Annotated in this window: 175 protein-coding genes, 2 pseudogenes and 1 riboswitch (1 of these 178 only partly in view); of the genes and pseudogenes, 84 read left to right on the top strand and 93 right to left on the bottom strand. The window is 56.3% G+C overall.

What is annotated here, in order from left to right; genetic code table 11:
• The 6 genes from dmsA to lrp form a co-directional block, all read right to left on the bottom strand.
• Positions 1-2,441: dimethylsulfoxide reductase subunit A (dmsA, locus tag EKN38_RS06095; RefSeq protein ID WP_014831276.1), on the bottom strand; the 2,441-nt coding region annotated here is incomplete at its 3' end.
• A 210-nt stretch (positions 2,442-2,651) separates the two neighbouring features.
• Positions 2,652-3,944, bottom strand: a complete 1,293-nt coding sequence (gene serS / locus EKN38_RS06090; RefSeq protein WP_008499983.1) for a serine--tRNA ligase — start codon at positions 3,942-3,944, stop codon at positions 2,652-2,654.
• 92 nt (positions 3,945-4,036) lie between these two features.
• Entirely contained in the window at positions 4,037-5,380 is a 1,344-nt protein-coding gene (gene rarA / locus EKN38_RS06085) for a replication-associated recombination protein RarA (protein ID WP_014831275.1), read from the bottom strand.
• 9 nt (positions 5,381-5,389) lie between these two features.
• Entirely contained in the window at positions 5,390-6,001 is a 612-nt protein-coding gene (lolA, locus tag EKN38_RS06080; protein ID WP_014831274.1) for an outer membrane lipoprotein chaperone LolA, read from the bottom strand.
• Positions 6,002-6,129: 128 nt separating this feature from the next.
• Complete coding sequence (locus tag EKN38_RS06075; protein WP_126521807.1) at positions 6,130-9,834, bottom strand: DNA translocase FtsK; 3,705 nt, start codon at positions 9,832-9,834, stop codon at positions 6,130-6,132.
• A 135-nt stretch (positions 9,835-9,969) separates the two neighbouring features.
• On the bottom strand, positions 9,970-10,464 hold the full coding sequence (gene lrp / locus EKN38_RS06070) for a leucine-responsive transcriptional regulator Lrp (protein ID WP_000228469.1): 495 nt from the start codon (positions 10,462-10,464) through the stop codon (positions 9,970-9,972).
• A gap of 544 nt (positions 10,465-11,008) precedes the next feature.
• Here lrp and trxB point away from each other — a divergent pair.
• The 5 genes from trxB to infA all read left to right on the top strand — a co-directional run bounded on the left by trxB (position 11,009) and on the right by infA (position 16,832).
• A complete protein-coding gene (gene trxB / locus EKN38_RS06060) occupies positions 11,009-11,977 on the top strand; it encodes a thioredoxin-disulfide reductase (RefSeq protein ID WP_013097321.1) in 969 nt (322 codons plus the stop codon).
• Positions 11,978-12,091: 114 nt separating this feature from the next.
• Positions 12,092-13,858 carry a heme ABC transporter permease/ATP-binding protein CydD gene (cydD, locus tag EKN38_RS06055; protein ID WP_014831272.1) on the top strand — a complete coding sequence of 589 codons (1,767 nt, stop codon included), beginning with the start codon at positions 12,092-12,094 and terminating at the stop codon, positions 13,856-13,858.
• Positions 13,858-15,579: a heme ABC transporter ATP-binding protein/permease CydC gene (gene cydC, locus EKN38_RS06050; RefSeq protein WP_014831271.1), complete on the top strand. Its 1,722-nt coding sequence runs from the start codon at positions 13,858-13,860 to the stop codon at positions 15,577-15,579. Before cydD ends, cydC begins: the two co-directional genes overlap by 1 nt.
• Positions 15,580-15,624: 45 nt before the next feature.
• The gene (gene aat / locus EKN38_RS06045; protein WP_014831270.1) at positions 15,625-16,329 is read left to right on the top strand and encodes a leucyl/phenylalanyl-tRNA--protein transferase; all 705 of its coding nucleotides are present in this window, start codon (positions 15,625-15,627) and stop codon (positions 16,327-16,329) included.
• Between the two features lie 284 nt (positions 16,330-16,613).
• Entirely contained in the window at positions 16,614-16,832 is a 219-nt protein-coding gene (infA, locus tag EKN38_RS06040; protein WP_002211347.1) for a translation initiation factor IF-1, read from the top strand.
• Positions 16,833-17,119: 287 nt separating this feature from the next.
• On the opposite strand, the gene clpA is transcribed toward infA, so the two are convergent.
• Positions 17,120-19,399 carry an ATP-dependent Clp protease ATP-binding subunit ClpA gene (gene clpA, locus EKN38_RS06035; RefSeq protein ID WP_014831269.1) on the bottom strand — a complete coding sequence of 760 codons (2,280 nt, stop codon included), beginning with the start codon at positions 19,397-19,399 and terminating at the stop codon, positions 17,120-17,122.
• A 27-nt stretch (positions 19,400-19,426) separates the two neighbouring features.
• A complete protein-coding gene (gene clpS / locus EKN38_RS06030; RefSeq protein ID WP_006174393.1) occupies positions 19,427-19,747 on the bottom strand; it encodes an ATP-dependent Clp protease adapter ClpS in 321 nt (106 codons plus the stop codon).
• A gap of 267 nt (positions 19,748-20,014) precedes the next feature.
• Here clpS and cspD point away from each other — a divergent pair, with 267 nt between their 5' ends.
• Positions 20,015-20,236: a cold shock-like protein CspD gene (gene cspD / locus EKN38_RS06025; RefSeq protein ID WP_008499993.1), complete on the top strand. Its 222-nt coding sequence runs from the start codon at positions 20,015-20,017 to the stop codon at positions 20,234-20,236.
• Between the two features lie 70 nt (positions 20,237-20,306).
• Here cspD and macB read toward each other — a convergent pair whose 3' ends face one another.
• Complete coding sequence (macB, locus tag EKN38_RS06020) at positions 20,307-22,247, bottom strand: macrolide ABC transporter ATP-binding protein/permease MacB (RefSeq protein ID WP_014831268.1); 1,941 nt, start codon at positions 22,245-22,247, stop codon at positions 20,307-20,309.
• Positions 22,244-23,359 carry a macrolide transporter subunit MacA gene (gene macA, locus EKN38_RS06015; protein WP_014831267.1) on the bottom strand — a complete coding sequence of 372 codons (1,116 nt, stop codon included), beginning with the start codon at positions 23,357-23,359 and terminating at the stop codon, positions 22,244-22,246. The genes macB and macA overlap by 4 nt, the downstream gene beginning before the upstream one ends.
• 159 nt (positions 23,360-23,518) lie before the next feature.
• On the opposite strand from macA, the gene EKN38_RS06010 reads away from it, so the two are divergent.
• Entirely contained in the window at positions 23,519-24,475 is a 957-nt protein-coding gene (locus EKN38_RS06010; protein WP_014831266.1) for a VirK/YbjX family protein, read from the top strand.
• On the opposite strand, the gene EKN38_RS06005 is transcribed toward EKN38_RS06010, so the two are convergent.
• Positions 24,472-26,130 carry an ATP-dependent endonuclease gene (locus tag EKN38_RS06005; protein ID WP_014831265.1) on the bottom strand — a complete coding sequence of 553 codons (1,659 nt, stop codon included), beginning with the start codon at positions 26,128-26,130 and terminating at the stop codon, positions 24,472-24,474. The two genes, EKN38_RS06010 and EKN38_RS06005, sit on opposite strands and share 4 nt — an antisense overlap.
• A 372-nt stretch (positions 26,131-26,502) precedes the next feature.
• Between EKN38_RS06005 and aqpZ the strand changes: the two genes are divergently transcribed.
• The 4 genes from aqpZ (at position 26,503) to hcr (ending at position 31,032) form a co-directional block, all read left to right on the top strand.
• Positions 26,503-27,198 carry an aquaporin Z gene (gene aqpZ, locus EKN38_RS06000; RefSeq protein WP_014831264.1) on the top strand — a complete coding sequence of 232 codons (696 nt, stop codon included), beginning with the start codon at positions 26,503-26,505 and terminating at the stop codon, positions 27,196-27,198.
• A gap of 158 nt (positions 27,199-27,356) precedes the next feature.
• Positions 27,357-28,256 (top strand): lysine exporter LysO family protein, encoded by a 900-nt coding sequence (locus EKN38_RS05995; RefSeq protein WP_014831263.1) that lies wholly within the window; start codon positions 27,357-27,359, stop codon positions 28,254-28,256.
• Positions 28,257-28,400: 144 nt separating this feature from the next.
• On the top strand, positions 28,401-30,053 hold the full coding sequence (gene hcp / locus EKN38_RS05990) for a hydroxylamine reductase (protein WP_014831262.1): 1,653 nt from the start codon (positions 28,401-28,403) through the stop codon (positions 30,051-30,053).
• Between the two features lie 10 nt (positions 30,054-30,063).
• Positions 30,064-31,032: an NADH oxidoreductase gene (gene hcr, locus EKN38_RS05985; RefSeq protein WP_014831261.1), complete on the top strand. Its 969-nt coding sequence runs from the start codon at positions 30,064-30,066 to the stop codon at positions 31,030-31,032.
• 59 nt (positions 31,033-31,091) lie between these two features.
• Here hcr and EKN38_RS05980 read toward each other — a convergent pair whose 3' ends face one another.
• Positions 31,092-31,526, bottom strand: a complete 435-nt coding sequence (locus tag EKN38_RS05980) for a DoxX family protein (protein WP_014831260.1) — start codon at positions 31,524-31,526, stop codon at positions 31,092-31,094.
• Between the two features lie 152 nt (positions 31,527-31,678).
• Between EKN38_RS05980 and poxB the strand changes: the two genes are divergently transcribed.
• The 4 genes from poxB to EKN38_RS05960 all read left to right on the top strand — a co-directional run bounded on the left by poxB (position 31,679) and on the right by EKN38_RS05960 (position 36,990).
• Positions 31,679-33,397 (top strand): ubiquinone-dependent pyruvate dehydrogenase, encoded by a 1,719-nt coding sequence (poxB, locus tag EKN38_RS05975; RefSeq protein WP_014831259.1) that lies wholly within the window; start codon positions 31,679-31,681, stop codon positions 33,395-33,397.
• 38 nt (positions 33,398-33,435) lie between these two features.
• Positions 33,436-34,437 carry a low-specificity L-threonine aldolase gene (ltaE, locus tag EKN38_RS05970; RefSeq protein WP_014831258.1) on the top strand — a complete coding sequence of 334 codons (1,002 nt, stop codon included), beginning with the start codon at positions 33,436-33,438 and terminating at the stop codon, positions 34,435-34,437.
• A 10-nt stretch (positions 34,438-34,447) separates the two neighbouring features.
• On the top strand, positions 34,448-35,884 hold the full coding sequence (locus EKN38_RS05965; RefSeq protein WP_126521803.1) for an SDR family oxidoreductase: 1,437 nt from the start codon (positions 34,448-34,450) through the stop codon (positions 35,882-35,884).
• A gap of 92 nt (positions 35,885-35,976) precedes the next feature.
• The gene (locus EKN38_RS05960) at positions 35,977-36,990 is read left to right on the top strand and encodes an NAD-dependent epimerase/dehydratase family protein (RefSeq protein ID WP_014831256.1); all 1,014 of its coding nucleotides are present in this window, start codon (positions 35,977-35,979) and stop codon (positions 36,988-36,990) included.
• Positions 36,991-37,086: 96 nt separating this feature from the next.
• Here the strand turns inward: EKN38_RS05960 and EKN38_RS05955 are convergent, their stop codons facing one another.
• The 15 genes from EKN38_RS05955 to gspC form a co-directional block, all read right to left on the bottom strand.
• A complete protein-coding gene (locus EKN38_RS05955; protein WP_126521801.1) occupies positions 37,087-38,919 on the bottom strand; it encodes a glycoside hydrolase family 19 protein in 1,833 nt (610 codons plus the stop codon).
• A 136-nt stretch (positions 38,920-39,055) separates the two neighbouring features.
• Positions 39,056-39,508: a type III secretion system invasion protein IagB gene (gene iagB / locus EKN38_RS05950; RefSeq protein WP_014831254.1), complete on the bottom strand. Its 453-nt coding sequence runs from the start codon at positions 39,506-39,508 to the stop codon at positions 39,056-39,058.
• A 137-nt stretch (positions 39,509-39,645) separates the two neighbouring features.
• Positions 39,646-42,348 carry a glycosyl hydrolase family 18 protein gene (locus tag EKN38_RS05945; protein ID WP_014831253.1) on the bottom strand — a complete coding sequence of 901 codons (2,703 nt, stop codon included), beginning with the start codon at positions 42,346-42,348 and terminating at the stop codon, positions 39,646-39,648.
• 263 nt (positions 42,349-42,611) lie between these two features.
• The gene (locus EKN38_RS05940) at positions 42,612-43,409 is read right to left on the bottom strand and encodes a prepilin peptidase (protein ID WP_014831252.1); all 798 of its coding nucleotides are present in this window, start codon (positions 43,407-43,409) and stop codon (positions 42,612-42,614) included.
• Positions 43,406-43,891, bottom strand: a complete 486-nt coding sequence (locus EKN38_RS05935) for a type II secretion system protein M (protein ID WP_014831251.1) — start codon at positions 43,889-43,891, stop codon at positions 43,406-43,408. Before EKN38_RS05935 ends, EKN38_RS05940 begins: the two co-directional genes overlap by 4 nt.
• A complete protein-coding gene (gene gspL, locus EKN38_RS05930) occupies positions 43,888-45,018 on the bottom strand; it encodes a type II secretion system protein GspL (RefSeq protein ID WP_014831250.1) in 1,131 nt (376 codons plus the stop codon). Before gspL ends, EKN38_RS05935 begins: the two co-directional genes overlap by 4 nt.
• A gap of 15 nt (positions 45,019-45,033) precedes the next feature.
• Positions 45,034-46,050: a type II secretion system minor pseudopilin GspK gene (gene gspK / locus EKN38_RS05925; protein WP_014831249.1), complete on the bottom strand. Its 1,017-nt coding sequence runs from the start codon at positions 46,048-46,050 to the stop codon at positions 45,034-45,036.
• On the bottom strand, positions 46,047-46,748 hold the full coding sequence (gene gspJ, locus EKN38_RS05920) for a type II secretion system minor pseudopilin GspJ (protein WP_126521799.1): 702 nt from the start codon (positions 46,746-46,748) through the stop codon (positions 46,047-46,049). Before gspJ ends, gspK begins: the two co-directional genes overlap by 4 nt.
• Positions 46,745-47,119 (bottom strand): type II secretion system minor pseudopilin GspI, encoded by a 375-nt coding sequence (gspI, locus tag EKN38_RS05915; RefSeq protein ID WP_014831247.1) that lies wholly within the window; start codon positions 47,117-47,119, stop codon positions 46,745-46,747. The genes gspJ and gspI overlap by 4 nt, the downstream gene beginning before the upstream one ends.
• Entirely contained in the window at positions 47,112-47,597 is a 486-nt protein-coding gene (gene gspH / locus EKN38_RS05910) for a type II secretion system minor pseudopilin GspH (RefSeq protein ID WP_014831246.1), read from the bottom strand. The genes gspI and gspH overlap by 8 nt, the downstream gene beginning before the upstream one ends.
• Positions 47,597-48,046 (bottom strand): type II secretion system major pseudopilin GspG, encoded by a 450-nt coding sequence (gspG, locus tag EKN38_RS05905; protein ID WP_013097349.1) that lies wholly within the window; start codon positions 48,044-48,046, stop codon positions 47,597-47,599. Before gspG ends, gspH begins: the two co-directional genes overlap by 1 nt.
• A gap of 2 nt (positions 48,047-48,048) precedes the next feature.
• Positions 48,049-49,257: a type II secretion system inner membrane protein GspF gene (gspF, locus tag EKN38_RS05900; RefSeq protein WP_014831245.1), complete on the bottom strand. Its 1,209-nt coding sequence runs from the start codon at positions 49,255-49,257 to the stop codon at positions 48,049-48,051.
• Positions 49,257-50,735 carry a type II secretion system ATPase GspE gene (gene gspE / locus EKN38_RS05895; protein ID WP_014831244.1) on the bottom strand — a complete coding sequence of 493 codons (1,479 nt, stop codon included), beginning with the start codon at positions 50,733-50,735 and terminating at the stop codon, positions 49,257-49,259. The genes gspF and gspE overlap by 1 nt, the downstream gene beginning before the upstream one ends.
• A 13-nt stretch (positions 50,736-50,748) precedes the next feature.
• Positions 50,749-52,677: a type II secretion system secretin GspD gene (gspD, locus tag EKN38_RS05890; RefSeq protein ID WP_126521797.1), complete on the bottom strand. Its 1,929-nt coding sequence runs from the start codon at positions 52,675-52,677 to the stop codon at positions 50,749-50,751.
• Between the two features lie 12 nt (positions 52,678-52,689).
• Entirely contained in the window at positions 52,690-53,421 is a 732-nt protein-coding gene (gene gspC, locus EKN38_RS05885; RefSeq protein WP_043951590.1) for a type II secretion system protein GspC, read from the bottom strand.
• A gap of 299 nt (positions 53,422-53,720) precedes the next feature.
• Here gspC and EKN38_RS05880 point away from each other — a divergent pair, with 299 nt between their 5' ends.
• Positions 53,721-55,274, top strand: coding sequence for a peptidoglycan-binding protein (locus EKN38_RS05880; protein ID WP_014831241.1), 1,554 nt, complete (start codon positions 53,721-53,723; stop codon positions 55,272-55,274).
• Positions 55,274-55,882, top strand: coding sequence for a hypothetical protein (locus EKN38_RS05875; RefSeq protein ID WP_014831240.1), 609 nt, complete (start codon positions 55,274-55,276; stop codon positions 55,880-55,882). The genes EKN38_RS05880 and EKN38_RS05875 overlap by 1 nt, the downstream gene beginning before the upstream one ends.
• Here the strand turns inward: EKN38_RS05875 and EKN38_RS05870 are convergent.
• From EKN38_RS05870 to EKN38_RS05860, 3 genes are all read right to left on the bottom strand, one after another.
• Positions 55,879-56,502 (bottom strand): helix-turn-helix domain-containing protein, encoded by a 624-nt coding sequence (locus EKN38_RS05870; protein ID WP_014831239.1) that lies wholly within the window; start codon positions 56,500-56,502, stop codon positions 55,879-55,881. The genes EKN38_RS05875 and EKN38_RS05870 overlap by 4 nt on opposite strands.
• 262 nt (positions 56,503-56,764) lie before the next feature.
• Entirely contained in the window at positions 56,765-57,595 is an 831-nt protein-coding gene (locus tag EKN38_RS05865; RefSeq protein ID WP_014831238.1) for an N-acetylmuramoyl-L-alanine amidase, read from the bottom strand.
• On the bottom strand, positions 57,592-57,915 hold the full coding sequence (locus EKN38_RS05860) for a heavy metal-binding domain-containing protein (protein WP_006174327.1): 324 nt from the start codon (positions 57,913-57,915) through the stop codon (positions 57,592-57,594). Before EKN38_RS05860 ends, EKN38_RS05865 begins: the two co-directional genes overlap by 4 nt.
• A gap of 107 nt (positions 57,916-58,022) precedes the next feature.
• Between EKN38_RS05860 and EKN38_RS05855 the strand changes: the two genes are divergently transcribed.
• The 6 genes from EKN38_RS05855 (at position 58,023) to artJ (ending at position 62,527) form a co-directional block, all read left to right on the top strand.
• Positions 58,023-58,541 carry a lipoprotein gene (locus EKN38_RS05855; RefSeq protein WP_014831237.1) on the top strand — a complete coding sequence of 173 codons (519 nt, stop codon included), beginning with the start codon at positions 58,023-58,025 and terminating at the stop codon, positions 58,539-58,541.
• Positions 58,542-58,767: 226 nt separating this feature from the next.
• On the top strand, positions 58,768-59,496 hold the full coding sequence (gene artP / locus EKN38_RS05850) for an arginine ABC transporter ATP-binding protein ArtP (RefSeq protein WP_013097360.1): 729 nt from the start codon (positions 58,768-58,770) through the stop codon (positions 59,494-59,496).
• Positions 59,497-59,516: 20 nt separating this feature from the next.
• Positions 59,517-60,248 carry an arginine ABC transporter substrate-binding protein ArtI gene (gene artI, locus EKN38_RS05845; protein ID WP_014831236.1) on the top strand — a complete coding sequence of 244 codons (732 nt, stop codon included), beginning with the start codon at positions 59,517-59,519 and terminating at the stop codon, positions 60,246-60,248.
• Positions 60,249-60,254: 6 nt separating this feature from the next.
• Complete coding sequence (gene artQ / locus EKN38_RS05840) at positions 60,255-60,971, top strand: arginine ABC transporter permease ArtQ (RefSeq protein WP_013097362.1); 717 nt, start codon at positions 60,255-60,257, stop codon at positions 60,969-60,971.
• The gene (gene artM, locus EKN38_RS05835; RefSeq protein WP_013097363.1) at positions 60,971-61,639 is read left to right on the top strand and encodes an arginine ABC transporter permease ArtM; all 669 of its coding nucleotides are present in this window, start codon (positions 60,971-60,973) and stop codon (positions 61,637-61,639) included. The genes artQ and artM overlap by 1 nt, the downstream gene beginning before the upstream one ends.
• Positions 61,640-61,795: 156 nt before the next feature.
• Positions 61,796-62,527, top strand: coding sequence for an arginine ABC transporter substrate-binding protein ArtJ (gene artJ, locus EKN38_RS05830; RefSeq protein ID WP_014831235.1), 732 nt, complete (start codon positions 61,796-61,798; stop codon positions 62,525-62,527).
• Between the two features lie 84 nt (positions 62,528-62,611).
• Here artJ and EKN38_RS05825 read toward each other — a convergent pair whose 3' ends face one another.
• From EKN38_RS05825 to nfsA, 11 genes are all read right to left on the bottom strand, one after another.
• Complete coding sequence (locus EKN38_RS05825) at positions 62,612-64,078, bottom strand: ATP-binding protein (protein ID WP_014831234.1); 1,467 nt, start codon at positions 64,076-64,078, stop codon at positions 62,612-62,614.
• Positions 64,065-64,772, bottom strand: a complete 708-nt coding sequence (locus tag EKN38_RS05820; RefSeq protein ID WP_014831233.1) for a response regulator transcription factor — start codon at positions 64,770-64,772, stop codon at positions 64,065-64,067. Before EKN38_RS05820 ends, EKN38_RS05825 begins: the two co-directional genes overlap by 14 nt.
• Before the next feature lie 105 nt (positions 64,773-64,877).
• A complete protein-coding gene (rlmC, locus tag EKN38_RS05815; RefSeq protein ID WP_014831232.1) occupies positions 64,878-66,017 on the bottom strand; it encodes a 23S rRNA (uracil(747)-C(5))-methyltransferase RlmC in 1,140 nt (379 codons plus the stop codon).
• A gap of 40 nt (positions 66,018-66,057) precedes the next feature.
• Positions 66,058-66,531 carry a YbjO family protein gene (locus EKN38_RS05810; protein ID WP_014831231.1) on the bottom strand — a complete coding sequence of 158 codons (474 nt, stop codon included), beginning with the start codon at positions 66,529-66,531 and terminating at the stop codon, positions 66,058-66,060.
• Positions 66,532-66,596: 65 nt separating this feature from the next.
• Positions 66,597-67,442, bottom strand: a complete 846-nt coding sequence (gene potI / locus EKN38_RS05805; protein WP_014831230.1) for a putrescine ABC transporter permease PotI — start codon at positions 67,440-67,442, stop codon at positions 66,597-66,599.
• On the bottom strand, positions 67,439-68,392 hold the full coding sequence (gene potH, locus EKN38_RS05800) for a putrescine ABC transporter permease PotH (RefSeq protein ID WP_014831229.1): 954 nt from the start codon (positions 68,390-68,392) through the stop codon (positions 67,439-67,441). The genes potI and potH overlap by 4 nt, the downstream gene beginning before the upstream one ends.
• 10 nt (positions 68,393-68,402) lie before the next feature.
• On the bottom strand, positions 68,403-69,536 hold the full coding sequence (potG, locus tag EKN38_RS05795) for a putrescine ABC transporter ATP-binding subunit PotG (protein WP_014831228.1): 1,134 nt from the start codon (positions 69,534-69,536) through the stop codon (positions 68,403-68,405).
• Positions 69,537-69,679: 143 nt separating this feature from the next.
• A complete protein-coding gene (gene potF / locus EKN38_RS05790; RefSeq protein WP_014831227.1) occupies positions 69,680-70,792 on the bottom strand; it encodes a spermidine/putrescine ABC transporter substrate-binding protein PotF in 1,113 nt (370 codons plus the stop codon).
• A 351-nt stretch (positions 70,793-71,143) separates the two neighbouring features.
• Positions 71,144-71,620: a YbjN domain-containing protein gene (locus EKN38_RS05785; protein ID WP_003858385.1), complete on the bottom strand. Its 477-nt coding sequence runs from the start codon at positions 71,618-71,620 to the stop codon at positions 71,144-71,146.
• Between the two features lie 63 nt (positions 71,621-71,683).
• A complete protein-coding gene (gene rimK / locus EKN38_RS05780) occupies positions 71,684-72,586 on the bottom strand; it encodes a 30S ribosomal protein S6--L-glutamate ligase (protein ID WP_014831225.1) in 903 nt (300 codons plus the stop codon).
• Positions 72,587-72,637: 51 nt separating this feature from the next.
• Positions 72,638-73,360, bottom strand: coding sequence for a nitroreductase NfsA (nfsA, locus tag EKN38_RS05775; RefSeq protein WP_014831224.1), 723 nt, complete (start codon positions 73,358-73,360; stop codon positions 72,638-72,640).
• Between the two features lie 184 nt (positions 73,361-73,544).
• On the opposite strand from nfsA, the gene EKN38_RS05770 reads away from it, so the two are divergent.
• The gene (locus EKN38_RS05770) at positions 73,545-73,814 is read left to right on the top strand and encodes a GrxA family glutaredoxin (protein WP_006809455.1); all 270 of its coding nucleotides are present in this window, start codon (positions 73,545-73,547) and stop codon (positions 73,812-73,814) included.
• A 35-nt stretch (positions 73,815-73,849) separates the two neighbouring features.
• On the opposite strand, the gene EKN38_RS05765 is transcribed toward EKN38_RS05770, so the two are convergent.
• Positions 73,850-74,224, bottom strand: a complete 375-nt coding sequence (locus tag EKN38_RS05765) for an inner membrane protein YbjM (RefSeq protein ID WP_014831223.1) — start codon at positions 74,222-74,224, stop codon at positions 73,850-73,852.
• Positions 74,225-74,498: 274 nt separating this feature from the next.
• On the opposite strand from EKN38_RS05765, the gene EKN38_RS05760 reads away from it, so the two are divergent.
• The 6 genes from EKN38_RS05760 to arsC all read left to right on the top strand — a co-directional run bounded on the left by EKN38_RS05760 (position 74,499) and on the right by arsC (position 80,570).
• Positions 74,499-76,184: an aspartate:alanine antiporter gene (locus EKN38_RS05760; RefSeq protein ID WP_014831222.1), complete on the top strand. Its 1,686-nt coding sequence runs from the start codon at positions 74,499-74,501 to the stop codon at positions 76,182-76,184.
• Positions 76,185-76,530: 346 nt separating this feature from the next.
• Positions 76,531-77,133 (top strand): GIY-YIG nuclease family protein, encoded by a 603-nt coding sequence (locus EKN38_RS25945; RefSeq protein ID WP_014831221.1) that lies wholly within the window; start codon positions 76,531-76,533, stop codon positions 77,131-77,133.
• Positions 77,134-77,471: 338 nt separating this feature from the next.
• The gene (locus tag EKN38_RS05750; protein WP_014831220.1) at positions 77,472-78,167 is read left to right on the top strand and encodes a DUF6216 family protein; all 696 of its coding nucleotides are present in this window, start codon (positions 77,472-77,474) and stop codon (positions 78,165-78,167) included.
• Between the two features lie 313 nt (positions 78,168-78,480).
• The gene (locus EKN38_RS05745; protein WP_014831219.1) at positions 78,481-78,801 is read left to right on the top strand and encodes a metalloregulator ArsR/SmtB family transcription factor; all 321 of its coding nucleotides are present in this window, start codon (positions 78,481-78,483) and stop codon (positions 78,799-78,801) included.
• Positions 78,802-78,836: 35 nt separating this feature from the next.
• A complete protein-coding gene (locus EKN38_RS05740; RefSeq protein WP_014831218.1) occupies positions 78,837-80,126 on the top strand; it encodes an arsenic transporter in 1,290 nt (429 codons plus the stop codon).
• 12 nt (positions 80,127-80,138) lie between these two features.
• Positions 80,139-80,570 carry a glutaredoxin-dependent arsenate reductase gene (gene arsC / locus EKN38_RS05735; RefSeq protein ID WP_014831217.1) on the top strand — a complete coding sequence of 144 codons (432 nt, stop codon included), beginning with the start codon at positions 80,139-80,141 and terminating at the stop codon, positions 80,568-80,570.
• Between the two features lie 15 nt (positions 80,571-80,585).
• Here the strand turns inward: arsC and EKN38_RS05730 are convergent, their stop codons facing one another.
• Positions 80,586-81,137 carry a TetR/AcrR family transcriptional regulator gene (locus EKN38_RS05730; RefSeq protein ID WP_126521795.1) on the bottom strand — a complete coding sequence of 184 codons (552 nt, stop codon included), beginning with the start codon at positions 81,135-81,137 and terminating at the stop codon, positions 80,586-80,588.
• 82 nt (positions 81,138-81,219) lie between these two features.
• Here EKN38_RS05730 and EKN38_RS05725 point away from each other — a divergent pair, with 82 nt between their 5' ends.
• Complete coding sequence (locus EKN38_RS05725) at positions 81,220-82,434, top strand: MFS transporter (protein ID WP_014831215.1); 1,215 nt, start codon at positions 81,220-81,222, stop codon at positions 82,432-82,434.
• Entirely contained in the window at positions 82,424-83,236 is an 813-nt protein-coding gene (locus EKN38_RS05720; protein WP_014831214.1) for a Cof-type HAD-IIB family hydrolase, read from the top strand. The genes EKN38_RS05725 and EKN38_RS05720 overlap by 11 nt, the downstream gene beginning before the upstream one ends.
• Positions 83,237-83,293: 57 nt before the next feature.
• Here the strand turns inward: EKN38_RS05720 and EKN38_RS05715 are convergent, their stop codons facing one another.
• Positions 83,294-84,526, bottom strand: coding sequence for an MFS transporter (locus EKN38_RS05715; RefSeq protein ID WP_014831213.1), 1,233 nt, complete (start codon positions 84,524-84,526; stop codon positions 83,294-83,296).
• Between the two features lie 167 nt (positions 84,527-84,693).
• Between EKN38_RS05715 and EKN38_RS05710 the strand changes: the two genes are divergently transcribed.
• The 3 genes from EKN38_RS05710 to deoR all read left to right on the top strand — a co-directional run bounded on the left by EKN38_RS05710 (position 84,694) and on the right by deoR (position 86,864).
• The gene (locus EKN38_RS05710) at positions 84,694-85,422 is read left to right on the top strand and encodes a phosphatase PAP2 family protein (protein WP_043951588.1); all 729 of its coding nucleotides are present in this window, start codon (positions 84,694-84,696) and stop codon (positions 85,420-85,422) included.
• Between the two features lie 7 nt (positions 85,423-85,429).
• Positions 85,430-86,038 carry an undecaprenyl-diphosphate phosphatase gene (gene ybjG, locus EKN38_RS05705; RefSeq protein ID WP_014831211.1) on the top strand — a complete coding sequence of 203 codons (609 nt, stop codon included), beginning with the start codon at positions 85,430-85,432 and terminating at the stop codon, positions 86,036-86,038.
• Between the two features lie 67 nt (positions 86,039-86,105).
• A complete protein-coding gene (deoR, locus tag EKN38_RS05700; RefSeq protein ID WP_013097425.1) occupies positions 86,106-86,864 on the top strand; it encodes a DNA-binding transcriptional repressor DeoR in 759 nt (252 codons plus the stop codon).
• Positions 86,865-86,930: 66 nt separating this feature from the next.
• Here the strand turns inward: deoR and dacC are convergent, their stop codons facing one another.
• Entirely contained in the window at positions 86,931-88,136 is a 1,206-nt protein-coding gene (dacC, locus tag EKN38_RS05695) for a serine-type D-Ala-D-Ala carboxypeptidase (RefSeq protein ID WP_014831210.1), read from the bottom strand.
• Positions 88,137-88,376: 240 nt separating this feature from the next.
• Here dacC and EKN38_RS05690 point away from each other — a divergent pair, with 240 nt between their 5' ends.
• Positions 88,377-89,003: a glutathione S-transferase family protein gene (locus EKN38_RS05690; protein ID WP_014831209.1), complete on the top strand. Its 627-nt coding sequence runs from the start codon at positions 88,377-88,379 to the stop codon at positions 89,001-89,003.
• Here EKN38_RS05690 and EKN38_RS05685 read toward each other — a convergent pair whose 3' ends face one another.
• Positions 89,004-90,122 carry a PQQ-dependent sugar dehydrogenase gene (locus EKN38_RS05685; RefSeq protein WP_014831208.1) on the bottom strand — a complete coding sequence of 373 codons (1,119 nt, stop codon included), beginning with the start codon at positions 90,120-90,122 and terminating at the stop codon, positions 89,004-89,006. It lies immediately after the preceding gene.
• A 106-nt stretch (positions 90,123-90,228) separates the two neighbouring features.
• The gene (gene bssR / locus EKN38_RS05680) at positions 90,229-90,612 is read right to left on the bottom strand and encodes a biofilm formation regulator BssR (RefSeq protein WP_013097430.1); all 384 of its coding nucleotides are present in this window, start codon (positions 90,610-90,612) and stop codon (positions 90,229-90,231) included.
• A gap of 216 nt (positions 90,613-90,828) precedes the next feature.
• On the opposite strand from bssR, the gene rimO reads away from it, so the two are divergent.
• On the top strand, positions 90,829-92,154 hold the full coding sequence (rimO, locus tag EKN38_RS05675; protein WP_126521793.1) for a 30S ribosomal protein S12 methylthiotransferase RimO: 1,326 nt from the start codon (positions 90,829-90,831) through the stop codon (positions 92,152-92,154).
• 63 nt (positions 92,155-92,217) lie between these two features.
• Here rimO and gsiD read toward each other — a convergent pair whose 3' ends face one another.
• The 5 genes and pseudogenes from gsiD to iaaA form a co-directional block, all read right to left on the bottom strand.
• Complete coding sequence (gene gsiD, locus EKN38_RS05670; protein ID WP_014831206.1) at positions 92,218-93,129, bottom strand: glutathione ABC transporter permease GsiD; 912 nt, start codon at positions 93,127-93,129, stop codon at positions 92,218-92,220.
• Position 93,130: 1 nt separating this feature from the next.
• Entirely contained in the window at positions 93,131-94,051 is a 921-nt protein-coding gene (gene gsiC, locus EKN38_RS05665; protein ID WP_014831205.1) for a glutathione ABC transporter permease GsiC, read from the bottom strand.
• Between the two features lie 5 nt (positions 94,052-94,056).
• Positions 94,057-95,595: a glutathione ABC transporter substrate-binding protein GsiB gene (gsiB, locus tag EKN38_RS05660; protein ID WP_014831204.1), complete on the bottom strand. Its 1,539-nt coding sequence runs from the start codon at positions 95,593-95,595 to the stop codon at positions 94,057-94,059.
• Between the two features lie 23 nt (positions 95,596-95,618).
• Positions 95,619-97,490: a glutathione ABC transporter ATP-binding protein GsiA gene (gene gsiA, locus EKN38_RS05655; RefSeq protein ID WP_014831203.1), complete on the bottom strand. Its 1,872-nt coding sequence runs from the start codon at positions 97,488-97,490 to the stop codon at positions 95,619-95,621.
• Positions 97,477-98,440: pseudogene (iaaA, locus tag EKN38_RS05650) on the bottom strand (beta-aspartyl-peptidase). Before iaaA ends, gsiA begins: the two are co-directional and overlap by 14 nt.
• Positions 98,441-98,629: 189 nt before the next feature.
• On the opposite strand from iaaA, the gene moeA reads away from it, so the two are divergent.
• Both moeA and moeB read left to right on the top strand, forming a co-directional pair.
• A complete protein-coding gene (gene moeA / locus EKN38_RS05645) occupies positions 98,630-99,862 on the top strand; it encodes a molybdopterin molybdotransferase MoeA (RefSeq protein WP_014831201.1) in 1,233 nt (410 codons plus the stop codon).
• A gap of 1 nt (position 99,863) precedes the next feature.
• Complete coding sequence (gene moeB, locus EKN38_RS05640) at positions 99,864-100,616, top strand: molybdopterin-synthase adenylyltransferase MoeB (RefSeq protein ID WP_014831200.1); 753 nt, start codon at positions 99,864-99,866, stop codon at positions 100,614-100,616.
• A 62-nt stretch (positions 100,617-100,678) separates the two neighbouring features.
• Here the strand turns inward: moeB and fsa are convergent, their stop codons facing one another.
• Positions 100,679-101,341: a fructose-6-phosphate aldolase gene (gene fsa / locus EKN38_RS05635; RefSeq protein WP_014831199.1), complete on the bottom strand. Its 663-nt coding sequence runs from the start codon at positions 101,339-101,341 to the stop codon at positions 100,679-100,681.
• A 128-nt stretch (positions 101,342-101,469) separates the two neighbouring features.
• Between fsa and EKN38_RS05630 the strand changes: the two genes are divergently transcribed.
• The 4 genes from EKN38_RS05630 to EKN38_RS05615 all read left to right on the top strand — a co-directional run bounded on the left by EKN38_RS05630 (position 101,470) and on the right by EKN38_RS05615 (position 107,184).
• A complete protein-coding gene (locus tag EKN38_RS05630; RefSeq protein WP_014831198.1) occupies positions 101,470-102,369 on the top strand; it encodes a glycyl-radical enzyme activating protein in 900 nt (299 codons plus the stop codon).
• Positions 102,370-102,373: 4 nt separating this feature from the next.
• Positions 102,374-104,806: a formate C-acetyltransferase/glycerol dehydratase family glycyl radical enzyme gene (locus tag EKN38_RS05625; RefSeq protein ID WP_014831197.1), complete on the top strand. Its 2,433-nt coding sequence runs from the start codon at positions 102,374-102,376 to the stop codon at positions 104,804-104,806.
• 154 nt (positions 104,807-104,960) lie between these two features.
• On the top strand, positions 104,961-105,776 hold the full coding sequence (locus EKN38_RS05620) for a Cof-type HAD-IIB family hydrolase (protein WP_126521791.1): 816 nt from the start codon (positions 104,961-104,963) through the stop codon (positions 105,774-105,776).
• Positions 105,777-105,927: 151 nt separating this feature from the next.
• Positions 105,928-107,184, top strand: coding sequence for a DUF1479 domain-containing protein (locus tag EKN38_RS05615; RefSeq protein WP_014831195.1), 1,257 nt, complete (start codon positions 105,928-105,930; stop codon positions 107,182-107,184).
• On the opposite strand, the gene EKN38_RS05610 is transcribed toward EKN38_RS05615, so the two are convergent.
• The gene (locus EKN38_RS05610) at positions 107,181-108,254 is read right to left on the bottom strand and encodes a LacI family DNA-binding transcriptional regulator (protein WP_014831194.1); all 1,074 of its coding nucleotides are present in this window, start codon (positions 108,252-108,254) and stop codon (positions 107,181-107,183) included. The genes EKN38_RS05615 and EKN38_RS05610 overlap by 4 nt on opposite strands.
• 288 nt (positions 108,255-108,542) lie before the next feature.
• Here EKN38_RS05610 and EKN38_RS05605 point away from each other — a divergent pair, with 288 nt between their 5' ends.
• A complete protein-coding gene (locus EKN38_RS05605) occupies positions 108,543-109,844 on the top strand; it encodes an MFS transporter (RefSeq protein ID WP_014831193.1) in 1,302 nt (433 codons plus the stop codon).
• 17 nt (positions 109,845-109,861) lie between these two features.
• Positions 109,862-112,225: a TIM-barrel domain-containing protein gene (locus tag EKN38_RS05600; protein ID WP_126521789.1), complete on the top strand. Its 2,364-nt coding sequence runs from the start codon at positions 109,862-109,864 to the stop codon at positions 112,223-112,225.
• 181 nt (positions 112,226-112,406) lie between these two features.
• Here EKN38_RS05600 and EKN38_RS05595 read toward each other — a convergent pair whose 3' ends face one another.
• The gene (locus tag EKN38_RS05595; RefSeq protein WP_014831191.1) at positions 112,407-114,002 is read right to left on the bottom strand and encodes an ABC-F family ATPase; all 1,596 of its coding nucleotides are present in this window, start codon (positions 114,000-114,002) and stop codon (positions 112,407-112,409) included.
• A 221-nt stretch (positions 114,003-114,223) separates the two neighbouring features.
• On the opposite strand from EKN38_RS05595, the gene ldtB reads away from it, so the two are divergent.
• Positions 114,224-115,144: a L,D-transpeptidase gene (gene ldtB / locus EKN38_RS05590; protein ID WP_014831190.1), complete on the top strand. Its 921-nt coding sequence runs from the start codon at positions 114,224-114,226 to the stop codon at positions 115,142-115,144.
• 43 nt (positions 115,145-115,187) lie between these two features.
• Here the strand turns inward: ldtB and EKN38_RS05585 are convergent, their stop codons facing one another.
• From EKN38_RS05585 to mntR, 9 genes are all read right to left on the bottom strand, one after another.
• Positions 115,188-115,904 (bottom strand): GntR family transcriptional regulator, encoded by a 717-nt coding sequence (locus tag EKN38_RS05585; RefSeq protein WP_046888100.1) that lies wholly within the window; start codon positions 115,902-115,904, stop codon positions 115,188-115,190.
• A 15-nt stretch (positions 115,905-115,919) separates the two neighbouring features.
• A complete protein-coding gene (locus EKN38_RS05580; RefSeq protein WP_014831188.1) occupies positions 115,920-117,242 on the bottom strand; it encodes a PTS sugar transporter subunit IIC in 1,323 nt (440 codons plus the stop codon).
• A 51-nt stretch (positions 117,243-117,293) separates the two neighbouring features.
• Positions 117,294-118,670 carry a glycoside hydrolase family 1 protein gene (locus EKN38_RS05575; protein WP_014831187.1) on the bottom strand — a complete coding sequence of 459 codons (1,377 nt, stop codon included), beginning with the start codon at positions 118,668-118,670 and terminating at the stop codon, positions 117,294-117,296.
• 147 nt (positions 118,671-118,817) lie between these two features.
• Positions 118,818-119,858, bottom strand: a complete 1,041-nt coding sequence (locus EKN38_RS05570; protein WP_014831186.1) for an aldo/keto reductase — start codon at positions 119,856-119,858, stop codon at positions 118,818-118,820.
• A 106-nt stretch (positions 119,859-119,964) separates the two neighbouring features.
• Entirely contained in the window at positions 119,965-121,488 is a 1,524-nt protein-coding gene (locus EKN38_RS05565; RefSeq protein ID WP_014831185.1) for an efflux transporter outer membrane subunit, read from the bottom strand.
• Positions 121,488-123,059 (bottom strand): DHA2 family efflux MFS transporter permease subunit, encoded by a 1,572-nt coding sequence (locus EKN38_RS05560; protein WP_014831184.1) that lies wholly within the window; start codon positions 123,057-123,059, stop codon positions 121,488-121,490. Before EKN38_RS05560 ends, EKN38_RS05565 begins: the two co-directional genes overlap by 1 nt.
• Entirely contained in the window at positions 123,056-124,150 is a 1,095-nt protein-coding gene (locus tag EKN38_RS05555) for an HlyD family secretion protein (RefSeq protein ID WP_014831183.1), read from the bottom strand. The genes EKN38_RS05560 and EKN38_RS05555 overlap by 4 nt, the downstream gene beginning before the upstream one ends.
• A 101-nt stretch (positions 124,151-124,251) precedes the next feature.
• Positions 124,252-125,361, bottom strand: a complete 1,110-nt coding sequence (locus EKN38_RS05550) for an anion transporter (protein ID WP_014831182.1) — start codon at positions 125,359-125,361, stop codon at positions 124,252-124,254.
• Positions 125,358-125,831, bottom strand: a complete 474-nt coding sequence (gene mntR, locus EKN38_RS05545; protein WP_014169260.1) for a manganese-binding transcriptional regulator MntR — start codon at positions 125,829-125,831, stop codon at positions 125,358-125,360. The genes EKN38_RS05550 and mntR overlap by 4 nt, the downstream gene beginning before the upstream one ends.
• Positions 125,832-126,014: 183 nt before the next feature.
• Between mntR and mntS the strand changes: the two genes are divergently transcribed.
• Both mntS and EKN38_RS05535 read left to right on the top strand, forming a co-directional pair.
• The gene (gene mntS / locus EKN38_RS05540) at positions 126,015-126,143 is read left to right on the top strand and encodes a manganase accumulation protein MntS (protein WP_014831181.1); all 129 of its coding nucleotides are present in this window, start codon (positions 126,015-126,017) and stop codon (positions 126,141-126,143) included.
• Positions 126,144-126,426: 283 nt separating this feature from the next.
• Entirely contained in the window at positions 126,427-128,010 is a 1,584-nt protein-coding gene (locus EKN38_RS05535; protein ID WP_014831180.1) for a phosphoethanolamine transferase, read from the top strand.
• Between the two features lie 539 nt (positions 128,011-128,549).
• On the opposite strand, the gene ompX is transcribed toward EKN38_RS05535, so the two are convergent.
• Positions 128,550-129,068 carry an outer membrane protein OmpX gene (gene ompX, locus EKN38_RS05530; protein WP_014831179.1) on the bottom strand — a complete coding sequence of 173 codons (519 nt, stop codon included), beginning with the start codon at positions 129,066-129,068 and terminating at the stop codon, positions 128,550-128,552.
• Positions 129,069-129,422: 354 nt separating this feature from the next.
• Between ompX and rhtA the strand changes: the two genes are divergently transcribed.
• From rhtA to ybiO, 6 genes are all read left to right on the top strand, one after another.
• Entirely contained in the window at positions 129,423-130,310 is an 888-nt protein-coding gene (gene rhtA / locus EKN38_RS05525) for a threonine/homoserine exporter RhtA (RefSeq protein ID WP_014831178.1), read from the top strand.
• A gap of 299 nt (positions 130,311-130,609) precedes the next feature.
• Entirely contained in the window at positions 130,610-131,113 is a 504-nt protein-coding gene (gene dps, locus EKN38_RS05520; protein WP_013097463.1) for a DNA starvation/stationary phase protection protein Dps, read from the top strand.
• Between the two features lie 361 nt (positions 131,114-131,474).
• Entirely contained in the window at positions 131,475-132,218 is a 744-nt protein-coding gene (gene glnH, locus EKN38_RS05515; protein WP_014831177.1) for a glutamine ABC transporter substrate-binding protein GlnH, read from the top strand.
• A gap of 93 nt (positions 132,219-132,311) precedes the next feature.
• Complete coding sequence (glnP, locus tag EKN38_RS05510) at positions 132,312-132,971, top strand: glutamine ABC transporter permease GlnP (RefSeq protein WP_003858462.1); 660 nt, start codon at positions 132,312-132,314, stop codon at positions 132,969-132,971.
• Positions 132,968-133,690 (top strand): glutamine ABC transporter ATP-binding protein GlnQ, encoded by a 723-nt coding sequence (glnQ, locus tag EKN38_RS05505; protein ID WP_014831176.1) that lies wholly within the window; start codon positions 132,968-132,970, stop codon positions 133,688-133,690. Before glnP ends, glnQ begins: the two co-directional genes overlap by 4 nt.
• A gap of 131 nt (positions 133,691-133,821) precedes the next feature.
• A complete protein-coding gene (gene ybiO / locus EKN38_RS05500) occupies positions 133,822-136,035 on the top strand; it encodes a mechanosensitive channel protein (RefSeq protein WP_014831175.1) in 2,214 nt (737 codons plus the stop codon).
• Between the two features lie 45 nt (positions 136,036-136,080).
• On the opposite strand, the gene rlmF is transcribed toward ybiO, so the two are convergent.
• A complete protein-coding gene (gene rlmF, locus EKN38_RS05495) occupies positions 136,081-136,992 on the bottom strand; it encodes a 23S rRNA (adenine(1618)-N(6))-methyltransferase RlmF (RefSeq protein WP_014831174.1) in 912 nt (303 codons plus the stop codon).
• A gap of 243 nt (positions 136,993-137,235) precedes the next feature.
• Between rlmF and mcbA the strand changes: the two genes are divergently transcribed.
• From mcbA to ybiJ, 3 genes are all read left to right on the top strand, one after another.
• Complete coding sequence (gene mcbA, locus EKN38_RS05490) at positions 137,236-137,502, top strand: DUF1471 family periplasmic protein McbA (protein ID WP_014831172.1); 267 nt, start codon at positions 137,236-137,238, stop codon at positions 137,500-137,502.
• 118 nt (positions 137,503-137,620) lie between these two features.
• On the top strand, positions 137,621-137,887 hold the full coding sequence (locus EKN38_RS05485; protein WP_014831171.1) for a DksA/TraR family C4-type zinc finger protein: 267 nt from the start codon (positions 137,621-137,623) through the stop codon (positions 137,885-137,887).
• 285 nt (positions 137,888-138,172) lie between these two features.
• Entirely contained in the window at positions 138,173-138,433 is a 261-nt protein-coding gene (gene ybiJ / locus EKN38_RS05480) for a DUF1471 family protein YbiJ (RefSeq protein ID WP_013097471.1), read from the top strand.
• 114 nt (positions 138,434-138,547) lie between these two features.
• Here ybiJ and ybiB read toward each other — a convergent pair whose 3' ends face one another.
• Positions 138,548-139,510, bottom strand: a complete 963-nt coding sequence (ybiB, locus tag EKN38_RS05475; RefSeq protein ID WP_014831170.1) for a DNA-binding protein YbiB — start codon at positions 139,508-139,510, stop codon at positions 138,548-138,550.
• 225 nt (positions 139,511-139,735) lie between these two features.
• On the opposite strand from ybiB, the gene EKN38_RS05470 reads away from it, so the two are divergent.
• The 5 genes from EKN38_RS05470 to EKN38_RS05450 all read left to right on the top strand — a co-directional run bounded on the left by EKN38_RS05470 (position 139,736) and on the right by EKN38_RS05450 (position 145,082).
• Positions 139,736-140,269, top strand: coding sequence for a fimbrial protein (locus EKN38_RS05470; protein WP_014831169.1), 534 nt, complete (start codon positions 139,736-139,738; stop codon positions 140,267-140,269).
• A 61-nt stretch (positions 140,270-140,330) separates the two neighbouring features.
• Entirely contained in the window at positions 140,331-140,996 is a 666-nt protein-coding gene (locus tag EKN38_RS05465) for a molecular chaperone (RefSeq protein ID WP_126521787.1), read from the top strand.
• A 72-nt stretch (positions 140,997-141,068) separates the two neighbouring features.
• Positions 141,069-143,564: a fimbria/pilus outer membrane usher protein gene (locus EKN38_RS05460; RefSeq protein WP_126521785.1), complete on the top strand. Its 2,496-nt coding sequence runs from the start codon at positions 141,069-141,071 to the stop codon at positions 143,562-143,564.
• Positions 143,565-143,581: 17 nt separating this feature from the next.
• The gene (locus tag EKN38_RS05455; protein ID WP_043951748.1) at positions 143,582-144,571 is read left to right on the top strand and encodes a fimbrial protein; all 990 of its coding nucleotides are present in this window, start codon (positions 143,582-143,584) and stop codon (positions 144,569-144,571) included.
• Between the two features lie 10 nt (positions 144,572-144,581).
• A complete protein-coding gene (locus EKN38_RS05450) occupies positions 144,582-145,082 on the top strand; it encodes a fimbrial protein (RefSeq protein WP_043951587.1) in 501 nt (166 codons plus the stop codon).
• Here EKN38_RS05450 and dinG read toward each other — a convergent pair.
• Both dinG and EKN38_RS05440 read right to left on the bottom strand, forming a co-directional pair.
• Positions 145,069-147,246 carry an ATP-dependent DNA helicase DinG gene (gene dinG / locus EKN38_RS05445; RefSeq protein ID WP_014831164.1) on the bottom strand — a complete coding sequence of 726 codons (2,178 nt, stop codon included), beginning with the start codon at positions 147,244-147,246 and terminating at the stop codon, positions 145,069-145,071. The genes EKN38_RS05450 and dinG overlap by 14 nt on opposite strands.
• 642 nt (positions 147,247-147,888) lie before the next feature.
• Positions 147,889-149,004 (bottom strand): PAAR domain-containing protein, encoded by a 1,116-nt coding sequence (locus EKN38_RS05440; RefSeq protein WP_043951586.1) that lies wholly within the window; start codon positions 149,002-149,004, stop codon positions 147,889-147,891.
• A gap of 203 nt (positions 149,005-149,207) precedes the next feature.
• Here EKN38_RS05440 and EKN38_RS05435 point away from each other — a divergent pair.
• Positions 149,208-149,519, top strand: a pseudogene (locus EKN38_RS05435) (hypothetical protein); the annotation flags it as partial.
• Positions 149,520-149,729: 210 nt separating this feature from the next.
• Here the strand turns inward: EKN38_RS05435 and rhlE are convergent.
• On the bottom strand, positions 149,730-151,082 hold the full coding sequence (rhlE, locus tag EKN38_RS05425) for an ATP-dependent RNA helicase RhlE (protein ID WP_014831161.1): 1,353 nt from the start codon (positions 151,080-151,082) through the stop codon (positions 149,730-149,732).
• Positions 151,083-151,287: 205 nt separating this feature from the next.
• Here rhlE and cecR point away from each other — a divergent pair, with 205 nt between their 5' ends.
• Genes cecR through EKN38_RS05400 form a run of 5 tightly spaced genes read left to right on the top strand, consistent with a single transcriptional unit; the run spans position 151,288 to position 156,928 of the window.
• On the top strand, positions 151,288-151,965 hold the full coding sequence (gene cecR / locus EKN38_RS05420) for a transcriptional regulator CecR (protein ID WP_014831160.1): 678 nt from the start codon (positions 151,288-151,290) through the stop codon (positions 151,963-151,965).
• Complete coding sequence (hlyD, locus tag EKN38_RS05415; RefSeq protein WP_014831159.1) at positions 151,962-152,957, top strand: secretion protein HlyD; 996 nt, start codon at positions 151,962-151,964, stop codon at positions 152,955-152,957. Before cecR ends, hlyD begins: the two co-directional genes overlap by 4 nt.
• Positions 152,950-154,689 (top strand): ATP-binding cassette domain-containing protein, encoded by a 1,740-nt coding sequence (locus EKN38_RS05410; RefSeq protein WP_014831158.1) that lies wholly within the window; start codon positions 152,950-152,952, stop codon positions 154,687-154,689. The genes hlyD and EKN38_RS05410 overlap by 8 nt, the downstream gene beginning before the upstream one ends.
• Positions 154,679-155,812 carry an ABC transporter permease gene (locus EKN38_RS05405; RefSeq protein ID WP_014831157.1) on the top strand — a complete coding sequence of 378 codons (1,134 nt, stop codon included), beginning with the start codon at positions 154,679-154,681 and terminating at the stop codon, positions 155,810-155,812. The genes EKN38_RS05410 and EKN38_RS05405 overlap by 11 nt, the downstream gene beginning before the upstream one ends.
• A 9-nt stretch (positions 155,813-155,821) precedes the next feature.
• On the top strand, positions 155,822-156,928 hold the full coding sequence (locus tag EKN38_RS05400; RefSeq protein WP_014831156.1) for an ABC transporter permease: 1,107 nt from the start codon (positions 155,822-155,824) through the stop codon (positions 156,926-156,928).
• Here EKN38_RS05400 and EKN38_RS05395 read toward each other — a convergent pair.
• A complete protein-coding gene (locus EKN38_RS05395) occupies positions 156,890-157,300 on the bottom strand; it encodes a YbhQ family protein (RefSeq protein WP_014831155.1) in 411 nt (136 codons plus the stop codon). The two genes, EKN38_RS05400 and EKN38_RS05395, sit on opposite strands and share 39 nt — an antisense overlap.
• A 133-nt stretch (positions 157,301-157,433) precedes the next feature.
• Here EKN38_RS05395 and EKN38_RS05390 point away from each other — a divergent pair, with 133 nt between their 5' ends.
• Genes EKN38_RS05390 through EKN38_RS05380 form a run of 3 tightly spaced genes read left to right on the top strand, consistent with a single transcriptional unit; the run spans position 157,434 to position 160,392 of the window.
• A complete protein-coding gene (locus EKN38_RS05390; protein ID WP_014831154.1) occupies positions 157,434-158,195 on the top strand; it encodes an endonuclease/exonuclease/phosphatase family protein in 762 nt (253 codons plus the stop codon).
• Entirely contained in the window at positions 158,192-159,430 is a 1,239-nt protein-coding gene (gene clsB / locus EKN38_RS05385) for a cardiolipin synthase ClsB (RefSeq protein ID WP_014831153.1), read from the top strand. The genes EKN38_RS05390 and clsB overlap by 4 nt, the downstream gene beginning before the upstream one ends.
• Positions 159,430-160,392 (top strand): YbhN family protein, encoded by a 963-nt coding sequence (locus EKN38_RS05380; protein WP_014831152.1) that lies wholly within the window; start codon positions 159,430-159,432, stop codon positions 160,390-160,392. The genes clsB and EKN38_RS05380 overlap by 1 nt, the downstream gene beginning before the upstream one ends.
• 105 nt (positions 160,393-160,497) lie before the next feature.
• Here EKN38_RS05380 and EKN38_RS05375 read toward each other — a convergent pair whose 3' ends face one another.
• From EKN38_RS05375 to moaA, 6 genes are all read right to left on the bottom strand, one after another.
• Positions 160,498-161,205: a Bax inhibitor-1 family protein gene (locus tag EKN38_RS05375; RefSeq protein WP_014831151.1), complete on the bottom strand. Its 708-nt coding sequence runs from the start codon at positions 161,203-161,205 to the stop codon at positions 160,498-160,500.
• 58 nt (positions 161,206-161,263) lie between these two features.
• The gene (gene moaE / locus EKN38_RS05370; RefSeq protein WP_014831150.1) at positions 161,264-161,716 is read right to left on the bottom strand and encodes a molybdopterin synthase catalytic subunit MoaE; all 453 of its coding nucleotides are present in this window, start codon (positions 161,714-161,716) and stop codon (positions 161,264-161,266) included.
• Between the two features lies 1 nt (position 161,717).
• Positions 161,718-161,963 (bottom strand): molybdopterin synthase sulfur carrier subunit, encoded by a 246-nt coding sequence (moaD, locus tag EKN38_RS05365; protein ID WP_014831149.1) that lies wholly within the window; start codon positions 161,961-161,963, stop codon positions 161,718-161,720.
• On the bottom strand, positions 161,956-162,441 hold the full coding sequence (gene moaC, locus EKN38_RS05360; RefSeq protein WP_014831148.1) for a cyclic pyranopterin monophosphate synthase MoaC: 486 nt from the start codon (positions 162,439-162,441) through the stop codon (positions 161,956-161,958). Before moaC ends, moaD begins: the two co-directional genes overlap by 8 nt.
• 3 nt (positions 162,442-162,444) lie before the next feature.
• Complete coding sequence (gene moaB, locus EKN38_RS05355; RefSeq protein ID WP_013097493.1) at positions 162,445-162,957, bottom strand: molybdenum cofactor biosynthesis protein B; 513 nt, start codon at positions 162,955-162,957, stop codon at positions 162,445-162,447.
• A gap of 24 nt (positions 162,958-162,981) precedes the next feature.
• Complete coding sequence (gene moaA / locus EKN38_RS05350; RefSeq protein WP_126521783.1) at positions 162,982-163,971, bottom strand: GTP 3',8-cyclase MoaA; 990 nt, start codon at positions 163,969-163,971, stop codon at positions 162,982-162,984.
• Positions 163,959-164,093: riboswitch (molybdenum cofactor riboswitch) on the bottom strand. (Overlaps the previous gene by 13 nt.)
• Before the next feature lie 226 nt (positions 164,094-164,319).
• On the opposite strand from moaA, the gene yvcK reads away from it, so the two are divergent.
• A complete protein-coding gene (yvcK, locus tag EKN38_RS05340; RefSeq protein WP_014831146.1) occupies positions 164,320-165,228 on the top strand; it encodes a uridine diphosphate-N-acetylglucosamine-binding protein YvcK in 909 nt (302 codons plus the stop codon).
• A 62-nt stretch (positions 165,229-165,290) separates the two neighbouring features.
• Here the strand turns inward: yvcK and uvrB are convergent, their stop codons facing one another.
• On the bottom strand, positions 165,291-167,306 hold the full coding sequence (gene uvrB / locus EKN38_RS05335; protein WP_013097496.1) for an excinuclease ABC subunit UvrB: 2,016 nt from the start codon (positions 167,304-167,306) through the stop codon (positions 165,291-165,293).
• Between the two features lie 751 nt (positions 167,307-168,057).
• On the opposite strand from uvrB, the gene EKN38_RS05330 reads away from it, so the two are divergent.
• Positions 168,058-168,780 (top strand): ABC transporter ATP-binding protein, encoded by a 723-nt coding sequence (locus EKN38_RS05330; RefSeq protein ID WP_014831145.1) that lies wholly within the window; start codon positions 168,058-168,060, stop codon positions 168,778-168,780.
• On the opposite strand, the gene bioD is transcribed toward EKN38_RS05330, so the two are convergent.
• From bioD to bioB, 4 genes are read right to left on the bottom strand one after another with little or no spacing between them, the layout of a single operon-like run.
• Entirely contained in the window at positions 168,743-169,444 is a 702-nt protein-coding gene (gene bioD / locus EKN38_RS05325) for a dethiobiotin synthase (protein WP_014831144.1), read from the bottom strand. The two genes, EKN38_RS05330 and bioD, sit on opposite strands and share 38 nt — an antisense overlap.
• Positions 169,437-170,192, bottom strand: a complete 756-nt coding sequence (bioC, locus tag EKN38_RS05320) for a malonyl-ACP O-methyltransferase BioC (RefSeq protein WP_014831143.1) — start codon at positions 170,190-170,192, stop codon at positions 169,437-169,439. Before bioC ends, bioD begins: the two co-directional genes overlap by 8 nt.
• Positions 170,176-171,333 (bottom strand): 8-amino-7-oxononanoate synthase, encoded by a 1,158-nt coding sequence (gene bioF, locus EKN38_RS05315; RefSeq protein ID WP_014831142.1) that lies wholly within the window; start codon positions 171,331-171,333, stop codon positions 170,176-170,178. Before bioF ends, bioC begins: the two co-directional genes overlap by 17 nt.
• A complete protein-coding gene (gene bioB / locus EKN38_RS05310) occupies positions 171,330-172,370 on the bottom strand; it encodes a biotin synthase BioB (protein WP_014831141.1) in 1,041 nt (346 codons plus the stop codon). Before bioB ends, bioF begins: the two co-directional genes overlap by 4 nt.
• Positions 172,371-172,438: 68 nt before the next feature.
• On the opposite strand from bioB, the gene bioA reads away from it, so the two are divergent.
• Together bioA and EKN38_RS05300 are read left to right on the top strand one after the other, a co-directional pair.
• A complete protein-coding gene (gene bioA, locus EKN38_RS05305; protein ID WP_096928650.1) occupies positions 172,439-173,746 on the top strand; it encodes an adenosylmethionine--8-amino-7-oxononanoate transaminase in 1,308 nt (435 codons plus the stop codon).
• Positions 173,747-173,794: 48 nt separating this feature from the next.
• The gene (locus EKN38_RS05300) at positions 173,795-174,271 is read left to right on the top strand and encodes a kinase inhibitor (RefSeq protein WP_014831139.1); all 477 of its coding nucleotides are present in this window, start codon (positions 173,795-173,797) and stop codon (positions 174,269-174,271) included.
• Positions 174,272-174,375: 104 nt separating this feature from the next.
• Here the strand turns inward: EKN38_RS05300 and hutH are convergent, their stop codons facing one another.
• The 5 genes from hutH to hutI form a co-directional block, all read right to left on the bottom strand.
• Entirely contained in the window at positions 174,376-175,896 is a 1,521-nt protein-coding gene (gene hutH / locus EKN38_RS05295) for a histidine ammonia-lyase (protein ID WP_014831138.1), read from the bottom strand.
• The gene (hutU, locus tag EKN38_RS05290; RefSeq protein ID WP_014831137.1) at positions 175,893-177,581 is read right to left on the bottom strand and encodes a urocanate hydratase; all 1,689 of its coding nucleotides are present in this window, start codon (positions 177,579-177,581) and stop codon (positions 175,893-175,895) included. The genes hutH and hutU overlap by 4 nt, the downstream gene beginning before the upstream one ends.
• A 127-nt stretch (positions 177,582-177,708) precedes the next feature.
• Positions 177,709-178,443 (bottom strand): histidine utilization repressor, encoded by a 735-nt coding sequence (locus EKN38_RS05285; RefSeq protein WP_014831136.1) that lies wholly within the window; start codon positions 178,441-178,443, stop codon positions 177,709-177,711.
• A gap of 19 nt (positions 178,444-178,462) precedes the next feature.
• On the bottom strand, positions 178,463-179,401 hold the full coding sequence (gene hutG / locus EKN38_RS05280) for a formimidoylglutamase (RefSeq protein ID WP_014831135.1): 939 nt from the start codon (positions 179,399-179,401) through the stop codon (positions 178,463-178,465).
• Positions 179,398-180,618 carry an imidazolonepropionase gene (hutI, locus tag EKN38_RS05275; protein WP_043951584.1) on the bottom strand — a complete coding sequence of 407 codons (1,221 nt, stop codon included), beginning with the start codon at positions 180,616-180,618 and terminating at the stop codon, positions 179,398-179,400. Before hutI ends, hutG begins: the two co-directional genes overlap by 4 nt.
• Before the next feature lie 224 nt (positions 180,619-180,842).
• Here hutI and EKN38_RS05270 point away from each other — a divergent pair, with 224 nt between their 5' ends.
• Positions 180,843-182,126 (top strand): putative acyl-CoA thioester hydrolase, encoded by a 1,284-nt coding sequence (locus tag EKN38_RS05270; RefSeq protein WP_014831133.1) that lies wholly within the window; start codon positions 180,843-180,845, stop codon positions 182,124-182,126.
• Positions 182,127-182,234: 108 nt separating this feature from the next.
• Here the strand turns inward: EKN38_RS05270 and pgl are convergent, their stop codons facing one another.
• Positions 182,235-183,230 carry a 6-phosphogluconolactonase gene (gene pgl, locus EKN38_RS05265; protein ID WP_038986076.1) on the bottom strand — a complete coding sequence of 332 codons (996 nt, stop codon included), beginning with the start codon at positions 183,228-183,230 and terminating at the stop codon, positions 182,235-182,237.
• Positions 183,231-183,370: 140 nt separating this feature from the next.
• On the opposite strand from pgl, the gene EKN38_RS05260 reads away from it, so the two are divergent.
• Complete coding sequence (locus tag EKN38_RS05260) at positions 183,371-184,189, top strand: pyridoxal phosphatase (RefSeq protein ID WP_014831131.1); 819 nt, start codon at positions 183,371-183,373, stop codon at positions 184,187-184,189.
• On the opposite strand, the gene modC is transcribed toward EKN38_RS05260, so the two are convergent.
• From modC to EKN38_RS05240, 4 genes are all read right to left on the bottom strand, one after another.
• Positions 184,190-185,248, bottom strand: a complete 1,059-nt coding sequence (gene modC / locus EKN38_RS05255; protein ID WP_014831130.1) for a molybdenum ABC transporter ATP-binding protein ModC — start codon at positions 185,246-185,248, stop codon at positions 184,190-184,192.
• 2 nt (positions 185,249-185,250) lie between these two features.
• Positions 185,251-185,940, bottom strand: a complete 690-nt coding sequence (gene modB / locus EKN38_RS05250; protein ID WP_013097514.1) for a molybdate ABC transporter permease subunit — start codon at positions 185,938-185,940, stop codon at positions 185,251-185,253.
• Complete coding sequence (gene modA, locus EKN38_RS05245; protein ID WP_014831129.1) at positions 185,937-186,713, bottom strand: molybdate ABC transporter substrate-binding protein; 777 nt, start codon at positions 186,711-186,713, stop codon at positions 185,937-185,939. The genes modB and modA overlap by 4 nt, the downstream gene beginning before the upstream one ends.
• A 178-nt stretch (positions 186,714-186,891) precedes the next feature.
• Positions 186,892-187,041, bottom strand: a complete 150-nt coding sequence (locus EKN38_RS05240; protein ID WP_013097516.1) for an AcrZ family multidrug efflux pump-associated protein — start codon at positions 187,039-187,041, stop codon at positions 186,892-186,894.
• Positions 187,042-187,170: 129 nt separating this feature from the next.
• Between EKN38_RS05240 and modE the strand changes: the two genes are divergently transcribed.
• From modE to gpmA, 7 genes are all read left to right on the top strand, one after another.
• Positions 187,171-187,959 (top strand): molybdenum-dependent transcriptional regulator, encoded by a 789-nt coding sequence (gene modE, locus EKN38_RS05235; RefSeq protein WP_014831128.1) that lies wholly within the window; start codon positions 187,171-187,173, stop codon positions 187,957-187,959.
• Between the two features lie 67 nt (positions 187,960-188,026).
• Positions 188,027-189,499, top strand: a complete 1,473-nt coding sequence (gene modF / locus EKN38_RS05230; protein WP_014831127.1) for a molybdate ABC transporter ATP-binding protein ModF — start codon at positions 188,027-188,029, stop codon at positions 189,497-189,499.
• 201 nt (positions 189,500-189,700) lie between these two features.
• A complete protein-coding gene (galE, locus tag EKN38_RS05225; protein WP_014831126.1) occupies positions 189,701-190,717 on the top strand; it encodes a UDP-glucose 4-epimerase GalE in 1,017 nt (338 codons plus the stop codon).
• Positions 190,718-190,726: 9 nt separating this feature from the next.
• Positions 190,727-191,773 (top strand): galactose-1-phosphate uridylyltransferase, encoded by a 1,047-nt coding sequence (gene galT, locus EKN38_RS05220; RefSeq protein ID WP_013097520.1) that lies wholly within the window; start codon positions 190,727-190,729, stop codon positions 191,771-191,773.
• A gap of 3 nt (positions 191,774-191,776) precedes the next feature.
• A complete protein-coding gene (galK, locus tag EKN38_RS05215) occupies positions 191,777-192,925 on the top strand; it encodes a galactokinase (protein ID WP_014831125.1) in 1,149 nt (382 codons plus the stop codon).
• On the top strand, positions 192,919-193,962 hold the full coding sequence (gene galM / locus EKN38_RS05210) for a galactose-1-epimerase (RefSeq protein WP_014831124.1): 1,044 nt from the start codon (positions 192,919-192,921) through the stop codon (positions 193,960-193,962). Before galK ends, galM begins: the two co-directional genes overlap by 7 nt.
• Before the next feature lie 220 nt (positions 193,963-194,182).
• Positions 194,183-194,935 carry a 2,3-diphosphoglycerate-dependent phosphoglycerate mutase gene (gpmA, locus tag EKN38_RS05205; RefSeq protein ID WP_008501111.1) on the top strand — a complete coding sequence of 251 codons (753 nt, stop codon included), beginning with the start codon at positions 194,183-194,185 and terminating at the stop codon, positions 194,933-194,935.
• Between the two features lie 61 nt (positions 194,936-194,996).
• Here the strand turns inward: gpmA and aroG are convergent, their stop codons facing one another.
• A protein-coding gene (gene aroG, locus EKN38_RS05200) for a 3-deoxy-7-phosphoheptulonate synthase AroG (protein ID WP_126521781.1) crosses the window boundary here: on the bottom strand, positions 194,997-195,002 show its 3' portion. 1,047 nt of this gene lie beyond the right edge of the window; only the last 6 of its 1,053 coding nucleotides appear in the window; its start codon lies beyond the right edge, outside the window — the gene reads right to left on this strand; it ends in the stop codon at positions 194,997-194,999.

The following is a 195,002-nucleotide window of genomic DNA, read 5'->3' as shown; positions in this document are numbered from 1 at the left end:
ACCTTCTCAACCTGAACAAGGTTTGTGTGGGACGGGTTGCCTTTCGCCAGTGGCGACGGGCGCTGCGTGGTCAGTACGTTAATACTGCCCGCCTGGTCGATGCGGTTTGCATCCGGGCTGTACCAGGCGCCCTCTCCCAGCGCGACAACGCCAGGCATCATGCGCGGCGTCACTTTGGCTTCAATATGCACCTCCCCACGACCGTTAAAGATACGCACGCGATCGCCATTGCTAATGCCGCGCGCTTTCGCATCCATCGGGTTTATCCACATCTCCTGGCGGCAGGCGGCTTTCAGCACATCAACGTTGCCGTAGGTGGAGTGAACACGCGCTTTATAGTGGAAACCGGTCAGTTGCAGCGGGAATTTCGCGGTCAGCGGATCGTTATAGTTTTCAAACCCTGGCGTGTAGATCGGCAGTGGATCGATAACATCCCCTTCCGGCAATTCCCAGGTCGCGGCAATGTTCGCCAGCGCTTCGGAGTAAATCTCGATTTTGCCCGATGGCGTGGTCAGCGGATTCGCCTGCGGATCGTCGCGGAAGGCTTTGTACGCCACGTGGTGCCCTTGCGGATCGCGCTGTTTATAGATGCCCTGCTTGCGGAAGGTATCGAAGTCCGGCAGGTCAGGGATCGCTTTACGGGAAAGTTCATGCAAATGACGCATCCACTCTTCCTGAGTACGGCCCTCGGTGAACTGTTGTTCGACGCCAAGACGTTTCGCCAGCTCAGAGGTCATCTCATAGATAGTTTTGCACTCGAAACGCGGTTTGATGGCCCGATCGGTGAAGATCACGTAGGACATGTTGCCGCAGGAGGCATCCAGCGCGAAATCCATCTGCTCAGAGGCGGTGCAATCCGGCAGCAGAATATCCGCATATTTCGCCGATGAGGTCATGTGGCAGTCGATCACCACAATCATCTCGCACTTCTTGTCATCCTGCAGGATTTCATGGGTGCGGTTGATTTCTGAGTGCTGGTTAATAAGACAGTTACCGGCGTAGTTCCAGATCATCTTGATCGGCACATCCAGCTTGTCTTTACCCCGTACGCCATCGCGCAGGGCGGTCATCTCCGGGCCACGCTCAATGGCGTCGGTCCACATAAACATGGAGATGCTGGTCTGAACCGGGTTTTCCAGGGTTGGCATCCGTTCAAACGGCAGCGAATACGAACCTTCACGCGCGCCGGTATTCCCACCGTGAATACCCACGTTACCGGTCAGAATGGAGAGCATGGAAATAGCACGGGTGGCGATTTCGCCATTCGCGTGGCGCTGCGGCCCCCAGCCCTGGCTGATATAGGCCGGTTTCGCTGAACCGATTTCACGCGCCAGCTGGACAATACGTTCCGCCGGTATCCCGGTGATGGTGGATGCCCACTCCGGGGTCTTCGCCACGCCGTCACTGCCCTGGCCCAGAATATACGCCTTGTAATGCCCGTTGGCAGGTGCACTGGCGGGCAGGGTTTTCTCGTCATAGCCGACACAGTATTTATCGAGGAACGGCTGATCGACAAGGTTCTCGGTAATCATGACCCACGCCAGCGCGCTGACCAGTGCCGCATCGGTACCCGGACGAATAGGGATCCACTCATCTTCCCGGCCTGCGCCTGTATCGGTATAACGCGGATCGATAATGATCATACGGGCGTTAGATTTGGCACGAGCCTGCTCGAGGTAATAGGTTACCCCACCGCCGCTCATGCGCGTTTCACCGGGGTTGTTTCCGAAAAGCACCACCAGTTTACTGTTTTCGATATCGGAGGGACTGTTACCGTCTGCCCAGCCACCGTAGGTGTAGTTCAGGCCTGCAGCAATCTGCGCAGAAGAGTAATCGCCGTAGTGATTGAGATAACCGCCGCAGCAGTTCATCAGACGCGCCACCAGCGTTTTGCCTGGTGGCCATGAGCGGGTCAGCGTTCCCCCGAGCGTTCCGGTGCCGTAGTTCAGGTAGATGGATTCGTTGCCGTACTCTTTTATCAGACGCTGCATATTGCTGGCGATGATCTCGTAGGCTTCATCCCAGCTGATGCGCTCGAACTTCCCTTCTCCGCGTTTACCGACGCGTTTCATCGGGTACTTCAGACGGTCCGGATTATAGACCCGGCGTCGCATTGAGCGGCCACGCAGACAGGCGCGAACCTGGTGCAGCCCGTCGTAGTTATCGTCACCGGTGTTGTCTGTTTCGACGTATTTAATTTCGCCATCCACCACATGCATCCGTAATGGACAACGGCTACCACAGTTTACGGTACAGGCACTCCACACCACATTTTCCGGGGCTGTAGCCGGGGACAATGCATCCGCCGCCGACGCCAGTCGGGTAAAAGGGAGAGTGAAGGCACTGCTGGCAACGGCGAGACCGCCAATTGCCGTGGTTTTCATCAACCCACGGCGAGTGACCTCGGCAGCCATTAACGCTTCAGGCGCTTTGATTTTCATAAAGACTCACTTTGGTTGCTCACAAAGAAAAAGGGGCGGAATTAACCGCGATATCGTTTTATAGATAACGAGCAAATGCGTTATGCGTGTTTTATGCTGGCTTTCATTCGGAGGAGTATTACTACTTTAGAGGGAGGGGGTATTGCGTCTTATCAAACCCAGGGTATAAAAAAAGCGCCAAAAGGCGCTTTTTTGTTGTAAGGCAAAGAATTAGCCGATGTACTGCTGGCCTTTCATGTACGGGCGCAGCACTTCAGGGATCTCAATACGTCCGTCTGCCTGCTGGTAGTTTTCCAGCACGGCAACCAGCGTACGGCCGACAGCCAGACCAGAGCCGTTCAGGGTATGCACCAGACGGGTTTTCTTGTCGGACTTGCTGCGGCAGCGTGCCTGCATGCGACGCGCCTGGAAATCCCAGACGTTAGAGCAGGAGGAGATTTCACGGTAGGTGTTCTGCGCAGGTACCCACACTTCCAGATCGAAGGTTTTGCAGGCGCCAAAGCCCATATCACCGGTGCACAGCGCCATACGACGGTAAGGCAGACCCAGCAGCTCCAGCACTTTCTCCGCGTGGCCAGTCATCTCTTCCAGTGCGTCCATGGACTCTTCCGGACGAACGATCTGAACCATCTCAACTTTATCGAACTGGTGCATACGGATCAGACCACGCGTGTCACGGCCGTAAGAGCCTGCTTCAGAGCGGAAGCACGGAGAGTGCGCCGTCAGTTTGATTGGCAGGTCGTCTTCGTCGATGATCTCATCACGCACGAGGTTGGTCAGCGGCACTTCCGCGGTTGGGATCAGCGCGTAGTTGCTGCTGTCGGCTTCCTCGTCCAGCGGACGGGTGTGGAACAGATCGCCGGCAAATTTCGGCAGTTGTCCGGTACCGTACAGGGTATCGTGGTTAACCAGATACGGAACGTAGGTTTCGCTGTAACCGTGCTGCTCAGTGTGCAGATCCAGCATGAACTGTGCCAGCGCACGGTGCAGATGGGCAATCTGACCTTTCATCACCACGAAGCGAGAACCAGTCAGCTTCACGGCTGCCGCAAAGTCCAGGCCCGCGTGCATTTCGCCCAGAGTAACGTGATCGCGAACCTCGAAGTCGAATTCGCGGGGTGTCCCCCAGCGTTTCACTTCAACGTTGTCATTTTCGTCTTTACCGACAGGAACGCTGTCGTCAGGAATGTTCGGGATAGCCAGGGCGATATCACGAATTTCGGCCTGAAGAACATCCAGCTCAGCTTTCGCCTGGTCCAGCTCTTCACCCAGTTTGTTCACTTCCAGGCGTAATGGCTCAATGTCTTCCCCGCGCGCTTTCGCCTGGCCGATGGACTTCGATCGAGAGTTACGCTCTGCCTGCAGATTTTCAGTTTGTACCTGCAGAACTTTACGACGCTCTTCAAGAGCGCGCAGCTTATCTACATCCAGCTTAAAGCCCCGGCGTGCCAGTTTTTCAGCGACTGCGTCTGGCTCATTACGCAGCAGATTGGGATCGAGCATGCTTATCCTGTGCTTATCGAATTAAAATAGGAAAAAGTGGCCACAGCCTGCGGCCACAGGGATACAATGCCAACATTACCGCAACGACTGAACTAACGGTAGCGTTTTATAGGGCTATTTTGATCCTGTCCGGCGAGCCAGGCGAGCTTTTCGCCAATCTTGCCTTCAAGACCTCTGTTTGTGGGGTGATAATAGCGGGTTTGTGCCATTTCCTGCGGGAAATACTCCTCCCCGGCCGCGTATGCATTGGGTTCATCGTGGGCGTAACGATACTCCTGCCCGTACCCCATCTCTTTCATCAGCTTCGTTGGTGCATTACGCAGATGCACCGGCACATCGTAGTCCGGTCGTTCACGTGCATCCGACAGAGCCGCTTTGAACGCGGTATAGACGGCATTGCTTTTCGGCGCGCAGGCCAGATAGACAATCGCCTGAGCAATGGCACGCTCACCTTCTGCTGGCCCGACGCGGGTAAAGCAGTCCCAGGCCGAAAGCGCCACCTGCATGGCGCGCGGATCGGCATTGCCAACATCTTCTGAGGCAATCGCCAGACAGCGACGCGCCACGTACAACGGATCGCCACCGGCAGTGATAATGCGTGCGTACCAGTAAAGCGCGGCATCCGGCGCGCTGCCACGTACCGACTTATGCAGCGCCGAAATCAGATCGTAAAAGCGATCGCCTTTGTTATCAAAACGCGCGCTACGCTCACCAGCAATTTCGGTCAACAGTTCCGGTTTTAACACCCGTTTGCCGGCGTCGTCGACTTCGGCCATATCGGCCATCATTTCCAGCGTATTCAGCGCCCGCCGCGCATCGCCGTTGACCAGCTCAGCAATGGCCCGACGCGTGTCGTCTGGCAGGATAATATCCTGCCCGCCATAGCCGCGCGCTTTATCCTCCATCGCCTGAATGAGGACTTTTTCAATATCCTCGGTGGTCAGCGATTTGAGCAGGTACACGCGCGCCCGGGAAAGCAGTGCCGAGTTGAGTTCAAACGACGGGTTTTCGGTGGTGGCACCGATGAAGAAGATGGTGCCGTCTTCGATGTGCGGCAGGAACGCATCCTGCTGACTTTTATTGAAGCGGTGGACTTCGTCCACAAAGAGGATGGTTCGTCGACCGGCGTTACGGTTCTGCCGCGCGCGCTCGATCGCCTCACGGATCTCCTTCACACCGGATGTGACGGCCGAGATGCGCTCAACGTCCGCGTTAGCGTAGCGGGCAATCACTTCAGCAAGCGTGGTTTTACCGGTACCGGGTGGTCCCCAGAGGATCATCGAGTGCAGATGCCCGGCCTCTATGGCTCGCGGCAACGGCTTCCCCGCAGCCAGCAGGTGCTGCTGGCCAATATACTGAGCTAAATTTTCTGGCCGCATACGCGCGGCCAGAGGTTGAAACGCATTATCCGAAAAATCGAGCGACAGGTTGCCCACTCATGCCTCTTACTTACGTTGGTCGTCCACCGTTACGCCCTGCGGCGGGGTAAAGGTGAATTTTGATGCATCGACAGCGCCATTTTGCTGGGATTTGAGCTGATAGCTGCTGCGCTGATCGTCCTGCTCAACAGCGCCGAACTGATTGATGGTACCGTTGGAGCTCACATTAATAGTGAACTGCTTCAGGTTGCCGTTACTGCCTTTCGGCGTCAGGACAAACTCATCACCGTTCTGCTTAATATTATATTGCTGCCAGTCGCTGGCCTGGTTGCGGGCAATCAGCATAAAAGGCGTATTGCTGGTCGCATCTTTCAGCCAGGTGGCGGTTGCCTGCTCAACAAACGGGTTGAAGAACCACAGGGTTTTACCGTCAGACACCAGGATGCTCTCATCCGGCTGAGTCATATGCCAGTTGAAAAGATTTGGGCGTTTTACCCACAGATCGCCCTGACCTTCCTGCACCGCATTACCGCTGCCGTCAGTCACTTTTTGCGTGAAGCTGGCGTGGAAGCTGCTCACTTTATCCAGGCGGCTTTTAAGGTCGCTGGCCGCATCAGCCCAGACGCTGCTGGCGACAAAACTGGTGAGTAATGCACAGGCGATTGCGATTTTTTTCATTGTTAATCCTTAAAATACGTCATCCCGAAATGGGGTTTCCGTTTTCTATTCTGGACCTGCCCGCAGGCAGGTGACAGAAGAAAATGCTTAAATTTGGCTGATTTACCCTTCTTTGCACACGCTGAAGATCAATCAAACGGCGGCGGAGCCAGCACCTCACGGTTACCATTATGCCCCTGCTCGCTGACAATGCCCTGGGCTTCCATCTGCTCGATGATGCGCGCCGCGCGGTTGTAGCCAATACGGAACTGACGCTGAACGCCGGAGATAGACGCTTTGCGTTTTTCGGTAACAAAATTAACCGCCTGGTCGAATAACGGATCCAGCTCTTCGCCGCCGTCAAAGCCACCGCCGCCGCCTTCGCTTTCGCTATCGGAGGTAATGCCGTCAACGTATTGTGGACGACCGCGCGCTTTCCAGTCCTGCACCACGGCATGCACTTCCTGGTCGCGAACAAATGCGCCGTGAACGCGCACCGGAGAGGTGGAGTTCGGGCCAGAGTACAGCATGTCCCCCATCCCCAGCAGCGATTCTGCACCGCCCTGATCAAGGATGGTACGCGAGTCAATTTTACTCGAGACGGTAAAGGCGATTCGGGTTGGAATGTTGGCTTTGATCAGACCCGTAATGACGTCCACGGAAGGACGCTGCGTCGCCAGTACAAGGTGAATACCGGCCGCACGCGCTTTCTGCGCCAGACGAGCAATCAACTCTTCCACTTTCTTACCGATGGTCATCATCAGGTCGGCGAACTCATCCACCAGCACGACGATGTAAGGCAGTTTTTCCAGCACCGGATGCTGGGCATCCATGCTATCACCCGGTTTCCAGTACGGATCCGGAATCGGGCGCCCCATCCGTGCCGCCTCGGCGATTTTCTCGTTATAACCGGCAAGGTTACGCACACCCAGAGCCGACATCAGCTTATAACGGCGCTCCATCTCGTTGACGCTCCAGCGCAGGGCGTTGGCTGCGTCTTTCATGTCGGTCACGACTTCCGTCAGCAGATGCGGGATCCCCTCATAGACCGACAGTTCCAGCATTTTCGGGTCGATCATGATGAAACGCACATCTTCTGGCTGCGCTTTGTAGAGCATGCTGAGGATCATGGCGTTCACACCGACCGATTTACCGGAACCGGTCGTACCCGCCACCAGCAGGTGAGGCATTTTAGCCAGATCGGCAACCACCGGCTCACCCGCGATATCTTTACCCAGTACCACGGTGAGTGGTGAAGGGTTGTCGCGGAATTTGGTGTTATCCAGCACTTCACGCAGGTAAACGGTCTGACGTTTTTTGTTCGGCAGCTCAAGGCCGACATAAGGTTTACCAGGAATAACTTCAACCACACGTACCGCAACGGTCGACAGGGAACGCGCCAGATCACGTGACAGGTTTGAAATACGCGCGGCTTTAACGCCAGGCGCCAGGTTGAGTTCGAAACGGGTAATCACAGGCCCTGGGGAGTAGTTGACCACGTCCGCTTTAATGCGGAAGTCAGCCAGACGCGCTTCTACCAGACGGGCCATCTGCTCCAGCGCGAAGGTATCGACCGGCTCAACTTCTGCTGGCGGTGGCGTTAACAGATCCAGCGACGGCAGAGGCGTGCTCGGGCGTTGCAACGGACGACTGTCACCGTTACGCATCAGCAGCGGATGAATGAGACTTTCCTGCGGCTGTGCCGGAGGCTGCTGGAACTGCGGCTGTTGTAGCTGCTGTGGCTGCTGTGGCTGCGCATAAGGTTGCGGTGCAGGCTGCTGCGGCTGGGCGTACGCCTGTGGCGCAGGGGTCTGCTGCTGACGCACCGGCTCGGCTTCCGGCATGACGCTCGGCGTGAACAGCGGTTCGCTCGGACCCTCATCCACCAGATCTTTCATCGGTGAGAATTCAAAATCCGACAGCGAGAACGGATTCGCGCCAGCAGGCTGCTCGCCCGAATAGCGTTGCTGCTGAGTGGCCGCAAACTGGCGTGCTAATTCTGCCTCTGCGGCATCATCGTCGTCCGCCTGAGCAGGATGATCGTGCTGATACTCCTCGCCATAACGCTGGTGTTGCTGCGCGGCGAACTGACGCGCCAGTTCGTCCTGCTGCATTTCGTCAGCATCATCGTCGTAATCAGATTCACGGGCTTTCTCCTCAGCCATACGCTGAGAAGGCAGCTTAATGCCATAGGAGGCCAGCTCACGGCGGGTTGGCACACGCACGCGGTTAGGGCGCGGCAACTGCGGGCCAATTCCCTCTTTTACCTGAGGACGTGGCGTTCCACCTGCCGCCAGGCTAAAGACCGGTGCCGCAACGGATGCGGCGGTAGCGGCTTGCTTCACGCTCTCTGCCACCGGCGCAACCGCAGGCGTTGGATCAACTGGCGGTACGGAAACAGACGGCGTACTCACAACAGGCTCCTGCACCGGCTCGGGAACCGGCTGATACCATGCCGCCAGCTGCTCGCGCTCACGGGCACGGCGCTCTTCAACCTCTTCGAAATAGTACATTGGCGGACGAGACGGTTTCACCTCTTCCACCACCTCAGGTTCTGGTTGTGGCGCGACGTACGGCTCGGCAGGTTGAACTGGCTCAGGCACATACTCCTGATACGGTTGCGCGACGGGCTGCTCGTAGTGCGGATACCCCTGAGGCTCATGTACGGGCTCAGGCTGATAAGGCTGCTGCCACGGTTCCTGCTGGACCGGTGTATAGCTTTCTGGCTCTGGCGCGATAACCGGCTCTGGCGTATGAACGCCCGGCGCCGTTTGCCACTCTACCTGAGGCTGTTGAATCACGGACTCGGGAGCGGGAACCGGCGCAGACGGCATCACGGCTTCTGCCGGTGCTGCATAAGCCTGCGCGGCCGTGGTCGCGGCTGCCGCGGCAGCAACCGGTGCGGTAACAGAGTGACCGTTTAACAGCGGGTCGTATTCGTCAAAATCGCCCGGCGTGGCACGGCTTCCGGAGAAGAGCACATCATCAGGATCGACGGCGGCACCGGCTGAACGGTACTCAACATGATCGTCCTCGTCCATACGTTTACCGGAGAAGAGCGCCGCATCGGTTTTACGACCCAGCGGGTTGGCAAATTTCTCGGCGACGCGCTGGCGACGCGCAAGCGCTCCGCGCAATATGCGTGCACGACGAGATTCACGACGCTGTACAGGCGCATCGTCTTCCTCTTCGTACTCGTCTTCATACTCATCTTCATCGACCCAGGTATCATCACGACGGGTGCGATTGCTGGCAAAGGTCAGAATGGTGAGGATAAAACTGCCGATCTTCTCGGCAATGCTCACCCACGACCAGCCGGTGAACAGCGTTAATCCTGCCGCCCAGATGCACAGCAATGCCAGGGTACCGCCGCTGCTGTGAAGCATAGGCTGCAGCGCAGAACTCAACAGACTGCCAATCACCCCGCCCGAGGCGAAATACCAGATATCATCAGCGTTGATGGCCGCCAGCCCGCAGGAGGTGAGGATCAGCGCCAGCGCGCCAATCAGGCGCAGCGAAACCGCGAAATAGTCGATGTAGTCGTCATTCTGACGATGGCGCCAGGCAAACCAGCATCCGCCAATAATAATGACGGGAATGGTATAGGCCATCACACCGAAAATGAAAAACAGGGTGTCCGCAAGCCAGGCACCGGGAACGCCGCCTAAGTTATGGATAGGCTCATGCCATGCAGTTTGTGACCAGCTGGGATCTGAGGGGTTGAAACTGAGTAAGGCTGCCATCAGCCAGACGGCAAAAAGGGCAATAACGATCAGCAACGCCTCAAGGAGCCGACGTCCGCTGCTTAGCTTCGATAATGTGACTTCTTTGTCTTCAGTGTATTCCTGGCTCAAGAAAGGCTCTCCAGGTATCAGGCATATCCTGCCTGTTTGCTAAAACGGACAACAGCGCCGGGACTCCCCGGCACTGTTGCTGTATGGATTAACAGGAGTGTAATCAAACTACGCTGATTTTGCACCTGTTCCGTGTTAGCGCGTCTTAATAACCAGACGATTGCTCTGTTTGACCTCTTCCATCACCACATAGGTACGGGTGTCGTTCACGCCTGGCAGACGCAGCAGGGTTTCACCCAGCAGCTTACGGTAGGCGGACATATCTGGTACGCGGGTTTTCAACAAGTAGTCGAAATCGCCAGAAACCAGATGACACTCTTGAATTTCTTCAAGTTTTTGTACAGCGGCGTTAAATTGCTCAAACACATCCGGTGCACCACGATTCAGAGTAATCTCAACAAATACCAGAAGTGAGGCATCCAGATAATGCGGGTTCAGCAGAGCCGTATAGCCCTGAATAAAACCCTGTCTTTCCAGTCGGCGCACACGCTCAAGGCACGGCGTCGGGGAAAGTCCCACACGTTTTGAAAGCTCGACGTTGGAAATACGCCCATCCTTTTGCAATTCATTAAGAATGTTACGATCGATACGGTCGAGATCTTTGCCAGGGCGCTTCTTGCTATCTACCATTATTATTGTCTCTCTGTATTCCTTCCCTACTCCTGCCTGGACCCTGTGCACATCACTGTTCAGAGCCTGTACCCGTTAGTCATCACATCGCCTGGTTATCTATTAGACGCGATGCGGATTCGGGTTCTGTTGGTAAGAAGACCGTTGCCCGAAAGCAGTCACCGACATCACGTATGGCGTCTGTCCACGCCATGCGTAGATTTCATTGACCCGGTAAAAATGGCATTTACGTGCATGCCTATGCGGCACACGGTTAACGCGGTTTTTTTTCTTCCTTGAATGTTTTCGCAAAAGCGCAGGGGATTGTCAAAGCAAAACATCGATTTTTAGTACAACATGCCGGATATTCATTTCGGTGGGGTATTAATCCTCATTTTATTGCCTCATAAACAAGCGAATTTGAGAAGAAAGCGTGACGTTATAGCGCTCAATTTATCGTCATCACCTATCGTACAGATTGAGATCAACATTGCTGCGCTCTTTTTTTACGGCAACAAATTCCCTACAATCCTGCCAACTGTCTGCCAACAACAATGGGGATCTCATGGGCACGGCCAAACACAGTAAGCTGCTAATTCTTGGTTCTGGACCTGCGGGATATACCGCGGCGGTCTATGCTGCACGCGCTAACCTGCAACCGGTTTTGATTACCGGCATGGAAAAAGGCGGTCAGCTGACCACCACCACAGAAGTGGAAAACTGGCCAGGCGACCCTAATGACCTGACCGGGCCGCTGCTGATGGAACGTATGCACGAGCATGCGGCTAAATTCGAAACCGAAATTCTGTTCGACCACATTAACAAGGTCGATTTGCAGAACCGTCCGTTCCGCCTGACGGGCGACAGCGGTGAGTACACCTGCGACGCGCTGATCATCGCCACGGGTGCCTCTGCCCGTTACCTTGGCCTGCCATCAGAAGAAGCGTTCAAAGGCCGCGGCGTTTCTGCCTGCGCAACCTGCGACGGTTTCTTCTATCGCAACCAGAAAGTCGCGGTCATCGGCGGCGGCAACACGGCCGTAGAAGAGGCGCTCTATCTGGCGAACATCGCTTCTGAAGTGCACCTGATCCACCGTCGCGACACCTTCCGCGCCGAGAAGATCCTGATCAAACGTCTGATGGATAAAGTGGCGAGCGGCAACATTGTGCTGCACACCAACCGTACGCTGGAAGAAGTGACGGGCGATCAGATGGGCGTTGCCGGTCTGCGTATTCGTGATACCCAGAACACCGATAACGTCGAAACGCTGGAAGTGGCGGGCCTGTTTGTGGCTATCGGCCACAGCCCGAACACGGCGATCTTCGAGGGACAACTGGAACTGGAAAACGGCTACATTAAAGTACAGTCCGGTATTCACGGCAACGCGACCCAGACCAGCATCCCGGGCGTGTTCGCTGCCGGTGACGTAATGGACCACATTTACCGTCAGGCGATCACCTCTGCAGGCACCGGTTGTATGGCCGCGCTGGATGCTGAACGCTACCTTGATGGTCTGGCTGAACAAGGTAAATAATCTTTACAAGTCAGTAACAAACGTAAATAAAGGCGGCGATAAGTCGCCTTTATTGTCTCCCCGTTGTAACATTGCGCTGCCCACTTTCTAATAACATCACCTGCAAAGCACGCAATGGAAAAAACCCGTCAACAAGAGTTAACACGCTGGCTAAAACAGCAGAGCGTTCTTTCCCGCCGCTGGCTCATGATTTCCCGTCTTCTGGGACTGATCAGTGGTCTGTTGATTGTTGCCCAGGCATGGCTGCTGGCCCGCATTCTTAATCATATGATCATGGAGAACATTCCGCGTGAAGCGCTTCTGTTGCCCTTCATCGTCCTGATCCTGGTTTTTATTCTGCGTGCCTGGGTCGTCTGGCTGCGCGAACGCGTTGGGTTTCACGCGGGGCAGCATATTCGCTACGAAATTCGCCGGCAGGTGCTTGACCGTCTTCAGGAAGCCGGACCCGCGTGGATCCAGGGAAAACCTGCCGGAAGCTGGGCAACGTTAATCCTTGAACAGATTGACGATATGCATGACTACTATGCCCGCTATCTTCCACAGATGGCGCTGGCCGTGTTCGTTCCGCTACTGATTGTGATAACCATTTTCCCAATCAACTGGGTGGCGGCGCTGATCCTGCTGGGTACCGCCCCGCTGATCCCGCTGTTTATGGCGATGGTCGGGATGGGAGCGGCCGATGCTAACCGGCGTAACTTCCTTGCGTTGGGCCGCCTGAGCGGCCATTTCCTTGACCGTCTGCGCGGCATGGAAACGTTACGCATTTTTGGCCGGGGTGAAGCGGAAACCGAAAATATTCGCCAGGCGTCGCAGGATTTCCGTCAGCGTACGATGGAAGTGTTGCGTCTGGCGTTTCTGTCATCAGGGGTACTGGAATTCTTTACCTCTCTGTCGATTGCCCTCGTGGCGGTCTATTTTGGCTTCTCCTATCTTGGCGCCCTGGATTTTGGCCACTACGGCACCGCGGTGACCCTGTCGGCCGGTTTCCTGGCGCTGATCCTGGCTCCGGAATTTTTCCAGCCGCTTCGCGATCTTGGTACTTTTTACCATGCCAAAGCGCAGGCGGTTGGCGCGGCTGACAGCCTGAAAACGTTTATGGAGACGCCACTCGCGCATCCGGAACGTGGAGAGGTTACGCTGAACGCCAAAGAACCGGTAACCCTTGAAGCCCGTGATTTCTCTATCCTGTCACCTGAAGGGAAAGTGCTGGCAGGCCCACTGAACTTCACTCTGCCTGCCGGGCAACGTGCGGTACTGGTGGGTACCAGCGGTTCAGGAAAAAGCTCGCTGATCAATGCGTTATCCGGTTTTATGGCCTATACCGGCTCACTGCGAATCAACAAAACCGAACTGCGCGATCTCGATCCGGACGCCTGGCGTAAACAGCTCAGTTGGGTGGGGCAAAATCCCCAGCTTCCTGCTCCGACGCTACGGGAAAATGTCCTGCTGGCTCGTCCGGATGCACGTGAAGATGAGTTGCAATCTGTTCTCGACCGCGCCTGGGTCAGCGAGTTTCTGCCGCTGCTTCCTCAGGGTGTCGATACCGTTGTCGGCGATCAGTCTGCCGGGTTGTCCGTGGGCCAGGCGCAGCGCGTGGCGGTCGCCCGCGCACTGCTTAATCCATGTCAGTTGATGCTGCTGGACGAGCCCGCAGCCAGCCTGGATGCACACAGTGAGCAGCGCGTGATGGCTGCCCTGAACGCCGCCTCATTGCTGCAAACCACCCTGATGGTAACCCATCAACTGGAAGGCATTGCCGACTGGGACCAGATCTGGGTCATGGAAAACGGTCGTATTGTTGAGCAAGGCGATTACGCCTCTCTCGTTACCGCGCAGGGCCCCTTCGCGGCCCTGCTGGCGAATCGTCAGGAGGACATCTGATGCGTGCCCTGCTTCCATATCTCGCGCTCTATAAACGCCACAAGTGGATGCTGACATTGGGCATCGTGCTGGCGATCGTGACCCTGCTTGCCAGCATCGGCCTGCTCACGCTTTCCGGCTGGTTCTTGTCCGCCTCTGCCGTCGCGGGCGTTGCCGGGCTGTACAGCTTCAACTATATGCTTCCGGCGGCGGGCGTACGCGGCACCGCCATTACCCGCACGGCAGGACGGTATTTCGAGCGACTGGTCAGCCATGACGCGACGTTCCGCGTGCTGCAACACCTGCGTATCTACACCTTCAGTAAATTGCTGCCCCTCTCCCCTGCCGGACTGGCGCGTTTTCGTCAGGGGGAATTGCTCAACCGTGTGGTTGCGGATGTCGACACCCTGGATCACCTCTACCTGCGCGTGATTTCCCCGATAGCCGGCGCGTTTGTGGTGATTGTGGTGGTCACGCTGGGCCTGTCGGTGCTGGATGTCTCTGTTGCGCTGACGCTGGGCGGGATCATGCTTTTGACGCTCATTATCCTGCCGCCGCTGTTTTACCGCGCGGGTAAATCCACCGGAGAGAACCTGACGCGTCTGCGCGGGGAGTACCGCCAGCAGCTCACCGCCTGGTTACAGGGGCAGGCCGAACTGACGATATTTGGCGCCAGCGAGCGCTATCGTGCGCGTATGGAGAACACGGAGCTCAACTGGCATGAAGCCCAGCGCCGTCAGTCTGAGCTCACTGCCTTCTCCCAGGCCCTCATGATGCTAATCGGCGGTATCGCGGTCATTGCGATGCTGTGGATGGCGTCGGGCGGCGTGGGTAATAACGCACAGCCCGGTCCCCTGATTGCCCTATTCGTTTTCTGCGCCCTGGCGGCCTTTGAAGCCCTGGCACCGGTGACAGGCGCGTTCCAGCATCTCGGCCAGGTGATCGCCTCTGCCCTGCGCATCACGGAGATTGCGGAGCAGGATCCGGAGGTGAAGTTCACCGCAGAGCAAACGGCCACGCCTGAGCAGGTTGCCCTGACGCTCAATAACGTCACCTTCGCCTATGACAAGCAGGCACAGAATGCGCTGGAAGGCATCAGCCTCGCTGTGGATGCGGGTCAGCGGATTGCGATCCTCGGCCGTACCGGCTGCGGCAAATCCACGCTTTTGCAGCTGTTAACGCGAGCCTGGGATCCGCAGCAGGGTCAGATCCAGTTTAACGGTACACCGCTGACCGACTTCAGCGAACAGGCGCTGCGCAAAACTGTCAGCGTGGTTCCGCAGCGCGTACACCTCTTTAGCGCCACGCTGCGTGATAACCTGCTGCTGGCCGCGCCGGACGCCTCTGATGATGCTCTTCGCGCCATGCTGGAGCAGGTCGGGCTGCATAAGCTGCTTGAAGACGATGGCCTGAACAGCTGGCTGGGTGAAGGCGGTCGTCAACTGTCTGGCGGTGAACTGCGTCGTCTGGCGATTGCGCGCGCGCTGCTGCATGATACGCCGCTGATGTTGCTCGACGAGCCCACAGAAGGGCTTGATGCGACAACTGAAAGCCAGATCCTTGATTTACTTGCGAATGTTATGGCCGGTAAAACCGTGCTGATGGTGACACACCGTCTGCGCGGACTGGCGAGTTTCGATCAGATAATTGTGATGGACAACGGACACATTATTGAGCAAGGTAGTCACGCAGAGCTGTTGACGAAACAGGGTCGCTACTACCAGTTTAAACAGCGTCTGTAGACTATATTTGTAGCGTCCTCACTCGCGTACTGGAGTTTTGCTGTCATGCGCCTGGTCCAGCTTTCTCGTCATAACATTGCGTTCCCGTCGCCAGAGGGAGCGCTGCGTGAACCCAATGGGCTGCTGGCGCTTGGCGGCGACCTCAGCCCTGCCCGGCTCCTGATGGCCTACCAGCGCGGCATATTCCCGTGGTTTTCACCTGGCGACCCTATTTTATGGTGGTCTCCCGATCCGCGTGCTGTGCTGTGGCCAGCAGAGTTTCACCTGAGCCGCAGCATGAAACGTTTCCACGCTAAGTCACCGTACCGGGTCACGCTGAATCATGCCTTTGGCGAGGTGATTGAGGGGTGCGCAGAAGATCGTCATGAAGGAACATGGATCACCCGCGATATCATCACCGCCTATCATCAACTGCACGAGCTTGGCTATGCCCACTCCATTGAGGTGTGGGAAGGTGGCGAACTTGTTGGCGGTATGTACGGCGTCGCGCAGGGGACGTTGTTCTGCGGTGAGTCGATGTTCTCCCGTGCGGTAAACGCCTCGAAAACGGCCCTGCTGGTTTTCTGCCAGGAGTTTGCTCAACGCGGCGGGCAGTTGCTGGATTGTCAGGTTCTGAACGAGCATACCGCCTCCCTCGGTGCTGTTGAAATCTCCCGCCGCCACTACATTGAGCACCTGGATAACTGCCGTCAGGAGAAGCTGCCGCGCGATTTTTGGGTACCGCGGACACTCTTTCTGCCCAATGCCTAAATGTTTTCCGCATATTTTTTATGAGGGTGTTATAATTATGCCGCAGAGTAGCTTCTGCCTGTTGCCCCGCCGCCGTTTGGGACCTTCGCTTCAGATAACGTCCTGACGTTTATCCTGTTGTATCCCCTTTACGAATGCGCTTTCCGTTCGGTTGTACCGTGACGCTTGGGCAATGCGCCGAAACTGTTTTGCTGCGTTTTAAACGCGCAATTCTTTACTTAATTGATGAATTTCGGCATTATCTTGCCGGTTCAAAACTTGGTAGTGATACCCCAGAGGATTAGATGGCCAAAGAAGACAATATTGAAATGCAGGGTACCGTACTTGATACGTTGCCTAACACCATGTTTCGCGTAGAGCTGGAAAACGGTCACGTGGTAACTGCGCACATCTCCGGTAAAATGCGCAAAAACTATATCCGCATTTTGACGGGCGACAAAGTGACTGTTGAACTGACCCCGTACGACCTGAGCAAAGGCCGCATTGTCTTCCGTAGTCGCTAATTGTTTTCGCCTGTAATGGCAGATGAATATTAAAAAAGGCCGGGATAATCCCGGCCTTTTTTTATTCATGGCTTTAATGTTGATGTAGTGTCATCCAGGGTCGTACAGAAGCGCCAATTTATGGCTGTGGATTAATCCAGAACCAACATCGAACGAAACTGGAAAGCGTCTCGCAAAATTGCTCTGCGGGCTGTTGCCCTCACCCCGCCCCTCTCCCACTGGGAGAGGGAGAAAGGCAGGCATAAAAAAACCGGGCTGATGCCCGGTTTTTAACACACATATTACACTCAGTGAGCCGCTTCCGGCTTGTGCTTCGCCGCACTCTGGAAATCGTACGTCAGTTCGTTCTTCGCCTGATCCAGCGCCACCGTTACCTGGCCGCCGTCCACCAGCGAGCCAAACAGCAGTTCGTTCGCCAGCGGTTTCTTCAGGTTGTCCTGAATCACACGCGCCATCGGACGAGCCCCCATCGCACGGTCGTAGCCTTTCTCAGCCAGCCAGTTGCGGGCCTCCTGGCTCACTTCCAGCGACACGCCTTTCTGATCAAGCTGAACCTGCAGTTCGACAATGAACTTGTCTACCACCTGATGGATCACCTCGGTAGACAGGTGATCGAACCAGATAATATTGTCCAGACGGTTGCGGAACTCCGGCGTAAAGATCTTCTTGATCTCTTCCATCGCATCGGTGCTGTTATCCTGGTGGATCAGGCCGATGGATTTACGCTCGGTTTCACGCACACCGGCGTTGGTGGTCATCACCAGCACCACGTTGCGGAAGTCCGCCTTGCGCCCGTTGTTATCGGTCAGCGTCCCGTTGTCCATCACCTGCAGCAGGATATTGAACACGTCCGGGTGCGCTTTCTCAATTTCATCGAGCAGCAGTACCGCGTGTGGATGCTTGATCACCGCGTCGGTAAGCAGGCCACCCTGGTCAAAGCCCACGTATCCCGGAGGTGCACCAATCAGACGGCTGACGGTGTGACGCTCCATATACTCGGACATATCAAAGCGCAGCAGTTCAATACCCAGCGCTTTGGAAAGTTGCACCGTTACTTCGGTTTTCCCGACACCGGTTGGACCGGCGAAGAGGAACGAACCGACAGGCTTATGCTCATGCCCCAGTCCGGCACGGGCCATCTTGATCGCTTCGGTTAAGGCCTCGATGGCTTTATCCTGACCAAAGACCAGCATCTTCAGACGATTGCCAAGGGTACGCAGCGTGTCGCGATCGCTCTGAGAAACGCTCTTCTCAGGAATGCGCGCGATACGAGCCACTACGGACTCAATATCCGCCACGTTGACGGTTTTCTTACGCTTGCTGGCTGGCATCAGACGCGCACGCGCCCCTGCCTCGTCAATCACGTCAATCGCCTTATCCGGCAGATGACGATCGTTGATATATTTCACCGCCAGCTCCACCGCCGCACGTACCGCTTTCGCGGTGTAACGCACGTCATGGTGCGCTTCGTACTTCGGTTTCAGGCCGTTGATGATCTGTACCGTTTCCTCGACGGACGGTTCAGTGACATCGATTTTCTGGAAGCGACGCGCCAGGGCACGATCCTTCTCAAAGATGTTGCTGAACTCCTGGTATGTGGTCGAGCCAATTACCCGGATCTTGCCGCTGGAGAGCAGCGGTTTGATCAGGTTAGCGGCGTCCACCTGGCCACCCGAAGCAGCACCGGCACCGATGATGGTATGGATCTCATCGATAAACAGGATGCTGTTGGTATCCTGCTCCAGCTGTTTTAACAGCGCCTTGAAGCGTTTTTCAAAATCACCACGATATTTGGTGCCCGCCAGCAAAGAGCCGATATCCAGCGAGTAGATGGTGCAATCGGCAATCACTTCCGGTACGTCGCCCTGCACAATACGCCAGGCGAGACCTTCGGCAATCGCGGTTTTACCCACGCCCGATTCCCCCACCAGCAGCGGGTTGTTTTTACGGCGACGGCACAGCACCTGGATCGCACGCTCCAGCTCTTTATCGCGACCAATCAGCGGGTCGATACCGCCAACGCGAGCAAGCTGATTAAGGTTGGTGGTGAAGTTTTCCATACGATCCTCCCCGCCTGCTTGCTCTTCATTGTTATTGACCTGATTGCTGGAATCTGAAGCCTGGTTAGGCTCGTCTTTGCGCGTTCCGTGAGAAATAAAGTTAACCACGTCGAGTCGGCTGACTTCGTGTTTGCGCAGCAGATAGGCAGCCTGTGACTCCTGCTCGCTGAAGATGGCGACTAAGACGTTTGCGCCAGTCACTTCGCTACGTCCGGAAGACTGGACGTGGAAAACCGCGCGCTGCAGCACACGCTGGAAGCTGAGCGTCGGCTGCGTGTCGCGCTCTTCTTCACTGGCTGGCAGCACCGGTGTGGTTTGTTCGATGAAGGCTTCGAGTTCCTGACGTAGCGCCACCAGATCCACGGAGCAGGCTTCCAGCGCTTCGCGGGCAGATGGGTTGCTAAGCAGTGCGAGCAGTAAATGCTCGACGGTCATAAACTCATGTCGGTGCTCACGCGCTCTGGCGAAAGCCATGTTTAAACTGAGTTCCAGTTCTTGATTGAGCATAGGCACCTCCCCCAATTTTATGCCTTATCAGGCCTTTTCCAGCGTACACAGCAACGGATGCTCGTTCTCCCTCGCATAGTCGTTCACCATCGCCACTTTGGTTTCCGCCACCTCGGCGGTAAAGATGCCGCAGATAGCTTTGCCACGATAATGAACGGTAAGCATCAGTTGCGTTGCACGTTCTACATCATAAGAAAAGAACTTTTGTAGCACGTCAATAACAAATTCCATCGGCGTGTAATCATCGTTCATTAACATAACTTTATACATAGATGGCGGTTTTAGCGCGTCACGCACTTTGTCTTCCGCCAGCTGGTCAAAATCCAGCCAGTCGTTGGTCTTACCCATTTTGCATAACCACTTTGAATCTACCTCAGATGTTAGATAACAATCATCTATTACTGTCATCCGCGATGTCTGTCACAAACTGTTGCAATAGCGTTAACTGCTTCAAACTTTGGTTGATTATTGTCCCATCTCCAGCGCCAAACGCTTGACGGTTTCTTTCGATTCTCTAAATTGTACAAGCGTGAGATGGCGAGGTTTTGAACAGCCCCCACTCCACCACCGGTTCATTCCATCTTAACTTATAAGATTTACGAAGGATGTCGAAGCATGGAAATGGGTACTGTTAAGTGGTTCAACAACGCCAAAGGGTTTGGCTTCATCTGCCCCGAAGGCGGCGGCGAGGATATCTTCGCTCACTATTCCACCATTCAGATGGATGGTTACAGAACGCTCAAAGCCGGGCAGTCCGTCCGGTTCGATGTACATCAGGGACCTAAAGGCAATCACGCAAGCCTTATCGTACCGATTGAAGCAGAAACGGTTGCATAGCTCTCTGTTTTATTGTGTACATCCCGCCGTCAAAATGCCAGCCCGATCGGCTGGCATTTTTATTTTCGGGTTATTCCCGAGCCAGCGCATCCACCGGATCCAGCCGCGCCGCGTTACGGGCCGGCAGCCAGCCAAACAAGATGCCGGTAAAGGTCGAGCATAAAAATGCGGTAAGAATGGCTACCGGTGAAAACCCAATCTCCCAGCCGGGTAAAAAGAGCTGCAGGGCAAAGGCGATCATCATCGACAGCGCAATCCCCATCGCGCCGCCCACCAGACATACCAGCACCGCTTCAATTAAAAATTGCTGCAGCACATCGCTGGCCCTGGCCCCAACCGCCATGCGGATACCAATCTCACGAGTACGCTCCGTTACCGAGACCAGCATGATATTCATCACCCCGATACCGCCAACGACCAGCGAGATCACCGCCACCAGCGTCAGGAACAACTGAAGAGTACGTGTGGTCTTTTCCGCCGTTTTCAAGAGGCCATCCATGTTCCAGGTGAAGAAATCCTTCTTCCCGTGGCGCAAGGTTAACAGTCGCTCAAGCTGCTGTTCGGCCAGGGCGCTGTCGTAGCCCTCTTTCACGCGCACGGTGATGGAGTTCAGCCATGACTGCCCCATAATCCGCCCGGAAATGGTGCTGTACGGTAGCCAGACGCGCAGGATCTTGCTGCTGCCAAACATGGACTGCTTCTCTTCCGCCACGCCAATCACCGTCGCAGGCATGTTCCCGACCAGGATCACTTCCCCCACCACGTTGGTTTTATTGGGGAAGAGTTGTCTGCGCGAGTTCGCGTCCAGCACCACCACCTGCGCCCTGCCTGCCAGCTGTTCGGCGTTGAAGGTGGCCCCTTCGCTGAAGGTCATGCCGTAGACGTTGAAATAATCCCCGCTGACGCCGTTCGCGCTGGCGGCAACATCCACGTTACCCACCCGCAGGCGGAGGTTTTGCGACACGGCAGGCGTCGCCGAATTGACCCACGGCTGTTTCTGAATGGCCGCCAGGTCGTCGTATTTCAATGCCTGCTGATATTGCGGCTCGTCGTCACCAAAGTCTTTCCCGGGATAAACGTCAATGGTGTTGGTCCCGATAGCGCGGATATCCGCCAGCACCAGCTGTTTGGCGGCATCGCCCACCACCACAATCGACACCACCGATGCGATACCGATGATGATCCCAAGCATGGTCAGCAACGTGCGCATTTTATTCGCCGCCATCGCCAGCCAGGCCATGGTCAGCGCCTCACGAAAACCGCTGGAAAACTGTCCCCAGCCGGTTGCAGCAGGCAAGGCTTCTTTTTGCGCGGCCGCTCTGGACGCACGAGGCGGCGGGTTGCTCACCAGCTCGCCGTCGTGGATCTCGATAATGCGTTCAGCCTGCGCCGCCACCTGCGGATCGTGAGTCACGATGATGACCGTGTGCCCCTGATCGCGAAGCTGATGGAGGATCGCCATCACCTCTTCGCCGGAATGGCTGTCGAGCGCTCCGGTGGGTTCATCGGCCAGGATCACCTGCCCGCCGTTCATCAGCGCACGGGCAATACTCACGCGCTGCTGCTGACCGCCAGAAAGCTGTGAGGGCTGATAATCTACCCGCTCCGCCAGGCCAAGACGCGTTAACAGTGCCTGCGCCCGCGCGAGGCGTTTCTTGCGCTCCACGCCCGCGTACACCGCCGGCACTTCCACGTTCTGCGCCGCACTCAGGTGAGAGAGCAGATGGTAACGCTGAAAGATAAAACCGAAGTGCTCCCGGCGCAGCTTCGCCAGCGCGTCGCCGTCCAGAGTGGAAACGTCCGTTCCGGCCACGCGATAGGTGCCGCTGGTCGGTTTGTCCAGACAGCCAAGAATGTTCATCAGCGTCGATTTGCCGGAGCCGGACGCACCGACAATCGCCACCATCTCGCCCGCTTCCACGCGCAGGGAGATGCCCTTCAGCACCTCCACCGGACCATCGCCCGACGGATAGCTGCGACGAATGTCAGTCAGCTCAAGCAACGCCGTCATTTCGCAGCTCCGGGCAGGGTTTCGCTGGTGACTACCTCGTCACCCTCTTCCAGCCCTTTCACCACCACCACGTCGGTATCGTTGCGTGCGCCAATCACCACTTCACGCTCGCGCGTTTCGCCGTTGCGTAGCACCTTCACCTTATAGCGGTTGTCCCCGGCAGATTCTCCCAGCGCAGAGAGCGGGACGGTCAGCACGTTTTTAACGCCCGTAAGCTGAATATGGACCTGCGCGGTCATATCCAGACGCAGCACGCCCTGCGGGTTAGGGACTTCAAAACGGGCATAGTAGAAGATCGCATCGTTCACTTTTTCCGGCGTGGGTAGAATGTCCTTCAGCACGCCTTCATAGCGCGTCTGCGGATCGCCCAGCACGGTAAACCAGGCGTTCTGCCCCGGCTTCAGATGGATAACATCCGCCTCGGAAACCTGCGCTTTCACCAGCATTGTGCTCATATCCGCCAGCGTCAGAATGTTCGGCGCCTGTTGGGCGGCAATCACCGTCTGACCCTGAAGCGTGGTGATCTGGGTCACTTCCCCGGCCATGGGCGCCACGATCTTCGTATAGTCGAGGTTGGTTTTCGCCGTATCCAGCGAAGCCTGATTGCGCTTGATTTGCGCGTCAATAGTGCCAATCTGCGCCTGTTTCACCGCCAGTTCGGTGGCGGCCGTGTCGAGATCCTGTTTCGAGATCGCCTGCGTTTTGGCCAGCGCCTGCTGGCGCGTCAGGGTCACCTGGGCGAGGTTTCGCTCCGCCAGCGCCTGCGCACGCTGCGCGCGCAGCTCCATCAGCGTAGCTTCCACTTCCCGGATCTGGTTCTCGGCCTGCTCAGGATCGATAACGCCGAGCAGCTGCCCCTTTTTCACCTTATCGCCAATCTCAACGGACAGCGTTTTTAACTGTCCGCTCACCTGCGCCCCCACGTCCACCTTGCGCAGGGCATCGAGTTTGCCTGTGGCGAGCACGTTTTGCTGCAGTTCGCCCGGACGGACGATCAGTGTTTGATACTGCGGAACAGGCGCGTTGAGCACTTGCCACAACCAGTACCCACCCGCTACCACCACTATCGCCAGCAGCAGAAACCACTTTCTGCGTTTTCCCTTAAGGTTCATAAATATTCCAAATAATTGTTCTGGCTTTCATCAACGTTGATTCTATCTAAACCACTCCTCAACGAAACCCCTGATTTCGGGAAATGCCTGGATTTGTTGACACGACGTTGACAAAGGGCCTGCTGAAATATCGTTATTCCATAAGAAGCAGGATCTCACATGTCTTCCATCGTCGATACACCGTATTCCACTCCGTCACAGCCAAAATCCGGCTGGCAGCTGTTTAAAAACCTGGTCACCGGTGCCATTACGCCGGGTCTGGCATGGCAAAACCCTGCTTATCGACGTAAGTTTGCGCTTCGCACCCTGGCGACGCCCCTCAGCACCGCGCGCCTGCTCTCAAGCCTGGCAAAGCAGCCTCGTCTGATGCAAATACTGCAGGTTCAGCCCGGTCTGCCGTGCCGCCTGCACCGCCCGTGGCTGACCGTGAATATGGATCGCCCGCATGCGCTGGAAGCCCTGAACTGGCACTACCAGACCATGAGCAACCACCTGCCGGCCGCGCTGCTCAAAGGCTATCTTTCTAAACAGGGCGTGACGCTCCTGACTTTAACCGGTAAGGATGAACAGCAATTTACCGTTCGGTTATGCGCCGATGCGTTCCTGGATAAAGAAGGAGAAGCGACCCTCGTCTTCTGTGATCATCAGGATACCGTGCTGGCGGAAATAACGTTTACGCTGTGCCCGTTTGAAGGCAAAAGCACACTCTTTATCGGCGGCCTGCAGGGGGCGAAAGCCCACGTTCCGCATGAGCTGATCCAGAAAGCAACCAAGGCGTGCCATGGCCTGTTCCCGAAACGTCTGCTGGTTGAAACCGCGATGACGCTTGGCGGAGCTTTCCCGGTGGAACAGATTGTGGCGGTGAGTAATGCCACCCACATCTATCGCAGCTGGCGTTACCGGAAGAAAAAAGAGGGGAAACTGCTGGCGGATTACGACAGCTTCTGGATCTCCCTCGGCGGACACAAACAGGATAACGGTAACTTCGTGCTACCGCTTGCCATGCCGCGTAAGTCCATGGAAGAGATTGCCAGTAAAAAACGGGCTGAATACCGCCGCCGCTATGAGCTGCTGGATAGCCTGATGGAGCAGGTCACCCAGGCCACCCGGCGTTAATCGGCTTTCCCGCGTGCCAGCCACAGGACGCGGGAGAACATTTTGCGCAGCAGCGTCGGCACTGACTCCACCCCCCGCCTTCCCGCTTCTGTCGCCACTTCAATGGCTAAATCCGGCTTTGAAGAGCGGTGGATCGCTTTGGCAATCACGCGCCGCATGTTCATCGGCACATCGACCGGCACCATCGCTATCCGGTGGAACACATCGTCGAACCCCTGGCGATACATAAAGTGCTCCATGTCCATCGCCGGCAGCATGGTTAAATGGTCGCGCTCCTCTTCTCGCTCATCGTTTAACAGGCTACGCACGGTAGACGCATATTTTTTCCCCGCCTCATCGCCGTCGACCAGCACGTGCCATTCAATGCCCATCCGCCGGGCGAATTTGATCAGCGGTTTTAATCCTGACTGCGCAAACTCGATGACCTTAATCCCTTCCGCATCAAAATGGTGACCACACTGGCGCGCCAGCTCGTTGATGACCCAGGTCTCGGTTTCCCCCTCCACCAGGAGCCAGCAGCGGGCAAACAGCGACGAGGCACGATTAAAGCGGATATGAAACGCGATACGGCGTCCATCCTCCGCATTCATCCCTCCCGGCCCCAACCGGTAAGCAGAGACGCGCGATGATTCACGCACCAGGCGGCAAACATACTCGACCGGCGTCAGAGACAACAGTTCGCCGGAATTGGTGGTGGTAATGCGCTGAAGCGGCAGCAGATTCAGCAGGTGCCAGGCAACGGAGAGCATGATCGGGTGCAGACGTGTTTCCGGGTCTTCCACCAGCAGCAGCGGACGCGCATCGCGATCCAGACGAACGGTTCCTTTGGCCTGCAGAAGCGTGGAAAATAGCCCCAGTAAAATCACCCGATGGGTGCGCCCACCGGGCCGGTCGATCATCCGGTTAATGATGTCGAGATAACGCCAGCTTCGCTGCTCATCGTGGGAACGGCGGCGCATCAGACGATGGCGCGATTGTGACGTCCCCTGCTCGGAAAAATAGTGCTCCAGCAGTTGCACCATGGCAGAGAGCCCCTGGCGGATTTGCCCATCGGTGAGATTTTGCGGACGCGAAACCAGCTCGCGTGCCAGGAAATCAAGCTCGCGGGCGGTGACTTCCACTTCCGGCATATTTGGCACGGTACCGTTACGGATACGCCGCATAAAACGCGCGTCGCGCAAGCGTAACACCGGGGAGAGACGGATCAGATGGCGGGCCAGGTCGTCGATATTGTCCAGCGGGATGGGGTTGCCCTTTTCGTCAAGAAAATCACGCAGGGTCAGTACCCCGTCGTTCTCTGACATCTCGCCTTCCAGGCGATAAAAAATACGGTGGAAGCCATCGTCGCTCTGAACCCAGCACGGTGACATGGGGCGGAAACGACGCACGCGGTGACGCCCTGGCTCGGATTCACGGAAGGTCAGAATAATATGGAGATGCTTCTCGCGGCCGTTGACATCGCCGGGCGGAAACCAGAAATCGTCATGCACGAAGTGGTACAAATCGCCTTCGGGCGACAGCAGCAGCGTCAGCGCATCCAGCAGGCTGGACTTACCCCAGGCGTTCTCACCGATCAGGACGTTGTTCTGCTCCAGATGCAGTGACAGGCGGTTTATACCGCGAAACCCGACAATATCCACACGTTCGAGAAGCATACATCCCCCGAGAAATGACCACTTTTTCCTTTAAGTTATCAGCAGTATAGCGGGAGGATGCCGTGCAGAACACTGCCATACGTCCCGATTATTCTTTGCAGGCGCGAAAAAATTAAGAATTTACGTGGCAAGTTTCATTTGAAATAGTTTCAACAGCACAACAAACTATTGCCCGCAAATTGGACTATGCTCTATTCACCTCCAGTTTGAACAAGGATCGACATCACATTGCCTTAAATCAAATTAACCGAATTTATTTAAGTGGCGAAGGGGTGTTATTGGTTTTTAAAATACGGGCTCTTTGAGTCGTCATCCCTTTATGGCGATATATCCCGCGCGCGGGAAAGCGTGCGGAAGTTTATTGAGGTGGTTATGTTCAGAAAATTAGCAGCAGAATGCTTTGGTACATTCTGGCTGGTGTTTGGTGGCTGCGGTAGTGCCGTTCTGGCAGCAGCATTTCCGGAACTCGGCATTGGTTTTGTCGGCGTCGCGCTGGCATTTGGTTTAACGGTATTAACCATGGCCTTCGCCGTGGGACATATTTCCGGTGGTCATTTTAACCCGGCTGTGACATTAGGCTTATGGGCCGGTGGTCGTTTCCCGGCCAAAGAGGTCATTGGTTATATTGTCGCTCAGGTCGTGGGCGGTATTATTGCCGCAGGCGTTCTGTACGTGATTGCCAGCGGTAAAGCCGGCTTTGACGCCGCAGCCAGCGGTTTTGCGTCGAACGGCTTCGGTGAGCATTCGCCTGGCGGCTACTCCATGCTCTCCGCCATTGTGATTGAAATTGTGCTGACCGCCGGCTTCCTGCTGGTGATCCACGGCGCGACCGACAAATACGCCCCTGCGGGCTTCGCGCCCATCGCCATTGGTCTGGCACTGACCCTGATCCACCTGATCTCCATTCCGGTGACCAACACTTCTGTGAACCCGGCGCGCAGTACCGCTGTCGCCATCTTCCAGGGCGGTTGGGCACTTGAGCAGCTGTGGCTGTTCTGGGTTATGCCGATCGTCGGCGGTATTCTGGGCGGCGTGCTGTATCGCACCCTGCTGGAAAAACGCGATTAATCTTTCCCTCCCTCTCCCTGTGGGAGAGGGCCGGGGTGAGGACAACAGGCCGGGTAAGGCGCAGCCGCCACCCGGCTTTCTTTTTGCCGCTTTACTGAACAGCCTTTATTGGGTAGTGTCTCTGGCGCTTAACAGATACTCACAAGGACCGGTTGTTCATGTTTTCAGGACTCCTCATTATTCTCCTGCCCTTAATCGTGGGCTACCTGATTCCGCTGCGTCGTGAATCCGCATTACGGCTCATCAACCGTTTTCTCAGCTGGATTGTTTACGTCATTCTTTTCTTTATGGGGATTAGCCTGGCCTTTCTGGATAACCTGGCGACAAATCTGCTGGCGATCCTGCATTATTCTGCCGTGACTGTTGTGGTTATTTTGTTCTGCAATATCGCCGCGCTATTCTGGCTTGAGCGTACTATTCCGTGGAAAAACCACCACCATCAGGAAAAACTGCCCTCCCGAATTGCGATGGCGCTGGAATCATTAAAACTGTGCGGCGTCGTGGTGCTCGGTTTTGTGCTTGGGCTCACCGGATGGTCTTTTTTACAGCACGCCACCGAAGCCAGCGAATATACCCTGATCTTCCTGCTGTTCCTTATTGGTATCCAGTTACGCAATAATGGCATGACGCTGAAACAGATTGTCCTGAATCGTCGGGGAATGATTGTTGCCGTTATCGTGGTCGCCAGCTCCATGGTCGCCGGGGTGATTAACGCCTTTCTTCTCGACCTGCCGTTGAAAACCGGGCTGGCCATGGCCTCCGGATTCGGCTGGTATTCCCTTTCCGGTATCCTGCTGACCGAATCATTCGGTCCGGTGATTGGCAGCGCAGCCTTCTTTAACGACCTGGCGCGGGAGTTAATCGCCATCATGCTGATCCCGGGTCTGGTTCGCCGCAGCCGCTCTACCGCGCTGGGTCTGTGCGGTGCCACGTCGATGGACTTTACCCTGCCAGTATTACAACGTTCAGGGGGTCTGGAGATGGTGCCCGCCGCCATTGTGCACGGCTTTATTCTGAGCCTGCTGGTGCCTGTTCTGATGGCCTTTTTCTCCGCCTGATACCTCTCTGGCGGTAGGGCTCCTGCCGCCAAAATTGCGCTAAATCAATCTCCCTCCACTTAGTACAAGAAAGCCCTTTTCAGCGTTGTGGCACAGGCATAATCTTAAACATGTATATCAAATATAACTTTAACAGGTGTGATTATGTTTTGTGTGCAATGTGAACAAACTATCCGTACCCCGGCAGGCAATGGCTGTTCTTACGCGCAGGGTATGTGCGGTAAAACCGCAGAGACATCAGACCTGCAGGATTTGCTGATTGCTGCCCTGCAGGGGCTTTCCGCCTGGGCATTCAAAGCCCGCGAGTACGGTATTGTCGACCACTACGTAGACAGCTTTGCGCCGCGCGCCTTTTTCTCCACGCTGACTAACGTTAACTTTGATTCGCCGCGCATTGTCGGGTACGCCCGTGAAGCCATTGCCCTGCGTGAAGCGCTGAAAGCGCAGTGCCTGAACGCCGATGCCAGCGCCCGCGTGGACAACCCGATGTCAGAACTGCAGCTGGTGAGTGACGACCTGGGCGAATTACAGCGTCAGGCCGCAGAATTTACCCCGAACAAAGACAAAGCGGCGATTGGCGAGAACATTCTCGGCCTGCGCCTGCTGTGCCTGTACGGCCTGAAAGGTGCCGCAGCCTATATGGAGCACGCACACGTGCTTGGCCAGTACGATAACGACATCTACGCGCAGTACCACAAAATCATGGCGTGGCTGGGCACCTGGCCTGCCGATATGAATGCGCTGCTTGAGTGCTCCATGGAAATCGGCCAGATGAACTTCAAAGTGATGAGCATTCTGGATGCCGGTGAAACCAGCACCTACGGTCATCCAACACCAACGCAGGTCAACGTGAAAGCGACCGAAGGCAAATGTATTCTCATCTCCGGCCACGACCTGAAAGATCTCCACAACCTGCTGAAGCAGACCGAAGGCACCGGCGTTAACGTTTATACCCACGGCGAAATGCTGCCCGCACACGGCTACCCGGAACTGCGTAAATTCAAACACCTGATCGGGAACTACGGCAGCGGCTGGCAGAATCAGCAGGTCGAGTTTGCCCGCTTCCCGGGGCCAATTGTGATGACCTCTAACTGCATCATCGACCCGACCGTCGGCGCGTATGATGACCGCATCTGGACCCGCAGCATCGTCGGCTGGCCGGGCGTGAGCCACCTTGAAGGTGACGATTTCGGTCCGGTGATCGCCCAGGCGCAGCAGATGGCGGGCTTCCCGTACAGTGAAATTCCGCACCTCATTACCGTCGGTTTTGGCCGCGAAACGCTGCTCGGCGCCGCAGACTCGCTGATTGACCTTGTCAGCCGTGAAAAGCTGCGCCACATCTTCCTGATTGGCGGCTGTGACGGCGCGCGCGGTGAGCGTAACTACTTCACCGATTTCGCCACCCGCGTGCCGGAAGATTGCCTGATCCTGACGCTGGCCTGCGGTAAATACCGTTTCAACAAGCTGGACTTCGGCAACATTGAAGGGCTGCCGCGTCTGGTGGATGCTGGTCAGTGTAACGATGCCTATTCAGCCATCATTCTGGCGGTCACGCTGGCGGAGAAACTGGGCTGCAGCGTGAACGATCTGCCGCTGTCGCTGGTGCTCTCCTGGTTCGAGCAGAAAGCGATTGTGATCCTGCTGACCCTGCTCTCTCTGGGCGTAACCAATATCGTCACCGGCCCGACCGCGCCAGGTTTCCTGACGCCGGACCTGCTGGCCGTGCTGAACGAGAAATTCGGTCTGCGTTCCGTGACCACCGTTGAAGAAGATATGCAGCAACTGCTGAGCGCGTAAGGAGTATTTCATGACCATGCCAACCTCTCAGTGCCCGTGGCGGATGCAGGTTCATCACATCCATCAGGAGACGCCGGATGTGTGGACGCTGTCGCTGCTGTGCCATGACTACTACCCGTACCGTGCCGGTCAGTATGCGCTGGTCAGTGTCCGCAACGCGGCGGACACATTGCGCGCCTATACGATCTCCTCGACGCCGGGCGTCAGCGAATACATTACGCTCACTATCCGCCGCATCGATGACGGTGCAGGCTCGCAGTGGCTCACGCGTGACGTCAAGCGCGGGGATTACATATGGCTGTCTGACGCTCAGGGGGAATTTACCTGTGACGACAAAAGCGAAGATAAATTCCTGCTGCTGGCCGCGGGCTGTGGCGTCACGCCGATCATGTCAATGCGTCGCTGGCTGGCCAAAAACCGCCCGCAGGCCGACGTGCAGGTGATCTACAGCGTGCGCTCGCCGGACGATGTGATCTTTGCCGATGAGTGGCGCAACTACCCGGTGACGCTGGTGGCGGAGCACAACGCGACGCACGGTTTTGTCGAGGGACGTCTGAGCCGCGAGCTGCTGCAACGCGTGCCCGATATAGCGAACCGTACCGTGATGACCTGCGGCCCGGCACCGTATATGGAGATTGTGGAACAGGAAGTGAAAGCCCTGGGCGTAACCCGCTTCTGCAAAGAGCAGTTCTTCACGCCGGTGGCGGAGGCGGCAACCAGCGGGATTCAGTTCACCAAACTGCAACCGGCACAAACCTTCTTTGGCCGCGTCGGCACCACGCTGCTGGAGGCGCTGGAAAGCAATAAGGTGCCGGTGGTGGCTGCCTGTCGCGCGGGCGTATGCGGATGCTGTAAAACGAAGGTAGTCTCCGGGGAGTACAGCGTGACCAGCACCATGACGCTGACCGATGCAGAAATTGCTGAAGGTTATGTGCTGGCGTGTTCCTGCCATCCGCAGGGCGATCTTGTGCTCGCGTAATCGTTAAACGTGTCATCGTAGGCCCGGTAAGCGCCAGCGCCACCGGGCTTTTTTTTGCCCTACCGCCACGCGGGCGCTTTCCCTACCGCGTACCGCCCTGCCCCTAAAAACACCACCGCCAGCGAACCGATAAAGAAATACACCAGGCTCTCAATGGCCCACGCACCGACGGCGTCCAGCGCAAAGGTTTTGCCCGTGCCCACCATCAGCCACGCCACAATCATGGTAAACGCCAGCACCAGCGCAGCCGGACGCGTGAAGAGACCGACAATGATCAGGATCGGTGCCACCACTTCGCCAATCAATACGCCGTAAGCAATAAATCCCGGCAGCCCTTTTTCCACCAGCAGGCCGCTGATGAAGCCCACACCGCCAAATAACTTGTGTAATCCGTGAAACAGCATCAGCCCACCGACGGCAAGTCGTAACAAGAGTTTGCCGAGATCGTCGCACGTTAGCTTTTCGTTTACAGCAATTAACAATGATTTAACCATCTGAAATGATTCCCGTTTTCACCCAATCTGTCGCCAGAGTATGCCGAATCATTGCCGGTGAAAACCACCCTGAAATGAGGGGTATTGTGCAGGCAATACAGTGACTTTCTTCTAAGCTTGTAAGCGATATCACAAAAAGGAGACGGACAACCATGAAACAAACCGTGGCTGCATACATAGCGAAGACCCTCGAACAGGCAGGTGTAAAACGTATCTGGGGCGTAACCGGCGATTCACTGAACGGGCTGAGCGACAGCCTGAATAAGATGAAGACCATCGAATGGATGCCGACCCGTCATGAGGAGGTGGCCGCCTTTGCCGCCGGGGCCGAAGCGCAGCTCACCGGGGAGCTGGCCGTCTGTGCCGGGTCGTGTGGGCCGGGCAACCTGCATCTGATTAACGGGCTGTTTGACTGTCATCGCAATCACGTGCCGGTGCTGGCGATTGCCGCCCATATTCCCTCATCTGAAATCGGCAGTGGCTATTTTCAGGAGACGCATCCGCAGGAGCTGTTCCGTGAATGCAGCCACTATTGCGAGCTGGTGTCGTCGCCGGAGCAGATCCCGCAGGTTCTGGCGATCGCCATGCGCAAAGCCGTGCTGAACCGTGGCGTTTCCGTTGTCGTCATCCCGGGAGATGTGGCACTCAAGGCCGCGCCGGAAGGGGCGAGCACCCACTGGTACCACGCCCCGCAGCCGGTGGTGACGCCAGCCGAAGAGGAGCTAAAAAAGCTGGCGCAACTGCTGCGTTACGCCAGCAATATTGCCCTGATGTGCGGCAGCGGCTGTGCGGGCGCGCACAAAGAGCTCCTTGAATTTGCGGGTAAGCTAAAAGCCCCAATTGTTCATGCCCTGCGCGGCAAAGAGCACGTCGAGTACGATAACCCTTACGACGTGGGCATGACCGGGCTGATCGGTTTTTCGTCCGGCTTCCATACCATGATGAATGCCGACACGCTGATTCTGCTCGGTACCCAGTTCCCCTATCGCGCGTTCTACCCGACGGATGCCAAAATCATTCAGATCGATATCAACCCGGCCAGCATCGGTGCACACAGCAAGGTCGATATGGCGCTGGTGGGCGACATCAAATCCACCCTTGCCGCCCTGCTGCCGCTGCTGGAAGAGAAAACGGATCGCAAATTCCTCGACAAAGCCCTGAGCGATTACCGCGATGCGCGTAAGAGTCTGGACGATCTCGCCAAACCGAGCGACAAAGCCATCCACCCGCAGTATCTCGCGCAGCAGATCAGCCACTTCGCGGACGACGATGCCATCTTCACCTGCGACGTCGGCACGCCCACCGTCTGGGCGGCACGTTACCTGAAGATGAACGGCAAACGCCGCTTGCTCGGCTCGTTCAACCACGGCTCGATGGCCAACGCCATGCCGCAGGCGCTGGGCGCCAAAGCCACCGCCCCGGAGCGTCAGGTGGTGGCGATGTGCGGTGACGGCGGGTTCAGCATGCTGATGGGCGATTTCCTGTCGGTGGTACAGATGAAGCTGCCGCTGAAAATCGTGGTCTTCAATAACAGCGTGCTGGGCTTTGTGGCGATGGAGATGAAGGCCGGGGGCTATCTGACGGACGGCACCGAGCTGCACGACACCAACTTCGCCCGCATTGCCGAAGCCTGCGGCATAACCGGTATCCGCGTGGAAAAAGCCTCCGATGTGGATGAAGCCCTGCAACGGGCGTTTTCCATCGACGGCCCGGTGCTGGTGGATGTCGTCGTCGCCAAAGAGGAGCTGGCGATCCCACCGCAGATCAAGCTGGAGCAGGCCAAGGGCTTTAGCCTCTACATGCTGCGGGCCATAATCAGCGGCCGTGGTGATGAGGTGATCGAACTGGCAAAAACCAACTGGCTCAGGTAAAACATTTCGCATGACCTCTTAAAATAAAGGGATGTGAAATGATTGATTTACGCAGCGATACCGTTACCCGACCGAGTCGCGCCATGCTCGAAGAGATGATGGCCGCCCCGGTCGGGGACGACGTCTACGGTGACGATCCAACGGTGAACGAACTGCAGCGCTATGCCGCAGAACTCAGCGGTAAAGAGGCCGCCCTGTTCCTGCCCACCGGTACACAGGCCAACCTGGTGGCGCTGCTCAGCCACTGCGAACGCGGCGAAGAGTATATTGTCGGCCAGGGCGCGCATAACTACCTGTACGAAGCGGGCGGTGCCGCAGTGCTCGGCAGCATTCAGCCGCAGCCTATCGACGCCGCGCCGGACGGATCCCTGCCGCTGGATAAAGTCGCCGCAAAAATCAAAGCCGACGATATCCATTTCGCCCGCACCAGATTGCTCAGCCTTGAAAACACCCACAACGGTAAAGTCCTGCCACGCGAGTACCTGAAAGCAGCGTGGGAGTTTACCCGCGAGCGCAAGCTGGGGCTGCACGTGGACGGCGCGCGGATCTTTAACGCCGTGGTGGCGTACGGCTGCGAGCTAAAAGAGATTACGCAATATTGTGACTCGTTCACCATCTGCCTCTCTAAAGGGCTGGGCACCCCGGTGGGATCCCTGCTGGTCGGCAATGCGGGCTACATCAAGCGCGCCAACCGCTGGCGTAAAATGACCGGCGGCGGCATGCGTCAGGCCGGTATTCTGGCCGCGGCCGGACTGTATGCGCTCAAAAACAACGTGGCGCGTCTCAAGGACGATCACGACAACGCCGCGTGGATGGCAGCGCAGCTGCGTGAAGTGGGTGCCGATGTGATGCGTCACGACACCAACATGCTGTTTGTTCGCGTGGGCGATGACCACGCCGCTGCGTTTGGTGAATTTATGAAAGCGCGTGGCGTCCTGATCAACGCGTCACCTGTTGTGCGTCTGGTGATGCACCTCGACGTCAATCGCGAGCAGTTAATGGACGTCGTAAAACACTGGCAGGCGTTTTTACAGCGTTAAGGAGCAGAACGTGCCGCAACGTATTCTGGTGCTTGGTGCCAGCGGGTATATCGGTCAGCATCTGACCACGGCGTTAAGTCAGCAGGGGCATCAGGTGCTGGCGGCGGCACGCAACACGGAACGCCTGCAAAAACTAAACCTGCCTGGCGTCACCTGCCACAACGTCGACCTTAACTGGCCTGAGTCGCTGCCCGCGCTGCTGGAAGAGGTCGACACGCTGTATTACCTGGTGCACAGCATGGGCGAAGGCGGCGATTTTATCGCCCATGAACGTCAGGTGGCCCTGAACGTCCGCGATGCCCTGCGGCAAACGCCGGTTAAGCAGGTGATTTTTTTAAGCTCGCTCCAGGCGCCCGAAAATGAGCAGTCCGACCACCTGCGCGCCCGCCAGCTTACCGCGGACACCTTGCGCAGTGCGGATATCCCCGTCACCGAACTGCGGGCGGGGATCATCGTCGGCGCGGGCTCTGCTGCCTTCGAAGTGATGCGTGATATGGTCTACAACCTGCCAGTGCTCACCCCACCGCGCTGGGTACGCTCGCGCACCACGCCGATTGCCCTGGAAAACCTGCTGCATTACCTGGTGGCGCTGCTGGACCATCCCGCCGAACAGCACCGCGTGCTTGAGGCCGCCGGGCCGGAGGTGTTGAGCTATCAGGAACAGTTCGAGCATTTTATGCGCGTCAGCGGCCGCCGACGCTGGCTGATCCCCATCCCCTTCCCGACCCGCTGGATCTCCGTGTGGTTTTTAAATGTCATCACCTCGGTGCCGCCGACCACTGCAAAAGCGCTGATCCAGGGGCTGAAACACGATCTGCTGGCAGACGACCGCGAACTGCGCGCGCTGATCCCGCAGACGCTGATCCGTTTTGATGACGCGGTACGCCATACCCTGAAAGAAGAAGAGAAGCTGGTGAACTCCAGCGACTGGGGCTACGACGCGCAAGCGTTTGCCCGCTGGCGGCCGGAGTACGGTTATTACCCGAAACAGGCGGGCTGCACGGTGAAAACCTCGGCCAGCCTGACATCGCTGTGGGAGGTGGTGAACCAGATCGGCGGCAAAGAGCGATATTTCTTCGGCAAAATTCTCTGGCAAACCCGCGGAGCGATGGATCTGCTGGTGGGCCACCGGCTGGCGAAAGGCCGCCCTGCTCGCCCGTATCTTGAGGTGGGTGATACGGTCGACAGCTGGAAAGTCATCATCGTCGAGCCGGAAAAACAACTGGCGCTGCTGTTCGGCATGAAAGCACCGGGTCTGGGACGGCTCTGCTTCACCCTGAAAGACAAAGGCGATTACCGTGAACTGGACGTCCGCGCCTGGTGGCATCCGCACGGGATGCCGGGTCTGTTCTACTGGTTGTTTATGATCCCGGCGCACCTGTTTATCTTCCGTGGGATGGCGAAACGCATTGCACACCTCGCAGAACAAAAGACGGAAAAGATCTAAATAAAACTCTCTTTCTTTCACCTTTCCCATTGCATAGCGCCGTAATTCACGAAAGAATGCGCACGAAATTCTTTTCAACACAGTGGATTGATATGAAGGTACTGGTTACCGGGGCGACCAGCGGCTTAGGCCGAAATGCGGTCGAATTTCTGCGCAACAAGGGCATCAGCGTCAGGGCTACCGGTCGCAACGAAGCGATGGGAAAACTGCTGCAAAAAATGGGCGCAGAGTTTGTCCATGCCGATCTGACGGAGCTGGTCTCCTCTCAGGCGAAAGTGATGCTCGCCGGAATCGACACCCTGTGGCACTGCTCCAGCTTTACCTCACCGTGGGGTACCCAGGAAGCCTTCGATCTCGCCAACGTGCGCGCCACGCGCCGTCTGGGCGAATGGGCCGTCGCCTGGGGCGTGCGTAACTTTATTCATATCTCCTCCCCGTCGCTCTACTTCGACTATCACCACCACCGGGATATCCAGGAAGAGTTCCGTCCGGCCCGTTTTGCCTGTGAGTTTGCCCGCAGCAAGGCGGCCAGCGAAGAGGTGATCGACCTGCTGGCGCAGTCGAACCCGCATACGCGCTTTACGATACTGCGTCCACAAAGCCTGTTCGGGCCGCATGACAAAGTGTTTATCCCGCGTCTGGCGCAGATGATGCACCACTACGGCAGCGTGCTGCTGCCCCGCGGCGGCGATGCGCTGGTGGATATGACTTACTACGAAAATGCCGTGCACGCCATGTGGCTGGCGAGCCAGCCGGACAGCGATAATCTGGTGTCTGGCCGCGCCTATAACATTACCAACGGCGAACCCTGCACCCTGCGCAGCATTGTGCAGCGTCTGATCGACGAACTGCAGATAGACTGTCGTATTCGCTCGGTGCCTTACCCCATGCTGGATATGATTGCCCGCAGCATGGAGCGTTTTGGCAGCAAGTCCGCCAAAGAGCCGGCACTGACGCATTACGGCGTATCAAAGCTGAATTTTGATTTTACGCTGGATATTTCGCGTGCGGAGAATGAGCTGGGGTATAAGCCGATTGTGACGCTGGATGAAGGGATTGTGCGCACCGCGGCGTGGCTGCGGGACCACGGGAAGTTGCATCGGTAGTTAATTGGGTGCGGCCTGATGCCCTCACCCCGGCCCTCTCCCACAGGGAGAGGGAGTAAAGACTAAAACGGCAACCTTTCGGTTGCCGTTTGCTGTTTATAATGCCGTCCAGGCCTCAGACCATGCCAGACCTGCGCCTGGTTCATAGTACATTGGTGCGTTGTTACACCAGCCGCTGTACGGGAACGGTTTGCACTGGAACAGTTTACCGTGGTTGTTCACGATATCGCCCGCGCTGTACTTACTGTTCGCGCTCCACGCCGGGTAAGTGCCAGACGTGCCTTCGTCCTGAGACGGTGTGGCGGCCTTAGCTTTTACGTTCAGCAGGTACGAGGTGGTACTGCTCAGCTCGCCGTCGCTGACGGTCAGGCTGATTTCATACTGCTGCGCCGTCGCGGCTTCCGGTGCGTTGAAGGTCACCACCGCTTTATCGTCGCCGGTAACGGTCTGGCCGTCCTGGGAACGCCAGGTGTAGGTCAGCTTATTGCCGTCTTCATCGGTAGAACCTTCTGCACTCAGGGAGACCTGCGCACCCGCTTCAACCGCACCAATCGGCCCTGCAATCTGCGCCACCGGGGCGTGGTTTGCCGGCACAGGAACGGTATCTTCATCCGGCGTTGGGGTGACGTTTTCGTCAGGCGTTGGGGTCACATTTTCGTCTGGCGTCGGCGTAACCTTATCTTCGTCAGGCGTCACGGCTGAGCCATCATCGTTCACGATATTCACGTTGAAGAACTTCTGTACACATTTAGTGTAGTCGCCGTCTTTAAACGCGCTGAATGGCGTCTGATAACCCACCAGCTGGCAAGCATAGGTCTTACCATCAGGGGTATCTGCGCTCCATCCCCAGTCCTGTTCCCAGTAGATCTTCAGGGCGCCTGCGCCACCTTCATCGAACTGCTTCATGTTGGCACAGCCAAGCACTTCGTCAGCCGGTACAGGGACTTTCAGGTAGTTAGCGAACTCTTTGTAGTATTTGATACGGTTCTGAGACTGGGCAATTTCAGTCGGGCCACCGCACTCTACGCCGCCGTTAATGATCTGGGTGGTCACGCCGAAGCCAGGGACAAGGCCGTTGGCTTTATCGTGATCGTTCGGCTGCCAGGTGCCGTCAATAACCTGCAGCATGCTTGGTTTTGGCGGCTGCGGATAGGCAAAGAAGAAGATCGCACTGGCCAGGTTCAGCCAGGTGTCGGCCACCAGCTCAGGTTTATCGAGCAGCGTGCGGACATCGCCGTACATCGCTTCGGAGAATGGACCGTAGTTGTAGTTGTAGGACAACTGTTTAGCACCGCGACCAAAGTAGCTCAGGAAGTTGCCATCTTTGTCTTTACCGCATGGCCAGGTCTGACCCTGCCAGACATCCGGGTTACATTCCCCGTTATAGCCGCCCTTCTGGCCTTCGCTCCAGCCCATCTCACGCACATAGACCAGCGCCTGACGCCATTCGGCTTCCGGACGCCAGCTTTCGTGACCACCGGTTTCCTGTGCGAAGTGGGCAAACATGGTTGCCAGCTCTTTACGGCAAATGGCTTCGCTGTCGCGACCATCATTGTAGGTATCACACAGCGCCGGGAATTTACCTACGGCTTTCAGGAAGTTGCTGTAGCTGTAATCCTTCGCGCGCAGCGGGAACAGATATTCCCAGTCGCTCTCTTTGAGGATCCCTTCAACGCGTTTCACGTTTGCCGGGTTTGCTGCACGGCCTGGCTCAATCTGCTCTACCTGAGCATTGTCCAGCGTACGGATAGTATCTTTCACGGATTTCATCAGCGGGAAATCGGTGAGCTCTTTTTCCTTTCTGGCCAGATCGCTGGCTTTGATGGTATAAGGCTGGCTGCTTTCCGCCTTCAGCATGGTAGCCTGAGCAATAACCGGTGCTACGCAGGCACCGGCAATAAGCACGCTCAGTAATGTCCTTTTATTCATCTCGGTTATTCCTGTTAATGTCGATAACGTTAAATAAATCCAGGTTTATTTATTAATCCGTTAATAAATAAACGCCAGACAGCTGCTTTTCATTTTCTGAAGAATACGGGTGGGTACTCTTCAAAAAAGAAAAAACTCACCAGTTGGTTCTGTCACGGGCGGCTAATTTTAACTGCTGATACTTTCGCCAGACTTTACGGGCATACACCATTCGTTGGGGATAGTTTTCCTTTTTAAGCCCGGCGTTATAGGCGCCAACGGCTTCCCAGTTGTATCCATAAACCTTAATCATGCCCGACAAAATAGAGGCGCCGACCATAATGGAGGTGCAGGGTTCTGTCATCAGGCGGTTTTCGTCAATACCTTTGCGCCTGAGTTCAGGAAAGTGCGAGCTGTTAATTTGCATTAAACCGACATCGCGCGTTCCGTCATGATTAATGCCAATGGCGTACGGGTTCATCCCCGATTCCACATTCGCGATGGCATAGAGTAAAAACGGATCAATATGATAATAATGCGCCGCTTTATTCCAGCAATTCGCAAATGCGCTTTGGCTTAATATCAATAACAGAAACAAAAACCTTTTCATGATTCACCTGCGTGGCCGTTTATTATTCTCCTCAAACACGTCCTGTTAAAGTATTCGAATTTACTGACCACACCCGAAGCGGGGTGTGGTCAATGATTGTGGATGGATATCACACCCACAATTTCAGGTTCAGAAGATTATTTACACTCTGAGGATGCGCCTTCTTTCACCCATACATCGCTGTTGCCTGGTTTGTCACCTTTTGTCCACCATTTCGCGCGGTACTCGAAACCTTGATAGGTTGTCTTGTCACCACCGAGGTAAACCATATCGGCACGCCAGTTCATTTTCACCTGGCTGACCAGTTCCCATGCGTCGGCGTTGAAGCCAGGTTTGTTGCCCTGAGTCCAGTACTTCGCTTTCCATACCAGATTATCGGAGCTGACCATATCGCCGTTGTTGTAGATTTTGCTGGATTCCCATGCCGCGTATTTGCTGGCGTTGGCGTCAACCGGGTTATCACAGCTGCCGGTTGCAGTGCCTTCATCAGACGGAGTATTACCTTCATCAGATGGCGTGTTACCTTCGTCAGACGGGGTATTGTCTTCATCAGGCACAACCGGGGTGGCTTTCGGCGTTACGGTAACCTGTACGTTAGACTGTACGCTGGTTTTGCCGTCGCTCACGACAACGCTCACGGTGTAGGTAGAGTCCGTTGTCACCTCCGGCGCGGTGATCTGTACGCTGGCGGTATCAGTACCGGTCGCGTGCATATCCGATGGCACGCTCCAGGCGTAGGTCAGTGCATCACCGTCTGGATCCGCCGCCTGCACGTTCAGAGCGTAGGTCTGACCGGCTTCCAGAGTGACGTTCTGCATCGGGTTAACCACCGGGGCCTGGTTCGCTTTCGGTGCTTTGTTCACAACCTGCACGTCAGCGGTGCTGCTCAGGCCTTTCGCATCGGTCACGGTCAGACGGAATGCCAGGGTCTGGTTGCTGCTAACCGCGCCGACGGAGAAGGTCGCTTTCGCTTTGGTGCTGTTGGTCAGCGTGACGGTTGGGCCAGAGATTTGGGTCCATTTGTAGGTCAGCGCATCGCCATCAGGGTCGGTGGAGGCAGAGCCATCCAGGGTCACGGTCGCCGGGCCGGTCACGGTTTGATCCGCTGCGGAAGCAACCGGCGCATGGTTGGTCACCACCGGCTCTGGCGTGGAGCCACCCAGCAGGCTTTCGTTCATCGCATTGAGGATGTCGCCGTTATCGGAGTCGATAGACCATGCGAACAGGCCGCCCAGGTTTTTTGCCAGAACGTATTTACCTTTTGCGGTTGCAGAACGGGCATCTTCATAGGAGATCAGCTCGCCGGTAGATTTGTTGAAGACATATGGCGCTTCAGCGTCTGCATCATAGCCATATTCCCAGCCCGGTTTGCCTTTGTACTCGTTCACAATCTGACGATAGTCAACAACGCCGGGTTCCCAGGTACCTTTCACCCCGTCGGTCGCCGTACCGGTGAACGGGTTGTCGCCGGTATAGCCGTGAACGCCAGTCCAGCCACGACCGTACATGCCGGTACCCACCACGATTTTGCCTGGCTGTACGCCCTGCTCCAGCAGCGCGTTAACGCCATTTTCCGTGGTGTAGTTGGTGTCCGGACGCCATGCTGGCGCACGCAGCGCCGCCTGGTGACCCAGATCGGTCATGCTCCACGCGCCGTAGAAGTCGTAGCTCATCAGGAAGATGTGATCGAGATACTGCTGCGCCGTGGTGTAATCCACGTCTTCAATCTTATCTTTACCTGCACCGATGGCGCTGGTCAGTTCATAGGTGCGCCCGGTTTCAGCTGACAGTTCATTCAGCATGGTACGCAGATCGTGCATCAGCGCGGTGTAGGTTGCTTTATCCACCTGCGGGTTGCCCAGCGATTCATTCACACCGCCGCCGCCCGGGAATTCCCAGTCGATATCCACGCCGTCGAAGAATTTCCAGGTTTTCAGGAAGTCTTTAACAGAAGAGACAAAACGGGCGCGGATTGCGGTATCGTTCATGTGATGGAACGGATCGGACATGGTCCAGCCGCCAATGGATGGCAGGATCTTCAGGTCAGGATGGGCTTTTTTCAGCGCCATCAGCTGGCCGAAGTTACCTTTGTACGGGTCGTCCCAGTTAGAGACGCCGGACTGTGGTTTTTGCAGCGCAGCCCATGGGTCGTGGATCGCCACGGTGTAGTCAGGGCGGCCAGCACAGGCCTTTTGCAGGTTGGCGAAGCTGTTGCCGTTTTCCACGGTTTTCAGACCGTCGTTGATGCCGTCGCCGCCACAGATTGGAATGAAGCCGTACAGGATATGGTTCAGGTTAGCGGCTGGGATTTTGTCTACCGGGAAGTTACGGCCGTAAACGCCCCACTCAGGGAAGTAGGCGGCAACCACTTTATCGGTATGTTTTGCGAAGGTTTTGTTGTTTTCCTGCAGAGGCGCATTCAGCGGCAGCAGGTGGCTACCGTCAGTATCCGCCACGATGATCAGCTTGCTTGCGCTTTTGGTACAGCCGCTAGTGTTACAGAGTTCAACCTGCTCCTGGTAGCGACCGCCTTTTTTCACTTTAAAGGTGGCAGAACCGGATGCACCGGCAGCACCGGACCAGACGGTCTTGCCGTCCAGCAGCACTTTACCGGAAGTCGGCGCGTCGCCGCTCCAGACGTTCCACTCGACTTTTACGTCGACACCGTCGTTGTGAACCTTAACAAGATTACCGTAGTCCACTACGGCCTGGTCCACTTCAACGATGGCAAATTTATCGTTACCGCTGCTGATTGAAGGCGTACCTGGCGCTGCGGCGAACGCGGAGCCGGAAACGGCTGCGACAAAGAGTGCCAGATAAGTTGGCTTCATAAATTTCATTATTAATTCCTGATAATCTTATTTGTGACAAATGAAAAGAACCATGTATTCCATATAACATGGGCGAGTACTGAATACGTTATTTAACTAAAACCACGAACCATATTTAATTTTACTAAACATGTATTTTGCTAAAACACCCTCCATAAATAGACATGAGCAGTAATTTTTACAGCTTATGTTTATTACAATACTCCGGAAATGTATTTACGTCCTTTCATTCCCTCAGCGAAAAAATTTCAAAAAAAACTTGACCGCAAAAATCAAAATATGAATTGAAAGGTCTGAAGGATAAAAATAACCAAACCTGCCAGTGACAACAGCGGGCCAAAAGGAATAACGCTATTTTCTTTAACCGCTTTATAAAAAACAAAATACAACGCGATACCGCTTAACGCAGCCGCCAGTAATAATGATGGCAAAGCCTGCCAGCCGCACCACGCGCCCAGCGCAGCCAGCAGCTTAAAGTCACCGTAGCCCAGTCCCTCGCGACCCGTCGTCAGGCGAAACGCCCAGTAGAGAAGCCACAGCGACAGGTAGCCCGCCGCCGCGCCATACAGGGCGTCCGACAGAGGTAAGGAATGAAAAAACGCATGATTCAGCAGGCCCGCCCACAGCAGCGGTTGCGTCAGACAGTCCGGCAGCAGCAGGTGTTTTGCGTCTATCGCCGCCAGCGGCAGCAGCCCGCACCAGAGGATCCACAGCGACATCAATGCGGCCGCAGACGGGGCATACGCCGCCGTCAGGGCAAAAAACAGGGCACTGGAAAGCTCAAGTAGCAGCAGACGTAGCGGGATCGCGCTTTGACAGCAGCGGCAGCGTCCACGCAGGCAACACCAGCTCAGAACAGGGATATTTTCCCACCAGGAGAGCGTGTGGGAGCACGCCGGACAGTGAGAGGCCGGAAACAGCAGATTTCCGGCCCCCGCCTCCTCTTTAATGAGCGGGGGAATGCGTTCGACCACCACGCCCAGAAAGCTGCCGATAATGCCGCCAAGCGCACCGCTCAGCAGGCAAAGGGCGGGCATCTGGCTGCCCTGAAGCAGCGTCAGCGAGTTCATGCCACTTTCGCCCAGGAGAGTTTAATCTGGGCCTTTACATCGCTAAGGTGATCGACCGGCGTGAGATCCATTTTCTCCAGACGAACCCCGGTGGTTAAATTGACCTCCCGAAGCCAGTTTTTAAGCTCATAGACGTTGACCCGATCAATATTAAACGTCAGGGTTTGCCCGTCCTGCTGAATATTACTCAGCGCAACGTGGATCTCTTTGGCGCTCTCTTCCACCACGCTTCTCGGGTTACTGGTTTTTAATACTTTGGCCTGAAGGTGATTTTTATTAATTTCCGCCCGCATCCAGTTCAGAGTTTGCTTCTGTTTTTGCAGCGTGCTTTTCTCATTCTTAATTATATTGTCCAGTGGGGTCATCACCCCGTACCAGATAATGGCGCAGCAGAGCGCCGAGCCACATAATTTAATCAGCGCACGCTCGCGCGGGCTGTAACCCAGATAGCGTGCTTTTAATTGCCCTATTTTTTCTTTCATTTATATTTCCCTGTGATGATAGCGGTATAAGGCGCTTCACTGGAGACCGGCTGCAGCGTAAAGTCGAAGGTATCACTCGCCTTATTAACGAACGCCTGCAACGCCGTGGGATCCATTGAACGGATGTTCAGCGTAAGCTGATTCCGGCTGTCGTCGTATCCCACTTCGCTGAGTTCGACCGCCGGGAGCGATTGCCTGATCTGCTCCAGTGCGTCCAGTTGAAGAAAGATCCCTTTCTTCTCTTTCCTGATGTTCTGCCCGAAGTGGTACTTCAGGTTGGTGGTCTGGCGCAGCGTGGGGAAATAGTGCCGGGCCAGCTCCACCATCTGCTGCTGGGCCAGGTTTTCCTGGTTAGAGAGCATCCAGGCCATGCCGATGCGAGGGCCAATCAGCAGCCCGAGGCTCAGCATCGCCATGGCGGCAATGGCCGGTTTTGCATAACGGAACTCGGAGTGGGCGCCACGGGCAGCAAAAACGCCGTGCAGCAGGTTCGCTTTGCAGCTTTTCCACTGGGGCTGGATCAGCACCAGCGGATGCTGCCAGACCCGTTGCTCATCCACCTGCACGCCTGCGGGCGCCTCGCCGTAGCAGACGAGGTTACTGGCGCACTGCTGGCTCAGCAGCAGCGGCAACAGCGCGGCGTCGGTTTCACAGGCACCAGACGGCGAATAGCGCATCCAGTAGCCGCTGTCGGTGGAGACCAGCGTGCTGCCGCCCTCAGTCACCGGCAGAAGAATGGCATCGGGCAGCACCTGCACCACCTTCAGCCCGGCATCGGCACAGCGGTCCAGCCAGTACTGCAGACGCGCCGCCTCAATGGCCACCGCGTCCACTTCCCGCCCTTTCCTGTTGAGCACCGTCCAGTGCAGCGTGTCCACGTCGCCAATCAGCGTCTCCTCTGCCAGCCAGGAGAATTCAACGCCGCCTTTTTTGGGCAACGTGAAGTGACGGAAGATCATTTCGCTGGCCGGCAGGAGCAGGCAGACGCGGGCGGCTAACGCGTGACCGGCAAGCGCCGCCAGTGACGTCCCACCCTGCCGTTGCTCCACCTGGTCGCTACCGGACTCACACCACATTATGTTCCCGTCCTCATGCGTGTCGGGACGAATAAAAAGCACCTGTTTCATAGAGTTCGTCTTGTGTTATTCAACCATTCGGTAGCGACGTTGCCAGGTAATCACCTTCCCGGCTTCATCATCAACATGAAGCTGGCTGACGACGCGCAGCGTTAAATCATCGGTATTGCCGGTACTGTTGACCCGGAAATAGTGACTGTTGACCGCAAGAAACGCCTGTACCTGCTTCAGCGCGTCTTTGGTCTGCGGATAATTTGTCTCAAGCGCTTTCTGGAACGCCTCCATCGACTCCCAGCCCTCTTCCGGGCGGGAGGCGATCAGGCGGGCGGCCTCGTCCTCGCTCAGCGAGCCGATAAACAGGGCTGCCAGTAGCGGTGCCTGTTCTTCAGTCAGGGTGTTTACATCCACCTTGCTGGCGGTGTCGGGTAAGGCGCAGAGCACTTTACTGACCCTGCCGTAAGCCGCCACCGGAAACGCGGACAGCAGCTTCAGCTCGGCCGGGGTGCGCATCATCTGATTCGCAGGCAGCCGTGCGGGCTCAACGCCGGCCCAGGCATCTGTCTCCATCCCCTCTTTGGCCGTTGTGGTATCGCCGTCGAGATAGTCCATCAGCTGCTGGTAAATCTCTTCTGCGTCACCGGCGGAAATACCGCTGTCGGTCAGGAGCTGTTCGACGATGCGCGCTTTGACCGGTTTTTCCGGCAACGCCCCTGCGGTCTGTACCGCGGGGGTCGGATCGGCCGCCAGCAGGTTATTGACGTTAAAGCAGGTCTGGGCATCCTCAATCTGGCTTACCACGGTGTAGTGTTCCCCCTCTGTCTCCACCGGCTCTGTCCACTCCCCTTTCGGCGACAGGCCTTTGCTCTCGCCGCTGGCGTAGGTCTGAAGCAGACCTTCAATGGTTTTTTGCTGGCTCTGAATGGCCCAGCGCAGCTGCTGCTGACTCACCTGATAGCGGGTTTTCTGCAGATTGCGGCAGAACTGCTGGCTGATTTTGGCCGCCAGCGCCGACATCATGACCAGCAAAATTAGCACCACCAGCAGCGCGACACCGCGCTGTTTTCGAACCGATTTTCCGCTCATTTGTTCTCTCCTGACGGAGCGGGCACCGGCTGCGCTGGCGCGACCGTATCGCCAGGTGGCGCTGGCGTGTGTTCGGTAGGTGCCGCCGGGGCGACTGGCATATCACCCGGCGTGGTAAATACCCAGCGCCAGGTCTCGCCATTCTCCATGGTCAGCAGAAGCTCTACGCCGTCCGGCTGATGCGTCGTGTCGGTCCATTTGGTCTGCCAGCTCGCTTTCCAGAAGCGCCACGTCATCTCTTTTACATCGCTGAGGATCGGCACCTCTTCCGGCTTCACATCGGCAGGGCTGTCGATAACCGGCCAGATATCGCGCCACAGTTTTTTGTCCTCAAGCCGCCAGCGCACGCGCTCCAGCTGGATCTGACCGCTCACGCCGTTCAGCGTGGTCAGCTCCAGCTGGATCTGACCGCTCACGCCGTTCAGCGTGGTCAGCTCCAGCGCATCGTCGTGCTGGACAAAGACATCAGGCTCGTTGCGTGGCGCGCGTGCCTGAAGCTGAAAGAAATCCCGCTCCAGCAGGTTATAGGCGCGCTGAAGCTGGTTGAGTTGCTTCGCCGCCACGTCGGTGGCGTTCGAGGTGCGCATCGCCCCGTCCAGGATTTGCCAGGCAAGCGTGCTGATAACCGCGAAGATGGTCAGCGCAATCATGATCTCCAGCAGCGTAAAGCCCTGCTGACGCTGAATGTGCTTACTCATTTCACCTCTCCGGGTTCTGGTATCTGCAGGGTCAACACCGGTTTGTCTTCATCATCCTCGGCGTACACCTGCACTTCATCGGCAAAGCGATTTTCGGCGGTTTTCACCCGCTGCTTGCGCCAGATCCAGCTTCGCCCCCCCATGATTTCTGTGCCCGTCTGCAGGGCATCCGGGAACGGCGTGTTGCTCAGCTTTGCTTCTGCCAGCTGGTTTTCCGCCACCCAACTCGCCTGCAGCGAATCGCCCAGGCCATGGGTAAAGCGCACGTTCAGCGAGACGGAATTCATCAGCGCCAGCGCGGCGGTGGAGAAGATGACCAGTGCGACCATCACTTCCAGCAGGGTCATCCCCTGTTCTTTGCGTTTAGTCATCGTTCTCTACCGAAACCGGTGATGCCCCCTGCGACACCACGCGAAAGCGCTGTTTTTTATCGACACTCTGCAGGGACAGCGTGAAGCGGCTTATCTCCCCGTCCGGCAAAAAGACAATCTGCGGCGTGGCGTCGGTTGTGGCAGCAATGCGCTGCGGTGAGAGCGACACGTGCATCTCTTCCGGGAACTGGCCGTGGGTGACAATGCGCCCGGCGGTTAAAGGTTCCCAGTGTCGTTCGCCCTCTTTTTCGGCCCAGGTCACCAGCTGATATTCTGAGGTGGTGATCACCAGCCCAACGATATTGCCGTCCATTACCGCACGGTCTGAACCATATTCAACGAGGGCTTTTAACTGCTGACCGAAAATATCCGCGCCGCTGCGCGAGGGGATTGTCGACACCACCATCATGGCGCAGGAGGCAAATATCACCAGCGCCAGAATAATTTCCAGTAAGGTAAACCCACGTTGCTTATTCATTACTTCTCTTTTTTATCTAAAGACCAGTTGGTAATATCATCCGCGGTATTCGCTTCGGCATCCGGGCCCGCAGAGAAAACATCCACTGCGCCATGTTCACCCGGGCTGACCAGAATATAATCATTGCCCCACGGATCTTCCGGCAGGCGGCGGATATAGCCATCATCACGGTAGTTTTTCGGGATTGGCGCGATATCAGGTTTGGTGACCAGCGCCTGCAAACCCTGCTCCGTCGTGGGGTAACGGTGGTTATCCAGCTTGTACATATCCAGCGAACCTTCCAGCGCCACAATATCGCTGGTTGCTTTCTGGGCATCGGCTTTTTCTTTATTCCCCATTAAATTGGGTACTACCATACTGGCGAGCACACCGAGAATAACGATCACCACCATTAATTCGAGCAAGGTAAAGCCGGCCTGACCTTTCAGGCTATTTCGTTTTAAAGACATATTTAACCCACCATATTATTGAGCTGAAGAAGCGGTTGTAATATTGACAGCACGATAAATAAAACCACTGTCGCCATTGTCACCACCAGTGCCGGTTCAAATACCGACAGCGTTAACGTAATGCGATGCTGTAATGCCGATTCCTGGTTTTCCGCGGCGCGATCCATCAATGAACCTAATTCCCCGCTCTCTTCGCCGGAGGCAATCATGTACAGCATGGTCGGCGGAAAGAGCTTCGCCTGGTCCAGCGCGTTATACAGAGAAGCGCCCTGACGTACAGTATCCGCCGCCTGCTCCAGCACCTGCCGGGCATAGAGGTTTTCGATCCCGTCCATCGCGATATACATCCCCTCCAGCAGCGGGACGCTACTGGCCTGCAGGATGCTGAGCGTGCGGATATAGCGAGCGCTGTTGATGGCGCAGACCAGCTTTTTAATCGGCGAGCCATTCACCAGCCATCTGTGCCAGCGAAAGCGGTTTGTGGTTTTCTTCACCCACGTCTTAAAGCCGACGATTGCGCCGAACAGCCCCCCGGCAATGTAGATCCCGTACGCCTGCAGAAAATCGCTCACCGCAATCAGCGTGCGGGTGGTGATCGGCAGCTGCTGTTTCATGTGCACGAACTGCTCGATCACCTGCGGCACCACCGCCACCAGCAGGATGCTGATCACCGCCGCGGCGACCACCGTCAGGGTGATCGGGTAGACCATCGCCTGCGTCAGCTTGCTTTTCATCTTCTGGCGCTGCTCGTTGTACTCCGCCAGCTTCTCCAGCACATCGCCGAGATGGCCGGTCTTTTCCCCGGCCATCACCAGCGTGCAGTACAGCTTGTCGAAGGTGCGCGGGAACTGGCTGAAGGCATCAAACAGCGTATGGCCTTCCACCACTTTCTCGCGGATCTCCGTCACCATCGCCGCCAGCTTTTTGTCTTCCGTCTGCTTTGAAATGGCCTTGAGGGCGCTTTCCAGCGGCAGCGACGCGTTAACCAGCGTTGACAGCTGACGGGTGAACATCGACAGCACCGGCACAGAGAGTCGGGCGCCGGTTCTGGCTTTAGCGCTGGCCGCATTTTCACGGGATTCGGTGATGGTGAGCGGCATCAGCTTCTGCTCACGCAGCGACTGGCGCACCTGCTTAGGTCCTTCCGCCTGCAGCGTGCCGCGCCGGTTTTTTCCGGCGGCATCGGTTGCGGTCCACGCGTAGAAAGCCATTACTCATCGCCCCCACGCTCGGCGGTCACGCGCATCACCTCTTCAAGGGAGGTGATGCCGCTGATAACCTTCATCAGCCCGTTTTCGCGCAGGCTGTAGGCCTGCCTGAACAGCTCGGTCTCAATGGACATCTCATCTTTATCTTCATGAATGGCCCGACGCATGGCGCTATCGACCACCAGAAACTCGTGAATGCCCGCGCGTCCCTGATACCCGCTCTGGCGGCACTGGTCGCAGCCGACGGCGCGATAGATGGCCTTTGGTGGCTTATCCATAAAGCTAAACAGCGCTTTTTCATTGTCATCCAGCGGACTGGTGGTACGGCAGTGCGGACACAGCCGACGCACCAGACGCTGGGCAATGACGCCGAGTAGCGACGAACCGATCAAAAAGGATTCCAGCCCCATATCCCGCAGACGGGTGATGGCCCCCGCCGCACTGTTGGTGTGCAGCGTCGACATGACCAGGTGACCGGTGAGCGACGCCTGCACCGCGATTTGCGCGGTTTCGCCGTCACGAATTTCTCCGATCATCACCACGTCCGGATCCTGACGCAAAATGGCGCGCAGGCCGCGGGCAAAGGTCATGTCCACGCGCGGGTTGACCTGCGTCTGCCCCACCCCTTCCAGTTCGTACTCAATCGGATCTTCGACGGTCAGAATGTTGCGTTCATGTCCGTTCAGGGCCGACAGAATGGCATACAGGGTGGTACTTTTACCGGAGCCTGTCGGCCCGGTGACCAGGATGATGCCGTGCGGGCGGTTAATCAGCCCTTTCAGTTTTTCCAGCTCTTCATCAATGAGTCCGAGCTTGTTGATATCCGGTTTCAGGTTGCTCTTGTCGAGCAGACGCATCACCACGCGCTCGCCGTACTGCGACGGAATGGTCGAGACACGCACATCAATCGCCTTGCGGCCAATGCGCAGGGAGATACGGCCATCCTGCGGCAGACGTTTTTCGGCAATGTCGAGTTTTGACATCACCTTAATACGGGAGACCAGCAGCGGAGCCAGTTTACGCGCGGGCTGGAGCACCGGGCGCAGCACGCCGTCAACGCGAAAACGGATGCTCAGCGTGCGCTCAAAGGTTTCGATATGGATATCCGATGCGCCGTCTTTCACCGCCTCGCCGAGAATGGCGTTAATCAGGCGGATCACCGGCGAGTTTTCGTCGTTATCCAGCAGATCTTCGTTGTCCGGGATCTCCTCGGTTAACGCCATCAGATCGATATCCGCATCCATATCGTCCACCAGCTGCTGCGACACGCCGCTGTTCTGCTGCCAGATTTTGGCCAGCATCTCATCAAACGCTTCCGCGCTCAGCGTCTGGGGCACAAAGGTGCGCCCCAGTACCCGGCGCATCTCCAGTAGCGCAAACGCGGGGACGTCGTCACGGATATAGACCGTGTCGTTCCAGAAAAGGATGCCGTTCTCCTTCGCAAAGCCGCTGGTACACAGCTGTTTTGTCAGTTCATCCACGCGTCACCTCCCGTTACTCTTTGAAGGGGTTGCGCGTGGCGGCAGGTGCGCTCACGCCGACCGGCATGGAATGGTCCTGCTTTGGATAGGCAGGCAGGACGGCGTTATCGGTGTTCTCAACGATGCCGAGTTTTTTCTCCTCCAGACGCTGCTGTTGACGGGCGCGGATCTGGTCGTATTTCTCCTTCGTCGCCGCGCTGTAGTTGTCGTCATCACGCAGGACGGTGGTATGGATAAAGACCATCAGGTTGCGCTTCGACGTGTCCTCCGAGGTATAGCGGAACAGCTGTCCCACCAGCGGCAGATCGCCGAGCAGCGGCACTTTCGACACGTTCTGTTTGCTGACGTTTTCCATCAGACCGCCCAGCACCACCGTCTGGCCACTGTGGACCATCACTTCGTTGTTGATGGTACGGGTGTTGAAGGTTGGGCCGAGGCTGGCATCTTCGGTGGCGCTGGCATCGACGCTGGAGACCTCCTGTTCAATCTTCAGGTGGATCATGTCCCCGTCGTTGATCTGCGGAACAATCTTCAGCTTGGTACCAACGGTTTTACGCTCAACCGAGTTAAACACGTTGTCGCCGCTGGTGGTCTGAGAACCCGACAGCACCGGCACATCCTGACCCACGTTGAATGACGCCTCTTTGTTATCCAGCGTCACCACGCTTGGCGTGGAGAGAATATCGTTCTTGCCGCTGGTAGAGAGCGCAGTCAGCAGTGCGCCATAGTCACCGTTGAAGAAACCGGTCGCGAGGCCAGTAAAGGAGGCTCCTTTGATCGTGCCGTTTTTGATCTGGCTAATGGGCAGACCGGTCGAGCCGAACTGCACGCCGCCGTGTTTGCCGGTCCACTGCACGCCGAGATCCATGCCGTTACCGTCCTGCACTTCCGCGATGATGGCTTCCACCAGCACCTGCGGACGACGAATATCCAGCTTGTCGATCACCTTCTCCAGCGAGTTCATGACGTTTGGCTGGGCGGTGATCACCAGCGAGTTGGTTGACTCATCGGCGGTGATATTCAGTTCGCTGTTGGTTGTCGCAGTTTTGCTTTTCGCCGCACCGGCTTTGTCTTTCAGCTGTTCACCGATACCGGTCAGCACCGGCACCACTTTCGAGGCGTTGGCATATTTCAGGTAAAAGACGCGGGTATTACCCTCGTTGTTCTGCTCGCGATCGAGCTGGCCTATCAGTGAACGGGTGCGCGCGCGCGCATCCTCGGTCCCGCTGATCACCAGGCTGTTGGTTTCATCATCGGCCACCACTTTGGTCGCCAGCTGCGGGGCGTTCTGCCCTTTCTGCTCTTCATTGTTGAGGTTGTTCAACATATCGGAGAGCTCTATCGCCGAGGCATAGCGCAACGGTACGATTTCACGACGCTGCATACCGGAACGGTCCACGCGCTCAACCAGATCCACCAGGCGGTTCACCACCGAGGCTTTACCGGTTAACAGCAGCACGTTAGAGGGTTCAAAATGGACCACGTTGCCGATCCCCGAGGCATCGTTCAGCTGGCGCAGCAGCGGGGCCAGTTCGCGTACCGGCACGTTCTCCATGCGCACCACGCGGGTAATGATCTCATCCCCTTTGCCCGGGTTTTTGCTGTCGGCCACCGGCACGCCAGCGGTACGCGCCACGCTGGAACGCACCACTTTGATCATGCCGTTATCCATTGGGATCACCGACAGACCGTAGAGATCCAGCACGCTCAGGAAGAACTGATAATATTCATCTTCCGACAGCACGTTATAAGTTCTCACCGATACCGTGCCCTGAACGGAGGGATCGACGAGAATCGTTTTATTCAGATTGCGACTTACCGTATCGATAAATTCGCGAATATCGGTATTTTTAAAACTGGCGCTAAAGTTGGCTGCAAACAGCGAACCGGAATATAACGACAATGCGGTCAGCGCCACGCACGCCCATGGAAATTTCTTCATGATGTACACTTGTTAATTGTTTAAAACATTAACCCGAATATTTTCAAGGTGAGCGTGCCGCCTGACGACGACGTCCGCCTCTTTCATTTTCGACCAGTTGGCGATGATATTTTTCGCCTGCGCTTCTTTCGTCATATCGACGTCATTGACTCTCACCACCACATCGCCTTTTTCCAGGCCTGCGTCACGGTAAAAAGGAGACATATTCCGTGGATTAATATTAAAGCCTTCCAGTTGGCCATTATCGATTAACGGTTTTAACACCAGATAATCATCGAGATGCAGACTGTCAGCGCCGGCATCATTTTTCGATTTCGTCACCGGGCTATTGCCTGCATCGCCCTTAAAATAAGGCGGCTGTTTGAGGGCGAGCGTTTGCTTCGTGCCTTCATACTGAACAACCACGTTATCTTTATTAATTTCATCCACATAGGCATCGTCGAACCCCACCAGCGGTTCCCCTTCCCGGTAGCTCTGCTGCCCGGCGGGGGTCTTAATCACGGCGAACGACAACCACGACTCATCGCTGCGGATGATGCCTTCAATTTCTGCAGACAGTGGCGCTTTTACCGCCGCCGGAACGTCGGCCTGACGGACCGCAGCCGTAAAAAGACCAAACGTTTTGTCACTGTTACGCGGTTTTAGCGGCGTCTTATCAGCATTCGCTAACTTATTCGTAACCTTTTTATAATCTTTAAAAACGACATAACCCTGCTGGCTGCAAAATATCAGCATGAGAAGCATGATGCAGGGCGTCATTAGCCTGGAAAGGAATGCGTTCCTCATTATTATCGGGCCTTTTAGCAAAGCAGGAATTCGCAGCGGTATGCTGCATAACTGAGTGAGCAAATAGTAATAAGCGTGACCAGTGCAAACCACCGGCTTCGCTATTAACTTTAATGAAGAAAATGATTGACCGGAAAAAAAGGGAATGTTAGATGCAGCCAGACAGGTTATTTTTACTCTGGTGTTAAATTGACCATGACAGGGGCTTACCGTACTTTTCGCCCATTGCTATTAAAGAGAAGAGACGGTAAGTCGTTATGTATCAGAGCCATTTTAAATTCAGTACCCCGCCGTTCAGAAATATCACCCGCAAGTCGGGCGATTTTCTGGTGCCTTATCATCAGGATGTATTTAATCTTCTGAAAGAGAAAAGCCAGCAGGCAGGGATCACCGGGCTCTTTTACCACGACAGCGAACTGCTGGGGCAGTTCAGCGATGCCCTCAAAGCCCACAGCAAATCGGTGCTCTGTATTAATGCCTTTCCAAAGCTGAGCGCCAGTAGCCTGCTCTTCAAGCTCAACCCTGCGGCGAAAGAGAAGAACAAACTCCAGGCGGTCGACGCCATTATTCGCCAGTGGCGCGATACAAAGCCGACCCACAAGGTGCTGGTGATCTCTCAGGCGCAGGCGATGAAAGCCAGCGGCTATGACGTGCTGGGTATACTGCTTACCCGTGCGCAGGAGCTGGATGTTCGCCTGTCGATTGTGCTGATGGGTACGGCCGACCAGGAAGTGATGCTGAAAGCCTCTGCCCTGCAGGAATATGTGCTGACCTGCCATACCCTGCGCAACCTGACCTGCCGTGAGTGCCTGAGCTACGTTGACGCCCAGTGCGAAGAGCACGGCGCGGACGTCTCTCCGTTGACGCCCGCTCGCGTGAAAAAAATCCACGCCCTGACCAAAGGCAACATCAGCAAGCTGAACGAACTGGCCCATCTTTCCCTGCTGGCCGCCTGGACCGAACGCGCGCCCAACGTTGGACCGCGTCATTTGCGTCTCGCGAGCGGTGAAGCCCTTCCAGCGGCAAAACGTGGTAAAACGCTGGCCTCCATCGGGTTATTGGCCTCTGTCCTGTTCGCCGCCTGCGGCTGGATGATGACGTCCTCTATTACGGCAAAACTGCCTGTGGCGCTGCCGGTACCGGCCAGCTGGAAACAGCAGGTTAAAACGCCAGACGCACCGGTATTACCGGTAATCGACAACGAGGTGGTAAATCAGCCCGATGCCATGCACCAGCTTTACGCCATGTGGGGGTATGACGCTTCTGCCGACGATGCGCTGTGCCAGAATGCCGCAAAAGTGAATTTGATGTGTAAACAGGGCAATGCCCCCCTGGACACGCTGGCAAATGACGGTTACCCGTGGGTGAGCGAGATTAAGACCGGCGATCACATCAATTACGCCGTCGTGGCGCGTGCCGGGAAAAATTCCCTCGATCTACTGATGAACAACCGCACCTGGCAGGTGAGCCGCACGTGGTATAACCAGCATGCGACGGGCAATTACACCCTCCTGCACCGCCTGACACCGTCAGGAAAAGACGAAATCACCGCCGCCAGCGACCCTAAAGATCTTGCGTGGCTGGATCAGCAGCTGAGCGTGGCGCTGGGCGAAAGCGAAACGCACGATAAAAACTGGACGGCGGAGCTGATGAAACGCACCCGCGAATTCCAGGAAAAAATGCACCTTCATGTTGACGGTATTGCGGGTGAAGACACCCTGATGCAGTTGATGCGCGAAACCCATACGACGCCGAGCGTGCTGATCCAGACCACCCAGGCTACCCCGACTACGCAAGAGAAACACGCATAATGTCTACCATCTGCCTCGCTGCCCAGCGCAGCTATACCACCGGCGAACCGGTCTGGTTTTCATGGCGTTTGCCGTCATTCAGTAAAATACTCAGCGTGGTGACGCTCTGGTGTCTGGGGCTGTGCGCGCTGATCGTCGCCGGGCTTTATGCCCATGTGTACTGGAATTTACACCATCCGGCACCGGTGGTGAAAAAAGTGAGTGTCGTAAAAGCACAAACCAGTCTGTCGGATATGCACTATGTGTATGTGACAAAACCATTCCCCCATCCGCAGCCTAAACCGCAGCAGGTGAAAGTGCAGGACGATTTACCGCCGATGGAGAATATGCCGATCAACAATGATGAAAATGACTGGCAGCAGGCCCCGGAGGGTGCATTACCGGATAACCCCGTCCCCCATGATACCTCGCGCGATACTTTGCCCGGCACCGGGGCTCACGAACAGGCGATGAAATCTGACGATGAGGGTTCGTTAAAAGCCCTGTTTATGCAGGCGCTAAAACAGCAGCAGGATGATATGGCGAAGGGAAAAATGCCTGCGCCACCGGTTGATGAAACGCCGAATGCGTCTCCTTCCATAATAAAAGGAGACGCCGGAGGAGATTAATATTTTTCCGGTAAATTGGTCAGGCTAATCAGTCGTCCTTTTTCGACCACTATGTATTGCCCTTTTTTCAGATCGGAGAGGATTTTAATAATGGTGCTGCGTGCCAGGTTGGTGTATTCCTGAATGTAATCATAAATATTAATATCGCGCTGGTGCTGAACAATCAGTTCGTTAATTTCAATCAGGAATTCACGTACAACGGAATAGGCACTGCGGGCAACTAAAACATCATCGCGTTTGCTGAGCAAACAGATATACCATGCCAGCACTTTGGTAAGCTCAGGCCACAGCCCGAGCCGGGACATTAACTGCTGGAATTCATCTTTATGGATGGTACGCACTACGGTGTTACTGCGCACCACACCCTGCATATGTGCGGAATTGTAGAATATGGCGGAGAGACCGAAGATGCATTGTCCCTGCAGCGTAAACATACATAAATCATCAGAACTTCGGCGGAACTCCACTTCACCGCTGACAATAATGTGAATATTATCTGAGTTGCAGGTGGATATTTTTTGCCATTTTCTCAACGTTTTTTCTTCATAACCAACCGTTGCAGAAATAATGGCTTCCATTTCATGATGGGGACGTGTTTTTTTACCAAAGATGCTTAACATTATTATACCCAATTAAGATGTTTAAATAAGAAGTGATCCGGCACAGTGTTACATTGCCGTAAAAATGGATTCTGTATTTTTTTAAATTAATTAAATCGGCCCGGAACGGGAGATTTATATTTGATTCATGCTGTGAATCGATGAAGCAATCTTAATTGAGGACGATTTTAAATCAATTTACTTAAAATGAATTGAGAATGTACTTAAGATTAATCTTACGACAGATTCCGTTAAAGTGAGGCGTTCGGGGGTATCCGAAGGATTACCCCTGCCCGTATTTCTCTAAAAGTGCTTCGGCAATGGCCATCGTTTCCACATCCGCGACACCGTTCCACAGCTGCGGCCTGAAGTGCATCTGGAACACCATAATGATGCGCTTCTGCTGGGCGGGAGTGCTATTGGCCGGTACGTCGTAACCGTAACGCGCGAGCAAATCGAGTAACGCTGCGGTGTCCACGGCCTGATACCGTGGCCGTCCGTTCATATAGAACGCCACGCGGGACGCGTCTGGCCAGGCACCAATCCCCTGCTCTGCAAGCTCGCGCCACGGGAACAGCGGGCCGGGATCGTCCTTACGCTGGGGCGCAATATCCGAATGGGCCACCACATTCTCGGGTTTAATGTTGTAGCGGGCGATAATGTCTTTTGCGAGCGGCACCAGGGCCGCAATTTGCGCAGTCTCAAACGGCGTAAAGTGTTTCACCCCGGCCGTTTTTTGCCAGCCACGGTTCTCCAGCTCTATGCCGACCGACGTATCATTAATACGGTTGGTGCCGCGCCAGAAGCTGATACCCGCATGCCAGGCCAGTTCGTTCTCGGGTACCAGCTGCCAGATGCGCGGCTTGCCGTCCGGTGCGGGCGGGTTGGCGGGGATCAAATAGTGGGAGCTGACGTTTTTGTCCGTTAGCGTGGCCAGCGAGCTATCAAAATCATCGGCAGTGTAGTGGATAACCAGCACCTTAATACGCGGGTACGCCGCCTGCGCCTGATGACGGGTATCGAGCTCATAGGCGCCTTTATCGACAATGCCTTTTTCCGTGGCGCACCCTGCCAGCAACAGCGCCAGCAGGAGTGTTGAAAACGCGCGTTTCATCGACGGGTTTTCACCGCCGTACCGCTTACGCTCACCATCAGCATGCTGGCATCTTTACCGACGGTTTCGTAGTCGATATCAATCCCCACGACCGCATCGGCCCCCAGCGCTTTGGCCTGCTCGCCCAGCTCTTTAAAGGCAATTTCACGGGCTTTACGCAGCTCTTTTTCATAGGCCCCAGAGCGGCCGCCGACAATATCGCGGATACCGGCAAAGAAGTCGCGAAAAATGTTGGCCCCCAGGATGGCTTCACCCGTGACCACACCGCAATATTCGGTAATCGGCTGCCCTTCCAGGGTTGGCGTTGTTGAAAACTGCATGGTTTCTCTCCTTCTTTAGCGTTCAATGCCTTAGCCCATAACTTCACCAGCATTATCGGTCCGTTACGCTATGATTGAAAGGATAGTTAATAAATAAGGAAATCAACATGCGCTACTCTGCTTTAACGCTTTTGGTGCCCTGCGCGCTGGTGCTCAGCGCGTGTACCACCACGGTCACGCCAGCCTTTAAGGATATCGGTACCCGCAGCGGCCCCTGTACAGAGGGCGGCCCGGATACCGTGGCGCAACAGTTCTATGATTATCGCATTCAACACCGCAGCAACGATCTCACCGGCCTGCGTCCGTACCTGAGCGATGGGCTGGCAAAACTGCTGAACGATGCCTCGCGCGATCCGCAGCATAACGCGCTGCTGAAATCCGATCCGTTCTCCAGCCGCGCCACGCTGCCGGACAGCGCCGAGGTGGCCAGCGCCTCGACCATCCCGAACACCGATGCGCGAAACATTCCTCTGCGCGTTAAGCTGACCCAGGGAACCCAGACCTGGCAGGATGAAGTGCTGATGATCCGCGAAGGTCAGTGCTGGGCGGTGGACGACGTACGCTATGTCGGCGGCAGCGTTCATGCCCCGGCAGGCACGCTGCGCCAGTCGATTGAGAATCGCTAAACCCACTGTTTCAGAATTGTAAACCCCGAAAAATGTGCGGCATTTCATGCGGAATGCCGACATTTATACTCGCCGCCCCTGGCCTTCGCTATTTTGTGCTATGTTTAAGGGGTATTACGGGTTATATTTAACTTTTAACGCAGAAATATTGCATAACTATTCTGTCAACGGTACTATCTGCGGCCTCAATTGCTATAGATTGCCTGGATGAGTAAAGACTGCCCCGATGAGTATTAAACTAAACGGCATTAACTGCTTCTACGGCGCACACCAGGCGCTGTTCGACATCACGCTCGAGTGCCCCGAAGGCGAAACGCTGGTTTTGCTTGGCCCAAGCGGCGCGGGTAAAAGCTCCCTTCTGCGTGTTCTTAATCTGCTTGAAATGCCCCGTTCGGGTACGCTGGCAATTGCCGGTAACCATTTTGATTTTGCGAAAACGCCGTCCGATAAAGCGATTCGTGAACTGCGTCAAAACGTTGGCATGGTCTTCCAGCAATACAACCTCTGGCCGCACCTGACCGTCCTGCAAAACCTGATTGAAGCGCCGTGCCGCGTTCTCGGTTTGAGCAAGGATCAGGCGATGGCGCGGGCTGAAAAGCTGCTGGAGCGTCTGCGCCTTAAGCCCTACAGCGATCGTTATCCGCTGCACCTCTCCGGGGGTCAGCAGCAGCGTGTGGCCATTGCCCGTGCGCTGATGATGGAGCCTGCGGTGCTGCTGTTTGATGAACCCACCGCCGCGCTGGACCCGGAAATCACCGCCCAGATCGTGAGCATCATTCGTGAGCTGGCGGAAACCAACATTACTCAGGTCATCGTTACCCATGAAGTGGAAGTGGCGCGTAAAACCGCCAGCCGTGTGGTCTACATGGAAAACGGGTATATCGTTGAGCAAGGTGATGCGAGTTGCTTTACCAACCCGCAAACTGATGCCTTCAAAAACTACTTATCTCACTGATTGTGCCAGGGAAAATGATAATGAAAAAAGTATTGATTGCCGCGCTGCTCGCTAGCGTCAGCCTTTCCGCTACCGCAGCCCAGACCATCCGTTTCGCCACCGAAGCGTCCTATCCTCCGTTTGAATCTATCGACGCCAACAACAAGATTGTGGGCTTCGATGTCGATCTGGCTAACGCGCTGTGTAAAGAGATCGACGCGACCTGTACCTTCAGCAACCAGGCGTTTGACAGCCTGATCCCAAGCCTGAAGTTCCGCCGTATCGACGCCGTGATGGCCGGTATGGACATCACGCCAGAGCGTGAAAAGCAGGTGCTGTTCACCACGCCGTACTATGACAACTCCGCCCTGTTCATTGGTCAGAAAGGGAAATATACCTCTGTTGACCAGCTGAAAGGCAAGAAAGTCGGCGTGCAGAACGGCACCACCCACCAGAAATTCATCATGGATAAACATCCGGAAATCACCACCGTGCCTTACGACAGCTACCAGAACGCGAAGCTGGATCTGCAGAACGGCCGTATCGATGGCGTGTTTGGTGACACCGCGGTGGTGACCGAATGGCTGAAAGCCAACGATAAACTCGCGCCAGTGGGCGACAAAGTGACCGATAAGGACTACTTCGGCACAGGTCTGGGGATTGCCGTACGTCAGGGCAACACTGAGCTGCAGCAGAAATTCAATGCTGCGCTGGAAAAAGTGAAGAAAGACGGCACCTACGAAACCATCTATAAAAAATGGTTCCAGAAGTAATTCCTGATGAATGAAATTCTTCCTTTAGCAAGCGCCGCCGGGATGACCGTCGGCCTTGCCGTTTGCGCACTGATTATCGGCCTGGTGCTGGCGATGTTCTTTGCGGTATGGGAATCTGCAAAATGGTTCCCTGTCGCCTGGACCGGCTCCGCACTGGTCACCGTGCTGCGTGGGCTACCGGAGATTCTGGTGGTCCTGTTTATCTATTTTGGTTCCTCACAGCTGCTGTTAACGCTGTCGGACGGCTTTACCCTCAATCTTGGCGTCGTGCAGATCCCGGTGCAGATGCAGATTGAAAACTTCGACGTCAGCCCGTTCCTCTGCGGCGTCATTGCCCTTTCCCTGCTCTATTCTGCGTATGCGTCGCAAACCCTGCGCGGTGCGCTGAAAGCGGTACCGCAGGGACAATGGGAGTCCGGCCAGGCGCTGGGGATGTCGAAAGCGGCCATCTTCTTCCGTCTGGTGATGCCTCAGATGTGGCGTCATGCCCTGCCGGGTTTAGGTAACCAGTGGCTGGTGCTGCTGAAAGATACCGCGCTGGTGAGCCTGATAAGCGTTAACGATTTAATGCTGCAAACCAAAAGCATCGCCACCCGCACCCAGGAGCCGTTTACCTGGTACATTGTGGCGGCGGCTATCTACCTGGTGATCACGTTGCTGAGTCAGTACATCCTTAAGCGTATTGACCTGCGTGCGACGCGCTTTGAACGGAGACCAGGCTGATGCTGGACTATTTACCCGAGCTGATGAAAGGGCTGCACACCAGCCTGACGTTGACCGTGGCGTCCATCATCGTGGCGCTGATCCTGGCACTGATCTTTACCATCATCCTGACGCTGAAAACGCCGGTGCTGGTGTGGATTGTGCGCGGCTATATCACCCTCTTTACCGGTACGCCGCTGCTGGTGCAGATCTTCCTGATTTACTACGGCCCGGGTCAGTTCCCGTCGCTGCAGGAGTATCCGGTTATCTGGCACCTGCTCTCTGAGCCGTGGCTGTGTGCCCTGATTGCCCTCTCACTGAACAGCGCGGCGTACACCACCCAGCTGTTCTACGGGGCGATCCGCGCCATTCCGGAAGGGCAATGGCAGTCCTGCGGGGCGCTGGGGATGAGCAAGAAAGACACGCTGGCCATTTTGCTGCCGTACGCCTTTAAGCGCGCCCTCTCCTCTTACTCCAACGAAGTGGTGCTGGTGTTCAAGAGTACCTCGCTGGCCTACACCATCACCCTGATGGAAGTCATGGGCCACGGGCAGTTGCTGTACGGGCGCACCTACGACGTGATGGTGTTCGGCGCCGCAGGCGTGGTCTATCTGGTGGTTAACGGACTGTTGACGCTGATGATGCGCCTTATCGAGCGTAAAGCGCTGGCGTTTGAGCGCAGAAATTAATCACGCGAATGCATAAAACGCAATTAAGGGAGCGGGTAACCTGATGGGTTATCCGCTTTTTTTTTATTACTGAATAAATATTTAATCATTTATATTGAATATAAATTCATTAAATGGCATTGTACCTTCATAAGACCTACAGACGGGAGTATGATAATGAAAAAGTTAGTTCTGGCCGCATTACTGGCAACCTTTGCCGCAGGCGCAACAGCAGCAGATAAAATCAATTTCGGCGTTTCTGCCACTTACCCGCCATTTGAATCGCTGGATGCCAGCAATCAGATCGTGGGGTTTGATATCGATCTGGCGAAAGCGCTGTGCAAACAGATGCAGGCCGACTGCACGTTTACCAACCACGCCTTCGACAGCCTGATCCCGTCCCTGAAATTCAAAAAATACGACGCGGTGATCTCCGGTATGGACATCACGCCAGAGCGTAGCAAGCAGGTAGCCTTCACCGACCCGTACTACGCCAACTCGGCGGTGGTGATTGCGAAGAAAGGGGCTTTTAAATCCTTTGATGAGCTGAAAGGCAAACGCATCGGGATGGAAAACGGCACCACGCACCAGAAATACCTGCAGGACAAACATCCTGAAGTGAAAACCGTGGCCTATGACAGCTATCAGAACGCAATCATCGACCTGAAAAATGGCCGTATCGATGGCGTCTTTGGTGACACCGCCGTGGTGAACGAGTGGCTGAAAACCAACCCGCAGCTGGGTACGGCGACCGAGAAAGTAACCGATCCGCAGTACTTCGGTACGGGTCTGGGCATCGCGGTACGTCCGGATAATAAAGCATTGCTGGCAAAACTGAATGGCGCGCTGAAGGCGATTAAAGCTGACGGTACGTATCAGAAAATCAGCGACCAGTGGTTCCCGCAGTAACTTTTTTTGCCGGGTGACGGCTACGCCTTAGCCTGCCTACGGGGGGAGTTGTAGGCAGGCTAAGCGACGCGTCATCCGGCAATTCTACAGTGGTACAAAGAAGCGAAAACGCGCCCCGCTCACCGACTCCATCAGCCTGATCCCGCCCCCGTGCAGCTCCAGCATTCGCTTCACAATAAGCAGCCCTAACCCGCCGCGATTTTCCCGCGACGCCTGCGGATTTAACGCCGAAGGCCGCTGGAACAGATCGTCACGCAACGCGGCATCCACCCCTGTTCCTGAGTCAGCCACCTCAACCTGCAGCTTTTCATTCTCCTGCCACACGGCGAGACGGATCCTGCCACCGGTTGGCGTGTGGCGGATCGCGTTATCCAGCAGATTAGTCACCACGCGCTCAATCATTGAGACATCGGCGTACACCAGCGGCAGCGGCCCGGGAACGTCAATCTGGAGCTGTAGCTCGCGCGTGCGCGCCGTGAGCTCAAACTTCTGCGCCACGTCGGAGATCAGCTCTCCCATTGCGAAGCGTTCACGCTGCGGTTTAATGCCGCCGTGCTCAAGGCGCGCCAGCTCAAACAACTGTTGCGACAGATGACGCACCTTCTGCCCCTGACGCAACGCCGTGGCGAGATATTGCTGATGCTCCTGCGGCGTCAGCGTGGCGGATTTCAGTGAGAGCGTTTCCAGATAGCCCAGCAGCGAGGTCAGCGGCGTGCGTAAATCGTGCGAGATGTTGGCGATAAACTCCCGGCGCTGACGATCGCTGTCGGCCAGCTGATCCCACTGGGAGGTGATTTTGCGCGCCAGCTCAATAAAGCTGTTACGCAGCAGCGCCACTTCATCCTGTGCCGCGACCTCCAGCGGCTGTGCCGCCAGCTGTTTGATCGTGCTGATGCTGTCCTGGTCCAGCCCGGCGACCTCCTCAGTGAGACGTTTAACCGGACGTGTCACCCAGTACCAGACCAGCAGCCCCGCCAGCAGGCCAAAGAGTGCCACCCACAGCAATGACCAGAGCAGCGTACTCCACAGCGCCTTGTGCCACGCCATCTGGGCCAGCGCGTTCGACTCTTCGCCCTGCAGAACAATATACAGATAGCCTTTAAGCTCGCCGTCCTGACGTAACGGCGTCGCGCTGAACACTTTTTTGTTCTGGCTGCGCGGATCGTCGCCAAAAACTGGCATCGCCGCCCCGCTGAGGAACTCCTGTACCGGCGCAAGATCGATGCTTTGTCGCTGGATATGGCCCGGCGGTGCGGCATCGGCGAGGATATCGCCATCCGGGGAGACGACGTACAGCTCAACGCTCGGATTGAAGGTCATCAGCCTGTCAAACAGCGGTTTCAGCGCGGTGCGATCAACCCTGCCCTGCGCGTTCAGAATCGCTTCGCGCTGCACGATCTGTTGCGCCAGGCCACCAGAGAGACGCTGCACCATGGCGTTGCCATACTGCATGCTGCTGTAGAGCTGTACCGCGCAGGCGACCGTGGCACACAGCATCATCAATAAGATGAACAGCAGCGTCAGGCGCTGGCTCAGACTAAAGCGGCGCATCTGGGTTCAGCTCCGCGAATTTGTAGCCTTTGCCCCACACGGTGCGAATGATCTCCGGCTCGGCTGCGTCTTTTTCAATCTTGATGCGCAGGCGATTGATATGGGTGTTAACGGTATGCTCGTAACCTTCGTGCTGATAGCCCCACACCTGCTCCAGCAGCGCCAGGCGCGAGAAAACCTCGCCAGGATGGCGGGCAAAGAAGTACAGCAGTTCAAACTCGCGCGGGGTGAGATCCACCATCTGGCCGTGAAGCAGCACGCTGCGGGCCAGCGGATCGATCGTCAGGCCATGCGCCTGAATATTCCCGGTACTCTGCGCCTGCCCCATCGCCTGCTGGCGGCGGAACAGCGCCTTAATGCGGGCAATCAGCTCCTGCACCGAGAACGGTTTTGCCAGATAATCATCCGCGCCGGTTTCCAGTCCGGTAATTCGATCGGTTTCGCTGCTGCGGGCGCTGATAATGATCACCGGCAGGTAGCGGGTCATCTGGCGAATACGACGGCAAATCTCCAGGCCGTCGACGTTAGGGAGCATGAGATCGAGGATCACCGCGTCCCACGGCTGTTTTTCAAGGCACTGTAACGCGTTGCCGCCGTCGGGCTCGTGGGTGATGGTGTAGCCTTCATCTTCTAAATTGAGTCGCAGAAGTGCCGCGATATCGTGGTCATCTTCCACCAGCAGGATCTGCTTCATGGGTAAGCCTTATTTCATCTCTTATGACGTAAGCTTACCTGATTTCGCAGGGTTGAAGAGTTCACATTTTGTTGAAGATTTTGCGGATGTCATGCCGGGTGGCGGCTACGCCTTACCCGGGATGCGGATCAGCAACGTCAACACTTCATAATGCGCAGTATGCGGGAACATATCGAAAAGCTGAACGCGTTCAACGCGGTAGCCCGGCAGGTGAGCGATATCTGTCGCCATGGTGCGGGCGTTGCAGCTGGAGTAAATAATGTAATCCGGCGCCATCTGGCTCAGATAATCGCACAGCGCCTTGCCAATACCCCGGCGCGGCGGATTGACCAGCACCAGCTCCGGCACGTTGCCCTGCCCGGTCGCGAACTGCGTGGAGTCCAGCGCCTGGAAGTGCAGATTGGTTAACCCGAGCTCAGCGGCAGACTGTTTCGCGCAGGCAATCGCTTCGGCGGAGATCTCAATCCCGGTCAGCTGCATCTCCGGCGTGGCGCAGTGCAGACCAAAGCCCCCAACACCGCAGAACAGATCCCACATATGATGGATGTTTAACACCCGAACCCAGTCGCGGGCAGTGGCATATAACGCACTCGCCACCGTCGGGTTGGTCTGGAAGAAACTTTGCGGGCGGATCCACAGCGGCACGTCGTTGAAGGTTTCCGCCAGTGCATGCTGCCCGGTGAAGAAGATCTCTGTCTCCCCCTCCATGATCGCCATATGCACCGGCTGGATGTTGGCGGTAATGACCTTCAGCTGCGGAAGCTGCTCCTGCAGCCATGGCAGCGCCGCGCGAAGCTGCTCCAATTTAGCGTCCGAGCGCAGCACGAAGCGCAGCATCATACCGCCGTCGATCTGGCTTTCGGTCAGCAGGAGGTATTTCAGCTCGCCGCGCTTGCGGGCAACGTTATAAGGGGTTAATCCTGCCCGGGCAATAAACGGTTTTAACGCCGCAAAGACCGGCTCAAACGAGGCAGGATACAGCGGGCAGCCGGTGAGATCTTCCGGCGTGCCGTCGCGATGCAGCATGCCCAGCAGCGGTTTTTCAACGCTGCCGCTGACCACCATTTTGGCTTTATTACGAAAACCCTGCTCCGGGCCGCTGACGGGTGCGCACCACTCGCCCACCGCGTATTCAGCCAGCAGCTGTTGCAGGTCGGCCATTTTGGCGGTGAGTTGTTGAGAGACCGGCTGTTCTATCCACTGACAGGAGCGACAGCGTCCGGCGTCATAGAGTGCGCACTGCATAGGAAAACCTTAAGAATAACGAGGGCTGCGATTATACACATTATTGCAGGCGGAAGAACCGTCGGCTGGACGCAGGAACAAAGAGCAGGCAGAGCACCAGCAGATCTGGCAGTTTTTGCATAAACAGCGAGCGCAGGATCTCGCGTTTCGATTCGCCCGCGATGCTGAACAGCTCAGGGTAGCCGTAGCCCAGCGAGGCGGCCCACAGATAACCCGCCGCAATCACCTGCGTCAGCAGATAGATCCAGCGCGCCCAGTTGCGCCCTTTAACAAGCGAAAACGCGCAGTAGATTTCGATAAACACCAGCACAAGGCTGCTGAGGAAAACCAGCGTCAGGTTCCAGGTTTGCACGCTGCGGTGAATGAACTCACCGATGCCGCGCGCCCCCAGGGTGTTGAGGATCATCAGAACATCAAGACAGCGGATCATAATAATAGCGAGCGCCGCCACCTGCACCAGCGCAGGAACGTTTGGACGAGCGTGCGTAAGACGTGATTTTTTTAATAATCCCAATGTTTTACTTCCCTGAAAAACAGTGCCGCGTCATGCGCGGCACATCACTGGAAATAATAATTCCTTCAGCCGCGTCTTGCACGCTGGATATCGCGCACGCGCTGCTTTTCCGCGCGCGCCATCAAATACCAGGCGATAAATCCGACAATTCCGACCACGCCGAGGATAATCGACGCCAGGGCATTGATCTCCGGGTTCACCCCCATGCGCACGCTGGAGAAAACCAGCATTGGCAGCGTCGTCGCCCCTGGCCCGGAGACAAAGCTGGCGATCACCAGATCGTCGAGCGACAGGGTAAAGGCCAGCAGCCAGCCGGAGATCACCGCCGGCATAATCATCGGCAGCGTAATGATGAAAAAGACCTTCACCGGCGTCGCACCGAGATCCATCGCCGCCTCTTCAATGGAGCGATCCAGCTCGCGCAGACGCGAGGAGATGACCACCGCCACGTACGCGGTACAGAAGGTCACATGCGCCAGCCAGATGGTGAGCATGCCGCGATCCGCCGGCCAGCCAATGGCATGCGCCAGTGCCACAAACAGCAGCAGCAGCGACAGACCGGTGATCACGTCCGGCATCACCAGCGGCGCGGTGATCATAAAGGCAAAGCCGTTCGAACCACGAAAACGTCCAAAGCGCACCATCACCAGCGCGGCGATGGTCCCCAGCACTACGGCCATTGTGGCCGCCAGCGCTGCGATGGTCAGGCTCAGCCCCACCGCGCTCATCATCGCATCGTCGTGGAACAGCTCGCTGTACCAGCGCGTCGACCAGCCAGCCCATACGGTGACCAGTTTGGAGCTGTTGAAGGAGTAGATCACCAGCATCAGCATCGGCGCATACAGGAAGGTAAAGCCGATCACCAGGATCGCAATTCGCCACGGAGAGCGCACTACCGGTAAGTTGTTCATCCGTGATCTCCCATCTGTTTCTGCTGATGCTTGTGGAACCACATGATCGGCACGATCAGCAGCAGCAACATCACGATCGCCACTGCAGAGGCCACCGGCCAGTCGCGGTTATTAAAGAACTCCTGCCACAACACGCGGCCAATCATGATGCTGTCCGGACCGCCGAGCAGTTCCGGGATCACAAACTCCCCCACCGCCGGAATAAACACCAGCATCGACCCGGCGATAATCCCGCCTTTGGTCAGCGGCACAATCACGCTGAAGAAGGTCTTCAGCGGACGGGCGCCCAGATCCAGCGAGGCTTCCACCAGCGAGTAGTCGATACGCGTCAGCGCCGTATAGATCGGCAGTACCATAAACGGCAGATAGGCGTACACAATCCCGATATAGACCGCGAGATTGGTATGCAGGATCGTCAGCGGCTGATCGATAACCCCTAACCACATCAGGAAGTTATTCAGCACCCCGTTATTTTTCAGGATCCCCATCCACGCGTAGACGCGGATCAGGAACGAGGTCCACGACGGCAGGATCACCAGCAGCAGCAGAATGTTGCGCGTCGAGGGCTTACTGTGCGCCACCGCCCATGCCAGCGGGTAGCCCATCAGCAGACAGCAGAGCGTGGAGATCGCCGCCACCTGCAGCGACTGCAGATAGGCCTCGAAATAGAGCGGATCCTCCGTCAGCTGCAGGAAGTTGCCAACATTTAGCGTCAGCGTCAGCTGACCGTCGGCCCAGTCCAGCAGGTTGGTATACGGTGGGATGGCCCGCGCCATTTCCGCCAGGCTTATCTTGAAAACGATCAGGAACGGCAGCAGGAACAGCAGGATCAGCCAGATATACGGCATGGCGATCACCAGCTTACGGCCGTGGTTCATCTGCATGCGCGCCAGCCAGTGGGCAAAACCGCCCGGTTTTTTGACGCGGGCTGGCGGTTCAAGTGTACTCATTGGCCGCTCCTTAAACCGTCAGCACAACACAACTGTCCGCATCCCAGCACAGACGCACTTCGTCGCCCCAGGTCGGCAGTCCTTTACGGTAGCGATGTTCGTTTTGCAGCTGGGCGCTGAGCATCTGCCCGCTCTTCAGACGGACATGGTAGATAGAGAGATCGCCCAGGTAGGCAATGTGCACCACTTCGCCCACGGCAAAGTTAAAGCCATCGGTCGGAGGGTCTTCACAGAGCATGATCTTCTCCGGACGCAGGGCGATATAGACCGGCACGTTGTCCACCACGGAGTTATCCGGATCGACCTTCAGCGGATGCTGCAGCCCTGGCGATTCAATGATCAGCCCGTCTTCTTCACGCGCTTTCAGCAGCCCTTCGAAGACATTCACCGAGCCGATGAACTCCGCGCTGTAACGGGTGGTCGGGTGTTCATAAATCTCTTCCGGCTCGCCAATCTGCACGAACTTACCGCGGTTCATGATCGCGATACGCCCGGCCATGGTCATGGCCTCTTCCTGGTCGTGGGTGACCATCACGCAGGTCACGCCCACGCGCTCGAGGATATCCACCACTTCGAGCTGCATACGATCGCGCAGTTTTTTATCCAGGGCACCCATCGGCTCATCAAGCAGCAGCAGTTTCGGGCGCTTCGCCAGGCTTCGGGCCAGCGCCACGCGCTGACGCTGGCCGCCGGAAAGCTGGTGCGGTTTACGCTTCGCGAACTCCTGCATATGGACCAGATTTAGCATCTCGGCCACGCGCGCGGTGATTTCGGCTTTTGGCAGCTTGTCCTGCTTCAGGCCAAACGCGATGTTCTGCTCCACCGTCATGTGGGGGAACAGCGCGTAAGACTGGAACATCATGTTAATCGGACGCTGATACGGCGGTACACTGGAGAGATCCACACCATCCAGCACAATCTGCCCGGCGGTCGGTTGTTCAAACCCGGCCAGCATGCGCAGCAAGGTTGATTTACCGCAGCCAGACGCCCCCAGAAGGGCAAATATTTCGCCTTTATAGATAGTCAGGCTGACGTCGTCCACGGCATGCTGGCCATCGAAAGATTTGGTGAGGTTACGAATTTCAAGTAGCGGGGTCAGCGCTTTACGGACTTTCGCCTGCGGGCGGGGGATCGCGTCATTCACGGGGTGTTCTCCGGCATAGATCAAAACTGGTGCAAACGCACCGTCAGGGTGCGCATCGCCGGGCGGCGCGAACGCTTGCCCGGCCTACGGGTTGCGTAGGCCCGGTAGGCGATAGCGCCACCGGGCAACGTTACCAAACGCCGTTATTTACCGCTTTTCACCTTGGTCCACGCACGGGTGCGTACACGGTCAATTTTTGGATCCTGAACTTTCAGGGTGAACAGTTTGGCAAACACATCCGCTGGCGGATAGATAGCCGGATTTTTACGGATCTCTTCGCTGATAAGTGGCAAAGAGGCCTTGTTACCGTTGGCGTAGTAGACATGGTCGCTGATATGGGCAATCACTTCCGGACGCATCAGGTAGTTAAGGAACTGATACGCTTCGTCTTTGTTTTTCGCATCGGCAGGCATGGCGAAGACATCAAAGAAGGCCAGCGCCCCCTCTTTAGGAATGAAGTAGGAGACATTCACGCCGTTTTTCGCCTCTTTCGCACGGTTAGCCGCCTGCCAGACGTCCCCTGCCCAGCCAATTGCCACGCAGATGTCGCCGTTAGCCAGGTCGTTAATGTACTGTGAAGAGTGGAAGTAACGGATATTCGGACGCAGCTTCAGCAGCAGGTCGGTCGCCGGGCCAGTGTAGTCATCCGCCTTGTTGCTGTTCGGATCTTTGCCGAGATAGTTCAGCACGGTGGCAAAAATCTCTTCCGGGGCATCCAGGAAGGAGACGCCGCAGCTTTTCAGCTTCGCGAGGTTTTCCGGCTTCAGCACCACGTCCCAGCTGTCCAGCTTGACGTCCGGGCCCAGCGCCGCTTTGACTTTATCCACGTTGAAGCCAATACCGGTGGTCGCCCACAGATACGGCATAGCGTATTTGTTCTCCGGGTCATGCTTGGCCACCAGCTTCAGCACTTCCGGGTCGAGGTTTTTCCAGTTTGGTAATTTGCTCTTGTCCAGCGGCTGGAAAACGCCTGCGGTCAGCTGACGCTCAAGGAAACTTGCGGACGGTACCACCAGGTCAAAACCGGTGCTGCCTGCCATCAGTTTGCCTTCCAGCACTTCGTTGGAATCGAACACGTCATAGACCACTTTAATACCGGTCTCTTTTTCAAAATTAGCCACCGTGTCCGGTGCAATATAGTCAGACCAGTTATAGACATGCAGCGTTTTTTGTTCCGCAGCGAGCGTGCCGGCAGAGACGGCCATCAGAGCACCCGCAACCAGACCCGATAACCATTTTTTATTCAAGGCGATCATAGTGTTATTCCTTCTGAAAGCTCGTTAACAAACGAACTAAAACTGTGCAATCTGGATATATGCAAAAATCATGCATAGTTTGTCGCTCTGCTCAAAATAAAAAGAAACCTCTTTACCCGGCAGGATCCGCTCGCTTTTTTAAGCATCGCAAGAATAACTGTAGCCCGTGTCTCCGGCTATAGCCCAGACGAAAAAACGCCTTTTATCAATTTTTTATGCAGGTTATGTCTACGTGATAAGCCGAAATGGCCTTTGAGGAGGTGAAAAATTCTTTAAAGAAAGGTTAAAAGCAGCAGAAAAAATGGCGTTATGCAGCCGCTCTGGCAGCGACTGCGCAAAAGTCAGACAGGCTTAGTGAAGAAAATTGGGAGATGCATCATTATTCTCTGCATCGTCTTCCGCGCTGTACAGCAAATGATGTGCATTGGCTTCCATCATTACCATCGAAATTTGCTCTTCACTCAAACGCATAAACCAGGCGAACTGCTTGAAGGAGAGGCCAGCGCCGGAGAACAAAGACTGGCAAACGACCAGTTTTGGCAGATTATCATCCTGTATATCGAGGAATGCTTTCACCGTCAAAGAACTGGCGTTGATAGCAGAGAGGTCAGAGGCCAGCGCCAGCAGCGCAGACGGCTTAACTTCTGCCAGCGCAGAGAAGAGGATCACGTCGTTAATGAGATCGATTTTGGCATCAAAAATACCATCGAAATTCTGCATGTGAGGCAGATGCAGCGCCTGGCAGGAATCACATTCAAAGAAGGTGATCCCGGCATCATCAAGCCATTGACGTAACGTATCCAGTGTAGGAACGACCTGTAAATCCATCGCGGTGGAGCCTCTTTAGTAAAAACTTCGCATAGGGTACTCAAAAAGTGCGCGGTAATCCATTTAACCACCCGTTTTAAGACAGTAGCCCGGGGTGGCATGACGCTCAATCCATGCGATCATTTTACCTGCAATATCGACACCGGTGGTTTTTTCTACGCCTTCCAGCCCGGGCGAGGCATTCACTTCCATCACCAGCGGCCCGCGTGTCGCACGCAGAAGATCCACACCCGCCACATCCAGCCCCAGCGTTTGCGCGGCCTTTACCGCTATTTCCCGCTCGCGATCGCTGATCGTCGCGACCCGTGCAACGCCCCCACGGTGGAGGTTGGAGCGGAAGTCACCCTCTTTCGCCTGGCGTTCAATCGCGGCCACCACCTCATTGCCCACGACAAAACAGCGGATGTCGCGCCCTTTGGCTTCTTCGATATACTCCTGGACCAGGATATGCGCATTCAGGCCGCGAAAGGCGTCAATCACGCTCTCCGCCGCCTGTCGCGTCTCTGCCAATACCACGCCAATGCCCTGCGTGCCTTCCACCAGTTTGATGACCAGCGGCGCGCCGCCGACCATGTCGATCAGATCGCTGGTGTCGTCCGGGGAGTGGGCTATTCCGGTGACCGGGAGATCGATACCCTGGCGGGCAAGCAGTTGCAGCGAACGCAGCTTATCCCGGGCGCGGGAAATGGCGACAGATTCGTTGAGAGGATAGCTGCCCAGCATTTCAAACTGGCGCAGCGCGGCCGTACCGTAATAGGTGATCTGCGAGCCGATGCGGGGGATCACCGCATCAAAATGCGGCAGCTTGCGGCCTTTGTAATGAATCGAGGAAGCCGCGGGGTCAATGTTCATATAGCAGGACATCGGGTCGAGGATTTCAACCTGATGTCCGCGTTTTGCCGCCGCTTCTCGCAGGCGTTTGCATGAATAGAGCGTTCCATCCCGGGACAAAATGGCAATTTTCACCCTGCACCTCTCTAAAGACATGGGAAAAGCCTGCGTATCATACCGAATGGACTATCGCGTCGCCCAGCCCTGTTTATGCAGATAATCGAGAATAAACGGGCGATTTTCTTTAATGATGGTGCGGCGGATGTGGTCGCTCCAGGTATCGCGGCGGTTATTGCTACCGCGCGTCATGTAGTAATGCGCCAGCTCTTCATCGTATTGATTCAGAACCTCCTGGTCGACCGGCTGATAGTGGTTTTCATGGACCAGCATCGCCGCAGGCAGACGCGGCTTGAGATCCGGGTTGTCAGCCGGCCAGCCGAGGCAGAGGCCGAACAGAGGCAGAACGTGTTTCGGCAGCTTCAGCAGTTCGGTTACGCTTTCAATATTGTTACGCAACCCGCCGATATACACGCCGCCTAATCCCAGTGATTCCGCCGCCGTAAAGGCATTTTGCGCCATCAGCGCGGTATCGACCACGCCCAGCAGCAGCTGTTCCGCCAGCCCCAGCTCGGCTTCAGGGCAAATTTGCAGGTGGCGGTTAAAGTCAGCGCAGAAGACCCAGAACTCGGCGGCCTGCGCCACATGCTTCTGGCCGCCCGTGAGCGTCACCAGCTGCTCGCGCATGGCCTTGTCGGTAATGCGAATAATTGAACTGCACTGCAGGAAGCTGGAACTGGAGGTGGCTCTGGCGCTGTCGATAATGGCTTCACGCTGCGCCTCGGTGATGGGCTCATCGGTGAAGTGGCGGATGGAACGGTGGGAACGGAGCAGGTCAATAGTTGGCGTCATCGTCTCTCTCTTTGTCTTGCTTAACACATGTGGCAGCCAGTATAGGCAATGATGCACGGCATGTAATTGGCGAAACATAGCTCAAGGGTATTAAAGCGACAGGCGAAACCTACTTTTATGACGGCAGGTTATGGTGCACTATACCTGTCATTCGCCGTCAGGCTTGTTTTTTGAGGAGAGAGAAATGTTTGCAGTAATTTTTGGTCGTCCAGGATGCCCTTACTGTGTGCGCGCAAAAGAGCTGGCAGAGAAACTGACTGAAGAGCGTGATGACTTTAACTTCCGCTATGTGGATATCCACGCCGAAGGCATCACCAAAGCCGATCTGGAAAAAACCGTGGGTAAACCGGTTGAAACCGTACCGCAGATTTTCCTCGATCAGAAACACATTGGCGGCTGCACTGATTTTGAAGCCTACGCCAAAGAACATCTGGGCCTGTTTGCCGCTCAGTAATGTGACGTTAAGACGCCCTCAGCACGAGGGCGTTTTTATTTGTGGTGCCTGCGGTGGTTTATCACGCTTTGCACAAATAAAAAGCACAGCGCGCCAAGCGCGCACCAGAACACGGCACTCAACAGCCACGCCAGTTCCTGCCAGAAACTTCTCGTCGATACGTACAGTAACCGCATCAGCAGCAGACATAGCGGCGCCGCCAGCATTGCGCCGATAAGCGGCTTGACCACCTCCCCTTTACGGGAGAGAAAACTGGCTGCCGCTCCCGGCAGGGTAAAAAAGAGCAGCCCCAGCTCCGGGTGACCGGCAGCTCTGAACGCTCCTTTCACATTAAAAGCGAGCGACATGCACACGACGATAAACAGCAAAAAGCAGCTGATCACCCCCGCCCAGTTCCGTTTAATGTTCAAACTATCCTCCTGACTTCATCTCTATCAAATACAGCTTCGTCCAGTGGACGCCCGGTCAGATAAAGCAATGCGGCAATCCTTGCCAAAGCCCGCACAGGGTTATGCGATAATAGGTAGCTGTCAGTAGCTAATACGATTAAACTATCGGCCAGCTAATGTTTTAGGGAATAAATCAGGAAACAGGGAGTGTTAGACGCGTTCCCTGACCCAGAAAACAGTAGCCCAAAATGTCCTTTCATTCAACAACTTACTGGTAAACAAGAAGTTAGCCTCCGTGAATATAAACGTCGCAGACTTGTTAAATGGGAATTACATCCTGTTATTATTTGTGGTACTGGCGCTGGGCCTTTGCCTGGGTAAATTGCGCCTGGGTTCGGTTCAACTTGGTAATTCCATTGGCGTTTTAGTCGTCTCCTTATTATTAGGTCAGCAGCATTTCAGCATTAACACGGACGCGCTTAACTTAGGTTTTATGCTGTTTATTTTTTGTGTTGGTGTGGAAGCGGGTCCTAACTTTTTTTCCATTTTCTTCCGCGACGGCAAAAATTATCTGATGCTGGCGCTGGTGATGGTCGGCAGTGCGCTGCTGATCGCGTTAGGGCTGGGTAAACTGTTTGGCTGGGATATTGGATTAACGGCCGGTATGCTGGCTGGCTCCATGACCTCGACGCCGGTTCTGGTGGGTGCGGGCGATACCCTGCGCCATTCCGGCATGGCCGGGTCACAGCTTTCTACCGCACTCGATCACCTGAGCCTGGGCTATGCCCTGACCTATTTGATTGGTCTGGTGAGCCTGATTGTGGGCGCACGCTATCTGCCGAAACTTCAGCATCAGGATCTGCAGACCAGCGCCCAGCAAATCGCCCGCGAGCGCGGTCTGGACACGGACTCCAAACGAAAAGTCTATCTGCCGGTGATCCGCGCTTATCGCGTCGGGCCAGAGCTGGTTGCGTGGGCGGACGGCAAAAATCTGCGCGAGCTGGGGATTTACCGCCAGACGGGTTGCTATATCGAACGTATCCGCCGTAACGGCATCCTGGCGAACCCGGACGGCGACGCGGTACTGCAGATGGGCGACGACATCGCCCTGGTGGGTTACCCGGATGCCCACGCGCGGCTCGACCCAAGCTTCCGTAACGGTAAAGAGGTCTTCGACCGCGACCTGCTCGACATGCGTATCGTTACCGAAGAGATTGTGGTGAAAAACCATAACGCCGTCGGCCGCCGTCTGGCGCAACTGAAGCTTACCGACCACGGTTGCTTCCTGAACCGCGTGATCCGCAGCCAGATTGAGATGCCTATCGACGACAACGTCGTCCTGAATAAAGGTGACGTGTTACAGGTCAGCGGCGACGCTCGCCGCGTGAAAACCGTCGCCGACCGTATCGGCTTTATCTCCATTCACAGCCAAGTCACCGACCTGCTGGCCTTCTGTGCCTTCTTTATTGTTGGCCTGATGATTGGGATGATCACCTTCCAGTTCAGCAACTTTAGCTTTGGCATCGGTAACGCCGCCGGGCTGCTGTTTGCCGGGATCATGCTGGGCTTCCTGCGAGCGAACCACCCAACCTTCGGCTACATTCCGCAGGGCGCGCTGAACATGGTGAAAGAGTTCGGTCTGATGGTCTTTATGGCGGGTGTCGGCTTAAGCGCCGGTAGCGGCATTGGCCACAGCCTGGGCGCCGTTGGCTGGCAAATGTTGGTTTCCGGACTTATCGTCAGCCTGGTACCGGTGGTGATCTGTTTCTTGTTCGGTGCCTATGTGCTGCGCATGAACCGCGCCCTGCTCTTCGGAGCCATGATGGGTGCGCGTACCTGTGCGCCGGCAATGGAAATCATCAGCGATACTGCCCGCAGCAACATCCCGGCGCTGGGTTATGCGGGCACCTACGCTATCGCGAACGTACTGCTTACGCTGGCAGGTACGCTGATTATTATCATCTGGCCTGGACTCGGATAACTCTTAACTTTGCGCGTAACGAAAAAATTTTTGTTACGCGCAGAACTTTTTTATCAGGGGGCAGTCATAACTAGTGCCACTGCTTTTCTTTGATGTCCCCAATTTGTGGAGCCCATCAACCCCGCCGTTTTGGTTCAAGGTTGATGGGTTTTTTGTTGTCTGAAATTCTATGACTCTTAAAAACAGCTACTTACAATCACGTTTTCTGATATCAGAAGATTTCGGAAAATCCGTCTGATCAAAATCAGCATCCCATTTAATTTTTTTTGTCCCTTCCTCATGAAAAATCATCGTCCCCTGCCAGCAAAAGAATAAAATCAGTAAAAAGATCAGCAAGGAAAGCCGCATGTTCGTTTTTTATCCCGAGAGAATCTACAGCAGAACGGAAGTGATGAGCAAACCATCACCAGTTCCGCCAGTAAATGGCATCTACTTCTGGTGGTTTAAGGAAATTCCTCCAGGTGTACCGACAGAGGGGTGCGTTACCTCTGACGGCTACACACTGCTGTATGTGGGTATCTCACCCGACCAGCGAGGGAAACCTAACAGCCGTTCGAACTTAAGGAAACGTATCAAAACGCACTATAGCGGCAATGCTGCTGGCTCAACGCTCAGGCGCACGCTGGGTGTGTTATTGAGTAGTTCTAGTGGCTTTCCGCTGCGCCGTGTGGGCTCTGGATCCAGAATGACATTTACTCATCCTGGCGAGCAGTGGCTTGATGTCTGGATGGAAAAGAATGCCAGGGTTCACTGGATACCTGTCGAAGCGCCCTGGGAGATTGAGGATAAACTGATCGCATCTATTCCCCTTCCATTAAACATTCAGGGGAATGCTCATGAATTTAAAATTACGCTTTCGGAAATGCGGAGGCTGGCTGCTGCCGAGGCAAGATTGATGGAGATTGCTGATGAAAGGGGGTTGAGAAGAAGATTAATGGCACCGACGTAAGTGGGACAGAATCAGTAAGCTAATCGTTCCTGCATTCCCTTCGGATAAGATGGTGCGACATTTTTGCCAACGAAATAACAAACTTATGCCCTAACTTAACATTAGTGCACTGTCTGTATCATTCTTTGGCTTCACAGAAACCCTGACAGCTAATGTTAATGTGCGACCTAGTTGCTTACAGTGGATACAGGTGCGGAACAGGTCGGTGATAAGGCGAATGATTTCTATTAATTGCACTTTTTTTTCGCTACATTATCGTAATTTTATGCCAAATGATGCGTTATTGTGTAATCTCTGATTATTGCATCCATCAAAATTTAAGTAAGAAGGATATCTGAATGGAATTCGATAAAATAAATGCATTCTTAGCCACAGCAATTGGCGGAATAATATTTAAATGGCTTGCGGGTGGGGTTTCTTCTTTTTGGTTGTGGTTAAATAAATCTCATCCTGATGAAGATTTTTTAGTATCTAAAATCAGCATAGCGAAACCCTTAATCAGACTAAGCCTCTGCAAGTACAAACAAAGTACTAAGCCCTATACTAAACACAACAAAATTTTCCTCGCAATATTTGGCTCTGTAGTTATAGTGATATCGATTATCGGTTTATACCAATTCACCAATATTGTTCAACAAGGGCCAATACAATGGATTGATTATAAACACAAAGAAACGAATGATTCGTTTTGGATAAAGGTGAATGAAGCCAAGAATAAACCAAATAAACCTGAATGGAACATATCCCCTGATACATGTCTTGATAGTAAGTCTTTAGCAAAAATAACTTTTATAAAGCAAGCCACTAAAGATTTTATCTGTAGCTACATGCTTGACCCCAAAAAGAAAGAAGCATTAAATAAAGCCGCCAATAAAAATGCACTCGGGTTGATGGTTTTAATTCCGATTGCTTACCTAACATTACTATTTTTCTTTATGCTAGGTTCTGCCATGTTTATTGATTTGTATATAAATAAAAAAATTACTAAATTTAACAATTCAGAAATAGAAAGAAGTTATCAGTACTTAACATAAATTAGGTTATAGGTAACTATTATTGCATAAAACATTGTTAAGAATATCTACTAACTTTCTGTCCGGCATAACCTCATAACCGCATGAACATACAAAGGGTAAATCTTTCGCCTGATGTAGCCAGATATAAACCAGGACAGGTATTACAGCTAAATGTAATACCTGTCCGTCGTTACTTGCGTACAACTGAACTAAGCATCAGCAAAAAGTATCCCAACTATTGAATTCCCGTTTAGTAATCCCCCTCTTCCCTCCCCCGCCTCAAACATATATGATTAAACAAATATGTATCAACTATCCACAGGGTTCGACCATGCTCCACCCGCTCCAGCTTTTCAAAACCCTCTCCGACGAAACGCGGCTCTCCATCGTCATGCTTCTGCGTGAAGCGGGCGAGCTATGCGTCTGCGATCTCTGCTCCGCGACCACAGAGTCACAGCCGAAAGTCTCGCGCCATATGGCCTTACTTCGTGAGTCCGGGCTGGTTATCGACCGTCGTGAGGGGAAGTGGGTCTATTACCGTTTGTCTCCGAACATGCCTGCGTGGGCAGCTACCGTCATCGATAACAGCTGGAACTGCCTGCGGGAAGAAACGCGTGCAAGGCTAAAAAACAGCCTTCCAGGGTTGTGTTAAACACATTCACAAAAACAGATATAACGGAGTAGAAGATGTTTCTGGCAGGGGCAATTTTTCTGTTTACGCTGGTACTGGTCATCTGGCAGCCCAAAGGGCTCAGTATCGGCTGGAGCGCGACAATTGGCGCCGGGCTGGCGCTGGCCAGCGGCGTCATCCACCTTAACGATATTCCGGTGGTATGGAATATCGTCTGGAATGCCACGGCGACGTTTATCGCCGTTATTATCATCAGCCTGCTGCTGGATGAGTCCGGCTTTTTCGAGTGGGCGGCGCTGCATGTCGCCCGCTGGGGAAACGGTCGGGGGCGTTTGCTGTTTACTTATATCGTGCTGCTGGGTGCGGCCGTCGCGGCGCTGTTTGCCAATGACGGTGCAGCGTTGATCCTGACACCTATCGTCATCGCCATGCTGCTGGCGCTGGGGTTCAGCAAGCAGGCCACACTGGCGTTTGTGATGGCGGCAGGTTTTATCGCCGATACCGCCAGCCTGCCGCTGATTGTGTCGAACCTGGTCAACATTGTGTCGGCAGACTTCTTTAAACTGGGCTTCGGCGAATACGCCTCGGTGATGATCCCGGTTGATATCGCCGCGATTGCTGCCACGCTGGTGATGCTGCATCTGTTCTTTCGCAAGGAAATTCCGCCGGAATATGATCTTGCGAAACTCCGTGAGCCTGCCCGGGCCATTCACGACCTCCCGACGTTCAGAACGGGCTGGATAGTGCTACTGCTTCTTCTCGTCGGCTTCTTTGTGCTTGAGCCTCTCGGCATTCCGGTCAGCGCCATTGCAACAGCTGGCGCGCTGATTTTATTCGCCGTTGCAAAACGCGGACACGCGATTAATACCGGAAAAGTGCTGCGCGGCGCACCGTGGCAGATCGTCATCTTCTCACTGGGGATGTATCTGGTGGTCTACGGTTTGCGTAACGCCGGGTTAACCGAATACCTTTCAGGCGTGCTGAATGCTCTCTCCACCCACGGTTTATGGGTGACTACCCTGGGAACCGGGTTCATCACCGCTTTCCTGTCATCCATAATGAACAATATGCCCACGGTGCTGATTGGCGCGCTCTCTATTGATGGCAGTACGGCAACAGGATTGATCAAGGAAGCGATGATTTATGCCAACGTGATTGGCTGCGATCTGGGGCCGAAAATCACGCCTATCGGTAGTCTCGCCACCCTGCTCTGGCTCCACGTGCTGGCGCAGAAAAACATGACCATTACCTGGGGTTACTATTTCCGGACGGGCATCATCATGACGCTGCCGGTTCTGTTTGTGACGCTCGCCGTGCTGGCGTTACGTCTCTCCTTCACACTGTAATGAGCCACTGATATGACCAACATCACCATTTACCACAATCCCGCCTGCGGCACCTCGCGCAACACGCTGGAGATGATCCGCAACAGCGGCACCGAGCCAGAGATCATTCTGTATCTGGACAATCCGCCGTCACGCGATGAACTGATCAAACTGATTTCCGACATGGGCATTTCGGTGCGGGCGCTGCTGCGCACAAACGTGGAGCCCTATGAACAGCTGGGCCTGGCAGAAGAGACATTCACTGACGACCAGCTTATCGGTTTCATGCTGCAATACCCGATCCTGATTAACCGTCCGATTGTGGTGACGCCGCTGGGCACCCGCCTGTGCCGCCCGTCTGAAGTGGTCCTCGATATTCTGCCAGATGTGCAGAAAGGGGCTTTTACGAAAGAGGACGGTGAAGCCGTCGTGGATGCCAGCGGGAAAAAAATCACTCAGAAATAGAGGCGGGCCTGCAGGCTAGCGGTCCCCCTCGCCTGCAATCCTTCCCACCATCGCCCGGATCTCCTCGCGCGTTAGCGGCGCTCTGTCGGTGACAAAGTGCAGCGTCATCCCTTCGATAAAGGCGTCCAGCGCGCGGGTGGTGACCGGGTCGAACCACTGCTCAAGCGTCGTCTGGCTCATCTGCATCCAGTCCTGCATCACCGTTTTCAGCGCTGCGCTGCGGTGCATAAAAGTGTAGAGCTGATACATCAGCGCCATGTTGTGCGGCGTCGTCACCTGCGAGCTGTGGATCAGCGTGTTGATAGATTCACACGCCATCTCCGGGCTGGTTACCCCCGCGAAGAAATCACGGTACTGCTGCGACATCTGCCGGGTAAACCACGTGAAAGCCTCTTCCAGCAGCGACTCCATGCCGTCAAAATAGTAGGTCATCGACCCCAGCGGAACCCCGGCACAGCTGGCGATTTTACGGTGCGTCACGGCATGGATCCCGTGCTCAGCAATGGTGTCCAGCGTCGCCTGCAGGATCTTCTCCCGGCGATGCGGGTCGTTTGGTGGTCTGCTCATACATGCCTCATCTGATTTGTGTACAAATGTACACAAACTTGCTAGTGTTGTCGCTATTGTTGTGCTTCTGGTGCTTATCTCAATGACTCTGACCTCATCCCGTAAGGCCCTGCGGTTGCGCATGTGGGCGCTTTTCATGTTCTTCTTTATTCCGGGTCTGCTGATGGCGTCCTGGGCCACGCGTACCCCGGCGATCCGCGACATTTTGTCGGTCTCCACCGCTGAGATGGGCATTGTGCTGTTTGGCCTGTCGATAGGATCAATGAGCGGTATTCTCTGCTCGGCGTGGCTGGTGAAACGCTTTGGTACCCGGGCAGTGATCCGCACCACCATGTGCTGCGCAATACTGGGGATGCTGGTGCTCAGCGTGGCGCTGTGGTATGCCTCGCCGGTCCTGTTTGCCCTGGGTCTGTTGATCTTTGGCGGCAGCTTTGGCGCGGCGGAAGTGGCCATTAACGTTGAAGGGGCTGCGGTCGAGCGCGAGATGAATAAAACCGTGCTGCCCATGATGCATGGCTTTTACAGCCTGGGCACGCTGGCTGGTGCGGGCGTGGGCATGGCCCTGACGGCCTCCGGCGTGAGCGCGAATCTGCATATCCTGCTGGCCGCGCTGATCTCAGTTGTGCCGGTGCTGACCGGCATCCGGGCGATCCCGGACGGCACAGGTAAGAACACCTCTGATGAACACAAAACGGCGGAAAAAGGGCTGCCGTTCTACCGCGATTTCCAGCTGATGCTGATCGGCGTGGTGGTGCTGGCGATGGCGTTTGCCGAAGGCTCCGCCAACGACTGGCTGCCACTGCTGATGGTGGACGGACACGGGTTTAGCCCGACCTCTGGCTCGCTGATCTACGCCGGGTTTACGCTGGGGATGACCGTCGGACGCTTTACCGGCGGCTGGTTTATCGACCGCTACAGCCGCGTGGCGGTGGTGCGCGCCAGCGCCCTGCTCGGCGGGCTGGGCATTGCGATGATCATCTTCGTGGATGTGGACTGGATTGCCGGCGTATCAGTGATCCTCTGGGGCCTGGGTGCCTCACTTGGCTTCCCGTTGACCATCTCCGCCGCCAGCGATACCGGACCGGATGCCCCGACGCGCGTCAGCGTGGTGGCGACCACAGGCTATCTGGCCTTCCTCGTCGGGCCGCCGCTGCTGGGCTTCCTGGGTGAGCACTACGGGCTGCGCAGGGCCATGCTGGTGGTGTTAGGGTTGGTCATGATTGCCGCACTGGTGGCGCGCGCCGTGGCGAAGCCGGAAAAAGAACAAACGACACTGGAGAAGGGATATGAGCGTTAAACTGATTGCAGTCGACATGGATGGCACCTTCCTGAGCGACGCGAAAACCTACAATCGCGAACGTTTTCTGGCGCAGTATGCGCGTATGAAGGAGCAAGGCATTCGCTTTGTGGTGGCCAGCGGTAACCAGTATTACCAGCTGATCTCCTTCTTCCCGGAGATTGCGCATGAGATTGCGTTTGTCGCCGAAAACGGTGGCTGGGTGGTCAGCGCCGGGGAAGATGTCTTTAACGGTGAACTGTCGAAAACGCACTTCGACACCGTTGCTGCCGTGCTAAACGACGTTCCCGGCATTGAGATTATCGCCTGCGGCAAAGGCAGCGCCTATACGCTCAAAGCCTATGACGATGAGTTCAAAGCTATCGCCGCGAAGTACTATCATCGCCTCGAAATGGTAAGTGATTTCGACAACCTGAACGATATTTTCTTCAAGTTCGGGCTCAACGTTTCTGATGATGAAATCCCGCGCATTCAGGCCATGCTGCACGAAAAACTCAACGACATTATGGTGCCCGTCACGACCGGCCACGGCAGTATCGACCTGATTATCCCCGGCGTGCATAAAGCCAACGGCCTGCGGATCCTGCAACAGCGCTGGGGCATTGACGACAGCGAGGTGGTCGCTTTCGGTGACAGCGGGAACGATGTGGAGATGCTGCGCCAGTCAGGCTTCAGCTTTGCGATGGCGAATGCCAGACCGCATATTAAAGCGGCCGCCCGCTTTGAAGCGCCGCATAATAACCAGGAAGGCGTACTGGATGTGATTGATAAGGTGCTCAACAGAGAAGCACCGTTTAATTGACACGTGCTGTCTGGTGCCCTCACCCTGACCCTCTCCCACCGGGAGAGGGAATAAGAATTATGGCTGCAGGGCGTTCCCGACGCGTTTGTCTTTCAGGAACATCACCATCAGCACAACCCACAGCACGCCGTTGGCGAGGTTAAACAGACTGAACAGACCGTTGCCGCCTAGCGCATAAGCGTGCTTGCTCACCTCGATCCCGACGGTAAAAATCAGCATCTGCAGCATACCCATCGCCGCCGAAACGGTGCCTTTACTCATTTCGCTGGCGAAGAGCGTCAGACGCACCAGCCCCGCATTCGCCACGCCAATACCGAAGGCGTAAATACTCAACCCCGCCGTCATCCACAGATAGGCATGAGATGATACCACCGTCGCCACCGCGGCCACGGTAAGGCCCGCCGCAATCGGCCAGCCGCCCATGATGATGAGCGAGCGCACCGTGCGTCGTGACGTCAGACGCGCCAGCACCAGATTACCGATAATCAGTGCGCCAAAAATCGGCACCTGCAGCAGCCCGTACTCGTAACTGCTGAGCTGTTCACCGCTGATGATAATGACCGGTGACTGGGCGATCCACGCCAGCAGCGGCAGGCTAACAAAGCCCGTCGCCAGCGCGCCTGCCACAAAGCGGCCGTTTTTCAGCACCGCTTTATAATCCCGTCCCAGCTCTTTCAGCGACAGCGTCTCACCCAGTCGGGTGGCCGTTTCCGGCATTGCGCGGTGCAGGCCAAAGAACGCGATGGCGGCCAGCACGGCGAAGAGCACAAACATGCCTTCCCACGGTGCCACATGCACCCACGCGGCGCCCACCAGCGGCCCCAGCAACGGAGCAATCAGCGCCACGTTCGCCATCAGCGCGGTGATTTTGATACACACCGCCTCCTCAAAGGACTCCTGAATGGCGGCATACCCCACGGCACCGATAAAGCACAGACTGACCCCCTGCAGGAAACGCAGCAGGGTGAACTGTTCAATGTTTTGCGCCAACAGCGTGGCGAGACAGGTCACGATAAACCACACCACGCCCGTCAGCATCACCGGACGGCGGCCAATACGATCCGAAAGCGGCCCTAACAGCCACTGTAAAAACATGCCGCCAGCCAGATAGGCGGTCATGGAGGTCGGCACCCATTCAATACCTGCGTTGTATTGCGCCACCACGGCCAGCATGCCGGGCTGGATCATATCGTTGCCGATATAGGTAGAGAACTCGTAAAGCACCAGACACAGAGGGAAAAGTAACGCCTGACGACCCAGACGCGTACCCGAAGAAGAACGGTTTAACATGCAATCTCTTTATGATGAAAAAATCGCGATGAGTGTAATGAATTGCCGCTGTCTGAGATAGCAAATTATCCAGAAGAAACAGAAATAAAGCATTTATCGTCGTTGTTTAAGGTTTCCTTAAGTTGACACCAATATGATAGCCATATTTCACGCTGCTAACCAACTCTATGACCCGCATATCCCCTCGTTCAGAATTGTCTAAGTTACCGACAAATAAGACAAAACAACTTTACCGCTTGCCTGTGCGCTTTTATGGTTATCAGCTTTTAGTGCTAATTGCCCTTGCCGTGGTGTTTACCTGGCTCTCTCGCGGCGAAACGCTTGATAAATGGATCACTGGCTTTTGGTATGACGCGGCAACACACCGTTTTCCGCTGCAGAAAAACCCGCTGCTGGATCTGCTGAATCACCGGCTGGCGAAGTACCTCGCCATCGCCATGGCGGTTGGGGCGCTGTTTTACGGTGCCTGGAAGCGCAATGCGAGACTGGTTACAGCCGCACTGCTGATGGGGCTTGGCACGCTGGTGGTTGGCGTGCTGAAAAGCCTGAGCCATCACAGCTGCCCGTGGGATCTGGTGGAGTATGGCGGTAAGGCCGTCTCTTACCCCCTGTTCAGTTCCGCTCCGGCAGACAGCGGTCCGGGCCGTTGCTTCCCCGGCGGCCATGCGTCCAGCGGCTTTATGGTGATGGGTCTGTTCTTTGCCTTCTGGCGCGAACGTCCGCGTCTCGCCTGGGGCTTTGTGGCCTTCGGTGTGGTGTTAGGTCTGGCGATGGGCTTTGGTCAGGTCATGCGCGGGGCGCATTTTTTCTCTCACAACCTGTGGGCTGGGTGGTGGGTCTGGTTTTCCCAGGTAGCGGTCTACGGCCTCGTTTCTGCCTGGTTTGCTAAAGAGTAAAAACGCTATGTTAGAGAATCTGAATTACCAGCTGTTTTATCTGATCAACGCCACCCCGGCCTCGCCTGAGTGGATGATCGATCTGGCCACTTTCCTGGCAAAAGATCTGATCAGTATTGTGCCGGTGCTGGCGGCCATCCTCTGGCTGTGGGGACCGCGCAACCAGGTCAACGCGCAGCGTCAGCTGGTGATCAAAGTGGCGATGACGCTCGGGGTCAGCGTGCTGGTCAGCTATGTTCTGGGTCTCGCCTTCCCGCACGATCGTCCTTTTGTCGAACACGTCGGCTATACCTTCCTGCACCACGCGCCGGATGACTCGTTCCCAAGCGATCACGGTACGGTGATCTTTGCTTTTGCGCTGGCCTTCCTGTTCTGGCATCGCCTGTGGTCAGGTGCACTGCTGATGGCCATTGCGGTCGCCATTGCCTGGTCTCGCGTGTATCTGGGTGTACACTGGCCGCTGGATATGGTTGGCGGCTTCCTGGTGGGGCTGATCGGCTGCGTCAGCGCGGCGATCCTGTGGAACCTCTTCGGGCTGGCGCTGTACCGCGGACTCTCGTCTCTCTATCGCACCCTTTTCGCTATCCCGATCCGCAAAGGCTGGATACGTGACTAACCCCGGTATGACAGGTTACACTTGAGCCCCCGCCCTGCGGGGGCTCACTTTTTCATCCTGAGGATCTATGGAAACACGCCGCGATGACCGCATAGCTCAGCTGATACAGGCGCTGAAGCGCAGTGATAAGCTTCATCTTAAGGAAGCCGCTACCCTCCTCGGCGTTTCAGAGATGACCATTCGCCGTGACCTGAACAGCGAGAGCGCGCCCGTCGTGCTGCTGGGCGGCTATATCGTGCTGGAGCCGCGTAGCGCCAGTCATTATCTGATCAGCGATCAAAAGACGCGCCTGGTTGAAGAGAAACGCAAAGCCGCACGCCTGGCGGCCTCTCTGGTACAACCCCACCAGACGCTGTTTTTTGACTGCGGCACCACCACGCCGTGGATAATCGAAGCCATCGACAGCAGTATCCCCTTTACCGCCGTGTGCTACTCGCTGAACACCTTCCTGGCCCTTCAGGAGAAACCCGAGTGCCGGGTGATCCTCTGTGGCGGTGAATTCCACGCCAGTAACGCCATTTTTAAGCCGCTCAATCTTCAGGATACGCTCAGCAATCTGTGCCCGGATATTGCCTTTTACTCCGCGGCGGGCGTCAGTACCCGTCAGGGGGCAACCTGTTTTAACCTGGAAGAGTTGCCGGTAAAACACTGGGCATTAAGCGCCGCGCAGTACCATGTGCTGGTGGTGGATCACAGCAAGTTCGGCAAGGTGCGTCCGGCACGGATGGGCGAGCTGGCACAGTTCAATGCCATCGTCAGCGATTGCCGCCCGGATGAAGAATACGTGACCTACGCGAAGGCGCAGCAGGTGAAGTTGATGTATTGAGAGGGGTGCGGTCTGATGCCTCACCCCGGCCCTCTCCCACTGGGAGAGGGTGAAAAGCGGGAAGACTTAACTAAACCAGCTGCCAAACCAGCTATGGAATTTCATCATCACGAAGTCCCACATCCGGCTGAAGAAGCCGCCCTCTTCGACCGCTTCCATTACAATCAGCGGACGCTGTTCAATCGACTTGCCGTTTAACTGGAAATCAATCGTCCCGACCACCTGGCCTTTTTTCAGCGGCGCGGTGAGCTGCGGATCGGTCAGGGTATAGCTCGCTTTCAGGTTTTTCAGCTGACCACGTGGAATGGTCACCGACCCGGCTTCACCGGCCCCCAGGTTCACCTCACTCTTGTCACCAAACCAGACGCGCTGGCTGACGAACGTGGCATCCGGTTTAATCGGCGTCACGGTTTCAAAGAAGCGGAAGCCCCAGGTCAGCAGTTTTTCTGACTCGTTAAAACGAATACGGTCGGTTTTGGTGCCCAGCACCACCGAGATCAGACGCATGTCACCCTGGGTCGCGGAGGCCACCAGGTTATAACCCGCCCCGGCCGTGGTGCCGGTTTTCATCCCGTCAACGTTGACGTTGCTGCTCCACAGCAGACGGTTGCGGTTCGGCTGGCGGATTTTATTAAAGGTAAACTCTTTCTCTTTGTGGATGGCATATTCGTCCGGCACATCGTGGATGAGCGCCTTGCCGAGCAGCGCCATATCGCGCGCAGTACTGAACTGGCCCGGCGCATCCAGGCCGTGGACGGTTTTAAAGGTGGTATTGGTCAGACCCAGCTTTTGCGCATAGCCGTTCATCAGGCCAATAAACGAGTCCTGGCTTCCCGCGACATAATCTGCCAGGGCGATACAGGCATCGTTGCCGGACTGGATAATCACCCCTTTATTCAGATCGGAAACGGAAACCTGATCGCCGGGTTTCAGGAACATGACCGATGACCCGCGCAGCGCCGGGTTACCGGTCGCCCAGGCGTCTTTCCCGATAGTGACCATATCGTCCAGCTTGATCTTACCTGCCTTCAAGGCCTGGCCCACCACGTAGCTGGTCATGATTTTGGTCAGGCTGGCCGGGTCGAGTTTCTCATCCGCATTGCCTTCCGCCAGCACTTTACCGCTGGAGTAATCCATCAGGATCCAGGCACGCGCATCTACCGGCGGCGCTTCGGGCGCAGCCTGCTCAGCCGCATAGAGAGTTGGTGCAAACAGGAAAAGGAGCGCAGAGCCTGCCGCCAGGCTGCGCAGAGAAGTCATTTTTCGCGTCATAAATGCCACCCGAGTGTCCATTCAAAAATTACGTCACATCACCGTGTCGCAAGAAGCGATGAGTAATAGCGCACTAAAACGGTTAATGAAACCCAACGAGGGTAAAGTTATTAAAGTTTATGCAATAACATTCAGATACGCTTTGATTAAGGCGATTTTTTTCTCTTCTGTTGCGTAATTGTTAGGTTTATCTCACCATGGCGAAAAGCTGACTCGGATTCACATCTATCGGGAGTAATTATGATTACGCTGTGGGGCAGGAATAATTCGACCAACGTCAAAAAAGTGCTCTGGACGCTGGAGGAGCTGGATTTACCGTTTAACCAGATAATGGCGGGTTTGCAGTATGGGGTTAATAAAGACGCCGACTACCTGGCGATGAACCCGAACGGCCTGGTGCCGCTGCTGCGCGATGATGAGACGGACGCCACACTGTGGGAATCCAACACCATTGTCCGCTATCTGGCCGCCCAGTATGGGCAAGGCCGTCTGTGGGTAGAAAATCCGGCCCGCCGCGCGCAGGGGGAAAAATGGATGGACTGGGCCAACCAGACGCTTTCCCCCACGCACCGCGTGCTCCTGATGGGGCTGGTCAGAACCCCGGAAGCCGAGCGCGACTATCCCGCCATTCATGCGGCGCAGGACGCCTGTGAACATCTGTTTGCGATGATGGACGATGAGCTGGCGAAGCACGCCTGGTTCTCGGGTGCGGACTTCGGCGTGGGCGATATTGCCGTTGCGCCATTTGTCTGGAACCTGACCAACATCGGTCTGACGTGGATGCCGCGCCCACACCTGGATCGCTGGCGTAAACAGCTGAGCGAACGCCCGGCGTACCGTAACGTGGTGATGATCCCGGTAAGCTGATCACCTCCCGGACGGGCTGACTTTCAGCAACTGCCCGTCCGTTTCATCGGTCAGAACATACAGATAGCCGTCCGGCCCGACGCGCACATCGCGGATACGCTGATCCCGGTCGCCCAGGATCCGCCCGTCCTCGGTCACCGTGTTGCCGTTCACGCTCAGGACGATCACGTCCTTCTCCTTCAGCGCCCCGATAAACAGCTTGTTTTTCCACTGCGGGAACACGTCACTGTCATAAAACGCCATCCCGCTCACGGCGGGTGAGACTTTCCAGACAAACAGCGGTTTTTCGGTTCCTTCAACGTGTTCACCTTTCGCCTCAGGAATTTTTAATCCGCTATAGTTGATACCGTGGGTCGCCAGCGGCCAGCCATAGTTTTTCCCTTTCTCCGGGATGTTGATCTCATCCCCGCCCCGCGGGCCGTGTTCGTTAAGCCACAGCGTGTCGCTCCACGGGTTCATCGCCATCCCTTGCGGGTTACGAATGCCATAAGACCAGATTTCCGGCCGCGCACCGGCGGTGTTTACAAAGGGGTTATCCGGCGGGACTTTGCCATCCTCCGTCAGGCGCACCACTTTCCCCTGGAGTTTATCCAGATCCTGCGCCGTCGGGCGCTTGTTGTTTTCGCCCAGCGCAATAAACAGATAGCCTTTGCCATCAAATACCAGCCTTCCGCCAAAGTGGTTACCGGTGGAGAGTTTCGGCATCTGACGGAACACCACCTGGAACGCCTCAAGGCGGGAAAGATCGTCGCTTAAGCGCCCGTAACCCACCGCCGTTCCGGCTTTGCCGTCAGCGCCTGCCTCGGCGTAACTCAGCCAGACGCGGCGCGAGGTGGCAAAATCCGGCGCCAGCACCACGTCCAGCAGCCCTCCCTGTCCGTTGGCCCAGACTTTGGGCACCCCTGTTATCGGGTCTGACAGCCCTTTCCCGGCCTGCCAGTGTTTCAACTGGCCGCCCTTCAACGTCACGAGCAGCCCTTTATTATCCGGCAGGAACGCCAGCGACCAGGGGTGTTCGAGTTTGTTCTGCAATACTTCAACCTTAACCGCATCAGGCGCAGCAAGGAGCGAAAACGGAAATAACAACGCAGGCAGGAAAATCAGCGAGGATCGGTGCATAACGCGCTCCTTTATCGGCATATGGCATAAAGATTAGCCACTACGTCCGGGCGCGTTATCACTTTTACAAAAGCTTAATCAGAAGGGGGAGTTGCCTCCCCCGGAATCAGTGCTGTTCAAGCTTCGCGTGCTCGTTCAGACACATGATGCATAGAGAGAGCGTTGTCAGGCAGTTTTCAAGCTTCTCCGCGTTTACAGCGATAAAAGTCGGGCAGTCATGGCGTCCGTTCATCAGACAAACCCCGGCAATGGAGAGCACCTCGGCGGCGCGGCGCAGCGCAATACATTCGCTTTCTGCGTATTCCGCTTTCAGGATGGGTGCTTTTTCACGCATGAAATTGCAAAGTTCAAAGAAATTATCACGCAGATGTTCGCTTTCGCTGACTGACATATACCCTTTCGCCTTCCTCAGTTGCAGATATGCGGCAAGGTCGATTCGGGCGTTGATCAGCTTGTTCAGCAGATCGCGTTTCAGTCTGTCAACGGACATGCTCATTCCTCCTCTGTCAGCCCCTGTGCACAGTCAGAATAAGGTTATTTTTTGTACAGTTTAATGCCTGAGATCAATTATTCTTAACTGATTAACATTCTTTACAATGTTACAACCTTCGCGGGCACCATCTGCACTGCAAAGAGTGTATAAATCCCCCGCGATACGCTGTAAAATCCCGCCCTGATAACTCCATAATTGATGAATTTTTAACCTATGAGCAATGATACGCACCCGCCGAAAATCGGCTTTGTCTCCCTGGGCTACCCGAAAAACCTGGTGGATTCTGAACGCATCCTGACCGAACTTCGCACCGAGGGCTACGACGTGGTGCCAAGCTACGACAACGCCGACATGGTGATCGTGAACACCTGCGGGTTTATCGACAGCGCGGTTCAGGAATCCCTGGAAGCCATTGGTGAAGCCCTGACGGAAAACGGCAAAGTGATTGTGACCGGCTGCCTGGGCGCAAAAGAAGACCAGATCCGTGAAGTGCACCCGAAGGTGCTGGAGATCACCGGTCCACACAGCTACGAGCAGGTGCTGGAACATGTTCATCACTACGTACCCAAGCCTAAGCACAACCCGTTCCTGAGCCTGGTGCCGGAACAGGGCGTGAAGCTGACACCGCGTCACTACGCTTACCTGAAAATTTCCGAAGGCTGCAACCATCGCTGCACCTTCTGCATTATCCCGTCCATGCGTGGCGATCTGGTGAGCCGCCCAATTGGCGACGTGCTGGCAGAAGCCAAACGTCTGGCGGACGCGGGCGTGAAGGAGCTGCTGGTGATCTCCCAGGACACCTCTGCCTACGGCGTGGATGTGAAGCACCGTTCCGGTTTCCACAACGGCGAGCCGGTGAAAACCAGCATGGTCGGCCTGTGCGAACAGCTCGCTAAACTGGGCATCTGGACGCGTCTGCACTACGTCTACCCTTATCCGCACGTTGATGACGTGATCCCGCTGATGGCCGAAGGCAAAATCCTGCCGTACCTGGATATCCCGCTGCAGCACGCCAGCCCGCGTATCCTGAAGCTGATGAAACGCCCAGGCTCCGTTGACCGCCAGCTGGCGCGCATCAAGCAGTGGCGTGAAATCTGCCCGGATCTGACCCTGCGTTCGACCTTCATCGTTGGCTTCCCGGGTGAAACCGAAGAAGACTTCCAGATGCTGCTCGACTTCCTGAAAGAGGCCCGTCTGGACCGCGTGGGCTGCTTCAAGTACAGCCCGGTTGAAGGCGCGACCGCTAACGAACTGGCGGATCAGGTGCCGGAAGAGGTGAAAGAAGAGCGCTGGAACCGCTTCATGCAGCTGCAACAGCAGATCTCTGCTGAACGTCTGCAGGAGAAAGTGGGCCGCGAAATTATGGTCATCATCGACGAAGTTGACGAAGAAGGCGCGATTGGCCGCAGCATGGCGGATGCCCCTGAAATCGACGGCGCGGTGTACCTGAACGGCGAAACCAGCGTCAAGCCGGGTGACATCATTCGCGTGAAAGTGGAAAACGCCGACGAGTACGATCTGTGGGGTAGCCGGGTTTAATCTCGCTGCACCTCATTTTCAGGCCGGGTAAGGCGTAGCCGCCACCCGGCACATTCCACTGCCCTACCCCTTAATCCGCGGATCCAGCGCATCGCGCAGCCCATCCCCCAGCAGGTTGAACGCCAGCACGGTCAGGAAAATCGCCAGACTCGGGAATATCGCCACATGCGGCGCAATCACCATATCTGCCCTCGCCTCGTTGAGCATCGCGCCCCACTCCGGCGTCGGTGGCTGTGCGCCTAGTCCCAGAAACGACAGGCTGGCGGCCGAGATAATCGACACGCCGATACGCATGGTGAAATAGACCACAATCGACGACACCGTCCCCGGCAGAATATGGCTGAAGAGGATGTTGGCGTCGCTGGCCCCCATACTGCGGGCGGATTCAATAAAGGTCTGCTGCTTCAGTACCAGCGTATTGCCGCGCACCAGGCGGGCAAACGCCGGGATCGAAAAGACCGCGACGGCGATGATGACGTTCGCCATTCCGCTGCCCATAATGGCGACAACCGCAATCGCCAGCAAAATGCCGGGAAAGGCAAACAGCACGTCGCAAATGCGCATAATGATCCGGTCCCACCAGCCTTCGTAATACCCCGCCACCAGGCCCAGGACGGTGCCAATCACCGCACCGATAAGCACCGCAAACACCCCGGCGGCGAGCGATATCTGCGCGCCCATCAGCACGCGGCTAAAAATATCGCGCCCCAGAGAGTCCACGCCGAACCAGTGCATCATCGACGGTCCGTCATTCAGGCGGTCGTAATCAAAGTAGTTTTCCGCATCATACGGTGCCACCCACGGCGCAATGGCCGCCACCACAATCAGCAGCAGTACAAACAGCCCCGCCGTCATGGCGACAGGCTGGCGACGAAAGCGCCGCCAGAATTCAGACCACGGGGTGCGGATATGGTCCGGCTTCAGCCCCGGCATAGCGTTTACAATGGCCTGACGACGCCAGTTCAACAATCGCATCTTACTTATACCTGATGGCCGGATTAATGGCGGCGTACAGCACATCCACCACTAAATTGATAAGAATAAACTCCAGCGAGAAGAGCAGGACTTCCGCCTGAATGACCGGATAGTCGCGCATCTCGACCGAATCCACCAGCAGGCGCCCCAGCCCCGGCCAGTTGAAGACCTTTTCCACCACGATAGAGCCACCCAGCAGGAAACCAAATTGCAGCCCCATCATGGTCACCACCGGGATCATCGCGTTGCGAAAACCGTGCTTGAGAATGACCCACTTCTCGCTCACCCCTTTCGCCCGTGCGGTGCGGATGTAGTCCTCACTCAACACGTCAACGAACGAGGCGCGGGTAAAACGTGCCATCACCGCCGAAACGGCCGCGCCCAGCGTCATGGACGGCAGGATGTAGTGCTTCCAGGTGTCGGCCCCGACGGTGGGCAACCAGCCCAGCTCCACGGAGAAAATCTGCATCAGGAGCATCCCCAGCGCAAAGGCCGGGAAAGAGATCCCGGTCACCGCCAGCGCCATGCCAAGCTTATCCGGCCAGCGGTTGCGCCAGACGGCAGCGACAATCCCGGCGCCAAGCCCAAACACCACCGCCCAGCTCATGCTGGCTATCGTTAACCAGAACGTGGGCATAAAGCGGCTGGCAATCTCTTCCGACACCGGACGACGCGACACCATTGAGATACCAAAATCGCCCTGCAGAACGTTGCACATATAATGGATGAACTGGATATACAGCGGCTGGTCGAGGCCAAGCTGCTTACGCACCAGCTCAATGACGGTGGCATCCGCTTCGGGCCCGGCTACCAGACGCGCCGGATCGCCCGGCAGCATATGGACAAACAGAAACACCAGCACCGCCACAATCAGCAGCGTCGGGATAAGCCCGAGCAGGCGTTTACAAACATAATTGAGCATGAGTGTTATTTTAAATCCGCATCGTCAAAGCTAAAGCCCGTATCCGGCATGATGTAGAACCCGGTCAACGCTTTGTTATGCGCAGAAACCAGTTTTTCCACCACCAGCGGTACCCACGGCGACTCTTTCCAGATGATATCCTGAGCGTCTTTGTAGAGGCGCGCTTTCTCGTCTGGTTTCGTGGTTTTCAGCGCATCGGCAAGATCTTTGTCCACCTGCGGATTGCTGTAGAATGCCGTGTTGAACAGGGTCGGCGGCCAGTTCTGCGAGGCGAACAGCGGCGACAGCGCCCAGTCGGCCTCACCGGTAGAGGCCGACCAGCCGGTGTAGAACATCCGCACGCCGCTCTCTTTCTGGCCTTTACCTTCCACTTCAGCCGCACGCTGTCCGGCATCCATTGCGGTAACCTGCACCTTAATACCGACCTGCGCCAGCTGCTGCTGGGTGAACTGCAGCACCTTCTGCGCGGTACTGTGATTATGTGACGACCACAGCGTGGTGCTAAAGCCGTTCGGGAAACCCGCCTCTTTTAACAGTTCACGGGCTTTCGCCGGATCGTATGGCCACGGCTGATAGCTTTGCGCATAGGCAATAGCCGGCGGCAGGACGCCGGAGGCCGGGGTGGCGAAGCCAGCGAAGGCCACTTTTACCAGCGCCTGACGGTTAATGGCGTAGTTAATGGCCTCGCGCACTTTGGGATTATCAAACGGTTTTTGCGTTACGTTCATACTGATGTAACGCTGCATAATGGACGGACTGGCCACCAGCTCCAGCTTGCTGTTCTTCTGCAGGATCGCCGCCTGCTCGTACGGGATCGGGAAGGCAAACTGTGCCTCGCCGGTTTGCAGCATCGCCGCGCGGGTGTTGTTGTCCACCACCGGACGCCAGGTGATGGTGTCGAGCTTCGGCAGCCCCTGCTGCCAGTAGCCGGCGAATTTCTTCACCTTCACAAAGTCCGTCTGGTTCCAGGTAACCAGCTCATACGGGCCGGTCCCGACCGGATGGAACCCAATCTCACTGCCGTATTTTTTCAGCGCAGCAGGCGAGATCATCGCCGTCGCCGGATGCGCCAGAATATTGATAAAGGCTGAGAACGGCTCTTTGAGGGTGATTTTCACCGTTGTCGGGTCAACCACTTCAGTGCTGGCGATATTTTTATAAAGGTTGTAGCGCTTGAGGCTGTTTTGCGGGTTGCTGGCGCGATCGAGGTTGATCTTCACCGCCTCCGCGTTGAAATCGGTGCCATCCTGGAACTTCACGCCGGTTCTGAGCTTGATGGTATACACCAGCCCGTTATCCGATACGGTGTACCCTTCCGCCAGCACATTTTTCAGCTTCATCTCTCTGTCCAGGCCAAACAGCCCCTGGTAGAACGATTTGGCGACCGCCTGCGACAGCGTATCGTTGGCGTCATAGGGATCGAGGGTAGTGAAATTGGAGCCAACGGCAACCACCACATCTTTGGCAGCGAACGCGGGGGACACGGCCAGGGCTGCCGTCACGCTCGCGGCTAACAGCCATGTACGAGCAACAAATTTAACCATTGTGTTCTCCTGCCTGTTATAGGTTATAACCGCGAAAATGCATTGTCCTGACGCGGTGGGGCAACAAAATGACCGGGGCCCACCTCACGCAGCGTGACCCGCTCCATGATCTCGCCCCGTTTACGAATATTGCTCGGCATCTCATCCTGCAGCAGCACGCGCTGGCCGTGACGATGCGCGGGATCGGCAACCGGTACCGCTGCCATCAGCTTACGGGTGTACGGGTGCTGCGGGTTCTCAAACACCGCCCGCCGCGGACCAATCTCGACGATTTGCCCCAGATACATCACCGCCACACGATGGCTGATGCGTTCAACCACCGCCATGTCATGGGAAATAAAGAGGAAGGCAATCCCCATATCCCGCTGTAAGTCGAGCAATAAATTGATGATTTGCGCGCGGATAGAGACATCCAGCGCCGAGACGGACTCGTCCGCAATCACCACTTTTGGATTAAGGGCCAGCGCGCGGGCAATACAGATACGCTGTCGCTGGCCACCGGAAAACTCATGCGGGTAACGCCAGGCATGTTCCGGCTTCAGGCCCACGCGTTCCAGCAGCCACGCCACCCGACGCTGTGCGGCGTCGCCGTCGAGCAGGTTATGCACCCGCAGCGGCTCCATAATCGAATACCCCACCGTATGGCGCGGATCCAGAGAGGCATAAGGGTCCTGAAAAATAAACTGGATATCCCGCCTCACCGCCTGAAGTTTGCTGTCCGCAAGGGTATCGATCCGCTCACCGTTAAAGGTAATGGTCCCTTCCTGCGACGCCACCAGCCGGAGTAACGCGCGCCCGGTGGTGGATTTGCCGCAGCCCGACTCTCCCACCAGCGCCAGCGTTTCGCCTGGCCACAGATCAAAACTGACGTTTTCCACCGCATGGACTTCACGCTTCACACGGTTGAAAATGCCGCTGCGCAGAGGAAAACGGGTCACCAGACCCCGCACTTCCAGTATGGGCTTGCCGGGCACCACGGTGTCCTGCTCGGTTTCGTCTTCCTGACGGCCCGCCGCCTCAAGGGAAATCAGCGGGAAACGGCGCGGCAGCTCGCTGCCGTTCATCGCTCCCAGACGCGGAACCGCCGCCAGCAGCGCTTTGGTATAGGGATGCGCGGGCGCATGGAAAATCTGCTCGACCGTGCCGGTTTCTACCGCCCTGCCCTGGTGCATCACCAGCACGCGATCGGCAATATCGGCGACTACGCCCATATCGTGGGTGATAAAAATCACCCCCATCTCCATCTCCTGCTGCAGCACTTTGATAAGCTGCAGGATCTGCGCCTGGATGGTGACATCCAGCGCTGTCGTCGGTTCGTCGGCAATCAATACCGCCGGACGGCAGGAGAGCGCCATGGCAATCATTACCCGCTGACGCATCCCGCCGGAGAGCTGATGCGGATAGCGCCCGAGGATCGCCTGCGCCTCCGGAATGCGAACCAGCTCCAGCATCCGTTTGGCTTCCAGGAGCGCTTCATCGCCGCTCAGCCCCTGATGCAGACGGATGGACTCAGCAATTTGTTCCCCGACCGGGAAGACCGGGTTCAGCGAGGTCATCGGCTCCTGGAAGATCATCGCGATATCCGCCCCGCGCACGCCCTGCATCTGTGCTGCGCTCAGCTCGTTTACATCAATGACCTGACGATTGCGACGGCGCAGGAGCATCTTCTCGCTGCTGATTTGCCCGCCCGTCTGTTCCAGCAGGCGCATCAGCGCCAGCGCGGTGACCGATTTCCCGGAACCGGACTCACCCACAATCGCCAGCGTTTCGCCGCGGTTGAGCGAGAACGATAAATTCTCAACTGCGGGGATGAACTGCCGCTCTTCCTGAAACGCAATATTCAGCTGATGGACAGCCAGCACTTCGCGGTTATCCAGCTCTTCACTGTGCGGCACGCGTTGCCCCCTTATTCACGATAGATCCCGGTACTGGGTTCGTCACCAGCATAGCCCCAGGCGCGGTACATCCCTTCGCTGTTGAACGGCAGGGCCACGTTGCCTTCACGATCCACCGCGATGAGTCCACCCTCACCGCCCAGCGCGGGCAACTTTTCCATCACCACACGCTCGCAGGCCTCACTCAGGCTGAGCCCGCCGTAATCCATCAGGGCGGTAATGTCGTACGCCGCAAGGGTGCGAATAAACACTTCGCCGGTCCCGGTGCAGGAGACCGCCGCCGTGGCATTATTGGCATAGCACCCGGCGCCCGGCAACGGACTGTCGCCCACCCGCCCCGGTAACTTGTTGGTCATACCGCCGGTTGAGGTGGCCGCCGCCAGATTACCGGCTTTATCCAGTGCCACCGCGCCAACCGTGCCCATTTTGGTGGTTTCATCGAGCGGTGCAGAATGATCCAGCTGCGTCATGCCCGCCGTACGGGCTGCCAGCAGCTGCTGGTAGCGCTCGTCAGTGGAAAAAAGATCCGGTGATACCCGCTCCATCCCGTGTTCGAAGGCAAAGTTTTCCGCCCCGACGCCCGTCAGTAGCACATGAGGACTCTCCTCCATCACCCGTCGCGCCGCCAGAATCGGGTTGCGCAGATGACTCACGCCCGCCACGGCCCCTGCTTTCAGGGTGACGCCATCCATCACGCAGGCATCCAGCTCGTGCGTCTCGTCACGCGTATACACGGACCCTATCCCCGCATTGAACAGCGGACACTCTTCCAGCAGACGCACCGCTTCGGTCACCACATCCAGCGCGCTTTCGCCCGCCTCCAGCATTCGCTGGCCCGTTTCAACAATGGCGTAGAGCGCATCAATGTAGCGCTTCTCCTGCTCAGGAGTGAGCTGTGCACGGGTAATAGCCCCGGCGCCGCCATGAATTGCGATTACCGCATTAACCATTTCGCCTCACCTGTCAGCCTGCATGGCGGCTTTTTCTATAAATATCATTATCGTTGATGATTCTTCAGATAATTTTTGAATATAGAAAGACGCAACTGCGATGTAAAGGGTACTCATGGTGGGTCATACAGTTAGCCGCACTTTTCTGCCATAATGAGCGCTTTCGTTGTTACTGTGCTGGAGCCCACCATGGATTTTACCGCCGGACTGATGCCGCTTGAGACGGCACTCACGCAGATGCTTGACCGACTTTCCCCGCTGCACGACGTTGAGACGCTGCCGTTAGCGCACTGCTTTGGCCGTATTGCCGCGCGCGATATTGTCTCTCCGCTTAACGTGCCGGGGTTTGATAACTCCGCGATGGACGGTTACGCGGTGCGCCTGGCGGATATCCAGACGGGTCAGGCGCTGCCTGTCGCGGGTAAAGCCTTTGCCGGTCAACCATTTGCCGGTGAATGGCCTGCGGGCACCTGCGTGCGCATCATGACCGGCGCGCCAGTCCCCGCAGGCTGCGATGCGGTGGTGATGCAGGAAGAGACCGAACAGACCGTTGACGGCGTGCGCTTTACCGCCAGCGTCAAAGCAGGCCAGAACATCCGCCGTACCGGCGAAGATATTGCTCTTGACGCAACGGTATTCGCTGCGGGGCAGAAGCTGACGGTGGGTGAACTGCCGGTACTGGCCTCGCTCGGTATCGCGGACATTGAGGTGATCCGTAAGGTGCGCGTGGCGCTCTTTTCTACCGGTGACGAACTGCAGCTTCCGGGCCAGCCGCTGCAGGACGGGCAGATTTACGACACCAACCGTCTGGCGGTACACCTGATGCTGGAGCAGCTGGGGTGTGAGGTGATTAACCTTGGCATCATTCCTGATGACCCGGAAAAACTGCGCGCCGCCTTTATTGAGGCAGACAACGCGGCCGACGTGGTGATCAGCTCCGGCGGTGTTTCGGTGGGTGAAGCGGATTACACCAAAACCATCCTGGAAGAGCTGGGTGAAATCGCCTTCTGGAAGCTGGCCATCAAGCCGGGCAAACCGTTCGCTTTTGGCAAGCTTAAGCACAGCTGGTTCTGCGGCCTGCCGGGTAACCCGGTCTCTGCCGCCCTGACCTTCTACCAGCTGGTGATCCCACTGCTGGCGAAGCTTTCGGGTAACCGTGCCAGTCCGCTGCCGGTACGCCAGCGCGTGCGTGCCGCTACGCGCCTTAAGAAATCCCCCGGTCGTCTTGATTTCCAGCGCGGTATTCTGACGCGCAACGCGGAGGGCGAGCTGGAAGTGAGCACCACCGGCCATCAGGGCTCGCACATTTTCAGCTCCTTCAGCCAGGGCAACTGCTTTATCGTGCTGGAGCGCGAGCGTGGCAACGTGGAAGCTGGCGAATGGGTTGAGGTGGAGCGCTTTAACCACCTGTTCGGAGGCTGAGATGGCGGCGGAACTGAGCGATGAAGAGATGATGCGCTATAACCGCCAGATTGTTCTGCGCGGTTTTGATTTTGATGGCCAGGAAGCGCTCAAGGCGGCCAGCGTGCTGGTCGTCGGCCTGGGCGGTCTGGGCTGCGCCGCCGCGCAATACCTCGCCGCGGCGGGCGTGGGCAAGATGACGCTGCTGGACTTTGATACCGTGTCGGTGTCAAACCTGCAGCGCCAGACGCTGCACAGCGATGCGACACTCGGCCAGCCGAAGGTGGACTCTGCCCGCGCAGCGTTAACGCGCATCAACCCCCACGTTCAGTTCACCCCGATTAACGCGATGCTGGATGACGAGGCGTTATACGCGCAGATCGCAAAGCACGATCTGGTGCTGGACTGTACCGATAACGTTGCCATCCGCAACCAGCTAAACGCCGGCTGTTTTACCCACAAAACGCCGCTGGTTTCTGGCGCGGCAATCCGCATGGAAGGACAGATCAGCGTCTTTACCTATGCTGAAGGCGAACCGTGCTATCGCTGTCTGAGCCGCCTGTTTGGTGAGAATGCGCTCACCTGCGTCGAGGCAGGCGTGATGGCGCCGTTAGTCGGCGTGATCGGGTCACTGCAGGCGATGGAAGCGATCAAAGTGCTGACCCGTTACGGTACGCCAGCGGCGGGGAAAATTGTGATGTATGACGCAATGACCTGCCAGTTCCGCGAGATGAAGCTGATGCGTAATCCGGGGTGTGAGGTGTGCAGCGGTTAAACCTCGTTGCGGCCTGATGCCCTCACCCCGGCCCTCTCCCACAGGGAGAGGGAGATAACGCGTCAGAGAGCCGTCTGTCCAAACGCCCCCTGCCAGTCCTGCTCAAACTTCACGATCGCCGCATCCACCGCCGGAGAGGTAATAAACTGCTGCGCCACGTCCAGCGGCAGCGTAATGGACTCACAGCCGGCCAGCAGGCAATCCAGCGCCTGACGCGGGGTTTTGAAGCTCGCCGCCAGCACTTTTGATTGCGGGGCATGCAGCGTCAGCAACTGCTGTAATTCCACAACGGTCTGGATCCCGTCTCCGCCCTGCGAATCCACGCGGTTAACGTAAGGCGCGACATACTCTGCCCCCGCCAGCGCGGACAACATCCCCTGTGCAGCACCATATACCGCGGTCCCCAGCGTCGGGATCCCTTCTGCTTTCAGCATTTTGATCGCCGCCAGCCCTTCCGCTGTCACCGGCACTTTCACCACCAGGTCGTTAATGATGGTACGCAGCTTACGCGCATCGTCCACCATGCCTTCGGCGGTGGTGGCCATCACCTGCGCGAACAGACGGCCTTTGCCACCCAGCGCGTCGTGCAGTTCTGGCAGCAGAACCTCAAGCGGCGTTTTGCCTGCCGCCACAATGCTGGGGTTGGTGGTTACGCCCGCCAGCGGGAAGATGCGTGCGAGCTTTTTCACTGCCGCAACGTCAGAAGTGTCGAGATAAAGTTCCATGATGTCGCCCTCAATTTTAGCCTGCACTTACCCTATCACGACAAAACCTGCTCAGGAGTTGACCTGCATCAAGATAACTTTCATTCGAAAGTAATTTAATCTTCATATGCAAGATGAGAGGCAAAATCATGATCTTCAATATTCAGCGTTACTCTACCCACGATGGCCCCGGGATCCGTACCGTGGTGTTCCTGAAAGGCTGCTCGCTGGGCTGTCGCTGGTGCCAGAACCCGGAAAGCCGGGCCCGCACGCGGGACGTGCTGTTTGATGCACGTCTTTGCCTGGACGGCTGCGATCTGTGCCAGCAGGCGGCACCGGCCTGTATCGAACGTGCGCTGAACGGGCTGGTCATCCACCGTGAGAAACTAGACGAACAGACGCTCACGGTCCTTACCGACTGCTGCCCGACGCAGGCGCTCACCGTATGTGGTGAAGTACGTCAGGTGGAGGAGATCATGGCGACCGTCCTGCGCGATAAGCCGTTTTACGACCGAAGCGGCGGCGGAATCACCCTCTCCGGCGGCGAGCCGTTTATGAACCCCGATCTGGCACTGGCGCTGTTTAAAGCCAGCCATGAACAGGGTATTCATACCGCCGTCGAAACCTGCCTTCACGTGCCGTGGCACTATATTGCACCTTCACTACCGTATGTCGATCTGTTCCTCGCCGACCTGAAGCATGTGGATGCAGAGGTGTTCAAACAGTGGACGGACGGCTCGGCAAAACGCATCCAGGACAACCTGAAACGCCTGGCGGCCGCCGGGAAAAAAATCATCATCCGCGTGCCGCTGATCCCGGGCTTTAACGCCGATGAAGCCTCTGTTACCGCCATTACCAATTTCGCCGCCGACGAACTGAACGTTCGCGACATTCACTTTCTGCCGTATCACACGCTGGGCATGAACAAATACACCCTGCTCGGCCAATCCTACTCTGCCCCTGACAAACCGCTGGATAACCCTGCGCTACTGGACTTTGCACAGCAGTATGCCTGCCAGAAAGGGTTAACCGCGACCTTACGAGGATAAAACGATGACTACCCTGAATCTCAACACCCTCAGCGAGCGCATTAAAGCGCACAAAATGGCTCTGGTGCATATCGTGAAGCCGCCAGTCTGTACCGAGCGCGCGCAGCACTACACTGAAATGTACCAGCAACATATGGATAAACCGATCCCGGTGCGTCGCGCGCTGGCGCTGGCGCATCATCTCGCGCAGCGCACCATCTGGATCCAACACGATGAGCTGATCGTCGGTAACCAGGCAAGTGAAGTGCGCGCCGCGCCGATCTTCCCGGAATATACCGTCTCCTGGATTGAGAAAGAGATTGACGATCTGGCGGACCGCCCCGGCGCAGGCTTTGCGGTCAGCGAAGAGAATAAGCGCGTCCTGCATGAGATCTGCCCGTGGTGGCGCGGCCAGACGGTGCAGGATCGCTGTTATGGCATGTTCACCGACGAGCAGAAAAGCCTGCTGGAAACCGGCATTATTAAAGCCGAAGGTAACATGACCTCCGGCGACGCGCACCTGGCGGTGAACTTCCCGCTGGTGCTGGAAAAAGGGCTCGACGGCCTGCGCGCTAAAGTGGCCGAGCGCCGCTCGCGCATCAACCTGACGGTGCTGGACGACCTGCACGGCGATCAGTTCCTGAAAGCAATTGATATCATGCTGGAGGCGGTAAGTCTGCATATCGAACGTTTCGCAGCCCTGGCGCGTGAGATGGCAGCTACCGAATCCCGCGTCAGCCGCCGCGACGAGCTGCTGGCGATAGCGGAAAACTGTGACGCGATTGCCCATGAACCGCCAAAAACCTTCTGGCAGGCGCTGCAGCTGTGCTACTTCATTCAGCTGATCCTGCAGATTGAGTCCAACGGCCACTCCGTGTCGTTCGCCCGTATGGACCAGTATCTCTACCCGTACTACCGTCGCGACGTAGAGCTGAACCACTGCCTCGACCGCGAGCACGCCATCGAGCTTCTGCACAGCTGCTGGCTGAAGCTGCTGGAAGTGAACAAGATCCGCTCCGGCTCTCACTCCAAAGCCTCCGCAGGCAGCCCGCTGTACCAGAACGTTACCATCGGCGGCCAGAAGCTGGTCAACGGTGAGCCGATGGACGCGGTCAACCCGCTCTCTTACGCGATTCTGGAGTCCTGCGGTCGTCTGCGCTCCACCCAGCCAAACCTGAGCGTGCGTTATCACGCAGGGATGAGCAACGACTTCCTCGACGCCTGCGTGCAGGTGATCCGCTGCGGCTTCGGCATGCCGGCGTTCAACAACGATGAAATCGTGATCCCGGAATTCATCAAGCTCGGCGTGGAAAAAGAAGATGCGTACGACTATGCCGCCATCGGCTGCATCGAAACCGCCGTAGGCGGCAAGTGGGGCTACCGCTGCACCGGCATGAGCTTTATTAACTTCGCCCGCGTGATGCTCGCCGCGCTGGAAGGCGGCCGCGATGCCACCAGCGGAAAAGTGTTCCTGCCGCAGGAAAAAGCGCTCTCTGCCGGTAACTTCAGCAATTTCGACGAGGTGATGACGGCCTGGGATACCCAGATCCGCTATTACACCCGTAAATCCATCGAGATTGAGTATGTCGTGGACACCATGCTGGAAGAGAACGTCCACGATATCCTCTGCTCGGCGCTGGTGGATGACTGCATCGAACGGGCGAAAAGCATCAAGCAGGGCGGCGCGAAGTATGACTGGGTCTCCGGCCTGCAGGTGGGGATTGCCAACCTCGGTAACAGCCTGGCGGCGGTGAAGAAACTGGTGTTCGAGCAGGGCGTCATCGGTCAGCGACAGCTGGCGGCGGCGCTGGCGGACGATTTCGACGGATTGACCCACGAGCAGCTGCGTCAGCGTCTTATCAACGGCGCGCCGAAGTACGGCAACGACGACGACAGTGTGGACATGCTGCTGACCCGTGCTTATCAGACCTACATTGACGAGCTGAAGCAGTATCACAACCCGCGTTACGGCCGTGGCCCCATTGGCGGTAACTACTATGCGGGCACGTCATCCATCTCCGCAAACGTGCCGTTTGGTGCAGCGACAATGGCGACGCCGGACGGACGCAAAGCGCACACCCCGCTGGCGGAAGGCGCCAGTCCGGCCTCCGGTACCGATCACCTCGGTCCAACGGCGGTGATCGGCTCCGTGGGTAAACTGCCGACCGAAGCCATTCTTGGCGGCGTGCTGTTAAACCAGAAGCTGAACCCGTCGACGCTGGAAAACGACAGTGACCGTCAGAAGCTGATGGTGCTGCTGCGTACCTTCTTCGAGGTGCATAAAGGCTGGCATATTCAGTACAACATCGTCTCACGCGAAACGCTGCTGGACGCGAAGAAACACCCGGACCAGTATCGTGACCTGGTGGTACGCGTCGCAGGCTACTCGGCGTTCTTCACCGCCCTGTCGCCGGATGCGCAGGACGATATCATTGCGCGTACGGAGCATACGCTGTAACGAAGTATCCCCTCTCCCACCGGGAGAGGGAGAAAAGACTAAAAACGGCAACGTCGGTTGCCGTTTTGCTTTTACTTTCGAATGAAATTAAATTTGTGCTCTCCGTCACCTTGTTATTAGAATGTTTCAAAACGCAGTGACCCAGGAGCACAGTATGACCGTTAAAGTTATCGTCACCGATATGGACGGAACTTTCCTTGATGATGCCAAGCAGTACGATCGTGACCGCTTTCAGGCACAGTTTGAGCAGCTTAAAGCCCGTAATATTGAATTTGTTGTCGCCAGCGGTAACCAGTATTACCAGCTCATCTCCTTCTTCCCGGAACTGAAAGATCAGATCTCCTTTGTGGCGGAAAACGGTGCGCTGGTCTTCGATCACGGTGAACAAATTTTCCACGGCGAGCTGACGCGTCATGAGTCGCAAATCGTTATTGGCGAACTGCTGAAAGACAAAGGGCTGAACTTTGTGGCCTGCGGTCTCGACAGCGCTTACGTCAGCGACCAGGCCCCGGAGGCGTTCGTGGCACTGATGTCAAAGCACTATCACCGCTTAAAGCGTATCAGCGACTATCGCGACATTGACGACGTGCTGTTCAAGTTCTCCCTGAACCTGCCGGACAGCGATATCCCGAATCTGGTCGATAAACTGCATGTCTCCCTGGACGGCATTATGAAGCCGGTCACCAGCGGCTTTGGTTTTGTCGATTTGATTATCCCCGGCCTGCACAAAGCCAATGGCATCAGCCGTCTGCTGAAACGCTGGAAAGTCTCCCCGCAGGAGTGCGTGGGTATTGGCGACAGCGGCAACGACGCGGAGATGCTGAAGCTGGTGAAATACGCCTTTGCGATGGGCAACGCGGCCGAAAGCATTAAAGCGGTGAGCCGCTACAGCACCGACGACAACAACCACCAGGGCGCGCTGAACGTTATTCAGGCGGTGCTTGATCACCACTCTCCGTTCGACGCCTGATTCCCTTCCTGCCGGAGCCGCGCTCCGGCCCCCCTCACTCTTTTTCCATCCTGTGCTACCCGTCAAGTTTTTAAACTTGCATTAACCAATTTTTAACTTAAAGTATCACTTGTAGACATTTTTACTTTCGAATGAAAGATGCGAGGCAATTATGACGTTTACCAGTGAAACTTTGCCGGCGGATCACAAAGCCGCAATCCGTGAGATGAAGCGCGAGCTACGGGCGCAAATCGGCGATGTGCAGGCGGTGTTCGATAAGCTCAGCGATACCATCGCGACCCGCGTGGCGGAAATTAACGCCCTGAAAAACAAAGGCGAGCCCGTCTGGCCGGTGATCCCGTTTGCGAATGTGAAAAATGGCACCATCACATCCGCGCAGCGCGAGGCGATCAAACGCCGGGGTTGCGCGGTGATCAAAGGTCATTTTCCGCGCGAGCAGGCGCTGGCATGGGATCAGTCAATGCTCGACTACCTCGATCTCAACCAGTTTGATGAAGTCTATAAAGGGCCCGGCGATAACTTCTTTGGTACCTTAACGGCGTCTCGCCCGGAGATTTACCCTATCTACTGGTCACAGGCGCAAATGCAGGCGCGCCAGAGTGAAGAGATGGCGCAGGTGCAGTCGTTCCTGAACCGTTTATGGACATTCGAGAGCAACGGCAAGCAGTGGTTCGACCCGGACGTCAGCGTGATTTACCCGGATCGCATCCGCCGCCGTCCGCCGGGAACCACCTCGAAAGGGCTGGGCGCGCATACCGACTCCGGCGCGCTGGAGCGCTGGCTGCTTCCGGCTTATCAACAGGTCTTCGCCCGCGTCTTTGACGGCAACGTCGATAAGTACGATCCGTGGAACGCCGCGCACCGTACCGAAGTGGAAGAGTACACCGTGGATAACACCACCAAATGTTCGGTGTTCCGCACCTTCCAGGGCTGGACGGCGCTGTCGGACATGATCCCGGGCCAGGGGCTGCTGCACGTGGTGCCAATCCCGGAAGCGATGGCTTATATTCTGCTGCGTCCATTGCTGGATGACGTGCCGGAGGACGAACTGTGCGGCGTCGCGCCGGGGCGCGTTCTGCCGGTGTCAGAGAAATGGCACCCGCTGCTTATCGAAGCGCTCACCAGCATTCCGGCGCTGGAGGCGGGTGATTCGGTGTGGTGGCACTGCGATGTGATCCACTCCGTCGCGCCGGTTGAGGATCAGCAGGGCTGGGGCAACGTGATGTACATTCCTGCCGCGCCAATGTGTGAGAAGAACCTCGCCTACGCGAAGAAGGTGAAAGCGGCGCTGGAAACCGGGGCATCACCGGGTGATTTCCCACGCGAGGATTATGAAAAAACCTGGCAGGATCGCTTTACCGTGGCCGATCTCAATATCCACGGCAAGCGTGCGCTGGGCATGGCTTAACTGTCGTACAGCCCTTCCCGCTCAACGGCGGTGCGTCGTTTGCCCTGACGTATCCGCCGGACCGATTCCCGCACGGTCAGGGCGCCGTTAAGCAACAATGTTCCCACCGGCGCCTCCGGGCGCATCAGCCGCTGCTGGAGCATATGCACCGCTTCGGTGCCCAGCTCATCGCGTGGAACATGCACCGCGGTTAACGGTACATCCTGAATCGCCGCCAGATTAAAGCCGTCAATGCTCATCACCGAAATATCCTGCGGTACGCGCAACCCCTGTTTTTGCAGGGCGCTGATGGTGCCCGCCGCCATAAAGTCGCCCCCCACCAGAAACGCGGTAGGCAAATCTTTTCCCTGCATGTGGATCAGCCAGTCGGTGACCAGTTGCTCCGTTTCGCGTGCGCTGAAGCTCGGCGCCACCAGCAAATCGCGTTTATCGTTGAACGTCAGATTGTGTGACTGCCACGCATCGCGGATCCCGGCGAGGCGCAGCTCCATGGTGTAACGCCGCAGGCAAAGCACGTTCATCACCTCACGGTGCCCCATTTCAAACAGATAGTCCGCCGCCCGCTCGCCAATGGCCCGATGGTCCGGTGCGACGGCAGGCAGGCGCATATGCCGGTCACGGCAGTTAATCAGCATGCAGGGTTTACCCACATCTACCGCCAGATCGTGGATATGCGGATCGTCAATGCCGAGGAGGATGGCGGCCTGGGTGTCCGGCTCATTCATTCGCGCCAGAAACAGCTGGGCGTCGCTGTCGTTCTCCTCCAGCGCGCAGTAGCGCAGACGCACATCGTACGAGGCCAGACCTTTGCTTACGCTCTGGATCACACGGTAGTAAAAGATGTCAGACCGCTCGTCAAACGCGCGCTGTGGGGCGAACACAACAAGACTGTTGAGCAGCAAACGGCCCGCAGCCATTCCGTCCAGCACCCCCAGCTCGCGCGCGCATGCCAGCACCTTCGCACGTGCTTTTTCACTGGTGTTCGCCTTCCCGGCCAGGACCCGCGAAACGGTGCTGATGGAGAGCTGGGTCCGGGCGGCGATTTCGGTGATTTTTAGCCTTTTGTCCATTTTGTGATCTGGCTCCATTTGCGAAATGACAAAATTTTCATAGCGTGAATATCAGGCAATAGCTGATGTCAAAGCCATGATGCCAAATGATGATGTTCAGTTATGAGAAATTTTGCACAAAATCCACTATTGCCCACTCATTTTCTCCCTTAAGGTGAACTTGTCACACAACTTCCATACTAGTTGTATAGCAACTTAAGCATTCTAAACGGATAGAAATCAAAGGCATAACAAACTGTGTGACACCTGAACCTCCGTCCCCTTACCGTCCGTCTTGTGGAGAGTAAAATGAGTCAGGACATTAATAACACCGTTGCGGCAAGCAAAACCCGTCGCGTCATTAAAAACCTGCGCTGGTATGTACTGGTGCTGTTCTTACTTGGCGTCACCGTTAACTACATCACCCGAAACTCACTTGGGATCCTCGCCCCGGAACTGAAAGAGAGCCTCGGGATCACCACCGAGCAGTACTCCTGGATTGTCGGGGCATTCCAGATCGCCTACACCATTTTCCAGCCCCTGTGCGGCTGGCTGATCGACGTGATCGGCCTGAAAATTGGCTTTATGGTCTGCGCCGGGATTTGGGCGCTGATGTGTATCTTCCACGCGGGTGCCGGAAGCTGGCTGCACCTGGCGATCCTGCGCTTCTTTATGGGCGCCTCTGAAGCCGCCGCCACGCCCGCAAACGCCAAAACCATTGGTGAATGGTTCCCGAAATCGGAACGTCCTGTGGCCGCCGGCTGGGCCGGCGTGGGCTTCTCCATCGGCGCGATGCTGGCCCCGCCTATCATCTACTTCGCGCACGCCTCGTTTGGCTGGCAGGGTGCGTTTATGTTTACCGGCGTGCTGGCGCTGCTGTGGGTGATCCTGTGGTGGGCGTTCTACCACAACCCGGAGCAGCACCCGAACCTGAGCAAGGACGAACTGGCGTTTATCAAGCAGGATAACGAGCCGCCTGCGGTAAAACTGCCCTTCCTGACCGCGCTGAAAACCGTCTCAAAAAATAAACGCTTCTACGGTATCGCCATCCCGGCCTTTATGGCTGAACCGGCCTGGGCGGTACTGAGTTTCTGGGTGCCGCTGTATCTCGCCAAGGAGCACGGCATGGACCTGAAGCAGATCGCGATGTTTGCCTGGCTGCCGTTCCTGGCCGCCGATCTCGGCAGCGTGGCGAGCGGTTACCTCACCCGTCTGTATACCCGCCTGTTTGGCTGCTCCCGCGTCAACTCCGTGGTGGCAAGCTCCGTCACCGGCGCGTTCCTGATGATCTCTCTGGCCGTCGTCGCCATTACCCGCGACCCGTACATCACCATCGTGCTGATCTCCATCGGCGGTTTCGGGCATCAGATCATCTCCTGCATGCTCAGCGCGCTGGTGGTGGAGTCGTTCGATAAAGGCCAGATGGCGACCGTTAACGGTATGCGCGGCTCGGCGGCGTGGATCGCCAGCTTCCTGTTCTCGCTGTTGATTGGTGTGACCGCCGACAAAATCGGCTTCAACCCGCTCTTTATTGCCATGGGTTTCTTTGACCTGATTGGCGCTGTTTTCCTGGTGGCATTTATTGCTGAACGTCGCGCCAAGCGCGCCTGATAGTGGATGTATTGCATATGAAAACCCTGAAAAACTGGACCGTCGATAAGCAGTCGGCCAACCATCTGGAACTGCTGGTGGATAACCAGCACCGCCTGTGCCTGTATGTGCTGGAAGAGAACCTGTTCCGCGTACTGATCAAACGTAAAGGTGAACTGGCGCTGGACCGCACCTGGAGCATTGCGCCGGAAGAAGATGTGCCGTGGGAAGGCCGTCGTCGCGACGATCTGAGCGGCTTCACCTGCCCTGCCTGGATCCTAAGCCAGCAGGATGAGGGGCTGACAATTGCCACCGAACAGCTGCGCGTGACCGTTCATCAGCCGCTGTGGCTGGAGTGGCACTATCGCAATGACGCCGGTGAATGGCAGCCGCTGGTCAATGACCGCCCGACCAGTGCCTATCTGTTGAACGCTCACGGCGACGGGGTGGCGCATTACCTGAGCCGTCGCAAGGACGAGCGTTTTTACGGCCTGGGTGAGAAAGCAGGCGACCTGCAGCGCAACGGTAAGCGCTTCGAGATGCGCAACCTCGACGCCATGGGCTACAACGCGGCCAGCACCGACCCGCTGTACAAACACATCCCGTTTACCCTTACCCGCCGCGATGATGTGAGTTACGGCCTGTTCTACGACAACCTGAGCAGCTGCTGGCTGGATCTGGGCAACGAGATTGATAACTACCACACCGCCTATCGTCGCTGGCAGGCGGAAGCGGGTGATATCGATTATTACCTCTTTACCGGCAAACGGGTGCTGGACGTCACCAAAGCCTTTGTGCGCCTGACCGGGAAAACGCTGTTCGGGCCAAAGTGGAGTCTGGGCTACAGCGGGTCGACCATGCACTACACCGACGCGCCGGACGCACAGAACCAGCTGATGAACTTTATTCGCCTGTGCGAAGAGCATGCGATCCCGTGCGACTCGTTCCAGCTCTCGTCGGGTTATACCTCGATCAACGGCAAGCGCTACGTCTTTAACTGGAACCACGACAAAGTGCCGCAACCGAAGGTAATGACCCAGGCATTCCACGACGCGGGGCTGCGGCTGGCGGCAAACATCAAGCCGTGCCTGCTGCAGGACCACCCGCGCTACAGCGAAGTGGCGGAAAACGGCCTGTTCATTCGTGATTCAGAAACCGACGCGCCAGAACGCTCCAGCTTCTGGGATGACGAAGGTTCCCACCTCGACTTTACCAACCCGCAGACGGTGAAATGGTGGCAGGAAGGGGTCACCACGCAGCTGCTGGAGATGGGGATCGACTCCACCTGGAACGATAACAATGAGTACGAAGTGTGGGACGGCGAAGCGCGCTGTCATGGTTTTGGCAAGGAAATCGCCATCAAACACATCCGCCCGGTGATGCCGCTGCTGATGATGCGCGCCTCGCTGGAAGCGCAGCAGGGGTTTGCCCCGGAAAAGCGCCCGTATCTGATCTCCCGTTCCGGCTGCGCCGGGATGCAACGTTACGTTCAGACCTGGAGCGGCGATAACCGCACCAACTGGGACACCCTGCGCTATAACATCCGCATGGGGCTGGGTATGAGCCTGTCCGGGCTGTTTAACGTTGGCCATGACGTCGGCGGTTTTTCTGGCGACAAACCCGACGCCGAGCTGTTTGTCCGCTGGGTGCAGAACGGCGTGATGCACCCGCGCTTTACCATTCACTCCTGGAATGACGATCACACGGTAAACGAGCCGTGGATGTATCCGGGCGTCACCCCCGCTATTCGCGGTGCCATTGAGCTGCGCTATCGTCTGCTGCCGTATCTCTACACCCTGCTCTGGCAGGCACATGCTGACGACGAACCGATGCTGCGCCCAACCTTCCTCGACCACGAACACGATGCGCAGACCTTTGAAGAGTGCGACGAGTTCCTGCTGGGCCGTGACCTGCTGGTGGCAAGCGTGGTGGAGGCCGGACAGCGCGAGCGCCGTCTCTGGCTGCCGGATAACGAAACCGGCTGGTACGATTTTTACACCCACGCGTGGTACGCGGGCGGGCAGTGGATCGCCCTGGATGCGCCGCTGGAAAAACTGCCGCTGCTGGTGCGCGCCGGGGCCGGTCTGCCGCTCAGCGAACGCATCACTCACGTCAGCGCGGAAAAAGACGACACCCGCGAGCTGAAGCTGTTCCCGGTCAAAGGCGTGGGCACCAGCACCGGTCTGCTGTTTGAAGATGACGGTGAAAGCTGGGGCTATCAGAACGGCAATGCGCTGTGGGTGGAGTGGGAAATGGTGTGCGATGGGGCGACCATCGACCTGAAGGTCAATCCGCGCGGGGATTATCGTCCGGCGTGGAAAGCACTGAAGGTGTCATTACCGGCGGGGGAAAAACGTACGCTGCGGGTGAATGGTGTTGAAGGGAGTGAGTGGGTGGTGTAGTGCGGCCTGATGCCCTCACCCTCTCCCACCGGGAGAGGGAATAAAAGCACTACATCTTTCCCTGAGTATTTCGCGCTGCAGGAAGGCGGCAAACCAGTGAATCCCCGGGAGCTTACATAAGTAAGTGACCGGGGTGAACAGGTGAAGCCAACGCATCTGCAGCGTGAAAGACGACGGGAAATTAGCTTTCGATACCTTTACTGCGCAGATAATCTTCATAGTTACCGGTGAAGTCCACCACGCGCTCTGGCGTAATTTCAATCACGCGGGTCGCCAGCGAGCTGACGAACTCACGGTCGTGAGAAACGAAGATCAGGGTGCCCTGATACATCTCCAGCGCCATGTTCAGCGATTCGATAGATTCCATATCCAGGTGGTTGGTGGGTTCGTCCATCACCAGAATGTTCGGTTTTTCCATCATCAGCTTGCCGAACAGCATACGGCCCTTCTCTCCACCGGAGAGCACTTTGGCAGGCTTCTTGATGTCGTCCTGGCTGAACAGCAGACGCCCCAGAATACTGCGCACCGCCTGCTCATCGTCCCCTTCCTGCTTCCACTGGCTCATCCAGTCGAAGACGGTCAGGTCGTTTTCAAATTCATACTCGTGATCCTGCGCGTAATAACCAATTTGCGCGTTTTCGGACCATTTCACGCTCCCGTTGTCCGGCTGCAGTTCGCCGACCAGGGTTTTCAGCATGGTGGATTTACCCACGCCGTTGGCACCCAGAATGGCGATCTTCTCACCCACTTCCAGCAGCAGGTTGAAGTTTTTAAACAGCGGGCCTTCATCAAAACCTTTGGTAAGGGCTTCCACTTCCAGCGCGTTACGGAACAGTTTCTTGTCCTGCTCGAAACGGATGAACGGGTTCTGACGGCTTGAAGCTTTAACCTCTTCCAGCTTGATTTTGTCAATCTGGCGGGCACGCGATGTTGCCTGACGGGATTTAGAGGCGTTGGCGCTAAAGCGGCTGACGAAGGACTGCAGGTCCGCAATCTGCGCTTTCTTCTTGGCGTTATCCGCCAACAGACGTTCACGCGCCTGGGTGGCCGCCGTCATGTATTCGTCGTAGTTGCCCGGGTAAACGCGTAGCTCACCGTAGTCCAGATCCGCCATGTGCGTACACACCATGTTCAGGAAGTGACGGTCGTGCGAGATGATGATCATGGTGCTGTCACGGTCGTTGAGCGTCTGCTCCAGCCAGCGGATGGTGTCGATGTCCAGGTTGTTCGTCGGTTCATCGAGCAGCAGAATGTCCGGGTTAGAGAACAGCGCCTGCGCCAGCAACACACGCAGCTTCCAGCCGGGTGCCACTTCGCTCATCGGGCCGTAATGCTGTTCGACCGGAATGCCCACGCCCAGCAGCAGCTCGCCCGCACGCGCTTCTGCAGAGTAACCGTCCATTTCGCCGTATTGCGTCTCCAGATCGGCCACTTTGTAACCATCTTCTTCGCTCATTTCGGCCAGCGCGTAAATACGATCGCGCTCCTGCTTCACTTCCCACAGCTCCGCGTGCCCCATGATCACGGTGTCGAGCACGGTGAACTCTTCGAAGGCGAACTGATCCTGACGCAGCTTACCGATACGCTCGTTAGGGTCGAGCGACACGTTGCCAAGCGTCGGCTCCAGATCACCGCCGAGGATCTTCATAAAGGTGGATTTACCGCTACCGTTGGCACCAATCAGGCCGTAACGGTTGCCGCCGCCAAATTTGACGGAAATGTTTTCGAACAGCGGCTTACTGCCAAACTGCATAGTGACGTTGCTGGTAACTAACACGGGGAGATTCCTGCGAAAAGTGTGATAAACACGGCATTATGCCACAATTCCGAATTGAGATCCCGTGTTGCGACGCTCCGCTAAACTTTAACAAAATCGAAAAAAATGTGATTTCGTACACATCTGAATTCCCTGTTAGCGGGAATGCACATATAATGCGCTCCCATCACAGATTCAGACTTATCAACTCACGCCTGAATGGCTTAGATACCTCGCACAACATGAACATGAAATTAACAACGCTTTTTGCGGCGGCGTTAGCCGTAGTAGGTTTTTGCAAAACCGCTTCTGCGGTGACTTATCCGCTGCCGACAGACGGTAGCCGTCTGGTGGGTCAAAACCAGGTGGTGACGGTGCCTGAGGGTAACACCCAGCCGCTGGAGTATTTCGCAGCACAGTACCAGCTGGGCCTGTCTAACATGCTGGAAGCGAACCCGGGCGTTGACCCGTATCTGCCAAAAGCGGGTACCGTTCTCAACATCCCTCAGCAGCTGATCCTGCCGGATACCGTTCATGAAGGTATCGTCATCAACAGCGCGGAGATGCGTCTCTATTACTACCCGAAAGGCACCAACACGGTAATCGTGCTGCCAATCGGTATCGGTCAGCTGGGTAAAGATACCCCGCTGAACTGGACCACCAAAGTTGAACGTAAGAAAGCAGGCCCAACCTGGACCCCAACGGCGAAAATGCACGCGGAATACATCGCGGCAGGTGAACCGCTGCCAGCCGTGGTTCCGGCAGGCCCGGATAACCCAATGGGTCTGTACGCCCTGTACATCGGCCGCCTGTACGCCATCCACGGTACCAACGCTAACTTCGGTATCGGCCTGCGCGTCAGCCACGGCTGCGTGCGTCTGCGTAACGACGACATCAAATTCCTGTTCGAAAACGTGCCGGTCGGTACCCGCGTCCAGTTCATCAACGAACCGGTTAAAGCGACCTCTGAGCCGGATGGCAGCCGTTACATTGAAGTGCACAACCCGTTGTCCACCAGCGAAGACCAGATCAACAATAACGAAATCGTTCCGATCACCCTGAACAGCGCGGTGCAGTCCGTGACCTCTCAGCCGGACGTGGAAACGACTATCGTTGACCAGGCTGTGCAGAACCGTTCCGGTATGCCGGTGCGTCTGAACTAATCGCGACGCAGCGAAAAAAGCGGGCTTCGATGCCCGCTTTTTTTTATCCATTATTCACGATCACAATCCCGCCGTGGTCGTAACGATAATGACAGTGCGCATACTCCAGCGGCGTGCCGTCTTCCAGATAGATCACCTGCTCCACCTCCAGCACCGGGTCGCTCTCCTCGCAGACCAGATGCTGCATATCCAGCGCATTCGGCTTTAGCGCCCGCACCACGCGGTACGATCCCATAATTTTCAGCCCCAGCGTCTCCTGCACATAGCGAAACACCGAGCTTTCAAGATGGCTTTTGTTCAGGCCGGGCACCAGATTAAGCGGCATTACGGTCGCGTCCAGCGACATGGGTTCACCGTTAAGCAAACGCAGACGAATGAAGTCATAGACCGGCGTATCGGCATTGATCATCAGCGAGGCTTGCTCTTTGTCGTTCGGGAAGCGCAGTTCAAAATGCACCACCTGGCTCGTTACCGTGCCCAGATGCTCCCAGGTTTTGGTCGCGCCAAAGTAGTCGCTGCCGGAGAGATCCCACTGCGACAGCTGAAGAAAGTTTTTGCGGATGAACGTCCCCTGCCCCTGACGGGTATACACCAGCCCTTCGACGATCAGCTGACGCATGGCCTGCTGAATGGTCATCCGGCTGGTATTGAACTCCGCCGCCAGCGCGAACTGGTCCGGCAGCGGTTCATTGGCGGCATACTGCTGGCTGATGATGCGTTTTTTAATTTCACGCGCTATGGTGATGTACTTCGCCGCCATCGTCCTTCCTTCTGTTTAATGTTCTATCCCGCTGTTTTTCAACGCCACTCGCTCGGCAATTTTGAGGAAAGGCAGGTAGAAGAATACACCAAATACGATGATTGCCAACTGCACCACCACCGCCCGCCAGTCCCCCGCCGTTGCCAGCCAGGCGCTCAGAATTGGCGGCGTAGTCCACGGGATCATCACCACGCAGCGCGACATTAATCCCAGCGTGGTACAGATCCAGGCGAAGTAAATGCCGATGGCGGGCAACAGGACAAACGGGATCATTAAAGGCAGGTTAAACACAATCGGCAGGCCGAAAATCACCGGCTCGTTGATGTTGAACAGACCCGGTGCCAGCGACAGACGTGCCACCTGTTTCGCCGATTGTTGCCGCGAGAAGATAAAGATGGCGATCAGCAGCGATATCGTGCTGCCCGTGCCGCCCACCATGCCGAACGTCGGCACGAAGATGTTATTGATGATATGCGGGATGGGCTGACCGTTGGCGAAGGCCAGCATGTTCTCGTTGGTGTTAATCAACAGGAACGGCTCCAGCACCACGCTGTTGACTACCGACTGATGAATACCCAGCGTGAAGAGGAAGTTACCGAAGCTGTAGATAAAAATTGTCCCCGGCAGGCTGGTATTGATGAGCCGCAGCGGCTGCTGAATAAAGGTGGTGATCAGGTGAATCAGATCCGTGTGCAATACGTTCGCCAGCAGCGCGGCGAGAACGGCAAACAGTGAGAGCGTCAGGATGGTCGGGATCAGGGCGGTAAAAGATTTACTGACCGCCGGCGGCACGTTTTCCCCCAGTGATATTTGCAGCGCCTTGAGCCGCGAAATGGCGATAAACAGCTCCGTCGAGAGCAAGCCAATCAGCACCCCGGCGAAAATCCCGGTCGAACCAATGTTGGCGAAGGTCAGCACCTGAGTGACATTCACCGTGGTGTCGCTGCCGACGGGCGTGAGCTGCAGACGCATCGGCATCATGATAATAAAGCTGCTGACAGCGATAACCACTGCCGAGACCGGATTGTCGAAATCCTTGTTGCGCGCCAGCGACCAGGCAATCATCGGCGCCAGCAGCAGCGCGGCGATATTCAGCGTGCCATTGATGATCGCCTCGCCCCATACCTTGAAGTGCGTGAGCGTGTCGCCGTCAAAAATCCATGGGAACACCACATTGTTCACCAGCACCGCCAGTCCGGCGAGGATGAAAATCGGCATCACCGTGGCGAAGGCATCGCGCAGGGAGCGAAGATGCACCTGGTTTGCCAGGCGCGCCGAGAACTCAACAAATTTATCGACAAAGGACTGCATATGCGGTGTGATTTTTGTTTCAGACATAGCGGATAGTTCCCATCAATCAGTCACAAAAACGGCCCGGCAGCGTACGGCTTACATCTCGCGTCCGTTGGTATGGATAACCTGTTTTAACCACGCGTAGCTCTTCTTCGGCACGCGTTTCAGGTCCTTCAGGTCGTGGTTTTCACGGTTGACATAGACCACGCCGTAGCGCTTACGCATGTCGCCCTGGGAGCTCAGAATGTCGATCAGCCCCCAGCCGAGATACCCCATCACCTCTGCGCCATCCTCGAATATGGCGGCTTTCATGGCCTCGATATGCGCCCGGTGATAGTCGATGCGGTAGGTATCCTCAATCGGGTTCACGCCATCCCAGGATTCAATTACGCCAATGCCGTTTTCAATCGGGAACACCGGCATGCGCCAGTCGTTGGCGTAGCGGGTGATGATGGTGCGAAAACCGAGCGGATCGATCTGCCAGTTCCATTCGGTGGCTTTCAGGTACGGGTTATTTTTATCGCCGTGCAGCAGGTAATTGTTCACCGGGGTTCCCTGCGGAATGGCATCGCTGTCCAGCGTTTTACTGGCGTAGTAGCTGAAGGCCATAAAGTCGTTTTGGGTTCTTGCGAACAGGGCCAGATCCTCGGCACGGTAGATATCGCCAAATCCTTCCTGCTCCACCACCGCCATCACTGCCGGGCTATAGCCCTGGCCGGCAAAGACGCGCAGCAGGTTCTGGTTGAGGAATTCGTCATACTGCTGGGCACAGAAGATATCGCGTGGTTTGCAGGTGGCCGGATAAACCAGCTGGTGCGCCAGCATACCGCCCATCAGCTGACCTGGCCGGGTCTGATGCAGGTACTCGGTCAGCGTCATATGCGCCACCATGGTGTGATGCTGCAACTCGTACAGCTCGCGCAGGGTTTTCTCGCCTTTCATGTAGCCGGAAATGCGGAATGCTTCCGGCATATGGAAGATGTTCTGCTCGTTGAAGGTCAGCCAGTATTTCACCCGGTCGCCGAAGCAGTCGATCATTTTTTTGCCATAGCGGATAAAGGCCTCCATGACGCGACGATCGTTAAAACCGTTGTACTCCTGCGCCAGCGCCAGCGGCATATCGAAGTGATAGAGGCAGATCATCGGCTCGATACCGCGGGCGATGAGATCGTTAATAAAGCGGTCGTAAAAGGCGATGCCCTCATCGTTGAACTCGCCGTCGCCCTGCGGACAGACCCGGCTCCAGGAGATTTGAAAGCGGTAGCAGTTCATGCCCAGATCCTGCATCAGGTCGAAATCATCCCGGTAGCGGTGGTAGGAATCGGTCGCCACTTTCCAGTCGGAGATGTTTTCCCCCGCTTCGCGAATGTCGTACACCGACATCCCCTTCCCGCCCTCATTCCATGCCCCTTCCGTCTGCATGCTGGATACCGAGTTGCCCCATAAAAAGTTGGCTGGCAGTGATTGATTCATGGTCTCTCCCTATATGACTAGTCATTTAAATTTCATGACTAGTCATATAGGCGAAGATGTAAAAGCGATCAAAGAGGAGGATGGAATTTTGTGAGCAGAGCGGAAAAAAAAGCCCCGGCAAGCGGTGCGCCACCGGGGAAAGGAGGGTTATTGCTGTGCGAGCTGATTACGACGATATTCCCCCTGCCGCTCCAGCATCCAGCCCGGATATTCGCGCGGCAGTGCGCTGACGGCATCAAGCTGTTTAAGCTCGTCTTCGCTTAAACGGATCCCGGTTGCGGCGATGTTGTCATCCAGTTGATCGACCCGTTTGGCACCAATAATGACGCTGGTCACCACCTTCTGATGCAGCAGCCACGCCAGGGCGATCTGCGCGACGGAGACGCCTTTGCTTTCGGCAATAGTGCGCATCACATCCACACAGTCGAAGGCGCGCTCTTTTTCCACTGGCGGGAAGTCAAATTCCAGACGACGGCCACCGGCTTCACTCTGCCCGTCGCGGCCATATTTCCCGCTCAACAGGCCACCCGCCAGCGGGCTCCAGACCATCAGCCCGACGCCTTCGCTCTGCATCATTGGCACCAGTTCGCGCTCCAGATCGCGCCCGGCGATGGTGTAATAGGCCTGCAGCGACGCGAAACGGGCCAGACCCAGCCGCTCGGAAATGCCCAGCGCTTTAGCAATCTGCCATGCGGCCCAGTTAGAGACACCGATGTAGCGCACGTGGCCGTGCTGCACCAGGTTATCCAGAGCATAAAGCGTCTCTTCCATCGGCGTTGCGGGGTCGAAACCGTGAAGCTGGTAGAGATCGATATGGTCGAGCTGCATGCGGCGCAGGCTCTCTTTCACGCTGCTGATAATGTGATAGCGTGAGCTGCCGCGTGAGTTCACCCCCGCCGTGCCCGTTTCGCCAAACACTTTGGTGGCAACCACCACGTTTTCGCGCGGGATTTTCAGGTTCTTGAGCGCCTGGCCGGTGATCTCCTCCGAGCGGCCTTCGGAATAGACGTTCGCGGTGTCGATGAAGTTGATCCCGGCATCCAGCGCACGGCCCACCAGCTGCTCGGCTTCACTCTGCTGCAGCTGGCCAATCTTGCCCCACATGCCACCTTCACCGCCGAAGGTCATGGTGCCAAGGCACAGTTCAGAAACAAACAGACCGGTATTGCCCAGTTTTTGATAACGCATAAGATAGTCCTCACATGTCGTTTGATGGGTGCCTGATAGTTATACCCGCCCCGCAGCCAACGCGAATGTGGCGTTCCTGTCCGTTTCTTGCCCAATCCTCTGAATTTTATCCGCGCGGGGCCTCGCCAAAGACGGCGTAATCCGGTAACTGCACCTGCTGATACGGCTCCCAGCCGCCGCCAAGCGCCTTATAGAGCGCCACCAGATCAAGCGCGCTCTGCACCTGCGCCTGGGCACGTTGCTGCTCGGCCTGCGCCAGCTGTCGCTGGGCGTCGAGTACGTCGATAAAGCTGGCAATCCCCTGCCTATAGCTGTCGCTGGCCAGATCAAAGGCGTTTTGCAGCGCATCGATGGTCTTCGCGAGACCCGCTTCACGCTGCTGATCGGTGCGGTAACTGACCAGCGCATTCTCCACATCCCCCAGCGCGGTCAGTACCGTCTGGCGATAGTCCAGCACTGCCGCCCCCTGTTGCGCGCGCGCCACTTTCACGCTGGAGACCAGCCGTCCGCCCTGGAAGATGGGAATCGAAACCTGTGGACCAAAACTGTAGAAGTGGCTGCTCCAGTCGGTGAGCCAGTTGGATTCGCTGTTGCGCAGGCCAAACTGCCCGGAAAGGGTAAAGCTCGGGAACAGCTCGGCCACCGACACGCCAATTTGCGCGGTGGCGGCATGGAGATTCGCTTCCGCTTCTCGCACGTCCGGACGACGTCGCGCCAGCGTGGATGGAATACCCGTTTGCACGATATCCGGCAGCGCGGGCATCGGCTGAACGCTTTGTAGTTCCGCATCCAGCGCCCCCGGCGGCTTGCCGAGCAGGATCGCCAGGCCGTTCATCGCCTGCCGCTCCTGCGCCTGATATTGCGGCAGTTGTGCTTCAAGGTTGCCCAGCTGCGCCCGCGCATTTTCTACGTCCATCTGCGGAGACAGCCCACCCCGCTGGCGACTTTCGGTCAGATCCAGCGTTTGCTGCGCGCTTTTAATCTGGGTGTTCAGCGTGGCAATAATGCTCTGCGCCCCACGCAGCTGGAGCCAGGCGCGCGCCACTTCGGCTTCAAGGGAGACCAGCGCGTCGTTACGCTGCTCAATAGCGGCTTTCTGCTGCGCTTCAGCAGTTTCAACCTGACGACGAACTTTGCCCCAGAGATCAATTTCCCACTGGGCGTCGAAGCTGCCCTGGTAGAGGTTGATCGGCTGCGTCAGCGGCCCTAACGCACCCCTGAGTTCCGGATCGACGTTATCAAGCTGGTCGTAGACCCCGTGAGACTTCAGCTCACCTTCCAGGCCGAGCTGCTGGCGCGTCGCCTGCAGATTACCGTTGACCGACGGATAAAACGCCCCGCCCGCCTGGTTAATCTGTTCGCGCGCGCCAGCGATGCGCAGCACCGTTTGTTGCAGGGACAAATTCCCGGCGATGGCGCGTTCAATCAGACTGTCGAGCTGCGGCGAGCCAAACGTTTTCCACCAGCGCGGGTTAGTCGCAGCGGAGGTGGTGTGTGATTTCACCGTGCGGTCGCCTTTATCGTTCCAGTGCGTGACGGCAGGCGGTGCAGGCGGCTGGTAATCCGGCCCCACGGCGCAGCCTGCCAGCAGCATCATTATCATCAGGGGGTGTAAACGTCTGTGTATCATCAATGTGCTCCTGCACTCCCCTCGCTCTTAACCGGCGAGAGCAACAAACAAAACGGAATCAGGACCAGCGCCACCCCGCTCAGAATGGTGAACACGTCGATATAGGCCAGGAAGCGCGACTGCTCAATCATGGTCTGGTACATGCGGCCGGTGGCGATGCCGGTCGGGTCACCGACCTGAGTGGTAAAGTTCTGGATCGCCTGCGCGCTTTCGCGGATGGCCTGCTGGAACTGCTCGTTAAACGGCGAGGCGTGGTACGCAAGGTGCGCGCTGTGGGCCTGCGCGCGTTCGGTGATGGCCGCCGTCGAGAGCGATATGCCAATCGAGCCCGCAACGTTACGGAACATGGTGAACAGCGCCGCGGCATCCGCGTTCAGCCGCCTCGGGATAGAAATAAACGCAATGGTGGTCAGCGGGACAAACAGGAACCCCAGGCCAATCGACTGGGCGCTGCGGAACAACACCAGCGTTTCGAAGTCGATATCCGGGGTGAGCGTGCGCGACCAGAAGAACGACACCGCCAGACAGGTAAAGCCAAAGGCGATGATCCAGCGCGTCTGCACCACCGGCATCAGCTTCAGGACCAGCGGGATGGTTAACACTATCAACACTGCGCCGGGCGACAGCACCAGCCCGGACCAGGTGGCGGTATAGCCCAGATCCTGCTGCGCCAGCTGCGGGATCACCACCGAACTGCCGTAGAGGATCATCGCCATCCCCGCCATCAGCAGGCTGGAGATGGTAAAGTTGCGGTCCTTCATGCAGTGCAGATCGACAACCGGTTTTTTGGCATACATCAGCCAGTAAATGGCGCCAATGATGCCGACCAGCGTTAACACCGCAAAGGTGCGAATAAAGTTCGAGTAGAACCAGTCATCATCCTCGCCCCGGTCGAGCATCACCTGCAGACAGCCGAGGCCAAGCGCGATCAGGCCGATCCCCGTCCAGTCGATCGTCAGCTTCTCTTTTGATTTGCTCTCCCAGGGTGGATCTTCCAGCAGCTGGTAGATCGCCAGCACCGTCACAATCCCCACCGGGATGTTGATAAAGAACACCCAGCGCCAGGAGTAGTTGTCGGTGATCCAGCCCCCCAGCGTCGGGCCAAGCACCGGCGCAACGATAATCGCAATGGAGGAAAGGCCAAACGCTTTGCCCCTGTCTTCCGGTTTAAAGTAGTCAAGCAGCACCGACTGCTGCGTGGGCTGCAGGCCGCCGCCAAAAAAACCCTGCATCACACGGAACAAGATGATTTGCCACAGCTCGGTGGCAATCCCGCACAGGAACGAGCAGACGGTGAACATCACGATGCAAATCAGGAAGAACTGCTTGCGGCCAAACACCCGGCTCAGAAACGCCGAGATGGGCAGGACGATGCCGTTAGCCACCAGGTAGCTGGTTAATACCCAGGTGGACTCGTCATAGCTGGACGAGAGCGAGCCCGCCACGTGCGGCAGCGCCACGTTGACGATGGTGGTGTCGAGGATCTCCATAAACACCGCCAGCGTGACGACAATCGCCACCGCCCACGGATTGCTGGCGGGCTTCCAGTTGTCGTGGCTGTGATCCGTCATTCCACCGTGACCTTCGGCTCTACCGACAGCCCCAGCGGCAGCGGTTTGTTCGGATCCAGCCCTTTATCAATCACGATTTTCACCGGCACGCGCTGGACAATTTTAACAAAGTTGCCGGTGGCGTTTTCTGACGGGAACGCCGAGAAACGCGAACCGCTGCCCTGCTGGATACTGTCGACATGGCCTTCAAGCGCCATATCTGGCCAGGCATCGACGGAGACGTTCACCTTATCGCCCGGCTTCATGCGCTCAAGCTGAGACTCTTTAAAGTTGGCCACCACCCAGACGTTGGGTGAGACCAGCGAGAACAGCGCCGTGCCTGCCTGCACCAGCGTACCGGGCTGCACGTTACGCTTAGTGACAAACCCGTCGAACGGGGCGCGAACTTCGGTGTAAGAGAGGTTGAGGTTAGCGGTTTCCAGCTGCGCTTTAGCCTGATCGACCTGGCGCTCACGCGCTTCGACGTTGGTCTCCTGCTGGCGGATCTGCAGCTGTACCTGCTCCGCCACTTCCAGCTGGGCCTGCGCACTTGCCAGAGCGGCCTGTGCGCTTCGCAGCTGGGCGTTGGCGGAATCAATGCTTTGTTGGGTAGTGGCACGCGGATCGACCCCGCGCTGGCGGCGATACTCCGCCTGCGCGTTGGCGAGGTCTGCCTGCGCTTTCAGCACCTGCGCTTTGGCTTCGTCGCGCTGGGCAGGGTACTGCACTTTCGAGAGCGCCAGCTGTGCCTGGGCCTGATGCAGCTGCGCAATAGCCAGGCCAAGCTGGGCCTGAGCCTGATCGCGCTGGGCGGTGGTATCACGCGGATCGATAACCACCAGCAGATCGCCCTTTTTCACGCGCTGGTTATCACGCACGTGCAGCGCCGTGACATACCCCGCCGTTTTAGGGGCAATCGTCACCACATCGCCGTCGGTAAAGGCGTCGTCAGTTGTCTCTTCGTTACGGGTTAAAAACCACCAGATCAGCGCCACAACGACCATAACCACCACGACAATGCCGAGGATAATTAACGGTTTTTTGCCCGGTCGCTTACGCTCATTATTGTTTTTGTCCTGCTCGTCAGCAGGCGTGTTTTGTTCTTCAGCCATAGTTCAGCAACGGTCCTGTCAGTGAGCGGCATCACACTATGCCGTTCACTAAAGCTAGGACGTTGCTATACGTTTGCCAGGAAAAACTGACAAATTGCGCACTATATGAGAAGGAATAATCCGAAACCGATCGCCGCAGCCCAGAGCAGCATGGGGATCGACCAGAGATGGAAGCGCCACCAGATGCGGCGATCGTTCGCCATCCGCAGGGCAATCAGGTTGGCCAGTGAGCCGGGCAGCAGACCAAACCCACCGATGTTAACCGCCCAGGCCAGCAGCGTGTCCGGCGGAACATAGTTGAGCAGTAAAATGGTAGAAGGCACGTTGCTGATGAACTGCGACAGGCCAATCGCTGTCAGCCACAATCCGGGCTGCGACAGACCGCTGACGCTGTGCAGTACGTTTTGCAGCACCGGGAGCTGGATAAGCAGATGCACGTCGATGAACATCACCATAAAGACCAGCAGCAGCGTCCAGTCCACGCTCACCAGCACGCGTCGCGCCAGCACGACAAAACCAGCCGCCACGAGCAGCACGCCCGCCAGTTCATACTTCAGCTCCAGCGCAAACAGGAAGACGATATACAGCCCCAGGCAGCTCCAGACCAGACGAGGCTGCCACTGCGGGCCGGTTGTGCCGCTGTGGTATTGCAGTTTTTTATCCGGGAAGGCAAACCAGCAGACCACCAGCAGCGACGCCATCATCACCAGCGCCAGCGGCGCCATCTGCCAGGTAAAGGCGGCGAACGATAACCCTGAACGTCCCCAGAGGAGAATGTTTTGCGGGTTGCCGATAGGGGTTAACAGCGAGCCCGCGTTAACGGCCAGCGCTTCAAAGATAATCAGCCGACTCACCGGGATCTCGCAAAGCTTACGCAGGGTGAGCGTCAGCGGCACGATGATAAACAGCGCCACATCGTTGGTCAGAAAGGTCGACAGCACTGCGGCGGAGAACACCATAAACAGCGACAACCTGCGTTCGGTGGCAAACCGGCGCACCATTTTGCGCCCCAGCACGTCAAAGTAGCCGCTCAGCTCCACCCCTTTGGTGAGCATCATTAATCCGCTCAGGGTAATGATGGTGCGCCAGTCAATCGCCGCAGGCCAGATCTTGGGCGCAAACGGCACAAAAAGGCTAAGTCCTGCGCCAATAATCAATAAGAGATGAAAGAAGCGATCGCGTGCCAGGGCCTGCAGTCCAGGGATTTTCATTCAGCGGAGGGACCATATTTAAGCGTAAATTCACGAAACTTCACCAGCGTCTCTTCGCTGACGTGGTGTTCCATACCTTCCGCATCCCGGCGGGCAATCTCCGGGCTTACGCCCAGCACCAGCAAAAAGTTTTCCACGAGCTGATGGCGCTCGCGACTCTCCTGCGCCAGTTTCTCCCCTTCAGGCGTCAAAAAAACGCCGCGCCAGGGGATCATTTCAATTAAGCCGACGGACGCCAGACGTTTCAACATCTTCGCCACGGTTGGCTGCGAAACCCCCAGCCTGGCCGCCATATCAACCTGGCGTGCTTCGCCAACCTCGCGGATCAAGTCGGAAATCAGCTCAACATAATCATCAATCAGTTCACGTCGGTGGGCTTCACGTACCTGACGAAAACCTTCGACATGCTCTTCCACATTCACCAGTTGCGTCGTTTTTCTGATTGTTGGCTTACCTGCGCGACGGTTCATTGTACTTCCTCAGTGGGGTGACGCTTCCAGCGCCCGGTATCGAGAGCGCACATTGTAAACCATAGCTCTACAAGCACAAAAAATTAACGAAATAGCCATAGCTATACAATATAGCCTGTGCTATATCTGTATGTAATGCAGTCACCCTTCACGGATCGAAGGGATCAAAACTCAGGAGGTCTTATGAACGAATTCAAGAGGTGTATGACCGTGTTTACTCACTCTCCTTTTAAAGTGCGCTTAATGCTGTTGAACATGCTGTGCGATATGTTTAACAACAAACCGCATCAGGACGACAAACCTTCCCACTAAGCGGCGTTGCGGTACGCCGCTTCATTTTTCCGTCATATTCCCGCTGTATACTGGCCTTAAGCCGCCCTATTCCTGATTTTTTTTACGGATTTGCAATCCCCTTCGCAAAACATCTGCTTAGCAACTGTTGATATTATTTAGCGCTCGCACTATCTTCTTGCAGCCCTGCACAATTTGCGGCTCGCTGAAGCGGACCCTCATTCCCTCTCCACGCACTGTCAGGCAGGTTATGACCCTTGACGCCAGGGTGAGCACATGGCGTTTTTATGCATGATAGTGACCTATGAATTTAACCCTGATAGACACCGTTGTTACCCGCAGTCGGGCCTTAAGTCCGTGGACGGGATTCTACTTTTTACAATCATTACTGATTAACTTTGCGCTGGGTTATCCTTTCAGCCTGCTTTATGCCGTTGCGTTCACCTGCATTTTGCATCTGCTGTGGCGTACCGCGCCGCGCGCGCAAAAAACGTTAATCGGTATCTGCTCCCTGATTGCCGCCCTCTATTTCCCGTTTGGTCAGGCCTATGGTTCGCCAAACTTTAATACGCTGCTGGCGCTGCACTCGACCAATATGGAAGAGTCGACCGAGATCCTGACGATCTTCCCGTGGTACAGCTACGTGGTCGGCCTCTTTATTTTTGCGCTTGGCGTAATCGCAGTGCGCCGAAAACCAGAAGAGAAAAAAGCGTGGGGAAAAATGGAGACGCTGTGCCTGGCATTCAGCGTGGTGACCTTCTTTGTCACCCCCGTGCAAAACCTGGCCTGGGGCGGCGTGTTCAAGCTGAAGGATACCGGCTATCCGGTGTTCCGCTTCGTAAAAGACGTTGTCGTCAATAACCAGGAAGTTCTCGACGAGCAGGCGCGCATGGCTGAGCTCTCCAATATGAAAGACACCTGGAACGTGCTGGCGGTGAAGCCGAAGTACCATACCTATGTGGTTGTCATCGGTGAAAGTGCACGCCGCGACGCGATGGGCGCGTTCGGCGGACACTGGGATAACACGCCGTTCGCCAGCTCCGTCAACGGTACCCTGTTTACCGATTATATTGCGGCCAGCGGCTCGACGCAGAAATCCCTCGGCCTGACGCTGAACCGCGTTGTCGACGGGAAACCGCAATATCAGGATAACTTTGTCACGCTGGCAAACCGTGCCGGTTTTCAGACGTGGTGGTTTTCCAATCAGGGGCAAATTGGCGAATACGATACCGCGATTGCCAGTATCGCTAAGCGTGCTGACGAAGTGCAGTTCCTGAAAAGCGGTGATTTTGAAGCCGATAAAAATACCAAAGACGAAGCATTGCTCAAGATGACGGCCCAGGTCTTTGCCACGCAGCGTACGCAGCCTCAGCTGATCGTCCTGCACCTGATGGGTTCCCACCCGCAGGCCTGCGACCGTACCCAGGGGAAATACGCAGAGTTTGTGCAATCCAAAGAGACCTCTTGCTATCTGTACACCATGACGCAAACCGATGAGCTGCTCAGCAAACTGTACGATCAGCTCCGCAATACAGGCGACAGTTTCTCACTGGTCTATTTCTCGGATCATGGGCTGGCGTTCAAAGAGCGCGGTAAAGAGGTGCAGTATCTGGCGCACGACGACCAGTTCCAGCAGAACTTCCAGGTGCCGTTTATGGTGCTGTCGAGTGATGACAAGAAGCATCGTATTATCAAAGCGCGTCGTTCGGCGAATGATTTCCTGACGTTCTTCTCGCAGTGGACAGGGATTTCTGCAGAGCAGATAAAAAATACTTACCCGTTTATCTCAAACAAGAAAGCGCCCCCAGCGTACGTTACCAACTTCAAGTTACAGAAAGTTGACTATAACCATCTGGGGACGGATATTTTCGATATTAAGAGTAAGTAAGCTGTGCGGTCTGATGCCCTCACCCTGGCCCTCTCCCACGGGAGAGGGATCCCCACACAAAAAGCGTCTACGGACGGCCCCCTCTCCTCTTAGGGGAGAGGGCTGGGGTGAGGGGGAACATACAGCTCTGGTGGTCATTCCGTTCACTTTATGTTCCTTGCTACTCTGTAACAACATGACCCGTGAACGTGCCAGGGTGGCTCAATCGCCACCACCCTGGCGACCCGGGCTCCCGGCGGTAAATCGCCGCTTCGCGGTACCTTCGGCTTATTCCTTCCGGCTTATCGGGGACGGGCGGATGTAACGCCCCTGTAAAGCCGCCCTCTCGGCGCATCCATGCGCCTCGCCCCGGCCTGCAGGAAACGCCTCAGCGATTTACAGCCGGACCAGGGCATCGCTGAATGCCCTCAGTCATTCTGAAGGCAGCGTTATTGCTTCTGTTTGTGAATGACTGGGGAACCGTCAGCCCACAGGGATAGAGAAAAAGGTTAAAAAAAATCCGCCACATGGGCGGATTTTTTACTGGCTCACCGAAGTGATTAGAAGCGGTAACCTACGCCCGCGATCCAGGTGCCAACGTCAACGTTGCGGATACGGCTCTGCTCATAGGAGAAGTCCAGAGCAACGTCTTCGATTGGGTTGAACTGCAGACCCGCGCCATAGGAGAAGCCGTAGTCGCTGTTGCTTGCAGTGCGGTTCAGACCCTGGTTTTCGGTCTGCTGGAATTTACCGTAGCCAACACCTACAACACCGTAGATGCTTGCCCAGTCGTTCAGACGGTATGCTGGACCAGCGGTGATGCCGTAGTACTGGCCTTTGTTGTATGCGCCGTTTTCAGAACGATCTTTCTCGGTGTAGGTGAAAGAACCGATCACGCCCAGTGGGTTGTTATCCTGCTCGTAACGATACTTCAGGTTGAAACCGTTAGCTTTGTTCATTACGCCCTGCATATCGCTCTGAGCGTAACCACCGGTAACAGTGGAAGTAGCAGCTACAGCGGTACCTGCGGAAACAGCCAGTACAGCGGCCAGTGCTGAAAGACATGCAATTTTTTTCATAACCACCTCAAATGTGCTTCAAGTAAATCCGTAAGTTTTAAATATATCAAAAAAATTTGCGAAACTCTTTGAGATTCGTGATGTCTAATGAAACCTTTCCTGTAACAGAACGTTTCCAGCATCAGTTATCTTATTCAAATCACAGAGAATTTCTGTTGCAAAACACCCATACTGCGCGCCAATGCCTCTACATTCATCCAGATTATTCCTAATCTGACAGGCGATAAAACCAGCAACGCTAATCCATTTTACGGATTTTCCCTGGTTTTTTTTCAACAGTAGCTCAACCGTGACGCCATATTTCCATTACACTGCGGCTTTTACCCTATTTGACAAAAATTGACAGGAGAAAGGATGCCAGGGTTATCCCGCAGGTCGTCGGTCTGGATGCCGGTTGCTGTAATTCTGATCGCGATGTTGTCCATACAGAGCGGAGCGTCGCTCGCGAAATCACTCTTTCCGCTGGTGGGCGCACCGGGCGTCACTGCCCTGCGTATCGCGTTAGGGACCCTGATCCTGGTGGTCATCTTTAAACCCTGGCGGTTGCGGGTTAAAAAAGAGCAGCGACTCCCGCTGCTTTTCTACGGACTGGCGCTGGGCGCCATGAACTATATGTTCTATCTCTCTATCCAGACCATTCCTCTGGGTATTGCCGTCGCACTGGAATTTACTGGCCCGCTGGCCGTGGCGCTTTTCGCGTCCCGACGGCCTGTCGATTTTATCTGGGTAATCTTAGCGGTGCTTGGATTATGGTTCTTGTTACCGCTGGGTCAGAGCGTCTCTGAAATTGACCTGACGGGGGCCGCGCTGGCTCTGGGCGCAGGAGCCTGCTGGGCGGTCTATATCCTCACGGGCCAGCGTGCCGGAGAAGAGCACGGCCCGGCAACTGTCGCGCTGGGCTCGTTAATTGCCGCCATCATCTTTGTGCCACTCGGAATGGCTCAGGCCACGGAATCCATCTGGCAATGGTCAGTGATGCCGATTGGGCTTGCTGTCGCCATCCTCTCCACCGCCCTGCCCTATTCGCTGGAGATGATTGCCCTGACGCGGCTGCCGACGCGCATTTTCGGCACGCTGATGAGCATGGAACCCGCACTGGCCGCCATCTCCGGTATGGTATTCCTCGGTGAAACCCTCACGTTTACCCAGACGCTGGCGCTGTGCTCAATCATTGCAGCGTCTATGGGGTCAACGCTCACCATGCGCCCCGAGTCAAAAGTTGAGAAAGTCGACATCAGCTAACGCCGTATATTCTGCATGGCTTCATTGCCATGCAGAATAAAGGCCAGCTCTGAGATTTTTATAATTTCTTACATTCTTCGTCATCGAAAAGTCATATTTCTCTCGCCCTTAATGGGAAATAGAGAATTAAGATTGATCTGTGTCAATTTTAAAAAATACCATCTAATTCAATCAATTAATAATTCAACTCCCTTCTTGCTATTAAACCAATAGGCACAGCCAAACCGCAGGGAAAAAATCCGGTGCTATACTTAGTTCCGTAATTACCTGGGACATAAACATCAAGAGGATATGAGATTTTGAGTACCGCTAAACTGGTGAAAACGAAAGCGTCTAATCTGCTTTATACCCGTAACGATGTATCGGACAGCGACAAAAAAGCAACGATTGAGTTGCTCAATCGCCAGGTGATCCAGTTCATCGATCTTTCGCTGATCACCAAACAGGCCCACTGGAATATGCGCGGTGCAAACTTTATTGCCGTTCATGAAATGCTGGATGGCTTCCGCACAGCACTGGTCACCCACCTGGACACCATGGCCGAACGCGCCGTGCAGTTAGGCGGTGTGGCGCTGGGTACCACGCAGGTGATTAACAGCAAAACGCCACTGAAAAGCTATCCGCTGGATATTCACACCGTTCAGGATCACCTGAAAGAGCTGGCAGACCGTTATGCGATTGTGGCTAACGACGTGCGTAAAGCGATTAGCCAGGCAAAAGACGAAGATACTGCGGATATCTTCACCGCCGCATCTCGCGACCTCGATCAGTTCCTGTGGTTTATCGAATCTAACATCGAATAATCCATATGAATTTTCTATCAAACCCTCGCCTCCGGTGAGGGTTTTGCACATTTGTGGTGCACACTTTTCCCCTGAGACGCTGCAAAAGTGAAGAAAATGTAATAATCACCTCACACAACCGTTAATGGAAGATTGTTTTTTCGTCATTATTTGCGCTAAATATCTCCCCGTCAGTTGAGCCAAACGACACGCACCAAAACGGTGCTTCATCTTGGTGCAATCAGACATCATTGCCACGTTTATTGTGCAATGCATGACATCCTCCCCTTTGCAAAACAACAGCTTGTAAAGTTGGCACGATTTTTTCATTGTGCCAGTCGTTCTCGCAGGGGATCGCCCCGTGGATATAAAAGGAAATGCTATGAAGTCTGTATTAAAAGTTTCACTGGCTGCACTTACCCTGGCTTTTGCGGTCTCTTCTCAGGCCGCCGACAAACTGGTTGTGGCAACCGACACGGCGTTCGTTCCGTTTGAATTCAAGCAGGGTGATAAATACGTTGGTTTTGATGTGGATCTGTGGGCCGCTATCGCAAAAGAACTTAAACTGGATTACACCCTGAAGCCAATGGACTTCAGCGGTATTATCCCGGCACTGCAAACCAAAAACGTTGACCTGGCACTGGCAGGCATCACCATTACTGAAGAGCGTAAAAAAGCGATCGACTTCTCTGACGGCTACTACAAAAGCGGCCTGCTGGTGATGGTGAAAGCTGACAATAACGATGTAAAAAGCGTGAAAGATCTCGACGGTAAAGTGGTGGCGGTGAAGAGCGGCACTGGCTCCGTAGATTACGCGAAAGCGAATATCAAAACGAAAGATCTGCGCCAGTTCCCGAATATCGATAACGCCTATATGGAACTCGGCACCAACCGTGCTGACGCCGTTCTGCACGATACCCCGAACATCCTGTACTTCATCAAAACCGCGGGCAACGGCAAGTTCAAAGCGGTCGGTGATTCTCTGGAAGCACAGCAGTACGGTATTGCCTTCCCGAAAGGCAGCGACGACCTGCGTACGAAAGTTAACGGCGCGCTGAAAACCCTGAAAGAGAACGGCACGTACAACGAAATCTACAAAAAATGGTTCGGTACCGAGCCTAAATAATTTTACCTGAACTCAGGTTTGTAACGCCCGGTGGCGCTCACGCTTACCGGGCCTACGTTTTTCGTTTTTCACCACGGTATACAGGAATACATCATGCAGTTTGACTGGAGCGCCATCTGGCCTGCCATTCCTCTCTTGCTTGAAGGCGCTAAAATGACCCTGTGGATTTCGGTCCTCGGTCTGGTTGGCGGGTTGATTATCGGTCTTGTCGCCGGTTTCGCCCGCACCTACGGTGGCTGGATTGCAAACCACATCGCACTGGTATTCATCGAAGTGATCCGCGGCACCCCGATTGTCGTGCAGGTCATGTTCATCTACTTCGCCCTGCCAATGGCCTTCACCGACCTGCGCATTGACCCGTTCAGCGCCGCCGTCGTGACCATTATGATCAACTCCGGTGCCTACATCGCAGAAATTACGCGCGGTGCGGTGCTGTCGATTCATAAAGGCTTCAGTGAAGCGGGTCTGGCGTTAGGCCTTTCGCGTCGCGAAACCATCCGTCACGTGATTCTGCCTCTGGCACTGCGCCGCATGCTGCCGCCGCTGGGCAACCAGTGGATCATCAGTATCAAAGACACGTCACTGTTCATCGTTATCGGCGTTGCTGAACTGACCCGCCAGGGCCAGGAGATCATTGCTGGCAACTTCCGTGCGCTGGAAATCTGGAGTGCAGTAGCCGTGGTCTACCTGATTATCACTCTGGTTCTGAGCTTCGTTCTGCGTCGTCTTGAAAGAAGGATGAAAATCCTGTGATTGAATTTAAAAACGTATCCAAGCACTTTGGCCCAACCCAGGTGCTGCACAATATCGATCTGAGCATCAAACAGGGTGAAGTGGTCGTCATTATCGGCCCATCCGGCTCCGGTAAATCGACGCTGCTGCGCTGCATCAACAAGCTGGAAGAGATCACCAGCGGCGATCTGATCGTCGATGGTCTGAAAGTGAATGACCCGAAAGTGGACGACCGGCTGATTCGTCAGGAAGCAGGCATGGTGTTCCAGCAGTTTTACCTGTTCCCGCACCTGACGGCGCTGGAAAACGTGATGTTTGGCCCACTGCGCGTGCGCGGTGCCAACAAAGCGGCGGCGGAAGCGCTGGCCAAAGATCTGCTGGCGAAAGTGGGCCTTGCAGAACGTGCGCATCACTACCCTTCTGAGCTCTCCGGTGGACAACAGCAGCGTGTGGCGATTGCCCGCGCCCTGGCGGTTAAACCGAAAATGATGCTGTTTGATGAGCCAACCTCCGCACTCGACCCGGAGCTGCGCCACGAGGTGTTGAAAGTCATGCAGGATCTGGCAGAAGAAGGGATGACGATGGTTATCGTGACCCACGAAATCGGCTTTGCTGAGAAAGTGGCGTCCCGCCTGATCTTCATCGATAAAGGCCGTATCGCGGAAGACGGTAACCCGCAGGAATTGATTGCGAATCCGCCGAGCCAGCGTTTGCAGGAGTTCCTGCAGCACGTCTCCTGATCGGCGTTCATCCGCTACACACAGAGCCGGGCATGCCCGGCTTTTTTACGCCAGATTGTTCCCAAAAATCCCTCTCCGCGCCCCGACTTCTATACTTATCATTTTGTTCGACATTTTCACCGGAGGACGCCGTGCCGTGGATCCTGCTGTTGTTGTTTAGCCTGTTTAGTGCGCCATCATTCGCCGTCGCGATCCCCGGCGTCACCACCGGAACCACCGCGACGAAGGAGAGTACGCCACCACCAGAGCCCGATGTCGAACAGAAAAAAGCCGCCTACAGCGCCCTGGCCGATGTACTGGAAAACGACACCTCCCGGCAGGAGCTCATCGATCAACTGCGAAAAGTGGCCGCCACGCCGCCGCAGGAGCCCGTTCCGACCATCACCCCGCCGCAGGTAGAGGAGCAAAAAACGGTGCTGGAAAACGTGACCGACGTTAGCCGCCACTATGCTGATGCCCTCTCCTCGCGCTTTGCCCAGCTCTATCGCAACCTGATTGGCTCTCCACATAAGCCCTTTAACCCCCAGACGTTTACCACTGCCGCCACGCAGTTTTTAATGCTGGCGGCGGCGGTATTCATTTTTTACTGGCTGGTGCGCCTGTGCGCGTGGCCGCTGTACCGGAAGATGGGACAATGGGGTCGCAAGAAGAATCAGCAGAAAAGCAGCTGGTTACACCTGCCGCTGATGATAGCCGCCGCGTTTATCATCGATTTACTGCTGCTGGCGCTGACGCTGTTCACAGGACAAGTGCTGGCTGACAAACTGAATACCGGCAACAAAACCATCGCCTTCCAGCAGGCACTTTTCCTGAATGCTTTTGCGGTCATTGAGTTCTTTAAGGCCCTGCTGCGACTGATATTTTGCCCGCACGTACCGGCACTTCGTCCTTTCTCCATACAGGATGCCAGCGCCAGATACTGGGCGCTGCGTCTGAGCGTACTCAGCGGGTTGATTGGCTATGGTCTGCTGGTTGCCGTGCCGATCATCTCCAACCAGGTGAACGTCCAGTTTGGTGCTCTGGCAAACGTGCTGATTATGATCTGCATTACCGTCTGGGCGCTGTACCTTATCTTCCATAACAAGAAGACCATTACGGAGAGCCTGCTGCACCTGGCCGATCGTTCCCTCTCGTTCTTTAGCCTCTTTATTCGCGCTTTTGCCCTGGTGTGGCACTGGCTGGCCAGCGCCTATTTCATTGTGCTGTGCTTCTTCTCGCTGTTCGATCCCGGTAATAGCCTGAAGTTTATGATGGGGGCAACATTTAAGAGCCTGGCGATTATTGGCGTGGCAGCTTTTGTCTCCGGCCTGCTCTCCCGCTGGATATCCAAAACCATTACCCTGTCGCCACAGGTACAGCGCAGTTACCCGGAGCTGCAAAAACGGGTGAACGGCTGGCTCTCGGTCTCGCTGAAGGTGGCGCGTATTCTGACCGTCTGTGTGGCGATTATGCTGCTGCTCAATGCCTGGGGGCTGTTCGATTTCTGGAACTGGCTGCACAACGGCGCAGGGGAAAAGACTGTCGATATTTTGATCCGTATCGCGCTGATCCTGTTCTTCTCTGCCGTGGGCTGGACGCTGCTGGCCAGCCTGATTGAGAACCGCCTGGTCTCTGACATTCACGGCAGGCCGCTGCCGAGCGCACGGGCCCGCACGTTGCTGACTCTGTTCCGCAACGCGCTGGCGGTCATCATCAGCACCATCACGATTATGATTGTGCTCTCGGAAATCGGCGTGAATATCGCGCCGCTGCTGGCGGGGGCGGGGGCACTGGGTCTGGCTATCTCCTTCGGCTCGCAGACGCTGGTGAAGGACATTATCACCGGTATCTTTATTCAGTTTGAAAATGGCATGAACACCGGGGATCTGGTGACGATTGGGCCACTCACCGGCACGGTTGAGCGAATGTCGATTCGATCCGTCGGTGTGCGCCAGGACACCGGGGCGTACCACATTATTCCGTGGTCATCGATTACCACCTTCGCCAACTTCGTCCGGGGTATTGGCTCGGTGGTGGCGAATTACGATGTCGATCGTCATGAAGATGCTGATAAAGCCAAACAGGCGCTGCGGGATGCAGTCGATGAGATGATGGCCATGGAGGATATACGCGGGCTGGTAATTGGCGAGCCATCGTTTGCCGGTATTGTCGGGCTGACCAACACGGCGTTTACCCTCCGCGTGTCCTTCACCACCCAGCCGCTTAAACAGTGGACGGTGCGCTTTGCCCTCGACAGCATGGTGAAAAAACACTTTGATCTCGCGGATGTGCGCATGCCGGTGCAGACATATCAGGTATTGCCGCCACCCGCCTCGCCGCTCCCGCCGCAGGAGCCGACGCTGTAACCGAGCCGGGTGGCGGCTTCGCCTTACCCGGACTACAACGGCGTGCTATTTGCGACGTTTGTTATCGTCCATAAACGACCAGGCGATAAAGCGGCTCTGTTTCTGGCCTTGCGCCATCTCTTTTTTCACCACCTTCACGGCGCCAGCTTCGGTCAACGCGCGGTAAAGCGGCGGCAGGTTATCGCCGCGGGAAACCAGCGTCGTGAACCATTTTACCTGGCGGGCAAACTGTTTGCTTTCCGCGATCATGCGCAGAATGAACGCCACCTCGCCCCCTTCGCACCACAGCTCCTGCTGCTGGCCGCCGAAGTTCAGCGCGGCGTCTTCAGCCTGACCCAGATTACGGCGCTTACGCTCACTGCCTGCACGGGCGGCGGCGGCCGAATCATGGAACGGCGGATTACACATCGTCGCGTCATAGCTTTCGTTTTTGTGAATAATGCCGTTGAAGATCGACGTCACCTCTTTCTGACGACGTAAGCGAATCGACCGGCTTAAGCCTGGATTGGCGTTAATGATCGCCTGCGCGCTGGCAAACGCCTCCGCACCAATTTCACTCCCGGTAAAGCGCCAGTGATATTCATGTACGCCGATCAACGGATAAATCAGGTTCGCCCCGGTACCGATATCCAGAACAGTGGCCTGCTGAGGAATAAGGCCGTCACGATCGTCAGCCAGAAGATCGGCAAGATAGTGAAGATAATCGGCACGCCCCGGTACGGGTGGGCAGAGAAAGCCTTCCGGAATATCCCAGTGCGCGACACCGTAAAAATGCGCCAGCAGGGCTTTGTTCAGCATTTTTACCGCCTGCGGATCAGCAAAGTTGACCGAAGGTTCACCGGCAGGCGTCTGCACAATGTAATCCTGCAGCGGAGGACAGCTCTGGCATAACGCATTCATGTCGTAGCGGCTGCGGTGGCGATTTCGTGGGTGCAATCCCGGCTTGTGGGAAGTCATGGCATTCTCCTTTAAACAGCGGCGTAAGATACCCTGTGCGGGCGCAACGGTAAATATCTCTCTACTGCGCGCAAAAAATCGCCAAAAATCAGGGACCTTTATGTCTATGATCTGTCAGCAAATTGTCAATTTATATCGTTCAAAAAATAAGCAGATCATCATCAAATTTTTGCGCTAAATCACACTCGTCAGGCTTCTAAACTTAAAGGGAATCACCTGTTGTTTCCCCTTGAGGATGTGATTATGAAAAAATACCTGACCCTTATTGTTATTGCTGGCGCACTGGCCAGTGCATCATTTTCTGCCATGGCCGTTCAGTCCCTGACCGAAAGTACCGATACCAGCCAGCTACGGCCTGCGGGAACCGTCTCGGTGAGCCGTGCAAGTAACCTTGATGACCTGCAGAACAAACTGGCCGAAAAAGCCCGCCAGGAAGGTGCGAAAGGTTTCGTGGTGAATTCCGCCGGTGGCGATAACCATATGTATGGCACAGCAACCATCTATAAATAAGTTCCTCTTCTGAGAATCACTGCATCTGGCTGACAGATGCAGTTCTCACCTCTTCTCTTGACTGTTCGTTTTTTGACCCCATCTTTATAAGAGACACACCCCACGTGAGGACAAGGCCATGGCTTCCGGATGGGCGAATGACGACGCCGTGAACGAACAGATCAACAGTACCATTGAAGATGCAGTTGCCCGCGCTCGCGGTGAAATTCCGCGCGGAGAAAGTTTGACGGAATGCGAAGAGTGTGGAGAAACGATCCCGGAGGCGCGCCGTAAAGCCATTCAAGGTGTACGGTTATGCATCCACTGCCAGCAGAATAAAGATTCGAAAAACAGTTCACATTCGGGATATAATCGCAGAGGATCGAAAGACAGCCAGTTACGTTGACTTTCCTTTACCTAAGTTAACCGCGCAAGCGCTTTCCTTTACGCTCACGATTTTTTGCCAGGCGCGTAGCAAAATGTGCCCTTCATCACACGTCTGTAAACCGCAGCGACAAGAAATGTAAATCGCCCTTCTGAATTTATTAATATTCAATAAGTTATTTGTCATTCAATTTTTTTGAGCAACCACGTCAATTCTCTTCGATTTTATCTGCCGAAAAAAAACGTGATACTTATCACATCGACGGAACATCGTCCCTTTAACAGAAAAACCTGCGAGAGATTAATTATGAAAACCATCAAATATGCTGTTGCTGCTGTTGCCCTGTCCGCTCTGTCTTTTGGCGCTTTCGCTGTAGAGCCAGTGTCTTCTGCTCAGGCACAGAACATGAATAAAGTAGGTGTGGTGAGTGCTGATGGCGCAACCACGCTGGACGGTCTGGAAGCCAAACTGGCTGAGAAAGCGGCAGCGGCTGGCGCAAGCGGATACACCATCACCTCCGCTAACGGCAATAACAAGCTGAGCGGCACTGCGGTTATCTACAAATAATCGACTGAATTAATGCTCCACCCTCACCGTACCCTCTGGTGAGATGCTCCAACCCTCATTGACCCTGTTGTTACCCTTGCTTGCCCGTCCGCCACTGGACGGGCTTTTTTTTGCCTAAAACATCTCTTCCACGCGGGCTAACCCTGCCTGGACGGAATCCACTTCCCCGGTTGCCAGCAGGCAGCAGGCCATCTGCAGTTTAATGGCGTGCGGAACCGGAACATTACCGGCAAGACACTGTTCAATCCAGTGCGCGGTGGTATGCGGATCTTTTGCTTCCGGCACTATCACATCAGCAGTCTCGTCCTGACGCTCCAGCACAGGTCGCGTGCCGGCAGGATCAATCAGCACTAACTGCGGACAGCGCTGCGGATTGGCGTAAACTTCACCTTCGGTGCCGTGCATCAGCAGCGCCCGGCCGCCGATATCTTCAAAGAACTTGCCCACCCGCGCCACGTACTCCGGATGCGACACGCTGGAGAGACGCAGGGCATCCGCTTCGCCAAACGGCGTCGCCAGTTTCGCAAGCGTGTGCGCACTGTTGCGCACCCCCATGCGCCAGCGCATATCCAGCTGTTTTTCCAGCGGCGGGCAGAGCGCCTTAACCGGAATATAGACCGGCTGGTGACCATCCAGCTTCGCCTGCGCCTGCCCGGCGTGCAGGGTCGGTTCGATACCTAACATGCCGAAGATGGTCTCCGTCAGTACCCGGGTTGGATCTTCGCTGACACCATGGACCACCACCGGGAACCCCAGCTTATGCAGCAGAATAGCCAGCAGTGGCGTCAGATTCGCCTGTTTACGCGCGCCGTTATAAGTGGGAATGACAATTGGCATTGGCTTCGCCACCGGGGGCGTTAAGCGCAGCGTTTGCGCCTGCATCGCTTCATAGAAGCCACGCATCTCCGCTTCGCCTTCACCTTTGATACGTAGCGCAATCAGGATACCGCCCATCTCCAGATCGGGTACGTCGCCATTGAGCATATGGGTGTACAGCGCACGGGCAGTTTCCTGATCCAGGTCGCGGGCATGGTTTTTCCCACGCCCTACCTCTTTGATAATTTTACGATAATCCACGACATCTCTCCTTGCGGCTCTTTGCAGATACTATAGCCCTGATAAATGCCTGGCGGGTAATCATTTTCCTTTCTCTCCCGACACCCGGACAAACGCCCTTCGAGGGTAAAAATGGTCTGAAGATAAATTGAACGAAAAATAATTCTCAGCGATAGTTCCTGCCGAATTAATCAGCCAGGTGATGATTAATACCTGAAGTACCAAACTTTCATTCAGAGGATTAAAATGAAAAAATTAATTATTGCGGGGATCGTCGCCGGGATGGCGTGTGCTTCCGTTTCTGTATTTGCATCCAGTGGTGAAGGTCAAATTAATTTCACAGGCGAAATTATTGACTCTGCATGTACTGTGGTGAACGGTTTAAGTAATCCACTTAATGTGTCATTAGGTAAGGTTTCTAAATCTGCATTTACCGGAAGTGGTTCGACGACGTCGACAACCCGTTTTAGTATTCAACTTAAAGATTGTCCTGACACGGTGACCAGCGCCTCGGTAACGTTCGGCGGAACGCCTGACAGTAACAATAAGGATATCCTTGCTGTGACATCAGGAACCGGTACGGCGTCGGGAGTCGGTGTTCAGTTGCTTGATAAAACTGAAAACCCACTGAGTTTATATACGGCCTCTGCGGCGTATACGCTCACACCAGGCACCACAACGAACGATTTGCAGTTTGGTGCACGCTATATCCAGACCGGACCTGCTATTTCTGCCGGACTGGCGAATGCCGCCTCGACCTTCACTATCGTTTACAACTAATAAAACGGATATTAGCTACCCCAGTGGCTAATATCTGTTATTGCTTTATTACGGTATTACTATGCGAAAATATCTTCTGGCCTCCTCCTTTTTATTTATTGCTTCTGTCGCCCATGCCGGCGGCGGCACACGCGTGGTCTATCCCGAAAATAAAAAAGAATCTTCCATTGGGATCACCAACCCGGACAACCTCGACTACCTTGTGCAGTCATGGGTCGAAACGGAAGATAATGCCCGCGAGAAAGCACCGTTTCTGATTACACCGCCTCTGTTCCGCCTTGATGCGAAGCAAGAAAACGTTCTGCGCATCATCAGAACCGGGGGGAATTTACCAGCGGATCGCGAATCACTGTTCTGGTTGAATATTAAATCCATTCCCTCTTCTGCGCGCAATGAGAGCGTTAATACGTTGCAGATCGCGATTAAAACCCGCATTAAACTGCTTTATCGTCCGTCGGGTATTACGGGCAAACCGGAAGATGTCACCACGCAATTAGTCTGGCACACGCGGGGTAATCAACTTATTGTCGACAACCCCACGCCGTTTTATATGAATTTCCAGGAAATAAAACTCGACGGTAAAAAAGTGGATAAAGCCACCTATGCCGGACCTAAAAGCGAAACGCATTTCGCGATGCCAGCCAATATCTCAGCACACACCGTGTCCTGGAAAATCATCAATGACTTTGGCGGCATTAGTCAGTCATATACCGCACAGATTAAATAACTTCCGGAATTTCTGAATATCATTATGCGCTGGGAATACACCACCAAACCACCGAAACAGCACGGACGATCAATGCTTATCGCATTAGGTTGTGCCCTGTTGGGTGTTTGCGTGCAAAAAGTTCTCGCCGATGATTATTTCAATCCGGCGCTGCTGGATATCGACAACCCGGGTCAGGGTAAAACCGACCTCAGTATTTATGAGATTGGTCCCGGTCAGGCTCCCGGTAAATATCACGTTGACGTCTACGTCAACAATAATAAAGTGGCAAGCAAAGAGATTGAGTTTACGCTGAAGAAAGACGCCAGCGGAAAATCAACCCTGCAGCCGTGCCTGAGCACGGCCCAGCTAAAAAGCTTTGGTATTAATATCGATAAATTCAGGATAGATGATAAGGCTCAGTGCGTTGACCTGAGCGTTATCCCTGCCGCCAGCGCAACGTTTCATGTTAATCCGCAGCAGCTGCTGTTAAGCATTCCGCAGAGCGCGATTACCCAGGTACCGCGTGATTACGTCGACCCGCAGGAGTATGACGAGGGAATTAACGCCCTGCTGCTCAATTACAGCTTCACCGCCGGGGACAACCGCGGCAAAGGTGAAAACGGTACCGATCAGCGCAGCGAGTTTCTTAACCTGCGTCCGGGTCTTAATCTCGGGGCATGGCGTTTTCGTAACTACTCCACCTGGAGCAAAACCAGCGGTGACGGTGACGCAGAGAGCCAGTTTTCGTCGGTCTATACCTATGCCCAGCGGGATATTATCGCCCTTGGCGGGAACCTCAAAGTAGGGCAAAGCTCTTCCCCTTCCGACGTGTTTGACAGCGTCTCTTTCACCGGGGCGCAGATCGCCTCGGATGACGATATGCTCCCGGACAGCATGAAGGGCTTTGCGCCGGTGATCCGCGGGACGGCGCACAGTAACGCCCAGGTGATCGTCCGCCAGAACGGTTACGTCATTTACCAGAACTATGTCGCCCCCGGCGCGTTTGAGATCAACGACCTCTACCCCACCGGCGGAAGCGGCGATTTAAACGTCACCGTCAAAGAGACGGACGGCAGCGAACAGCACTTTGTGGTGCCTTATGCATCAGTGCCGGTGTTGCAGCGTGAAGGCCGCTTCAAATACAGCCTCACCGCGGGACGCTATCGCAGCTATGACAACGACGTCGAGAAAACCCCGTTTATGCAGGGTACGGCAATCTACGGATTGCCTTACGGCTTTACCGCCTACGGCGGCGTACAGGCAAGCCAGTATTATGATGCACTGGCGCTGGGAGTCGGCAAGAATATCGGCGATCTCGGGGCCTTCTCGGTGGATGTCACCGACGCCAAATCAGAGATGCAGGACCAGGCCCCCACTGACGGACGCTCCTGGCGCATCCGCTACAGCAAAGATTTCGCCACCACCGGCACCCATTTTTCCATTGCTGGCTATCGCTATAACAGCAAGGGGTTCTACACCCTTCAGGACACCCTGGATTCCCATACCCGCAATGATGACTGGGAAACGCCGGACACCCGACGCAGCCGCGAAGAGGCCACTGTCGATCAGTCCCTGGGCGGCTCGTTGGGTTCGCTGACGTTAAGCCTGGTCAAAGAGAGCTACTGGAATTCAAACGAGGGGATGACCTCGATGAACCTCGGGTACAACAACACCTGGCACGGGATCAGCTACGGTCTGAGTTACGGACTGGATAAAAACACGCGTGACAGCGGGGATGATAATAATGAGAAAACCAGCGAGCAGACGATCGCGTTTAACGTCTCCGTTCCGCTCGATCGCTGGCTCAGCAACACCTGGGTGAACTACAACCTGAACAGCACGAAGCACGAAACCACCCAAAGCGTGGGCCTGAACGGCACCGCGCTGGCCGGCAATAACCTCAGCTGGGGTGTTCAGCAGGGCCACAGTCAGAGCAGCGGCGACAGCACCAGTCTGAATGCCGATTACAAAGGCACCTACGGTGAAGTGAGCGCCGGGTATTCGCAGGATAACCAGCAGCAACAGCTCAACGTCGGTCTTCAGGGCAGCATGATCGCCCATGCTCACGGCATCACCCTTGGTCAGCCAATGGGTGAGACCGTCGCACTGATCGAAGCGCCGGGCGCTGACGACACGAACATCACTAATCAGACAGGCGTGAACACCGATTTTCGTGGCTACGCCATTGTGCCGTACGTTTCGCCTTACCGTCATAACACCCTCGCACTGAATACCGAGACGTTGCCAGGAAATGCTGATATTGACCATGCAGCCAGAACGGTGACACCGACGCGCGGCGCCATCGTGCGAGCACATTATGAAACGCATGTCGGCAGCCGGGTGCTGATGACCTTAAAACGTGCGGATGGTCGTCCGATACCGTTTGGGGCAACGGCCTCTCAGGCCCGTCAGGAGGGTGAATTTATCGTTGGGGATGGCGGCCAGGTGTATCTGACCGGTATGCAGGAGACAGGCACGATTAACGTCAGCTGGGGGAAAACCGCCGACAGCCACTGCACCGCAGCGTATCACCTGCCGGTAGAAGACCAGAATCCGGTCCTTAACATTACGGCGCAATGTGTATGAACCTTTCCGAGGAAAAAATGAACATGTTGAGATATGCCTTTGCGTTGCTGGTTTTGCTCACGAGCGTGGGTCTGGTACCGCATGCCCATGCAGCGACAACCTGTAACAGCAACGATCTGCCTTATACCCTGGATGCCGGCACGCTTTCTGTACCCACGACCCTCAATATTGGCAGCGTTATCCCGGGTTCAGCAAAAACACATACTGTTAACGGCAGCTGTACCGGAACGCTCACCAGTCACACCATTATTTCCTGCTATTACGGAACGGGAACGGAAGTGCCGGGCATGCCGGGTGTTTACACGACCAATATTGACGGCATCGGCATTGAGCTCCTGAACAGCAACGGGCAGATCATTCGCGGAACCGGTTACTCATGCGACAGCACCGCAACCCCCATAGGAACAGTCAGCAGCGACAGCGGACAAACGTTTTCTTTCAGCTATACCCAGCAGTTAATCAAAACGGCGACACATATCGGGACCGGAACCCTTTCGGTTTCGCAGGATCCCTACGGATTCGGTGTTTTTAATTCGGTTGGGATTTCTGGCGAAGGCAATAAAAGCCGCTATTCCGCCACCGTCAGCGAAAGAACGGCGACCTGTTCTGTCGATCCCTTAAATCTGACGGTCACGCTCGGCGATTTCCCGGTGTCACAATTTACCCACGTGGGCAGCTATACACCCTGGAAGTATTTCAATATCACCGCCACCTGCACGGAAGAGGTCAACCTCACGGCCTCGGTGACCAGCGCGAATGGCATCAATAGCCAGTATGCGGATGTACTGAACCTCACGCCTGGCAGCGACAGCGCCACGGGCGTCGGGGTGAGAATGCTGCTTGACGGTGTCGATCTGAGATATGACTACCCTATCCCGGTCGGTGGAAGAGCCGAACCTGACGTTCCGGATGTGATCCCCTTCGCCGTGCAGTATTACCAGACGGATGCCACCGTCACTGCGGGAAAAGCCAACACGATTGCCACAATCGATTTTGAATATCAGTAACGGAGCGATGATGAAAACATTCCCCCTTTTACTCGCGCTGACGAGCCTCTCTGCGGGCGCGACCGACGTCACGCTCAATATCGAAGGGAATATTTACGAGAGCACCTGCCAGGTAGACAGCGCCAGCCAGAATACGGTGGTGGATCTGGGACAGGCCGTCGCCACTGATTTCAAAAATATCGGCGATACCGGCCCCTGGAAAAATTTCGATTTAACACTCACGAACTGTCCTTCCACGCTGACGGTTGCCACCATTTCCGTTGACGGCCCGCGCGATACGGACCACCCCTTTAAATTCGCCAATAGCGGTACCGCCAAAGGCGTGGCGTTAGAGCTGGCCGATCGTCTGGATTATATCGTGCTTGCCCCCCAGGCCCGATTCAGCGTGGTGATTGATGCCGGCACCCACACCGCGGACTTCCCCATGGCGGCACGCTATTACGCGACCGCCATGCCCGTGACGGCGGGCACGTTCAGCAGCGTTGTTCAGGCCACCTTTACTTACCAGTAGGACCGCGCCCCTTAGCACGGATGCTTTTTTTACGCCCGGCGGCCAGTTTTGCCGGGCGTTTTTTCACTTCCGGTACCTCTGGCTGTTCTATCGGGAATACCGGCAACGCATTCAGCAAGCGCTGCCCGTAGTTTTTGGTGAGCAGACGTTTGTCATAGATCACCACTTCCCCCCAGCAGCCGTGGCTACGGATAAGACGCCCCACCTGCTGAATGAGGTTAAACGAGGCTGCCGGTAAACTTTGCACTTCAAACGGATAGCGGTTGAGGCTTTTGAGCCACTCGCCTTCGGTGATCACCACCGGGCTGTCGATGGGCGGGAAGGCAATTTTATGAATGTGCACCTGCGTCAGGTAATCGCCTTTTAAATCGAGTCCTTCAGCAAAAGACTGCAGACCCACCAGCACGCTGCGCTCACCGTTATCGATGCGCTGGCGGTGGAGTTCCACCAGCCGGTAGCGCGGCTGATCGCCCTGCACCAGCAGCAGTAACCGCAGCTCGGTAACATGTTCCAGAAAGCGCTGCATGGCGCGTCCGCTGGCAAACAGCACCAGCATGCCGGGGTATTTTTTACTCTCGACCTGTTCGCGGAAATAGGCGGCCATTTCGGCTATATGCTGCTCTTCGTTATCGATAAGCGGCTCATAATTCATGCGCGGGATCACCAGCTTGCCCTGCTCGCAGTGGTTAAACGGCGAGTCCAGCGCCACGAAACGGTCACCCGCTTTTTCTTTCAGGCCGCTCATCTCCTGCAGCCGCGAGAAGCTGTTGAGGGAACGCAGGGTCGCAGAGGTCACCACCACGTGCGGTACGCTGCGCCAGATCAGCTTTTCCAGCTGATCGGCCACGCGGATCCCCACGCAGTGGAAAAAGAGATGCACCTGCCCGTCTCTCACTTCCCGGGTGGCCCACTTGGTGACCGGCGCGCCGGACGCCTGCGCCATCGAAGCCAGCCGCCAGAGTTTGCTCTGTGCTTCAAACATGCCCAGCGCACGGTTCATCTGCAGCAGAATACGGTGCAAACGCACCACATCATGAGTGCCGGTCTTTTCACTGAGATCGTTTAAGAACATCTCTGCCAGGCCGCGCAGCTTTTCCAGATGCTTCGCCAGCTGCTGGCAAATCTCCATCACCTCGTCCGGCAGCTCCCCCATGGCAAAACGGTGCTCGGCCTCCTGGGTCGCCGGAAGATACAGATTAAGGATGTTGTTCAGCGACGAGATAAGGCTGTAGACCTCTTCGCAATGTTCGCTCAGACGCTCGGGCACCGCCAGCGGCGGCGTGGTTTTCGGGCGGAACTGCTCCATGCAGGTGGCCACCAGCTTGCAGAACAAATCGAGCTGCAGGCGGAACCACGGCGCCGTGATTTCAGCGCTCATCTCCAGCGCATCCCGCGCCACGTCGGGCAGATGGTGGCCTTCATCAAGCACCAGCAACAGGTTTTTCGGCTCCGGCAGCACCGCTTCGCTCTCCAGCGCCGCCATCACCAGCGCATGGTTGGCGACCACCACTTCCGCTTCCTGGATCTCCCGCCGGGCGACAAAAAACGGGCACTCACGGTAATAGTGACAGTTACGGTTAAGACAGCTGGCTTTATCGGTGCTGAGCCTGCGCCATAAGTCATCGCCGATGGCCTGGCTGGTGTGATCGCGCAAACCGTCCCACCTGTAGCTGTCGAGATCGGCTTTCAGCTTCGCGCACTGTTCCTGCTCCGCCTTGTTGTTTGGCGTCAGTTCGTCATCAAGAAACGCCAGCAGATCCTGCTGGGTGGGCTCACTGCTGGCGAGCGCCGCCAGGTTACGCGGGCAGACATAACGTCCGCGGCCAAAGGCGGCGGTAAAACGCAGCTCGGGGATAATTTTGCGCAGCAGCGGCAGGTCTTTGCTGAAGATCTGATCCTGTAGCGCCACGTTAGCGGTGCTGACCACCAGCGTCTTTTGTTCTTCCCGCGCAATAGCGATGCCCGGGATTAAATAAGAGAGGGTTTTACCGACCCCGGTTGGCGCTTCAATGGCCAGATGTCGCCCGTCGTCACCGGCAAGCGTTTTTGCCACATCGGCAATCATCTGCCGCTGTGGTGCCCGGGGGATAAAGTCGGGGATCTGCTGCTGGAGTGCCTTATACCAGGCACCAATCTGCGCTTTCAGCGCCGCGGTTAAAGCCATCGGAAAACCTGAAATACTGTATAAACAGCCACTATTGTGGCACTTTATTTTCGTCGCCGCAAAAAGAAAAGCCCGGCTTTACGGCCTAATGCCGATCGTTTAAGAGTATTTGAACGATCCTGCCAGTAAGAGACAGTCCAGGTTCATTCCCTCTAAACCCGGATTTTTTATGTCTGAATACGATATGCAGGCTCTGTCTCCGTCTGGCTCACGGTTCCTGTTGAGGATGCACGAGCGCCCTGATAAGCCACATTGTAATGACATAACCCCGGATGATGTCTCGCCACTTCGCTTGATCGTGAATCACCAATCGGGCATTAGGTTTGTTATGCCTAAAATCAGGGATAAGGGGGGCAAGGCTAGATCACTCCAGCCTTTGGCGGTTATCTCACTTTCTTGAAAATGAGCAGAATCAACACGGTAGTAACAACGTAACCGAAGAGCGAAACATGAATCAGTCTGTCGTAATACTGATCAAATTCAGCAACCACAGCATTACAGGCTACAATCGTGATCGTCTTTTCGTTGAGTATGTCTGTGTATTTTCTCGTTATCCCATAATCTAAAACAATGACCAAAATGGATGCTATGTAAATGAAAGAAATCGTGATTATGCTTCCCCATCGAATGATAAATTTTGTTCTACTCGTCAAGGTCATATGACCCCCCCAAGACGCCACCAACCGTACCGCCAGAATAACCAGAAGCTGAACCTAATTTTGAGGCTCCCGCTGCAAGGTTTTTCTGCATAGCGTTTTCTTCACCAGCAGTGTAATTGTCTATGTTTGGATACTGTTCTTTGAATTCGTTGGTAACTTCAGTTACTTGCATCGAACTTAGGCTACTGCTTTTGCGAATAAGATAATTTTGTAGAGACAAAGGCACTGCAAAGTCTTCCTCGCTTTCAATCGGTAATTGCGTTGTAGTCGATGTGTAGCTTGTTTCGAAAACGTTTGAGCCTGATTTACGAATTACCTGAACAGTATGCGTTGTACAGTTGCTACCAGTCAGATCATAGACGTCAATTACTCTCCCCCTGAGTTTGGTTCTTTCACCCATTTTCTCTGTAGGGATTGGCTTTGCTCCTGAGTTCCAAAGGTTTTCAAACAATGAGCGTGTCTCAGCTACGGATGCATCCTCAATCTTGAATACCCGAGCATTAACTTTATAAAGTTCTTCTCGGTAGTAGCTACGAGCATCCTCTCCGGTAAAGAAGTTGAGTATTCCATCGCCTGTAAAGTTAGCTGGACCTCTTCGACCAAATCGCCCATAGGTGTATACGTAGATCGAGTTATTCTGATGTACGGATACAAAGGCGTGTCCTGCGTCAGTGGTTTCAGTCCAGATGTAAACACCATTCAATAACGGGTTATCTTCTGGCTCGCAGGTGTCAGCAAAGCTATGAATTTTAGGATCTGCAATCGGGCCAGGGAGAACGGGAAACTCAACGATGTGAGATTGGGCGGTGTTGGCTTTCGCTGGCTCTGTAGAAAATTCGTAAGTATCGAAGATAGAAGGGATAAAACGTGATTTACAGGGGCAAGAGCTACGGCTGTGCAGTGTTCCGGCAATCCTTTTACCATGTATTTCATCGTTTTCAAGCCCTCCGACTATGCGGAATCTGCCTGCATGTTTCCCACATGTCACTTGATGCCCTTCACAAGCCATGTCTCTAGAGAAAGACTGATGATCGATACATCCTTCAATAATCCGGCCACCGCAAACCGTTTTATCACCCCTGAATAAGTAGTGACCAATAGCCCTTTATTTTTATCCCTGTGTTGGTTTGAAATCCTTAAGAAAAGTGTAGGCTTTTGCCGGTGGTGAGTAAATGAGCAGTTGTAACAAAGTGATAGGTAATTAGAGGGGCTGTATATCGATTTGCCTTCCTCTGTGGCATTTATTCCCCTGTTTCGCGTTTTGACAGTGAGGCTGTGGGTGATCTGGAGTATCTCGGCAACATGCCGTTGGCTGAACGGATTACAAATGCTGCTGTATTCGAAGATGTGTATCGCTTCCTGATGAATGGTTCGGGGCGACTGGATCTGCGCCGCGCTGACGTGGCAGCTGTCCGTGTCTTCTTATGGAATTATCAATACCGCCGCAGTGCGGTGACAGGTAAGCTGCTGCGCCTTGCATCAGCCGTGCTGGATCACTGCCATAGCACCGGGCGCGTGCGTACTGTGGGGCATCGTTCTGCTAATACTGCTGAGGGAGGCCGCTTCGTTGGGCCAACATGCGGTGTTAGCGTTACGAATCTAAGGGCTAAGGTTGCTCGGATCTGCGGTAAAGGTACAGCAGTAAATATACCTAAGCATCTGAAAGGAATGAGGGAAAATGTAAAATCCTTCTTTTGGCCGGAAAAAAGAAAGCACCGAAGACATGATCGTTCGGTGCTTTATGTTCCGCCTAAATATCCGTTCAGCTTTAAGTCACGTGAGGCTTAAGTGAACGGCATTAGGCTTTACGGCCGGGCTTCCAGATTACTGTGGGTTAGCCGGTTTACGCGGACGGCGACGGCGCTGCCCTTCCCCTGACGGTTTCCCTTCGCTGTCGCGGCGAGGCGGTTTATTGCCCGACTTCGGCGCACCGCCTTCGGCACGGCGTGGCTGCTGCTGACCACGGCCGCCGCCCTGACCGCGTCCACCGCCGCCACGCTGCTGGCGACCGTTCTGAATTGGCTCCGCTTTAATGGACGGATCCACTTCGTACCCCGGCGTTTCAATGCGCGGGATCTCTTTCTTCAGCAGACGTTCGATATCGCGCAGCAGTTTGTGTTCATCCACGCAGACCAGCGAGAGCGCCTCACCGGTGGCGGCCGCACGACCGGTACGGCCGATACGGTGAACATAGTCTTCCGGCACGTTTGGCAGCTCGTAGTTCACCACGTGCGGCAGCTCTTCAATGTCCAGACCACGGGCAGCGATGTCGGTTGCCACCAGCACGCGGATATCACCGGATTTAAAGTCCGCCAGCGCACGGGTACGCGCCCCCTGGCTCTTGTTACCGTGGATAGCCGCACTGCGAATACCGTCTTTGTTCAGCTGTTCCGCCAGGTGGTTTGCACCGTGCTTGGTACGGGTAAAGACCAGCACCTGCTGCCAGTTGCCCTGACCAATCATCTGGGAGAGCAGTTCCCGCTTACGCTTTTTATCAACGAAGTGCACGTGCTGGGTCACCTGCTCAGAGGCGGTGTTGCGGCGCGCCACTTCCACTTCCAGCGGGTTATGCAGCAGCTTTTCAGCCAGCGCCTTGATCTCGTCGGAGAAGGTCGCGGAGAACAGCAGGTTCTGACGGCGCGGCGGGAGCTTAGCCAGTACGCGGCGAATATCGTGGATAAAGCCCATGTCCAGCATGCGGTCGGCTTCGTCCAGCACCAGAATTTCGACGTTATCGAGCTTCACGGCGTTCTGGTGTTCCAGATCCAGCAGACGGCCCGGCGTTGCCACCAGCACGTCCACGCCGCCGCGCAGTTTCATCATTTGCGGGTTAATGCTGACACCACCGAAAACCACCAGCGAACGAATGTTGAGATAGCGGCTGTAGTCACGCACGTTCTCGCCAATCTGCGCCGCCAGCTCGCGGGTTGGGGTGAGGATCAGCGCACGAACCGGACGACGTCCCTTCGCGTGCGGCTGATTTTTTACCAGCAGCTCTAACAGTGGCAGGGTGAAGCCTGCGGTTTTACCGGTCCCGGTCTGGGCACTGGCCATCAGGTCACGGCCCTGCAGAACGGCAGGGATCGCCTGCTGCTGGATTGGGGTTGGCTCAACGTAGCCCTGCTCTGCGATCGCGCGCAGAATTTCCGGGTTCAGGCCAAGGGAATCAAAAGACATAAAAACTCCGAACCGCCCCGACCATCACAGGTGTAGTTTTCAGGGAGATATAACAATTAGGAGGACAAAAACCACAATGTCGCGAAGGGGCGGAGTGTAGCAGCTTTTGTGACGTGGCGCATAAAATATCCCTCCACCTTCCCTCGACGATTTCGCTAATCAGGCATAATCTTAATCAATCGATTGATTAATTTTTAATGCCGCTATGAATACAACCCCGACAACCTCTAAAGGCGAACAGGCCAAAAGCCAGCTTATTGCTGCCGCGCTGGCGCAGTTTGGTGAGTATGGCTTGCATGCCACCACCCGGGATATCGCGGCGCAGGCCGGGCAAAACATTGCGGCTATCCCCTACTATTTTGGCTCAAAAGAGGATTTATACCTCGCCTGTGCGCAGTGGATCGCCGATTTTATTGGCACGCAGTTTCACCCGCACGTGGAGGAAGCCACCGCGCTGCTCAGCCAGCCGTCGCCCGATCGTAAGGCCATCCGCCAGCTGATCCTCAACGCCTGCCATAACATGATCCGCCTGCTGACGCACGACGACACGCTGAACCTGAGTCGATTTATCTCCCGTGAACAGCTCTCCCCTACCGCCGCCTACCAGCTGGTGCACGACCAGGTGATTGCCCCGATGCACACGCACCTGACCCGGCTGATCGCGGCCTATACCGGGCAAGACGCCAACGATACCGCAACGATTTTGCATACCCACGCCCTGCTGGGTGAGATTCTGGCCTTCCGTCTGGGGCGAGAAACGATTCTGTTACGCACCGGCTGGACACAATTTGATGAGGATAAAGCCGCGCAGATTAGCCAGGTTATCACCTGTCATCTCGATCTGATCCTGCAAGGCTTAACGCAAAGGAGCCTGAAGTCATGAAAAAACCTGTCGCCATCATTCTGGTGGTTGTTGTTTTGCTTGCCGCCGGCGTCGGTGGCTGGCTGTGGTATCAAAGCCATCAGGATCGCGGCCTGACGCTGTACGGTAACGTTGATATTCGCACCGTGAATATGAGCTTCCGCGTCGGGGGGCGGCTGGCGTCGCTTAACGTGGATGAGGGCGACACCATCAAAACCGGGCAGACGCTGGGGATGCTGGATAAAGCGCCCTACGAGAACGCGCTAATTCAGGCAAAAGCCGGGGTTTCCGTCGCCCAGGCGCAATATGATCTGATGCTGGCCGGTTATCGTGACGAAGAAATTGCCCAGGCTGCTGCCGCAGTTAAACAGGCGCAGGCGGCCTATGACTATGCGCAGAATTTCTATGCCCGCCAGCAGGGGCTGTGGAAAAGCCGCACCATTTCGGCCAACGATCTGGAAAACGCCCGTTCATCACGCGATCAGGCTCAGGCAACGCTGAAATCCGCGCAGGACAAACTGAGTCAGTACCACACCGGTAACCGCCCGCAGGATATCGCCCAGGCCAAAGCCAGCCTTGAACAGGCGCAGGCCCAGCTGGCCCAAGCGGAGCTCGATCTGCACGACACCACGCTGGTGGCACCGTCAGACGGCACGCTGATGACCCGCGCCGTGGAGCCCGGCAGCATGCTCAACGCCGGCAGCACCGTTTTAACCCTGTCGCTCACCCGTCCTGTGTGGGTGCGCGCCTACATTGATGAGCCAAACCTCGGCCAGATGCAGCCGGGTCGCGAGCTGTTGCTCTATACCGATGGCCGTCCGGATAAGCCGTATCACGGCAAAGTGGGCTTTGTTTCGCCCACCGCTGAATTCACGCCAAAAACGGTGGAAACGCCGGATCTGCGTACCGACCTGGTGTATCGCCTGCGCATCATCGTCACTGATGCGGACGACGCGCTGCGTCAGGGCATGCCTGTCACCGTAAAAGTGAACAACGGGGAACGACATGAATGACGCGGTTATCCGGCTCGACAATCTGGTCAAACGCTTCGCGGGCATGGAAAAACCGGCCGTCGCGCCGCTGAACTGTACCATCCAGAAAGGCTATGTGACCGGGCTGGTTGGCCCGGACGGCGCAGGCAAAACCACGTTGATGCGGATGCTGGCAGGCCTGCTTAAGCCCGATGAAGGGGCGGCCAGCGTGCTCGGGCTCGATCCGATTAAAGATGACGGTGCACTGCACGCCATGCTCGGCTATATGCCGCAGAAGTTTGGTCTCTATGAAGACCTGACGGTGATGGAGAACCTTAATCTGTACGCGGATCTGCGCAGCGTGACCGGTGAAACCCGTCAGCAGACTTTCGCCCGTCTGCTGGCCTTCACCTCCCTCGGTCCCTTCACCGATCGCCTGGCGGGCAAGCTCTCCGGCGGGATGAAGCAAAAGCTGGGGCTGGCCTGTACGCTGGTCGGCGAGCCGAAAGTACTGCTGCTGGATGAGCCCGGCGTGGGCGTGGACCCCATTTCACGCCGCGAGCTGTGGCAGATGGTGCACGAGCTGGCCGGTGACGGAATGCTGATCCTCTGGAGCACCTCCTATCTGGATGAAGCCGAGCAGTGTCGCGATGTGCTGCTGATGAACGAAGGCGAGCTGCTTTATCAGGGAGAACCGACGAAGCTGACGCAAAGCATGGCCGGACGCAGTTTTCTGCTTCACAGCCCGCAGGAGTCGAACCGCACGCTGCTGCAGCGGGTACTGAAACTGCCCCAGGTCAGCGACGGGATGATTCAGGGCCGTTCGGTGCGCGTGATCCTGACCAAAGAGGCGACCGAAGCGGATATTCGTCACGCGCCGGGCATGCCTGACATTGAGATGGAAGAGACGGCTCCCCGCTTTGAGGACGCGTTTATCGATCTATTGGGCGGAGCGGGCACCTCAGAATCACCGCTCGGGGCGATCCTGCACACGGTGGAAGGCACGCCGGGTGAGACGGTGATCGAAGCCAAATCCCTGACCAAAAAGTTTGGTGATTTCGCCGCCACCGATAACGTCAATTTCGCGGTGAAGCGCGGTGAAATTTTTGGCCTGCTCGGGCCAAACGGCGCCGGGAAATCCACCACCTTTAAGATGATGTGCGGCCTGCTGGTGCCTACGTCCGGCAAAGCGCTGGTACTGGATATGGATTTGAAAGTCAGCTCCGGCAAGGCGCGACAGCATCTGGGGTATATGGCGCAGAAGTTTTCGCTGTACGGCAACCTGACGGTCGAGCAGAACCTGCGCTTTTTCTCCGGCGTTTACGGTCTGCGAGGGCGCGCCCAGGACGAGAAAATCCACCGCATGAGCGAGGCGTTTGGCCTGACAGCTATCGCTTCCCACGCCACGGATGAGCTCCCCCTTGGCTTCAAACAGCGGCTGGCGCTGGCCTGCTCATTGATGCACGAGCCCGATATTCTGTTTCTGGATGAACCCACGTCAGGCGTTGATCCCCTCACCCGCCGCGAGTTCTGGCTGCACATCAACAGCATGGTGGAGAAAGGGGTAACGGTGATGGTAACCACCCACTTTATGGACGAGGCGGAGTATTGCGACCGCATCGGGCTGGTCTATCGCGGCAAGCTGATTGCCCACGGCACGCCGGATGACCTGAAAGCCCAGGCCGCAGACAACGAGGTACCGGACCCGACCATGGAGCAGGCGTTTATCACCCTCATCCACGACTGGGATAAGGAGAATGCCGATGCGCAATAAGGCGATTTCCTGGCGCCGGGTGCGCGCGCTGTGCATCAAAGAGACGCGTCAGATCGTGCGTGACCCCAGCAGTTGGCTGATTGCGGTGGTCATCCCGCTTCTGCTGCTGTTTATCTTCGGCTACGGGATCAACCTCGATTCCAGCAAGCTGCGGGTCGGCATTTTACTGGAGCAGCAGAGCGAAGAGGCGCTGGATTTCACCCACGCCATGACCGGCTCGCCCTACATTGACGCCACCATCAGCGACAACCGGCAGGAGTTGATTCAGAAGATGCAGGCCGGGAAAATCCGCGGTCTGGTGGTGATCCCGGTCGATTTCGCCGCCAACATGGCGCGGGCAGATACCGCTGCGCCGATCCAGGTGATCACTGACGGCAGCGAGCCGAATACCGCCAACTTTGTCCAGGGCTACGTGGAGGGGATCTGGCAGCTCTGGCAGATGCAGCGCGCCGAAGACCGGGGCGAAACGTTCGAACCGCTGATCGACGTACAGATGCGCTACTGGTTTAACCCTGCCGCCATCAGCCAGCATTTTATTATCCCGGGTGCGGTCACCATCATTATGACGGTGATTGGCGCAATCCTGACCTCGCTGGTGATTGCCCGTGAGTGGGAACGCGGCACCATGGAGGCGCTGCTTTCAACCGAAGTGACGCGCCTTGAGCTGCTGCTGTGTAAGCTTATCCCCTACTACTTCCTCGGCATGCTGGCGATGCTGCTCTGTATGCTGGTCTCGGTGTTTATCCTCGGGGTGCCGTACCGCGGCTCGCTGGTGCTGCTCTTTTTCATCACCAGCCTGTTCCTGCTGAGCACGCTGGGCATGGGGCTGCTCATCTCCACCGTCACCCGCAACCAGTTTAACGCCGCCCAGGTGGCGCTGAACGCCGCCTTTTTACCGTCGATTATGCTGTCCGGGTTTATCTTCCAGATAGACAGCATGCCCGCGGTGATCCGCGCCGTGACCTACATTATTCCGGCGCGCTATTTCGTCAGCACGCTGCAAAGCCTGTTCCTGGCAGGGAATATTCCGGTAGTGCTGATTATCAATACCCTGTTTTTGCTGGCGTCGGCGGCGATGTTTATTGGACTGACGTGGATGAAAACCAAACGACGTCTGGATTAAGGAGCGAACATGTTTCACCGTTTATGGACGTTAATACGCAAAGAGCTGCAATCGCTGCTGCGCGAGCCGCAAACCCGCGCCATTCTGGTGTTGCCGGTGCTCATCCAGGTGTTTCTGTTCCCTTTTGCCGCCACGCTTGAGGTAACCAACGCCACCATCGCGATTTACAACGAAGACAACGGTAAACATTCCGTCGAGCTGACCCAGCGCTTTGCCCGGGCGAAGGCGTTTACCCATATCCTGCTGCTGAAAAGCCCGCAGGCGATCCAGCCGACCATCGATACCCAGAAAGCGTTGCTGCTGGTGCGTTTTCCGGCCGATTTTTCCCGCAATCTGGACACCTTCCAGCCCGCGCCCATGCAGTTGATCCTCGACGGGCGTAACTCCAACAGCGCCCAGATTGCCGCGAACTACCTGCAACAGGTGGTGAAGGATTATCAGCAGGAGCTGATGGAGGGAAAACCGAAGCCCAACAACAGCGAGCTGGTGGTACGTAACTGGTACAACCCAAACCTGGACTACAAATGGTTTGTGGTGCCCTCGCTGATCGCCATGATCACCACCATTGGGGTGATGATCGTCACCTCCCTGTCCGTCGCCCGCGAACGCGAGCAAGGTACGCTCGATCAGCTTCTGGTCTCCCCGCTGGCGACCTGGCAAATCTTCGTCGGTAAAGCGGTTCCCGCCCTGATTGTTGCCACGTTCCAGGCCACCATCGTGCTGGGCGTAGGGATCTGGGCCTACCAGATCCCGTTTGCCGGGTCGCTGGCGCTGTTCTACTTCACGATGGTGATCTACGGGCTGTCGCTGGTCGGGTTTGGCCTGCTGATTTCCGCGCTCTGCTCCACGCAGCAGCAGGCGTTTATTGGCGTGTTTGTCTTTATGATGCCGGCCATCCTGCTCTCCGGGTATGTTTCGCCAGTTGAGAATATGCCGGTGTGGTTACAGGATCTAACGTGGATAAACCCGATTCGTCACTTTACGGATATCACCAAGCAAATTTATCTGAAGGATGCGAGTCTGGATATTATCTGGGGAAGTTTGTGGCCGCTACTGGTCATAGCGGCCACGACGGGTTCAGTGGCGTACGCGATGTTTAGACGCAACATTGCGTAGCTTTTTCTCTTTGGCCAGCAAAGAGACCACCGCAGGCCCTGCAAGAATGGCCAGACCGGCCAGCGCCAGCAGCAGGTTGTTTTGCAGCACGCGGGACAGCAGCCACAGCACAATCATCGCGGCACCAAAATACCAGGTGGTGGTGAGCTCTTCGAGCACATCACCCACCTCGCGCCAGCGCGCTTCATGATGGCGCTGCAGGAACAACATCGACAGCACGGTGACGCCATAGAGGACGCATAGTCCTAAGCCAACACGCACCAGCGTGCCGCTCATCCAGCCCATCACCAGTACGGCCACGACCAGTAAATGCAACATTATCTGCCAGCAACTTAGACCTGTTGCGACACGAACACGTTGTTGCCACTTCATGGCTTCTCTCCTGAAGGATTTTTCTCTGCTTAATCAGACTACCGCACTTTACGGAAAATTCCGTAACACCGCATCTTTTTGTGACGACGACTACACTTTATTTTCATCGGGATAGTCACTCAGGAAGGAGCTTATGACCAAAAAAATGCAGCATTTCTCGCTTAAAGTGCTGACGATAAACATTCATAAAGGCTTCACAGCATTTAATCGCCGCTTCATTTTACCGGAGCTGCGCGACGCGGTTCGCACCGTCAGCGCGGACATTGTCTGCCTGCAGGAAGTGATGGGCGCGCACGAGGTCCATCCGATGCACTTCGAAAACTGGCCCGACACGCCCCACTACGAATTTCTGGCCGACACCATGTGGAGTGATTACGCTTACGGCCGCAATGCGGTCTATCCTGAAGGGCATCACGGAAATGCGGTGCTGTCGCGTTATCCCATTGAACATTACGAGAACCGGGACGTCTCCGTCGGCGAAAGCGAAAAGCGTGGGCTACTTTACTGCCGTATCACCCCGCCAGACCTCGATTTTCCGGTACATGTTGGCTGCGTCCATCTTGGTCTGCGGGAAGCGCACCGGCAGGCGCAGCTGCAGATGCTGGCCGAGTGGACCAACGCCCTGCCCGACGGTGAACCGGTGGTGGTGGCTGGCGATTTTAACGACTGGCGGCAGCGAGCTAACCATCCCCTGAAAGTGGAGGCCGGGCTGGAGGAGATTTTCACCCGCGCGCACGGCAGACCTGCGCGCACGTTTCCGGTGCGTTTCCCGCTGCTGAGACTTGACCGCATTTATGTGAAAAACGCCCATGCCAGCAGCCCGACCGCGCTGGCGTTGCTTAACTGGCGCCACCTTTCCGACCATGCCCCGCTGAGCGCGGAGATCCACTTATGAAATGTACCTGGCAGGAAGGCAACCGGATCACGCTGCTGGTCAACGGGGACGAATATTACCCCGCCGTTTTTGATGCGATAGACCGCGCGCAGCATAAAGTGATCCTCGAGACCTTTATCTGGTTCGAAGATGAGGTTGGCAAACAGTTGCACAGCGTGCTGCTGCGCGCCGCCCAGCGCGGCGTCAAAATTGAAGCGCTACTGGATGGCTATGGCTCGCCCGATCTTAGCGATGCGTTCGTGAATGAGCTCACTGCCGCAGGCGTCGTGTTCCGCTACTACGATCCCGGCCCTCGTCTGTTCGGCATGCGTACCAATCTCTTTCGCCGGATGCACCGCAAAATCGTCGTCGTTGATGAGACGGTGGCGTTTGTCGGTGGCATTAACTACTCCGCCGAGCATATGTCTGACTACGGCCCGGAGGCCAAACAGGATTACGCCATCCGCATCGAAGGGCCTGTGGTTCAGGACATTTTGCTGTTTGAACTGGAAAACTTGCCCGGCAAAGAGGCCGCCCGGCGCTGGTGGAAGCGCCGTCATCGCCCGGAAGAGAACCGGAAGCCCGGCGAAGCGCAGGCGCTGTTCGTCTGGCGGGATAACGGCGAGCACCGGGACGATATTGAGCGCCACTACCTGAAAATGCTGGCGAATGCCAAACGCGAAGTGATCATCGCCAACGCCTACTTCTTCCCGGGCTACCGGCTGCTGCACGCCATGCGCAGTGCTGCCCGACGCGGCGTCCGCGTGAAGCTGATTGTACAGGGCGAGCCGGATATGCCCATCGTCAAAGTCGGCGCGCGACTGCTCTATAACTACCTACTCAAAGGCGGAGTGCAGATCTACGAATACCGTCGCCGACCGCTGCACGGCAAAGTCGCGCTGATGGACGATCACTGGGCGACCGTCGGCTCCAGTAACCTCGATCCGTTGAGCCTGTCGCTCAACCTGGAAGCGAACCTGATCATTCACGATCGCCAGTTTAACCAGACCCTGCGGGATAACCTGCAGGGGCTGATCGTGAACGACTGCGTGCGCGTGGACGAGTCCATGGTGCCTAAACGCACCTGGTGGAATCTGGGGATCAGCGTAGTGGTGTTCCACTTCCTGCGCCATTTCCCGGCGATGGTAGGCTGGCTGCCGGCGCATACCCCGAAACTTGCGCTGGTGGATCCGCCTGTTCAACCCGAGATGGAAACCCAGGACCGCATTGAGGCGGAAGATGGAGGGAAAACCTGATGTCTAAATCACATCCACGCTGGCGAATGGCGAAAAAGATCCTGACCTGGCTGTTTTTTATTGCCGTTGCGGTGCTGCTGGTGGTTTACGCGCAAAAGGTGGACTGGGAAGAGGTGTGGAAAGTCATCCGCAACTACAACCGGATGGTGCTGCTGGGAGCGGTTGGGCTGGTGATTGTCAGCTATCTGATGTACGGCTGTTATGACCTGCTCGGCCGCGCCTACTGCGGCCACAAGCTGGCAAAACGCCAGGTCATGCTGGTGTCGTTTATCTGCTACGCCTTTAACCTGACGCTCAGCACCTGGGTTGGGGGGATTGGCATGCGCTATCGCCTGTACTCGCGCCTGGGACTGCCCGGTGGGACCATCACGCGTATATTTTCGCTGAGCATTACCACCAACTGGCTGGGTTATATTCTGCTGGGCGGGGTGATCTTTACCATCGGCGTGGTGCAGTTGCCCGCACACTGGTATATCGATGAAGCCACGCTGCGGATTTTGGGTTTCGCGCTCCTGCTCATTATCGCCCTGTATCTCTGGGCCTGCGCCTTTGCCAGACGCCGCCATATGACCATCAAAGGGCAAAAGCTGGTGTTACCCTCATGGAAATTTGCCGTGCTGCAGATGGCGGTCTCCAGCGCCAACTGGATGGCGATGGGGGCAATTATCTGGCTGCTCATTGGCGAAGAGGTGAACTATTTCTTCGTGCTGGGGGTGCTGCTGGTGAGCAGTATCGCCGGGGTGATCGTCCATATTCCGGCCGGGATTGGGGTGCTGGAAGCGGTATTTATCGCCCTGCTTGCCGGAGAACATGTATCTCATGGGACGATTATCGCTGCCCTGCTCGCCTACCGCATGCTCTATTACTTCCTGCCGCTGGCGCTGGCCACGGTCTGTTATCTGGTGCTTGAGAGCCGGGCGAAGAAGCTGAGAGCGAAGAACGAGAAGGCGATGGCAAAATAAAAGCAAAACGGCAACTTTGTTGCCGTTTTTAGTGTTTGTTCCCTCTCCCGTGGGAGAGGGTCAGGGTGAGGGCACCAGACCGCACCGCCACCTCGCAAAGCTACCTTAGCGACGGTTGCCGAAAATACGCAGCAGCATCAGGAACAGGTTGATGAAGTCCAGATACAGCGTCAGGGCGCCCAGAATTGAGTATTTACGCAGGTTGGAACTGTCGCGCACGTCAATCTGCTCGCCGATGTTTTTCAGCTTCTGAGTGTCGTAGGCGGTTAAGCCAACGAAAATCACCACCCCGATATAGGTCACCGCCCACATCAGCGCGTCGCTCTTAAGCCACAGGTTCACCAGCGACGCCAGCACAATCCCGATCAGCCCCATGAACAGCATGTTGCCGAGACCGCTGAGGTCACGTTTGGTGGTGTAACCGTACAGGCTCATCACACCAAACATCCCGCCGGTGACCACAAAGGTGCTGGCAATAGAGGAGTAGGTATAGACGATGAAAATGCTGGAAAGCGTCAGCCCCGTCAGTGCCGAATAGAGCATAAACAGGGTGGTCGCCATCCCGGCACTCAGCTTCTGTACCAGCCCGGAGAGCACAAACACCAGTGCCAGTTGCGCAATGATCAGCCCAAAGAAGGTGATTTTGCTGGAAAAGATAAACATCATCAGTTCAGGGGTATTGGCCGCATACCACGCGATAAATGCGGTAAGCAGTAAGCCCACCGTCATCCAGCCATAAACCTGAGCCATATACGTCTGCAGGCCGCTACGGGTCTGCTGTACTATCGAATCGGAACGCGGAAATCGGTCCATGATTCACTCCTGATTAAGTAGACACACACGTTAAGACTAACACATCCACATAAACCTGTTACCAACGGCTGGCGGCCTGTTTGTCGCTGTCGCGCGATTCAACCCACCGATCCCCCTCTGGCGTTGCTTCACGTTTCCAGAACGGGGCTTTGGTTTTCAGGTAATCCATGATGAACTCCCCGGCGGCAAACGCGCTGCCGCGATGGGCGCTGGTCACCCCCACGAAAACGATCTCCTCGCCCGGCCACATCTCACCGATGCGGTGGATAACCGTCACACGCCCGAGCGGCCAGCGGCCTCGCGCCTCTTCGACGATCGCAGCCAGAGATTTCTCGGTCATGCCCGGATAGTGTTCCAGCGTCAGCGCTTTTACGCTGTCGCCAAGGTTGTGGTTACGCACTTTACCGGTGAAGGTCACCACAGCACCGTCTTCATCGCGCTCTGCCAGCCAGTGATATTCCGTACCGACGTTAAAGCGCTCAGGGCCAACCAGAATTCGCGTCTCAGCCATTTTAACCCCCCGTCACCGGTGGGAAGAAGGCCACTTCATCACCTGCCGCCAGCGGATGGGTAAACTCCACCAGCGTCTGGTTGACGGCGGCCAGCAGCTTGCCTTCATCCAGCGCCAGCGCCCAACGGTCGCTTTGCGCCGCCAGATGCGCACGCAGTGCGGCAACGTCTTTAAACGTCGCGTCCAGCGTCAGGCTGTCGGTATTCACCAGTTCACGCACCTGAGCAAAAAAGAGCACCTTAATCATGGCTGTCCACCTTAAAATCACCGGATTTGCCGCCGCTTTTCGCCAGCAGACGAACCGGGCCAATCACCATATCTTTCTGCACCGCTTTGCACATATCGTAGATGGTCAGCGCAGCAACGGACGCCGCCGTCAGCGCTTCCATCTCCACGCCCGTTTTACCGGTTAAACGACACAGCGATTCGATGCGCACGCGGTTGTGCTCTGGCTGGGCCTGAAGATTGACCTCCACCTTGCTGAGCATCAGCGGGTGGCAGAGCGGAATTAAGTCCCAGGTGCGTTTCGCCGCCTGGATCCCGGCGATGCGGGCAGTGGCAAAGACATCACCCTTATGGTGGCTGCCGTCGATAATCATCGCCAGGGTGTCTGGCTGCATGGTAACGAACGCTTCGGCACGCGCCTCGCGGACCGTTTCGGCCTTGGCGGAAACGTCCACCATATGCGCTTCGCCAGCGGCGTTAATGTGGGTCAGTTGCGACATAGCTTATTTCTTTAAATGGGGATGAAAATTACACGGACGGGTGCGGGCATCCAGCTGCGGGGCGATAATGTTGTCCCACGCGGTGCGGCAGGCTTTGGTCGAGCCCGGCATGGCGAATATCAGGGTGTTGTTCGCCATGCCCGCCACCGCACGTGACTGCAGCGTCGAGGTACCAATCTCTTCAAACGACAGCATGCGAAACACTTCGCCGAAGCCTTCTACCTCGCGGTCGAACAGCGGGATCAGCGCCTCTGGCGCCTGGTCACCTGCGGTAAAACCGGTGCCGCCGGTGATCAACACCACCTGCACCTCATCGCTGGCAATCCACTGGGAGACCTGCGCGCGTATGGCGTAGCGGTTCTCTTTGACGATCGCTTTATCGACGATCTTATGCCCGGCGTCATGGGCGGCTTCGCGCAGCCAGTGGCCGGAGGTGTCATCCTCTTCGCCACGACGGTCGGAAACGGTAAGGATGGCAATACGTGTCGGGATAAATTCCGCGCTGACCTGACTCATCTTCTGGTTCCTTCTTAAGCCTGATTACCCGCCAATGTATGACAGGTTCTGAGTAATGCCGGTGTTGCCCTGATGCAGGAAGTGGGTCTGTTTTTTATGCGTCAGCGCCTCAGAAATACGCGCTTCCAGCGCGGCCTGTTGCACATCGTCTTCCAGCAGATCACGAAGGTTAACGCCGCCATCCCCGAACAGACACAGATGCAGTTTGCCCACCGAGGAGACGCGCAGGCGGTTACAGCTGGCGCAGAAATCTTTCTCGTAAGGCATGATAAGCCCAATCTCCCCTTCGTAATCCGGGTGACAAAAGACCTGCGCCGGGCCGTCGCTGCGCTGGCGGATCTGGTGGATCCAGCCGCGTTTCAGCAGCTCATCGCGCAACACCATGCCGGAGATGTGATGGCGGCGGAACAGTTCGCTGCCCTCCCCCGTCTCCATGAGCTCAATAAACCGCAGTTGAATGGGGCGGGATTTGATCCACGCCAGGAAGGTATCGAGCTGATGATGGTTTACGTCACGCATCAGCACGGTGTTGACTTTGACCTTATCGAACCCGGCGGTAAAGGCGGCATCGATACCGTCCATCACCTGCTTGAATTTATCCTGGCCGGTAATGGCGTGAAACTGACGGGCATCCAGGCTGTCCACGCTGACGTTAATGGCCGTTAAGCCCGCATCACGCCAGGTGGCGACATCGCGCGCCATACGGTAGCCATTGGTGGTCACCGCAATCTGACGGATGCGTTCGTTTTCACGGACAGCGGCAATAATGTCGGGGAAGTCACGGCGCAGCGAAGGTTCTCCGCCGGTCAGACGCACTTTTTCCGTGCCGAGTTCCGAGAACGCGCGCGTAACGCGGCGAACTTCATCCACGGAGAGAAAGCCGTTATTGGTGACGCTGCCCGGTTTGTAGCCATCGGGCAGACAGTAGGTGCAACGGAAGTTGCACACATCGGTAATCGACAGACGTAAGTAGTAAAACTTACGCGCGAAAGCATCAGTAAGTTGTGAAGCCATGTACACCTTTCCAGATACGGGAGGCACAGTCATTTCTTTCTGTACCCTGGTGGCATAGTTGCCACGGCCAGGGCGCCATATCTTTCGACACAGGCGCCAGGGCTAGAGTGTATGTTTTCAAATTTGAAAACGTGGTTATGGCGATAGTAGCGCGTAAATCACCCTTTCGCCATTACCGCTTAACGCTATATAAATATGTATATAGCGACCTGATCGTGCATTTTCGTTACAGAATACGCCAAAACAGCAGATTCGCATTGATATACGTCATTTTGCCCTGGCTGAGGCATCGTCTTTTAGGGGTAGTTAGGGTACTGTTACGCAGATCGAACGTGATAAGGAATATGTATGCGCAATCGCACTTTTGCGGATCTTGACCGGGTAGTGGCACTGGGCGGAGGCCACGGTCTGGGCCGTGTGATGTCCTCTTTGTCGTCACTCGGGTCAAGACTGACAGGGATAGTAACAACAACGGATAACGGCGGCTCTACGGGGCGGATCCGACGTGCAGAAGGCGGCATTGCCTGGGGCGATATGCGTAACTGCCTGAACCAGTTAATTACCGAACCGAGCGTCGCCTCGGCGATGTTTGAGTACCGTTTTGGCGGTAACGGGGAGCTTTCCGGGCATAACCTTGGAAATTTGATGCTTAAAGCGCTGGATCACCTGAGCGTGCGCCCGCTGGAAGCGATCAATCTCATCCGTAATCTGCTCAAAGTGGATGCGTTCCTGATCCCGATGTCCGAACAACCGGTCGATTTGATGGCCATCGACGTGGAAGGGCATGAAGTATACGGCGAAGTGAACATCGACCAGCTTACGCTGCCGCCGAAAGAGCTGATGACTTACCCGGCCGTTCCCGCCACGCGCGAAGCGGTTGAGGCCATCGCCGAGGCGGATTTGATCCTGATTGGCCCGGGCAGTTTTTACACCAGCCTGATGCCGATTTTACTGGTGAAAGAGCTGGCGCAGGCACTGCGCAGAACACCCGCCCCGATGGTGTACATCGGTAATTTAGGCCGGGAATTGAGTCCGGCAGCGGCCAGCCTGTCGCTTGCGGATAAACTGGAGCTGATGGAGCAGTACGTCGGGAAGAAAATCATCGATGGGGTTGTCGTAGGACCGAAAGTCGATGTGTCGGGTATTGGCGATCGCGTGGTGATTCAGGAGCCGCTGGAAGCGAGCGACATTAAATACCGTCATGACCGTCACCTGTTGCGTGACGCGCTGGAGAAGGCGATTCAGGAGTTGGGTTAGGCTCGTTTTGTGCGGCCTGATGCCCTCTCCCACAGGGAGAGGGCGAAAACACGCTGCTTTACCTAAGATGCGGCGATGAAAAGATCCCGCAGCTGATGCAACTGGTCGCGAATTTGCGCTGCCTCTTCGAATTCCAGGTTCTGGGCGTGCTGCATCATCTGCGCTTCCAGCTCGTGGATTTTCTGCTGCAGCGCTTTCGGCGTCAGCGCGACGGTATCTTCCTCCACCACGGAACGCGCCTTGCCGCGCCCTTTCGCTTTGGTCTTCGCAATGTTCTGACCCAGCGCCAGAATATCCACCACCTTCTTGTTCAGACCCTGCGGCGTAATGCCGTGCTCTTCGTTGTAGCGCTGCTGTTTCTCGCGACGGCGTTCCGTTTCGCCAATCGCTTTCGCCATCGACGGGGTGATTTTATCGCCGTAGAGAATCGCTTTACCGTTGACGTTACGCGCGGCGCGGCCAATGGTCTGGATCAGCGAGCGCTCCGAACGCAGGAAGCCCTCTTTGTCGGCGTCAAGGATGGCCACCAGCGAGACTTCCGGCATATCCAGACCTTCTCGCAACAGGTTGATCCCCACCAGCACGTCAAACTCGCCCAGACGCAGGTCGCGGATAATCTCCATACGCTCCACGGTATCGATATCCGAGTGCAGATAACGCACCTTCTCGCCGTGTTCTTCCAGGTATTCGGTCAGGTCTTCCGCCATACGTTTGGTCAACGTGGTGACCAGCACGCGCTCGTTGATTGCCGAACGGGCGCGGATCTCGGAGAGCAGATCGTCCACCTGGGTCGCAACCGGACGCACTTCAATGACCGGATCCAGCAGCCCGGTTGGACGAACCACCTGGTCAACCACCTCATCGCCCGATTTCTCCAGCTCGTAGTTGCCCGGCGTCGCAGAAACGTAAATGGTTTGCGGTGCCAGCGCTTCAAACTCTTCAAACTTCATCGGACGGTTGTCCAGCGCCGACGGCAGGCGGAAGCCGTACTCCACCAGCGTCTCTTTACGCGCGCGGTCACCGCGATACATCCCGCCGATCTGCGGGATCGTGACGTGGGATTCGTCGATCACCAGCAACCCGTCCGCCGGAAGGTAGTCAAACAGCGTCGGCGGCGGCTCGCCCGGCCCACGACCGGAGAGAAAACGTGAGTAGTTTTCGATACCGGAGCAGTAGCCCAGCTCGTTCATCATCTCCAGATCGAACTGGGTACGCTGGCTTAAGCGTTGCTCTTCGAGCAGCTTGTTGTTCGCCAGCAGCACCTTACGGCGTTCCGCCAGCTCCTCTTTGATCTCTTCCATCGCCTGCACAATACGCTCGCGTGGTGTCACGTAGTGCGTTTTTGGATAGATGGTGTAGCGCTGAATGACGGACTCGACGTGGCCGGTGAGCGGGTCGAACAGCGACAGGCGCTCCACCTCTTCATCAAACAGCTCAACGCGCAGTGCAATATCGTCCGATTCCGCCGGGAAGATATCGATAACCTCGCCGCGCACGCGGAACGTACCGCGCTGGAACGCCTGATCGTTACGGGTGTACTGCAGCTCCGCCAGACGGCGCAAAATCGCACGCTGATCGATAATCATCCCCTGCGTCAGGTGCAGCATCATCTTGAGGTAGAGATCCGGGTCGCCCAGGCCGTAGATGGCAGACACCGACGCGACCACCACCACATCACGACGCTCCAGCAGCGCCTTCGTCGCCGACAGACGCATCTGCTCAATGTGTTCGTTCACCGAGGCATCTTTCTCGATAAAGGTGTCAGAGCTCGGCACATAGGCTTCTGGCTGGTAGTAATCGTAATACGAGACGAAATACTCGACGGCATTCTCCGGGAAGAACTCTTTCATCTCGCCGTACAGCTGCGCCGCCAGCGTTTTGTTGGGCGCCAGCACCATGGTGGGGCGTTGCAGGTCAGCGATAACGTTGGCGATGGTGAAGGTTTTCCCCGAACCGGTCACCCCCAGCAGCGTCTGGTGTGCCAGCCCATCTTCCAGCCCTTCTTCAAGACGACGGATCGCCTCAGGCTGGTCGCCTGAAGGACGGAAAGCGGAATTCAATTTGAACGGTTTACTCATGGGCGACAACCTGGTGATGTAAAAAGCGGCAGGTGAGTAATTTTACTCGTTGTGGCCAGGAATGCCAGTAAAAAACACTGGATGAAAAACCAGTAGCATGTCAGGATATTTAGCATAGCGCCCGGATGATTAGCGCGTTCCCGGTCAAAATTTAGACGGAGACAACATAAAACACCAGTCCTACCCGGTTATCCCCAGAACATTTTCATTTTTAACATTTGTCAAGTCAGGTAATGATAGTTTTATGGCAACAGGTGACACTTTCATTACGGCAATTGATTTTATCTAACCAATTAAATAATAAGCGATATTTTCATGAGCCGTGTTTCGCGTCAATTTGGGCGTAAGCCGCGTCTTCTCTCGCTTATCGCGTGTTTTCTAACTCTAATGCACATGGTTATCCACAGGAATAGTGGATAACTGCGTCCAGCCCATGCAGACTGCCGCTCAGCAAATTCCCGGTTTTTCCCACGAAGCGGCGACAAAAAATTTTTATAGCTAATTTTTGCTGATAATCAGTTGAGTCATTCATAACCAACCGATGAGATCTTGCTCACAATTCAGCCATTTCGGGCCCTGCACCACCGCTAACAGTTCCGGCACTGAGACAGTGCAATCAGGTTATCGATCGGTCGTTTTGCGACGGCGTTATCCTAAAAAAGCCGCTTTTTTAATCAGTTCAACGGTTCTGGCAGGAGATTTGCAGATTCATTAACGAGCCTCACCCACATACCTTTTTAAGGAGAGAAAGATGTTGAGTCTGCGTGCAGTCAATCAGTTTTACGGAAACCAACATACGCTATGGAATGTCGATTTGGATTTACCACAGGGCTTATGCACAGGGGTGGTTGGCCTGCCCGGCATGGGGAAAACCACCCTCATCAACTGCATCACCGGCGCGTTACCGGTCGAGAGCGGAACCATCGTCTGGCACGAAGCCGGTGCGCCACCCTGCGATTTACTGCGTCAGACGCCGGATCAACGCGTGCTGCCGGGGATTGGCTACGTGCCACAGGACCGACGGATTTTTTCGCAACTGACCATTGAGGAAAACTTGCACATCGCCATGCGGGCGACGGGGGCAACGGACTCGGGCGCAAAAAGCGATGTCTATGACCTGTTCCCGCAACTGTGGGCACTGCGACAGATTCGGGCGAACGGGCTTTCCCCGGACGATCAGTATCAGCTGGCGCTGGCTAACGCGCTGGTCAACCGACCGCGGGTATTGATTCTGGATGAGCCACTGCAGGGCGCAGGGTACAGCTTTGCTCAGAAGCTGGGCCATCTGCTGGCGCGACTCAATCGTGAGCTGGGGATGACGGTGTTATTAGCCGAGCAGCAGCTGTCGTTTATCCGCCGGGTAGCGGATCGCTTCTGTATGCTTTATCGCGGGCGTAACGTGGCCCAGGGCCACGTTACCGAGCTGGATGACGAGCTTATTGCCCACTGGATGTCGCGGGAAGCAAGGCACTGAGGTCGAGGTAATGCCCGGTGTCGGCGTGCTCAGCACCGTCCGCGAGCCACGGGATCTCCCCAAGGAACGGCGCGGGAAGCACCCGCCTGAGCGTGGTCAGATACTCCTGATGACGCTTACCGGGTGCGACCACGTCATTGGCTATCCAGCCCGCCAGACGCAGCCCGGCCTGCTGAACGGCCTGTGCCGTTAACATGGCGTGGTTGATACAGCCGAGCTTCACCCCGACCACGAGGATCACCGGAAGCTGCTCGCGCTGGACCCAGTCAGCAAACGTCAGCTCGTCCGACAGCGGCGTAAACCAGCCGCCCGCCCCTTCCACCAGCACCCAGTCAGCCTGGCGTTCCAGTGCGCGCAGGCCGTCCGAGAGCACGGAAAACGCGATGGGGCGGCCTTCGTCGGCGCTAATAATGTGCGGCGACGTCGGCTCGGCAAAGGTGTAGGGATTCACCGCCGCATAGTCCAGCGGCAGCGTGCTGTTACGCTGTAGCGCCAGCGCATCGGTATTGCGTAATCCCTGTGCCGTCATCTCACTTCCGGAGGCGACGGGCTTGTACCCGGCGGTGGTTTTGCCCTGCAGACGAGCCGCCTGCAACAGCGCGGAACTGGCCACCGTTTTACCCACTTCGGTATCCGTTCCGGTGACAAAATAACGTTCAGTCACGTTCGATAATCCCATGAAAGAGTTGATAAGAGAGCGGGAACGTGCCCCGCCGCTGCGGCCAGGCCAGCTCCAGACGCTGCAACTGCCCGCGCGTGAGTGGTTTTCTCTCGCGTCCGGCATGCAGATGCGTAGCGCCAATGCCCTTCAGCGAGCGCATGGCGCTGAACGCATCGCTAAAGTTCAGCGTGATGGTTTGCACCTGGCTGCGAAAGCGCCAGCCCGTCAGCGCGTCCGTCACCTGGTCATACGCTAAAAAGCGGTTGGCGTGCGGCTGTTCGTCTACCGCTTTCCACGCCTGATTCAGCTCGGGCAGCGAGCTTTCCAGCAGGGTAGTAAAGGCCACCTTTCCGCCCGGACGCGCCACGCGATACAGCTCGTTTAACGCCTGCGAAAGGCTGCTGCACCACTGTACCGCCAGGTGACTCCACACCAGATCGAACTGCGCATCCGGCAGCGGAAGCGACTCAATATCGCCAGACAGATAGCGGTCCGCCGCCTGCTGCTGTTGCGCCTCGAACAGCATCTGCTCAGAGAGATCGAGTGCGGTGACGTGGCTTCCCGCGTCGCGCCAGTAGCGGCTGTTACCGCCGGGGCCGCATCCGGCATCCAGGACGTACGGAAAACCGCGCTCACCGAGTAGCTCAAGCAGCCCCTGAGCGCTCTGACGCTGAAGCTCATCATGCTGCGAATAACTGCGCGCAGCCCGGCCAAATGCCGCCGCAATGGCCTGTTTATTGACTGGCGACATGGAGAGCCTCCAGCAGCGCATCGATATCTTCCGCTGTGTGCGCCGCCGTCAGCGTCAGGCGCAGACGCGCCGTACCCGGCGGCACGGTGGGCGGACGGATGGCCGTGACCCACATTCCCCGTTCGCGCAGCGTCTGTGCCAGCACGAGCGCGCGGCCGTTTTCCCCCACGATAACGGGCTGGATGGCGCTCTGCGAATCGGTGCTTTGGAAAGGAAGCCGATCCAGACCCTGCCGGAAACGCTGAATATGTTCTGCCAGACGCGCGCGCCGTTCAGCCCCCTCTTCACCGCGGATCACCTCCAGCGAGGCAGAGAGCGCCACCGCCTGCGCAGGCGGCATACTGGTGCTGTAAATCAGATGTCGGGCGAACTGCAGCAGATAATCGGCAACGGACTCGCTGCACAGTACGGCGGCCCCGCTCACGCCAACGCCTTTGCCAAAGGTGACGATCAGCAGTTCCGGCTTCACGCCTTGCTGACTGGCGCTACCGCGACCTTCCTCCCCCATCACGCCAATACCGTGGGCATCATCCACCAGCAGCCAGGCGTTTTGCTGTTTCGCAACGTCAGACAGCGCACGAAGCGGCGCGCTGTCGCCATCCATGCTAAACACCCCTTCCGTCACCACCAGCTGTTGTCCGGCACAGGGTTTATCCAGCAGCGTGGCGAGCGAAAGCGCATCGTTGTGGGCAAAGCGCCGCAGCTGTGCCGGGCTGAGACTCGCCGCCTCCAGCAAGGAGGCATGGCTTAAGCGGTCCGCGGCGATACGATCGTCCTTGCCCATCAGCGCGGCAATCACCGCCTGATTGGCGGCAAAGCCGGAGATGAACAGCAGCGCGCGCGGATAGCCCAGCCAGTCGGCAAGCGTCTCTTCCAGCGCCTGATGTGCTGTCGTATAGCCGCTGACGTGCCCCGAACCGCCGCTGCCCACGCCGTAGTGTTCCGCCCCCTGCTGCCAGGCGCGGACAATCGCCGGATGCTGGCTCAGGCCGAGATAATCATTGCTGGAAAAATTACAGTACTGCCGCCGGGCGTGGGTCAGAAAACGACCTGCACCGTTTTCCACTACCCTGCGAACGCGAAAAGCGTCCCGTGCCCGGCGCGCTTCCAGCGCGGATTGAATACGAGCCTGCCAGGTCATACGGATGCCGCGTTGTAAAACTGTTCGGTATCGGCGTTGAAAATCTGCTGCTCCAGCTGCTGCTGTTGCTCGTTATCTCCCGCCAGCACCTCGGTCTGATGCGGGTTCAGCCCCAGTTTGCGGAACAGCTGGACGTCTTTGTCCTCTTCTGGGTTCGGCGTGGTCAGCAGCTTGCAGCCGTAGAAGATGGAGTTAGCGCCAGCCATAAAGCACATCGCCTGCGTCTGCTCGTTCATCTGTTCGCGACCGGCAGAAAGGCGGACGTATGAGGTTGGCATCATGATGCGCGCGACCGCGATGGTGCGGATAAAATCAAACGCATCGACATCCTCGTTATCCGCCAGCGGCGTGCCTTTGACCTTCACCAGCATGTTGATTGGCACGCTTTCCGGTGGGGTCGGCAGGTTCGCCAGCTGCAGCAGCAAACCGGCGCGATCTTTCACCGTTTCACCCAGCCCCACAATCCCGCCCGAGCACACTTTGATGCCCGCTTCGCGCACTTTGTCCAGCGTATCCAGACGCTCCTGATAGGTACGGGTGGTGATGATGTTGCCGTAAAACTCTGGCGAGGTGTCGAGGTTGTGGTTGTAGTAATCCAGCCCTGCAGCAGACAGGCGCTGCGCCTGCTCTTCGTTCAGCGTGCCGAGGGTCATACAGGCTTCCAGCCCCATCTCTTTGACCCCTTTCACCATCTGTTCCAGGTACGGCATGTCGCGATCGTGTGGATTTTTCCATGCCGCCCCCATGCAGAAACGGGTAGAGCCCGCGTTTTTCGCCTTACGCGCGGAGTCGAGCACCTGCTCCACTTCCATCAGACGTTCGGATTCCAGCCCGGTTTTATAGCGCGCGCTCTGCGGGCAATATTTGCAATCTTCCGGGCAGGCGCCGGTCTTGATCGACAGTAGCGTACTGACCTGAACATGGCGCGGATCGAAGTGCTGACGATGCACTTGTTGGGCTTCGAACATCAGCTCCAGGAAAGGTTTATTGAATAATTCAGTGACTTGCGACATCGTCCAGCGTGCGTGGTGAGCCATGGGGCTTCTCCAAAGGGTTTTGTTAATTTTCGGTTCGGTTTATACTCGTAAACCTAAAACTTTTCAAAATGGTTTACAAGTCGATTATGACCCAGGACGATCTCGCCTTCGACCAGCAGCATATCTGGCACCCTTACACCTCCATGACCCGCCCGCTCCCGGTCTACCCGGTGGCCTCGGCCCACGGCTGCGAACTGCAGCTTGCCAGCGGTGAGACGCTGGTTGACGGTATGTCATCCTGGTGGGCGGCCATTCACGGGTACAACCATCCGCGTCTGAATGCCGCGATGAAAGCGCAGATTGACCAGATGTCGCATGTGATGTTTGGCGGCATTACCCATCAACCGGCGGTTGATCTCTGCCGTCGTCTGGTGGCGATGACGCCTGATGCGCTGGAGTGCGTATTCCTTGCCGACTCCGGCTCGGTGGCGGTGGAAGTGGCGATGAAAATGGCACTGCAGTACTGGCATGCCAGGGGGGAATCCCGTCAGCGGTTCCTGACCTTCCGCAACGGCTACCATGGCGATACCTTTGGCGCGATGTCGGTGTGCGATCCGGATAACTCCATGCACAGCCTGTGGAAGGGGTATCTGCCGGAAAACCTGTTTGCCCCGGCCCCGCAGAGCCGTTTCGACGGTGAGTGGAATGAAATGGACATGGTCGGCTTTGCGCGGCTGATGGCCGCCCACCGCCATGAGATTGCCGCCGTGATCCTCGAACCGATTGTTCAGGGTGCTGGCGGGATGCGCATGTACCATCCCGAGTGGTTAAAACGCATTCGTAAAATGTGTGACCGCGAGGGCATTCTGCTGATTGCCGATGAGATCGCCACCGGGTTTGGCCGCACGGGTAAGCTGTTTGCCTGCGAACATGCGGATATCACACCGGATATCCTGTGCCTGGGGAAAGCGCTGACCGGCGGCACCATGACGCTCTCCGCCACCCTCACTACCCGCCAGGTGGCCGACACCATCAGCAACGGCGAAGCGGGATGCTTTATGCATGGCCCGACCTTTATGGGCAATCCGCTGGCCTGCGCGGTGGCAAACGAAAGTCTCGCGATCCTGCAAAACGGCGAGTGGCAAACGCAGGTGGCGGCGATTGAGGCGCAGCTGAAAGAAGAGCTGAGCGCCGCCTCGGGGGCGAATTTCGTGGCGGACGTCCGCGTACTGGGTGCCATCGGCGTGATTGAGACCACCCATCCGGTGAATATGGCGGCGCTGCAGCGTTTCTTTGTAGAGCGGGGGGTCTGGGTGCGGCCTTTCGGCAAACTTATCTACCTGATGCCGCCGTATATCATCACGGCTGAACAGCTACGCACGTTAACCGCCGCGGTAGTAGAAGCCGTTAACATTCCGGCGCATTTCACGATTTGACCCTATGCGTTACACTTCCTGAACGAGTGAATAACGAGGGCAAACCGTATGAAAATCATCAGTAAAGATCTGCGCGACGGCGAAAAACTGCCTGAGCGCCACGTCTTCAACGGCATGGGGTATCAGGGAGATAATATCTCTCCGCACCTGGCGTGGGACGATGTACCGGCGGGCACCAAAAGCTTTGTGGTCACCTGCTACGACCCGGATGCGCCAACCGGCTCCGGCTGGTGGCACTGGATTGTGGCCAACCTGCCTGCCGATACGCGCGTCCTGCCGCAGGGTTCCGGCTCCGACCTGGTCGCCCTGCCGGAAGGTGCCATTCAGACGCGCACCGATTTTGGTAAAGCCGGTTACGGTGGCGCCGCGCCACCAAAAGGAGAAACGCACCGCTATATCTTCACGGTGCACGCGCTGGATGTAGAGAAGATTGAGGTCGACGAAGGGGCGAGCGGCGCGATGGTAGGGTTTAACGTGCATTTCCATTCGCTGGGGAGCGCGTCGATTACGGCGATGTATTCGTAATCGTGCGGGCTGATGCCCTCACCCCGGCCCTCTCCCACAGGGAGAGGGAGAAAACCTGACAATTCCCTCTCCCTGTGGGAGAGGGTTAGGGTGAGGGCAAAATATCACAACACCGGCGGCAACAACCCCACCAGACGCCCTTCTTCCAGAAGCTGCATCGCCTTATCAATATCCGGCGCAAAGAAGCGGTCATCATCGTAATGCGATACGTGCTCACGCAGCGCATGACGTGCCTGCTCCAGCAGCGGGCTGGACTTCAGCCCTTCACGCAGATCGATCCCCTGACACGCCGCCAGCCATTCCACCGCCAGCACGCCACGGGTATTGGCGGCCATCTCCCACAGACGACGCCCGGCAGCCGGCGCCATCGAGACGTGATCTTCCTGGTTGGCAGAGGTTGGCAGGCTGTCCACGCTGTGCGGATGCGATAGCGCTTTGTTTTCGCTCGCCAGCGCTGCGGCCGTCACCTGGGCAATCATAAAGCCTGAATTCACCCCGCCGTTGCGCACCAGGAACGGTGGCAGCTGGGACATATGCTTATCCATCATCAGCGCGATACGACGCTCGGACAAGGCGCCCACTTCGGCAATCGCCAGCGCGATGTTATCCGCCGCCATCGCCACGGGCTCGGCGTGGAAGTTACCACCGGAGACCACCTCGTTTTCCTGGGCGAACACCAGCGGGTTATCGGACACCGCGTTGGCTTCCACCAGCAGCACTTCTGCGGCCTGGCGCAGCTGCGTCAGACACGCGCCCATCACCTGGGGCTGACAGCGCAGCGAGTACGGATCCTGTACCTTGTCACAGTTATGGTGCGAATCAGCAATCTCACTGGTCTCCGTCAGCAGATGGCGATACATTGCGGCAGCGTCAATTTGCCCGCGCTGGCCGCGTACGTCATGAATACGCGCGTCAAACGGACGACGCGAGCCCAGCACCGCCTCCGTGGTCAGCGCACCGCACACCACGGCCGAGGCGAACAGATCTTCGGCTTCAAACAGACCACGCAGCGCAAAGGCCGTGGAGGCCTGCGTGCCGTTAAGCAGCGCCAGCCCCTCTTTTGCCGCAAGGGTGATTGGCGCTAGCCCGGCCTTTTTCAGCGCCTCTTTTGCCGGGAGCCACTCTCCCTGCCAGCGCGCCTGGCCTTCCCCCAGCAACAGCAGTGACATATGCGCCAGCGGGGCGAGATCGCCAGAGGCGCCAACAGAGCCTTTGGCGGGGATCCATGGATAGACTTCCGCGTTCACCAGCGCTATCAGGGCCTGGATCACGCTCAGACGAATGCCGGAGAAGCCGCGCGCCAGGCTGTTAATCTTGAGCACCATCATCAGACGGACAATCTCGTCGTCCAGCGGCTGGCCAACGCCTGCGGCGTGGGAAAGCACCAGCGAACGCTGGAGATTTTCCAGATCGTGCGTGGCAATGCGCGTCTGCGCCAGCAGACCAAAACCGGTGTTGATACCGTAGGCGGTACGCCCCTCAGCAATGATGGCTTCAACGCAGGCCACGCTGTCGTTAATGGCGGCATGGGCGCTTTCATCCAGCGAGAGCGTAACCGGCTGACGCCAGACGTTTCGCAGCTGTTTGAGCGTCAGTGAGCCGGGAGTGAGTGTTAACGCGTTCATTCATGCTTTCCTTGTGTGGCAGGGATCATCGGCAGGTTCAGTCCCTGCTCTGTGGCACATTCAATGGCAATCTCGTAACCCGCATCCGCGTGACGCATCACACCGGTTGCCGGGTCGTTGTGCAGCACGCGGGCGATACGCGCGGCGGCTTCATCCGTTCCGTCACAGACGATAACCATCCCGGAATGCTGGGAGAAGCCCATTCCCACGCCGCCACCGTGGTGCAGCGATACCCAGGTCGCGCCGCTGGCAGTGTTGAGTAAGGCATTCAGCAGCGGCCAGTCGGAGACCGCGTCTGAGCCGTCGCGCATGGCTTCGGTTTCGCGGTTCGGGCTGGCGACGGAGCCAGAATCCAGATGGTCGCGACCAATCACAATCGGGGCAGACACTTCGCCACTGCGCACCATTTCGTTAAAAGCCAGACCCAGCTTTTGCCGCCACGCCAGCCCAACCCAGCAGATACGCGCCGGCAAGCCCTGGAAGTTAATGCGCTCGCGGGCCATATCCAGCCAGTGGTGCAGGTGTTCGTCATCCGCGACAATCTCCTTCACTTTGGCATCGGTTTTGTAGATATCTTCCGGGTCGCCGGACAGGGCTACCCAGCGGAAAGGACCGATACCGCGACAGAACAGCGGACGAATATAGGCAGGAACAAATCCCGGGAAATCAAAGGCGTTATTTACGCCCATCTCTTTTGCCATCTGGCGGATGTTGTTGCCGTAATCGAAGGTCGGAATGCCCATCTCGCTGAACGCCAGCATGGCGGATACATGCTCTGCCATTGAACGCTTAGCGGCCAGTACCGTGCCTTCAGGATCGGTTTCTGCTTTTTGCTGGTAGGCTTCCCACGTCCAGCCTTTTGGCAGATAACCGTGCAGCGGATCGTGGGCGCTGGTCTGGTCGGTGACGAGATCGGGACGCACGCCGCGGGCCACCAGTTCCGGCAGGATCTCTGCCGCGTTGCCGCACAACGCTATAGACACCGCTTTACCTTCCGCAGTGTATTTTTTGATACGCGCCAGCGCGTCATCGAGGCTGTCGGCCTGTTCGTCAACATAGCGTGTACGCAGACGGAAATCGATGCGGCTCTGCTGGCATTCGATGTTCAGCGAGCAGGCGCCAGCCAGCGTCGCGGCCAGCGGCTGTGCACCGCCCATGCCACCCAGCCCCGCGGTCAGTACCCAGCGGCCTTTCAGCGAGCCGTTGTAGTGCTGACGACCGGCTTCGACAAAGGTTTCATAGGTGCCCTGCACAATCCCCTGGCTGCCAATATAGATCCAGCTACCCGCGGTCATCTGGCCATACATCGCCAGCCCTTTGGCATCCAGTTCGTTAAAGTGTTCCCAGGTCGCCCAGTGTGGGACCAGGTTGGAGTTGGCAATCAACACGCGCGGCGCGTTTTTGTGGGTTTTAAACACGCCGACCGGCTTGCCGGATTGCACCAGCAGGGTTTCGTCGTGTTCCAGTTCGGTCAGGGCCTTAACAATGGCGTCATAGCATTCCCAGTTGCGCGCGGCGCGGCCAATGCCGCCGTACACCACCAGTTCGTGGGGGTTTTCCGCAACCTCAGGATCAAGGTTGTTCATCAACATGCGCAGTGGTGCTTCGGTGAGCCAGCTTTTGGCGGTAAGGGTGGTGCCGCGCGCGGCGCGGACATCCTGCTGACGGTATTTACCTGACGACATTGTGTGCTCCTCATACGGGACAGATGATGCATTTAGATATACTTGTATAGACAAGCACACACAAGGTCAGATTTAACAAAAAAGATACAATTTTGTTATATTGCGTTAGCTATCACGCTTTTAAAACTTATGACATAAAGTGGCCCTGCAACCGATAGCGGCTACCGGGGAACAGCAGTCTTGCATGCGACACAATCTGCGTGGATGACCAGGTGCGACGGCGGATCAGCAGGCAGGGATCGTGCTCTTTGATACGCAGCAGCTCGCACTCCTGCGGCGTCGCGCGCACCGCTTCCACAATATGCTCCCCTTCCGTCAGCGGTGCGACAAGCGAGAGAAAGGCATGCGGCGTGGTCTGGGTGTAATCCTGGTCCAGATAGTCCGGTATCCGTTCGGCGTTTACGCAGCGATCCTCAATCTGCACCGGCACGTCATTTTCGAAATGCACCATTACGGAATGGAAGATCCGGGTTCCCTCCTTGACGTTCAGTACCGCAGCCTGCTCGGCGCTGGCCTGCGTCTCTTCAAGCACCAGCACTTCGCAGTGGTGCTGATGGTTTCGCGACGCTATCTCGTCCGCAATGCTGCGGATTTCAAACAGCGCCGATTGTCCTTTCGGCTCCGCCACAAACGTCCCGACCCCCTGCAGACGCACCAGCAGGCCTTCGTCGGTTAGCTCGCGTAACGCCCGGTTGATGGTCATCCGGCTAAAGCCAAACTGCGCCACCAGATCGGCTTCAGAGGGAATGCGGTCATGCGGCCGCCAGACGCCGGTGGCGATTTTTTCGCTGATCGTCTGCTTCACCTTTTCGTAGAAAGGTGCGGGAGAGCCGGACGGCGGCTGAGGTGAGCGTGAGAACATCGTGACTCCTTAAATGTTGTTATGCCCACCAGTGAGCAATTTGCCAGGCCAGACGGGCGGCAAGCTTCGCCCCCTGTCCGTCCCGATCGTAGTGTGGGTTAAATTCTACCAGATCGGCGGCCTGCAGTTTTCCGCTACGGCAAATGCGCTCGATCGCGGGCAGGAGATCCCGCGCCGGGACGCCTAACGCTGCGGGGGCTGACACGGCGGGCATCTCGGCTGCGGGCAGAACGTCCAGATCAATGGTGAGGTAAACACGATCTGCCTGCGCCAGCACCTGTTCCAGCGCTGATAGCGCATCCCGGTGGAAATGCAGATCGTCCACCAGCGTGGCGTTAAGCCGTTCAGCCTCGTCAAACAGCGCCTGGGTGTTCGCCGCGCGGCTGACGCCAAAACAGGCGTACTGAAATTCCCGCGCGTGGTCAGCACAGTAGTTCGCCAGCTGACGAAACGGGGTGCCGGAGGTGGCCCGTTCGGCCTTGCGCAAATCAAGATGCGCATCCAGGTTGATGACCGCCACGCGCTCATTCGGGAACGCCTCAAGAATACCACGGCCGTGGGCCCAGGCGGTCTCGTGTCCGCCGCCCAACACCAGCGTACGCATGCCAGCCTGCTGACAGGTGACCACAGCATCGCTCAGTGCCTGTTGGCCCTCTTCCAGGTGGTCATCCTCAACGTAAACCGACCCCATGTCCACCAGCCGTTCGTGGCCGGAATGCGTTGCCATGTTCGCCAGCGCCTTACGCAGCACGTCGGGAGCCTGCGCCGCACCCTGCCTGCCCTGATTACGCCTCACCCCTTCATCACAGGCAAAGCCTATCAGCGCAATCGCGGATGAAACCGGGGTAAATTGCGACGGCTGGCGTATGGTCTGAAAAATCCGTTTTGCGTTGCTGGCCTCGGCGCTGTCGTCTCGCCCCTGCCAGACCGTTTCGGCTACGGGCCGCCATAACGTCATACTGCCTCCCCACGGAAAATGCGTTGATACAGCGGATTGCGTCCCGGCTCGTAAACCATTTCTACCGGATGGTCTGCATCCCAGACGATAAAATCAGCCATGAAACCAGCCTTTAACTGCCCGTGCGTTGTGCCACGCCCCAGCGCCTGCGCGGCGTGCCGCGTGACGCCAGCCCAGGCCTCTTCAGGCGTCAGGCCAAACTGTACACAGGCCATGTTCATGGCCAGATGAATGCTCGCGAACGGGCTGGTGCCGGGGTTGTAATCTGTGGCGACCGCCATCGGTACGCCCTGCGCCCGGAGCTGTTCAACCGGTGGACGCTGACGCTCCTGAAGAAAATAGAACGCGCCGGGCAGCAGTACCGCAACCGTGCCGCTTTGCGCCATGGCCTGAACACCGGCCTCATCCAGGTATTCGATATGATCGGCAGATAACCCTTTAAATCGGCTGACCAGCGCCGCACCGCCCAGGTTAGAAAGTTGCTCCACGTGCCCTTTCACCGGAATACCCCGTGCGCTGGCGGCCAGGAAAAGCCGCTCGGTTTGTGCTGGCGTGAAGCCGACGTTTTCACAAAACACATCCACGGCTTCGAACAGCCCTTTTTGCCACAGGTCGGGCATGATCTGCTCGCACACCAGGGTAAGGTACGCGTCTGGATCGTGGCGGTATTCCGCCGGAACCGCATGTGCCGCCAGCAGGGTTGGGCTGATCTCAACCGGATTACTCAGGCTGAGCTGGTGTGCGACCTGCAGCATTTTTTCTTCAGCCGCGGCGTTAAGACCGTAGCCGGATTTGATTTCCAGGGTGGTCACCCCTTCATTCATTAACCGCTCCAGCCGCTGCTGCGCCAGTGTAAGCAACTTTTCCGGCGAACTGTCGCGGGTTGCCGAGACGGTGGCGTTAATTCCGCCCCCCTGTGCGCTGATGGTCTGATAGGAGACGCCGTTGAGACGCTGCTCCCACTCCGCCGCGCGATTGCCGCCAAACACAAGGTGGGTATGGCAGTCGATAAGACCCGGCGTGACCAGGCGTCCACCGAGATCGACGCATTTATCATGCCCGGAAGCGAGATCTGCTTCAGGAATGACGGCCAGAAGGGTTTGACCGCGCACCACAAGGGCATGATGCGCTTGCAGGCCATAAGATTCTTCACCAGGAACCATTGTCGCCAGTCGCGCATTTCGCCATATCACATCGTCGGGATGAAGTTGCAGCATAAGCCTTTCACTTGTCATGGGTTGTATAGACATTTATTTTCATCTGCTGGCTGCTGTCAACCGCCTTTATGAAAATGTTATTTATTTGTGACGACTTTCCCGCCGCCTGCGGGCGAAAAATGCAACTTTTCCCCTTTTTATCTTCCCGTTTCGCTCAACTTAGTATAAAAAAGCAGGCTATTTCGTCTATCTCGTTTAAGACTTGCATACCCAGGAGCTTCACCTTGAACATTTCCAGGATTTCCCGTCTGGCGTTGGCACTCGCCTTTGGCGTGACATTATCCGCATGCAGTTCAACGCCACCGGATCAGCGACCTTCTGAGCAGGTCGCGCCAGGCACCGCATCCCGTCCGATTTTGTCCGCTGATGAAGCGAAAAACTTCGATCGCGCGCACTACTTCTCCGCGATGGATCCAAACGCAGCACCGTGGACGCCGTCTTCTATTAACCTGCCGAAGCAGCCAAACTTTGTTGTGGGTCCGGCAGGCGCGCAGGGCGTGACGCACACCTCTATTCAGGCTGCGGTGGACGCTGCCATCACCAAACACAGCGCATCTCGCCAGTACATCGCGATCATGCCTGGTGAATATGAAGGTACCGTTTACGTTCCGGCAGCACCGGGCAGCATCACCCTTTACGGTCTGGGTGAAAAAGCCATCGACGTTAAAATTGGTCTGGCGATTGATTCCGAAATCGACAGCACTACCTGGCGTCACCTGGTCAACCCGGCGGGTAAATACATGCCTGGCAAACCGGCCTGGTATATGTTTGATAACTGCCAGAGCAAGCGTTCCGCCACCATTGGCGTGATGTGCTCTGCGGTCGTCTGGTCTCAGAACAACGGTCTGCAGCTGCAGAACCTGACCATTCAGAACACCCTGGGCGACAGCGTTGATGCGGGTAACCACCAGGCCGTGGCGCTGCGTAGCGATGGCGACAAGGTGCAGCTCAATAACGTGAACATTCTGGGTCGTCAGAACACCTTCTTCGTGACCAACAGCGGTGTACAGAACACCCTGCAGAATAACCGTCTGACCCGTACGCTGGTGACCAACAGCTACATCGAAGGTGACGTGGATCTGGTCTCCGGTCGTGGCGCAGTGGTATTTGATAACACCGATTTCCGCGTCGTGAACTCCCGTACCCAGCAGGAAGGTTACGTGTTTGCGCCAGCGACACAGTCAAACCTGTTCTACGGCTTCCTCGCCGTCAACAGCCGCTTCAACGCCGCCGGTGACGGCGTGGCGCAGCTGGGTCGCTCCCTGGATGTGGACTCTGCAACCAACGGCCAGGTCGTGATCCGTGACAGCGTCATCAACGAAGGTTTCAACATGGCAAAACCATGGGGTGATGCCGCCATCTCCAAACGTCCGTTCTCCGGCAATACCGGTTCTGTGGACGATAAAGGAAACGTGCAGCGCAACCTGAACGACGCTAACTTCAACCGCATGTGGGAATACAACAACCGCGGTCTGGGTAGCAAAGTGGTTGCTGAGCCGAAGCAGTAATCTTTTTTTGCCGGGTGGCGGCTTCGCCTTACCCGGCCTGTCCGTTAATGCCGTACCACCGGGCATAAAAAAACCTCGCGTTCGCGAGGTTTTTTTGTTTTAAGCCGCTTAGTGAGCGTTGACCACTACCCACATTGGCCCCTGGCCTACCGCATAGCGCCCTTTCTCTTCCAGCAGGCCCTGCTCGCCTTTGATTTCGTACAGCGCGATGTGGTGAGACTTCTGCCCCGCTGCAATCAGGTATTTACCGCTGTGATCGATATTAAAGCCACGCGGCTGCGTTTCCGTCGGCTGGAAGCCTTCCACTGCCAGCACGCTGCCGTCTTCCGAAACGCTAAAGATGGTGATCAGGCTGGAAGTACGGTCACAGGCGTAGAGATGGCGACCATCCGGCGTAATATGAATATCCGCCGCCCAGCGGGTGTCGGAGAAATCAGCCGGCATCATATCCAGCGTCTGCACGCACTCAATCTGGCCGTTAGGATCTTTCAGTTCCCAGACGTCCACCGAGCTGTTCAGCTCGTTCACCACGTAGGCGTACTGCTGATTCGGATGGAAGACCATATGACGTGGACCCGCACCTTCAACGGTCGTCACTTCCGCCGGATTCTGCGCCACCAGGTGACCATCGTCGCTCAGGGTAAACAGGCAGATTCGATCCTGCTTCAGCGCCGGTACCCACAGCGTGCGGTTGTCCGGAGAGATATTTGCCGAGTGGCAACCTTCCAGACCTTCCACCACATCCACGGTGTCGACCGGAATGCCCTCTTCCAGACGCGTCACGCTGACACAGCCCGCGTTATAGGAGCCGCTGAAAACAAAGTTGCCCTTGCGATCGGTTGAGATGTGGGTTGGGCTACCCGGCAATGGCGCCTCCGCAGTGTAAGTCAGCGCGCCGTCATCCGGAGAGATGCGGTAGGCCAGCACGCGAAACTCCGGGCGCACACCCACGTACAAGAAACGTTTATCCGGACTGATCGCCATTGGCTGTACCTGACCTGGCACATCAACAACCTGCACCAGCGTGAGGGTCCCCTCGGCATTTAAACGCCAGACGTGGATCTGCTGGCTTTCAGGACTGGCGGTATAAACGGTTTGTTTCATGAATATTCACTCCTCACTGCGCATGAAAGTAGTTAACTTTTGACGGTGAATGCTGAATTGTCGACGGGAGTTTTGACGCGTTCGCCTCTCGGTGTACCATCCCATCAGATCGTAAATTCAATATTAACCCGGAAAAACAAATGACCTCGCGTGTGATTGCTCTGGATTTAGACGGTACCTTACTGACGCCGCAAAAAACCCTTCTCCCCTCCTCCCTTGAAGCGCTTAAACGCGCACAGGAAGTGGGATATCAACTCCTTATCGTAACGGGTCGACATCACGTTGCCATTCACCCTTTTTATCAGGCACTGGCGTTAGATACACCTGCAATTTGTTGTAATGGCACTTATTTGTATGATTATCAGGCAAAAAAGGTTTTAGAATCCGACCCGCTGCCGGTTCCCCAGGCATTGCAGTTAATTGATCTGCTGGATGAACATGCCATCCACGGCCTGATGTATGTCGATAATGCGATGGTCTATGAGCGCCCGACTGGCCACGTTATCCGCACCACCAACTGGGCTCAGTCTCTGCCAGAAGCGCAGCGTCCGGTCTTTACCCAGGTCTCCTCCCTGCGCCAGGCGGCTCAGGATGTGGAAGCTATCTGGAAATTCGCATTGACCGATGAAGACACCACCAAACTGAATACCTTCGCGAAACATGTTGAACAGACGCTGGGGCTGGAGTGTGAATGGTCCTGGCATGACCAGGTGGATATCGCCCGCAAAGGCAACAGTAAAGGCAAGCGCCTGACGCAGTTCGTGGAGTCTCAGGGATGGTCAATGCAGGATGTGATCGCCTTTGGCGATAACTACAACGACATCAGCATGCTGGAAGCCGCCGGAACGGGCGTGGCAATGGGCAATGCCGATGACGCGGTGAAAGCGCGCGCTAACGTGGTGATTGGCGATAACACCACCGACAGCATCGCGCAGTACATTTATACCCACCTGCTGTAATCAGGTGGTAATGGAGACGCTCTTGATTTGCGCGTAAAGCCACAGGCCAGGTTTGATCCCTAACTCATCCCTGGCCCACGGGCTGATCCGTGCCCAGAGCGTCCTGCTCCCCACCTCAAGCTGCACCTCTACCTGACCGTTATCATCAAAACACTCGGCGACCTTCGCGCGCAGGATATTTCGGATACTGGTCTGCAGCGGAGGCTGTAAAACCAGAGAGACATCCGACGCCTGAATACGAATACGCAGCGCCGACTGCAGGGGCTTGTCGATTTTATTCACCCACAGGTGCTGGTCGCCCAACGCCAGGGCGGTCATCGCGTAATGCGGATGGTGCTCCAGCACGCTCACCTTCAGGATGCTGCTCTGCTGCTCACGGGGCAGCCACGGGTGCATGACGCTACTGCCCCAGACCTCTTCAAGATTGCCAAACGCCTTTACGCTGCCGTTTTCCAGCACCAGTACGTTATCCGCCAGATGCAGAATTTCATCCAGGGAGTGACTGACGTACAGCATCGGGATCTTGATTTCACGCGCCAGGCGCTGGAGATACGGCAGGAGTTCACGTTTACGCGGAATATCCAGCGAGGCCAGCGGCTCATCAAGCAGCAGGAGTTCGGGGGCGGTGAGCAACGCGCGCCCTATCGCCACCCGCTGTTTCTCACCGCCGGAGAGCGAGGAAGGCAACCGGTCAAGCAGTGGCTCAATGCCCAGCAGCGCCACCAGCTTGTCAAACTGCGCGGCCATGCTTTTGGCCATGCCGTAACGCAGATTTCCGCGCACGCTGTAGTGTGGGAATAACCGCGCATCCTGAAACACATAGCCAATACGCCGTTTATCCGGCGTCAGGTAAATGTTGTTTTCAACGTCATTCAGGACGCGATCGTTCAGCACAATGCGCCCTGCCTGAGGGCGTGTCAGGCCACCGATCGCATTAATGAGCGAGGTTTTCCCGGCGCCGGAGACCCCAAAGATGGCGGTAATACCGGTGGCGGGCAGCGTCTCGTTCAGTGTAAGGGTGTGGTTTCCCAGCGTCTGGGTGAAATGGAGTTCCAGCATAACTATTTCCCCATCCGCTCGCGGCTGAGTCGCGCCAGCCATTCAGAGACCAGCAGCGATATCAGCGCCAGCACAATTGAGATAACACACAGACGTGCCGCAGCACCTTCGCCACCCGGCGTCTGTATCAGCGTATACATGGCCGAAGGGATCGTCCGCGTTTCACCGGGGATGTTCGAAACAAAGGTAATGGTGGCACCGAATTCACCCAGCGAACGGGCAAAGGCCAGTACCGTACCGACAATAATGCCCGGCAGCGTGAGCGGTAACGTAATGGTGAAAAAGACGCGCCAGCGCCCGGCACCCAGCGTGCGGGCGGCCTGTTCCAGTTTGATATCCACCCCTTCCAGCGCCAGGCGGATAGCCCTCACCATCAGCGGAAATGACATCACCGCCGCGGCCAGCACCGCACCGCGCCAGCTAAAGGCAAAGGTCAGCCCGAACCAGTCGTACAGCCACTGGCCGATAAACCCGCGTCGCCCCATGGACACCAGCAGCAGATACCCCACCACCACGGGTGGCAACACCAGCGGAAGATGGAGAACGCTGTCAAGCAGGGCTTTGCCGGGAAACTTACAGCGCACCAGCAACCAGGCAAAGAAGATCCCAAAGGGCAAACTTAGCGCAACCGCCAGGGAAGAGACTTTCAGGCTCAGCAGTACAGCCTGCCATTCAGGATCGGTCAATATCATTCGTGAGTCGTAAATCCATAACGTTTAAAGATTGCGGACGCTTCCGGCCCCTTCAGGTACGCCTGGAAGGCCGTCACGGTCGCATTTTTATGTCCATCAACAATCGCAACAGGATATTCCACTTTTTTGTGGGCGTCTTCCGGGAACGTGCCAACCACTTTGACACCCTTGCTGGCAACGGCATCCGAGCCGTAGACAATGCCCAGCGGAGCCTCATGGCGTTCCACCAGTGCCAGCGCACCGCGTACGTCTTCCGCCGGCGCCAGATCTGAAGACAGTGTCTGCCACGCGCCCAGCTTCTGCAGGGCCTCTTTCGCGTAAATCCCAGCCGGTACATGGTCCGGATCGCCCACCGCCAGGCGGCCACCGTTCAGAAGACGCGTCCAGTGAGTCTCTTTGTTGATGGTGATGTCACCCTGCGGACTGGCTTTTGGCGCGACCACGACAAGGCTATTCCCCAGCAGCGTTTCGCGGGTTGTCGTATCCACGGCTTTCTTCTCAACCACGTAATCCATCCATTTCTGATCGGCAGAGATGAACAGATCGGCCGGTGCCCCCGCTTCTATCTGGCGCGCCAGTGTAGAAGAGGACGCAAAAGAGGAGACGACGTCGACGTTCTTCTCTTTTTTATACGCAGCGGCAATATCCTGCATCGCATTCGTCAGCGACGCCGCCGCAAAAACCGTGATTTTACCTTCGTCGGCCAGCGCGTGTCCGGTCAGCGAAAGTGCCAGCGTTGCCCCTGCGAAAAAGCGTAACCCTGTACGTGCCATCTGTAGCTCCTGTGCGTTTCGTTATATACGCAATAATATAACGACAACGCCGGAGAGATCCCAGCGTTAAATCGTACCGATCAAGAGGTACAATTACCGGATGCTTTAAATGATATCGGCGATGACGAAAAATACTTGAGAGCAAAACGCCCGGGCAAGCCGGGCGTTTTGTGGGGAATCAGTGCTGCTTTTTAGCGCGGTCTCTGTGACCAATGTTCGAAAAGACGTTGAACACTTCACCCAGGCCGTAGATGGCACCGAGGATGATGGCCATCACTACTGGTACCATGATCACGGCGAATACCAGACTTTTCAACAACTCTAACATGGTTTTCTCCAGATATTGTGGACGGCTTATTCTACCCTGAAAAGTAAGAAAAACATCCCCTTTTGTGCGGTGCCCTTTGCGCCCTGTGCCATTTGGTTCACAATAGCCCTTTTGTCAGGACACTCCGTTATGCAGGCTGAAATTCTCCTTACCCTACGACTTCAGCAGAAGCTTTTCGCCGATCCGCGACGTATCGCCCTGCTTAAACAAATAGAACAAACGGGTTCAATAAGCCAGGGGGCAAAAAACGCGGGCATTAGTTATAAAAGCGCCTGGGATGCGATCAACGACATGAATACCCTGAGCGAGCAGATGCTGGTTGAGCGAGCCACGGGCGGCAAAGGGGGCGGTGGCGCCGTGCTGACCCGTTACGGCCAGCGTCTGATTCAGCTTTATGACCTGCTGGCCCAGATCCAGCAGAAAGCGTTCGATGTGCTAAGTGACGATGATAACCTCCCGCTGGACAGCCTGTTAGCCGCCATTTCTCGCTTCTCACTCCAGACCAGCGCCCGCAACCAGTGGTTTGGCACGGTCACCGCACGCGATAACGGGCAGGTGCAGCAACATATCGAGATCCTGCTTGCCGACGGCACCACCCGCCTGAAGGCCGCCGTGACGACCCAAAGCGGAGAGCGTCTGGGGCTGGATGAAGGCAAGGAGGTACTGGTGTTGCTGAAAGCGCCGTGGGTCGCAGTGACGCGCGATGCCGAATGCGCCAAAGCGGCAGACAACCAGCTGCAGGGTACCATCCGCCATATCGAACGCGGCGAAGCGCAGTGTGAGGTGCTGATGACCCTGCCGGACGGACAGATGTTATGCGCGACGGTTGCCTTAAGCGAGGCGCAGGAATTAGAAGAAGGTGCTGTGGTTACCGCATATTTCAACGCAGACCGGGTGATTATCGCCACATTGTGCTAAGCGGATTGACAAGCGTGCCGACAGTGAGTATCCCTGACAGCTGACGCTGCAAAAAATGGGATAAATCATGTCATCATTGCATATTTCGCAAGGTACGTTTCGTCTTGGCGATACCCGAACGCTGACGCTTGCTGATTTAACATTACGCGCGGGTGAGAGCTGGGCATTTGTGGGCACCAACGGGAGCGGCAAGTCCGCGCTGGCCCGGGCGCTGGCCGGAGAACTCACCCTGCTTAAAGGCGAACGCCAGAGCCATTTTACACGTACGACGCGCCTGTCGTTTGAACAGCTGCAGAAGCTGGTGAGCGATGAATGGCAGCGCAACAACACCGACTTACTCAGCCCGGGCGAAGAAGACACCGGCCGCACGACGGCAGAAATTATTCAGGATGAAGTTAACAATCCTGCCCGCTGTCAGCAGCTGGCGGAGCAGTTCGGCATCACCGCCCTTCTGAACCGGCGCTTTAAATACCTCTCTACCGGCGAGACGCGTAAAACGCTGCTCTGCCAGGCGCTGATGAGCGAACCTGAGCTGTTAATCCTGGATGAGCCGTTCGACGGTCTGGACGTGCAGTCCCGCGCCCAGCTGGCGGACCTGCTGGCCTCACTTAACAAGCAGGGCTACACCCTTGTGCTGGTGCTTAACCGTTTTGATGAAATCCCGGATTTTGTGCAGAACGCCGGGGTGCTGGCGGACTGCAGCCTTACCGAAACCGGCGAAAAATCGGTACTGCTGAAGCAGGCATTGATTGCCCAACTGGCGCACAGCGAAAAGCTCGACGGCATTACCCTGCCCGAACCCGACGCCCCTTCGGTACGTCTCGCTTTAGATCCGCACCAGCCACGCATTGTGCTGCGTGACGGGGTGGTCTCCTATGACGATCGTCCGATCCTGAATCATCTCAGCTGGACGGTTAACCCGGGCGAACACTGGCAGATTGTCGGTCCCAACGGCGCGGGGAAATCAACGCTGCTGAGCCTCATCACCGGCGATCATCCGCAGGGCTACAGCAACGATCTGACCCTGTTTGGCCGCCGTCGCGGAAGCGGTGAAACCATCTGGGATATTAAAAAGCATATCGGCTATGTCAGCAGCAGCCTGCATCTGGATTACCGGGTCAGCACCACCGTACGCAATGTGATCCTCTCCGGGTACTTTGATTCCATCGGTATTTATCAGGCGGTATCGGACAAACAGCACAAGCTGGCCCAGCAGTGGCTGGATATTCTGGGAATGGACAACCGGGTCGCTGACGCGCCGTTTCACAGTCTGTCCTGGGGGCAGCAGCGTCTGGCATTGATCGTCCGGGCGCTGGTGAAACACCCGACGCTGCTGATCCTCGATGAGCCGCTTCAGGGGCTGGATCCGCTGAACCGCCAGTTGATCCGCCGCTTTGTGGATGTGCTGATTGGCGAAGGTGAAACCCAGTTACTGTTTGTCTCACATCATGCTGAAGACGCACCGGCCTGCATCACGCACCGTCTGGAGTTTATCCCGGACGGTGAGCACTATCGTTACCTGCTGAGCAAAATCGATTAACTTGCGGAGGGCGCCGCCCTCCGCTTTTCAGATAACCTGCAGTGATACTTCTTTATCTCTTTGATCTACAATGCGACTGGATCAAAAAAAAGCGGGTTTGAAAAACAGTGTAAACGATTCCACTAATTTATCCCATGTCACACTTTTCACGTCTCTGTTATGCTATGGTTATTACATACCATAAGCCTAATGGAGCGAAATATGCGAGTTCTGGTAACAGGTGGTAGCGGTTACATAGGAAGTCATACCTGTGTGCAACTGCTGCAAAACGGTCATGATGTCATCATCCTCGACAACCTGTGCAATAGTAAGCGCAGCGTGCTGCCTGTGATTGAACGTCTTGGCGGAAAACAACCGACGTTTGTCGAAGGTGACATCCGCAATGAAGCGTTGATGACCGAGATCCTCCACGACCATGCTATTGAAACGGTGATCCACTTCGCGGGCCTGAAAGCGGTCGGTGAGTCGGTCGCGAAGCCGCTTGAGTATTACGACAACAACGTCAACGGTACCCTGCGTCTTATCTCCGCCATGCGCGCGGCGAACGTCAAAAACTTCATCTTTAGCTCATCCGCCACCGTCTACGGCGACCAGCCGAAAATCCCTTACGTCGAGAGTTTCCCCACCGGGACACCGCAAAGCCCGTACGGCAAAAGCAAACTGATGGTGGAGCAGATCCTGACCGACCTGCAAAAAGCACAGCCGGAATGGAGCATCGCCCTGCTGCGCTACTTCAACCCGGTCGGTGCCCATCCGTCAGGCGATATGGGTGAAGATCCGCAGGGCATTCCAAATAACCTGATGCCGTATATCGCCCAGGTGGCGGTGGGTCGCCGCGATTCCCTGGCGGTGTTCGGCAATGACTACCCGACTGCAGATGGCACCGGCGTGCGTGATTACATCCACGTTATGGATCTGGCCGACGGCCACGTGGCGGCAATGCAGCAGCTGGCCGACAAGCCGGGTGTGCATATTTACAACCTCGGCGCCGGTATTGGCAGCAGCGTGCTGGATGTGGTTAACGCCTTCAGCAAAGCCTGCGGTAAGCCGGTCAACTATCACTTCGCCCCCCGCCGCGAAGGAGACCTCCCGGCATACTGGGCCGATGCAACCAAAGCCGATAAAGAGCTTAACTGGCGTGTTACCCGCACGCTGGATGAAATGGCACAGGATACCTGGCACTGGCAGTCTCGCCACCCACAAGGTTATCCGGACTAAGGATCCGTCATGACTTCATTCAATCCCGTCGATCATCCGCATCGTCGTTTTAACCCGCTTAGCGGGCAATGGATTTTGGTGTCTCCGCATCGCGCCAAGCGCCCCTGGCAGGGGGCGCAAGAGACGCCTGCAAAACAGACGCTGCCACAGCACGACCCGGACTGCTTCCTGTGTCCGGGCAACACCCGCGTAACGGGAGATAAAAACCCGGACTACAAAGGCACCTTCGTTTTCACCAATGATTTTGCCGCGCTCATGACCGACACGCCGGACGCGCCGCAGAGCGATGATCCGCTGATGCGTTGTGAAAGCGCCCGGGGAACCAGCCGCGTGATCTGCTTCTCGCCCGATCACAGCAAAACGCTGCCGGAGCTCAGTGTTGATGCGCTGAAAGAGGTGGTGAGCACCTGGCAGGCACAAACTGCGGAGCTGGGCCAGACTTATCCGTGGGTGCAGGTATTCGAAAATAAAGGCGCCGCGATGGGCTGCTCTAACCCGCATCCGCACGGGCAGATCTGGGCGAACAGTTTCCTGCCCAACGAAGCCGAACGCGAAGATCGGCTGCAAAAAGCCTATTACGCGGAAAACGGCTCCCCGATGCTGGTGGACTACACCCGGCGTGAACTGGCCGACGGTAGCCGTACTGTGGTCGAAACGGAACACTGGCTGGCCGTTGTGCCGTACTGGGCGGCGTGGCCCTTTGAAACGTTGCTGCTGCCTAAAGCACACGTTCAACGCATTACGGATCTCAGTGACGCACAACGTGACGACCTTGCGCTGGCGCTGAAAAAGCTGACCAGCCGTTACGACAATCTGTTCCAGTGCTCCTTCCCGTACTCAATGGGCTGGCACGGTGCACCGTTTAACGGCGAAGAGAATCAACACTGGCAGTTGCATGCCCATTTCTATCCGCCGCTGCTGCGTTCTGCGACGGTGCGTAAATTTATGGTGGGCTATGAAATGCTGGCGGAAACCCAGCGTGACCTGACGGCAGAACAGGCCGCAGAACGCCTGCGCGCCGTCAGCGATGTCCATTATCGCGAATCAGGAGTCTAATAAATGAGTCTGAAAGATAAAACACAATCCCTGTTTGCTGAAAAATTTGGCTACCCTGCCACCCACGTTATCCAGGCACCTGGCCGCGTAAACCTGATTGGTGAACACACCGACTACAACGACGGTTTTGTCCTGCCCTGCGCCATTGATTACCAGACGGTGATCGCCTGCGCAAAGCGCGATGACCACAAAGTGCGCGTGATTGCGGCGGATTACGGTAATGAGATGGACGAGTTTTCCCTCGATGCCCCAATTGTTATCCACGACAGCCAGCAGTGGTCCAACTATGTGCGCGGCGTGGTGAAACATCTGCAAAAGCGTAATAAGAACTTTGGCGGTGCGGATCTCGTCATCAGCGGCAACGTGCCACAAGGGGCCGGTTTAAGCTCGTCGGCATCCCTGGAAGTGGCGGTGGGAACCGTCTTCCAGCAGCTGTACCATCTGCCGCTGGACGGGGCGCAAATCGCACTGAACGGCCAGGAAGCGGAGAATCAGTTTGTGGGCTGCAACTGCGGCATCATGGACCAGCTTATCTCCGCGCTGGGCAAAAAAGAGCATGCGTTACTGATCGACTGCCGAACGCTTGGAACCAAAGCCGTTCCCCTGCCAAAGGGTGCCGCGGTCGTGATTATCAACAGCAACTTTAAACGTACGCTGGTGGGCAGCGAGTACAACACCCGCCGCGAGCAGTGCGAAACCGGCGCACGCTTCTTCCAGCAACCGGCCCTGCGCGACGTGACGCTTAACGAATTCAACAAAGTGGCGCACGAGCTGGATCCGGTGGTGGCAAAACGTGTGCGTCATGTGCTGACAGAAAACGCCCGAACCGTTGAGGCCGCTTCCGCGCTGGCAAAAGGGGACCTGAAACGTATGGGGGAACTGATGGCAGAGTCCCACGCCTCCATGCGCGATGACTTCGAAATCACCGTTCCGCAAATCGACACCCTGGTGGAGATCGTCAAAGCAGTCATCGGCGATAAAGGCGGTGTACGCATGACGGGTGGTGGTTTTGGTGGCTGCATCGTCGCTCTGGTGCCGGAAGATCTCGTCCCGGCCGTCCAGTCGGCGGTGGAGAAACAGTACGAAGCCAAAACGGGCATTAAAGAAACGTTCTATGTTTGTAAAGCATCACAAGGAGCCGGACAGTGCTAAACGAAACGCCAACCCTCGCACCGGATGGTCTGCCGTATCGCCTGTTAACCCTGCGCAACAGCGCAGGGATGGTGGTTACGCTGATGGACTGGGGAGCCACATTGCTCTCCGCCCGCGTACCGATGCCAGACGGCAGCGTACGCGAAACCCTTCTCGGCTGCGCGTCACCTGAGCAATACATCAACCAGGCCGCCTATCTTGGCGCGTCCGTCGGGCGCTATGCGAACCGCATTGCGAAAAGCCGTTTTGAGCTCAACGGTGTTCGCTACACGTTGCTGCCAAGCCAGGGTGAGAACCAGTTGCATGGTGGACCGGAAGGATTTGACAAACGCCGCTGGAAAATTGTCCAGCAAAACGACCGCGAAGTGCTGTTTTCACTCGACTCGCTGGATGGCGACCAGGGGTTCCCCGGTAATCTTACCGCTTTCGCACGCTTTACGCTGACCGACGACAACCGTATCGCCATTGAATACCGTGCGACGGTCGACAAGCCGTGTCCGGTCAACCTGACCAACCACGCCTACTTCAACCTCGATGGTCATCAGTGCGATGTGCGCAACCATAAGCTGCAGATCCTGGCGGATGAATACCTGCCAGTGGATGAAATGGGCATCCCTTATCAGGGGCTGAAGTCCGTGAGCGGCACCAGCTTTGACTTCCGCAGTGCAAAATCCATCGCCCGGGATTTCCTCAGCGATGACGATCAGCGCAAGGTAAAAGGTTACGACCACGCGTTCCTGCTGCAGGCAAAAGGCGATGTGAAACAGCCTGCCGCGCAGGTCTGGTCTGCGGATGAGAAACTGCAGATGACGGTCTATACCTCCGCTCCTGCCCTGCAATTCTACTCCGGTAACTATCTGGGCGGGACAACCGCGCGTGAACACGATGAGTACAGCGACTGGCAAGGCCTGGCGCTGGAGAGCGAGTTCCTGCCGGACAGCCCGAACCATACCGAATGGCCACAGCCGGACTGTGTGCTGCGCCCGGGTGAAGAGTACGTCAGCGTCACCGAGTATCATTTTACTCCGCACGCTTAACCTCCGGCCGCAACAACGTCAGCCCTCCCCTGGAGGGCTTTTTTCTGCACGCCTTGCTGAAAATAGCGCCAATCGCAGACAAAATCATAACCCTGGATTCACAAGCACCTTACACTCAGAGACTATTTTCGCTATGGTTAGGGTTAAGCGTTGCTGCTGGCACGGCCACGGCAATATAATGAGAATTGTTATCATTCTAAAAATGCTTGAGGAGTAAGAGATGGCTATTACTAAGCTGGTTCTGGTGCGCCACGGCGAAAGCCAGTGGAACAACGAAAACCGCTTCACCGGTTGGTACGACGTTGATCTGTCAGAGAAAGGCGTAAGCGAAGCAAAAGCAGCGGGTAAACTGCTGAAGGAAGAAGGCTTCAGCTTTGATTTTGCTTACACCTCTGTGCTGAAACGTGCCATCCACACCCTGTGGAACGTGCTGGACGAACTGGATCAGGCCTGGCTGCCGGTTGAAAAATCCTGGAAACTGAACGAGCGTCACTACGGTGCGCTGCAGGGTCTGAACAAAGCCGAAACCGCTGAGAAATACGGTGACGAGCAGGTTAAACAGTGGCGTCGCGGCTTCGCGGTAACCCCACCAGAGCTGACCAAAGATGACGAGCGCTATCCGGGCCACGACCCGCGTTACGCGAAACTGACCGACGCTGAGCTGCCAACCACCGAGAGCCTGGCGCTGACCATCGACCGCGTTGTGCCTTACTGGAACGAAACCATTCTGCCACGCCTGAAAAGCGGTGAGCGCGTGATCATCGCCGCTCACGGTAACTCCCTGCGCGCGCTGGTGAAATACCTGGACAACATGGGTGAAGACGAAATCCTCGAACTGAACATCCCGACTGGCGTACCGCTGGTGTATGAGTTCGACGAAAACTTCAAACCAATCAAACACTACTATCTGGGTAACGCAGATGAGATCGCAGCCAAAGCCGCGGCTGTTGCGAACCAGGGTAAAGCGAAGTAATTTTCGCCGGACATAAAAAAAGCGCGGAGCCTTCCGCGCTTTTTTATTTGTGCCGGGAGAATCAACC

The organism is Enterobacter sp. WCHEn045836, assembly GCF_003965585.1.
GTDB classification, from domain to species: Bacteria; Pseudomonadota; Gammaproteobacteria; order Enterobacterales; family Enterobacteriaceae; genus Enterobacter; species Enterobacter dissolvens.
This window is presented reverse-complemented; position numbering and strand designations above follow the sequence as displayed.

Bases quoted from the DNA above. Each gene is read 5' to 3' on its own strand.
- iagB (WP_014831254.1), bottom strand. From the start codon at position 39,508: ATGAAAAGGTTTTTGTTTCTGTTATTGATATTAAGCCAAAGCGCATTT.
- ldtB (WP_014831190.1), top strand. From the start codon at position 114,224: ATGAACATGAAATTAACAACGCTTTTTGCGGCGGCGTTAGCCGTAGTA.
- gspD (WP_126521797.1), bottom strand. From the start codon at position 52,677: ATGAAGAAATTTCCATGGGCGTGCGTGGCGCTGACCGCATTGTCGTTA.
- EKN38_RS05600 (WP_126521789.1), top strand. From the start codon at position 109,862: ATGAAAACCCTGAAAAACTGGACCGTCGATAAGCAGTCGGCCAACCAT.
- EKN38_RS05625 (WP_014831197.1), top strand. From the start codon at position 102,374: ATGACTACCCTGAATCTCAACACCCTCAGCGAGCGCATTAAAGCGCAC.
- EKN38_RS05995 (WP_014831263.1), top strand. From the start codon at position 27,357: ATGTTTTCAGGACTCCTCATTATTCTCCTGCCCTTAATCGTGGGCTAC.
- ybjG (WP_014831211.1), top strand. From the start codon at position 85,430: ATGTTAGAGAATCTGAATTACCAGCTGTTTTATCTGATCAACGCCACC.
- EKN38_RS05615 (WP_014831195.1), top strand. From the start codon at position 105,928: ATGACGTTTACCAGTGAAACTTTGCCGGCGGATCACAAAGCCGCAATC.
- EKN38_RS05450 (WP_043951587.1), top strand. From the start codon at position 144,582: ATGAAAACATTCCCCCTTTTACTCGCGCTGACGAGCCTCTCTGCGGGC.
- yvcK (WP_014831146.1), top strand. From the start codon at position 164,320: ATGCGCAATCGCACTTTTGCGGATCTTGACCGGGTAGTGGCACTGGGC.
- glnP (WP_003858462.1), top strand. From the start codon at position 132,312: ATGCAGTTTGACTGGAGCGCCATCTGGCCTGCCATTCCTCTCTTGCTT.
- EKN38_RS05745 (WP_014831219.1), top strand. From the start codon at position 78,481: ATGCTCCACCCGCTCCAGCTTTTCAAAACCCTCTCCGACGAAACGCGG.
- clpS (WP_006174393.1), bottom strand. From the start codon at position 19,747: ATGGGTAAGACCAACGACTGGCTGGATTTTGACCAGCTGGCGGAAGAC.
- moaA (WP_126521783.1), bottom strand. From the start codon at position 163,971: ATGGCTTCACAACTTACTGATGCTTTCGCGCGTAAGTTTTACTACTTA.
- bioF (WP_014831142.1), bottom strand. From the start codon at position 171,333: ATGACCTGGCAGGCTCGTATTCAATCCGCGCTGGAAGCGCGCCGGGCA.
- cecR (WP_014831160.1), top strand. From the start codon at position 151,288: ATGAATACAACCCCGACAACCTCTAAAGGCGAACAGGCCAAAAGCCAG.
- arsC (WP_014831217.1), top strand. From the start codon at position 80,139: ATGACCAACATCACCATTTACCACAATCCCGCCTGCGGCACCTCGCGC.
- rimO (WP_126521793.1), top strand. From the start codon at position 90,829: ATGAGCAATGATACGCACCCGCCGAAAATCGGCTTTGTCTCCCTGGGC.
- EKN38_RS25945 (WP_014831221.1), top strand. From the start codon at position 76,531: ATGTTCGTTTTTTATCCCGAGAGAATCTACAGCAGAACGGAAGTGATG.
- mntS (WP_014831181.1), top strand. From the start codon at position 126,015: ATGAACGAATTCAAGAGGTGTATGACCGTGTTTACTCACTCTCCTTTT.
- EKN38_RS05940 (WP_014831252.1), bottom strand. From the start codon at position 43,409: ATGAACTCGCTGACGCTGCTTCAGGGCAGCCAGATGCCCGCCCTTTGC.
- EKN38_RS05405 (WP_014831157.1), top strand. From the start codon at position 154,679: ATGCGCAATAAGGCGATTTCCTGGCGCCGGGTGCGCGCGCTGTGCATC.
- gspC (WP_043951590.1), bottom strand. From the start codon at position 53,421: ATGCTTCTCATGCTGATATTTTGCAGCCAGCAGGGTTATGTCGTTTTT.
- rhtA (WP_014831178.1), top strand. From the start codon at position 129,423: ATGCCAGGGTTATCCCGCAGGTCGTCGGTCTGGATGCCGGTTGCTGTA.
- EKN38_RS05610 (WP_014831194.1), bottom strand. From the start codon at position 108,254: ATGGACAAAAGGCTAAAAATCACCGAAATCGCCGCCCGGACCCAGCTC.
- EKN38_RS05550 (WP_014831182.1), bottom strand. From the start codon at position 125,361: ATGAAAATCCCTGGACTGCAGGCCCTGGCACGCGATCGCTTCTTTCAT.
- modA (WP_014831129.1), bottom strand. From the start codon at position 186,713: ATGGCACGTACAGGGTTACGCTTTTTCGCAGGGGCAACGCTGGCACTT.
- artP (WP_013097360.1), top strand. From the start codon at position 58,768: ATGAGTATTAAACTAAACGGCATTAACTGCTTCTACGGCGCACACCAG.
- EKN38_RS05395 (WP_014831155.1), bottom strand. From the start codon at position 157,300: ATGAAGTGGCAACAACGTGTTCGTGTCGCAACAGGTCTAAGTTGCTGG.
- cspD (WP_008499993.1), top strand. From the start codon at position 20,015: ATGGAAATGGGTACTGTTAAGTGGTTCAACAACGCCAAAGGGTTTGGC.
- ybiJ (WP_013097471.1), top strand. From the start codon at position 138,173: ATGAAAACCATCAAATATGCTGTTGCTGCTGTTGCCCTGTCCGCTCTG.
- rhlE (WP_014831161.1), bottom strand. From the start codon at position 151,082: ATGTCTTTTGATTCCCTTGGCCTGAACCCGGAAATTCTGCGCGCGATC.
- gspG (WP_013097349.1), bottom strand. From the start codon at position 48,046: ATGTCTTTAAAACGAAATAGCCTGAAAGGTCAGGCCGGCTTTACCTTG.
- potI (WP_014831230.1), bottom strand. From the start codon at position 67,442: ATGAACAACTTACCGGTAGTGCGCTCTCCGTGGCGAATTGCGATCCTG.
- potF (WP_014831227.1), bottom strand. From the start codon at position 70,792: ATGATCGCCTTGAATAAAAAATGGTTATCGGGTCTGGTTGCGGGTGCT.
- EKN38_RS05605 (WP_014831193.1), top strand. From the start codon at position 108,543: ATGAGTCAGGACATTAATAACACCGTTGCGGCAAGCAAAACCCGTCGC.
- EKN38_RS05410 (WP_014831158.1), top strand. From the start codon at position 152,950: ATGAATGACGCGGTTATCCGGCTCGACAATCTGGTCAAACGCTTCGCG.
- gspL (WP_014831250.1), bottom strand. From the start codon at position 45,018: ATGAAACAGGTGCTTTTTATTCGTCCCGACACGCATGAGGACGGGAAC.
- clsB (WP_014831153.1), top strand. From the start codon at position 158,192: ATGAAATGTACCTGGCAGGAAGGCAACCGGATCACGCTGCTGGTCAAC.
- modC (WP_014831130.1), bottom strand. From the start codon at position 185,248: ATGCTGGAACTCCATTTCACCCAGACGCTGGGAAACCACACCCTTACA.
- EKN38_RS05585 (WP_046888100.1), bottom strand. From the start codon at position 115,904: ATGGCGGCGAAGTACATCACCATAGCGCGTGAAATTAAAAAACGCATC.
- EKN38_RS05770 (WP_006809455.1), top strand. From the start codon at position 73,545: ATGTTTGCAGTAATTTTTGGTCGTCCAGGATGCCCTTACTGTGTGCGC.
- EKN38_RS05715 (WP_014831213.1), bottom strand. From the start codon at position 84,526: ATGTTAAACCGTTCTTCTTCGGGTACGCGTCTGGGTCGTCAGGCGTTA.
- EKN38_RS05630 (WP_014831198.1), top strand. From the start codon at position 101,470: ATGATCTTCAATATTCAGCGTTACTCTACCCACGATGGCCCCGGGATC.
- gspI (WP_014831247.1), bottom strand. From the start codon at position 47,119: ATGACTAAACGCAAAGAACAGGGGATGACCCTGCTGGAAGTGATGGTC.
- dinG (WP_014831164.1), bottom strand. From the start codon at position 147,246: ATGGCTTTAACCGCGGCGCTGAAAGCGCAGATTGGTGCCTGGTATAAG.
- EKN38_RS05720 (WP_014831214.1), top strand. From the start codon at position 82,424: ATGAGCGTTAAACTGATTGCAGTCGACATGGATGGCACCTTCCTGAGC.
- EKN38_RS05260 (WP_014831131.1), top strand. From the start codon at position 183,371: ATGACCTCGCGTGTGATTGCTCTGGATTTAGACGGTACCTTACTGACG.
- EKN38_RS05535 (WP_014831180.1), top strand. From the start codon at position 126,427: ATGAATTTAACCCTGATAGACACCGTTGTTACCCGCAGTCGGGCCTTA.
- artM (WP_013097363.1), top strand. From the start codon at position 60,971: ATGCTGGACTATTTACCCGAGCTGATGAAAGGGCTGCACACCAGCCTG.
- EKN38_RS05740 (WP_014831218.1), top strand. From the start codon at position 78,837: ATGTTTCTGGCAGGGGCAATTTTTCTGTTTACGCTGGTACTGGTCATC.
- uvrB (WP_013097496.1), bottom strand. From the start codon at position 167,306: ATGAGTAAACCGTTCAAATTGAATTCCGCTTTCCGTCCTTCAGGCGAC.
- bioA (WP_096928650.1), top strand. From the start codon at position 172,439: ATGGTTTACAAGTCGATTATGACCCAGGACGATCTCGCCTTCGACCAG.
- artQ (WP_013097362.1), top strand. From the start codon at position 60,255: ATGAATGAAATTCTTCCTTTAGCAAGCGCCGCCGGGATGACCGTCGGC.
- galT (WP_013097520.1), top strand. From the start codon at position 190,727: ATGACTTCATTCAATCCCGTCGATCATCCGCATCGTCGTTTTAACCCG.
- artI (WP_014831236.1), top strand. From the start codon at position 59,517: ATGAAAAAAGTATTGATTGCCGCGCTGCTCGCTAGCGTCAGCCTTTCC.
- EKN38_RS05560 (WP_014831184.1), bottom strand. From the start codon at position 123,059: ATGACGGATCACAGCCACGACAACTGGAAGCCCGCCAGCAATCCGTGG.
- glnH (WP_014831177.1), top strand. From the start codon at position 131,475: ATGAAGTCTGTATTAAAAGTTTCACTGGCTGCACTTACCCTGGCTTTT.
- dacC (WP_014831210.1), bottom strand. From the start codon at position 88,136: ATGACGCGAAAAATGACTTCTCTGCGCAGCCTGGCGGCAGGCTCTGCG.
- lrp (WP_000228469.1), bottom strand. From the start codon at position 10,464: ATGGTAGATAGCAAGAAGCGCCCTGGCAAAGATCTCGACCGTATCGAT.
- ltaE (WP_014831258.1), top strand. From the start codon at position 33,436: ATGATTGATTTACGCAGCGATACCGTTACCCGACCGAGTCGCGCCATG.
- EKN38_RS05285 (WP_014831136.1), bottom strand. From the start codon at position 178,443: ATGTTCTCACGCTCACCTCAGCCGCCGTCCGGCTCTCCCGCACCTTTC.
- galE (WP_014831126.1), top strand. From the start codon at position 189,701: ATGCGAGTTCTGGTAACAGGTGGTAGCGGTTACATAGGAAGTCATACC.
- gsiC (WP_014831205.1), bottom strand. From the start codon at position 94,051: ATGCTCAATTATGTTTGTAAACGCCTGCTCGGGCTTATCCCGACGCTG.
- EKN38_RS05750 (WP_014831220.1), top strand. From the start codon at position 77,472: ATGGAATTCGATAAAATAAATGCATTCTTAGCCACAGCAATTGGCGGA.
- EKN38_RS05955 (WP_126521801.1), bottom strand. From the start codon at position 38,919: ATGAATAAAAGGACATTACTGAGCGTGCTTATTGCCGGTGCCTGCGTA.
- EKN38_RS06005 (WP_014831265.1), bottom strand. From the start codon at position 26,130: ATGCTTCTCGAACGTGTGGATATTGTCGGGTTTCGCGGTATAAACCGC.
- hcr (WP_014831261.1), top strand. From the start codon at position 30,064: ATGACCATGCCAACCTCTCAGTGCCCGTGGCGGATGCAGGTTCATCAC.
- cydD (WP_014831272.1), top strand. From the start codon at position 12,092: ATGGAAAAAACCCGTCAACAAGAGTTAACACGCTGGCTAAAACAGCAG.
- nfsA (WP_014831224.1), bottom strand. From the start codon at position 73,360: ATGACGCCAACTATTGACCTGCTCCGTTCCCACCGTTCCATCCGCCAC.
- gpmA (WP_008501111.1), top strand. From the start codon at position 194,183: ATGGCTATTACTAAGCTGGTTCTGGTGCGCCACGGCGAAAGCCAGTGG.
- EKN38_RS05980 (WP_014831260.1), bottom strand. From the start codon at position 31,526: ATGGTTAAATCATTGTTAATTGCTGTAAACGAAAAGCTAACGTGCGAC.
- EKN38_RS05945 (WP_014831253.1), bottom strand. From the start codon at position 42,348: ATGAAATTTATGAAGCCAACTTATCTGGCACTCTTTGTCGCAGCCGTT.
- EKN38_RS05470 (WP_014831169.1), top strand. From the start codon at position 139,736: ATGAAAAAATTAATTATTGCGGGGATCGTCGCCGGGATGGCGTGTGCT.
- EKN38_RS05860 (WP_006174327.1), bottom strand. From the start codon at position 57,915: ATGCAGTTTTCAACAACGCCAACCCTGGAAGGGCAGCCGATTACCGAA.
- moaC (WP_014831148.1), bottom strand. From the start codon at position 162,441: ATGTCGCAACTGACCCACATTAACGCCGCTGGCGAAGCGCATATGGTG.
- poxB (WP_014831259.1), top strand. From the start codon at position 31,679: ATGAAACAAACCGTGGCTGCATACATAGCGAAGACCCTCGAACAGGCA.
- trxB (WP_013097321.1), top strand. From the start codon at position 11,009: ATGGGCACGGCCAAACACAGTAAGCTGCTAATTCTTGGTTCTGGACCT.
- EKN38_RS05880 (WP_014831241.1), top strand. From the start codon at position 53,721: ATGTATCAGAGCCATTTTAAATTCAGTACCCCGCCGTTCAGAAATATC.
- gspH (WP_014831246.1), bottom strand. From the start codon at position 47,597: ATGAATAAGCAACGTGGGTTTACCTTACTGGAAATTATTCTGGCGCTG.
- pgl (WP_038986076.1), bottom strand. From the start codon at position 183,230: ATGAAACAAACCGTTTATACCGCCAGTCCTGAAAGCCAGCAGATCCAC.
- deoR (WP_013097425.1), top strand. From the start codon at position 86,106: ATGGAAACACGCCGCGATGACCGCATAGCTCAGCTGATACAGGCGCTG.
- moaE (WP_014831150.1), bottom strand. From the start codon at position 161,716: ATGGCTGAGACGCGAATTCTGGTTGGCCCTGAGCGCTTTAACGTCGGT.
- cydC (WP_014831271.1), top strand. From the start codon at position 13,858: ATGCGTGCCCTGCTTCCATATCTCGCGCTCTATAAACGCCACAAGTGG.
- EKN38_RS05825 (WP_014831234.1), bottom strand. From the start codon at position 64,078: ATGCGCCGCTTTAGTCTGAGCCAGCGCCTGACGCTGCTGTTCATCTTA.
- EKN38_RS05685 (WP_014831208.1), bottom strand. From the start codon at position 90,122: ATGCACCGATCCTCGCTGATTTTCCTGCCTGCGTTGTTATTTCCGTTT.
- ompX (WP_014831179.1), bottom strand. From the start codon at position 129,068: ATGAAAAAAATTGCATGTCTTTCAGCACTGGCCGCTGTACTGGCTGTT.
- EKN38_RS05555 (WP_014831183.1), bottom strand. From the start codon at position 124,150: ATGGCTGAAGAACAAAACACGCCTGCTGACGAGCAGGACAAAAACAAT.
- hutU (WP_014831137.1), bottom strand. From the start codon at position 177,581: ATGTCGTCAGGTAAATACCGTCAGCAGGATGTCCGCGCCGCGCGCGGC.
- hutH (WP_014831138.1), bottom strand. From the start codon at position 175,896: ATGAACGCGTTAACACTCACTCCCGGCTCACTGACGCTCAAACAGCTG.
- EKN38_RS05620 (WP_126521791.1), top strand. From the start codon at position 104,961: ATGACCGTTAAAGTTATCGTCACCGATATGGACGGAACTTTCCTTGAT.
- EKN38_RS05400 (WP_014831156.1), top strand. From the start codon at position 155,822: ATGTTTCACCGTTTATGGACGTTAATACGCAAAGAGCTGCAATCGCTG.
- bssR (WP_013097430.1), bottom strand. From the start codon at position 90,612: ATGTCCGTTGACAGACTGAAACGCGATCTGCTGAACAAGCTGATCAAC.
- mntR (WP_014169260.1), bottom strand. From the start codon at position 125,831: ATGAACCGTCGCGCAGGTAAGCCAACAATCAGAAAAACGACGCAACTG.
- EKN38_RS05580 (WP_014831188.1), bottom strand. From the start codon at position 117,242: ATGTCTGAAACAAAAATCACACCGCATATGCAGTCCTTTGTCGATAAA.
- hutG (WP_014831135.1), bottom strand. From the start codon at position 179,401: ATGACGTTATGGCGGCCCGTAGCCGAAACGGTCTGGCAGGGGCGAGAC.
- EKN38_RS05710 (WP_043951588.1), top strand. From the start codon at position 84,694: ATGACCCGCATATCCCCTCGTTCAGAATTGTCTAAGTTACCGACAAAT.
- galK (WP_014831125.1), top strand. From the start codon at position 191,777: ATGAGTCTGAAAGATAAAACACAATCCCTGTTTGCTGAAAAATTTGGC.
- aqpZ (WP_014831264.1), top strand. From the start codon at position 26,503: ATGTTCAGAAAATTAGCAGCAGAATGCTTTGGTACATTCTGGCTGGTG.
- modE (WP_014831128.1), top strand. From the start codon at position 187,171: ATGCAGGCTGAAATTCTCCTTACCCTACGACTTCAGCAGAAGCTTTTC.
- EKN38_RS05330 (WP_014831145.1), top strand. From the start codon at position 168,058: ATGTTGAGTCTGCGTGCAGTCAATCAGTTTTACGGAAACCAACATACG.
- EKN38_RS05935 (WP_014831251.1), bottom strand. From the start codon at position 43,891: ATGAAAGAAAAAATAGGGCAATTAAAAGCACGCTATCTGGGTTACAGC.
- clpA (WP_014831269.1), bottom strand. From the start codon at position 19,399: ATGCTCAATCAAGAACTGGAACTCAGTTTAAACATGGCTTTCGCCAGA.
- hutI (WP_043951584.1), bottom strand. From the start codon at position 180,618: ATGCTGCAACTTCATCCCGACGATGTGATATGGCGAAATGCGCGACTG.
- fsa (WP_014831199.1), bottom strand. From the start codon at position 101,341: ATGGAACTTTATCTCGACACTTCTGACGTTGCGGCAGTGAAAAAGCTC.
- gspF (WP_014831245.1), bottom strand. From the start codon at position 49,257: ATGGCTTTCTACGCGTGGACCGCAACCGATGCCGCCGGAAAAAACCGG.
- aat (WP_014831270.1), top strand. From the start codon at position 15,625: ATGCGCCTGGTCCAGCTTTCTCGTCATAACATTGCGTTCCCGTCGCCA.
- hlyD (WP_014831159.1), top strand. From the start codon at position 151,962: ATGAAAAAACCTGTCGCCATCATTCTGGTGGTTGTTGTTTTGCTTGCC.
- gspJ (WP_126521799.1), bottom strand. From the start codon at position 46,748: ATGAGTAAGCACATTCAGCGTCAGCAGGGCTTTACGCTGCTGGAGATC.
- EKN38_RS05865 (WP_014831238.1), bottom strand. From the start codon at position 57,595: ATGAAACGCGCGTTTTCAACACTCCTGCTGGCGCTGTTGCTGGCAGGG.
- macA (WP_014831267.1), bottom strand. From the start codon at position 23,359: ATGAACCTTAAGGGAAAACGCAGAAAGTGGTTTCTGCTGCTGGCGATA.
- EKN38_RS05875 (WP_014831240.1), top strand. From the start codon at position 55,274: ATGTCTACCATCTGCCTCGCTGCCCAGCGCAGCTATACCACCGGCGAA.
- bioB (WP_014831141.1), bottom strand. From the start codon at position 172,370: ATGGCTCACCACGCACGCTGGACGATGTCGCAAGTCACTGAATTATTC.
- EKN38_RS05870 (WP_014831239.1), bottom strand. From the start codon at position 56,502: ATGTTAAGCATCTTTGGTAAAAAAACACGTCCCCATCATGAAATGGAA.
- artJ (WP_014831235.1), top strand. From the start codon at position 61,796: ATGAAAAAGTTAGTTCTGGCCGCATTACTGGCAACCTTTGCCGCAGGC.
- EKN38_RS05460 (WP_126521785.1), top strand. From the start codon at position 141,069: ATGCTTATCGCATTAGGTTGTGCCCTGTTGGGTGTTTGCGTGCAAAAA.
- moaD (WP_014831149.1), bottom strand. From the start codon at position 161,963: ATGATTAAGGTGCTCTTTTTTGCTCAGGTGCGTGAACTGGTGAATACC.
- gsiD (WP_014831206.1), bottom strand. From the start codon at position 93,129: ATGCGATTGTTGAACTGGCGTCGTCAGGCCATTGTAAACGCTATGCCG.
- EKN38_RS05565 (WP_014831185.1), bottom strand. From the start codon at position 121,488: ATGATACACAGACGTTTACACCCCCTGATGATAATGATGCTGCTGGCA.
- EKN38_RS05380 (WP_014831152.1), top strand. From the start codon at position 159,430: ATGTCTAAATCACATCCACGCTGGCGAATGGCGAAAAAGATCCTGACC.
- EKN38_RS06010 (WP_014831266.1), top strand. From the start codon at position 23,519: ATGTCTTCCATCGTCGATACACCGTATTCCACTCCGTCACAGCCAAAA.
- lolA (WP_014831274.1), bottom strand. From the start codon at position 6,001: ATGAAAAAAATCGCAATCGCCTGTGCATTACTCACCAGTTTTGTCGCC.
- moaB (WP_013097493.1), bottom strand. From the start codon at position 162,957: ATGAGTCAGGTCAGCGCGGAATTTATCCCGACACGTATTGCCATCCTT.
- EKN38_RS05485 (WP_014831171.1), top strand. From the start codon at position 137,621: ATGGCTTCCGGATGGGCGAATGACGACGCCGTGAACGAACAGATCAAC.
- serS (WP_008499983.1), bottom strand. From the start codon at position 3,944: ATGCTCGATCCCAATCTGCTGCGTAATGAGCCAGACGCAGTCGCTGAA.
- hcp (WP_014831262.1), top strand. From the start codon at position 28,401: ATGTTTTGTGTGCAATGTGAACAAACTATCCGTACCCCGGCAGGCAAT.
- EKN38_RS05690 (WP_014831209.1), top strand. From the start codon at position 88,377: ATGATTACGCTGTGGGGCAGGAATAATTCGACCAACGTCAAAAAAGTG.
- macB (WP_014831268.1), bottom strand. From the start codon at position 22,247: ATGACGGCGTTGCTTGAGCTGACTGACATTCGTCGCAGCTATCCGTCG.
- EKN38_RS05375 (WP_014831151.1), bottom strand. From the start codon at position 161,205: ATGGACCGATTTCCGCGTTCCGATTCGATAGTACAGCAGACCCGTAGC.
- EKN38_RS05390 (WP_014831154.1), top strand. From the start codon at position 157,434: ATGACCAAAAAAATGCAGCATTTCTCGCTTAAAGTGCTGACGATAAAC.
- potH (WP_014831229.1), bottom strand. From the start codon at position 68,392: ATGAGTACACTTGAACCGCCAGCCCGCGTCAAAAAACCGGGCGGTTTT.
- EKN38_RS05725 (WP_014831215.1), top strand. From the start codon at position 81,220: ATGACTCTGACCTCATCCCGTAAGGCCCTGCGGTTGCGCATGTGGGCG.
- EKN38_RS05240 (WP_013097516.1), bottom strand. From the start codon at position 187,041: ATGTTAGAGTTGTTGAAAAGTCTGGTATTCGCCGTGATCATGGTACCA.
- modF (WP_014831127.1), top strand. From the start codon at position 188,027: ATGTCATCATTGCATATTTCGCAAGGTACGTTTCGTCTTGGCGATACC.
- EKN38_RS05465 (WP_126521787.1), top strand. From the start codon at position 140,331: ATGCGAAAATATCTTCTGGCCTCCTCCTTTTTATTTATTGCTTCTGTC.
- rlmF (WP_014831174.1), bottom strand. From the start codon at position 136,992: ATGACTTCCCACAAGCCGGGATTGCACCCACGAAATCGCCACCGCAGC.
- EKN38_RS05855 (WP_014831237.1), top strand. From the start codon at position 58,023: ATGCGCTACTCTGCTTTAACGCTTTTGGTGCCCTGCGCGCTGGTGCTC.
- EKN38_RS05575 (WP_014831187.1), bottom strand. From the start codon at position 118,670: ATGAATCAATCACTGCCAGCCAACTTTTTATGGGGCAACTCGGTATCC.
- EKN38_RS05570 (WP_014831186.1), bottom strand. From the start codon at position 119,858: ATGCGTTATCAAAAACTGGGCAATACCGGTCTGTTTGTTTCTGAACTG.
- modB (WP_013097514.1), bottom strand. From the start codon at position 185,940: ATGATATTGACCGATCCTGAATGGCAGGCTGTACTGCTGAGCCTGAAA.
- infA (WP_002211347.1), top strand. From the start codon at position 16,614: ATGGCCAAAGAAGACAATATTGAAATGCAGGGTACCGTACTTGATACG.
- gspK (WP_014831249.1), bottom strand. From the start codon at position 46,050: ATGAGCGGAAAATCGGTTCGAAAACAGCGCGGTGTCGCGCTGCTGGTG.
- moeB (WP_014831200.1), top strand. From the start codon at position 99,864: ATGGCGGCGGAACTGAGCGATGAAGAGATGATGCGCTATAACCGCCAG.
- EKN38_RS05820 (WP_014831233.1), bottom strand. From the start codon at position 64,772: ATGAAGCAGATCCTGCTGGTGGAAGATGACCACGATATCGCGGCACTT.
- EKN38_RS05455 (WP_043951748.1), top strand. From the start codon at position 143,582: ATGAACATGTTGAGATATGCCTTTGCGTTGCTGGTTTTGCTCACGAGC.
- EKN38_RS05960 (WP_014831256.1), top strand. From the start codon at position 35,977: ATGAAGGTACTGGTTACCGGGGCGACCAGCGGCTTAGGCCGAAATGCG.
- EKN38_RS05785 (WP_003858385.1), bottom strand. From the start codon at position 71,620: ATGGATTTACAGGTCGTTCCTACACTGGATACGTTACGTCAATGGCTT.
- moeA (WP_014831201.1), top strand. From the start codon at position 98,630: ATGGATTTTACCGCCGGACTGATGCCGCTTGAGACGGCACTCACGCAG.
- rlmC (WP_014831232.1), bottom strand. From the start codon at position 66,017: ATGCAGTGCGCACTCTATGACGCCGGACGCTGTCGCTCCTGTCAGTGG.
- EKN38_RS05300 (WP_014831139.1), top strand. From the start codon at position 173,795: ATGAAAATCATCAGTAAAGATCTGCGCGACGGCGAAAAACTGCCTGAG.
- bioC (WP_014831143.1), bottom strand. From the start codon at position 170,192: ATGTCGCCAGTCAATAAACAGGCCATTGCGGCGGCATTTGGCCGGGCT.
- EKN38_RS05730 (WP_126521795.1), bottom strand. From the start codon at position 81,137: ATGAGCAGACCACCAAACGACCCGCATCGCCGGGAGAAGATCCTGCAG.
- gsiB (WP_014831204.1), bottom strand. From the start codon at position 95,595: ATGGTTAAATTTGTTGCTCGTACATGGCTGTTAGCCGCGAGCGTGACG.
- mcbA (WP_014831172.1), top strand. From the start codon at position 137,236: ATGAAAAAATACCTGACCCTTATTGTTATTGCTGGCGCACTGGCCAGT.